We start from the raw sequence: 230,686 nt of genomic DNA, 5'->3' as shown, positions 1-230,686 counted from the left end.
GGGCTGCTGGCCGTACGGGTTGTTCGGGTCGGGCGGGTAACTCATCGGTGCCTCCGGGCAGGAAGGGACGGGGACGGGACGGGAAAGGACGAGGGACGGGCTGACGGGGGCACCGACCGCGGGGCAGAGTAGCGGACCACGCCGACGGGGCACCGGTCAACGGCCACGGACGTGCCGCCCGTTCAGGACCGCAGCAGGACGAGCCGGGCCAACTCCCAGACCCAGGCCGCCGCCAGGGCCGCGCCCACCAGCAGGTTGCGGCCCGCGTACGACAGTTGCCGCCACCGCCGGCCCGGGCCGAACGGGCCGCACACCAGCGCCACCGCGGTCAGCGCCGTGACCGGGTTCGCGAGCAGCGCTGCCGCCCACCGGCCGTGGCCCGCCTCGACGAACACCGTCGTGCTGCCGCACAGCGGACACGGCACCCCGGTCAGCAGGCGCAGCGGACACAGCACCCCCGGGTCGTGCGCGTCGTGCACCGCGGCCACCGCGACCGCCGCGCCGGCGACCGCCGCCGCCCGCAGCAGCACCCGCAGCGCCCCGCCCGGCACGGTGCCGGCCGAGCGCCGCCAACGGGACGCCGTGCGGCGGACCGGAGGAGCGGAGGAACGGGAGGAGCGGGGAACGGGGAGCGGGGAGCGGGGAGCGGCGTCCGGCGGGGCCGGAGCGGGCCCCGGGGCGCTCACGGCCGTTCGGGGCGCGCGACGCGGCGGCGGCACCCGGGCGGCGCGCGCCGCGCGGCCCCGGTCGGTGCGGTTCGCCCACTGTCGTCCATCCCCCGGCTGTCGTCCCCTCCTGCCGGCTACGGCCCGTCACCAGGGCCGGTGCGGCAGGGATCGTCCGGCCATCGTCGTGCGTACCGCACCGCGCTGTCCAGCGGCTCCCGCAACCCGGACCGGACCGTGGCACAACCGCGACGCGACCGGTACGCTCCGTCGCCCCGCGCCCACCCGGGGTGGCCCGCGCGGCGCACCGGTCCGGCAGGCGGTCCGGCGGCGCGGCCCGCGCACCCGATCCGGGAGAATGGGGGTCATGACTGCCCAGATTCTCGATGGCAAGGCCACCGCGGCCGCGATCAAGTCCGAACTCGCCGTCCGCGTGGCGGCCCTCAAGGAGCGGGGCATCGTCCCCGGCCTCGGCACCGTCCTGGTCGGCGACGACCCGGGCAGCCGGTGGTACGTCAACGGCAAGCACCGGGACTGCGCGGAGATCGGCATCGCCTCCATCCAGCGCGAACTGCCCGCCACCGCCACCCAGGAGGACGTCGAGAACGTCGTCCGCGAGCTCAACGCCGACCCGTCCTGCACCGGCTACATCGTCCAACTCCCGCTCCCCAAGGGCCTGGACCAGAACCGCGTGCTCGAACTCATGGACCCGGACAAGGACGCCGACGGCCTCCACCCGACCTCGCTCGGCCGCCTCGTCCTCGGCATCGACGGCCCGCTGCCCTGCACCCCGCTCGGCATCGTCGAACTGCTCCGCCGCCACGGCGTCGCCGTCGACGGCGCCGAGGTGGTCGTGGTCGGCCGCGGCATCACCGTCGGCCGCTCCATCGGCCTGCTGCTCACCCGCCGCAGCGAGAACGCCACCGTGACGCTCTGCCACACCGGCACCCGCGACCTCGCCGCGCACCTGCGGAACGCCGACGTCATCGTCGCCGCCGCGGGCGTCCCGCACCTGGTCAAGCCCGAGGACGTCAAGCCCGGCGCGGCGGTCCTGGACGTCGGCGTCTCCCGCAGCGAGGGCAAGATCGTCGGCGACGTGCACCCCGGCGTCGCCGAGGTGGCCGGCTGGATCTCCCCCAACCCCGGCGGCGTCGGCCCGATGACCCGCGCGATGCTCCTCAACAACATCGTCGAGGCGGCCGAGCGCCGCGCCGGCGCCTGACACCGGTGCCCGGCGTCAAGCGGCGCGGCCGCCGCCGTCCCCCCGTCACCACCCAGGGCACCCTGCCGCCCGAGGGTGCCGGGGCCGCGCTCGGCCGCGGCCACGCCCTCCCGCTGCGCCAGTGGCCGATCACGCTGGTCCTGGCCCTCGCCCTGACCGGCCTGCTGATCACCTGGCAGGGCCACTTCCGGCTCGGCCTGCTGGCCCTCGGCGCGGCGCCGCTGCTCGGCGCGCTGCTCCGGCTCGGCCTGCCCGACGTCGGCATGCTCGCCGTCCGCAGCCGGTTCACCGACGTCACCCTGATGTTCGTGCTCGGCGGCGTGATCGTCCTGCTCACGCTGGTCGCCCAGCCCGACCCGTGGCTGCGGGTGCCGGTGCTGGAGAACATCGGACGGCTCATCGGGCACCCCATGCGGTAGCCGGCGGGCGGAACCGGGGAGGCGGCCCGCCCGCGCCTCCCCGGTTCCGCGCGTCGCGGCCGCGCCCGGGCGCGAGCCCCGGTCGGTGCCGACAACCGCCTTGCGATAGCCTTGCCCAGGTCTCTCGATATCGAGAGATCATCCTCGGCTCCAGCGCGCCGGTGTGCCTGGGGCACCTGGCCACCGCAGGAGAAGGCTGAAATGACTCGCACCCCCGTCAACGTCACCGTCACCGGAGCCGCCGGCCAGATCGGCTACGCGCTGCTGTTCCGCATCGCCTCGGGCCACCTGCTGGGTGCCGACGTCCCCGTGAACCTGCGCCTGCTGGAGATCCCGCAGGGCGTGAAGGCGGCCGAGGGCGTCGCCATGGAGCTCGACGACTGCGCGTTCCCGCTGCTGCGCGACATCACCATCACCGACCAGGCGAACGTCGCCTTCGACGGCGCCAACGTCGCGCTGCTGGTCGGCGCCCGGCCGCGCACCGCGGGCATGGAGCGCGGCGACCTGCTCTCCGCCAACGGCGGCATCTTCGGCCCGCAGGGCAAGGCGATCAACGACAACGCCGCGGACGACATCAAGGTCCTGGTGGTCGGCAACCCGGCCAACACCAACGCCCTGATCGCCCAGCGCAACGCCCCGGACGTCCCGGCCGAGCGCTTCACCGCGATGACCCGCCTGGACCACAACCGGGCCGTCGCCCAGCTGGCCAAGAAGGCCGGCGTGACGGTCGAGGACGTCAAGAAGGTCACCATCTGGGGCAACCACTCGGCCACCCAGTACCCGGACCTGTTCCACGCGGAGATCTCCGGCAAGGCCGCCTTCGACGCCGTCGGCGCCGACCAGGAGTGGGTCGAGAACTTCTTCATCCCGAAGGTCGCCAAGCGCGGCGCCGAGATCATCGAGGTCCGCGGCGCCTCCTCGGCCGCCTCGGCCGCGAACGCCGCCATCGACCACGTCTACACCTGGGTCAACGGCACCCCGGCCGGCGACTGGACCTCGATGGGCATCGTCTCCGACGGCTCGTACGGCGTGCCCGAGGGCCTGATCTCCTCGTTCCCGGTCACCACCAAGGACGGCAAGTTCGAGATCGTCCAGGGCCTGGACCTCTCGGAGTTCGACCGCAAGCGGATCGACGCCTCGGTCGGCGAGCTCGCCGAGGAGCGCGACGCGGTGCAGGAGCTCGGCCTCATCTGAGCGCCCTCCCGCACGGTGTGAACGGCCGGGTGCCCACGGGGCGCCCGGCCGTTCTCCTACACTCGGGCCGTGAGCGAAACCCTGCAGGACGCCGCGCTCGTCCTGGTGTTCATCATGTTGGGCGGCCTGTTCAACGTCGCGGAGATCGCGCTGATCTCGCTGCGCGAGGGGCAGATCCGCGCCCTGGAGGCGGCGGGTTCGCGGCGGGCCGCGCGGGCCGCGCACCTGGCGGCGGACCCGAACCGGTTCCTGGCGGCGGTGCAGGTCGGGGTGACCTGCATGGGCTTCCTGTCGGCGGCGTTCGGCGCGGACACCCTGGCGGGCAAGCTGGCGCCGGTGTTCGTCCGGGCGGGCCTGTCCGAGGGCGTCGCGGACGCGGTCGCGCTGGTCGGCCTGACCCTGGTGATCTCCTACGCCTCGCTGGTGCTGGGCGAGTTGACGCCCAAGCGGATCGGCCTGCAGCGGGCCGAGTCGATCGCGGTGCTGGCCGCGCCGGTGGTGGACGTCATGTCGGTGGTGCTGCGGCCGGCGATCTGGCTGCTGGGCCACTCGACCAACCTGATGGTGCGGCTGCTGGGCGGCGACCCGAGCGCCGGGCGCGGCGTGATGAGCCCCGAGGAGCTGCGCGGCCTGGTCGCCGCCAACACCGAACTCGGCTCGGACGAGCGCGAGTTGATCAACGAGGTGTTCGCGGCGGGGGAGCGCCAGCTGCGCGAGGTGATGGTGCCGCGCACCGAGGTGACCTTCCTGGACGGCGACCGGCCGGTGGCCGAGGTCCGGCACGAGACCGACTCCGCGCCGCACTCCCGCTACCCGGTGGTGGAGGGCTCCTACGACGCGGTGACCGGCTTCGTGCACGTCCGCGACCTGTACGGGGCGCGCGGCGAGCAGGCCGTCCGGGTCGCCGAGCTGGCCCGCCCGGTGAAACTGCTGCCCGCCACCAAGCGGGTGCTGGAGGCGATGAGCGAGATGCGCCGGGAGGGCCACCACCTGGCGATCGTGGTCGACGAGTACGGCGGCACCGCGGGCATCGTCACCCTGGAGGACCTGGTCGAGGAGGTGATCGGCGAGATCCGCGACGAGTACGACGCCCAGGACACCACCGCGACCCGGCGGCTGGCCGGCGGCGGCGTCGAGATCGACGGGCTGCTCAACCTCGCCGACTTCACCGGGGAGACCGGCCTGACCCTGCCCGAGGGCCCGTACGAGACGGTCGCCGGGTTCGTGGTGCGCGAGCTGGGGCGGCTGCCCCGCAAGGGCGACCAGGTGGTCACCGAGGCCGGGGCGCGGCTGACCGTGGCCCGGCTCGACGGGCGGCGGATCGAACGGCTGCGGGTGAGCACCGTCACACCGGCCGAACCGGCGGCCCCGGAGGTTTCCTGACCGGCCCGGAGAACTGGAACAATGGCCGCATGGTCAACGCAGCGGTCACCGGTCCCGTGAAGGGCCGTCCCCGGGTGCTCTCCGGCATCCAGCCCACCTCGGGCTCCTTCCACCTGGGCAACTACCTCGGCGCGGTGCGCCAGTGGGTCGACCTCCAGGAGGCCAACGACGCCTTCTACATGGTGGTCGACCTGCACGCCATCACCGTCGAGCAGGACCCGGCGGTGCTGCGGCAGAACACCCGGATCTCCGCCGCCCAGCTGCTCGGCGCCGGCCTGGACCCGGAGCGCTGCACCCTGTTCGTGCAGTCGCAGGTGCCCGAGCACGCGCAGCTCGCCTGGGTGATGAACTGCCTCACCGGCTTCGGCGAGGCCTCCCGGATGACCCAGTTCAAGGACAAGTCGGCCAAGCAGGGCAGCGACCGCACCACGGTCGGCCTGTTCACCTACCCGGTGCTGATGGTCGCCGACGTGCTGCTCTACCAGGCCGACGCGGTGCCGGTCGGCGAGGACCAGCGCCAGCACCTGGAGCTCACCCGGGACCTCGCGGACCGCTTCAACACCCGCTACGGCAAGACCTTCACGGTGCCCGAGCCGTACATCCTCAAGGCCACCGCCAAGATCCAGGACCTGCAGGACCCGGCGGCGAAGATGAGCAAGTCCGCGGCCACCGACAAGGGCCTGGTCAACCTGCTCGACCCGCCGAAGACCAGCGCCAAGAAGTTCAAGAGCGCCGTCACCGACACCGACACGGTGGTCGGCTACGACGAGGCGGCCAAGCCCGGCGTCTCCAACCTGCTGCGCATCCACTCCGCGCTCAGCGGGCTGTCGGTCGACGAACTGGTCGCGCACTTCGAGGGCAAGATGTACGGCGCCCTGAAGACCGAGCTGGCCGACCTGTTCACCGAGTGGGTCACCCCGTTCCAGGCCCGCACCCGGCAGTACCTGGACGACCCGGCCGAGCTGGACCGCGTCCTCGCGCTGGGCGCCGAGAAGGCCCGCGCGGTGGCCTCCGAGACGCTCGCCGAGGTGTACGACCGGGTCGGCTTCCTGGCGCCCAAGCGCTGATGCCGACGGCTGCCGCCACCGGTGGTGACGGTCTCGACGAGGCCGTCACCATCGGCGTGTCCATACACGTCCCCGAACCGTACGGCAGCCGGGTGCAGGACGCCCGGGCCGGGCACGGCGACCCGCAGGCCAGGTCGATACCGACCCACGTCACCCTGCTGCCGCCGACCGAGACCCGCACCGGGTTCCTGCCCGCGGTGGAGCGCCACCTGCGGGCGGTGGCCGCCGCCCAGCGGCCGTTCCGGATGCTGCTCCAGGGCAGCGGCACCTTCCGCCCGGTCTCCCCGGTGGTGTTCATCCGGGTCGAGGAGGGCGCCCAGGAGTGCCGGGTGCTGGAGGCCGAAGTCCGCTCCGGCCCGCTGGCCCGCGAGCTGGCCTTCCCGTACCACCCGCACGTCACCGTCGCGCACGGCCTGTCCGAGCCCGCCCTGGACGTGGCGTACGAGCGGACCAGGGGCTTCCGGGCGGTCTTCGAGGTCGCCGAGTTCGTGCTGTCGACCTTCGGCGCGGACGCCGTGTGGCGCCCGTGGCGCAGCTACGCCTTCGGCGGTTCCTGAGCCCGGCGGTTCCTGAGCCCCGGCAGCCCCCGGCAGGCCGGGTGCCGCCGGGGCTCGGGCGCCGTCGGAGCTGGGTGCCGCCGGGGTGTCGCTGGGAGTTCGCTGGACGCCGTCAGCCGGCCCGGCCGGCCAGCTCCAGCATCCGGTCGACCACCCGGGCCGCGGCCCGGCCGTCCTCCAGCCCGCAGAACCGCTCCCGGAACGCCCGGTAGCGCTCCCGGTACGGCTCCGGGTCCAGGTCGCGCAGGGCCGCCACCACCGACGCCGAGTCGGCCAGCAGCGGGCCCGGGGCGTGCGCCTCGAAGTCGAAGGTGAAACCGCGCAGCCGGCTGCGGTAGTGCTCCAGGTCGTAGGTGAAGAACAGCATCGGGCGGCCGGTCACCGCGAAGTCGAACATCAGCGAGGAGTAGTCGGTGACCAGCACGTCGGCGGCCAGCATCAGGTCGGCGACGTCCGGGTGGTCCGAGACGTCCCGGACGAAGTCGTCGTCCGGCATCCGCCCGCCGACGTGCACGTGCGGGCGCAGCAGCAGCACGTGGTCCCCGCCGAGGGCGGCCCGGGCCGCCTCGACGTCCAGGCGCAGGTCGAGCCGGTAGCGGTCGCCCGCGCGCTGGTCGTCGCGCCAGGTCGGCGCGTACAGCACGGCGGTGCGGTCCTCCGGGACGCCGAGCCGGGCCCGGACGGCGGCCCGCTCGGCCGGGTCGGCGCGCACCAGCCGGTCGTTGCGCGGGTAGCCCGCCTCCAGCGGCGCGTCCCGGTAGTCGAAGGAGTCCGCCAGGATCGGGGTGGCGAACGGACTCGGCGACAGCAGCAGGTTCCACTGCCGCACCTCGTGCTCCAGCCGGTCCAGGTAGCCGTCCTCGGCCATCCACTCGGTGCGCACCTGGCGCGCTATCCGCTTGAGCGGGGTGCCGTGCCACAGCTGGGCGACCACCTGGCCCTCGCGGCGCTCCAGGAACTCCGGGAAGTGCGTGTTGCCGACCAGGTAGCGGCTGGTGGCCAGCGCCTCGTACCACTCGGGGCTCCACATCCGCAGCGCGGTGGTGCCCGGTGGGGGCTGCTCCTGGCCGTCCTCGACCACCCACAGGTGCTCCAGCGGCAGGCCGCGGGCGACCAGCTCCTCGTGCACGGCGCGCGGGTTGCAGGAGTAGCTGCGGCCGCCGAAGACGTCGTACAGCACGGCGTCGCGCAGCGGGCGGCGGCGGGCCGCCGGGTAGTCCACGGTGCGCAGCCGCAGCTGGCGGCGGGCGCTGCGCTCGGCGGCGGACAGCACCGGGGTGCTGTCCAGGATCAGGGTGTCGTGCCAGCGGCGTTCCAGCAGGAAGGACTTGGGGCCGCGCGGGGCGCGCAGCGGCAGCCCGTCCAGCACGCCGGGGTGCAGCCGCAGCGACAGGCCCTCGTGGTCGGGGGCGCCCGGGCGGCGCAGCGACAGCTCCCAGACGCCCTTGGCCAGCGGCCGGGGCCGGCCGTCGGAGGCCGGCGGCTCCAGGGCCAGCACGGTGCGGAACCGGCCGTCGGCGGTCAGCTCGACGGGGCGGCGGCGCTCCCGGCCGTCGCCGCTGTGGCGCAGCACCAGCTCGGTGCGGGCGCCCTCGTGGTGCGGCAGCTCGCCGGTCAGCTCCCAGCCCTCGGGGACGGCGGTGAGCGCGTCGACCAGCGGCTCCGGGTCCTGGACGCAGAACTGCAGGCGCAGGTCGGACAGCTGCTTGGCGTACAGCACCTGCCGGTCGGCCAGCGGGAGCTGGCGGCGGCCGGTCGGCGGGCAGTCGGTGCGCAGGTCGATCGTCCGGCCCTCGGGGTGCAGCAGGGCGGGCTCCCAGTGCCCGGACAGGTCGCAGTGCGCGGCGGTGACCCGGGCGGTGAACGCGGTGCCGTCCCAGTCGGTGTCGCAGGCGACGGCGGTGTCGGTCTCCCGGTGGCGCAGGACCAGGGAGCCGCCGGCGGAGCCGGCCGGGGCCCGGCCGGAGACCAGGAAGCCGTCTCCCGCGCAGTCCAGGCCGGTGACCCGGGCCCGGCCGGGGAGCACGGTCAGCCCGAGGGTGCCGGAGCCGAACCGGGGCACCAGCAGCACGTCCTCGTCGACCCAGCGGGCGGGCGGGTACTCGCCGCTGCCGCACCAGTGCGCGGCCAGCGGGGTGTGCGCCCGCACCGGGCCGGCCGCCACCAGCGCGGTGACCTGCCAGGTGCCGGGGTGCCACTGGCCGCGCTGGCGCAGCTCCCGGGGGTCGACCAGCGCGGTGAAGCCGGTCCAGTCCAGCCCCAGGGCGGCCTGCGCGCTGTCGTCGGTGGCCTCGGGCAGGTAGCGCGGGTACGTCCGCAGCCGCACCGGCCGCTGTCCGGACGGCGGGGTCAGCTCCAGCTCGACCGCGGTCTCGCCCGGGCGGTCGCCCGGACGGCCCTCCAGCCGCCCGTCGCCGAGCAGCGACAGGATGTCGCCGTCCCAGACCGCCCGCCGCACCCCGACCCGGGCGGCGGGGTCGGCGGAGGGGCGGGCGGCACGGTCCTGCCGGCCGGCGAAAAGGGAGAGTCGAGCCACTCACCCATGACAGCCAGGCGAACAGGGAAAGTCAATTCCCTCCTTCCTGGGGAAATTCTCAGCTTTCCGGGAATTTCCAGGAAACAGGGAGGGAATTGGCAGACGGTTGACCGGCGGTGACGCGCGGTCGCCCGGTTGACGGCGCCGGTTACCCGGCGTTCCCGTCCAGGAGCGCGTCCACCACCCGCACCGCGGCCTGGCCGTCGTCCAGGTCACCGTACGCCTCCCGGAACGCCGCGTACTTGTCCGCGTACTCGGCGGTCACCCGGGGGAGGTCGGCGAGCGCGCCGACCACCGCGGCCGAGGTGCGCAGCAGCGGGCCGGGCGCCTGGGCCTCGAAGTCGAAGCTGAAACCGCGGAGGTTGTCCCGGTAGTGCTCCAGGTCGTAGGTGAAGAAAACCACCGGCCGACCCGTGTTCATGAAATCGAACAATGCCGCCGAGTAGTCGGTCACCAGCACGTCGGCGATCAGCAGCAGCTCGGCCGCGTCGGGGTAGGTGCTGACGTCCCACACGTAGCCGTTGCCGGCCTCGGCGATCTGCCCGCGCACCACCTCGTGGCTGCGCACCAGCAGCACCTGGTCGTCGCCCAGGGCGGCGCGGGCCGCCTCCAGGTCGAGCTGCAGGTTGAACTGGTAGCCGCCGTCGGGCAGTCGGCGGTCCTCCCGGAAGGTCGGCGCGTACAGCACGACCTTCTTGCCCTCGGGCAGGCCGAGCCGCTCGCGCACCCGCTCCGCGGTCTTCTCCCGGTCCGGGGCGAACAGCAGGTCGTTGCGCGGCGAACCGCTCTCCAGCACCCGCCCCCGGTAGTCGAAGGCCCGCCGCAGCACCGGCGCCGACCAGCGGTTGCCCGCCGTCAGCAGGCTCCACTGCGGCACCTCCTCCTTGAGGTGCTCCAGGTACCCGGAGTCGGTGAACCAGACCTTCTCGAAGTCGGTGCCGATCCGCTTCAGCGGCACGCCCTGCCAGGTCTGCAGCACGACCTGGCCGGGACGGCGGCGGAAGTACGTGGGCAGGTGGGTGGAGGTGACGATGTACTTCGCGGTGGACAGCGCCCGGAACCACTCGGGGGAGCGGTGGCGCACGCACTCGGCGGTCTGCGGCAGCTCGGCCTGGAGGTCCACGGAGGTCCACAGGTGCCGCAGCGGCAGGCCGCGGCGCACCAGCTCCTCGTGCACGGCCCGCGGCGAGTCGCCGTACAGGCCGCCGTCGGCGGCCCACCAGTCCTCCCGGACGGTGTGGTACAGCACCGTGTCGGTCAGCGGGCCGAACTGCTGCTCGGTGTAGGCGCGGCGCAGGACGCGCTGGCGGTAGCCGCTGCGCTCCTCGGGCACCAGCGGGTCGTGCGACTCCAGCGACAGGGTGTCGAAGCCGCGGCGCTCCAGGGCGACCCGCTTGCCGCGGGCCTCGATCTCCAGCGGCAGCGCGTCGAACGTCCGGGCGGCCAGCACGGCGGCCGGCCACAGGCTGTCGACCGGGGCGCCGACCGGGCGGAACAGCACCGTCCAGGTGCCCTTGTGCAGCGGCACCAGGCCCGCGAAGGACGCGGTCGGGACGGCGGGCAGCGCGGCCCGGAAGCGCCCGTCGGCGATCTCCACCGGGTAGGCGTGCTCCTCCTGGCGCTTGAAGTGCCGGATCACCAGCTCGTAGCGGTGCGCGCCGGGCAGCGGGAAGGACCCGCTGAGCACGAAGCCCTCGCCGTCGGTGGCGGGGGCCACCTCCTCGATCACCGGCTGCAGCACCTGGTCGCACAGCTGCAGGTAGCCGGACGGGGAGGGCTTGGCGTACAGCGCGCGCTCGCCCGCGCCCAGCGGCAGGTGCAGCTCCACCGGGGCGGTCCGGTCGTCCAGCACCAGGGGCAGCGCGCTGCCGTCGGCGAGCTTCAGCTCCAGGTCCCAGCGGTCCCGGGTGCGCTCCTCGGCGGTCGGGTCCAGCGCGTCCCAGGCCTCGCGGACGGCGGTCAGCCCGGCCAGCCGCACCCGCGCGGTGAACGGCAGGTCGCGCCCGGCCGGGGTGCCGAGCTCCAGCTCGGCGAACAGGTCGCGGTCGGACTCCACGTGCCGCAGCCGCAGCTCCGCGCCGGCCAGGTCCGGGCCCGAGCGCACCAGGCCGTTCAGCTCCAGGACGCCGTCCTGCGCCGAGGCCGCGACCGCGCGGGCGCGCACCCGCTCCACCCGCAGCAGCAGGTGGCCGTCGCGCGACCAGGGCACGATCCGGACGTCGTCCTCGACCCAGTGCACCGGCGGGTACTCGTTGCGGTCGTGCCAGCCGACCGACACCCGGCCCTTGTACACGCCGCCCTTGCCGGCGCCGGCCACCAGCACCCGCCAGGAGCCCTCCTTCCAGGCACCGCGGGACTTCAGCCGCTGCGGGTCGATGGACGCGGAGAAGCCCGCCCAGTCGCAGCTGTACAGGTCGTGCGGGGAGCTGGAGGTGGCCTCCGGGCTGAACTGCGCCTTGGTCTGCACGGCCACCACGCCGCGGCCCTTGGCCTCGCGCAGCACCAGCGCCTTGACCATGTCGTGCTTGTTCGCGGCGCCCAGGTGCTCGGGGAAGGCGTGGCCGGTGAGCTTGAGCTTCCCGTCCTCCCAGGCCGCGTCGTACAGCCGCGAGCGCATCACCAGCGCGTTCTTCAGCCGCAGCACGTCGGCGGGCACGCTCCGGCGGCCGCCGCGCAGGAACGGGTAGTCGGCGTACGGGCGCAGCAGGCCGCGCGCGGGGGCGGCGCCGTTGCTGTCCTGCTCGAAGCGGAGCTGCTCGATGAGCTCCTCCAGCCGGCCCTGCAGGGTCAGGTGGTACTTCAGCCGCAGCGGCGCGCGCAGCTTGCGGACCTGCTCGGGCCCGATGGCGCGCAGCAGCCGGCCGACCGACTCCAGGTAGGCCGCGTTGTACTCCGGGTCGCCCTCCAGCACCGACCCGAAGAACATCGGGATCTCCTCGACGAGGTTGTTCTCGTCGTAGGTGTGCAGGTACTTGCGGAACTTCGGGTCGCTCTGCGCCGACAGCCAGTCCCGGACCAGCTCCATCGACTTGACCCGGTCGATGACGCCCTTCGGGTTGGTCTTCATCTGGGTGATCGACATCTCGCCGACCTCCCGCTCGCGCCAGTGGTAGATCGGCTCGGCGAGCACGTCGACCCGGCGGGCCAGGAAGTGGTGCGGCACGCTGACCGGGGCGTCCTCGTACAGGATGCCCTCGGGGTACAGCACGCCCGCCTCGTCGAAGAAGCTGCGGCGGTAGACCTTGTTCCAGGCGGTGCGGTCGGTGATCAGCGCCGGGATCTCGGTGATGTGGGTGCTCAGCCGGGTCGCCGCGAACGGCTTGCGGTGGCCGCCGGACTGGTAGTGGCCCACCGCGCGGAAGCGCTGCACGTTGCCGGTGCAGAAGTCCGAACCGGTCTCGTCCAGGGTGCCGATCATCAGCTCGTACGCGGACGGCGGCATGGTGTCGTCGCTGTCGACGAACGCCAGGAACTCGCTGTCCTGGGAGATGTTCCGGTAACCGGTGTTGCGGGCGGCTCCCAGACCCTTGTTGACCTGCTGGACCAGCCGGAAGCGGGAGTCCTTCGCGGCGTACGCGCGGGCGATCTCGGCGCTGGAGTCCTTGGAGCCGTCGTCGACCATGACGCACTCGAAGTCGGTGAAGGTCTGGGCGGCGATGGAGTCGAGGCATTCTTCGAGGTAGCGCTCGACGTTGTAGATCGGGACGACGACGGACAGACGGGGGGCCATCGGTAGCGCAGAGCCTTTCCTCGGGAATGCGACCGGCGGGCCCGTGAAATGATGAGAAAGCGGACCGCCACCGGCGGCGATCCTACCTCTCCGGGCTTGCTAGTCTGCGCGAGGCCAGGCCAGGTCGGGAGAGTGAAGAGATGCCGCGGTTCAGTGTGGTCGTACCGGTGCACGCCGTCGAGGAGTACCTCCCGGAGTGCCTGGAGTCGGTCCTCACCCAGTCCTTCGAGGACTTCGAACTGATCGCGGTGGACGACCGCTCGCCCGACGGCTGCGGCGCCCTGCTGGACGCGGCGGCCGCCCGCGACCCCCGGGTGACCGTCCGGCACCTGCCGGAGAACGTCGGCCTCGGCCCGGCCCGGAACGCCGGCACCGCCCTCGCCACCGGCGACTACGTGATCTTCCTGGACAGCGACGACACCCTCACCCCCGGCCTGCTCGCCGCCGTCGACGCCCGGCTGCGCGCCACCGGCGACCCCGACCTGCTGGTGTTCGACTACGCCCGCAGCCACTGGGACGGCCGGGTCGCCCGCTCCGCCTCCGCGCCGGTGTTCGCCCGGCCCGGCGCCGAGGTCTTCACCCTGGACGAGCGCCGCGACCTGCTCGACCTGCTCCAGGTCGCCTGGAACAAGGCCTACCGGCGGGCCTTCCTGGCGGACAACGGCCTGTCCTTCCCGCCCGGTTACTACGAGGACACCCCGTTCACCTACCCGGCGCTGCTCGCCGCCGAGCGGATCACCCTGCTCGACACCGTCGGCGTCCACTACCGCCAGCGCCGCGAGGGCGGCAACATCCTCGCCACCGCCTCCCGCAAGCACTTCGACGTCTTCGCCCAGTACGACCGGGTCTTCGGCTACCTCGACACCCGGCCCGACCTGGACCGCTGGCGCCCGGTCATCTACCGGATGATGCTCGGCCACCTCGCCACCGTGGTCTCCAAGCCCGGCCGCGTCCCGCCCGGCGACCGCCGCGAGTTCTTCCGCCGCGCCGCCGAGCACTGCGCCCGGCACCGCCCGGCCGACCACCGGCCCGCCCCCGGCCGCGAGGGGCTGCGCGGCGAACTGCTCGCCCGCGGCAACCACCTCGGCTTCCAGGGCCTGCGGGTGCTCGCCCGGGCCCGCCGCGCCGTCCGCCGCTGAGCCGCGCCGTCCGCCGCTGAGCCGCTCCCCGGCCGCGCCGCGGCGGGCCGCGCCGTGTTTCGCTCCCGCCGCCGCGGCCCGCGCGGCGGTATACAGCCAAGCGTGGACTTCCTCACCAAGCTGCCCGTGATCGGCCCGTGGGCCGCCCGGCTGATGCGCAGCCGCCCCTACCGCGTCTACCTGCTGTTCGACGACGTCCAGGGCAACCGGCTGGCCGGCGCGATCACCTTCTTCGGCTTCCTGGCCCTGTTCCCGCTGCTCACCGTGGCCCTGGCGATCGCGCTCGCCACCCTCTCCGACTCCCGGGTGCACCAGCTCCAGGACAAGATCTCCGAGCAGCTGCCCGGCCTCGCCGACTCGCTCGACCTGAACGCGATGGTCGCCAACGCGGGCGCCGTCGGCCTGGTCTCCGGCGTGCTGCTGCTGATCTCCGGCCTCGGCTGGGTCGACACCATGCGCGGCGCCGTGCGCACCGCGTGGCGGCTGCCCGACGACGGCGGCAACCCCGTCCTGGTCAAGGCCCGCGACTGCGTGGTGCTGCTCGGCCTCGGCCTGGTCTGCCTGGCCTCGCTGGCCGCCTCCGCGCTCGCCACCACCCTCGTCCACCGGCTCGCCGACGGCCTCGGCCTGCACGGCGGGGCCGCCCGCTGGCTGCTCTCCGCGCTCGGCTTCCTGATCGCGGTCTGCGCCGACCTGCTGCTGTTCGCCTACCTGCTCGGCCCGTTCCCGCGGATCACCGGCCAGCGCCGCCGCGCCCTGCTGGAGGGCGCGCTGATCGGCGCCGTCGGCTTCGAGCTGCTCAAGCTGCTGCTCTCCTCGTACCTCGGCTCGGTGGCCGGCCGCAGCCTGTACGGGGCGTTCGGCGTGCCGGTGGCGCTACTGCTGTGGATCGACTTCGTCTCCCGGCTGCTGATGTACTGCGCGGCCTGGACCGCGCTCGCCGACCCGGAGGAGGCCAGACTGCGCGCGGTGCGGCAGGCCGAGGAGGCGCTGCGGGCCGCCGGGAAGACACCCCCTCCGACGGGTGTCCGCCCACCGGACGAGTGACTATGATCCCGCTCACACCTGTCAGTACCCGCTGACCGAACGCCGCCGCGTCCCCCCGCTCCGGCCCACCCCATGGAGACCGTGTGTCCGCTCTCGACACCAGCGCCGCTCCCGTCGCCCCCGCGACCCCCGACGACGTCCCCGGATGGTTCTTCCGCGCGGACCGGGAGGCCTTCGCCCACCTGCTGTCCCGGCAGACCGCCGCCGGGACCACCGGCGACCTGCTCGAACTGGGCGCCTACCTGGGCCGCTCCGCGATCCTGCTCGGCGACCACCTGCAGCCCGGCGAGACCTTCACCGTCTGCGACCTGTTCGACCTCGACGCCCCCGACGACGAGAACTCCGCCGAGATGAGCATGTCCTACCGGGAGACGCTCACCCGCCGCGCCTTCGAGACCAACTACCGGGCCTTCCACGCCGAGCTCCCGACGATCGTCCAGGCCCCCACCTCGGTGCTCGCCGACGGCCGGATCGCCGCCGACAGCTGCCGCTTCGTCCACGTCGACGCCTCCCACCTGTACGAGCACGTGGCCGGCGACATCCTGGTCGCCCGGGACGCGCTCGCCAAGAACGGCGTCGTCGCCCTCGACGACTACCGGGCCCCGCACACCCCCGGCGTCGCCGCCGCCGTCTGGGAGGCCGTCTTCACCCTCGGACTGCGGCCGGTGCTGCTCACCCCCGAGAAGTTCTACGGCACCTGGGGCGACCCGGACGCCGTCCGCGCCGACCTGCTCGCCCGCGACTGGCGCGGCGAGGGCTTCCGGCTCGACGAGGAGCACATCGCCGGACAGGTCTGCCACCGCCTCGCCTGGGACGAGCCCGCGAGCAGCCGCGGCCCCGCCCCGCGCTCGCTGTCGCGCCGGGTCGCCCTCGACGTGCTGCCGCCGTTCGCCACCCGGGCGGTGCGCCGCGCCCTGCGCACCGGGCGCAAGGCCGCCTGACGCACCGCCCCGGCCCCCGCCCGCCGGTCTAGTAGCGATCCGGCCGGGCGGCCCGGCGGCGCAGCACCCGCAGCCGCAGCAGCCCGCCGCCGCGACCGCCGCGCACAGCCCCACCGCCGTCCAGGTCGCCGTGCCCGGCCCGGCGGCCGCCGCGTCGCCGCCCGCCCGGCGTCCGGCGCCGCGGCGGCGTCCGGCCGGTCCGCCACCGGCCGCGCCGCGGGCGCCGCCGGGGCCGACTGCTCCTGCGGCGCGGCGCGGTCCTCGGCGAGGGCTCCGACCGGGGTGGTTTTCCCCGCTGCGGTGAAACCCCAGTCGAGGAGTGCCGCCGCCTCGTCGTACACCTTCGTGCTGTTGTCCGGGTGCATCACCGTGACCAGCAGTGTCCGCCCGTCGCGTTCGGCCGCGCCGGTGTAGGTGGCGCCCGCGTTGGTGGTGTAGCCGTTCTTCACCCCGATCAGGCCCGGGTACGTGCCCAGCAGCCGGTCGGTGTTGGCGATCCCGAAACTGCCGCGCTGCCCGGTCTTCTTGTCCACCGCGCCCGGGAACTGCGCCCAGCGGGTCGCGCAGTACGCCCGGAAGTCCGCGTTGCGCAGCCCCGCCCGGGCGAACAGGGTCAGGTCGTACGCCGAGGTGACCTGCCCGTCCATGTCGTAGCCGTCCGGGCTGACCACGTGGGTGTCCAGGGCCTGCAACCGCTCCGCCCGCTCCTGCATGTCGGCCACCGTCTTCGCGACGCCGCCGTTCATGTTCGCCAGCACGTGCACCGCGTCGTTGCCCGAGGACAGGAACACCCCGCGCCACAGGTCCTCGACCTTGTAGTCCAGGTCCTCCTTGATGCCGACCAGGCTGCTGCCCGCCCCCATCCCCTGCAGCTCCGACCAGGCGACCTTGTGCACCTCGGACGCCTGGAAGCGCGGCAGCACGGTGTCCGCGAACAGCATCTTCAGCGTCGAGGCGGGCGGCAGCTTCGCATGCGCGTTGAACGACGCCAGCACCTCCCCGCTGCCCGCGTCCGCGACCACCCAGGACTTCCCGGTCAGGTCCTTCGGCAGCGCCGGCGCCCCCGCGGCCACCTGCACCCCCGCCGCACCCAACCGCTCCCCGCCCACCACCCCGGGCGGCGGCGCGTCCCCCGGCGCAGCGGCGACCGCGGCCGACGGCAGGGCGGGCACCAGCAGCAGGGCGGCAGCGGACGAACCGTGGAGGATCCGGCGGATTATCAGCATTCCGGGAAAGTAACCCGCGCCGCCCGGCTCCCCGCCGACCCCGCCGCACGACGCCACGAACGAGTACCGCCCACTGCTCCGATCGGCGGGCCCCGCATACTGGACGGGCACTCCGTCTGCCGCGAAGGACCCCCGCCATGAAGCTCAGCCGCCCGGTCTCCTGGTTCCTCACCGCCTTCGGCGTCTGGTCGGTCTTCATCTGGACCACCTTCGTCAAGAACCTCTGGAAGGACTCCGGCGGCCAGGCCTTCACGGGCGGCGACCACTCCCAGCCCACCGCCTTCTTCTGGGTCCACCTGCTGCTCGCCGTCACCTCCCTGCTGCTCGGCCTCGCCATCGGCTGGATCGGCGTCCGCGGCCTGCGCGCCCTGCGCCGCGCGGCGGTGCCCGCCGCCGAGTAGCGCGCCCCGCCCCGCCCCGCAGCCACCGCCGCCCTCCGGCTGTACGACCGGCGCCGGCCCCGCCCCGAGGCGGGGGAACCGCGCGACCTGCCCGCCTCCCCCCGCTCCCGCCTCCCGGCCGCCGGGCCCGGCGGGTCCTGGCCGCCGCCGTTCCCGCGGGCCACTGACGGGCGCATATGCATGCCCTCTTCAAGTGGCCGAATACTGCTGCTAGCCTGCCCCGCACGAACTGCTGGGAGGGCTTCGGCGTGAGCACCAGTACCACCCTCGGGGAGGCCCGCCCGGAGTGGGCGCGGCGGCAGGAGCGGGAGCGGCGGCACCGGCGGGCGAAGTCGCGGCTGCGGCTGCCGTTCGCGGTCGCGGCCGGCTGCTGGGGAGTGCTGCTGCTGTGGTGGGCGGCGGTGTACCCGGCGTTCACCGGGACGGCCGTGGACGGGACGGCGCCGCTGTACGCGGCGGCCGTGCGGGCCGTCCACGTCGGGCCCGCGACGCTGCTGCAGACCGCCGCCGCGGCCTTCGCGCTGGGGTACCTGGTGGCCGCGCTGGCCAGGTACGGGGTGCGCGGGCGCTACAGCGGGCCGGTCGCGCTCGTCCTGGCCGGGCTGCCGCCGACCGCGAGCCTGGTGGTCTCGGCCACCCCCGCGGCGGTCGCCACCACCGCCGCGCTGCTGCTCACCGGGGCGGGCCTGCGGCTGCTGGCCAGGCGGGCCGAGGGCACCCTCGCGCAGGGCGGCCCCGCCCAGCGGCTGGACCTGGCCGTGCTGGCCGCGGCGGTCTGCGCCCTCGCGCTGACCGGCACCCGGGGCGCGGGCACCGCGCTGGTCGCCGTCGCGGTGCTGCTGCTGTTCCTGCCCGGGGCGCGGGTGCGCCTCGCGCTGCTGACCGTGCTCGCGCTGGCGGTGCCGATCGCGCTCGGACTGCTCGGCCACCCCGCCACCCGCACCGGCGACCTGCACACCCTGCGCGCCGCCGACCTGGCCCTGGCCCGGCACCGGGCCGCCGTCCCGCCGACCCCGGGGCTGGACGCCGTCGCCCCGCCCGGCGACTGGGACGCGGCGGGCGCCGACTGCTCCGCCACCGCGGCCCTCACCGAACGCTGGAACGCCCCCGCGGCCCGCCGCGCCGAAACGGAACTCGCCACCGCCTGGCGGCAGTTGCTCCGCGACCACCCCGACCGGGTGCTGGACGCCCGGCTCTGCCGCGGCCGGATCGCCTGGGGCGTGTGGGCCGGCTCCGGCGGCCCGCACGCCGCCACCGTGGTCCCCGCCCCGGCGGCCGGCTCCCGCGGCCTGTGGCACCCGCTGCACGCCGCCGCGACCTGGAGCCGCACCCTGCTGCGCGCCCCGCAACTGGACTGGCTGCTCTGGCGCGGCGCCCTGTGGGCCTACCTGGGCCTGGCCGCCGCCGTGCTCCACGCCTGGCGGCACCGGATGCGCGCCCTCGTCCCGGTGGCCGGCGCGGCCGTCCTCGGCACCCAGCTGGCACTCACCGCCTCCGCCACCGACCAGGACTACCGCGCGATGGCCGCCGCCCTCTTCCTCGGCCCGCTCCTCCTCACCCTCGCCACCGTCCGCACCCGCCGCACCAACTGACGCGACGCCACGGGGGAGCGAGGTGCCCCGGCCGATTTTATTGTCATGTACACGTTGTTATGGCTGCCTCCGGACAGTCCGGTTGACGACATCCGGAACGCCTTCCGGTGGGCCCCGGGGCGGACGAAGCTAGTGATCGCCGCCAGGGAGACAGACCGGGTGGCACACCGGAAGAGGCGTCAACCGCGGGACGCCGAACCAGTACCCACCCGTCTGCCACAGCCGCTCAGGAGAACCACCGTCATGCGCACCCGTCCGGTCATGGCCGCCGCGGTCAACGCCCTCGTCCTCGCCGCCCTGTTCGCCGCACCCGCCGCGGTCAACGTCCTCGCCTCCGACGCCCCGGCCCACAGCGTGACCGTGGCCGACGGCAGCCTCGGCTGGGGCTGACCCTCCCCGGACGCCGTCCACGCCGACCTGCGGCGCGAGTAGCCCGGACCCGCCCCGGAGCGGGAGGCCAACGAGGCCACCGGCACCGCGCAGGCACTGAACCCCCGCTCCCGGGCCCACGCCCACCGACCGCTGTTCCTGCAGGACAGCCGTCCACCGATGCGCCGCCGAGCCGCTCCGTGCGGTCGGCACACCACCCCGCCTTCTCCAGAACCTGCCACGAGGGGAACTCCGCCATGCCTTCTTCCCGCCGCTCCAAGCTCACCAGCCTCGCCCTGGCCGCCGCCATCGCCGCCTCCGGCGCGGTCGCCACCACCGCCGCCACCATCGCCACCGCGACCACCGCCCAGGCCGCCTCGGCGGTCGGCGGCCAGATCACCCGCTCCGAGGTGATCCAGCGCGCCCAGTACTGGCTCGGCAAGTCCATCACCTACAACCAGGGCGGCTCGTACCCCGACTCCTCCGGCCGCTACTACCGCACCGACTGCGGCGGGTACGTCGACATGGCCTGGCACCTCGCCGACGGCCCCAACACCCAGGGCCTCGCCGGGAGCGCCTACACCACCCAGATCTCCCGCAGCGACCTCAAGGCCGGCGACATCCTCGACAGCTTCTACGACCACGTCATCCTGTTCGAGAAGTGGGACGACGCCGCCCACACCACCTTCTCCTACTACTCCTTCGGCTCCACCCCGGTGAAGCACGTCACCGGCGTCTCGATCAACGCCGCCTACTTCGACTCCCACCCCAACGGCGACTACAAGGCCTACCGCTACAAGAACATCGTCGACGACGCGCCTTCGGGTCCGGTGCGTCCGGCGCGGACGGTGGTGGCGGACTTCAACGGTGACGGCAAGCAGGACGTGGCCGGGATCGACGCGAACAGCAACATGCGGCTCTACCCGGGCGACGGCGCGGGGCATGTCGGTGGGGGCAGCGACATGCTGGGCAGCACCGGGCTGTGGGCCAACTTCAAGGCGATTGCTGCCGGTGACTTCAACGGTGACGGCAAGCAGGACATCGCCGGAATCGACGCGAACGACAACCTGCGGCTCTACATCGGCGACGGCGCCGGTCACCTGAGTGGCGGGGACGCGATGCTGGGCACGAACGGGGCGTGGGCCAACTTCCGGGCGATCGCGGCGGGTGACTTCAACGGTGATGGCAAGCAGGACATCGCCGGGATCGACGCCAACGACAACCTGAACCTCTACACCGGTGACGGTGCCGGTCACTTGGGCGGTGGCGGCGCGATGCTGGGGAGCACCGGGTTGTGGGCCAACTTCAAGGCGATCGCGGCGGGTGACTTCAACGGTGATGGCAAGCAGGACATCGCGGGGATCGACGCGAACAACAACCTGAACCTCTACACGGGCGACGGCCAGGGCCACGTCAGCGGTGGCGGCGCGATGCTGGGCACGAACGGCGCGTGGGTCAACTTCCGTTCGGTGATGGGCGGGGACCTGAACGGCGACGGCAAGCAGGACATCGCGGGGATCGACGCCAACAACGACCTCAAGCTCTACACCGGCGACGGCCAGGGCCACGTCGGCGGCGGCAGCGCCATGCTCCCCGGCAGCGGCCTCTGGGCCGGCTTCTAGCAACCGCACCACCACACGGGACCTGATGCGGAGTCGGTCCTGACCGCCGCCTCCGCCGCCCCGGCCCACCCCGCAGTCCACCCCACCCCCGGCCAGCAGACCGGGCACTCCAGGAGAGAACCCATGCGTCCGTCCGCCACCCCCGCTGCCCGCACGTCCGTCCTGCTGTGCGCGCTGACCTCCCTGGCTGTGCTGGGAGCCGGCGCACCGTCGGCCAACGCCGCCTCCGTGACCACCTGGGACAAGGTCGCCCAGTGCGAGAGTGGTGGGAACTGGGCCATCAACACCGGCAACGGCTACTACGGCGGTCTGCAGTTCTCCAACCAGACCTGGGCCGCGTACGGGGGCACCGCGTACGCCGCCCAGGCGAACCTGGCGACGAAGGAACAGCAGATCCGGATAGCCGAGAAGGTGCTCGCCGGGCAGGGCCAGAACGCCTGGCCGGTCTGCGGTCCGGCCGCGAACCTCGGCGCCGACCACGCCGACCCGTACCCCTCCGCTCCGGCTCCGGTGCGTCCGGCGCGGACGGTGGTGGCGGACTTCAACGGTGACGGCAAGCGGGACGTGGCGGGGATCGACGCGAACAGCAACATGCGGCTCTACCCGGGCGACGGCGCGGGCCATGTCGGCGGTGGGAGCGACATGCTGGGCAGCACCGGGCTGTGGGCCAATTTCAAGGCGATCGCGGCGGGTGACTTCAACGGGGACGGCAAGCAGGACATCGCGGGGATCGACGCGAACGACAACCTGCGGCTCTACATCGGCGACGGCGCCGGTCACCTGAGTGGTGGGGACGCGATGCTGGGCACGAACGGTGCGTGGGCAAACTTCAAGGCGATTGCTGCCGGTGACTTCAATGGTGACGGCAAGCAGGACATCGCGGGGATCGACGCGAACAACAACCTGAACCTCTACACCGGTGACGGCGCCGGTCACCTGAGTGGTGGGGACGCAATGTTGGGGACGAACGGTGCGTGGGCCAACTTCAAGGCGATCGCGGCGGGTGACTTCAATGGTGACGGCAAGCAGGACATCGCGGGGATCGACGCGAACAACAACCTGAACCTCTACACCGGTGACGGCGCGGGCCATCTGGGCGGTGGCGGCGCGATGCTGGGGACGAACGGTGCGTGGGTCAACTTCCGTTCGGTGATGGGCGGGGACCTCAATGGTGACGGCAAGCAGGACATCGCCGGGATCGACGCCAACAACGACCTCAAGCTCTACACCGGCGACGGCCAGGGCCACGTCGGCGGCGGCAGCGCCATGCTCCCCGGCAGCGGCCTCTGGGCCGGCTTCTAGGAACCCGAACCTCCCGTAGCCTTCCAACTCCTCACAGATTCCGGATGACAACCGTGAAGCGCCTCGCCCCGCTCGCTGCCGCCACCCTGCTCGGCCTGCTCAGCGTCCCGCTCGCCGCGACCTCGGCGTCGGCCGCGCCCCAGACCCCGCCGGAGCTCAAGGTCATGCCGCTCGGTGACTCGATCACCGCCGGCTACCAGAGCTCCACGTCCAACGGCTACCGGGCCCCGCTGCTCCAGCTGGTCGCCCAGCAGTCCCGCTACACCGTCAACTTCGTCGGTTCCGCGCGCAGCGGTTCGATGGCCGACCCCGACAACGAGGGCCACAGCGGCTACGAGATCCAGGGCATCCGCAACGGGATCGACGGCTGGCTGGCTGCCGCGCACCCGGACGTGGTGCTCCTGCACATCGGCGTCAACGACCTCAACAACGGCGACAACACGTCGACCGCGGCCAACCGGGTCGAGGACCTGGTCAACCGGATCTTCACGGACCAGCCGAACGTGACGGTCGTCGTCCAGGGCCTGATCCCGACCACGACGGGCGTCCCCGCGAAGGCGGCCATGCCGTCCATGGTCACGACGTACAACGACCAGGTCCGCCAGTGGTCCGCGCAGCAGCAGGCCGCCGGACGGCACCTCAGCTTCGTCGACGCGCCGGCGCTGACCCCCCAGCAGATGGCGGACGGACTGCACCCCAACGACGCCGGCTACTCCCGACTGGCGCAGGCCTTCTCCGTCCCGCTCGACCAGGCGTTCACCAACGGCTGGGTGGTGGGCGGCGCGCCCACCCCGGTGACCACTCCGGTGCGTCCGGCGCGGACGGTGGTGGCGGACTTCAACGGTGACGGCAAGCAGGACGTGGCCGGGATCGACGCGAACAGCAACATGCGGTTGTACCCGGGCGACGGCGCGGGCCATGTCGGTGGTGGGAGCGACATGCTGGGGAGCACCGGGCTGTGGGCCAACTTCCGGGCGATCGCGGCGGGTGACTTCAACGGGGACGGCAAGCAGGACATCGCCGGGATCGACGCCAACGACAACCTGAACCTCTACACCGGTGACGGCGCGGGTCACCTGGGCGGTGGCGGCGCGATGCTGGGGACGAACGGTGCGTGGGCCAATTTCAAGGCGATTGCGGCGGGTGACTTCAACGGGGACGGCAAGCAGGACATCGCCGGGATCGACGCGAACAACAACATGCGGCTCTACACGGGTGACGGCCAGGGCCACGTCAGCGGTGGTGGCGCAATGTTGGGGACGAACGGGGCGTGGGCCAATTTCAAGGCGATCGCGGCGGGTGACTTCAATGGTGACGGCAAGCAGGACGTGGCGGGGATCGACGCGAACGACAACCTGAACCTCTACACCGGTGACGGCGCGGGTCACCTGGGCGGTGGCGGCGCGATGCTGGGGACGAACGGTGCGTGGGTCAACTTCCGTTCGGTGATGGGCGGGGACCTGAACGGTGACGGCAAGCAGGACATCGCCGGGATCGACGCCAACAACGACCTCAAGCTCTACACCGGCGACGGCCAGGGCCACGTCGGCGGCGGCAGCGCCATGCTCCCCGGGAGCGGCCTCTGGGCCGGCTTCTAGCAACCGCGCCACCACAGGGCACGTTTCCGGAGCCCGTACCTCTCCGCGGCCCGCCCGAACCAGGTGTTTCACCGCACCCCGCTCCGCGGCCGAACGCCGAAGGGCCCGTCCGGGACTCCGGACGGGCCCTTCGGGCGGTCGGGCTAGAAGCGGCGCGTGACGAGCGCGCGCTTCACCTCCTGGATCGCCTTGGTGACCTCGATGCCGCGCGGGCAGGCCTCCGAGCAGTTGAAGGTGGTGCGGCAGCGCCACACGCCCTCACGGTCGTTGAGGATCTCCAGCCGCTGCTCGCCGCCCTCGTCGCGCGAGTCGAAGATGAAGCGGTGCGCGTTGACGATCGCCGCCGGGCCGAAGTACTGGCCGTCGTTCCAGAACACCGGGCACGAGGAGGTGCACGCGGCGCACAGGATGCACTTGGTGGTGTCGTCGAAGCGCTCGCGGTCGGCCTGCGACTGCAGGCGCTCGCGGGTCGGCTCGTTCCCGTTGGTGATCAGGAACGGCATGACGTCCTTGTACGCCTGGAAGAACGGGTCCATGTCCACGATCAGGTCCTTGAGGACCGCGAGGCCCTTGATGGCCTCGATCGTGATCGGCTTCTCCGGGTTGACGTCCTTGATCAGGGTCTTGCACGCCAGCCGGTTGCGCCCGTTGATCCGCATGGCGTCCGAACCGCAGATGCCGTGCGCGCAGGAGCGGCGGTACGTGAGGGTGCCGTCCTGCTCCCACTTGATCTTGTTGAGCGCGTCCAGGACGCGCTCCTTCGGGTCCATCAGGAGCTGGTAGTCCACCCACACCGGGTCCGGGTGCTCCTCCGGGTTGAACCGGCGGATCCGGAAGGTGACGCTGATCAGCTCGCTGCTGCCCGCCTCGGCCGCGTCCAGCGCGGCCGAGTGCGTCTCGACGGTCGGAGTGGACATCAGTACTTACGCTCCATCGGCTGGTAGCGGGTCTGCACGACCGGCTTGTAGTCGAGGCGGATGGAGGTGGTGCCGTCCTCGGCCACCTCGCGGTACGCCATCGTGTGCTGCATGAACTTCACGTCGTCGCGGGTCGGGAAGTCCTCGCGGTAGTGACCGCCGCGGGACTCCTCGCGGGCCAGCGCGGAGACGACCAGGACCTCGGCCAGGTCGAGCAGGTTGCCCAGCTCGACGGCCTCCAGCAGGTCGGTGTTGTAGCGCGAGCCCTTGTCCGCGATCGAGACGTTCTTGAAGCGCTCCTTGAGCGCCGCCACGTCCTCGACCGCCTGCTGCAGGGTCTTGCCGGTGCGGTAGACGGACACGTTGGCGTCCATCGACTCCTGCAGCTCCTGGCGGATCTTGGCGACCGACTCGGTGCCGGTGGACTCCCGCAGGCCCTCCACCAGCGCCTCGACCAGCGCGCCCGGGTTCTCCGGCAGCGGCACGAAGTCGTGCTTGTCGGAGTACTCGGCGGCGGCGATGCCCGCCCGGCGGCCGAACACGTTGATGTCCAGCAGCGAGTTGGTGCCCAGGCGGTTGGCGCCGTGCACCGACACGCACGCGACCTCGCCCGCGGCGTACAGGCCCGGGACGACGTCGGTGTTGTTCTTCAGGACCTCGCCCTCGACGTTGGTCGGGATGCCGCCCATCGCGTAGTGCGCGGTGGGCTGGATCGGGATCGGGTCCGTGTAGGGCTCGATGCCGAGGTAGGTGCGCGCGAACTCGGTGATGTCCGGCAGCTTGGCGTCCAGCTGCTCCGGCGGCAGGTGGGTCAGGTCCAGGTAGACGTGGTCGCCGTCGGGGCCGCAGCCGCGGCCGGCCCGGATCTCCGAGTAGATCGCGCGGGAGCACACGTCACGGGACGCGAGGTCCTTCATGACGGGGGCGTAGCGCTCCATGAAGCGCTCGCCGTCCTTGTTGCGCAGGATGCCGCCCTCGCCGCGGGCGCCCTCGGTGAGCAGGATGCCCATCCGCCAGATGCCCGTCGGGTGGAACTGGAAGAACTCCATGTCCTCCAGCGGCAGGCCCCGGCGCAGCGCCACGGCCTGGCCGTCGCCGGTCAGGGTGTGCGCGTTCGAGGTGACCTTGAACATCTTGCCGGTGCCGCCGGAGGCGAACACCACGGCCTTGGCCTGGAAGACGTGGATCTCGCCGGTGGCCAGCTCGTAGGCCACCACGCCGGCGGTCCGGCCCTCGTTGATCAGCAGGTCGAGGACGTAGAACTCGTTGAAGAACTCGACGCCGTGCTTGACGCAGTTCTGGAACAGCGTCTGCAGGATCATGTGGCCGGTGCGGTCCGCGGCGTAGCAGGACCGGCGGACCGGGGCCTCGCCGTGGTTGCGGGAGTGGCCGCCGAAGCGGCGCTGGTCGATCCGGCCCTGGTCGGTGCGGGAGAAGGGCAGACCCATCTTCTCCAGGTCGAGGACCGCGTCGATGGCCTCCTTGCACATGATCTCGGCGGCGTCCTGGTCGACCAGGTAGTCACCGCCCTTGACCGTGTCGAAGGTGTGCCACTCCCAGTTGTCCTCCTCGACGTTGGCGAGCGCGGCGCACATGCCGCCCTGCGCCGCGCCGGTGTGGGACCGGGTCGGGTAGAGCTTGGTCAGCACCGCGGTGCGGCTGCGCTGCGTGGACTCGATGGCCGCGCGCATGCCGGCGCCGCCGGCGCCGACGATGACGGTGTCGTACTGGTGAATCTGCATGGGGGTCAGTCGCCTCTGGTGGCTCGTCTAGATGTTCGGGTCGAAGGTGAAGATCACCAGGGTGCCGAGGACGACCGTGAACACGGTCGCGACACCCAGGAGACCCTTGAGCCACAGACGAGTGGCGTCCTTCTCCGCGTAGTCGTTGATGACGGTGCGCATGCCGTTGGAGCCGTGCAGCATCGCCAGCCACAGCATCAGCAGGTCCCAGAACTGCCAGAACGGCGAGGCCCACTTGCCCGCGACGAACGCGAAGCTGACCTTGGAGACGCCGCCGTCCAGCATCAGGTTGATCATCAGGTGGCCGAGGACCAGCACCACCAGGACGACACCCGACAGGCGCATGAACAGCCAGGCGAGCATCTCGAAGTTGGTGCGGGTGCGGCGCGGGGTCTTGCGGGTGCGGGCCCGGGCGGGCTCCACCACGAAGGCGTCGGCCGGGTTGCCGGTGCCCAGGCCCTTGCCGGTGTGGGCCTGCAGCGAGGGAACCACCAGGTCGTTGGTGTCAGTGGACACGCGGATCAGCCCCCGAACCAGGTGCGAAGGGTGTGCTCGAGGACGGGGTAGAACGCGCCGGCCATCAGGACGACCCAGACGCCGACGACGGTCCACAGCATCTGCTTCTGGTACTTCGGGCCCTTGGCCCAGAAGTCCACCGCCACGACCCGCAGACCGTTCAGGGCGTGGAACAGGATGGCGGCCACCAGGCCGTACTCCATCAGGTTCACCAGCGGGATCTTGTACGTGGAGATCACCGAGTCGTACGCCTCGGGCGACACCCGCACCAGGGCGGTGTCAAGGACATGTGCGAACAGGAAGAAGAAGATCAGGACGCCGGTGACTCGGTGAGCCACCCAGCTCCACATGCCTTCCCGGCCGCGGTACAGCGTTCCAGCCGGCACGGAAAACCCTCCGGAAGCGGTTCGGGGGCTCGGCCGGCTTCGGTGTCGGTCAGCCCGGCCGGATACGGTCCACCGGCCGCGAGCATCCTATCGACGCGCCGTCGACAACCGCCGTCGGGGGCCCCTGGTGTGATCAATCAGGCACGCACGGCCTAATCGGGGCGGGAACCATCACGCTGCGTCATCACTCGACTGCGCTAAGGTGCGCCTCCCGCCACCGCCGCCCAGCAGAGAGAACCGCCGTGCGACACCTGCTCGCCCTCGCCGCCCTCGTCCTCACCGCCGGCTGCGCGACCGCCCCGGCCGACCCCTCCGCGGACCGCGCCGCGCCCTCCGCCGGCGCGACGCCCGAGTACGACGCCGCCGCGGTGCGCGCGCTGGCCGTCACCGCGGCCGAACTCGCCCCCGGCTGGCGCGTCACGCTCATGGAGCCCGGCCAGAACGACATCTCCAGCCCGCCGCAGACCTCCGACATCCCGGCCTGCCAGCCCGTCCTGGACGCGCTCACCCCCTCCAAGGGGTCGGCCGGGCCGCTCGCCGAGGCCGACCTCGACATCGCCCGCGAGGGCGACGACCCGGCCTCCCTCTACACCGGCATCCTCGCCTTCCGGCCGGGCCGGGCCGCCGCCGTCCACGCCGGGATCGACCGGGTCCTCGACCACTGCCGGGCGTTCACCTCCACCGCGGGCCGGCACCTGCTCACCCGGCTCGACACGCCCACCCCCGAAGGAGCGGACGCCGCCACCGCCTTCACCCTCACGGATGAAACCGGCGGCACCACCATCGCCCAGCGCGCCCTGGTCGCCCGGGCCGGAGACGTCCTGGCGGTCTTCACCACCCTCGACGCGACCGGCCGCCCGGCCCCGGAGCCGGACGCGGCGGTGGTGCGGGCGCAACTCGCCAAGCTCGGGAGGAAGAACTGAAGAAGGGCTTCCGAAAGGGGAAACCGGGGGCCCGGGGAGCGGCGAACCCGCGACGGACCCGGGCCCGCCGCTCCCCGAGCCCCCGGCGGGGCTCTCCCTCAGCTCTTGACGGCGACCAGGTGTTCGAGGCGGCTGAGGGCGATGCGGCGCAGTTCCTCGGCGGAGACGAGGCGCTCCTCGTCGGGGTCGTTGGCCAGGCGGGTGCGGATGGAGGTGAGGACGGCGTCCAGCATCTCCTCGGGGTCGACGCCGTCGAGGCAGACCACGAAGACGTGGCCGAAGCGGGCCTCGTACGCGGCGTGGGCGGCGCGCAGCGCGGTGCGCGCGGCCTGGCTGCCGGGGGCGCGCATGCCGAGCAGGGGCTGGGGCATCCAGCTCTCGTCGGCCAGGGCCTCCGCGAGGTCCGCCGGGCGCAGGTCGTAACTGGCCTCGCTGGCGGCGGCGAGCAGGGACTCGATGTCGGGGTAGGGGCGGTGGGCGGTGAGGCGCAGGGCCCACCGGTGGCTGCCGCAGCAGGCGAGCAGTGCTTCTTCCACCGCGCCGGAGTCGGCTTCGTTGAACCGGTGGAGCCCCAGCAGGGACGGCTCCGTCCGCACGTCCAGGCGCTGCGGCGGGATGTCGCTGGCCAGCGGGTCCTCCTCGTGAGGGCGGGAAGGCGGAATGCTCCAGAGACGGGGGGTGGAACGGGGCGGGCGGGGGTGCGGCAATGCCGCCGCTCGGGGCTGACACAGCTCGGCGGGGCAGCGCCTCCACGGTAGTTGAGCCCTCATCAGTTGGGGAGGCGGCGGGCCGATTTCACTCGATCGAGCTATCAAGTTGTGACCCGCCGCCTTCTCCGTTCACGCGGAACGGATCAACTGGCCCGGTGCACCTTGTGGTTGGCGGCCTGGGCGCGGGGCCGCACTACCAGCAGGTCGATGTTGACGTGGGACGGCCGGGTGACCGCCCAGGAGACGGTGTCGGCGATGTCCTCCGAGGTGAGCGGCTCGGCGACGCCCGCGTACACCGCGTCCGCCTTGTCCCGGTCGCCGCGGAAGCGGGTCAGCGCGAAGCCCTCGGAGCGCACCATGCCGGGCGCGATCTCGATCACCCGGATCGGCTCGGCCACCAGTTCGAGGCGCAGGGTCTGGGCCACCGAGTGGACGGCGTGCTTGGCCGCCACGTACCCGCCGCCGCCCTCGTAGGCGGCCAGCGCCGCCGTGGAGGACATGATCAGCACGGTGCCGTCGCCGCTCGCGCGCAGCGCGGGCAGCAGCGCCTGGGTGAGGTGCAGCACGCCGATCACGTTGACCTCGTACATGGTGCGCCAGTCCGCCGGGTCGCCGTTCTCGACGCTCTCCGCGCCCAGCGCGCCGCCCGCGTTGTTCACCAGGACGTCGACCCGGCCCACCTCGGCGGCGAAGGCGTCCACCGCGGCCCGGTCGGTGACGTCCAGGGTGCGGGCGCGGCCGCCGATCTCCTTCGCCAGCGCCTCGATCCGCTCGGTGCGGCGGGCGGTCAGCACCACCTCGAAGCCGTCCGCCGCCAGCCGGCGGGCGGTGGCCGCCCCGATGCCGCTGCTGGCGCCGGTGACCACGGCCACCTTCTGCTCGGTCATGTTCACGCACTCCTCGTCTCGCCGGTTCGGTGCACCGATCATCCCAAGGGGTGGCCCGCCGGTGTTGTGAGCAAGGTCCCAGCCGTGGCATCTGTCTGCTCCCGACGGGGCACGACTACATTGCGTATCCAGCTGACGCGTTAATCAGCGCTAACTCCCACCCCATCCCCCCGCGGAGGACACCCATGGCAGCCGAGCCACGCCGCACCGAGTCGGGACTGCCGATCGAGCCGGTGTACGGCCCCGAGACCCTGGCCGGGTTCGACGCCGCGAGCCGGCTCGGCACCCCCGGGCAGTACCCGTTCACCCGCGGCGTGTACCCGACCATGTACACCGGCAAGCCGTGGACGATGCGCCAGTACGCCGGCTTCGGCACCGCCGCCGAGTCCAACGCCCGCTACAAGCAGCTGATCGCCAACGGCACCATGGGCCTGTCGGTGGCCTTCGACCTGCCGACCCAGATGGGGTACGACTCGGACGCGGCGATCTCCTCCGGCGAGGTCGGCAAGGTCGGCGTGGCGATCGACAGCGTCGAGGACATGAGCGTGCTGTTCGGCGGCATCCCGCTCGGCGAGGTCTCCACCTCGATGACCATCAACGCGCCCGGCTCGCTGCTGCTGCTGCTCTACCAGCTGGTCGGCGAGGCCCAGGGCGTGCCGTCGGGCCGGCTGACCGGCACCATCCAGAACGACGTGCTCAAGGAGTACATCGCCCGCGGCACCTACATCTTCCCGCCCAAGCCCAGCCTGCGGCTGATCGCCGACGTGTTCCAGTACTGCCGGGCCGAGATCCCCAAGTGGAACACCATCTCCATCTCCGGCTACCACATGGCCGAGGCCGGGGCGAACCCCGCGCAGGAGATCGCCTTCACGCTCGCCAACGGCATCGAGTACGTCCGCACCGCGGTCGCCGCCGGGATGGACGTCGACGACTTCGCGCCCCGGCTCTCGTTCTTCTTCGTCTCCCGCACCACGCTGCTGGAGGAGGTCGCCAAGTTCCGTGCCGCGCGCCGGATCTGGGCCCGGGTGATGAAGGAGGAGTTCGGCGCGAAGAACCCCAAGTCGCAGATGCTGCGCTTCCACACCCAGACCGCGGGCGTCCAGCTCACCGCCCAGCAGCCCGAGGTCAACCTGGTGCGGGTCTCGGTGCAGGCGCTGGCCGCCGTCCTGGGCGGCACCCAGTCGCTGCACACCAACTCCTTCGACGAGGCGATCGCCCTGCCGACCGAGAAGTCCGCCCGGCTCGCGCTGCGCACCCAGCAGGTGCTCGCCTTCGAGACCGACGTCACCGCCACCGTCGACCCGTTCGCCGGCTCCTACGTGGTCGAGGCGATGACGGACGAAATGGAGGCTCTCGCACTGGAGTTGATGGCCAAGGTGGAGGAGATGGGCGGCGCCGTCGCCGCCATCGAGCAGGGCTACCAGAAGGGCGAGATCGAGCGCACCGCGTACCGCATCCAGCAGGAGCAGGACTCCGGCGAGCGGACCGTGGTCGGCGTCAACCGCTTCCAGCTCGCCGAGGAGGAGCCCTACGAGCCGCTGCGGGTCGACCCGGCGATCGAGGCCCAGCAGGCCCAGCGGCTGGCCCGGCTGCGCGCCGACCGGGACTCCTCGGCGGTGGACCGGTCGCTGTCGCAGCTGCGCAAGGCGGCCGAGGGCACCGACAACGTGCTCTACCCGATGAAGGAGGCGCTGGCGGCCCGGGCCACGGTCGGCGAGGTCTGCGACGCGCTGCGCGGCGTGTGGGGGACGTACGTGCCGGTGGACCGCTTCTGAGCGGCGCGCCGCGGGGAACGGGCGGAGGGGCTGCCGGGGAGATCCCCGACAGCCCCTCCGCCGTGTGCGGCCGACTACTTCTTGATGGTGAAGGACTTGAAGAAGTTCTTGCCCGGGGAGCCCAGGCCGGTGGCCGTGTCGTAGCCGCGGTTCGCCGAGAGGCCGTAGTCCGCGCCGATCTTGTAGAGGCGGACGCGGAGCGTGCCGCTCACCACGCCGAGGTCGACCACGTTGCCGCGCTTGCTGTGGTTGGCGTCGTCGTTGACGTCGTGGAAGGCGCCGGTGCCGGCCCGGTCGTAGAGGGCCGGGTTGGCGAAGCCGAGGGCGCGGCCGCCGCGGGCCTGGATGGCGTTGGCGAACATCGCGGCGGTCTCCGGGGCGGAGACCGAGGTGCCGCCGTAGCCGCCCTCGCTGTAGGTGCCGCCGTCGGTGAAGCCGACCAGGGTGGCGGCGACCAGGTCACCGCTCATCGCGATGTCGGGGGTGGCGCGCAGCGGGGTCGCGGACTTGGTGCCGTCGGCCGCGGTCTTGGCGACCCGGTCGGAGACGACGCCCTTCTGGTACCAGGGCTGGGCGAAGTCCTTGGAGACACCGCCGCCGCCGCCGAAGTAGAAGGTGCCGGGGAGGGCCGGGACCCAGGACTTCTGGTCGGCGGAGAGCACCGAGCGCAGGTCGCCCATCGAGACCTCGTCGCCGTACTTGCCGGACTTGTTGTCCAGCTGGAGCGCGGTGCCGCCGACCGAGGTGACCCACGGGGAGGCGGACGGCCAGTCGGCCTGGGCCTGGTTGGTCTCGGTCTGGCAGTTGGCGCCGGTGGCGGCCGCGCCCGGGGAGCTGTCGCCGCAGTCGCCGGAGGAGAAGGTGAAGCCGATGCCGGTCACCGCGCCGAGCTGGAATATCTGGTTGTCGGCGGCGACCACGGCCGGGTCGATGTCGCCGGTGGTGCCGTGCATGATCTCGCCCCAGGAGTTGGAGACCACGTCGGCCAGGTGCCCGTCGACGACCTTGGCCATCGCGTCGTACAGGTCCTCGTCGTAGCAGGAGTTGCCGCCGACGTAGACGACCTGGGCGTCGGGCGCCAGGCCGTGCACCATCTCGACGTCGAGCGCCTCCTCGCCGGCCCAGCCGGCCGGGCCGCCGCACTCGTCCTGGTGGGTCCACTTGTCCGGCGTGACGTACTCGGTGTACTGGCCCGGCGTGAACGGCCGGTCGCCGTGCAGGGTCGAGTAGTGGTTCGCGTCCTGCTCCATGGTGGACAGACCGTAGGCGTCGATGATCGCGACCCGGGCGCCCCTGCCGGAGACCTTGGCGTCGCTGACGCCGTACGCCTTGCGCAGCTGGGAGGGGACGTACGAGCAGGGGGCGAACGGCTCGTTCTTCTCGTAGCCGGCCGGGGCGCCCTTGGCGGTCTTGGAGCCGTAGCCGTCCTCGGAGCAGGTCGGCACCTCCGGCAGGGTGGCCGGGGCCTTCTTGTCGGGGGCGGCCAGCCGGGCGGCGGCGTTCGCGCGCTGCTCGGCCTCGCGCACCGAGGTGGCGTCCGAGCTGTTCTTGTGGATCGCGTCGGCCAGGCCGGAGACGGCGAGCACCGAACCGGCCACCGCGGCGGGGACCTTGGCGTCCGAGGCGGGCGCGCGGTGGGTGCCGTCCGCGGTGCGGTAGTTGTGGAAGCCGGTGCCGAAGGCCTTGGCCATCGCGGCGGTGGAGCCGGCCACCTGCACGTAGTGGGCGGTGCTGGCGGAGACGGTCAGGCCCGCGCCGGTCACCCAGTCGGTGACCGCCTTGACCTGCTGCGGGGTGGCGCCGAACTTCGCCTGCACCTGGTCGGAGGACAGGTACTGGCCGTAGGCCGGGGAGTCCGGGTCGGAGACCGCCTTGGCGAGCGCCGCCAGGCCGCTGGCGTCGCGGCCGGCCAGGTAGATCCGGGCGGTGGCCGGGGCGGCGGCGTCGGCGGCGCCGGCGTCGGCCTGCGGGGTGGCCCACTCGGGGTGGGTGCCCGGCAGGGCCTGGGCGCTGTCCCCGGCCGGGGTGGCGGCGGAGGCCGGAACGGCCGCGCCGAGGGTAGCGAGGATCAGTGCGGCGGCGACGGTGGCCGGAGCGATGCTCCGGGCGAGCTTGTTGCGCGCGATGGGCACGTCGGTCCCCCCTTCTCTTGGTTCGACGGAGCGTCAGCTGCCCCTCGTGAGGGCGTGACGGGGCGCGCCGCGAGCGGAAGGCCCCCCACCGCGGCACCGGAGTTGACTGTGCGAAAGCTGTCTATTCGGACTGATGTACGCCGCTCAAGAGCAGGCCCGAAAGCTTTACCCCGGCATGACTCGATCGGGGGGAAACGTTTGGCCGGGCCGCCCCGGGGGTCCGCACGGGGCCGCCGCCGTGTCCGATCGCCGGGGCAGGTCGTTGCACACGGCGGAGACCTGGGCCGGAAAGGGCGGGCTGAAACGAAATGACATACCCATCTCGGCGGCCGCTATGCACCCATCCGGTGAGGAGTTCTCCGGAAGCCGGGCCAAAAGCCTCCCACCGGCCTACCCTTGTCAAGGTGAACGATCCTCAGCCGGCAGCCGCCGCCACCGTCACCGCCGCCCGTCCCCCCGTCGACCTGCGCGCCCGGGTGGCGTCGTACCAGGCCGAGTTGATCGAGCTGCGCCGTGACCTCCACCGGCACCCCGAGCTCGGCCGCCAGGAGTTCCGCACCACCCGGCTGCTGCGCGAGCGGCTGGTCGCCGCCGGGCTGGAGCCGCGGGTGCTGCCCGGCGGCACCGGGCTGCTGGTGGACCTCGTTCCGCCGGGCACCGCGCCCGGCACCCCGCTGCTGGCGTTCCGCGCCGACATCGACGCGCTGCCGATCGACGACGCCAAGAAGGACGTGCCCTACCGCTCCACGCTGCCCGGCCGGGCGCACGCCTGCGGGCACGACGTGCACACCGCGGTGGTGCTGGGCACCGGCCTGGTGCTGGCCCAGGCGCTCGCGGCGGGGGAGCTGACCCGCCCGGTGCGGCTGGTCTTCCAGCCCGCCGAGGAGATGATGCCCGGCGGCGCGCTGGACGTGATCGCGGCCGGCGGGATGGAGGGGGTCGGCCGGATCTTCGCCGTGCACTGCGACCCCAAGGTGCCGGTCGGCCGGATCGCGCTGAAGACCGGGGCGATCACCTCGGCCTGCGACAAGGTGCGGATCTCGCTGGACGGCCCGGGCGGGCACACCGCCCGTCCGCACCTGACCACCGACCTGGTCGGCGCGGTGGCCAAGGTGGCCGCCGAGCTGCCCGCCGGGCTCTCCCGCCGGATGGACCCGCGCTGGGGCGTCTCGCTGGTGTGGGGGCGGATCGCGGCCGGCTCCGCGCCGAACGTGATCCCGCAGCACGCCGAGCTGGAGGGCACCGTCCGCTGCCTGGAGCTGGCCGGCTGGCGGGAGGCGCCCGAGGTGGTGGAGGAGCTGGTCGCGCACCTCGCCGAGACCCACCGGGCCAAGTGGTCGCTGGACTACCACCGGGGCGTCCCGCCGGTGGTCAACGAGGCCGGCTCGATCGAGCAGCTGGAGACCGCGATGAACGCCCGGTTCGCCGAGGGCCGCGGCCCGGTGGTCGAGCCGACCGAGCAGAGCCTGGGCGGCGAGGACTTCTCCTGGTACCTGGAGCACGCTCCCGGCGCGCTGGCCCGGCTCGGCGTGCGCGGCCCGCACGAGAAGGGCGCGCGCGACCTCCACCAGGGCGACTTCGACGCCGACGAGCGGGCCATCGCGGTCGGTGTGGAGCTGTTCGCCGCGCTGGCCCTGGAGCACGCCCGGATCTGAGCGACCGGACCGCGCCGCGCCCCCCGGGATGCCGGGGGGCGCGGCGCGGCATCTTCTCGGCGCCTGCGGGGAGGCGTACCGTGGTGGCCCGATACCAGCCGGTAATGGGCAACGGGTTGAGCATGTGTGCGGCTATGTCCGGATTTGCCTGGGCGTACGACCACATTTTGATAACAACCCCGAAGCCCTCGCAGGCCGTAACACAACCGTGTTCTACGCGCGTTACGGTGGCGCTCGACCACGCCAACCGGGTGTGTGAGAAGGAGAAACTCCCTTGCGCCGTTCACTCAAGCTCGCCGCGGTCGTGCTCTCGGGTTCCCTGGGCATCGCCTCGCTCGCCGCCTGCGGCGCAAAGAGCACCGACAACAACTCCACCTCGGCCGGCGCCGGCAGCTCGTCGTTCAAGGTCGGCATGGCCTACGACATCGGCGGTCGCGGCGACCAGTCCTTCAACGACTCCGCCGCGCGCGGCCTGGACCAGGCCAAGAACGACCTGGGCGCCACCATCAACGAGGCCGAGGCCAAGTCCGGCGAGTCCGAGGGCGACAAGGAGCAGCGGCTCAAGTCCCTGGTGACCAGCGGCTTCAACCCGATCATCGCGGTGGGCTTCGTCTACCAGGACGCGGTGAACAAGGTCGCCAAGGACAACCCGAACGTCAAGTTCGCGATCATCGACTCCTCCTCCGCCGACCAGCCGGAGAACGTCACCTCGCTCACCTTCTCCGAGGAGCAGGGCTCCTACCTGGCGGGCGTGGCCGCCGCCAACAAGTCGAAGACCAAGCACGTCGGCTTCATCGGCGGCGTGCAGTCCGAGCTGATCAAGAAGTTCGAGGCCGGCTACACCGCGGGCGCCAAGTCCGTCGACCCGAACATCCAGGTCGAGGTCACCTACCTGACCACCCCGCCGGACTTCACCGGCTTCGCCGACCCGGGCAAGGGCAAGCAGGCCGCGCAGGGCCAGCTCGACAAGGGCGCGGACGTCATCTACTCGGCGGCCGGCTCCTCCGGCAGCGGCGCGATCGAGGCCGTCGCCGGCGCCGGCAAGTGGGCCATCGGCGTCGACTCCGACCAGGCCAAGCAGCCCGCCCTGGACAAGTACAAGGACCACATCCTCACCTCGATGGTGAAGAACGTGGACACCGCCGTGTTCACCTACATCAAGTCGGTCAAGGACAGCAACGCGCTGACCGGCGTGAAGAACTTCGACCTGAAGGAAGGCGGCGTGTCGCTGGCCACCACCGGTGGCTTCATCGACGACATCAAGGCCAAGATCGACGCCGCCACCCAGCAGATCACCAGCGGCGCCACCAAGGTCCCGACCGCTCCGTAAGGCGGACCGGCCCGCGCCGCCCGTCCCCCGGGCGGCGCGCGGCGGTTCGGCGGACCGCGCCGGCAGGGGCCCGGACGGACGCGCCCAGGCGCGCCCCGTCCGGGCCCCTGCCGGTTCCGCACCGGCCCCCGCGGCACGTCCCCTCCCGGGTTTCCCCCTGAGCCCTCAGCGCGACGAAGCGCCCGACGACCAGCAGGAGATCGCCATCACCCCCTCCGACTCCGTCCCCACGGACGGCACCCCGCGCGCGGGGACGGCGACACCCGCCGTCGAACTGCGCGGCATCACCAAGCGCTTCCCCGGCGTGGTGGCCAACCACGACATCGACATCACCGTGCGGCGGGGCACCGTGCACGCGCTGATGGGCGAGAACGGCGCGGGCAAGTCCACCCTGATGAAGATCCTGTACGGGATGCAGAAGCCGGACGAGGGCACCATCGCCATCGACGGCGAGCGGGTGGAGTTCTCCACCCCCGCGGACGCCATCGCGCGGGGCATCGGGATGGTCCACCAGCACTTCATGCTGGCCGACAACTTCACCGTCTGGGAGAACATCGTCCTGGGCGGCGAGCACCTGCACGGCATCGGCGCCAAGGCCAAGGCCCGCATCCGCGAGCTGTCCGACCAGTACGGCCTGGGCGTGCGGCCGGACGCGCTGGTCGAGGACCTGGGCGTGGCCGACCGGCAGCGGGTGGAGATCCTCAAGGTGCTCTACCGCGGCGCCCGGATCCTGATCCTGGACGAGCCGACCGCGGTGCTCGTGCCGCAGGAGGTCGACGCGCTGTTCGACAACCTGCGCGAGCTCAAGGCCGAGGGCGTCACCGTCATCTTCATCTCGCACAAGCTGCACGAGGTGCTCTCGGTGGCGGACGCGATCAGCGTGATCCGCCGCGGCACCACCGTCGGCGACGCCGACCCGCGCGAGGTCACCGCCCGGCAGCTCGCCGAGCTGATGGTCGGCGCCGAACTGCCCTCCCCGCAGAGCCGCGAGTCCACCGTCACCGACACCGAGACGCTCCGGGTCGAGGGCCTGCGGATCGCCAAGGCGGACGCCGAGGGCGTCGAGCGCGTCGTCCTGGACGACGTGTCGCTGCGGATCCGCCGGGGCGAGATCCTCGGCATCGCCGGCGTCGAGGGCAACGGCCAGGCCGAGCTGGTCGAGGCCATCATGGGCATGCTGCCGTTGGACGCCGGCACCGTCACGCTGGACGGCACCGACCTGACCGGCACCCTGACCCGGGTCCGCCGCGAGGCCGGGATCGGCTACATCCCCGAGGACCGGCACCGGCACGGCCTGCTGCTGGAAGCCCCGCTGTGGGAGAACCGCATCCTCGGCCACGTCACCGAGCGGCCCAACTCCAAGGGCGTGCTGCTCGACCCGGCCGGCGCCCGGGCCGACACCCAGCGGATCGTCGAGGAGTACGACGTCCGCACCCCCGGCATCGAGGTCACCGCGGCCTCGCTGTCCGGCGGCAACCAGCAGAAGCTGATCATCGGCCGGGAGATGAGCCACTCCCCGAAGCTGCTGATCGCCGCCCACCCGACCCGCGGCGTGGACGTCGGCGCGCAGGCCCAGATCTGGGAGCAGATCCGCTCCGCCCAGCGCGAGGGCCTGGCGGTGCTGCTGATCTCCGCCGACCTGGACGAGCTGATCGGCCTGTCCGACACCATCCGGGTGATCTACCGCGGCCGCCTGGTCGCCGACGCCGACCCGGCCACCGTCACCGCCGAGGACCTCGGCAGCGCGATGACCGGTGCCGCCACCGGCCACATCGAGTCCGCCCCGGAGGCCGTCGCGCAGGCGCAGGCCGTCGCCGCCGAGGGCACCGAGGCCGCCGACACCCCGGCCGGCACTCCGTCCACCGACACCGCCGACGACGACGAGGCGGGGGAGTAACCACATGACCAGTCCCAAGCCCCCGGCCGCACCCGCGGCCAAGCGGACGCTGCGCGAGCGCGTCGACCCGGAGCGGATCGGGCTCGCCCTGGCCGCCCCCGTGCTGGCGGTGCTGCTGTCGCTGGTCATCGCCGGCGCCCTGCTGGCGGTCTCCGGCCGCGACCCGTTCGACGCGTTCTCCATCATGTGGAACTACGGCACCGCGTCCGACGGCCAGGTCGCCGTGCTGAACAAGGCCACCGTGTACTACCTGGCCGCGGCCGCCGCCGCGTTCGGGTTCCGGATGAACCTGTTCAACATCGGCATCGAGGGCCAGTACAAGCTGGCCATGATGTTCGCCGCGTTCGTCGGCAGCCAGGTCGACCTGCCGGCCTTCCTGCAGATCCCGCTGCTGCTGGTCGTCGCCATGTGCGTCGGCGGCCTGTGGGCGTCGATCGCCGGCCTGCTCAAGGTCTACCGGGGCGTCAGCGAGGTCATCTCGACCATCATGCTGAACGCCATCGCCACCGCCGTGATCGGCGTGCTGCTGGTGCCCGGCATCTTCGCGCCGAAGACCAGCGGCACCACCAACTCGATCCAGACCGGCAAGATCTCCGAGTCCAGCCACTTCTTCTCGTTCGAGACCCAGGGCGGCACCCTGTGGGGCTTCATCGTGATCGCGGTGCTGGTCGGCGTGGTCTTCCAGTTCACCCTGAACCGCACCCGGTTCGGCTTCGACCTGCGCGCAACCGGCCGCTCGGAGACCGCCGCCGGCGCCTCCGGCGTCAACGTCAAGCGCATGGTGATCACCTCGATCGTGGTCTCCGGCGCGCTGGCCGGCCTGGTCGGCCTGCCCGAACTCATGCAGAACACCCCGTACTTCGGGCAGAACGTGCAGACCGGCCTGGGCTTCATCGGCATCTCGGTGGCGCTGCTCGGCCGCAACACCCCGATCGGCATCGCGTTCTCCGCGCTGCTGTTCGCCTTCCTGGACGCCTCCGGCGCCCAGCTGCCCACCCGGGGCGACTACCCGTCCGAGATCATCCCGGTGATCCAGGGCACCATCGTCATCTGTGTCGTCGTGGCCTACGAACTGGTGCGCCGCTACGGCCTCAAGCGCCAGCAGCAGAAGGTCGGCGCCGAGCTCGCCGCGCAGGCTGCCGCGGCCGCCCAGAAGGAGGTCGCGGCATGAGCACCGCAGTCGCCGACAAGCCCAAGTCGCCGGTCGCGTCCGCGAAGCGGACCAAGCTCACCTGGCCGGTGGTGCTGCTGCTGATCGCGCTCGCCCTGGTGCTGTTCGCCGTGGTCGGCGCCGCCACCGGCAACCACGGACTGACCTCCTCCGGCCAGATCAGCGCCGCGCTGGCCTCGGCCGTGCCGATCGCGATGGCCGGTCTCGGCGGCCTGTGGTCCGAGCGCGCGGGCGTGGTCAACATCGGCCTCGAAGGCATGATGGTGGCCGGCACCTTCTGCGGCGCCTGGGGCGGCTTCCTGGTCAACCCGTGGGTCGGGCTGCTGGCCGGCATGGCCGGCGGCGCGCTCGGCGGCCTGCTGCACGCGCTGGTCACCGTCACCTTCGGCGTCGACCACATCGTCTCCGGCGTCGGCATCAACCTGCTGATCCCCGGCATCTGCGCGTACGTCAACCGGATCTACTACAAGGACTACGTGACCGACGGCGCCGGGGCCAACCAGTCGCCGCCCGCCGACTCGCTGCCCGCCTTCACCTTCCCCGGCCTGTCGGGCTGGCTGGACGGCATCGAGCAGCACCACTGGTTCCTGGTCTCCGACGTGGCCGGCATCGTCCGCGGCCTGGTCACCGACCTGTCGGTGGTCACCCTGATCGCCGCCGCGTTCCTGGTCGCCAGCTACTTCCTGCTCTGGCGCACCGTGTTCGGCCTGCGGCTGCGCTCCTGCGGCGAGAACCCGACCGCCGCCGAGTCGCTGGGCGTCAACGTCTACAAGTACAAGTACCTCGCGGTGGTCTCCTCCGGCGCCTTCGCGGGCCTCGGCGGCGCGTACCTCTCGCTGGTCGCCGCGCACTTCTACCGGGACGGCCAGACCCAGGGCCGCGGCTTCATCGGCCTGGCCGCGATGATCTTCGGCAACTGGATGCCGGGCGGCCTGGCCGCCGGTGCGGGCCTGTTCGGCTTCACCGACAGCCTCCAGCTGCGCGACGCCGACTCGGTGCACGTGCTGCTGCTGGTGGTCGCCATCGCGATGGCGCTGCTGGCGCTCTGGCAGTTCTACCGCCGCCGGCTCACCGCCGGGGTGATCAGCACCGTCGTCGCGGGCGGCGTCGCCGCCTGGTACGCCTGCACCGACGAGGTGCAGCGCCCGCTGATCGTCGCGACCCCGTACGTGATCACCCTGGTGGTGCTCGCGCTGGCCTCGCAGCGGCTGCGGATGCCCAAGGCGGACGGCCAGGTCTACCGCAAGGGCCAGGCCAAGTGACGGCCCCCGCGGCGGCCGCGCCGGAGGTCGACTGGGAGGCGCTGCGGGAGGCCGCCCGGGCCGCGATGCGGCACGCGTACGCCCCGTACAGCAAGTACCCGGTCGGGGCCGCGGCCCTGGTCGAGGACGGCCGCACGGTGGTCGGCTGCAACGTGGAGAACGCCTCGTACGGGCTCGGCCTGTGCGCCGAGTGCGGGCTGGTCTCCGCGCTGCACGCCTCCGGCGGCGGCCGGCTGGTCGCCTTCACCTGCGTGGACGGCGGCGGCGAGCTGCTGATGCCGTGCGGGCGCTGCCGCCAGCTGCTGTACGAGCACGGCGGGCCCGGGCTGCTGGTCGAACTGCCCTCCGGGGTGCGCCCGATGAGCGAGGTGCTGCCGGACGCGTTCGGGCCGGAGAAGTTGTAGCCCTTTCTTGTGTTACGCGCGTAGAGTGTCGCGGGAGGACATCCCGCGGCACTCTTCGCATTTCACCTCTTCTGGATCTTCTGGAGCACCTGCATGGACGCCATCTCCGTCATCCGGGCCAAGCGCGACCGGGGCGAGCTGACCGACCCCCAGATCGACTGGGTCATCGACGCCTACACCCGCGGCGAGGTCGCCGACGAGCAGATGTCCGCCCTCGCGATGGCCATCCTGCTCAACGGCATGACCCCCCGGGAGATCAGCCGCTGGACCGACGCGATGATCCGCTCCGGCGAATGGATGGACTTCTCCTCGCTCGGCGTCCCCACCGCCGACAAGCACTCCACCGGCGGCGTCGGCGACAAGATCACCCTCCCGCTGGCCCCGCTGGTCGCCGCCTGCGGCGCCGCCGTCCCGCAGCTCTCCGGCCGCGGCCTCGGCCACACCGGCGGCACCCTCGACAAGCTGGAGTCGATCCCCGGCTGGCGCGCCCTGCTCTCCAACGAGGAGATGCTCGACGTCCTGCGCTCGACCGGCGCCGTCATCTGCGCGGCCGGGGACGGGCTCGCCCCCGCCGACAAGAAGCTCTACGCCCTGCGCGACGTCACCGGCACCGTCGAGGCGATCCCGCTGATCGCCTCCTCGATCATGTCCAAGAAGATCGCCGAGGGCACCGGCGCCCTGGTCCTGGACGTCAAGGTCGGCTCCGGCGCGTTCATGAAGAACCTCGACGACGCCCGCGAGCTCGCCCGCACCATGGTCGGCCTCGGCCGTTCGGCCGGCGTCGCCACCGTCGCCCTGCTCACCGACATGTCCACCCCGCTCGGCCTGACCGCGGGCAACGCGCTCGAAGTCCGCGAGTCCGTCGAGGTGCTGGCCGGCGGCGGCCCCGCCGACGTCGTCGAACTCACCCTCGCCCTCGCCCGCGAGATGCTCGCCGCCGCGGGCGTGCACGGCAAGGACCCGGCCGACGCCCTGCGCGACGGCTCCGCGATGGACCACTGGCGCCGCATGATCGCCGCCCAGGGCGGTGACCCCGACGCCCCGCTCCCGGTGGCCCGCGAGACCCACGTCGTCCCGGCCCCCGCCACCGGCGTCCTGACCGCCCTCGACGCCTACGCCGTCGGCGTCGCCGCCTGGCGCCTGGGCGCGGGCCGCGCCCGCAAGGAGGACCCGGTCCAGGCCGGGGCCGGCGTCGAGCTCCACGCCAAGCCCGGCGACACCGTCACCGCCGGACAGCCCCTGCTCACTCTGCACACCGACACCCCCGAGCGCTTCCCGTACGCCCTGGAGGCCCTGGCCGACGCCGTCACCGTCGCCCCGGCGGGCACGGCCTTCACCCCGGCGCCGATCGTGCTGGACCGGATCGGCTGACCGCCGCGGCCGGGGGCGGTGGGGCCGGGGGCCGGGGCCCCGGCCGCTCAGCCGCCGGTGAACGCCAGGCCGATCCCGCCGGCCGGGACCTCCGCGCCGATCCGGTACTGAACGACCTCGAACGGCGCGAACGTCCCGGCCGGCACCGCCCCGGCCGGTTCGACCGTGACCTCCAGCCGCCGCCGCTCCCCGCCGTCCAGGGCGAGGACGCAGGACAACTCGCCCTCGTCGCGGGCCAGTTCCTGCCCGTCCGGGCCGGTGAGCACGATCAGCCCGGCCTCCGCCCCCACCGGCTCCGGGTCCCCGTCCAGCCGGAAGCCCGGCCACCGCACCGGCGGGACGGGCCCCACGCTGATCAGGTACTCGGCCCCCTCCGCCAGCGGGTTGGACGCCAGGAACGAGAGGGTCCCGGCACTACCGGACGGCAGGGCGACCAGGTTGTGCTGCGCCCAGTGCCGGTCGTTGACCGGGTCGGCCACGTTCGTGCTCGGCGGGTCGAGCGGGTGCCGGACCTGGGCCAGTAGGCAGACGTGGTCGCCGGCGTCCGCGGGGATGTGCCCGGTCAGCGGGTCGGAGACCACCTGCCCGCCGTGCGGCGGCACCACCACGGTGGTCAGGCCGAGGAACTTGTCGGCGTCCGGGACGAGCGGGCCGCTGACCGGGGGCGACCACCACAGCCCCAGGTAGGCGATCGACTCGCTGTTGCCGCCCTGCCAGTTCCCCACCGTCACCTGCACGGTCAGGTCCTCCCCGGGCTGGAAGGCGGTGAGCGGCTGGATGCCGGAGCAGAGGTACCAGCAGACCTCCGGCGGCACCGGCCGGGTGCCGTTGTCGACCGGGAAGGACCCGGCCGGCAGGACCGGCGGCGGGTAGCTGTGGACGAACAGGTACGGCCGGTCGTCGGTGGTCCCCTCCGGGTCGCGGCCGTCGTTTCGTGCGGGCATGACCGGCCTCCTCACGTCTCGCCGTAGTCGAGGACCCGGACGTCCACCGGGTCGTCGTCGATCGACCCGCCGGGCGCCCAGCAGTCGTAGCGGCGGAACCGGTCGGCGTCCAGGTCCGGGTTGGCCTCGCCGGACGCGCCCTCGGCGATCCCGGTCCACAGGGCGGTCACCGCGGCGGTGGACTCCCGCAGCAGCCAGCCGGGGTCGGTGCCGACCGGCAGCCCGCCGCCGCCGTCGGACGGCTCCTCCAGCGGGGTCAGCGGGTAGCGGTAGAACACCGCCACCGGATCGGCCTCGGGGCGGCGCGGCGTGATGTTGTCGCCGCTCGACGGCACCGCGAGGAACTGCCGGTACAGCGGGTAGCGCAGCCGTCCGTCCGGCGCGGTCAGTCCGCACCCGGCCAGGTAGCCGCCCGCCTTCCGCAGGCCCTCCCACAGCCGGGCCTGGAAGTCGAACAGCAGGCCGACCAGCTGGGTGAGCTGGGGCACGTCGGCGCCCCGGGCGAACTCCTCCGGGGTGAGCTGCTGGTACTGCGAGGCGAGGGCGGCCTGCTCCTCCGGGCTGAGGCTGGTCTCGAACGCGTGCCGGAAGTTGTCCGACACGTGCTTGTCCCAGAAGGTGCACGAGGTGCCGTTCCCCCACTGCTCCCAGCACACGCCGCCCAGCGTCCCGACGAAGGCCAGGAACCCCAGCACGCCGATCCAGAAGCTGCCGCACTGGTTGTCGCTGTCCCGGGTGCTGTCCGTCGCCGACGGCGGGCGCTGGTACGGGGGCACCGCCGGGCCCGAGTACGTGGCCGGGCCGAGCCCGGAGTCGGCGACGGCGGGCGGGGTGGCCGTCTCGGTCGTCACCACCGCGTCCGGCGGGTGCGCCGGGTCGGCCCACAGCCGCTGCACGAACACCGGGGCGGGGAGCTTCGGCCGGGGCGGCTGCCGGAACGTGCCGAGCAGCTCCAACTGCCGCACCAGGCGCCCGTACCCGAGCCGGAGGTCCGGCGGCGGGGCCGTCGCGCCGAGGTCGTACGTCCGCCCGAGCACCTCGGTCAGGAACGCCGCCGCCTCGTCCGGGAGCCGGGCCTCGGGGGCGGCGTCGTACCGGAGGGTGGCCGCGAGCCGTCGGAAGTCCCCGGCGTCCGGGCGCAGTTGGGCGAGGTAGGCGCCGACGGTGTTGCGGGCGATCCGGTCCCGGAACCGGTGGCTGCGCCGGGGCCCGCCGACCACCTTGCCCAGGTAGGCCGAACCGGCGGCGTTCGCCGCGTGGCCGGACAGGACGCCGAAGGCCGTCGCCCGGGTGGCGGGGGTGTCCGCCGTCGCGAAGGCCGCGCGGACGAAGGCGTCGGTGCGCCGGGCCAGGAAGACGTCGCCCCAGCCCCAGGCGTCCAGCGGGAGGTTGCCCTGCCGCGGGTGCTCCGGGACGTGCCGCATCTCGGCGAGCCGGCGGCCCAGGTCCTGGATCTCCAGGTGCTTGCCGTGCACCCGCTCGCCCAGCTTCCGCAGGCGCACCGTGGCCCCGCAGTACCTCGCCGCCGCGTCCGGCTGCGCCGGGTCGGCGAGGGCGGCCTCGACGTCGGCGCGCACCGCGCCGATCTCGGTGTAGAGGCTCACCCCCTCGGTCCACATCGCGGCGGCCTCGGCGAGCAGGTCGAGTTCCAGGCCGTCCGACTGGGCGTGCTGGAGCAGGTGGTCCAGCAGGCTGCCCAGGGCGGCGTCCGCGGGGTGGTCGGCCACCTCGGCGAGCAGCTCGTCCAGGGCGGGGCGCAGCGCGGGGTCGACCTGCGCGGCGGCCAGGCCCTCCCGGTGCTCGGCCAGCGCGGCGGCATGGGTTCTGGCATCGATCATGGGGGTCACCCACATCCCACTGTCGGGCGGGCGTCCTGCGGCCGACCGGCGGCGCGGCACGCGGACCCGCGGCCGACCGGACGCGCGCGAATCTTCAGACCGCCTCCAGCGTCACGCCGCCCACCGCCCCCGGCAACCCCCCGCGTCACCGGCCCGGCCCGGCTACCCGGCGTAGGTGCGCAGGACGCCGGTGTCGAGCGTCCAGGGGCCGACGGTGACCACGTCGCCGAAGGCGAAGCCGGTGCGGCGGGTGTAGCCCGGTTCGTCGTACACGATGCCGGTGCCCTTGCGCGGGTCGACCAGCAGGTAGAGCGGGATGCCCATGGCGGCGTAGTCGGCGACCTTGGCCCGGTAGTCGTTCTGCGGGTTGGACGCCGAGACGATCTCGACCACCAGCAGGATCTCGTGGGGAAGCAGCGCGGGCTTCTCCACGTCCAGGGCCGCTTCCGGGAACACCATCAGATCCGGGTTTCGCAGCCGGCCCAGCCCCGGGTCCTCCAGATCCGCACCGCCATGGGCGACGTACCCCGGATGCGTCCGGGGGAGCTGCTCGTTGAGTTGACGAGCCAGCCTGATGACTGCGAGTTCGTGTCGGCTGACCGGCGACATCATCATGACGATCTCGCCGTCCGCGATCTCGATCTTTCCTATCCCCGGCACCTGCGGCAGCCGATCGGCGATCTCGCGGAGCCTGGCGAACGTGGCAGGGTCGACGCTCATGCTCGAAGTGTAGTGACGGCTCCCGCCCGGCGGGCGGTGACGGCGCGGCGGGTGGCGTAGAGGGTGACGCCGGCCGCGCAGGCCATGGCGGTGAGGGCGACGGCGGCGGTGCCCGACCAGCCGGTGGAGTGGTAGGCGTCGGCGCCCAGGGTGCCGCCGAGGCTGTTGCCCAGGTAGTAGGCGATCAGGTAGAGCGCGGAGGCCTGGGCGCGGCCGGTGGCGGCGGTGCGGCCGACGGCGGAGGAGGCGGTGGCGTGGCCGGCGAAGAAGCCGGCGGTGATCAGGACCAGGCCGAGGACCGCGCAGAACAGCGAGCCGGCCAGCGAGAGCAGCAGGCCCGCCGTGGTGGTCGCGATCGCCAGGTAGAGGGTGCCGCGGCGGCCGCAGCGGGCGGTCAGCCGGCCCGCCGAGGCGGAGGACGCGGTGCCGACCAGGTAGACCACGAAGATCGAGGCGGCCACCGACTGCGGGAGGTGGAAGGGCGCGGCGGTCAGCCGGTAGCCGACCGTGTTGTAGACCGCGCCGAACACGGCCATGAACAGCATGCCCAGCGCGTACAGCCGCAGCAGCAGCGGGTTGCGCAGGTGCCCCGAGACGGTCGCGGCCAGCGCCCGGGCGTCGACCGGCGCGCGGCGGAAGTGCCGGGCGCGCGGAACCAGGGCCCGGAAGGCCAGTGCGGCCAGCAGCGCCAGCGCGGCGGACACCGCCAGCCCCCAGCGCCAGCCCCAGGCGGCCGCCGCCCAGCCCGAGACCAGCCGGCCGCCCATCCCGCCGATCGAGTTGCCCGCCACGTACAGCCCCATCGCGGAGGCCAGCGCCGACGGGTGCACCTCCTCGGCCAGGTAGGCCATCGCGGTGGCGGGCAGCCCCGCCAGCGCCGCGCCCTGGACGGCGCGCAGCACCACCAGCGTCGTGAGGTCCGGGGCGAACGGCAGGGCCACCGCGAGCAGCGCGGCGGCCAGCGTGGAGGCGGTCATCACCGCGGTGCGCCCGTAGCGGTCGGACAGCGCGCTGGCCGGGAGCAGGGCCAGGGCGAGCCCGAGGGTGGAGGCGGAGGCCGTCCAGCTGGCCTGGCCGGGCGTCAGGGCGAGGTCGGCGGAGAGGATCGGCAGCAGGCCCTGGGTGGAGTACAGCAGGACGAAGGTGGCCACGCCCGCCGCGAACAGGGCGAGGTTGGCGCGGCGGAAGTCCCGGCTGCCGGGGCGCAGGCGCAGGTCGGAGGGGGTGCTGACGGGGGCGGGCGCGGACGCCTCGGTACTGGCGGGCTGCATGGTGTCGACGCTAGGACCGCGCCGCCTGATGCGTCCAATGCATGAATGGGGGAGCATTCATGCCATGACGCATGAGAGCAGCTCCGGGCCGGTCCGCCTCGCCGAACTCGGTCCGGACGCCGATGTGACGGTGCTCGCACCGCAGTTGGCGGAGTTCGCGGCCGTCGCCCGGCTGGAGCACGTCACCCAGGCCGCCCAGCTGCTCGGCATGCCGCAGCCCACCCTCTCGCGCGCCGTCGCCCGGCTCGAAGCCGAGCTCGGCGTCGACCTGCTCGCCCGCCAGGGCCGCGCCGTCCGGCTCACCCGGGCCGGCCGGATCCTGCTGGACGCCGTCGAACGCGCCCTCGCCGAGGTCGAACGCGGCGTGGAGGCCGCCCGCGCCGAGGCCGACCCGGCGGGCGGCCGGGTCGCCTTCGGCTTCCTGCACACCATGGGCACGGACGCGGTGCCCGCCCTGCTGCGCGGCTTCCGGACCGGGCACCCGCGGGTGCGCTTCCAGCTCGTCCAGGACTACGTCGCCGCGATGCTGGAGCGCCTGCGCGCCGGGGAGCTCGACCTCTGCCTGGTCTCCCCGCTCCCGGACGCCCCCGACCTGGTCGCCCGCCCGCTGGACGAGCAGCGGCTGTTCCTGACCGTCCCCGCCGAGCACCGCCTCGCGGCGCGCCGCCGGATCAGGCTCGCCGAGGTCGCCGACGACACCTGGGTGACCGTCGAGGAGGGGTACGGGCTGCGCCACATCATGGAGAGCTTCTGCGCGGAGGCCGGGTTCACCCCGCGGATCGCCTTCGAGGGCGAGGAGGTCGAGACCCTGCGCGGCCTGGTCGCCGCGGGCCTCGGCGTCGCGCTCCTGCCGCCCGCGCTCGTCCCCCGCCCCGGCGTCGTCGAGCTGGAGGTCACCGCCCCCCGCACCCGCCGCGCGATCGGCCTGGCCTGGCACGCCACCCGCCCGCTCACGCCGCCGGCGGCGGCCTTCCGCGACTTCGTGCTCTCGCGCCGGGGGAGCATCCTGGCGCACGACTAGGCCCGGTTGGGAGGGCCGGTCCGCCGGGCGTCAGGGTCCCCGCGACGGCCGGTGGTCGGCGGTGGGGAGGGGCGGTCGTCCGGAGTGTCACGCGGTGGGCGCCGCCCACGTGCCCGCCGACCTGGAGCGGCTGCTGACCGCGCAGACGGCCGAGGAGGCGTCCGGCGGGGGCTGTGCGGCCACGTCGTGCGCGACTGCCTCCTGTCGGAGTCGGCCCTGCCGGTGGCGCTGCTGTGCGACCTGGGCGAGGACCGGGGGCGGTGGAGCGGGCCTGCCGGGAGACCCGGGAGCGGCGGCGGGAGCCGGGGGAGTAGCCGCGGAACGGCGTGGTGGTAGGCAATCTACGCGCGTAGGGTCTATGCTCCGGCAATGGAGAAGCAGATCACTGCGATCGCGGGCACCACGGCCCCGCGCGTGCCCACGTCCGAACAGATCGCCCGCGCCCCGAAGGTGCTCCTGCACGACCACCTGGACGGTGGGCTGCGGCCGGAGACGATCGTCGAACTCGCCGCCGACTGCGGCTACGAAGGCCTGCCGACCACCGATCCGAAGGAACTCGGGGTGTGGTTCCGGGAGGCCGCCGACTCCGGTTCGCTGGAGCGGTACCTGGAGACCTTCGCGCACACCTGCGCGGTGATGCAGACCCGGGCCGCGCTGGTGCGGGTCGCCGCGGACTGCGCGGAGGACCTGGCCGCCGACGGGGTGGTGTACGCCGAGGTGCGGTACGCGCCGGAGCAGCACCTGGAGGCCGGGCTGACCCTGGACGAGGTGGTGGAGGCCGTCAACGAGGGCTTCCGGATCGGCGAGGAGAACGCCCGGGCGCGCGGGCACCGGATCCGGGTGGGGACGCTGCTGACCGCGATGCGGCACGCCGCCCGCTCGCAGGAGATCGCCGAGCTGGCCAACCGCCACCGGGACCGGGGCGTGGTCGGGTTCGACATCGCGGGCGCCGAGGCGGGCCACCCGCCGACCCGGCACCAGGCGGCGTTCGACTACCTCAAGGGCGAGAACAACCACTTCACCATCCACGCGGGCGAGGCGTTCGGCCTGCCGTCGATCTGGGAGGCGCTGCAGTGCTGCGGCGCGGACCGGCTCGGCCACGGCGTGCGGATCGTGGACGACATCACGGTCGGCGCCGACGGCCGGGTGGAGCTGGGCCGGCTGGCCGCGTACGTGCGGGACAAGCGGATTCCGCTGGAGATGTGCCCGACCTCCAACCTGCAGACCGGCGCGGCGGCCTCGTACGAGGAGCACCCGCTCGGGCTGCTGGCCCGGCTGAAGTTCCGGGTCACCGTCAACACGGACAACCGGCTGATGAGCGGCACCTCGATGAGCCGCGAGTTCGCGCACCTGGTGGACGCCTTCGGGTACACCCTGGCGGACCTGGAGTGGTTCACCGTCAACGCGATGAAGTCGGCGTTCCTGCCGTTCGACGAGCGGCTGGCGATGATCAGCGACGTGATCAAGCCGGGGTACGCCGAGCTGAAGGCGGAGTGGCTGTTCGGGCCGCGCGGCTAGCGGACCGGCGCGGCTCCGGCGTCCAGGGAGATGGTCCGACTTATCACTCTCCGGAGTGGTCGGGCTTTGGAGGGTGCACGGTCCTCTCACTACGGTGGGCCGGTCACTGCTGACTCGGTGTGACGGCGACGTCCCCGATCCTTCGGGCGTCCGCCGGTGCACCGGCCCGACCAGGACTGAGGACGCACACATGAAGCAGGCCACTCTCAAGGCCGCCGGCGCCGCCGCGCTCGGCGTCGCCTTCGCCGCCGTCGCCGCGGGCTCCGCCTCCGCCGCGCCGGTCGCCCCCGGCGGCCTCGGACTGCCGACCAGCGCGCTCACCAACCCCGGCGTGACCGGTGCGGCCACCGGCGCGGTGAGCAAGCTCCCCGGCGGCGACCAGCTCGGCACGGTGACCGGCACCCTCAACCCGGCCGCCGGCGCCCCGGCCGTCGCTCCCGCCGAGGAGCAGGCCCCGCCGGTCGCCGAGCAGACCGGCCCCGGCGGCGTGGACCAGGAGCAGGCCCCCGCGGCCGCCAACCGGATCGGCGGCCTGGACTCCGTCCCCGGCGGCCAGGGCCTGTCCAAGACCCCGGTCGGCGGCGTGGTCGGCACCCTGAGCAGCCTGTCCCCGACCGGTGGCGGCGCCCCGGGCCTGCCCAGCCTGCCGGGCCTGGGCGGCTGACGCACCGCACCGCGAAAGGGGCCGCTCCCGCACCGGGAGCGGCCCCTTCGCCGTGCTCGGACCCCGCGGGCCCGGCGCTGAGGCTCGGCGCTCGGGCCCGTCGGCAGGCTGCCGCCCGCCCCGCCCGCCCGGTGCGTTCGTCCGCCGCACCGGCCGAAAATCCCCAGGACCGGTTACGGAGGCTTCCGCCCGCCCCGCCGGGGGCCCGCATCGGATGCCATCGGGCCGCCCTCCGGCGATGGCGGGGCCCCGGGCCGGGCTGCCGCCCGGCGGTGGCGCAGGGCTCCGACGCCCCGGCAAACGACCGGCGTTCGGCACCGTCCGTCCCGTCCGGGGCGGGGCGGGGCGGGGTGGAACGGGCGGGCGCGGCTCACGGCTCCTGGGGCAGCAGCAGCCACAGCGCCAGGTAGATCAGGAACTGGGGGCCGGGCAGCAGGCAGGACACCAGGAAGATGGTCCGGACCGTCCACGGGGTGAGCCCGAAGCGCCGGGCGAGGCCGGCGCAGACGCCGGCGATGACGCGGTTGTGACGGGGACGGGCGAGGCTGCTCATCGTCTCCTCCGGGGAGTGTTCCCGGTGCGGTCCCTCCGACCGGGTGATGACTCCATCCTGCTGCCGTGACCTGCCGCTTCGCGTCCGCCGCGAAGCCGATCCGGACCCCGATCCGGTACCCGGTCCGGAGGAGGGCGGACTCAGGGTCCCCTCGGGGGCCACCCCGAGTTTGCGGCGCGGCGGCCGGAGCGTGCCCGGAGCGCGCCCGGAGCACGTCCGGAACGCGGCGGTGGCCGTCCCCGGCTTCCAGTATTGTCTGACCGTTCGTCAGCGTGCTGACGCCCGACGGGGGAACATGCCGGGCGGCGGGCACGGACCGGACGGACCCGGTGCGCGGGACGGGGCCGGGGCGTGGGGAGCGCCCGGGCCGGGAGCCTGCGGCCGGTTCATCGTGAGTTCCGCATGGGGGGAACAGGGAATGCGCGCGAATTCCTCGCCGACCGGGGTGCGAGCGGCCGATGCCCGCCCGGACGGCACCGGCAGCCGGCCCGTCACCGGGCCCACCAGGCCCACCGGGCGAGCCCGGCCCGCCGGGTCGGCCCGGCCCGGCTCCGAGCGGCTTCCGCGGTGCTGAGGCAGGGCTGAGGCGGCGCCACCGGCGCCCTGCCCCGGCCGGGACCGCGCGCTGCGCGGGAGGAGACCGGCCGCGGCGAAGCCATGCGTGCGGGGCCCCGGCCGGGAGCTCCCCGCGTCCTGATCGTCATAGCGAAGTGGAAATGATTCTGATGCGTGCCAATCGGCTGCTCGCCGTCACCGTGCTGTCCGTCCTGGGGATGACCGGGGTGGTGGCGTGCGACCCGGAGGACGACGGCAGCGGGGACGCCGCGGCCTCGGTCGGCGCCTCCGCGCCCGCCGCCGCCAAGTCGCCTGCGGGGGCGCCCAACGGGCTGGAGAAGCTCACCGTCCCGGAGATCCTGACCAAGGCCCGGGAGGTCGGCAGCAAGCTCACCTCCGTCAAGTTCACCGTCGCGTACGAGAGCGACGGCGAGAAGCTCAGCGGCACCGCGTCCGCGGACGCCGACGGCGACTGCGCGGGCGAGTTCACCCGGGACGGCAAGGGCAAGGTCGAGGTCCGGCGCACCGGCGGGAAGCTGTACCTCAAGCCGGACGCGGACTTCCTCAACGCGTTCGTGCCTGCCAAGGCCGCCACGCTGAAGGGCAAGTGGCTGAGCGACGGCAGCGCCGACGGCGGCCGCTTCGGCCCGATGTGCGACCTGGGCCTGAGCCTGCAGAAGACGATCGGCGTGCAGCAGGACGGCACCCCGGACGAGCGCGGCACCAAGGGCGACACCAAGGTGCTCGACGGCGTCAAGGTGGTGACGGTCGACCTGAACGAGGGGCAGGACGGCGACACCCCGGAGATCGCCTCGTTCTCGCTGGAGGGCAAGCCCTACCTGCTGGCGGTCGACGGCGGGGCGGAGGCCTCGATGGGCTTCAGCGACTTCGACAAGCCGGTGAAGGTGACCGCGCCGCCGGCCGACCAGACCGTCAGCGGCGACGGCCTGCTGGACGGCTGACCCGGGGCCGGGGCGGTCGAGGGGCCGCCCCGGCCCGGCATTTCCGCCGCACAACAGAAAATAAAGCGGAAGTAAAGGCGGTGGAGGCGGCGAAAGGGCCGGTTCCGCCCACTGGGAGACTCGCGCATCCGATTGTCATAGAAACAGGAACCCACTCTGATGCGTACCAACCGGCTGCTGGCCGTCACCGTGCTGTCCGTCCTCGGTGTCACCGGCCTGACGGCCTGCAACTCGGACGAGGGGGACGCCGCCCCCGCGGCCTCCGCCCCGGCCGCCACTTCGGCCTCCGCCTCCGCCTCCGCGTCGCCGGTGGCGAAGGGCGGCGGCCTGGAGAAGCTCCCGGTCGAGGACATCCTCAAGAAGACTCAGGCCGTGGGCGCGAAGCTGACCAGCGTCAAGCTGACCGCCAAGGCGGACGCGCCGGAGGGCAAGATGGACGCCGTGGTCTCCGCCGACTCCGCCGGCAACTGCGCGGGCACCCTCGTCATCGAGGGCCAGGGCAAGGCCGAGATCCTGCGCACCTCCGAGAAGGTGTGGGTCAAGCCGGACGCCGCCTTCCTCAAGACGCTCTTCCCGCAGAACGCCGCCGCCGCGGCCAAGGTCGGCGGCAAGTGGCTGGTCTCCACCAAGACCGACGAGGTCTCCGGCCTCGGCGAGTTCTGCGACACGGCCCTGGAGGCGCAGAAGGAGGTCGGCAAGGAGGAGACCGGCACCGTGTCCGGCACCGGGACGGTCGGCGGGGTCCAGGCGGTCCTCCTCAAGCTGAAGTCCGCGGACGGCGAGGACATCGAGGCCGCCGTCGCCAACGAGGGCGAGCCCTACCTGCTGTCGGCGAAGACCTCCGACTCCGGCGAGATGCAGTTCAGCGACTTCGACAAGCCGGTGAAGGTGACTCCTCCGGCCGCCGACCAGGTCCTCGACTTCGGGACGCTGCTGGCCAGCTGACCGGCTGACCAGCTGATCCGGGGTGGCTCGGCCGCTCAGCCGCGCGGCGCGGCAGGGGAGCCGAGCACCGACAGGGCCGGGGCGACCGGGCGCGGACGCGTCTCGCTCCGGCCCTCCGCGCGTTCCGGGGCCGGAACGGGGGGCTCGGCGGCGCGGGCGGTGGCGGTCGGGGCGGCCGGGCGCCGGTGCTCCAGGGCGCGCAGCGGCGGGATCAGCAGCAGGTGGGCCGCGGCCGCGCCCAGGGTGCCGAGCAGGATGTCGTCCACGTCCAGGACGTGGCCGGGGGCCCAGCCCTCCAGGATCTCCAGCGCGGTGCCGAGCAGCGCGGCCGCCGCGGTGGTGCGCAGGAACGACGCCAGCCGGGAGCGGGCCGGGGAGCCCACCGCGAGCGGCAGCAGCACGCCGATCGGGGCCAGCGGCAGCAGCCCGGAGCCGAGCTGGCGGACGGCCGCGAGGCCGCCGAGGGACAGCGCCTGGTGCACGGAGGCGAACGGGGTGAGGTTGGGCGGGCTGGTCCAGGCGGCCGGGACCGGGCGCAGGCTCAGCCAGCCGAGCAGCAGCAGGTGCAGGGCCAGCAGCCACCGGGACGCCGTCCGCAGCCGGTACGGCGCCGCCGGCCCGTCCGTCGGGGTCGGGCGGGGGTGCGGCTGCTCGCCGGTCGCGTGGTCGCTCGGTGCGGTGGTGTGCACGCTCCGAAAGACGCAGGTTCCGTCCGGCCCGGTTCCCCGGTGTCCCCCGTTCGGCGGGAGCGGGGGGACGAACCGGGGGACGGGGACGTCCGGGGCACTGCTTTCCAAGGCGCGCGGCGCCCTGGGCCTTCGACGCTGCCGGGCCGTCAGCAGCGGGGCCCCGGCTTTCAGGGGCAGTGGCTCGGGGACGCGGACGGCGACGGGGCGGTGAACGGCGACTGCGAGGGCGCCGGGGAGGCGGGGACCGGCGACGCGCTCGGCCGGGCGGTCGCCGCGGGCAGCGTGCCCGGGGCCGGGGAGGGGGAGGCGGTGTCCGGCGCCCTCGGGGCCAGCACCTCGCCGGGACAGGCGGTGCGGCTGGCCGGGGCGCCGGCGTCCACCGGCACCTCGGTGGGGCGGATGCCGCAGCCGGCCAGCAGGGCGGGGGCGAGCAGCCCGCCGAGCAGCAGGGCGACGGCGCGCGGGCGGAGTCGGCGGTCGGACATCAGGCCTCCTCCGGCCCGGGCGCGGGCGGTTGGGTGAGCGGCAGGGTCAGGGTGAAGACCGCGCCGACGCCGTCCGGGTTGTTGGCGGCGGTGATGTCGCCGCCGTGGATCCGGGCGTTGGCCTCGGCGATGGACAGGCCCAGGCCGCTGCCCTCGGAGCGGGCCCGGCCCTTGTCGGCCTTGTAGAAGCGGTCGAACACGTGCGGCAGCACGTCCTCCGGGATGCCGGGGCCGCCGTCGGAGACCGACACCACCACGGTGTGCGCCGCGTCGTCCTGGCGGACCTTCACCCTGACCGGGGAGCCGCCGTGCTTGAGCGCGTTGCCGATCAGGTTGGCGAACACCACGTCCAGGCGGCGCGGGTCGACCACGGCCAGGATGCCGCGCGGCGCGTCCAGCTCGACCGCGTCGTACCAGGCCCGGCCGTCGATGCAGGACATGATCAGGTCGGCCATGTCGACCTCGTCGGCGACCAGCCTGGCGGTGCCGGCGTCGAAGCGGGTGACCTCCATCAGGTTCTCCACCAGGTCGGACAGGCGGCGGGTCTCGGAGACCACGATCCGCACGGCCGGCTCGATCATCGGGTCGAGGGCGTCGGCCTCGTCCTCCAGGATGTCGGTGACGGCGGTCATCGCGGTCAGCGGGGTGCGCAGCTCGTGCGACATGTCGGCGACGAACCGGCGGGACTGCGCCTCGCGCGCGCTCAGCTCCGCGACCTGCTCGGAGAGCGACTCCGCGGTGCGGTTGAACGTCCGTGCCAGCTCGGCGAGTTCGTCGTTGCCCTCGACGTCGAGCCGGGTGTCGAGCTCGCCCTCGCCGAGCCGCCGGGCGGCGTCCCCGAGCCGGCGCACCGGCCGCAGCACGGTCGCCGAGGCGGCCTGGGCGAGCAGCGCCGAGCCGACCAGGGCGAGCAGCGTGGCGACCGCCAGCGACCAGCCCAGGGTGTTCAGGTCGGCGCGCTCGTTCTGCAGCGACTTGAACACGTACGCGGTCGGCCCGCCCGGCACCACCCGCGTCCCGCCGACCACGTACGGCCCGGCCAGGTTCACCCGCTGCCAGTACAGGTGGTACTCGTACGGGTTGCCGGGGCCGGTCTCGCGCGGCTTGTTCACCGCGGCGACCAGCGCCTGGGGTATCTGGCGGACGGTGAACGCGATCGGGTCGGAGGACGCGGTGCAGCCGGGCACCGAGTCGTCGACCACCACCACGTCGTACGCCAGCCCGGAGCTGGCCACCTGGGAGGCCAGCGTCCGCAGGTCCTGGCAGGTCGGCTCCAGCGGCAGCGACGAGACGTTGCGGGTCAGCGAGTCCCGGAAGTCGTTCAGCGCGGAGTTCTGGGCGCGCTTGAGCACCGCGTCGCGGTTCAGCCAGTAGGCGATGCCGGACGCGGAGACGGCGGTGACCAGCGCGACCGCGGCGAACACCGCGATCAGCCGGACCCGCAGCGAACTGAGCCGCCGCCAGGACACCGAGCGGGCCCGGTGCGGCGCAGTCTGATGGTCGGTCAAAAAAGGCTCACCAGTCGGAGGGGAGGGATCACACGGGCGGGTCGAGACGGTAGCCGACGCCGCGGACGGTGCGGATCAGCGTCGGCGCGGACGGCACGTCCTCGACCTTCGCCCGCAGTCGCTGGACGCAGGCGTCCACCAGCCGGGAGTCGCCCAGGTAGTCGTGCTCCCACACCAGCCGCAGCAGCTGCTGGCGGGAGAGCGCCTGTCCGGGGCGGCGGCTGAGCTCCAGCAGCAGCCGCAGCTCGGTCGGGGTCAGCTGGAGGTCCTGGCCGTCCTTGGTGACGGTCATCGCCGAGCGGTCGATCACCAGGCCGCCGTACGCCGCCGAGTCCGAGCTCTCCCGCTCGCCGCGCCGCAGCACCGCCCGGATCCGGGCGTCCAGCACCCGTGGCTGCACCGGCTTGACCACGTAGTCGTCGGCGCCGGACTCCAGGCCCACCACCACGTCGATGTCGTCGGAGCGCGCCGTCAGCAGGATGATCGGCAACTGGTCGGTGCGCCGGATGCGCCGGCACACCTCGAAACCGTCGATGCCGGGCAGCATCACGTCCAGCACGATCAGGTCCGGGCGCTGCTCCTTGAACAGGCGCAGACCGTCCTCGCCGGACGCGGCGGCGGCCACCCGGTGACCCTGGCGGGTGAGGGCGAGTTCGAGGCCGGTGCGGATGGCGTCGTCGTCCTCGATCAGAAGCAGGAAAGACACGGGGGTCATTGTGTCCCACCCGGCCACCGGAAGCACCCACCCGGGTGACCCCCGCGGCACCGGGAACCGGAGGTCGCCGCTCCGGCGTCCGCAACCGGGGAGCACCCGAACGCCCCCGGGCAGCCGTTCCTGTGACAGCTCTGTGACAGTCGGCGGACATCGCCATGACGCGTGACCGGCAGGATTTTCCCTGTCGCCGCGAGACGCCCCGGAACACCGACCGGAGCCGCCGCGGCGAGGAACCGCTCGTACCGACACCATGGGGGTGCCCGATGACCGCAACGCTGACGACCCGAAACGCCGGGCCGCGTTCCGCCGTCCTGGGCACCGGCCGGGCTCGGCACGAGGAGGAGAACGCCGGCGCCGTGCTCGTACGGGGGTGCGCACACAACGCCGGAACCCGCCGCCCGGTCGTGGGGACCAGGAGCGGGGACACCACCCACAGCAGGTTGGCCGGCAACAATTTGGTCGGGCCGGCTGTGGGCCGGACGCTGCGGCTCGCTCCGCAGACCTTCCGGGGTGAGCAGGACGGACAGGGAGGCGCGCAGGGGGAGCACCCGGCCGCCGCGACGGACGAGGCGCGCGACATCGCCGAGTTCACCGCGTACGTGCGCGAGCGCCGCGCCTCCCTGTACGCCACCGCCTACCACCTCACCGGCGACCGCTACGAGGCCGAGGACCTGCTGCAGAGCGCCCTCTTCTCGACCTACCGGGCCTGGGGCCGGATCACCGACAAGGCCGCCGTCGGCGGGTACCTCCGCCGCACCATGACCAACCTGCACATCTCCGCCTGGCGCCGCCGCAAGGTCAACGAGTACCCGACCGAGGAGCTCCCCGAGCACGCCGGCGACACCGACGCGATGGGCGGCACCGAGCTGCGCGCCGTGCTCTGGCAGGCGCTCGCCAAGCTGCCCGAGAACCAGCGCACCATGCTGGTGCTGCGCTACTACGAGGGCCGCACCGACCCGGAGATCGCCGACATCCTCGGCATCAGCGTCGGCACCGTGAAGAGCTCCATCTGGCGCGCGCTGCGCCGGATGCGCGAGGACGAGCAGCTCAACCGCTCCGGCGACACCGTGCACGCCTTCGGCGAGCTGGTCGCCTGACGCGACAGGACTCCCGTCGGGGGACGGGGCAGTGGGGGGAAGGGCACGGGACGCGGCGGCCGACTCGGGGGAGACGGCGGCCAGGGGGGAAGTCCCGTACCCGGACGGAGCGGGCGGGGCCCCGGTGCGGGGGAACGGCACCGGGGCCCCGCCCCTTCCCGTTCCCGCCCGTGGTCAGCGCGTGGTCAGCGCGTGGTCAGCGCGTGGTCAGCCCGCGGTCAGCGCGCGCCGACGGCCTCCAGCACGTCCCGGGCCCGGTGCGGCCCGTGCAGCACGAGGGCCTCCACGGCGTCCGCGCAGCGCTCCAGCAGCTCCGGCACCCGCGCCCGCTCCTCGTCCGAGAAGCGCGCCACCACGAAGTCGCTCACCTTCTCGCCCTTCGCCGGCCGACCCACGCCCACCCGCAGCCGGGCGTAGTCCGCGGTGCCGAGCGCCGCGTGCACCGAGCGGGCGCCGTTGTGCCCGCCGGGGCCGCCGCCGCGCTTCAGCCGGGCCGTGCCGAACGGGAAGTCCAGGTCGTCCTGCACCACCAGCAGCCGTTCCACCGGGACGCCGTGCCGGCGCAGCAGCCCGGCCACCGGGCGGCCCGACAGGTTGATCGACCACTGCGGCTCGGCCAGCAGCACCGTGCGGCCGTCCAGTTCGAACGAGGCGGTGCGAGTGGTCAGGCCGCGCCAGCGGGCGCCGTGCCGCTCCGCCAGCCGGTCGGCCACCAGGAAGCCCGCGTTGTGCCGCGTCCCCGCGTAGCGGCGGGTCGGATTGCCCAGCCCCGCCACCAGCCACTGCTCACCCATCGCCCGGCGCCCCTCAGACCAGTTCGGCGGGCAGTTGCCGGGCCACCGCGGAGATCCGCCGGCCCGCCTCCACCCCGGAGCAGGCGTACGAGCCCAGCTCGACCTGCCGGGCGACGATGCCGCGTTCGGCCCGCATCAGCCGCAGCCCCCGGCGGACCAGGTACGGCACCGACTTGCGGCCCTCCCGGACGTCCCGCCGGAAGCGCCGCCAGGCCGTCGTGGCCGGCTTGTTGCGCAGGCACAGCGCGTCGCCGAGCAGCCCCTCGGCGCGGCAGCGGAGCACCAGCTCGGCGGCGAAGATCCCCTCCGCGACGAAGCCCACCGCCCCGTCCAGCGCCAGCAGCCGGCCGCCCGAGCGCCCGTTGTCCGGGATCGAGTACACCGGCACCTCGGCCCACCCCTCGAACACCAGCGACCGGATCGCCTCCATCGCCTGGTCCGCGTGCCAGGACAGCGGCGAGTCCCAGTCCGGGCCGCCCCCGTCCGGCAGCTGCGGCAGCGTCGGGTCGTCGCCGTCCTTGTAGAAGTCGTCCAGTTGCAGGACCGGCAGCCCGCTGCCCTCGGCCAGCGAGGACTTCCCCGACCCGGAGGGGCCCGACAGCAGGATGACGCGGGATATCGGACGGCGGTTCAGCGGGGTGTCACTCACGGGAAACCAGTCTGGGGCATCGGAGGGGCAGCTGGTAACCCGCCGGTCGTCCCCTTCGTGCGGCGTTCGGGCATGGGGACGGGCCCGCACCAGGGGGGGAGAAGTGCGGGCCCGTCGCGGCCGCCCGGGCCCCGGGGGGGGTAGGGCGCTGAGGACGGCCGGTCTGTGCGGAGCCGAGCGGTCGGGCGGTGGGGCTAGATCCCCATCGGGTGCCAGACCGTCTTCGTCTCCAGGAAGGAGCGGAGCCGTCCGGTGCCGGGCGCGGCCGTCCAGTCCTCGGCGGACGGGTCGGCGGCCGGTCGGACCACCCGCTTCAATGTATCGGCCGCCGCGGCCTCCAGGGCGGCCGCCGCGCCGGGGCCGTCCGGGGCGATCGCCCCGGCCAGGTCGAGCGCGTTGACGTCCTGGTGCGAGGCCAGCGTCGGGGCGACGTCCGCGGTGCGGCCGGAGAGCAGGTTGACCACGCCGCCCGGCACGTCGGAGGTGGCCAGCACCTCGCCCAGCGAGAGCGCGGGCAGCGGGGCCCGCTCGGCCGCCGCGACCACCACGGTGTTGCCGGTGGCGATCGCCGGGGCGATCACCGAGACCAGGCCGAGCAGCGAGAAGCCGGTGCCGGCCTGCGGCGCCAGGACGCCGACCACGCCGGTCGGCTCCGGGGTGGACAGGTTGAAGAACGGCCCCGCCACCGGGTTGGCGCCGCCCACGACCTGCGCGACCTTGTCGGTCCAGCCCGCGTACCAGACCCAGCGGTCGACCGCCGCGTCCACCAGCGCCGCCGCCCTCTTCGCGCCCACGCCCTCGGCCGCGGCGACCTCGGCCGCGAACTGCTCCCGGCGGCCCTCCAGCATCTCGGCGACCCGGTACAGCACCTGGCCGCGGTTGTACGCGGTGGTGCCCGCCCAGCCCTTGACCGCGGCGCGGGCCGCCAGCACGGCGTCCCGGGCGTCCTTGCGGGTGCCCAGCGGGGCGTTCGCCAGCCACTGGCCCTTGCTGTCGGTCACTTCGTACACCCGCCCGCTCTCCGAGCGCGGGAACTTCCCGCCGACGTACAGCTTGTAGGTCTTGCTGACGCCGATCCGTGCGGGGGCGTCCGGTCGGACGGTCTGCTCAGACATCGAGGGCCTCGACATTCAGGTAGGGCTCCAGACCGTGGCGGCCGCCCTCGCGGCCGTAACCGGACTCCTTGTACCCGCCGAACGGCGAGGTCGGGTCGAACTTGTTGAAGGTGTTGGCCCACACCACGCCCGCCCGGAGCCGGTTCGCCATCCACAGGATGCGCGAGCCCTTCTCCGTCCAGATGCCCGCGGACAGGCCGTACGGGGTGTTGTTGGCCTTCTCCACCGCCTCGGCGGGGGTGCGGAAGGTCAGCACCGACAGCACCGGGCCGAAGATCTCCTCGCGGGCGATCCGGTGCGCCTGCGAGACGCCGGTGAACAGGGTCGGGCGGAACCAGTAGCCCGCGCCCGGGAGTTCGCACTCCGGGGCCCAGCGCTCGGCGCCCTCCTGCTCGCCCGCGGCGGCCAGCTCGGTGATCCGGGCCAGCTGCGCGGCCGAGTTGATCGCGCCGACGTCGGTGTTCTTGTCCAGCGGGTCGCCGACCCGCAGGGTGCCCATCCGGCGCTTGAGCGCCTCCAGCAGCTCGTCCTGCACCGACTCCTGCACCAGCAGGCGGCTGCCCGCGCAGCACACGTGGCCCTGGTTGAAGAAGATGCCGTTGACGATGCCCTCGACCGCCTGGTCCAGCGGCGCGTCGTCGAACACGATGTTGGCGGCCTTGCCGCCGAGCTCCAGCGAGAGCCTGGTGCGGGTGCCGGCCAGCTGCCTGGCGATGGCCCGGCCGACCGGGGTCGAGCCGGTGAAGGCGACCTTGTCGACGTCCGGGTGCGCGGTCAGCGCGGCGCCGGTGCGGCCGTCGCCGGTGACGATGTTCACCACGCCCGCCGGCAGGCCCGCCTGGCGGCAGATCTCGGCGAAGCGCAGCGCGGTCAGCGGCGTGGTCTCGGCGGGCTTGAGCACCACCGTGTTGCCGGTGGCCAGCGCCGGGGCGACCTTCCAGGCCAGCATCAGCAGCGGGAAGTTCCACGGGATGACCTGCGCGGCCACGCCCAGCGGGCGCGGGTTCGGGCCGTAGCCCGCGAAGTCGAGCTTGTCGGCCCAGCCCGCGTAGTAGAAGAAGTGCGCGGCGACCAGCGGCAGGTCGACGTCGCGGGTCTCGCGGATCGGCTTGCCGTTGTCGATCGACTCCAGCACGGCCAGCTCGCGGCTGCGCTCCTGGACGATCCGGGCGATCCGGAACAGGTACTTGGCGCGCTCGCTGCCCGGCAGCGCCGACCAGTCGGCGAACGCCTTCCGGGCCGCCCGCACCGCGCGGTCCACGTCCTCCTCGGTGCCCTGCGCGAACTCGGCGAGCACCTGCTCGGTCGCCGGGTTGACGGTCTTCAGCGCCTCCGAGCCGGAGGAGCCGACGAACTCGCCGCCGATGAAGTGGCCGTAGCTCGTCGCGATCTCACCCGCGGCGGCGGGGGACTCGGGCGCCGGGGCGTACGCGAACAGGCTCCCCGTGCGGACGGGCTGCCGCGCGTCCCCGGCCGGGGTCTCGGTCTTCTTGGTCTTCGCCATCGTCCTCAGTCCACCGTCACGTAGTCGGGACCGGAGTACCGGCCGGTGCGCAGCTTCTGGCGCTGCATCAACAGGTCGTTCAGCAGGCTGGAGGCGCCGAACCGGAACCAGTGCGGGCTGAGCCAGTCGTCGCCCAGGGTCTCGTTCACCATCACCAGGTACTTCATCGCGTCCTTGGTGGTGCGGATGCCGCCGGCCGGCTTCACGCCGATCTGCACGCCGGTCGCCGCGCGGAAGTCCCGCACCGCCTCCAGCATCAGCAGCGTCACCGGCGGGGTCGCGTTCACCGCGACCTTGCCGGTGGAGGTCTTGATGAAGTCCGCGCCCGCGATCATCGCCAGCCAGGACGCCCGGCGGACGTTGTCGTACGTCTGCAGCTCGCCGGTCTCGAAGATCACCTTGAGGTGGGCCGAGCTGCCGTCGGGACGCTCGCAGGCCGCCTTGACGGCCCGGACCGTCTCGAACACCTCCAGGTAGCGGCCGGAGAGGAAGGCGCCCCGGTCGATCACCATGTCGATCTCGTCCGCGCCCGCGGCGACCGCCTCCGCGGTGTCCGCCAGCTTGACCGGCAGGCCCGCCCGGCCGGAGGGGAAGGCGGTGGCCACCGAGGCGACCTGGACGCCGCTGCCGCGCAGCGCCTCCTTCGCGGTGGCCACCATGTCCGGGTAGACGCAGATCGCCGCGACCTGCGGGGTGGAGCGGTCCGACGGGTCCGGGCCGAGGCCCTTCGCGCACAGCGAGCGGACCTTGCCGACCGTGTCCGCGCCCTCCAGCGTGGTCAGGTCGATCATCGAGATCGCGAGGTCGATGGCGAGGGCCTTGGCGGTGGTCTTGATCGACCGGGTGCCGAGGGTCGCGGCCCGCGACTCCAGACCGACCTGGTCGACCCCGGGCAGGCCGTGCAGGAAACGGCGCAGGGTGGCCTCGGACGCCGCGACGTCCGCGAGACCGCCGCCCGCGGCGCCGGGGGCGTTGGCTGCAAGAGTGGACATAGTCACCAGAGCAGCATATCTACGCGCGTAGGAAGCCGGTAGGGCGGGGCGGTTTCGAGTCCTGACCGAAATGTGCCCTCCCCGGCCCGGGGACAATGGCGGGATGAGCGGCGGAGCGAAGGCGCGGGGGCGGCGGCCCGGGGGTGAGGACACCCGGGGGGCGGTGCTGGCGGCGGCCCGGGCGGAGTTCGCGGCCCGCGGCTACCAGAAGGCCAGCATGCGGGCGATCGCCCGCGGCGCGGGGGTGGACCCGGCGCTGCTGCACCACTACTTCGGCAGCAAGGACCGGCTGTTCACGGCGGCGCTGGAGTTCCCGGTCGACCCGCGCGCGCTGGTGGAGGGCGTGTTCGCCGGCGATCCGGCGACGGTCGGCGAGCGGGTCGCCGGCTTCGTGCTGGGGCTGTGGGAGCAGCCGGAGGTGCGCGACCGGCTGCTGGCGCTGGTGCGTACCGCCGCCGCCAGCGAGGAGGTCGCGGCGCTGATGCGCGGCTTCATGGTGACCGAGCTGGTCGCCCGGGTCGCCGAGCGGCTCGACGTCGAGCAGCCCGAGCTGCGGGTCGAACTGGTGATGGCGCAGATCGTCGGCCTGGCGATGGCCCGGTACGTGATCGCGGTCGAGCCGCTCGCCTCGGCACCCCCGGAGGTGCTGGCCCCCCTGCTGGGCCGCACCGTCCAGGGGTACCTGACGGGCTGAGTCCGGTCAGGCCCGGCCGCCGCCGAAGCGCTCGGTCCAGGCGGCCAGGTCCTCGTCGGTGATCTTGGCGAACAGCACCGGCGGGACGGTGAAGCCGGTGCCGGCCGGGACGAGCGACAGCGCGCGGGCCTCGTCGGCGGTGATCCAGGTGCGGGTGTCCCCGTCGAGGGCGAAGGAGCCCCGGATCGCCTTGGCCGCGGTCGGGATGAACGGCTCGGAGACCACCGAGTAGAGGTGGATCAGGTTGATCGCGGTGCGCAGGGTGCGGGCCGCGGCCTCCGGGTCGGTCTTGATCTCGGTCCACGGCGCGGTGACGTCGAGGTAGGAGTTGCCCGCCGACCACAGGGCGCGCAGCGCCTGCGCGGCCTTGCGGAAGTTGAGCGCGTCGAGCTGGGCCTCGTACTCGGCGAGCAGCTCGGCGATCTGGCGGCCGAGGGCGAGTTCGGCCTCGCCGTTCTCCGCCCCGGCCGGGACCTCGTCGCCGAAGCGCTTGCGGCTGAAGGAGAGCACCCGGTTGACGAAGTTGCCCAGGGTGTCGGCGAGGTCCTTGTTGACGGTCGCCGCGAACAGGTCCCAGGTGAAGCTGGAATCGTCCGACTCCGGGGCGTTCGCCATCAGGTAGTAGCGCCAGTAGTCGGCCGGCAGCAGTTCGAGCGCGACGTCGGTGAAGATGCCGAGCTTCTGGCTGGTGGAGAACTTGCCCCCGTAGTACGTCAGCCAGTTGAAGGCCTTGACGTAGTCGACCTTCTTCCACGGCTTGCGCGAGCCGAGGATGGTGGCCGGGAACATCACGGTGTGGAACGGGACGTTGTCCTTGGCCATGAACTCGGTGTACCGGACGGTGTCGTCCGCCTCGTACCACCAGGAGCGCCAGTCGCCGCCGGTCGCGTCCGCCCACTCCTTGGTGGCGCCGATGTACTCGATCGGGGCGTCGAACCAGACGTAGAACACCTTGCCCTCGGCGGCCAGTTCGGGCCAGGTGTCGGCCGGGACGGGGACGCCCCACTCCAGGTCCCGGGTGATCGCGCGGTCCTGGAGGCCCTCGGTCAGCCACTTGCGGGCGATCGAGGAGGCCAGCACCGGCCAGCTGTCGCCGTTGGCGGCGATCCAGGACTCGACCTCGTCGGTCAGCTTCGACTGGAGCAGGAACAGGTGCTTGGTCTCCCGGACCTCCAGCTCGGAGCTGCCGCTGATCGCCGAGCGCGGCTCCAGCAGGTCGGTGGGGTCGAGGACGCGGGTGCAGTTCTCGCACTGGTCGCCGCGCGCCTTGTCGTAGCCGCAGTGCGGGCAGGTGCCGACGATGTACCGGTCCGGCAGGAAGCGGCCGTCCGCGATCGAGTAGACCTGGCGGATCGCCCGTTCCTCGATGAAGCCGTTGGCGTGCAGCTCGCGGGCGATCTCCTGGGTGATCTCGCGGTTCTGCGGCGAGGACGAGCGGCCGAAGTAGTCGAAGGACAGCTGGAAGCCGTCGTAGACCGCCTTCTGCTGGTCGTGCGCCCGGGCGCAGAACTCGGCCACCGGCAGCCCCGCCTCCTGGGCGGCCAGCTCGGCGGGCGTGCCGTGCTCGTCGGTCGCGCAGATGTACAGCACCTCGTGGCCGCGCTGGCGCAGGTACCGGGAGTAGACGTCCGCCGGGAGCATCGACCCGACCATGTTGCCCAGGTGCTTGATCCCGTTGATGTAGGGAAGCGCGCTGGTGATCAACTGCCGAGTCATCCTGGGATGCTCCCTGTTCTCCGGCGGGCACGCCGACGCGCCCGCGGGTGGGTTCGAAGGGTCGGTGCGGGGCGTTGCCGCTGCCGCCCGGCCGCGGCCAATCGTACCGAACCGGGCCGTCCCGCCCGCACTGCTGATCGGCGGGCTGTCAAGGGGACGGTGCGGACCCGGGGCCGGAGGGGGCGGCGGCGCTCAGATCGCGTACCGCCAGGTCGTCAACAGGTAGGCGCCGTACCAGCACCCGAACAGCGCGGCGGCGCCCAGCACCGCGAGCCGGGTGCTCCGCCGGGCCCGGGCCAGCGCCGACGCGACGGGCAGCAGCACCACCAGCGCCGGGGCCAGCAGGCGCGGCTTGCAGTGGTAGTAGTTGCTCTGCCCCAGCGTCAGGACCACCACCAGCACCCCGTACACCAGCAGCGGCGGCCAGGCCGAGCGGCGCACTGCCAGCCCGAGCGCCAGCAGGTGCGCGAGCAGCAGGACGGCGACGCTGACCTCCACCCAGCCGTCGCCGGTGCGCAGCGCCGACAGCAGGAACTCCCCGCACGAGCGCCCCCAGTCCCAGCGGGTGTCCCAGCCGGCCCGCTGCACCGCGAACCACGCCCCCGCCGAACCCAGGCGCTCGGCGACCCAGGCCAGGTACAGCGGGGTGCCCGCGCACCCCAGCAGGGCGGCCGCCACCGGCCGCAGCGGCCGCTCCGGGCGGCGCCGCAGCTCGCCCAGCACCGCGACGGCCAGCGCCACGACCACCGCGACCCCCGCGGGCCGGGTCAGCCCCGCGAGGAACGCGCACGCGCCCGCCGCCGCCCAGCACCTGCGGTGCGCGGCCAGCAGGGCGCCGGCCGCCAGCGCCAGGAACGCCGACTCGCTGTACGCCATGAAGAACACCAGCGACATCGGCTGCGCCGCCGCCAGCAGCACCAGCGTGACGGTGGCCGCCCGCCGCGAGTACAGCCCGGCGACCAGCCGGTGCACCAGCACCAGCGCGGTGAGGAACGCCAGTTGGGCGGTGAGCACCGCCGCCCCGGGCCACCCCAGGCCGCTCACCGCGTGCACGGCCCGCACCAGCAGCGGGAACAGCGGGAAGAACGCCAGGTCGTTGCCGGTGAGCTCACCGTCGGCCGTGTACGTGAAACCCGCCGGGTAGCCGTCGGCGGCGATCGCCACGAAGTGCCGGCCGTCCCAGGCGGTCAGCCGCTCCACCAGCGACGTGCCGGGCCGCGACATGGCCGCGAGCAGCACCAGGTGCGCCACCAGCGAGCCGGCGTGGACGGCCACCGCCGGGCCCAGCACGACCCGCAGGCGCCCGGCGGGCGGGGCGGGTGCGGCGGGCGGCACCGGGAGGGGGCGGTCGAGCAGGGCGGCGCGGGGCATCGGGGCTCCTGGAGAGGGGGGGAAGGGCGGGAAGGGGGCTCGTTTCAGGGGCTCGGGGAACGGCGAAAAGCCCCGCCAGGGGCTCGGGGAACGGCGAGCCCGTGGCTGCTGACGGTTCACTGCCGTTGCGTGCATTGGCTTCTGGTTCTGTCACTGCACGCAGCGGCACGGACACTTCGATGGGCTCCGGCCGTCAGCAGCACGGACCCGCCGTTCCCCGGGCCCCTGATGGCGCCTCCCGCCGTCCTTCCGCGGGTCAGGAGTCGGGAGGGCTGTAGCTGGCGGTCGGGGTGGTGAAGGCGGGGGTGGGGACGGGGGTCTCGGAGGGCGTCGGGCGGGGGGTGGTGGCCGGGGTGAGGGGGGCGGCGGGGGGGGGGCCGGGGGTGAGCGCGGTGCCGAGGGCGAGGGCGAGGGCCAGGCAGCCGGTGGCGGTGGCGGCGCGCAGGCGGCGGCGTCGGCGGGCGCGGGTGGCGATCCGGGCGGGGGGCGGCGGCGCGGCGGCGCGGGCGGCCGTCCCGGCGGCGCCGCGGAGGAGGGCGGCGATCCGGTCGTCAGTGGAGGTCATCGGCGTGCTCCCGGGGCTCGGCGGGGTGGTCCAGGTGCTGGGCGAGGGCGGTCCGGGCCCGGGACAGGTGGGCCTTGACGGTGCCGGGGGCCATCCCGGTCTCCTCGGCGATCCGGGCGAGCGGCAGGTCGCAGACGTAGAACAGGGCGGCGCACAGCCGCTGGCGCTCGGACAGGCGCCGCAGCGCGAGCGCCACGTCGACCGAGGCCGGGTCCGGCCCGTCGACCTCGGCGTGGTCGCCGTGCCGCCGCCAGGCCCGGGCGGCGGTGCGGGCGCGGCGCCAGCGGCTGATCGCGAGCCGGCCGGCGACGGTGCGGACCCAGGCTTCCGGGGCGTGGTCGCGGTCCAGGCTGCGGCGGTGGCCCCAGGCCCGGACGAACGCCTCCTGGACCACGTCCTGGGCCTCGTGCAGGTCTCCGGTGACCACGTACAGCTGGCCGGTGAGCCGGTGGACCGAGTGGCGGTAGAACTCGGTGAACTCCTCCTCGGTCATCGGTCGGCTCCTTGCGTCTCGGGTACTTACCTCCGCTACGAGCCGCGGGCCCCGCCCGGTTGACACGGGTGACGCAGCTCACGCCCGCCGTCGCCGGACGCCTTGACGGGGCCGGTGCGCGGCGAGAAACTCATCGCATGATGAATTCTCCGGCGGGGCCGGTCGACGGCCCCGCGATCAGGGTCGAGGGGCTGGTGGTGCGGCGCGGCGGCACCGCCGTGCTGCCCGGGCTCGACCTCACCGTGGAGCGGGGCACCGTCACCGGACTGCTCGGGCCCAGCGGGTGCGGCAAGACCACCCTGCTGCGCAGCGTCGTCGGGGTGCAGCGGACCGCGTCCGGCACCGTCACCGTGCTGGGGCTCCCGGCCGGGTCCGCCGCGCTGCGCGACCGGGTCGGCTACGTCACCCAGGCCCCCTCCGTGTACGGGGACCTGACGGTCGGCGAGAACCTCGACCACTTCGCCGCGATCCTCGGCGCCCCGCCCGGCGACCCGGCCCGGGTGATCGCCGAGGTCGGCCTCGACGCCCACCGGCGCACCCCCGTCGCCCGGCTCTCCGGCGGCCAGCGGGCCCGGGTCTCGCTGGCCGCCGCGCTGCTCGGGCACCCCGAACTGCTCGTCCTGGACGAACCCACCGTCGGCCTCGACCCCGTGCTGCGGCAGGAGCTGTGGCAGCTGTTCCGGGGGCTCGCCGCGGGCGGCGCCACCCTGCTGGTCTCCAGCCACGTCATGGACGAGGCCACCCGCTGCGACCGCCTGCTGCTGATGCGCGAGGGCCGGCTGCTCGCCCACGACACCCCCGCCGCGCTGCTCGCCGCGACCGGCGCGCCCGACGTCGAGACCGCCTTCCTCACCCTCGTCCGCACCGCGCCGGAGGCCGTCCGATGAACGCCGCCACCCGCCGCACCCTCGCCACCGCCACCCGGGTGCTGGCCCAGCTGCGGCACGACCCGCGCACCGTGGCCATGCTGCTGTTCGTGCCCTGCCTGCTGCTGGTGCTGCTGCGCTACATGTACGACGCGCAGCCCGCCGCCTTCGACCGGATCGGCCCCGAGCTGCTCGGCGTCTTCCCGCTGCTGGTGATGTTCCTGGTCACCTCGGTCGCGATGCTCCGCGAGCGCACCGGCGGCACCCTGGAGCGCCTGCTCACCATGCCGCTCGGCCGGCTCGACCTGCTGCTCGGCTACGCGCTCGCCTTCGGCGCCGTCGCCCTGCTCCAGGCCGCCCTGGCCTCCGCGCTCACCATCGGCGTGCTCGGCCTGCACGTCGCCGGGCCGACCTGGATGCTGTTCGCCGTCGCGGTCGCCGACGGGCTGCTCGGCATGGCGCTGGGCCTGCTGGTCTCCGCGTTCGCCGCCACCGAGTTCCAGGCCGTCCAGTTCCTCCCCGCCGTCCTGCTGCCCCAACTCCTGCTCTGCGGGCTGTTCGTGGACCGCGCCGACATGGCGCCCGCGCTGCGCTGGATCTCCGACGTGCTGCCGCTCTCGTACGCCGTCGACGCGATGGGCCGGATCACCCGGGAGGGCGGGGTGGGCGGACGCGTGCTCGCCGACCTCGCCGTGGTGGCCGGAAGCGCCCTGCTCGCCCTCGCCCTCGGCGCCGCGACGCTGCGGCGGCGCACCGACTGACCGGCCGGCCCGCAGGGGCCGCGGACCCGGTCATTCGTGACCGTCCCGTGCCCGGGTCGCCATTGGGGGCGGCCCGGGCGCTGGGGCAGAATCGACGGCATGACCGAATCCGACCGGACGCCCCACCAGGGCTCCGCCGCCGACGAGCCCGTGTACGCCGACCGCGTCTACCGCTCCGTCCCCAGCGTCGTCGCGGGCGCCATGATGCTCGCCGTCGCCGCCTGGCTGATCACCGACGCCGTGGTGACCGGCTCCGGCGCCACCCCGTGGGTCGCCCTCGCCGCCGCGCCGGTCTTCGCCTTCCCGGTGATCGCCTACACCCTGCGGCCCGTGGTGCGCGCCAACGACCGGCGGCTGGTGGTGCGCAACCCGCTGCGGACGATCGTCGCGCCCTGGTCCAAGGTCGAGGGGCTCAAGGCCGGGTACTCGGTCGAACTCTTCGCCGACGGGCGCAAGTTCCAGGTCTGGGCGATCCCGGTCTCGATCCGCCAGCGCAAGAAGGCCACCCGCCGGGCGACCCGCGCGGTCGCCGAGGGCGACCCCGCGCTGCGCAGCCCCGCCCGCCCCGGCAAGGCCCCCCGCACGCCCCGCCCGGACGAGCTGGACTCCACCCGCGCCTGGTCCGACGCGGTGGTGAACGCGCTCCAGGAGCAGGCCGAACGCAACGCGCACAAGGCCTCGGCGGCCGGCGAGGTCACCGCGACCTGGTGCTGGTGGGTCATCGCGCCGACGCTGGCGGGGCTGGTCGCCCTGGTCGCGGTCGTCCTGGCCATCTGAGCGCACCCGGTAGCCCGGGGGAACGGCGCTACTGGAGGGCCATCAATGGAGGGCCACCACGTACTTGCCCTCGGCGCGGCCGGCGGCGAGCAGGTCGTGGGCGGCGGGGACGGCGGTGAGGTCGGGCAGGACGGTCACCGGGGTGTCGAGCGCGCCGGTGGCGAGCAGGTCGAGGGCGCGGCGGATCGCGGCGGCGACCTTGGCGGGGGCGTGGGTGAGCAGCCCGTTGTGGCTGAAGCCGGTGATCGTGGCGTTGGCGCCGAGCAGGCGGGGCAGGGGCGGCAGCGGGTCCGGGACGCCGCCGCCCGCGTTGCCGAAGAGGACGATGCGGCCGCCGGGGGCGAGCAGGTCGAGGTCGAGGTCGAGGGCGGCGGTGCCCAGCGGGTCGAGGACCAGGTCGATGCCGCGTCCGCCGTTGGCCGCGCGCAGCCGGGCGGCGAGGTCGGCGGGGTCGGTGCCGCGGGCGTGCACCGCGTCGTAGCCGTGCCGCCGGGCGGCCTCCGCCTTCTCGGGGCGTCCGACGGTGCCGAGCAGGCGGCCGCCGCCGAGGTGGGGGAGCAGCCGGGCCACGGCGGTGCCGATGCCGCCGCTCGCCGAGTGGACGAGGACGCTCTCGCCGGGGGCGAAGCGCCCGGCGTCGGTGAGCAGCAGCAGGGTGGTGGCGAGGCCGAGCGGGGTGGTGGCGGCGACGTGCGGCGGGACGCCGTCGGGGACGGGGACGGTGAGGGCCGCGTCGGCGACCGCGACCCGGGCGAGCCCGCCGGTCCGGGTGGCGGCGACCACGGGGGTGCCGACGGCGGGGCCGGTGACGCCCGCGCCGAGGGCCCGGACGGTGCCGGCGACCTCCTTGCCGGGGTGGTGCGGCCAGGCGGCGGTGTAGCCGCCGTCGCCGCGGCGGGCCATCACGTCGACGAAGTTCAGCCCGGCGTGGGTGACGTCGATCGCGATCTGGCCGGGGCCGGGCCGCGGCGGTTCGAGGTCGAGGACGTGGCTGTGTTCGGCGCCGCCTGCTTCGGTCATGACGAGTGCGCGCATGGTGGTCCCCCTCGACGTGTTTCGAGATACGATGTTCTACGAACGTCGAAATTAGTACCATGCAACTTCGACATCTGTCGAACATCCCTGGAGGAGGCGCCCCGTGCCCCGTCCCAGCCGCCGCCGCGAGGCGCCCCAGTACCCCGACACCGCCGACATCGACCTGCTGGACGTCCTGCACGCGCTCGCCGACCCGACCCGGATGACCATCGTGCAGACCCTCAGCGTCGAGCCCGAACGCGCCTGCGGCACCTTCCCGGTGGACGTCGCGCCCTCCACCCTCAGCCACCACTTCAAGGTGCTCCGCGAGGCGGGCCTGATCCGCCACCGCGAGGAGGCCAACCGCCGGCTGACCACGCTGCGCGCCGCCGACCTGGAGGAGCGCTTCCCGGGCCTGCTGGGCACGGTGGTCGCCGCCTACCGCAACGGCGGCTAGGGCCGGTCCGGCGGGGCCGAAAACGCCACCGGCCGCCAGGGAGGGGGCGGCCGGTGGCAGTGGCGGGGCGTCAGACCAGGCCCGCGGCCAGCGCGAAGTCCTGCTTGAGGAGGTCCAGCAGCGCCTGCGCCCGGGTGCGGGCGGCGGGCAGCTCGGCCGCGGCGGCGACCGGGAGGACGACCTCCAGGTAGCACTTGAGCTTCGGCTCGGTGCCGGACGGGCGCACGACCACCCGCGCCGAGCCGACGGCCGGGCCGGACAGCAGGTAGCGCAGGCCGTCGGTGGGGGGCAGGTCGGCGGAGCCGGCGGCGAGGTCGTCGGCGCGGGTGACGGCCAGGCCGGCCAGCTCGACCGGGGGCTTGTCGCGCAGCGCGGCCATCGCGTCCGAGATCACCGCGAGGTCGTCGACCCGGACCGAGAGCTGGTCGGTGGCGTGCAGGCCGTGGGCCAGCGCGAGGTCGTCCAGCAGGTCGGTCAGGGTGCGGCCGTCCCGCTTGAGCCCGGCGGCCAGTTCGGCGATCAGCAGGGCGGCGGTGACGCCGTCCTTGTCGCGGACGCCGTCCGGGTCGACGCAGTAGCCGAGCGCCTCCTCGTAGCCGTAGCGGATGCCCTCGGCGCGGGCGATCCACTTGAAGCCGGTGAGCGTCTCGGCGTAGCCCAGCCCGGCCGCGGCGGCGATCCTGCCGAGCAGGGTGGAGGAGACGATGGTGGTGGCGAACACCCCGGTGCCGCCCTTGGCGGCGACGGCCGCGCCGAGCAGCGCGCCGACCTCGTCGCCGCGCAGCATCCGCCAGTCGTTGCCGGTGGTGGGGACGGCCACCGCGCAGCGGTCGGCGTCCGGGTCGTTGGCGATCACCAGGTCGGGGCGGGCCGCCCGGGCGGCGGCGAAGGCGAGGTCCATCGCGCCCGGCTCCTCCGGGTTGGGGAACGCGACAGTGGGGAAGTCCGGGTCCGGTTCGGCCTGTTCGGCGACCACGACCGGCGCCGGGAACCCGGCGGCGCCGAACGCGGCCAGCAGCACGTCCCGGCCCACGCCGTGCAGCGGGGTGTAGACGGTGGCCAGGTCGCGCGGCCCGTCGGCGTCCAGCACCGAGACGGCGCGGGCCAGGTAGGCGGCGAGCACCTCCTCGCCGAGCACCTCCCAGCCGCCCTCGGCGCGCGGGACGTCGGCCAGCGCGCCCAGCGCGTCGATCTCGGCGGCGATGTCCGCGTCCGCGGGCGGGACGATCTGCGAGCCGTCGCCCAGGTACACCTTGTAGCCGTTGTCCTGCGGCGGGTTGTGGCTGGCGGTGACCACCACGCCGGCCGCCGCGCCCAGCTGCCGGATCGCGAAGGCGAGGACGGGCGTGGGCAGCGCGCGGGGCAGCAGCGCGGCGCGCAGGCCGGCGCCGACCACCACGGCGGCGGTGTCGAGGGCGAAGTCGTACGACTTGTGGCGGGCGTCGTAGCCGATCACCACCAGGTCGCCGAGCTCCGGGTGCTTGCGCACGTACCCGGCCAGGCCGGCGGCGGCCCGGATCACCACGGCGCGGTTCATCCGCATCGGCCCGGCGCCCAGCTCGCCGCGCAGCCCGGCGGTGCCGAACTGCAGGCGCCCGGCGAAGCGCTCGGCCAGCCGGGACCAGGCGATCCGCTCCTCGGACTCGGCCTCCGGCCCCTCGGCGCAGGCCAGCAGCCCGGCCAGCTCCGCGCGGGTCTGCGGGTCGGGGTCCTCGGCCAGCCAGGCGCGGGCCCGGTCGAGGAGGTCGTTGGTGGGTGCCTTCGGCATGCGGCCCGCTCCCTGGGTGTGTGAGGACGAGGGGTGAGAGGTGTGAGGACGGGGCGCGCGGCCCGTGCCGGTGGCGCGAGGGGGGCCGGCCCCGGCCCGGTGCGCGGGCGGCCCGGAGCCGGGCCTCCCGGCTCCCGGCCCGTCCGGCCGTCCCCCGCTCCTCGTCGTCACGGTTCCCGATTCTCCGTCAGCCGCGCGCCCGGGCGGGGGAGTCCGGCCCCCGCCGGGGTGTCAGATCCGTTCCAGGACCTTCGCCAGCAGGGCGCCCATCCGTTCGGCGGAGGCCCGGCCGGCCTCCAGCACCTCGGCGTGGTTGAGCGGTTCGCCGGTGATGCCCGCGGCCAGGTTGGTGACCAGCGAGATGCCGAGCACCTCGGCACCGGCCTCGCGGGCGGCGATGGCCTCCAGCGTGGTGGACATGCCGACCAGCTCGCCGCCGATCACCCGGGCCATGTTGACCTCGGCCGGGGTCTCGTAGTGCGGGCCGCGGAACTGCACGTAGACGGCCTCGTCGAGGGAGGGGTCGATCTCGCGGCACAGGGTGCGCAGGCGCTTGGAGTACAGGTCGGTGAGGTCGACGAAGTTGGCGCCGACGATCGGGGAGTCCGCGGTCAGGTTGATGTGGTCGCTGATCAGCACGGGCTGCCCGGGGACCCAACCCTCGCGCAGGCCGCCGCAGCCGTTGGTGAGCACGACGGTGCGGCAGCCGGCCGCGGCGGCGGTGCGCACGCCGTGCACCACGGTGGCCACGCCGTGGCCCTCGTAGTAGTGGTTGCGGCCGAGGAAGACCAGGGCCCGGCGCTCGCCGCCGGGAATCCGCACCGAGCGGACGGTGCCGGCGTGGCCGGCCACCGCGGGGGCCGGGAAGCCGGGCAGGTCGGTGACCGGGAACTCCGCGAGGGCCTCGCCCAGGGCGTCGGCGGCCGGCACCCAGCCGGAGCCCATCACCAGGGCGACGTCGTGGCGTTCGGCGCCGGTGAGTTCGCGCAGCCGGTCGGCGGCGGCCCGGGCGGCGGCGTAGGGGTCGGCGGGGGCGACCGTCTGAGGAGATGCGTTCACGCGGTCGAGGATAGGTCACATCTGCCTACGCGCGTAGACAGCAGGGCCAGGCCATGCCGGATCGTTACCCGGATTGCACGGAAGCACGGCATTCGTCCCCGGCGCGGCGGGGGCTCCCGGCGGAACCCACGGCCGCCGGCGCGGGGCGGTCCACCCGCCCCGGACGGTCAGCAGGGGCGGCGGCGCAGGTCCAGCACGTAGTCGTCGGGGGCGCCGGCGCTCTCCGCCGCGTCCGCGATCAGGCCCAGGTAGCGGGCGGCGGGCAGCCCGCCCTCGTAGTCGTTCAGCACGTACGTCCAGACCGCGACCTCGCCGTCCAGGGTCTGCGCGCGCAGCTTCACCTTGCGGTAGATGCCGAGCTGCACGCCCTCCCAGCGGTCCAGGCCGTCCTCGTCCATCGGCGCCACGTCGTACAGCGAGACGAAGACCTGCTCCTTCTCGTCCTCCACCACGGTGGCCAGCGAGCCCTCCCAGCCCAACTGCTCGCCGCCGAAGGTCAGCCGCCAGCCGGGCAGCCAGCCGGTGCCGCGCAGCGGGGAGTGCGGGGCGCGCCGGGACATCTGCCGGGCGTCGAGGTTGGTGGCGTAGGCGGCGTAGAGCGACATGCGGCCAGCCTACGGGAGCGGAACGGTCCACCGGGCTGCGAGCCCGGGGCGGGCCTACCGTGGAGGGAGGTCCCGCCCCGCGGGCGGACCCGCCGGGCCGGGGGCGGAGTGCGGGCCGGACGGGAGCGTCCTGATGCGACAACTACCGGTAGTGGCGGGCGTCTCGGCGGTCGCGGCGGTGCTGCTGGCGACCGCGGTCGGCTGCGGTTCGGGCGGTGGCCGGGCGGAGGCCAGCCCGCCGGGCGCGGTCACCGTCACCGCGACGCCCACGCCGACCGTCACCGTCACCCCGACGCCGACCCCGACGGTCACCGTCACGCCGCAGACGGTCACCGCGACGCCGAACCCGACCGTCACGGTCACCACCGCGAAGGGCGGCGGCGACCCGACGCTCACCAGCGCGATCGCCGTGGTGCAGCAGTACTACGAGGACATCAGCAACCACGACTACGCGGCGGCCTGGGCGCTGGGCGGCAAGAACATCGGCGGCAGCGACTACAACGGCTGGGTGAAGGGCTACGCCACCACCGCGAGCATTCACCTGGGCACCACCAGCACCTTCGGTTCGAACCAGGTGCGCGCGGTGATCTACGCGGTCCAGACCGACGGCAGCACGAAGACCTACGAGGGCACCTACACGGTGTCCGGCGGAGTGCTGGTGTCGGCCTCGATCCGGCAGACCGGCTAGTGGGAGCGGCGCGACCGGCCGGTGGGAGCAGTGAGAGGCGAACAACAACGCCCCCGGCGTGGATTCCGTTCCGGCATGCGGGAGAATGGGGCACGTGACTCGGATCGTGATCATCGGTGGCGGACCAGGCGGATACGAGGCGGCCCTCGTGGCCGCCCAGCTCGGCGCGGAGGTGACCGTCGTCGACCGCGACGGTCTGGGCGGATCGGCGGTGCTGACGGACTGCGTGCCGTCCAAGACGCTGATCGCCACCGCCGAGGTGATGACCAGCTTCGACAGCTCGTACGAGGAACTCGGCATCCTGGTCGCCGACGGCACGGCGGACGCGGCCGACCCGGCCCGGGTGGTCGGCGTCGACCTCGGCAAGGTCAACCGGCGCGTGAAGCGGCTGGCCATCGCCCAGTCGCACGACATCACCCAGGCGGTCACCCGGGCCGGCGTCACCGTGCTGCGCGGCCGCGGCCGGCTCGGCGGCGGCGGCCAGGCGATCGACGGCTCCCGCGAGGTGCTGGTCGAACTGGCCGACAGCGCCGTCGAGTCGGTGCGCGCCGACGCGGTGCTGATCGCCACCGGCGTCCGCCCGCGCGAGCTGCCCGACGCCCAGCCGGACGGCGAGCGGATCCTCGCCTGGACGCAGGTGTACGACCTGGAGGAGCTGCCGCGCGAGCTGATCGTGGTCGGCTCCGGCGTCACCGGCGCCGAGTTCGCCGGCGCCTACCAGGCGCTCGGCTCGAACGTCACGCTGGTCTCCTCGCGCGACCGGGTGCTCCCCGGCGAGGACCCGGACGCCGCCGAGGTGCTGGAGGACGTGTTCCGCCGCCGCGGCATGAACGTGATGAGCCGCTCCCGGGCGGAGAGCGCCAAGCGGGTCGGCGACCGGGTCGAGGTCACCCTCGCCGACGGCAAGGTGATCACCGGCACGCACTGTCTGATGGCGGTCGGCTCGATCCCCAACACCGCGGACCTGGGCCTGGAGGAGGCCGGCGTCGCGGTCAACGACTGGGGCCAGATCAAGGTGGACCGGGTCTCCCGCACCTCCGCCCCCGGCGTGTACGCGGCCGGCGACTGCACCGGCGTCTTCATGCTGGCCTCGGTGGCCGCCATGCAGGGCCGGATCGCGATGTACCACGCGCTCGGCGACGCGGTGCAGCCGCTGAACCTGAAGACCGTGGCGTCCAACGTGTTCACCGACCCGGAGATCGCCACCGTCGGCTACACCCACGCCGACGTGTCCTGCGGGAAGATGGACGCCGTCGAGGTGAAGCTCCCGCTGCGCGGCAACCCGCGGGCCAAGATGCAGGGCATCCGGGACGGCTTCGTGAAGCTGTTCGCCCGCCCCGGCACCGGCATCGTGGTCGGCGGCGTGGTGGTCGCCCCGCGTGCCTCCGAGCTGATCCACTCCATCTCGCTGGCGGTGGACAACAACCTGACGGTGGAGCAGGTGGCGAGCGCCTTCACGGTGTACCCGTCGCTGTCCGGCTCGACCGCCGAGGCGGCCCGCCAGCTGCACATCCGCAAGCGCGAGGTCGCCGGCTCCTGACGGGAACGCGCGGACGCGGGCGTGCGGATGCGGGCGTGCGGATGCGCGCAGACGCGGGCGTGCACGAGCAGGCGAGTGAGCCGGGCGCACGCCGTCCGGCTCACCCGGGCCGAGGGGCGCGCATTGTACGGTCGTGCGCCGTCCCGAGGTGAGCAAATCCCGTTACCAGGTGCAAACGCCTGAAAGCAGACGGTCACTCGGGTTACCGTCGGTCCTGTGTTTGCAGCAGAACGTCGCCAGTTGATCCTAGAGATGGTGCGCGCCAACGGAGCCGTGTCGCTCCGCGAACTGGCCCGCGTCGTCCAGACCTCCGAAGTCACCGTCCGCCGGGACGTCCGGGCGCTGGAGTCCGAAGGGCTGCTCGACCGCCGGCACGGCGGCGCGGTGCTGCCCGGCGGGTTCAGCCGGGACCCGGGCTACCCGCAGAAGACCCACCTCGCCACCGCCGAGAAGAGCGCCATCGCCGACCTCGCCGCGGACATGGTCGAGGAGGGCGACGCCATCGTGGTCGGCGCCGGCACCACCACCCAGGAGCTGGCCCGCCGGCTCGCCCGGGTGCCGGGGCTGACGGTGGTCACCAACTCGCTGCTGGTCGCCCAGGCGCTGGCGCACGCCAACCGGGTGGAGGTGGTGATGACCGGCGGCACGCTGCGCGGCTCCAACTACGCCCTGGTGGGCAGCGGCGCCGAGCAGTCGCTGGCCGGGCTGCGGGTCACCAAGGCGTTCATCTCCGGCAGCGGCCTGACCGCCGAGCGCGGCCTGTCCACCGCCAACATGCTGTCCGCCTCGGTCGACCGGGCGCTGGTGCAGGCCGCCAACGAGGTGATCGTGCTGGCCGACCACACCAAGCTGGGCACCGACAGCATGTTCCAGACCGTCGCCACCGAGGCGATCACCCGGCTGGTCACCGACGAGCGCACCCTGCTGGACGACCTCACCTCCCGGGAGCAGCACGCGCTCGCCGACTGCGGGGTGCAGGTGTCGGTGGCCTCGCTCGGCCTGGCCACCGAGTCCGGCGGGCACCCGCAGGCCGCCCGCCGGGCCGCCGCCCCGCCCGCGCCGGCCGCCCCCGGCAGCCCGCTGCCCGGCCAGCGCCGTCCCGCCCCGCACGGGGCCCTGCCGCCCGCCGCCCGGCTCGCCGAGCGGATCCGCTGACGCCCGCCCCCGCCCACCGCGCCCGGGGCGCCCCACTGACCGGTTCCGGCCCGCCCGCCGCCGACCCCTGGCCGCCCCGGCCGACCCGCTTGTAGCGTCTGCCCCCATGGACGCAGCGAGCGAAACACTCGACCGCACAACGGAATTGACGGTACGTGACGCGCGTGGCGGCCGCGGCCCCGCGACCTGGGGGCAGCGCGCCATCCACTCCGCCCTGGTCAAGCTCGGCACCGAGGCACCCCGCTACAACCTGCGGCTGGCCGCGCCCGTCGACCCCGGCATGACGCCGGAGGCGGTGCTCCGCGCCTACACCGAACTGCTGCACCTGCACGACGCGCTGCGCACCCGCCTGGTCGAGGAGGACGGCGACCTGGTCCAGATCGCCGACGCCGACGGCACCCTCCCGGTGGCGCTGCTGCACCGGGACACGCCCGAGCTGGCCGAGGAGGCCGCCGCCGACCTGCTCGGCGCGTACGCCCGGCAGCCCTTCGACCCGGCCGGCGGCTGGCCGGTGCGGCTCGGCCTGGTGCTGGTCGACGGCCTGGTCCGGCAGACCGTCGTGGTGCTCTCGCACACCGCCGCGGACGGCTGGGGGATGCGCCGGATGGTCCGCGACCTGATGCTGCTGGCCGCCGGGCGCACCGCCCGGGACCTGCGCGCCGAGCGGGAGTTCGCCCAGCCGCTGGAGGAGGCCGCCGAGCAGCGCTCGCCGCGCGGCCGCCGCCGGGACGCCGCCGCCCGTCGGCACTGGCGGGACAAGCTGGCCGCCGGGCCGCGCACCCTGCTGCCCCGCCCGCCCGGCGAACCGGACCCGCGGCGGACCTTCCCGTACGCGCTGCTGCGCTCCCCGGCGCTGGCCGCCGCCCTCCCGGAGGCCGCCGCCCGGTTGCAGACCAGCGACGCCACGGTGCTGCTGGCCGCCGCCGCCACCGAACTGGCCCGGCTCGGCGGGCAGCGCGCCTTCCTGTGCCAGGTGGTGGTCGGCAACCGGTTCACCGAGCAGGCCGCCGAGGCGGTCACCACGCTCGCCCAGGAGGGCCTGTTCCACCTCCCGGAGATCTCCGCGGACTTCGCCGAGACCGTCCGCCGCGCCCGGGGCCCGGCGCTCGCCGCCTACCGCCACTCCGGCTACGACAAGCCGGAGTTGGACGCCGAGCTGGACGGGCTGCGGGCCGCGGGCGTCGAGCTGGCCGACCACTCGGTGTTCTGGAACGACACCAGGGACCCGCTGGCCGCGCTGATGGCCGACGCCCCGGGCCGGGAGGGCCCGGCGGAGCGGGAGCTGAGCTTCCCCGACGAGTTCCCGATCCGCCCCGGGGTGTCCGTCGCGGTGGACGTGGTGGTGGTGCCGGGCGCGGTCGAACTGCGGATGGTGGTGGACGGCGCGCTGCTGAGCCGGGAGCAGATGGCCGGGTTCCTGTGCGGCGTCGAGGAACTGGTGCTGGGCGCGGCCGGGCAGCCCGGGCCGGACCGCCCGAAGGCCGGGTAGCCCGGGCCGGACAGCCGGAAGGGCGGCGGGGGTCCGTGGACCCCCGCCGCCCTTCCGGTGCCGAGACGCGGGCTCAGACGTCCTTGATCTCGCAGAGGGCGGCGCCGCTGGAGACGGAGGCGCCGATCTGGGCGGTGAGGCCGACGATGGTGCCGGCCTTGTGGGCGTTGAGGGGCTGTTCCATCTTCATGGCTTCGAGGACGACGACGAGTTCGCCTTCGGCGACGACCTGGCCCTCCTCGACGGCGACCTTGACGATGGTGCCCTGCATCGGCGAGGCCAGGGTGTCACCGGAGACCGCGGAGGCGGCCTTCTTGGTGCCGGTGCGGCGCTTGGCCTTCGCCGCGCCCGCGCCCGCCGCCGGGGCGGAGGCGACGCCCAGGGAGGACGGCAGCGAGACCTCGATGCGCTTGCCGCCGACCTCGACGACCACGGTCTCGCGGCCCTCGGGCTCCTCGCCGTCGGGGCCCGCGCCCGCGAACGGCGGGATGGTGTTCTGGAACTCGGTCTCGATCCACCGGGTGTAGACGGTGAACGGGCCGTTCTGGCCGTTCACCTCGGGGGCGAAGGCGGGGTCGGTGACGACGGTCTGGTGGAAGGGGATGGCGGTGGCCATGCCGTCGACCTTGAATTCCTCCAGGGCGCGCTTGGCGCGCTGGAGGGCCTGCTGGCGGGTGGCGCCCGAGACGATCAGCTTGGCGAGCAGGGAGTCCCAGGCGGGGCCGATGACGGAGCCGGATTCGACGCCGGCGTCGAGGCGGACGCCGGGGCCGGACGGCGGGGCGAAGAGGGTGACGGTGCCGGGGGCGGGGAGGAAGCCGCGGCCGGGGTCTTCGCCGTTGATGCGGAACTCGAAGGAGTGGCCGCGGATTTCGGGGTCGTCGTAGCCGAGGGGTTCGCCGTCGGCGATGCGGAACATCTCGCGGACCAGGTCGAGGCCGGTGACTTCTTCGGAGACGGGGTGTTCGACCTGGAGGCGGGTGTTGACCTCGAGGAAGGAGATCAGGCCGTCCTGGNAGACGAGGAATTCGCAGGTGCCGGCGCCGACGTAGCCGGCTTCGCGGAGGATGGCCTTGGAGGCGCGGTAGAGCTCGGCGTTCTGCTCGGGGGTGAGGAACGGCGCGGGGGCTTCCTCGACCAGCTTCTGGTGGCGGCGCTGGAGCGAGCAGTCGCGGGTGGAGACGACGACGACGTTGCCGTGCTGGTCGGCCAGGCACTGGGTTTCGACGTGGCGGGGCTTGTCGAGGTACTGCTCGACGAAGCACTCACCGCGGCCGAACGCGGCGACGGCTTCGCGGACGGCGGATTCGTAGAGTTCGGGGATCTCTTCGAGGGTGCGGGCGACCTTGAGGCCGCGGCCGCCGCCGCCGAAGGCGGCTTTGATGGCGACGGGCAGGCCGTGTTCGGTGGCGAAGGCGGTGACTTCGTCGGCGCCGGAGACGGGTTCGGGGGTGCCGGCGACCAGGGGGGCGCCGGCGCGTTGGGCGACGTGGCGGGCGGTGACCTTGTCGCCGAGGTCGCGGATGGCTTGCGGGGGTGGGCCGATCCAGGTCAGGCCTGCGTCGAGGACGGCTTGGGCGAAGTCGGCGTTCTCGGAGAGGAAGCCGTAGCCGGGGTGGATGGCGTCGGCGCCGGAGTCGGCGGCGGCTTTGAGGACTTTGGCGATGTCCAGGTAGCTGGTGGCGGGGGTGTCGCCGCCGAGCGCGTAGGCCTCGTCGGCGGCCCGTACGTGCAGCGCGTCCCGGTCAGGCTCCGCGTACACGGCGACGCTGGCGATTCCCGCGTCCCGGCAGGCCCGGGCGACGCGGACGGCGATTTCTCCGCGGTTGGCGATGAGCACCTTGCGCACTGTGGCTCCCTTCTCGAACCTCGTCGAGTCTATGGATGGAAGGGCGCTACCGGCGAGTAGTCCCTGGTGGTGAGCGTGCTCACACGCTCGTTTGCCGGACTCCCGTGCGAGCGGCGGCCGTTGGCGCGGCGCCGCAGGCGGTGGGCCCGGCGCGGGCGTGGCGGCGGGCCGGAACGCCCGGGGGAGAGGGGGGTGGCCTTCGCCACACCGGATCGGGTCAGGCGGCCACCGGCTGGGGACGGGTGGTCGCGGCGGCCGTCACGTCGGCCTCGAACTCGACCACGTCCGGTCCGTACGCCCGGGCGTTCACCACCCGCAGCACCAGGGCGAACGCGCCGTCCCGGCCGTGCCGGCGGGCCAGCTCCCGGTGGTGGGAGGCCAGGTAGCGGGCCGCGGCGTGGTTGGACACCGCGGTCTGCCCGGCTATCACGAACACCGGCCGGCTGCCCTCGCGCAGGTGGATCCGGGCCAGCAGCACGTGCGCCCGCTGGCCGGGCTCCTCCGCGGAGGTCAGGAACCGGAACTGCCGCGAGCCGACCAGCAGGGTGTGCACCGGGTGGCCGGCCTCCGCGGGCGGGCCGACGAACGAGACCCCCGGCAGCCAGGATTCCAGGTGGGCCGCCGTCCGCTTGTTCCCGGCCGGGCCGCCCACGCAGAACTCGGTCTTGTCGCCCAGCCCCTGCCGGACTTCGTCGTGCCCGGTCAGCGTCGCCCGCGCGCCGCACTCGCGCACCAGCGCGGCCAGTTCCATCAGCGCGTAGACGTCGTCGCGGGCCACGCTCTTCGCGTCCGCGGCCGACGCCTGGCGGTTGACCACCAGCAGCGCCTCGCCGGTGGCGGGAAGTCCGAAGAAGGCCCGCTGCCGTCCCAGCCGGCGCCGCCGGCGCAGGGTCTGGGCCAGCCAGCCCAGCCCGGCACTGATCGCCGAAGCGACCAGCCCCAGAACGACGTTGAGCACACCATCGGTCATCTTCCGCTCCTCGTCGCTCCTCTCCGTCCCGGCTGCGTCAGCCTAACGGCGCCCCGCCCGGCAGTGGAGTGGAACTCTGCAACAGATGTACGAGCCGGGTTCTGTCCGATTCCGCACCCCGCAAGGGGAATTCTTCGTTCCGCTTCCGGCCCGGTCCCCGGGATAACGGAATGGTTCAGACCATTGACCCGGCTCCGGGCGCTCCCTAGCGTCACAGCCACCACTGCACCATCCGCACGATTCACGGGGGAAAACGTGAAGCGTTCCGCACTGCCCGTCGCGCTCGCCGCGGCCGCGCTGCTGCTCACCGCCTGCTCCGGCGACGGCTCCGGCAGCTCCGGAAAGACCGGGGCCGCGCCCGGCCCGAGCGCCGACACCTACGGCTGCGTCACCCAGGCCCAGGCCGCCAAGGGCTCCTTCAGCCTGGACGCGGGCACCTCCGGCGGCTCGGACGTCGACGCCTACTACCAGGACTCCGACGCGGGCCACGCCAAGGTCGGAGTGATCTTCTCGCACCAGCGGGACGGCTCGCTCTGCGAGTGGGCGCTCGACTTCCCGGCCTTCACCAAGGCCGGGTACGCCGTCCTGGCCTACACCTCGGAGGGCGACGTCACCGAGGTGATCAAGGCGGGCGCCGACTACCTCAAGTCCAAGGGCGTCGGCGCGGTCGCGCTGGTCGGCGCCTCCAAGGGCGCCGCCGGCTCCCTGGTCGCGGCCAAGCTGGACAATCCGCTGCCGGTCAAGGCCGTGGTCTCGCTCAGCTCGCCCACCACCTACCCGCAGTACAACGCCGCGATCGCGGTCACCACGGTCAAGGCGCCCACCTACTTCGCCGCCGAACAGACCGACAGCCCGTTCAACGACAACGCCCGGACCCTCTACGACGCCTCCGTCGCCGAGGACAAGCAGCTCAAGATCTACCCGGGCGGCAACCACGGCGCCCTGCTGCTCCAGGACGGCGCGCTGCCCGACGTACTCGACTACCTGGCCCGGCACGCCCCCGCGGCGGGTTAGCCGGCGCTCAGGCCCACAGGTCGGTGATGCGCACGTCCAGCTCGGCGAGCAGGCGGCGCAGCAGCGGCAGGGAGAGGCCGATCACGTTGCCGGGGTCGCCGTCGATCCCCTCCACGAACGGTGCCGAACGGCCGTCCAGGGTGAACGCCCCGGCCACGTGCAGCGGTTCGCCGGAGGCGACGTAGGCGGCGACCTCGGCGTCGTCCGGCGTCCCGAACCGGACGGTGGTCGAGGCGGTCGCGCTCGCCCGCCGCCCGGTCGCGGTGTCGATCACGCAGTGGCCGGTCCGCAGGACGCCCTCGCGCCCGCGCATCGACCGCCAGCGGGCGACGGCCTCCGCCGCGTCGGCCGGCTTGCCCAGCGCGGCGCCGTCCAGTTCCAGCACCGAGTCGCAGCCGATCACCAGCGGCGGCTCGCCCGGCTCGGCGGCCAGCTCGCCCGCGACCTTCTCCGCCTTCGCGACCGCCAGCACCAGCGCCAGTTCGCCCGGTGTCGCGGCGCTCAGCGCGTCCTCGTCCACCCCGCTCACCCGCACCCGCGGGTCCAGGCCCGCCTGTCGCAGCAGGCCCAGCCGGGCGGGGGAGGCGGACGCGAGAACCAGCGGGCGGCGAGCGGTCATGGCCCCAGCCTAGCCCGCGGCCGGACCGCGCTACACCAGCACCAGGGCCGCGCCCGCGAGCGCCAGCAGCGCGATCAGCAGGGCCGTCCGGCGCAGCCTGCGCTGCACCTCGCGGGCCTCTTGCGACGGCTCGTCGCGGGGGTCTGACCAGAGCACTCCACCAGGGTGCAGCCCGCGGGCGGGGCGGCGCCTGAGTATCCGTACTCAGTCCGGCGTACCGGAACGGTTCGGGCGCCCCCTTGACGCAAAGGCCAGGGTTCCCTGCAATAGAGCAACTGACATGTCGGGTTCATGATCGGCGGTGTGCGGTCCGCCGGAATGCTCCCGTGCCCGACTCCGTGTCACCCCCATGGTCAGGGCACGCATCGCAGCTCCAGAACCACCCCACTGGTTTCGGCTGAGGAGAAACAGACCCATGTCCCAGTTCACCACCACGGCGAGGACCACCACCGCCGCGGCCCGTCCCCACCTGATCGCGCTGCACCGCGCGGTCGTCGGACTGCTCTTCGCCTGCCACGGCGCCGCGTCCCTGTTCGGCGTGCTCGGCGGCGCCTACGGCGGAGGCAGCATCAAGGCCGGCACCTGGCCCGGCTGGTACGCCGCCGTCATCCAGCTGGTCTGCGGCTCCCTGGTCCTGCTCGGCCTCGGCACCCGGGGCGCCGCGCTGATCGCCTCCGGCTCGATGGCCTACGCCTACTTCACCGTCCACCAGGAGAACGCGCTCTTCCCGCTCCAGAACGGCGGCGAGTCCGCGGTGCTCTTCTGCTGGGCCTTCCTGCTGATCGCCGCCCTCGGCCCCGGCAGCTTCGCGATCACCGGCCGGGAGAAGCGGCAGCGGTAGCGGTAGCGCCCGCGGGGGCCCGGGGAGCGGGGGGCGTCGGCGCGACGGTGCACCACCGTCGCGCCGACGCCCCTCCCCGGGCCCCCGGTCCGTCCCCTTCCTCCGCGGAAAGTTTCAGCGCGGCCAGAGGCTGGTGCGCCAGGCGTGCGGGCCCGGGGCCGGGACGCGGCGGGGGGTGCGGTCGGTCCAGGCGGTGGCCGGGCCGCGGGCGGGGCCGGCGGCGGCCCGGGTCGCGGCCCGGGATTGGACCACCGCCAGGACGGTGGCCAGCTCCTCGGGGGTCGGCTGCCCGTGCAGCACCTGAATGGGGGTCATGGCGCAGGTGTCCCTTCGGTGGGTCAGAGCGGGATGTTGCCGTGCTTCTTTGGCGGCAGCGCCTCCCGCTTGCCGCGCAGCGCCCGCAGGCCGCGGACGACGTGCCGCCGGGTCTCGCTGGGGGCGATGACCGCGTCGACGTAGCCGCGCTCGGCGGCCAGGTACGGGTTGAGCAGGGTGTCCTCGTAGGAGGCGAGCAGTTCGGCGCGGCGCTCCTCGCCGACGCCCTCGGCCTCGGCGGCCGCGATCTCCCGGCGGTGCAGGATGTTGACCGCGCCCTGCGCGCCCATCACGGCGATCTGGGCGGTCGGCCAGGCCAGGTTGATGTCGGCGCCGAGGTGCTTGGAGCCCATCACGTCGTACGCGCCGCCGAAGGCCTTGCGGGTGATGACGGTGATCAGCGGCACGGTGGCCTCCGCGTACGCGAAGATCAGCTTGGCGCCGCGCCGGATGATGCCGTCCCACTCCTGGCCGGTGCCGGGCAGGAAGCCGGGCACGTCGACGAAGGTCAGCACCGGGATGTTGAACGCGTCGCAGGTGCGCACGAAGCGGGCGGCCTTCTCGCTGGCGGCGATGTCCAGGCAGCCGGCCAGGTCCATCGGCTGGTTGCCGACCACGCCCACCGGGTGGCCCTCGACCCGGCCGAAGCCGACCACGATGTTGCCCGCGTACAGCGGCTGGACCTCCAGGAAGTCGCCCTCGTCCAGGACGTGCTCGATCACCCGGCGGATGTCGTACGGCTGGTTCGCCGAGTCCGGGACGATGGTGTCGAGTTCGAGGTCCCCGGGGGTGACGGAGAGGTCGGCCTCCTCGGGGTAGGCCGGCGGGTCGCTCAGGTTGTTGGAGGGCAGGTACGACAGCAGCGCCTTGACGTACTCGATCGCCTCCTTCTCGTCGGCGGCCAGGTGGTGCGCGTTGCCGGACTTGGTGTTGTGGGTGCGGGCGCCGCCCAGCTCCTCCATGTCCACGGTCTCGCCGGTGACGGTCCTGATCACGTCCGGGCCGGTGATGAACATGTGCGAGGTCTTGTCGGCCATCACCACGAAGTCGGTCACCGCGGGGGAGTAGACCGCGCCGCCCGCGCACGGGCCCATGATCAGCGAGATCTGCGGGATCACCCCGGAGGCGTGCACGTTGCGCCGGAAGATCTCGCCGTACAGGCCGAGCGAGACCACGCCCTCCTGGATCCGGGCGCCGCCGGAGTCGTTGATGCCGATCATCGGGCAGCCGGTCTTCAGCGCGAAGTCCATCACCTTCACGATCTTCTCGCCGAACACCTCGCCCAGCGAGCCGCCGAAGACGGTGAAGTCCTGCGCGAACACCGCCACCTGGCGGCCGTCCACGGTGCCGTAGCCGGTCACCACGCCGTCGCCGTACGGCCGGTTGCGCTCCTGCCCGAAGTTGGTGGAGCGGTGCCGGGCGAACTCGTCGAACTCCACGAAGGAGTCCTCGTCCAGCAGTTCGGCGATCCGCTCACGGGCCGTCAGTTTGCCCTTGGCGTGCTGCTTCTCGACCGCCGCGGCCGAACCGGAGTGCACCGCCTCGTCGATCCGCCGGCGCAGATCGGCGAGCTTCCCGGCGGTGGTGTGCGGGTCCTGCGGTGCCTGGGTCATTCCGGTGGCTCTCCCTGCGTCCTCGGCCGCCGGCCCGGCGCGAGAGGGTTGCGGGCAGGGCGGCGCTGCGGTCTACCGTTGAGTAGCGTAACCAGCGCGGCGGCACGCGCGGTTATGGCCATCGACACATCGTCCCACTGCCCGTTCTGCGGGACGATGATGCGGCGTACGGCGTCCCGGAAACCGTCCTAGGCTGGCCGGGTGACCACTCCCGACCACCCCCGCCCCCGCCGCTCCGGCCTGCGCGGCTTCGGCCACGACGGCCCCTCCCCGTGGACCGACCTGGAGCGCCCGCCGCTGGACGAGCGGGCCCTGCGGCTCGACCTGCTGCGTCCCGGGGCGCTGTGGACCTCACTCGATGTGGTGAGCGAGACCGGCTCCACCAACGCCGACCTCGCCGCCCGCGCCGGGGACGGCGCCCCCGAGGGGGCCGTCCTGGTCGCCGAGTCGCAGAGCGCCGGACGCGGCCGGCTGGACCGCCGCTGGAGCGCCCCGCCGCGCTCCGGGCTGTTCCTGTCGGTGCTGCTGCGCCCGCAGGGCGTCCCGGTCGAGCGCTACGGCTGGCTGCCCATCCTGGTCGGCACCGCGGTCTCCGCCGCCCTCGACCGGGTCGCCGGCCTGCGCACCGGCCTGAAGTGGCCCAACGACCTGCAGACCGTCGTCGACGGGGGGGAGCGCAAGCTCGGCGGCATCCTCACCGAGCTGTCCGGCGGCGCCGTGGTGGCCGGCCTCGGCCTGAACGTCTCGCTGCGCGCGGACGAGCTGCCCGTCCCCACCGCCGCCTCGCTGGCCCTGGCCGGCGCCGAGACCACCGACCGGTCGACCCTGCTGCGCGCCGTGCTGCGCGAGTTCGCCGAGCTGTACGGCGAGTGGACCGCCGCCGGCGGCGACCCGCACGCCAGCGGCCTGCTGCCCGCGTACACCGCCCGCTGCACCACGCTGAACCGGCCGGTGCGGGTCCAACTGCCCGGCGGGCGCGAACTGCTCGGCGAGGCCGTCGCGGTCGACGCCGACGGCCGCCTGGTGGTGCGCACCCCCGACGGCGCCCGGCACCCCGTCGCCGCCGGGGACGTGGTGCACGTGCGCCCGCAGGACTGACCGGACCGGGACGGGCCGGTCTCACCCTGCGGGACCGGCCGACCGGCTGCCGGGCGGATGCCCCGGATTACGCGATTCCGTGCGAACATTCCACCTGGCAGCGGTGTGAGGCTCGCCACTACCCGCGCGGTGCGCGCGGGCCCACACCTGGACGACGGCAAGACACAAGTGCGGCTGACCGCGCGGGGACGGACCGGTGACAGACAACGACGGCGCCACGACGGGCTCCGACAGCGGCGCGGCGGACGAGACCACCGTCGCCACCGACCTGGAGCGGCTGATCCTCGACGCGCCGCGCAAGTACACCCCCTACCAGGCCGCGCGCGCCGCCGAAGTCCCGATGGACCTCGCCACCCGGTTCTGGCGCGCGATGGGCTTCCCCGACATCGGCCAGTCCCGCGCCCTCACCGACAACGACGTGATCGCGCTGCGCCGGCTGGCCGGCCTGATCGAGTCCGGGCTGCTCAGCGAGCCGATGGCGATCCAGGTCGCCCGCTCCACCGGCCAGACCACCGCCCGGCTGGCCGGCTGGCAGATGGACACCTTCCTCGACAACCTCACCCAGCCCGTCGAACCCGGCATGACCCGCTCCGACGTCGCCTACCCGCTGGTCGAACTGCTGCTGCCCGAGCTGGAGCAGTTCCTGGTGTACGTCTGGCGCCGCCAGCTCGCCGCCGTCACCGGCCGGGTCGTCCAGGCCGCCGAGGACCACGAGGTCACCTCCGGCCGGCTCGCCGTCGCCTTCGCCGACCTGGTCGGCTTCACCCGGCTCTCCCGCCGGCTGGAGGAGGAGGAGCTCGGCGAACTCGTCGAGGGCTTCGAGAACACCTGCTCCGACCTGATCGCCGGCCAGGGCGGCCGGGTGGTCAAGACCCTCGGCGACGAGATCCTGTTCGTCTCCGAGGACCCGGCCACCGTCGCCGAGATCGCCCTCTCCCTGGTCGAGACGCTCGCCAAGGAGGACAACATGCCCGCCCTGCGGGTCGGCATGGCCTTCGGCACCGTCACCTCCCGGATGGGCGACGTCTTCGGCACCACCGTCAACCTCGCCTCCCGGCTCACCTCGATCGCCCCCAAGGACGCCGTCCTGGTCGACGGCGAGCTCGCCGCCGCCCTCGAACAGCACGGCACCGCGAGCCTCCCCGAGACCGGGCCCGCCCCCGGCCACCGCTTCCACCTCCAGCCGATGTGGCGCCGCCCCGTCCGCGGCCTGGGCCTGGTCGAGCCCTGGCTGCTCACCCGGGTGCCCGCCGCCGACTGAACCCCGCCGACTGACCTCCCGCACCTCAGTCGAAAACCGCCCGCACCGACCTACGCTGGGTGAAAGGGGTCACACGGGCAGGAGGACGGCTGACGGTGAGTAGTGGTGAGTGAGGCGACCATGGACGAGCGGGCCTCGTTCGAGGCGGCGGCACCCGACCTGCGGCTGCAGGCCGTGGTGGAGCTCGCCCAGGACATGGCGGGCGCGATGACCCCGCTGGAGGCCGTCCGGGCCGCCGCCGCCCGCGCGGTCTCCGCGCTCGGTGCCACCATGGCCGCCGTCTCGGTCTGGGACCGCGAGTCCGGGCGGCTGCGGGTGCTGGTCAACCACGGCGAACTCGCCCCCGGCGAGGAGGAGCTGCCCGAGGACGAGTCGTACCCCGTCGCCGACTTCCCCGAGATCGTCACCTACCTGGAAGAGCACTGGACCACCGGCCGGCTGCCCCGCGCCTGGACCCAGACCGCCGAGGACGTCGGCCCGCACACCGGCCACCAGGACCACGGCTCCGGCGCGTTCTGCCGCCAGCGCGCCGCCGGACTGCGCCGCCGCGGCCGCGGCTGCTGCCTGGTCGCGCCGATCGTCCTGCACGGCCAGGCCTGGGGCGAGCTGTACCTCGCCCGCGGCACCGGGATGCCCGTCTTCACCGAGGTCGACGCCGAGTACGCCACCCTGCTGGCCGCCCAGGTCTCGGCCGGCCTCGCCCAGACCGAGCGGGTCGCCGACCTGCGCCGCCTCGCCTTCACCGACGCCCTCACCGGCCTGGCCAACCGCCGCGCCGTCGACGCCCGCCTCGACACCGCGCTCAAGGCCCACACCCGGGACGGCGCGGTGGTCTCCCTGGTGGTCTGCGACGTCAACGGCCTCAAGCGGGTCAACGACCAGCTCGGCCACGAGATGGGCGACCGCCTCCTCGAACGCTTCGCCCACCAGCTGTCGCTGTCCGCCGCGAGACTCCCCGGCAGCCTGGCCGCCCGGCTCGGCGGCGACGAGTTCTGCCTGCTCGCGGAGGGCCAGTCGGCCGACGAGGTGGTCGCCGTCGCCGAGGAACTCTGCGCCCGCGCCCTGGAGTTGACCGACGGCGAGGGCGTCGCCTGCGGCATCGCCTCCACCGGCGACTCGATCGGCCCGGTCACCACCCCCGACCGCCTGTTCCGCCTCGCCGACGCCGCCCAGTACCGCGCCAAGGCCGGCCGCGCCGCCCACCCCGTCGTCGCCGGACGCAGCCACGGCCCCGCGTACGCCCCCGACCCGACCGTGCAGCTGGCCGACGCCGCCGACCCCCAGCGCAGGGCCCCCGGCGGGCGGCCGAACGGGGACCGCCGCCGCTTCCGCGGCTCCGCGCACAGCGCCGACCCGGGGCAGCTGCTCACCGCCGTCCTCGGCGCGCTCGACCAGGGCGGCGCCCACCCCGCCGACACCCTCGGCCGGCTCGCCGTGGTCGCCGAGACCTCCTCCCGGCTGCTCAACGCCGTCGGCTGGTGGATCTCCTACGTCCCGCCCGGCTCGCCGCTGATGCGCACCGCCCGGCACGCGGTCTACCGGATGACCGGCGGCCCCGCCAGCACCCGCGCCCAGACCCAGCGCGCCCAGATCGAGGCCCCCGACGCCGTCTTCGACCTCCGCCACTACCCCCTCACCTCGCACGCCGTCACCGGCGGCTCCTTCACCCTCCGGGCCGGCGCCCCCGGCAACGACGCCGCCGAGGAGGCCGTCATGGTGGTCTCCGGCTACCGCGCCATGGCCGCCGCCGGCGGCGCCAACCCGGCCGGCGGCTGGCTCCTCGAACTCTTCGCCGACGAGTCCACCCTCCCCCTCACCCAGACCGCCTCCGCCCTGCGCACCCTGGTCGCCGTCGCCCTCTCCGGCCCCTGCTCACCGCCTCCGGCGTGAGCGCTCCGGCGAAGTGACCGCACCCGGGCGGCCCGGTATGGTAGCGGTCCGTAGCTGAACGGGTACGATCCGCGGGGGTCTGCGGTGGGGGACAATGGCAGGACGTTCGGGGCGTTCATCTCGCTCAGGCGGTCGACGCTGGGGTGGACCCAGCTGCGGCTGGCCGCCGAGGTCGGTCGCGGTGAGGACTGGATGTCCCTGGTCGAGCGGGACATGCAGCAGGTCAAGGACCTGACGCTGCTCCAGCGCTTCGCCGACGTCCTGGAGGTCGGCCTCGCCGAGCTGATCGCCTTGCCGCAACCGGCTGCCGACCGGGCGGGATCACGCCGGCGCAAGCCCACCTCGGCTACGCTGACGAGCACTTCCGCTGCCCAGGAGGACGATGTGCGACGCCGCCCGTTCATGGCCCTGGCGGCTGCCGCCCTGTTCGCTCCGGCCGTGGGAGAACCGGCCGCGCACGCCGAGGCGGCGACGTCGCTGGGCGGGCTGGAGGACCTTCTCCTGTACGGGACGGACCGGGTGCCGGCCCCCCGTCGCGAGCCCACCTCGGCAACCGTGGCAGCCTCCCTGGTGGCGTCCCGCCGGGAGTTCAAGGCGGCTCGGTACGACGCCCTCGCCGAAGCCCTGCCCGGTCGGATCGCGGCTGCGCAGCTGCTCGGTACGCCCGAGGAACGCGGCCGCAACGTGGCCCAGCTCTACAACGTCGCCGTCCGGCTGTGCATCAAGGCCGGGGACAACAATCTGGTGGCCATCACCGCCGACCGGGCGCTGACCTCCGCCCGGGTCGGAGGGGATCCGCTGGTCGTCGCCGAGGCACAGCGCATGGTGTCCAGCGCCTGGCGGCGTCAGGGCAGCCTGGCGCGGGCGACCGACATCGTGGTGGTCGCGGCCGAGGAACTCCTCGCCGACACCTCCGTGCCGGAGGCCTCCCGCCTCGCCACCCGCGGCGACCTCTACGCCACCGCCGCCTACACCGCCGCGAAGAGCGGAGACCGCTCCTACGCGCACGCCCTGATCCGGGAAGCCGTCGACAGTGCCGCCGCCGCGGGCCGGATCTCCGGACCGGCCGAGGGCGCACAGGGCGTCGCCCTGCACGAGTTGTCGGTGCACTACGAGCTCGGTGACGCCGGCCGCGCGATCGAGCTGGCCCGCACGATCGATCCCACCTCGCTGCCGACCGCCGAGCGGCAGGCCCGGTTCTTCATCGACGTGGCCCGCGCGTTCGACCAGTGGGGCAAGCCCGAGCCGTGCTTCAAGGCCCTGATGGCCGCCGAGGAGGCCGCCCCGCAGGAGGTCCGCCGCGGCGCCGTCCGCGACCTCGCCTCCGGGTTGCTGCGGCACGACCGCAAGCTGCCGGGTGTCCGGGACTTCGCCGCCCGCGCAGGCGTGCGGATCATCTGACCCGTAACCGGGCTACGGCCCGTAATCCGGCTACGGATCCGACCTTCAGCCGAGCGGTTCACTGGGGAACGTCCACTCCCGTTCTTGCTGCCGAGGGCCCTCCCATGCCCACGCACAGCACCCCCCTGCCCGTCGCGTAGGCCCCACGGGTCGTCCCGACGACCCCGCGCCCTCTTCCGCTCGCCCGTCCGAGAGGAGAACCGGCCATGCACCGGCCGTCCGAAGCGCCCACGATCAACGCCTCGTCGGCGCGCGTCGACCACCGCACCACCCCCGAGTACTACATCGACACCGAGCAGGTCACCGATCCCGTGATCCTGCAACTGTTGAGCTGCTGCCCGACCGTCTTCGGTCTCAAGAAGGCCGTCTCCGACCTGCTGGCCGGGCGCCTGGACATCGCACTGCCCGAGCCCGTCGGAGTCATCGAGCCCGGCGCCGTCGTCCGCGGCCGGGTGATCGTGGCGGCCGGAGCCGTCATCGCGGAGGGCGCGTTCGTCACCGGCCCGGTACTGGTCTGTTCCGGTGCGGTGGTCGAGGCCGGTGCGCGGATCCGGGACAACACGGTCATCGGACCCGGTTGCCGGATCGGCTTCGGCGCCGAGGTCACCCGTTCCCTGCTGGCAGGCGGCGTCCTCATGAAGCACACCAGCTTCGTCGGCGACTCCGTGCTCGGCCTCGGCGTCAACATCGGCGCTTTCGCCTCCACCACGGGCCTGCGGGTCACCTCCGGGCCGGTCGCCGAACCGGCCACCGAGGAGGTCTGCGCGCACCTCGACGGTCACCGGATCGCCACCGGACAGACGAAGTTCGGCGCGGTGATCGGCGACGGCGTGATCGTTCCCGCCGGCACCGTGCTCCAGCCCGCCACCCTGATCGGCGCGCACACCCTGCTCTATCCGAAGACCCAGGTCGGGGGCTTCTTCCCGGCCGGAAGCCAAGGAAGGTGACCGTGCCCACCACCGACACCACCAGGCTCGACGAGCGGGCCGTGCGGATCACCGGCGGTCAGCGCCTGGTCGGTACCGCCACCGTGCAGGGCAGCAAGAACACCGCCCTCCACCTGTACGCCGCCACGATCCTCGCCGACGATCCGCTGACCCTGATCGGCGCCCCGGAGATCCTGGACACCGGGGTGGTCGCCGACATCCTGCACCGCACCGGAACCAGGGCCACGGTGACCGGGGACGAGTTCGCCACCCGCCCGGCCGACTCCTACTTCCCGGTCATCCCCGACGACCTCGGACGGCGCATCCGCACCACCGCCGTGCTGGCCGCCGCCCTCCTGGCCCGCTCCGGCAAGGTCACCTTCCCGACTCCCGGCGGCGATGCCTTCTGCACCCGCCACATCGACCGGCACCTCGCGGCGATGGAGGCGGCCGGGGCTGACGTCGAAGTGACCCGGGGCCGGGTGCGGGCCCGCATCACCGGCAAGAGCCTGCCGTTCATCACCGATGCCGACACCCGTTCCTGGGGGCCGAGCCTCGGCGCGACGATCACCGCCATGCTGCTGGCCGCCCGCATCCCGGGGACCTCCTCGGTGCTCAACCCGAGCGTCGAACCCGAGGTCACCCACACCGCGGCCCTCCTGTCCAAGGCCGGCGTCGGCATCGAGTGGCAGGGCAGAACAGCTCTGCACGTGACCGGCACCGACCGCGTTCGGGGCGGGGTCTTCCCGGTACCTCCCGACCGGTCGGAGGCCGCCACCCTCGCCCTGGCCGCCGCGATCACCGGCGGTACCGTCCACTTGACCGGCTTCCCCGCCGCCGCGTTCCCCGACGGGCTGGTGTCCGTGTTCGCCGACGCCGGCATCCGGCTCGACCCGGTGGACGGCGGGACGACCGTCAGCGTCCCGGCCGGGCCGCGCGCGGTGCGGACGGCCACCGGCCCGCATCCCGGATTCCCGACGGACGTACAGCCGCAACTGACCGCCTTCCTGACCCAGGCCGAGGGCACCTCCCGGATCGACGAACGGATCTACCCGCAGCGCGACACCCACCTGCCCGCCCTCGCCGCGTTCGGTGCCGCCGTCAACGCGTGCGGCCCGGTGATCACCGTCCGGGGACGGTCGGCGCTGACGGCCGCCGACGTGGCCGGGGAGGACATCCGCGCGGCGACCGCGCTCGTGATCGCCGCCCTGGTGGCCGAGGGCACTTCCACGATCCGGGGGATGTACCACCTGCGGCTCGGGTACGGCAGCCTGCTGCCGAAGTTGGCGGCGCTCGGTGCCGACCTGACGATCGACCAGGAGCAGCCATGACCACCACCGTGCCGTGGACCCCGGCCGCGCTCGCCGACCTGCGCGAGTGCCTGGACCTGATGACCACAGACGGCACCGTACCCGGCGGCGTCGTCGCCCACGGCACCTTCGACACCGCTCCCGGCTACCTGGCCTCCGGCACCGTCGCGCCCGAGTGCGGAGACGTCCGGCCGGGGCCGGACACGGTGTACGACGTAGCTTCGCTGACGAAGGTGCTGGCCACCTGGCCGCTGGTCGGCACCTCTCTCTTGGACGGCTTCACCCTGGACGCCCCGATCCGCGAACTGCTGACCGGCATCCCGGCCGAGGCGCCCGGTGGGCGGGTGACGGCTCGTCAGATCCTCGCCCACACCTCCGGCCTGCGGGCCGACACCCGCCTCGACCAGTACCGGCACCGTGCCGAGCCACTGGCCGAACTAATCTGCTCGGAGCCGCTGATCGCCGACCCCGGAGCCGGACACCGCTACATCAACCGCGGCTTCATCCTCCTCGGCCTGGCCCTGGCCCACCACCGCTGCCGACGCCTGGACGAGTTGGCGGCCGAACTCTGGCAGGACCTCGGCATGACCGGCACGACCTACGGACCGGTGCCCCGCTCCGCCCGGGTCGCCCCGACCGAGCAGCGGCTGCCCGGCGGGCCCCGGCTGTGGGGCATGCCGCACGACGACAACGCCGCCCTGCTCGGCGGAGTCGCCGGCCACGCCGGGGTGTTCACCACCCCGGCCGACCTGGCCACTTTCGCCACCCACCTGCTGTCCTCGTACGCCGCCGACGGGCCGCTGGGCCGCTGGCTCGCCCACAGCATGCAGCCGCAGGCCGGGATCGAGCCGGGCCTCGACCGCGGCCTGGCCTGGATCCTCGCCGACGAGGGCAGGGTCGCCTACCACCACGGCTTCACCGGCACCAGCCTCTACCTCGCCCCGGCCACCGGCCGCTACCTGGCCGTCTGCACCAACGCCGTCTACCACCACCAGGACCACCGGACCCGCCTCGCCCCGCTGCGGGCCCTCGCCCTGAAGGCGATCACCGACGCACCCTAGGAGGCCCTCGTGGACCACCCCACGCTCGCGTCCATGACCACCCTCCGGCTCGGCGGGCCCGTCGCCAACGCCTTGCGCGTCCCTGACCCCGGCGACTGGGCCGAGTTGGTCCGCACGATCGCTGACCGCCAAGAGCGGGCTCCGCTCACGCTCGGCCACGGCAGCAACGTGATCGCCTCCGACGCCGGACACGAGGGCACCGTGGTCGCGATGAACACCCGGGGCATCACCGCCGAGCGGCTGGACGACACCACGGTGGCCGTGACCGTCCAGGCCGGGCACCCGCTCGCCGACCTCACCGGTTGGGCCGCCACCGAGCACCTCGCCGGGATCGAGTGCCTGGCCGGCATACCCGGCACCGTCGGCGCGGCGCCCGTCCAGAACGCCGGAGCCTACGGGCAGCAGATCTCCGACACCCTCGACCGCCTCACCGCCTGGGACTGGAACGCGGGCCGCCTACGGACCCTGCCCGCCCGGGTCTGCCGCCTGCGCCACCGCGACAGCCGGTTCAAGAACGCCCCCGGCCGCTGGACCGTCCTCACCGCGACGTTCCACCTCACCCGCTCACCCGCCGCCCCCCTCACCTACCGGCCGCTCGCCGACGAACTCGGCGTGGACCTGGGCACCCGCCCGCCGGTGGCCGAGGTGACCGCCGCCGTGCTCGCCAACCGCCACCGCCGAGGACTCCTCCTCGATCCCCACGGACCCGACGCGCGCCAGGTCGGATCGGTCTTCCTCAACCCGCCCGTCACCGCTGTCGAGGCCGCCCGCTGGTCAGCCGCGGGCTGCCCGGTCCACACCGACAGCGACGGGCGGCTGCGGGCCGGCGCCGACTGGCTGCTGGAACACGTCGGCTACCGCCCCGGCTGCAGGATCGCCGACGGTGTGCACTGCTCGGAGCGCCGGACCCTCACCCTCACCGCCCACGACGGAGCGACCGCGACGGCTTTCGTCCAAGCGCTCGCCGACCTCGCGGCGCGGGTCGGGAGCACCACCGGAATCACGCTCCGACCCGAACCGGTGCTGGTCGGCACATGACGATCGACCCCCCGCCCCGGCGGGCAGTGGTGAAGGCGCCGCCCGGGGAGCCGCCGGGAGGCGCTCGTGAACGGCACCACGGTCAGGCCGCCTCGTCGCCGTCCCAGTCGATGCCGATCTCGGCCAGCCAGCGGCGGTCCTCCGCGTCGGGCTCGGGGTTCGGCTGGCCGGGGCGGGCCGGCGGGCGCGGGATGTGCTGGACGGGGCCGACGCCGTAGCGGTCGGCGGCCCGGTCGGCGGCGTCGGCCGCGTCGCTGCCCGGTTCCAGGACGCCGATGTGCACGACCTCCTCGTCGCCGGGGTCGAGGACGATCAGTTCGGGGTTGGGCAGGCGGCGCAGCGCGATGCGGCGGCCGCAGAGCGGGCAGGACCATTCGTCGGCCCCGGAACCGAGCCGTCCGGTGAGTCTCATCTGGTGGATCGGCGGTGGCATTGGACTTCCCCCGTCCAAGCTGTCTTTGTCCTACTGAGAGGGATGCCCGCTCACCACCCGTCGTCAACCCGACGAAAAGGTGTCATTCGGCAAACAACAGGTGTCAGTCCAGGAAGAGTTGACGCGCCGTCGCGGACTGCTCGATGGCCTCCAGCCGGGCTTCGGCGCCCGGGAGTTCGTCGCACATGGTCTGCAGCAGGACGCGGCCCAGCATCATCGGCGCGCAGGCGGTGTCGAAGACCAGGCCGGTGCCGACGGCCGCGGGCAGCAGCACGTCGGAGAGCTTGGCGACGGGGGCGAACGCCGAGTCGGCGACGGTGAGCACCGTCAGGCCGCACTCGCGGGCCACCGCGAGGGCGTCCATCAGCTCGCGCGGGTAGCGCGGCAGGGCGAAGCAGAGCAGCGCGGTGGCCCCGGCGGCAGCGATCTGCTCCAGCCGGTCGGCGAGCATCGAGCCGCCCTCGTCGAGCAGCCGGATGTCGGGGTGCACCTTGCCGGCGAAGTACGAGAAGCCGCGGGCCTGCGCGGAGGCGGCCCGCAGGCCGAGCACGGGCAGCGGGCGGGAGGCGGCCAGGATCCGGGCGGCCCGGACGATCGGGGCCGGGTCGGCGAGCAGTTCGGCGAGGTGCCGCAGGTGCTCGATCTCGGCCAGTACGGCCTGCTGGTGCTCGTTGCGCGCCACCTCGTCGTGGCTCTCGGCCGCGCCGGGGTCGCCGACGCCGAGCTCGCGCAGCTGCTTGCGCAGCGCCGGGTAGCCGTCGTAGCCGAGCGCGACCGCGAACCTGGTCACCGAGGGCTGGCTGACGCCCGCGAGTTCGGCGACCTCGACGCTGGACAGGAACGGCGCCTCGGTGGCGTGCCGGACCAGCGAGTGGGCGATCCGGCGCTGGGTGGGGGTCAGTCGGCGGCCTTCGAAGAGGTGGAGCAGCCGGGCGGAGGGCCCGGTGGCGGTGCCGGTCTCGTCCAGGGCGGTCATGTGCGCTACCTCCACGCTCGGTTGGGCGGTCGCCGGTGGCTTCGACGGTGGGACGACTGTGGCGCAGTCCCGGTAGGCGGGCAATCGCGTATCGACTGGCGGGACGGGCGGGTCCGGAGGCCGGTGGGCCGGTTCCGGTGGGTGCGGCCCGCCCGTCCCGGGCGGGCGGTCAGGCGAGCGGTCCGGTGACCTGCTCCACCGCCTCCAGCAGGGCGCCGGAGGCGACCAGCGCGGCCGCGGCCTCCAGGTCCGGGGAGAGGAAGCGGTCGCGGCCCGGGCCGCCGACCCCGGCCGCGCGGGCGGCGGCGACGGCGGCGGCGGTCGCCGGGGCGAGCGCGCCCGGCTGCTCGGCGGCCTGCTCCCGGATCTCCAACGCCCGTGCGGCGGCCACGAGTTCCACGGCCAGGACGCGGCCGAGGTTGTCCACCGCGCGGCGCAGCTTGCGGGCCGCCGACCAGCCCATCGAGACGTGGTCCTCCTGCATCGCCGAGGACGGGATGGAGTCCACCGAGGCGGGCACCGCCAGCCGCTTGTTCTCGCTGACCAGCGCGGCCTGGGTGTACTGGGCGATCATCAGGCCGGAGTCGACGCCCGGGTCGTCGGCCAGGAAGGCGGGCAGGCCGTGCGAGCGGGCCTTGTCGAGCAGCCGGTCGGTGCGCCGCTCGGCGATCGAGGCCAGGTCGGCGGCGGCGATCGCCAGGAAGTCCAGCACGTAGCCGACGGGCGCGCCGTGGAAGTTGCCGTTCGACTCGACCCGGCCGTCGGGCAGCACCACCGGGTTGTCCACCGAGGCGGCCAGCTCGCGTTCGGCCACCAGCGCGGCGTGCGCCAGGGTGTCCCGGCCGGCGCCCGCGACCTGCGGGGCGCAGCGGATCGAGTACGCGTCCTGCACCCGCGGCGCGTCGTCCTGGTGGTGGCCGGTCAGGCCGGAGCCGCGCAGCACCGCCAGCATGTTGGCGGCGGACGCGGCCTGCCCGGGGTGCGGGCGGATCGGGGCGTGCAGTTCGGGGGCGAGCACCTTGTCGGTGCCCAGCAGCGCCTCCAGGCTCATCGCGGCGGTGACGTCGGCGGTGGTGTAGAGCCGGCGCAGGTCGGCCAGCGCCATCACCAGCATGCCGAGCATGCCGTCGGTGCCGTTGATCAGCGCCAGGCCCTCCTTCTCCAGCAGCTCGACGGGTTCGATCCCGGCGGCGGCCAGCAGTTCGGCGGCGGGCTTCTCCACCCCGTCCGGGCCGAACGCGGTGCCCTCGCCCATCAGCGCCAGCGCGCAGTGCGAGAGCGGCGCGAGGTCGCCGGAGCAGCCCAGCGAGCCGAACTCGCGCACCGCCGGGGTGATGCCCGCGTTCAGCAGCGCGGCCATCGTCTCGGCGACCAGCGGGCGCACGCCGGTGCGGCCGGAGGCCAGCGTCTTCATCCGCAGGAACACCAGGGCCCGGACCACCTCGGTCTCCACCACCGGCCCCATGCCCGCCGCGTGCGAGCGCACCAGCGAGCGCTGCAGCTGGGCCCGCAGCTCCGGGCTGATGTGCCGCACCGCCAGCGCCCCGAAGCCGGTCGACACCCCGTACACCGGGCGCGGCTCGGCCGCCAGCGCGTCGATCCGGGCCCGGGCCGCGGCCATCTCGGCGAGCGCGTCCGGCCCGATCTCCACCCGGGCCCCGCCGCGGGCGACGGCGAGGACGTCCTCGGCGCTGACGTCGGCCTTGCCGACCCGGACGACGACACTGTGCATATCCATATGCACAATCTCATCAGGTGAATGGCGATGTGACAAGCACGGTCGCGGACCGTCCGCCCCGCCCCGCCGTCCGGTGCGGCGTCCCCGGTGTCACGGTCCGGCCGCGCGCCGCAGCGGCCGGACGGGGTGGTTGACTGGCTCGCGGAGGTGCGAGACGCATGGCGCGGGCGACGGAACGACGACGAGTGGTGCGGCTGCGCGGGGACGAGCGCTCCGCGCGGCCCGACAGCCTCGCGGCCGAGGAGCCGCTGGAGATCCGGATCGGCGGCGAGGCGCTGACCGTCACCATGCGCACGCCCGGCCACGACTTCGACCTGGTCGCCGGGTTCCTGGTCGGCGAGGGCCTGGTCGGCGCCACCGAGGAACTGACCGCGCTGCGCTACTGCGCCGGGACGGACGCGGACGGCGCCAACACCTACAACGTCGTCGACGCCACCGTCCGCGGCGCCCGCCCCGCGCTCTCCGCCCACCGCAACCTGCTCACCACCAGCGCGTGCGGCCTCTGCGGCCGCGACACCGTCGACGCCGTCCGCACCCGCTCCCGCTGGGACGTCGCCCCCGACCCGCTCACCGTGCCCGCGGCCGTCCTGTACGAACTCCCGGCCCGGCTGCGCGCCGCCCAGGCGGCCTTCGACGCCACCGGCGGGCTGCACGCCGCCGGGCTGTTCACCGCGGACGGCGCGCTGCTGTGCGTGCGCGAGGACGTCGGCCGCCACAACGCGGTCGACAAGGTGATCGGCTGGGCACTGCGCGAGGGCCGCCTCCCGCTGACCGGCCACCTGCTGGTGGTCTCCGGCCGCGCCTCCTTCGAACTCACCCAGAAGGCCGCCCTGGCCGGCCTCCCGCTGCTGGCCGCCGTCTCCGCCCCCTCCTCCCTCGCCGTCGACCTCGCCGAGGAACTCGGCCTCACCCTGGTCGGCTTCCTCCGCGACCGCGGCGCGAACGTCTACACCCGCCCCGACCGGATCTCCTAGGCGGCTCCCGGCTCCCGGCTCCCGGCTCCCGGCTCCCGGCGGGGCTCTGGCCGCCGTGGTGCTGTTTGGATATATTCAGGCACGTCGATCGTGAATGAATTCCATCCGGCAGGGAGGCTGGCCCATGGCAGAGCAGACGAGCGGTCCGCGCGAGGTCCGCGCGGCGCGGGGGAGCGGGCTCAGTGCGCAGGGGTGGCAGCAGGAGGCGGCCCTGCGGATGCTGATGAACAACCTGGACCCGGAGGTCGCCGAGCACCCGTCGAAGCTGGTCGTCTACGGCGGCACGGGGAAGGCGGCCCGGGACTGGCGGTCCTTCGACGCGATGGTGCGGACCCTGCGGGGGCTCAAGCAGGACGAGACCATGCTGGTGCAGTCCGGGCGGCCGGTCGGCGTGATGCAGACCCACGAGTGGGCGCCGCGGGTGCTGATCGCCAACTCCAACCTGGTGGGGGACTGGGCGAACTGGGAGGAGTTCCGCCGGCTGGAGTCGCTCGGCCTCACCATGTACGGGCAGATGACCGCCGGTTCGTGGATCTACATCGGCACCCAGGGCATCCTCCAGGGCACCTACGAGACCTTCGCCGCCGTGGCGAACAAGAGGTTCGGCGGCACCCTGGAGGGCACGATCACCCTCACCGCGGGCCTCGGCGGCATGGGCGGCGCCCAGCCGCTGGCCGTCACCATGAACGGCGGCGTCGCGATCTGCATCGACTGCGACCCGTCCCGGATCGCCCGCCGGATCGAGCACCGCTACCTCGACGTCGAGGCGAGCAGCCTGGACCACGCGCTCCAGCTCGCCGTCGAGGCCCGCGACCGGCGGCAGCCGCTCTCCATCGGCCTGCTCGGCAACGCCGCCGACCTGCTGCCGCAACTGCTCGCGCTGGACGCCCCGATCGACATCGTCACCGACCAGACCAGCGCCCACGACCCGCTCGCCTACCTCCCCACCGGCGTCGCCTTCGAGGACATGGCCTCCTACGCGGCCGAGAAGCCCGCCGAGTTCACCACCCGGGCCCGCGAGTCGATGGCCCGGCACGTGGCGGCGATGGTCGGCTTCCAGGACCGCGGCGCGGAGGTCTTCGACTACGGCAACTCGATCCGCGGCGAGGCGCAACTCGCCGGGTACGAGCGGGCGTTCGCCTTCCCCGGGTTCGTCCCCGCGTACATCAGGCCGCTGTTCTGCGAAGGGAAGGGCCCGTTCCGCTGGGCCGCGCTCTCCGGCGACCCGAAGGACATCCACAGGACCGACCGGGCCGTGCTCGACCTGTTCCCGGAGAACGAGTCGCTGCACCGCTGGATCACCATGGCCCAGGAGAAGGTGCACTTCCAGGGCCTGCCCGCGCGGATCTGCTGGCTCGGCTACGGCGAGCGCGACAAGGCCGGCGAGCGGTTCAACGACATGGTGGCCTCCGGCGAGCTGTCCGCGCCGATCGTCATCGGCCGCGACCACCTCGACTGCGGCTCGGTCGCCTCCCCCTACCGGGAGACCGAGGCGATGCTCGACGGCTCCGACGCGATCGCCGACTGGCCGCTGCTCAACGCCATGGTCAACGTGGCCTCCGGCGCGTCCTGGGTCTCCATCCACCACGGCGGCGGCGTCGGCATCGGCCGCTCGATCCACGCCGGGCAGGTCACCGTCGCCGACGGCACCGCGCTGGCCGGCGAGAAGATCCGCCGGGTGCTCACCAACGACCCCGGCATGGGCGTGATCCGGCACGTCGACGCCGGCTACGACCGGGCGTCCGAGGTCGCCGCCGAGCGCGGCGTGCGCGTCCCCATGCACGAGCACGGCCCGGTGGCGGAGCGGTGAGCTTCGACGCGATGTGGGCGGAGCTGCTCCCGGTGGGCCGCTCCGCCGCCACCGGCGGCTACCGGCGGCACGCCTGGAACTCCGCCGACGCCGAGTGCCGGGCCTGGTTCGAGCAGCAGGCCCGGACGCGCGGGCTGGCGTACGAGACGGATCGCAACGGCAACCAGTGGGCCTGGCACGGGGACCGGGACGCCGGGAACGCCGTGGTCACCGGCTCGCACCTGGACTCCGTCCCCGACGGCGGCGCCTACGACGGCCCGCTCGGGGTCGTCTCCGCCTTCGCCGCGTTCGACGAACTGCGTGCCGCAGGCGCCGAGTTCACCCGCCCGCTGGCGATCGTCAACTTCGCGGACGAGGAGGGCGCCCGGTTCGGCGTCGCCTGCGTCGGCTCCCGGCTGGCCACCGGCGTGCTCGACCGGGAGGCCGCGTACGCGCTGCGCGACGCCGACGGCGTCCGGCTGCCCGATGCCATGGAACGCGCCGGGCACGACCCGGCGCGGATCGGCGCCGACCCCGAACTGCTCGGCCGGATCGGCGCGTTCGTCGAACTCCACGTCGAACAGGGCCGGTGCCTGGCCGAGGGGCAGCCGGTCGGCGTGGCCGGGGCGATCTGGCCGCACGGCCGGTGGCGGTTCGACTTCCACGGCGAGGCCAACCACGCCGGCACCACCCTGCTCGCCGACCGCCGCGACCCGATGCTGACCTACGCCACCACCGTGCTCGCCGCCCGCAAGAAGGCCCGCCTGGCCGGGGCGCTCGCCACCTTCGGCAAGGTCGCCGTCGAACCCAACGGCACCAACGCCATCGCCTCGCTGGTGCGCGGCTGGCTGGACTCCCGCGCCCCCGACGAGGCCACGCTGCACGCGGTCGTCGAGGCGGTCGGACAGGCCGCCGCCGAACGCGGCGCGCGCGACGGCGTCCGGGTCGAGCTCACCCGCGAGTCGTACACCCCCGTGGTCGACTTCGACGGCCCGCTGCGCGGGCGCCTCGCCGACCTGCTGAACGCGCCCGTCCTGCCCACCGGCGCCGGACACGACGCCGGGATCCTGGCGTCCGCCGTCCCGACCGCCATGCTGTTCGTGCGCAACCCCACCGGCGTCTCGCACTCCCCGGCCGAGCACGCCGAACGGGCGGACTGCCACGCGGGCGTCGCCGCCCTGGCCCGCGTCCTGGAGGAGCTCGCATGCCGGCCGTCGTGATCCACCGGGCCGGGCACGCCGGACACGCCGGACATGCCGGACGCGCGGGCGCCACCGCCCCGGCCCACGCACTGGAGGAGCCCGCATGCCGTCAGCCGTGACGTACTGGGCCGAGCACGCCTGGCTGCCGCAGCCGGACGGGCCGGCCGTCCGGTCCGAGGTGCTGATCACCGTCGGCACCGGCGGCCGGATCGCCGCGCTCGTGCCCGACAGCGGGCCCTGCCCCGCCGGGGCGGTCCGGCTGGCCGGGCTCGCGCTGCCCGGGCACGCCAACGCGCACTCGCACGCCTTCCACCGGGCGCTGCGCTCCACCGTCCAGGTCGGCTCCGGGACGTTCTGGACCTGGCGGGAGACCATGTACCGGGTCGCCGCCGCGCTCGACCCCGACAGCTACCTGGCGCTCGCCACCGCGGTGTACGCCGAGATGGCGCTCGCCGGGATCACCGCCGTCGGCGAGTTCCACTACCTGCACCACGCGCCCGGCGGCGCCCGGTACGCGAACCCGAACGCGATGGGCGAGGCGCTGGTCGAGGCCGCCGCCCGGGCCGGCATCCGGATCACCCTGCTCGACACCTGCTACCTGTCCGCCGGGTTCGGCGCCGCACCGACCGAGCCCCAACTGCGCTTCTCGGACGGCGACGCGGACGCCTGGGCCGAGCGGGCGGCCGCCCTGCCGAGCGCCGAGCACGCCCGGATCGGCGCCGCCGTGCACAGCGTCCGGGCCGTCCCCGCCGGGCAGTTGGGCACCGTCGCGCACTGGGCCGCGACGCGCCGGGCACCGCTGCACGTCCACCTCTCCGAGCAGACCGCCGAGAACGACGCCTGCCTGGCCGCGCACGGCGTCACCCCGACCCGGCTGCTCGCCGACCACGGCGTCCTCGGCCCGCGCACCTCCGCCGTGCACGCCACCCACCTCACCGACGAGGACGTCCGGCTGCTCGCCGGCTCCGCCACCACGGTCTGCATGTGCCCCACCACCGAACGGGACCTCGCCGACGGCATCGGCCCGGCCCGCCGGCTCGCCTCGGCGGGCTGCCCGATCAGCCTGGGCTCCGACAGCCACGCCGTCATCGACCCGTTCGAGGAGGCCCGCGCCCTGGAACTCGACGAACGCCTGCGCACCCGCACCCGCGGCCACTGGACGGCCAACGCCCTGCTCCGGGCGGGCACCGCCGACGGCCACGCCTCGCTCGGCTGGCCGGAGGCCGGACGGCTGGAGGCTGGCGCGCTCGCCGACTTCTGCGTCATCGCCCTCGATTCCGTCCGCACCGCCGGGCCGCCGCCCGCGCTCGGCGCCGAGACCGCGGTCTTCGCGGCGGGCGCCGCCGACGTGCGCCACCTGGTGGTCGGCGGCCGGCACGTGGTCGCGGACGGCACGCACCGGCTCGTCCCGGAGACCGGGCGCGCCCTCGCCGCGGCCGTCGCCGCCCTGCGCTGACGGCCCGCCGACGGTCCGCCGACGGCTCGGCCGCCCGAACCGGTCCCGCTCCCTCCCGCCCGGCTCCCGCCCGGCTCCCGCGCCCCCGCCCGGCTCCCCGGGCGGGGGCACGACCGATCAAGGACACCACCCCTCATGAGCCTGCTCATCAGCAACATCGGGTCGCTGGTCACCAACGACCCCGCCCTCGGCGCGGGCCCGCTCGGCCTGCTGGCCGACGCCGCCGTGGTGGTCGAGGGCGACACCGTCGCCTGGGTGGGGCCGGCCGCGGCCGCGCCCGCCGCCGACCGGGCCGTGGACGCCGCCGGGCGGGCCCTGCTGCCCGGCTTCGTGGACAGCCACTCGCACCTGGTGTTCGCCGGCGACCGCACCGCCGAGTTCCACGCCCGGATGTCGGGCCGGGCGTACGGCGCGGGCGGCATCCGCACCACCGTCGCCGCGACCAGGGCGGCGTCCGACGCCGAGCTGAACGCCAACCTGACCCGCTACCTGGCGGAGATGCTGGCCCAGGGCACCACCACCGTCGAGGTGAAGTCCGGGTACGGCCTGAGCACCGCCGACGAGGCCCGCTCGCTGCGGATCGCCGCCGGGCACACCCGGGAGACCACCTACCTCGGGGCGCACGTGGTCGCCCCCGAGTACGCCGACGACCCGGCCGGGTACGTGGAGCTGGTCACCGGCGAGATGCTGACCGCGTGCGCGCCGTACGCCCGCTGGGTGGACGTGTTCTGCGAGCGCGGCGCCTTCGACGGCGACCAGGCCCGGGCGGTGCTGACCGCCGGCGTCGCGCGGGGCCTGCGGCCCCGGGTGCACGCCAACCAGCTGGGCCACGGCCCCGGCGTGCAGCTCGCGGTGGAGCTGGGCGCCGCGTCCGCCGACCACTGCACCCACCTGACCGACGCGGACGTCGCCGCGCTGGCCGGGAGCGACACGGTGGCGACGCTGCTGCCGGGCGCCGAGTTCTCCACCCGCGCGCCCTACCCGGACGCCCGGCGGCTGCTGGACGCGGGCGCCGCCGTCGCGCTGTCCACCGACTGCAACCCCGGCTCCAGCTTCACCAGCTCGATGCCGTTCTGCGTGGCCGTCGCGGTCCGCGAGATGGGCATGACCCCCGACGAGGCGGTGCACGCCGCCACCGCGGGCGGCGCGCTCGCGCTGCGCCGCACCGACGTGGGCCGGATCGCCCCGGGCGCCCGGGCGGACCTCCAGCTGCTGGACGCGCCCTCGCACGTCCACCTGGCCTACCGCCCGGGCGTCCCGCTGACCGCCGCGGTGTGGCGGGGCGGGGTCCGGGAGGTGTGAGGCGCGGCGTCAGCGCCCGTGTGAGGCGCGGCGTCAGCGCCCGTCGCCCAGCAGCCTCCCGATCCGGCCGCGGGCGGCGAACAGGCCGGCGCCCGCCGCGATCGCCAGCAGGCCCTGGACGGCGAAGTACCAGGTCGAGCCGACCACGTCGTCGCCCAGCAGCAGCTGGGCGACGGCGGCCACGCAGTCGCCCGCCGTGACGGCGAGGAACCAGACGCCCATCATCTGGCTGGCGTACTTGGCGGGCGCCAGCTTGGTGGTGACGGACAGGCCGACCGGGGAGAGGGTCAGCTCGCCGACGGTCTGGACCAGGTAGACCACGGCCAGCCAGAGCGGGGAGACCTTGACGCCGCCGGAGGCCGCGGCCATCGCCAGCATCATCACCAGGAAGGACGCGCCGATCATCAGCAGGCCGAAGGAGAACTTCGCGGTGGTGGAGGGGTTGCGCCCGCGCCGGGCCAGGGCGTTCCACAGCCAGGCGAAGACCGGGGCCAGCGCCATGATGTACAGCGGGTTCAGCGACTGGAACCAGCTGGACGGGAAGGAGAGGCCGAACAGGCTCCCGGCGGTGTTCCGGTCGGCGAACACGCTCAGGGTCGAGCCGGACTGGTCGTAGATCATCCAGAACACCGCGGCGGCCAGGAAGAACCACAGGTAGCCGCCCATCCGGGAGCGCTCCTCGCCGGTCAGCGCGGAGTCGCGGCGGATCCGGGCGAACACCAGGGCGGGCACCGCGATGCCGGCCAGCGAGAGCGGCCAGATCGCCCAGGAGACGGTGAAGTGCCCGGTGCCGACGACCACGCCGTAGAACACCGCGGCGGCGGCCAGCCAGAGCCCGGCCTTGCGCAGCACCGCACGGCCCTCGGCCCGGCTCAGCGGCGCGGCGACGACGTTCGACTCCGGGCTCAGGTGCCGGGTGCCCAGCAGGTACTGGACCAGGCCGAGCGCCATGCCGACGCCCGCCAGCGCGAAGCCCAGGTGCCAGTTCACCTTCTGGCCGACGGTGCCGATCACCAGCGGCGCCAGGAAGGCGCCGAGGTTGATGCCCATGTAGAAGACGGTGAAGCCGCCGTCGCGGCGCGAGTCGTCGTCCTTGGCGTAGAGCTGGCCGACCATCGTGGAGATGTTGGCCTTGAGCAGGCCGGAGCCGATCGCGATCGGGACCAGGCCCGCGAAGAAGAACACCTTGCTGGGCACGGCGAGCATGAAGTGCCCGACCATGATGATCAGCCCGCCGAGGGCGACGGTGCGCCGGGCGCCGAGCAGCCGGTCGGCGATCCAGCCGCCGGGCAGCGCGAGCAGGTAGACCATGGCGTTGTAGACCGAGTAGACGGCGGCGGCGGTGGCCACCGGCACCCCCAGGCCGCCCTTGGCCGCCTCGGTGGACATGTAGACCACCAGCAGCGCGCGCATGCCGTAGAAGCTGAAGCGCTCCCAGGTCTCGGTCATGAAGAGGGTGGCCAGGCCGCGGGGGTGGCCGAGGAAGGTCCGCCCCGAGGGGGGAGAGGGCCGTACCTCGGTCTCCAGGGTGGTCGAAGCCATGCTGATTCCTTGCCTGTTTTCTCGGGTTCCCCACCACGGTAAGTCGCGAGTTCGGGTGACTGCGGAGCGTGAATGGTATGCAGAAGGTAAAGCTTGGCGGCCGTGTGCCGTGCATTTTCATGCCTGCACCGAAAGAATGCCTGCGATCCTAAGGGTCATGCGAAGAATGTCCGTTAAAGCGCAGTTGTCGCCGAAGGGGTCCGCGGAACGGCGGTGATCACCGGTTGTGACAGTGTTCACAGCGCCCGGCCCGGGCGGGCCCGGACTGCCCGAGACCCTCTGATCGGCGGCCCCCGCGCGGTCTACCATCGCCCCTATGACCTGTGTGCTGCTGGCCGAGGACGACCCGGCAATCTCCGAACCGCTGGCCCGCGCCCTGCGCCGCGAGGGCTACGAGGTGCTCGTCCGCGAGGACGGGCCGGCCGCCCTGGGCGCCGGCCTCAGCGAGGACGTCGACCTGATCGTGCTCGACCTCGGGCTCCCCGAGATGGACGGCCTGGAGGTGTGCCGGCGGCTGCGCGCCGACGGCAAGAGCTTCCCCGTCCTGGTGCTCACCGCCCGCGCCGACGAGGTGGACACCGTGGTCGGCCTGGACGCCGGCGCCGACGACTACGTCACCAAGCCGTTCCGGCTGGCCGAACTGCTGGCCCGGGTCCGGGCCCTGCTCCGGCGCGGCAACGTCGACCAGCTGACCACCGGCGCGCACGGCGTGAAGATCGACATCGAGTCGCACCGGGCCTGGCTCGGCGAGGAGGAACTCACCCTCTCCGCCAAGGAGTTCGAGCTGCTGCGGGTCCTGGTGCGGGACGCCGGGCGGGTGGTCACCCGGGAGGAGATCATGCGCCAGGTCTGGGACACCACCTGGTGGACCTCCACCAAGACCCTGGACATGCACATCTCCTGGCTGCGCAAGAAGCTCGGCGACGACGCCGCGAACCCGCGCTACATCGCCACCGTGCGCGGCGTGGGCTTCCGCTTCGAGAAGAACTGACCCGCGAAGAACCGACCGGAAGAACCGCCAACCGGAGGACCGCCCGGCGTGAAGCGCAGGATGATCAACTCGCTGCTGGGCGTCGTCCTGGTGGTGGTCGCGGTGTTCTGCGTGCCGCTGGCCCTGATCGAGAAGCAGACGATCGTCAACGCCGCCAACGACCGGGTCGACGCGGTGGCGGTCCGGGTGCTCGGCCTGGTGGAGAGCCGGCTCGCCGCGGGCGAGCCGGTCAGCGGCGAGAAGTTCGCCGCCGTCGTCACCGGCGACGACTACCACGTCACGGTGGACATCCCCGGGCAGCAGCAGATCGCCCTCGGCCACCCCGTCGAGGGCGACGCGCTGACCGCCACCGAGACCGGCGCCAGCGGCGAGACCGTCACCGCCGCGCAGTCCCGCACCGCGCTCGACCACGAGATCGGCAACATGCTGCTGCTGCTCGGCGTGGTCGCGCTGCTGGCCGTCCAGGCCGCCGTGGCGCTCGCCGTCTGGCAGGCCAAGCGGCTGGCCCGGCCGCTCACCGACCTCGCCGAGACCGCCGAGCGCCTCGGCTCCGGCGACCCCCGCCCGCAGGGCCGCCGCTACGGCGTCCCCGAACTCGACCGGATCGCCGAGGTGCTGGACACCAGCGCCGAGCGGATCGCCCGGATGCTCACCGCCGAGCGCCGACTCGCCGCCGACGCCTCGCACCAGCTGCGCACCCCCCTCACCGCGCTCTCCATGCGGCTGGAGGAGATCACCGCGCTCGCCGAGGACCCGGAGACCGTCCGCGAGGAGGCCACCATCGGCCTCCAGCAGGTCGAGCGGCTCACCGACGTGGTGCAGCGGCTGCTCACCAACCAGCGCGACCCCAACAGCCCCACCGCGGTGACCTTCGGGCTCGACGAGGTGGTCAAGCAGCAGGTCGAGGAGTGGGCCCCGACCCTGCGCGACGGCGGGCGGCGGCTGGTCATCGAGGGCCTGCGCGAGGCCCGGGTGATCGGCACCCCGGGCACCGTCTCCCAGGTGCTGGCCACCCTGATCGAGAACTCGCTGATGCACGGCGCCGGCACCATCACGCTGCGGGTGCGCCGCTCCGGCAGCTCGGTGGTCGCCGAGGTCCAGGACGAGGGCCCGGGCGTCCCCCGGGAACTGGGCAACCGGGTCTTCGAACGGGCGGTCAGCGGCCGCAACTCCACCGGCATCGGGCTGGCCGTCGCCCGCGACCTGGCCGAAGCCGACGGCGGCCGCCTCGAACTGCTGTCGCTGCGACCGCCGGTGTTCGCGCTCTTCCTCGCCCGCGGGGACGACTGAACCCCCGGGCGCGGGCGGCTCAGGTCGCCAGCGCGGGGCGCTCCTCGGCGGCCAGCAGCAGCTCCGCCTCCTGCACCACCTCGGGGTCCTCCAGCTCCGGCATCGCCTTGAACACCCAGGTGCGGTAGGAGACGAAGCGGAAGGCGGTGCCCGCCACCAGGCCGACCACGTTCTTGGCGATGGTCTGGCTGAAGTGCGAGTGGTAGCCGAGCACGTGCACCGAGAAGGCCAGGATGCCGTTCTCGATCAGCAGGCCGATGCCGCTGAACAGCAGGAACAGCGTGATCTCCCGCTTGCGGGAGGCGGCGTCGCGGTCCTTGTAGAGCCAGAACCGGTAGCCCAGGTAGTTGGTGCCGATCGCCACCGCGCCGGAGATCACGCCCGCGGCCGAGTTGATCAGGCCGTCGGCCCGCAGGCAGACGTTGAAGACGATCAGGTTCACGAAGAAGCCGACGCCGCCGATGACGGCGAACCCCACCGCTTCCGCGGACAGCCCCCGCAACCGCTGGACCAGGGAGGGGCGCGTCTCGATGGTGCTCGTCATCCGGGCTGTCTCCGTCTACGTCTACTTCACATGGTCGGATAAGTAGGTGTCGTGCGATCCGGCCCACCAGGCTACCCGCACTCCGCGAGTGCTCCGGCCGCGATCCGGGCGCGCGCGACCCCCGCGCACGCCGGTGCGAGGGTCCCCACCGGCCCGGATATCCTGGAGCGCGTGACTGTAGCGGGCAATGCGAACTTTCCAGTGGTCGGAGTCATCGGCGGCGGGCAGCTCGCCCGCATGATGCACCAGGCGGGCATCCCGCTGGGCATCCGCTTCAAACTCCTCGCCGACACCCCCCAGGAGTCGGCCGCGCAGGTGGTCGGCACCACCGTGCTCGGCGACTACCGAGACCTCGACACGCTGCGGGCCTTCGCCGCCGACTGCGACGTGATCACCTTCGACCACGAGCACGTCCCCACCGAGCACCTGCGCGCCCTGCAGGCCGAGGGCGTCGCCGTCCGCCCCGGGCCGGACGCGCTGGTCAACGCCCAGGACAAGGGCGTCATGCGGGCCCGGCTCGACTCCATCGGCGTCCCCTGCCCCCGGCACCGCCTGGTCGCCGACCCGGCCGACGTCACCGCCTTCGCCGAGGAGGGCGAGGGCTACCCCGTCGTGCTGAAGACCGTCCGCGGCGGCTACGACGGCAAGGGCGTCTGGGTGGTGAAGGACGAGACCGAGGCCGCCGCCCCCTTCCTGGCCGGCGTCCCCGTCCTCGCCGAGGAGAAGGTCGACTTCCTGCGCGAGCTGGCCGCCAGCGTGGTCCGTTCGCCCAGCGGCCAGGCCGTCGCCTACCCGGTGGTGGAGTCCGTCCAGGAGAACGGCGTCTGCGCCGAGGTCACCGCCCCCGCGCCCGACCTCGACCCGGCCCTCTCCGACGAGGCCCAGCAGCTCGCCCTGCGGATCGCCGGCGAGCTCGACATCACCGGCCACCTCGCCGTCGAGCTGTTCCAGACCCGCGACGGCCGCATCCTGGTCAACGAGCTCGCGATGCGCCCGCACAACTCCGGCCACTGGTCCCAGGACGGCGCCGTCACCTCCCAGTTCGAGAACCACCTGCGCGCCGTCCTCGACCTCCCGCTCGGCGACCCCCGCCCGCGCGCCAAGTGGACCGTCATGGTCAACGTCCTCGGCGGCGACTACCCCGACATGTACCGCGCCTTCCTGCACTGCATGGCCCGCGACCCCGGCCTCAAGATCCACATGTACGGAAAGGACGTGAAGCCCGGCCGCAAGGTCGGCCACGTCAACGTCTTCGGGGACGACCTCGAAGACGTCCGCGAGCGCGCCCGCCACGCGGCCGCCTACCTGCGAGGAACGATCACCGAATGACCTCCCCCCTTGTCGGCATCGTGATGGGCTCCGACTCCGACTGGCCCGTGATGGAGGCCGCCGCGCAGGCGCTCGACGAGTTCGAGGTCCCGTACGAGGTCGACGTGGTCTCCGCGCACCGGATGCCGCGCGAGATGGTCGGGTACGGCGAGCAGGCGCACGGGCGCGGGCTGAAGGCGGTCATCGCCGGGGCCGGCGGGGCGGCGCACCTGCCCGGGATGCTGGCGTCGGTGACGCCGCTGCCGGTGATCGGCGTGCCGGTGCCGCTGCGGTACCTGGACGGGATGGACAGCCTGCTGTCGATCGTCCAGATGCCCGCCGGGGTGCCGGTGGCCACCGTGTCGGTCGCGGGCGCGCGCAACGCCGGGCTGCTCGCGGTCCGGATGCTGGCCGCCTTCGACGCCGAGCTGGCCGAGAAGATGGTCGAGTTCCAGGCCGAGCTGAACAACCAGGCCACCGAGAAGGGCCGCAAGCTGCGCGCCAAGGTGGCGGGGAACGACTCCTTCGGCTTCGGCAAGTAGTAGAACGGGGGGATGACCCCCGAACTGCTCGACCGCGCCCGGGCCGTCCTGCGCACCACGCCGGTGGTGGACGGCCACAACGACCTGCCCTGGGCGATGCGCGCCCAGGCCGGGTACGACCTCGACGCCGTCGACCTGACGGCCGACCAGAGCCACCGGCTGCACACCGACTTCGGCCGCCTGCGGGCAGGCGGGGTCGGTGCGCAGTTCTGGTCGGTCTACGTGCCCGCCGAGCTGTCGGGGGACGGCGCGGTCAGCGCGACGCTCGAACAGGTGGACTTCGTCAAGGAGATGACCGCCCGTCACCCGGAGCACCTGCGGCTCGCGCTGACCGCCGACGAGGTGGAGGCCGCCCGCGCCGAGGGCCGGATCGCCTCGCTGATGGGCGCCGAGGGCGGGCACTCCATCAACTCCTCGCTGGCCACCCTGCGCGCGCTGTACGAGCTGGGCGTGCGCTACCTGACGCTCACCCACAATTCCAACGTGCCGTGGGCGGACTCCGCCACCGACGAGCCCGTGCACGGCGGGCTGAGCGCGTTCGGCGAGGAGGTGGTCCGGGAGATGAACCGGCTCGGCATGCTGGTCGACCTCTCGCACGTCTCCGCCGACACCATGCGCGACGCGCTGCGGGTCTCCGAGGCGCCGGTGGTCTTCTCGCACTCCTCCGCCCGCGCGGTCTGCGACCACCCGCGCAACGTCCCCGACGACGTGCTGGCCCAGCTGCCCGCCAACGGCGGCGTCGCGATGGTCACCTTCGTGCCCAAGTTCGTGCTGCCCGCCGCCATCGAGTGGACGCTCGCCGCCGACGCCAACATGCGGGCCGAGGGCCTGCACCCGCTGGAGACGACCCCCGGGGCGATGGCCGTGCAGCGCGCGTACGAGGCCGCCCACCCCCGCCCGGTCGCCACCGCCGAGACCGTCGCCGACCACCTCGACCACATGCGGGAGGTCGCCGGCGTCGACCACATCGGCATCGGCGGCGACTACGACGGCACCGCCTTCACCCCGTCCGGCCTGGAGGACGTCTCCGGGTACCCGGTGCTGGTCGCCGAACTGCTGCGCCGCGGCTGGTCCGAGGTCGACCTCGCCAAGCTGACCTGGCACAACGCGCTGCGGGTGCTGCGCGGCGCCGAGACGGTCGCCACCCGGCTGCGGGCCGAGCGCCGCCCCTCGACCGCGACCCGCGAGCAGCTGGACGGCGCGTGAACGACGGCCCGCTTGACCTCGCCCCTGGGGCAGGCCGCAGCGTTGCCGGTGCGGAGGAGGAACGGCTGCTCACCACCGGTGAGTTCGCCCGCCGCGGCCTGCTGTCGCCGAAGGCGCTGCGGCTGTACGACCGGCAGGGGCTGCTGCCGCCGGACCGGATCGACCCGGACAGCGGCTACCGGTACTACCGGCCGGAGCGGCTGGCCACCGCGCGGCTGATCGTCCGGCTGCGCGGCCTGGACATGCCGCTGGCCACCGTCGCCGAGGTGCTCGCCCTGCCGGGCCCCGCGGCGGCGGAGCGGGTCGCCGCGTACTGGGCCGCCGTCGAACGGCGGACCGCCTCGCAGCGGACGCTGGCCGCGCACCTCCGCGTTCAACTCAGCGGACTGGAAGGGATCGACGAGATGTACCGGATCGAACAGCGCGAGGTGCCCGAGCAGTTGGTGCTCACCGAGCAGCGCCGGGCCAGGCCGGAGGAGCTGGACCGCTTCATCCCGGAGGCCACCGCCCGGCTGGAGGCCGTCGCGGCGGCCCACGGCGGCGTGGTGGCGGCCCCGTTCGTGGTCTACCACGGGCAGGTCGACGAGGACGCCGACGGCCCGGTGGAGGTCTGCGTCCCGATCGACCCGGCCCGCGCCGCGGGCCTGACCGCCGCGCACCGCACCGAGCCCGCGCACCGGGAGGCGTACACCACGGTCACCAAGGCGCAGGTGGAGTACCCGCAGATCCTCAGCGCCTACGACGCGGTCTGCGCCTGGACGGAGCAGCACGGCACTCCGCGGCTGGGCCCCGGCCGCGAGGTGTACTTCGCCGACTGGGCCGCGGCCGGGCCGGCCGACGCGGTCTGCGACATCGCCTTCCCGATCGGCGGCTGAGCGCCGGGGCCTCAGAGCCTCGGCAGCTCGATCGCCGGGCAGCGGTCCATCACCATGTCCAGCCCGGCCGCGCGGGTGCGGTCGAAGGCGGCCTCGTCGACCACCCCGAGCTGGAACCAGACCGCCTTCGCCCCCTTCTCGACCGCCTGGTCGGCGACCGCCCCGGCCAGCGCGGAGTTGACGAACACGTCCACCACGTCGACCGGGAACGGGACCTCGGCGAGCGAGGCGTAGCCCTGCTCGCCGAGCACCGTCTCGGCCTTCGGGTGCACCGGCACGATCCGCTTCCCGGCCCGCTGCAGCACCCGGGCCACGCCGTACGCGGCCCGCGCGGTGTTGTTCGACAGGCCGACCACGGCCCAGGTGTCGCCGGAGGAGGTGAGGACCTTCCGGACGGTGGCGTCGTCTCCGTAGCTCATGCCGGGGGCAACGGCGCCACCGCGCGGCTCATTCCGCCGAGGGCCGGCCCATCGCCCGGTAGGTCCAGCCGGCGGCCCGCCAGGCCTCGCCGTCCAGGACGTTGCGGCCGTCCAGCACGCGGCGCTCGGCGACCACCGCGCCGACCTCCGCCGGGTCCAGCTCGCGGAACTCCTGCCACTCGGTCAGGTGCAGCACCACGTGCGCGCCCTCGGCGGCCTCCAGCGGGGAGGCCGCGTAGGAGAGGCTGGGGAACATCTTGCGGGCGTTGTCCATCGCCTTCGGGTCGTAGACCGTGACCTGGGCGCCCTGCAGCTGGATCTGCCCGGCCACGTTCAGCGCGGGCGAGTCCCGGATGTCGTCCGAGTTCGGCTTGAACGCGGCGCCCAGCACCGCGACCCGGCGGCCCAGGAAGCCGCCGCCGCACTGCTCGCGGGCCAGCTCGACCATCCGGGAGCGGCGCCGCATGTTGATCGAGTCGACCTCGCGCAGGAAGGTCAGCGCCTGGTCCGCGCCCAGCTCGCCGGCCCGGGCCATGAACGCCCGGATGTCCTTGGGCAGGCAGCCGCCGCCGAAGCCCAGCCCGGCGTTCAGGAACTTCCGGCCGATCCGCTCGTCGTACGACAGCGCCCTGGACAGCTGCACCACGTCGGCGCCGGCGCTCTCGCAGACCTCGGCCATCGCGTTGATGAAGGAGATCTTGGTGGCCAGGAAGGAGTTCGCGGCGGCCTTCACCAGCTCGGCGGTCGGGAAGTCGGTCACCACGAACGGCACGCCGTCCGCGATCGGGCCCGCGTACACCTCGCGCAGCAGCCGCTCGGCGTGCTCGCTGCGCACGCCGACCACCAGCCGGTCCGGGTGCAGGGTGTCGTCCACCGCGAAGCCCTCGCGCAGGAACTCCGGGTTCCAGGCCAGTTCGGCCCGCTCGCCCACCGGGGCCAGCGAGGCCAGCCGCTCGGCCAGCCGGCTCGCCGAGCCCACCGGCACCGTCGACTTGCCGACCACCAGGACGGGCCGCTCCAGCAGCGGCGCCAGCGAGTCGACCGCGGCGTCCACGTAGCTCATGTCGGCGGCGAACTCGCCCTTGCGCTGCGGGGTGTTCACGCAGATGAAGTGCACGTCGCCGAAGGCCGCGACCTCCTCCCAGGAGTCGGTGAAGCGCAGCCGCCCGGTCGAACCCCCGTGCCCCGCGACGTGCTTGAGCAGCAGTTCCGACAGCCCGGGCTCGTACATCGGGACCCGGCCCGAGGCCAGGGCCGCCAGCTTCTCCCGGTCGACGTCGAGCCCCAGGACCTCGAACCCGAGCTCCGCCATGCACGCGGCATGCGTCGCGCCCAGGTAGCCGGTGCCGATCACCGTGATGCGGGGAGCCACGCGCATTCCCTTCGGTCCGGGCCGTACCAGGGGTGAGCGACGGCCGCAGCCACCGATGGTAGCCGCCCCGCCGAGCGGCGGGATGCGCGGATTTCCCGGTTTCGGCTCGAAGGTCCGTACGGGAGGTTCACAATGCCGCCATGAGTTCCAAGGGGCGGGGCGGCGAACCGGAGGAGGACCCCGGTTCGCTGAGCATCTTCGACCGTGACGAGGACGGCGAGGACGGCGGGGACGACGGGGACGGCGGCGGGGAGGACGCGGCGCAGGTGCCGGGGCGGCGCCGGCGGGGCCGCCGGCTGCTGCTGTGGACGCTGGCGGTGCTGCTGGTGCTGGGCGGCGGCGCGTTCGGCGGGCTGCTGTGGGTGGCCGACCACTACGCGTCCTCGGTGGAGCGCATCCCGAACGCCTTCCCGACCCTGGCCGCGTCCGAGCAGCCCCCGGCGGTGCCGCACAGCGGGCAGACCTTCCTGCTGGTCGGCCTGGACGCCCGCTCCGACGCGCCGACCACCGGCAGGGACGCCAAGGCGCCCGCCTGGCAGGCCGGGGCGCAGCGCAGCGACACGATGATGCTGATGCACATCTCGGCGGACCGGAAGTCGGTCTCGCTGGTGTCCATCCCGCGCGACACCTGGGTGCCCGTCCCGGGCCACGGCCGGGCGAAGATCAACGCGGCCTACTCCTGGGGCGGCCCGGCGCTGACGGTCCAGACCGTCCAGGACCTCACCAAGATCAAGATCGACCACATCGCGGTGATCGACTGGAACGGCTTCCGGGCCCTCACCGACGCGGTCGGCGGCGTGGACATCACCATCCCGCGCACCATCGAGGCCAAGGGCGACGCCCGCGAGTGGCTGGCCGGCACCCACCACATGGACGGCGCCGAGGCGCTGCTCTACGTCCGCGAGCGGCACGGCCTGCCCAACGGGGACCTCGACCGCACCAAGCGGCAGCAGAACTTCCTGCGCGCCCTGATGATCAAGACCATGAGCTCGGGCACCCTCTCCAGCCCGGCCAAGCTCACCGGCCTGCTCGGCACCATCGGCGACGTGGCCAGCGTCGACGACCGGCTCAGCAACACCGACCTGTACGACCTCGCCTGGAGCCTGCGCGACGTCCGCCCCGACGGCGTCCACTTCATGAACGCCCCGTTCGGCGGCTTCGACACCATCGACGGCCAGGCGGTGGTCCTGATGGACGACGGCGCGGCCGGCGTCCTGTGGAACGCCATGCGCACCGACCGGATGGACGCCTACCTGGCCGAGCACCGCACCAGCACCGACACCCTCGGGCAGGACGTCAGCTGACGGCCGTCGCCCGGCCCTGCTCGTGCACCCGCTGGCGCTCGCCGACCTTCCGGGCCGGGACGCCGGCCCAGATCTCGCCGGGCCCGGTGGAACGGGTCAGCACCGCGTTGGCGCCGACCACGGTGTCGGCGCCGACGGTGAGCGTCCCGCTCTTGCAGACGATCTTCGCCCCGGCGCAGACCACCACGCCGTCCTCCAGCACCACCCGCCGCATCGCGGACAGCTCCTGCGGCACCCACGGGTCGGCGCGCCCGATGGTGACGCCGTTGTAGAGGGTGACGTTCGCGCCCAGGGTGGTGTACGGGTGCAGGACGGTGCCGAAGCCGCGGTGGAAGACGACCAGGCCGGGGCCGACCTCGGCGGCGGCGGGCACCTCCATCCCGTAGAGGGCCAGGGCCTCCTGGACCAGGCGGCCGAACAGCCGGCTGCGGCGGCGGTAGATGAGGGCGGTCACCAGCGACATGGCCGTCATTGTCCCGCCGCCCGGGCCGCCGCGGGCCCGACGACGCGCCCCGCGGCGGCAGTTCGGATCCGCCGTGCGAATTCCGGACGCCGCCGCGGGGCGCGGGCGGGTGCCGCTGCGGTTACTTGGCGGCTACTTGGCGGCGGGGACGGCGGTGTCGTTGCGCATCGCCTCGAAGACCGCCTTGGACTTGGCCTCGTCCCACTTGACGGCGGACTCGCCGGTGGGGGTGCGGTAGTCCGGGTTGCCGATCGGGACGGTGATGGTCTTGCCGTCGCCGCCGGTGACGCCCTTCATGGCCAGGAACATCGAGCCCAGGTCGGTCAGCCCGGCGTCGTCGTCCACGATCACGGTGTCCAGGCCGGCCGAGACCAGCGGGTAGAAGGTGAACGGGTTGAGCAGGGTCGACGGGGAGGCGGCCTGCTTGGCCAGCGCGCCGAGGAACTTCTGCTGGTTGCGCATCCGGCCGAGGTCCTGGTCGGCCATCTGGTGGCGCTGCCGGACGAAGGCCAGCGCCTGCTTGCCGTTCAGGGTCTGGGTGCCGGCCTGCAGGTCGAGGCCGGAGTCCTTGTCCTTGACCGGCTGCTCGATGTTCATCTCGACGCCGCCGACGGCGTCCACCAGGCCGACGAAGCCGGCGAAGCCGATCTCCGCGTAGTGGTCGATCCGCAGGTTCATGTTGGTCTCGACGGTCTGCACCAGCAGGCGCCCGCCGCCGGCCGCGAACGCCGCGTTGATCTTGCGGGTGGCGGCCGGGACGGTCTTGCCGCTGCCCGAGGTGTCCTGGTGGGCGGGGATCTGCACCCAGGAGTCGCGCGGGATCGACATCAGGGTGTTCCCGTTGTCGCCGATGTGCAGGATCATCATCGAGTCGCTGCGCTTGCCCTCGGCGGAGCCGGTGTGCAGGTCCTGCTCGTCGGCGTCGGTGAGACCGGCCCGGCTGTCCGAGCCGACGATCAGCCAGTTGGTGCCCTTGCCCGCGGCCGGCCGGCCCGGGTAGTCGGCCAGCACGTTCTCGTGGTGCAGCTTGCCGTCCGCCCAGAAGTAGGTGCCGATCATGGTCACCAGCAGCACGAGGACCAGGCTCAGCACCGAGTAGCCGACGATCCTCCTGCGCGAGCGGCGCGGCCGGGCGGCCCCGGGCCCGCCCGGGCGCGCACCGGCCCCCGGACCGGCCGGGTCCGGCTCGGGCCGGTACGGCGGCTGCCCGTGCGGCGGCTGCCCGCCGTACGGGGGCTGTCCGCCGCCGCCCCCGCTGTAGGGGGGCTGCTGGCCACCGCCGCCGTACGGGGGCTGCTGCCCGCCGCCGTGCGGGCGGCCGCCGTCGGGTCGGTCCTGCTGGGCGGGACGGGAGAGTGGGACGCCCGTGCCGCGCGGGTTCAGCTCCGGCGGCAGCGGCGGTTCGGCCGCCGCTCCGCCCTGGCCCCGCGCCGCGTCGCCCTGCCCGTATGCGCCGCCCCCCGGGCGCTCCTGCCACGTGTTCATGGGGGAAGGATGCCCGAACCGGGGGCCGCGCAGTGATCGCGGGGGCGCCCCGGGCCCCGTTGTGGCCGTTTTGATGCAGGGCGGGGACGGTTCGGAGCACTGTTCACCAGGCGGGCACGGCCTTGACCCGCCGAAACCGGGCGTGTTTGCATGAACGTATGGAGCAGCGTCAGGTCCTCACCCGTCGGCGGCACGTCGACCACGGTCGGGTGTCCTGCTCGCTGTGTCACGGCTGACGACCCCGCCGCGCACTCACCCGGGCGACCTGCGCCCTCGCCCATCCCCTCCCTTCCCAGGCCGCGGCACGCCCGCGGCCGCCCGCTCCGAGGTGACTCCATGGCCGTGATCCTGTCCGTCTCCGGTTCCCCGTCCGCGACCTCCCGCACCACCCGGCTGCTGCGCCACGTCGACCGCCGGCTCGTCTCGCACGGGCACCGGGTCCACGCGCTGGACGCCCGCTCGCTGCCCGCCGCCGCGCTGCTCGCCGCGGACACCTCGGACCCGGCGATAGCCCGGGCCGTCGAGCTGTTCGAGCGGGCCGACGGCGTGGTGATCGGCACCCCGGTCTACAAGGCCGCGTACTCGGGCCTGCTGAAGGCCCTGCTCGACCTGCTGCCGCAGTACGCGCTGCGCGGCAAGACGGTGCTCCCGCTGGCCACCGGCGGCTCCACCGCGCACGTGCTGGCGGTGGACTACGCGCTGCGGCCGGTGCTGAGCTCGATGGGCGCCGGGCACGTCACCCAGGGCTGGTTCGTGCTGGACCGGCACGTCGGCGTGCGCGAGGACGGCGGCACCGAGCTGGAGCGCGAGACCGAGGTGCTGCTGAACCCGGTGGTGGACGCGTTCTCCGCCGCGCTCGCCCCCCGGGTGGAGTTCGCCGTCGCCGGCTGACCGTTCGCCGACGAAGCCGCCCCGACCGGGGCCCGGGACCCTCAGAGCGCGCCGCGCGAACCCCTAGGGGAGAGGGCCCGGGCCCCGGACGCTTTCCCGGGACGGTGCTCAGCCCGGTGGAGGACGACCGCCGCCGGGCCCCGCTCCTACCGTGGAGCCGTTCCCGCGGGCCCCACCTCCGAAGGTGGGGCCAGCCCCACCCCGAAGACGGAAGCCAGCCGGATTCCGCGCAGGGGGGTGCGCCCGGAAGGCTGGGGGCCGACGGTGAACCCCACGACGAGGAGCATCAGTGACCACGGCAGCGAGCGCCGCCCACCTCTCACCCCTGCCGGAGCGGGACGGCACCGCCGCCCGGGCCCGGCAGGTCACCAAGGCGTACGGCGCGGGGGAGACCCGGGTGACGGCGCTGGACGCGGTCGACGTCGACATCGAGCGCGGCCGCTTCACCGCGATCATGGGCCCGTCGGGCTCCGGCAAGTCGACGCTGATGCACTGCCTGGCCGGGCTGGACACCGTCTCCGCGGGGCGGATCTGGATCGGCGACACCGAGGTCACCGGGCTGAAGGACAAGCAGCTGACCAAGCTCCGCCGGGACAAGATCGGCTTCATCTTCCAGGCGTTCAACCTGCTGCCCACGCTGAACGCGGTGGAGAACATCACGCTGCCGATGGACATCGCGGGCCGCAAGCCCGACCAGGCCTGGCTGCAGCAGGTGATCGACACCGTCGGCCTGTCCGGCCGGCTCAAGCACCGCCCCGGCCAGCTCTCCGGCGGCCAGCAGCAGCGCGTCGCGGTGGCCCGCGCGCTGGCCGCCCGGCCCGAGATCATCTTCGGCGACGAGCCCACCGGCAACCTCGACTCCCGCTCCGGCGCCGAGGTGCTCGGCTTCCTGCGCCGCTCGGTGGACGAACTCGGCCAGACCATCGTGATGGTCACCCACGACCCGGTCGCCGCCGGCCACGCGGACCGGGTGCTGTTCCTCGCCGACGGCGCGATCGTCGACGAGATGCACAACCCCACCGCCGACTCCGTCCTGACCCGCATGCGCCGTTTCGACGGCAAGCGCACCAGCTGAGACGGGGCCCGGAACCATGCTGCTCAAGACCTCGCTGCGGAGCTTCTTCGCCCACAAGTGGCGCCTGCTGCTCTCCCTGCTCGCCGTGGTGCTCTCGGTCGCCTTCGTGGCCGGCACCCTGGTCTTCTACAACACCGCCACCAGCACCTTCGACAAGCTGTTCGCCTCCACCGCCTCCGACCTCTCGGTCTCCAAGGCCAAGGACGAGATCGCCGACAACGGCCCCGGCCCGGTGCCCGGCATCCCCGTCGACACCCAGCGCAGGCTCGCCGCCGAGCCCGGCGTCAAGGCCGCGATCGGCCAGGTCATGACCGCCGACGCGACCCTGGTCGACCCCGCCACCAACAAGGTGATCGGCCCGACCTCCGGCGCCCCCACCCTCACCGGCAACTGGACCGACACCCCGCGCAACTCCGTCGAGATCACCTCCGGCCACGCCCCGCAGGGCGCGGACCAGCTGGTGCTGGACGCCGACACCGCGCAGAAGGCCCACCTCGGCCTCGGCTCCCGGGTGCGGATCATCACCGGCGCCGACCACGACTTCACCGTCGCCGGCATCGCCACCTTCCGCACCACCAACCCCGGCGCCGCCCTCGCCTTCCTGGACACCCCCACCGCCCAGCGGATCCTGCTCGGCACCGAGGCCTACACCTCCGTCGAGGTGTTCGGCGACGGCACCCGCACCGACGAGCAGCTCAAGGCCGCCGCGCTGGCCGACCTCGGCACCGGCTTCCAGGCCAGGACCGCCGCCGAGCAGCAGAAGGAGAACTCCGACGGCATCGGCTCCTTCCTGGACTTCATGAAGTACGCGATGCTCGGCTTCGCCGTCCTCGCGGCCGGCGTCGGCGGCTTCCTGATCGTCAACACCTTCTCCATGCTGGTCACCCAGCGCACCCGGGAGATCGGCCTGCTGCGCGCCGTCGGCGGCAGCCGCTCCCAGGTCAACCGCTCGGTGCTGACCGAGGGCCTGATCCTCGGCGTGCTCGGCTCCACCCTGGGCATCGGCGCCGGCCTCGGCCTCGCGCTCGGCCTGATCCGGCTGATGAAGGCCGCCGGGATGAACCTGGACGCCTCGCTGGAGATCACCTGGACGGTGCCGGCGGTGTCGTACGCGGTCGGCGTGCTGGTGACGCTGTTCGCCGCGCTCGTCCCGGCCCGCCGCGCCTCCCGGATCACCCCGATGGCCGCGCTGCTCGACCACGCCGCCCCCGTCGAGCCGGGCGCCAACCGGCTGCGCGCCGTGCTCGGCGCGCTGGCCACCGCCGTCGGCGCGGCCGCCCTGGTGCTGGCCGCCTCCTCCGGCGGCTCCACCGGCGGCCTGCTGATCGGCCTCGGCGTGCTCACCACCCTGGTCGGCGCCGTGGTGCTCGGCCCGCTGCTGGTCTCCGGCCTGCTCCGGCTGCTCGGCGGCGCGCTGCCCGCCCTGTTCGGCCCGGCCGGCCGCCTCGCCCAGCGCAACGTCATGCGCAACCCGCGCCGCACCGGCTCCACCGCCGCCGCCCTGATGATCGGCCTGGCCGTGGTGATCGGCGCCTCCGTGGTCACCTCCTCGATGGTCTCCTCGATGACCGACCAGATCGACGGCTCGGTCGGCGCCGACTACGTGGTCGACGGCGGCCGGAGCACCATCGGCCAGGCCGCGGTCGACGCCGCCCGGCGCACCCCGGGCCTGGACCACCTCACCGAGGAGAAGCACGTCGGCGCCCGGTTCACCCTCCCCGACGGCGCCCGGGTCCTCGACCGGGTCACCGCCGCCGAGCCGGGCTACCTGCGCGACTTCCGCCTCCCGATCGCCTCCGGCAGCGCCGAGGCCGCGTTCGCCGGGGACGGCCTGGCCATCGGCCAGGACTTCGCCGACGAGCACCACCTCAAGGTCGGCGACCCGATCGCCGTCGCCTACGGCACCGAGGCCGGCGCCGCCGGCCAGACCCTGCGGGTCGCCGCGGTCGTCAAGAGCGGCAACCAGCTGTTCGACGGCCAGTTCCTCACCTCGATCGACACCGTCGGCAAGGTCCTCGACGTGAAGGCCGTCCCGGACTCCGTGCTGTTCGCCGGTGCCGCGCCCGGCACCGACCGGGCCACCGTCCTCGCCGACCTGCAGAAGTCGCTGGCTGACCACCCGCAGCTGACCGTCCAGGACAAGGCCGGCTACAAGACGATGATCAAGGACCAGGTCAACCAGCTGCTCGCCATGGTCTACGGCCTGCTCGGCCTGACGATCGTGGTCGCCGTCCTCGGCGTGGTCAACACCCTGGCCCTGTCGGTCGTCGAACGCACCCGCGAGATCGGCCTGCTGCGCGCCATCGGCCTCTCCCGCCGCCAACTGCGCCGGGTGGTCCGGCTGGAGTCCGTGGTCATCGCGCTGTTCGGCGCCGTCCTCGGCAGCGCGCTCGGCCTCTCCTGGGGCGTCACCGCCCGCTCGGTGCTGGCCGACAACGGCCTGACCATCCTCACCGTCCCGACCGGCACCGTGGTCGCCGTCCTGGTCGGATCGGTGGTCATCGGCCTGGTCGCCGCCCTCGTCCCGGCCTTCCGCGCCGCCCGGATGAACGTGCTGGCCGCCATCGCCTCCGACTGACCGCCCGGCACCGCCGCGTACGGCCCGGTACGGCCCGGCACCGCCCGCCCATCGCCCGGCCGCCGCCCGCCTCCCGCACCGCGGGGGGCGGGCGGCGGCCGTCCGCACCGCCCTGTCACAATCACCCGCATGCCGCACCCCGCCGCTCCGCCACTGCCCGCCGCACCCGCGCTGACCGGTGCCGACGCCGAACAGTGGCGGGCCGCCCGGGTGTGGCAGCGGCTGGAGAGCCCCTGGCTGGCCCTGCTGCCCGTCGCGACCGTCGCGCTCGCCGTCACCACCGACGACGGCTCGGCGGCCGGCTGCGCCCCGGCCGCCGGGTGCGCCGTCCCGTACGCCGCGAGCGCCGTGCCCGGGCTGCTGCTGGCCGAATTCCTGGTCCTGCTGCTCCGCCCGCGCCGCAGCTTCGCGGTGCCCGCCGTGGTGGGCGTCCTGCTCTGGGTGATACCGGACGGCCTGCCCACCGGCTGGGCCCGCACCGTCGCCGGGCTGCTGCACCTCGCCGTCGCCGCCGCGCTCCTCCGCACCGCCCGCGGCCGCACCCGCGCCCGGGCCGGCCTGGACGCCCTGATGGGAGCCGCCCAGCCCCACCCGTGGACGTTGCGCGGCCGGGACACCCCGTTCCCCGGGCCGCAGTGGCCCTGGCTGCGTTCCGTCCTGACCGGCGTCCTCGGCCTCACCGCCGTCGGGCTGCTGGTCACCGGGGCGTGGCGGGCCCAGGACACCGCCGACCGGCCCGCCAGCGCCGACACCGCCGCCGCCGAGCACCGGCCGGCCGCCAGCGGGGAGGACCCCGCCGCCTGGTGGATCGGCGCCGCCGGCGCCGGAACGCTCGCCGCCCTCGGCGCGCTCGGCACCCGCCGCTTCGCCCGCGAGCGCCGCGCCCCGCCGCCGCCCGGCCCTGCGGGTGCGCCTGCGCCCCGAACCCGGCGGCGAACTGCTCGTCCTGCCCGTGGACGGCGACCCCCGCGCGAAGGGGCTGTGGCTGCTGAAGCCGCGCAGCGCCGCCGCCCACTACGACGAGGCCACCGGCTGGCAGCCGCACCGCAGCCACGCCGAGGAGCGGGCGGCCACCCGGCCGACCGCCCCGGCCCAGGCCGCCGCCCTGCTCGACCGCACCGTCGAACCGGTCGACGGCCTGCTCTACCAGGGCCCGGACGGCGGCCTGCGCCCCGTGGTGGTGTTCCGCTCCCCGGTTCCCCCGCACGCCTGGACGGCCCTGCGGGTCGCCGAGCACGCCACCGGGCCCCGCCTGCGCCGCAAGGCCCGCGGCCTCGCGGCCGAGGAGCTGGTGGTGCCCGCGGCGGCGGCCCGCCTGCTCGAACAGGACCTCGCCGAACCGCCCGGCCCCGCCGCCCCCGCCCTGGTCCAGGGACTGCCGGCCGCCCTGCGGATCGCCGTCCCGCCGGTCACGACCGTCCTGCTCGCCGCCGTCATGACCTGGCTGACCGAGGACGGCGGAGTCTCGGACCTGCTCCACCGCCTGTTCTTCGGCCTGCCCATCCTGCTGGGCACCGTCAGCGCCTTCGGCTGGCAGCTCGCCGTCGACCGCGACGGCGTCACCGTCGTGCGGGCCCTGACCCGCACCCGCCTCCCCTGGAGCCGGGTCACCGCCGCCGCCGTCCACGGCGGCCGGTTCACCGTGCAGGGCACCGACGGCGCCCAGCACGGCTTCGTCGCCCTCCCCTCCCGGCTGCTCGGCCGCGGCCCGGCCCTCCAGCGGGCCGCCCGCATCGTCACCGCCGCCGCGGCCCGCCCCGAACGGCGCCCCGCCGAGGCCCTCCCGCCCGGCACCGTCGGCGCCACCCTGCTCCTCAACCGCCTCTGCGTGGCCGGCTACCTGCTCTGGATCCTGGCGGCCGATCTCCTGAGCCGCACTTGACCCGCACCTGAGCCGCACCTGACCCGGGCCGGACGGCCCCGGCGGAAACCCGGCCGCCGCTCAGGACGGACAGCTGATCTCGCTCCCGCTCTCCGCCCCCGCCACCGCCGTCGCGGCGGCCTTCGCCGGGGGCCCCGCCGTCGCGGCGGCCGCCACCGGGGCGACCGGCGCCGAGGGCCCCGGGGAACCGCCCCCGTCCGCGGGCCCGCGGTACTCGCTGCCCGCGACCACCTGGAAGGTCGCCCCCAGGCCGGGCACGGCCTCGAGCTCGGCGTCCGGCAGGGCCGCGGCCAGGGTCTTCACCGACTCGTCCCAGCGCGGGTCGTAGCGGATCACCGTCCGGGTGGCCGACGTCCCGCCGCCGGGCGCGTTGGAGGGCAGGCCGGTGGTGGCGAACCCGGCCCGGCGCAGCTCCGCGTCGACCCGGAAGCCCAGGCCCTGGACGCCCGCGCCGTTGAGCACCTGCACCCGCACCTCGACCGGAGGAATCGTTCCGGCAACGGGCGCGGCGCTCGGAACGGTGCTCGGCGCGGCGCTCGGGGCGGCCGCCGCCGCGCCGGTGAGCGGCCGCCCGGCCCGGACGGCCTCGAACAGCGCCGCCGCGCCCTTCTCGTCCCACAGCACGGTGGACCCCCACCCCGCGACCTGGTGGTCGACCTCGGCCAGCGGCACCGTGGCGAAGTCCGCGTCGCTGGCCGACAGGTCCTTCAACCGGCTCGCGAACTCCAGCAGTTCGGCGTTGCCCAGCCCCTTGTCGACCTTGACCGAGCTCAGCACGGTGTCCAGCACCCCGGTCAGCCGCGCCGGGTCGAGCAGGGTGTCCCCGGCGGACGCCCGGTGCAGCAGCTGCGCCAGGAACTTCTGCTGACGGTGCATCCGCCCCAGGTCGGAGGAGCCGTCCACGTGCCGGGCCCGGACGTAGCGCAGCGCCCCCGCGCCGTCCAGCCGGCTGGTGCCGGCCGGCAGGTCCAGCCCCGCGTAGTCGTCCTTCAACGGCTTGGGGGTGCACACCTCGACGCCGCCCAGCGCGTCCACGGTGGAGACGAAGGCGAGGAAGTTCACCTCGACGTAGTGGTCGATCCGCAGCCCGGTGTTCTGCTCGACGGTGCGCACCGCCAGCGGCGCCCCGCCCATCCCGTACGCCGCGTTGATCTTGCCCTTGGCGGCGGCCACCTGTTTCCCGGTGGCGGGGTCCCGGTGGGCGGGGATGTCCACGTAGGAGTCGCGCGGGACGGACACCACGGTGGCCCGGCCGCGGTCCGCGGAGAGCTGCACGATCATCATCGTGTCGGTGCAGTGGCAGGACTCGCCGCCCGCGTGCAGCACGTCCTTCAGGGTGGACTCCGGGATGCCCGCGCGCTCGTCGGTGCCCACCACCAGGAAGGTCGAGGCGCCGTCGTCGGCCGGGCGGTCCCGGCCGCCGCCGATCGCGTCCACCCGGCCGAGCGAGGAGCCGACGCCGTTCAGCACCGCCCACCCGCCGCACGAGGTGGCCAGGACCGCGAAGGACAGGGCGCCCGCCGCCCAGCGGCCCCAGCGCCGGGGGCCCGGCCCCCGCCGTCGGACCGGTGCGGACGGGCGTGCGGGCTGGCGCTGGTGGGGCATCTTCCGGATGGTAGGCGGGCCGGCCGCGTCCGCCCGGGCGGCACGCCGGGCGGGGGAGGACCCCGTCTGACAGGCACCGGACCGCGCCGGTACGCTCGGGCACGATGAACACCAAGGCTGCTGAGGAGCTGCCGGCGGTCTCCGTGATCATGCCGGTGCTCAACGAGGAACGTCACCTGCGCACCGCCGTCCGCCGCATCCTGGAGCAGGAGTACGGCGGCGAGTTGGAGGTGGTGATCGCGCTGGGGCCGTCCTCCGACCGGACCGACGAGATCGCCGCCGCGCTCACCGCCGAGGACCCGCGGGTGCGCACCGTCCCCAACCCGACCGGCCGCACCCCGGCGGGCCTGAACGCGGCCATCCGGGCCAGCCGCCACCCCGTGGTGGTCCGGGTCGACGGCCACGGCCTGCTGACCCCCGGCTACGTCGCCACCGCGGTCCGCCTGCTCGACGAGATGGAGGCCGCCAACGTCGGCGGCATCATGCACGCCGAGGGCGAGAACGACTGGGAGCACGCCGTCGCCGCCGCGATGACCTCCCGGATCGGCGTCGGCAACGCGGCCTTCCACACCGGCGGCCTGGCCGGCCCGGCCGACACCGTCTACCTCGGGGTGTTCCGCCGCGAGGTGCTGGAGCGGCAGGGCGGCTACAACGAGGAGTTCGTCCGCGCCCAGGACTGGGAGCTCAACTACCGCATCCGCCAGGCCGGCGGACTGGTCTGGTTCACCCCCCAGCTCAAGGTCACCTACCGGCCCCGGCCGAACGTGCGCGCCCTGGCCAAGCAGTACAAGGACTACGGCCGCTGGCGCCGGGTGGTCACCCGCTACCACCGCGGCTCGGTCAACCTGCGCTACCTGGCCCCGCCGGCCGCCCTGCTCGGCGTGCTGGCCGGCCTGCTGCTCGGCGCCCTGGTGCACCCGGCGTTCCTCGTCCTGCCGGTCGGCTACCTGCTGGCGATCGTCCTCGGCAGCCTGCGGAGCCCCGGCCTGTCCGCGAAGTCGCGGCTGCTGCTCCCGGTGGCCCTCGGCACCATGCACATGAGCTGGGGCTTCGGCTTCCTCACCTCGCCGCGCAGGCTGGCCCGCCGGGTGATCGCCTCCACCCCGCCCGCCCCGATCGACCCGAAGCCCACCACCGCGGCCTGACGCCCCGTCCAGGACGGTCCCCGGAACGCCGGACGGGGGCCGTCCCCGCGCACTAGGCTCGCGCCATGACGAGCAGCGCCCCCAGGATCGAGGCCACCGCCGACGTCGACCCGAGCGCCGAGATCGGCCCCGGCAGCACCGTCTGGCACCTCGCCCAGGTCCGCGAGGACGCCCGGATCGGCGCCGAGTGCATCATCGGCCGCGGCGCGTACGTCGGCCCCGGCGTCCGGCTCGGCGACCGGGTCAAGCTGCAGAACCACGCCCTGGTGTACGAGCCCGCGGTCCTGGAGGACGGCGTGTTCGTCGGCCCCGCCGCCGTCCTCACCAACGACCTCTACCCGCGCTCCGTCGACCCGGACGGCAGGCTCAAGCGCGGCGACGACTGGCACGCCCGCGGCGTCACCCTGCGCGAGGGCTGCTCGATCGGCGGCCGCGCCGTCCTGGTCGCCGGCGTCACGGTCGGCCGCTGGGCGCTGGTCGCCGCGGGCGCCGTCGTCCACCGGGACGTCCCCGACCACGCCCTGGTGGCCGGCGTCCCGGCCCGCCGGATCAAGTGGGTCGGCCGGGCCGGCGAACCGCTCACCCCCGACGGCCCCGGCCGCTGGCGCTGCCCGCGCACCGGCGAGACCTACACCGAGACGGCCCCGGACACCCTCACCCGCGACGCCTGAGCGGCGCGCACCCGGGAGGCCGCCCGCTCCTACTTCCCCTTGGCCGCGCAGACGTTGGTGTCGTCCGCCTGCACCCGCTGGATGTCCTTGGGCGCCTCGCTCGGGGCCGCCGAGGGCGTGCTGCCCGCGGTGGTGGAGTCCTTGCCGAGCACGACGACCACGCCGTCCTTCGCGCCGAGCCTGCTGCTCGCCTGCGCCGCCGTCGCGGGCAGTCCGAGGGCCGCGGCCACCGCCTGCGCCTCGTCCTCGTGCCCGGCGGGGTAGGTGACGGCGGTGGTGGCCGCCGGGTCCGCGTTGTTGCCGGCGACGGCCAGCGCGAAGCCCTTGTCCTGGAGCGCGGTGGCCGCCTTCGCGGCCTGCCCGGAGGCCCCGCTGCCGTTGCGCACGGTGACCTTCACCCCGGCCGCGTCCACCTGGGGCGCGGCGGGGGCGGAGGAGGCCGGGGCCTCGGGCGTCCCGGAGTCGGTGCCCGACTGCGGGACGTCGGTCAGCGAGCGGTCCGCGGCGATCATCGAGAACACCTGCTGGGCGTCGTTCGGCTTCAGCACCAGGTGGTTCTTGTTGGTCGGGTCGTCGAGCACCGGCACCGTGGTGAAGGTGATGTTCTTGGTGTCGATCCGGGAGATGTCGAGCGCCAGGTCCTTCAGCTTGTTGACGCTGCCGATCCCGTCGTCGACGGTCAGCGCCTTGGTGGCGGCGTCCGCCAGGTCCCACAGCTTGGCGGGGCTGGTCAGGGTGTCGCTGCTCTTCATCTTGCGGATCATCGAGGAGATGAACTGCTGCTGCAGCGGGATGCGGGTCAGGTCGCCGCCGAAGCCCACCGCGTGCCGGGTGCGGACGAAGGCCAGCGCCTCCTCGCCCTGCACCACGTGCCGGCCCGCGGACATCTTCAGGTGCGAGTACGGGTCGTCGATGTCGGTGGCGGCGCACACCTCGACCCCGCCGACCGCGGTCGAGAGCGTCTTCACGGCCTCGAAGTTGACCATCATGAAGTGGTTGATCCGGACGCCGGTCAGCTTCTCCACGGTCTTCCAGGTGCAGCCCGGGTCGCGCCCGTCCTGCCCGAGGCTGGTGTTGAACATCGCCCTGGCCTCGCCGGGGATGCCCTTGTCACCGGTCTTGCAGTCCGGGATCTGCACCATCAGGTCGCGCGGGATGGACAGCACCGTCGCGTTGGAGCGGTCCTTGGAGATGTGGAACAGCAGCGTGGTGTCCGCGTGCCCGGCCGAGCCCTCGTCGCCGTACTCGCGGCCGAGGCCGACCCGGCTGTCGGTGCCGATCACCAGGATGTTCAGCGCGTCGGTCGCCTGCGGGCGCTCGGAGTCGTCGCCGACCTCGACCTTCACCGAGGAGATGTTGTTGTTGAAGTGCTGGTACACGTAGTACGCGCCGCCGCAGCCCGCCACCAGCACCAGGCCGAGCGAGCCCGCGGTCCACTTCAGCGCCCGCCGGCCGCGGGTGGAGCGGCCCTTGCGGCGGGCGGCCCGGCCGCCCGGCACCGCGGTGGCGCCCGTCGAGCCGCGGGCGGCCCGGGAGGTGCGGGGACGCGGCCCCGGCGGCGGCCGGGCGTCCGCGTCCGCCGGGCTCCGGCGGGCGGTGCGCGGACGCGCGGAGGCGGGGCGGGGGTGCTCACCGGCGGGCCGGCGGCCCGCGTCCAGGTCGAGCCGGAACTCGCCGGTGGCCGGGTCGAGCACCCACTGGTCGGCGGGGTCGACGCCGGGAGGGTTCGAGTCCGCCGAGTCGCCCCGGTTCCGGTGTCCGCTGTTCATCCCGGACACCCTAGACGAGCCTGACGGTCGAACCGTCCACGATGTGATACCCGTCACCCGACGAAAGGGCGGAAAACGGCGGCGGCGCGCCCCGCCCGGTCCGCCGGGCGGAGCGCGCCGCCGCACTCCACTGCCATCACCCCAGGACTACCCGCCCCGGTGGGCCGGGGCCGTCACCCCAGGCGCAGAGTCACCCGTTCGGAGTCGATCCGGCTCTGCCACTGATCCTCCGTCAACTGACCGGAGTTCCGGCACAGCACGACCGAGGCCCCGGCCGCCAGCGGCGCCAGCAGGCCCGCCTCCAGGCCCGTCCAGTCGTCGAACGACAGCGTCGAGAGGACCCGGCTCCCGCCGTCCAGCCCCAGCCGCGCCGCGCCCTCCCGGGCCAGCGCCACGGCCTGCTCGCCGGTCAGCTTCAGCGGCAGCCCGTCCACCACCGTCTCCAGCGCCACCGCCTGCGGGTCCACCGGCGAGTACGGGGCGAACCGGTCGCCCTGCCCGGGCACCTCCGCCGCGTAGTCCAGGAACCCGTCCGGCCGCTGCGGGAACCGCCCGCCCAGCGGGCGCAGCGCCAGCGCCACCCGCTCGCCCGGGCACTCCTGGGCGGCCGCCAGCCCGTCCGGGCCCGAGACCACCAGCTCGGCGTCCTTCGGCTCGCCCTGCGGCACCGCCACCACGCCCACCGACCAGCAGGCCAGCAGCCACACCGCGCTCTGCCAGTGCGCCGGCAGCAGCAGCGCCGCCCGGTCGTCCGGCGAGGCGTTCAACTCGTCCTGCAGCAGGTTGGCCGTCTTCGCCACCCAGTTGTCGAACGTCTTCGCCGACAGCTCCACCCGTTCCCCGGTCGAGTCGTCGTAGAAGGTCACCAACGGGCGGGACGGGTCGGCAGCGGACCCCGGGCGCAGGAAGGCCTGCAGCAGCTCGGCGGGGGTACGGGCGTCGGCAGCGAAAGGCGCAGTCATGGTGCGGTCCAGCCTACGTCCTGCCCCCCGCCGGACGGGAGGGTGCCCGCCCGCTCGGAACGCCGCGTCGTGGCACCGCGTCGTGACACCGGGCCGGGTTACGCTCGCCCCTGCCCCTGCCCCTGCCCCTGCCCCTGCCCCCGCCCCCGAGCCCCGGGGCGCCGTCCCGGAACCCGAGGAAGTGCCGATGCCCGCCCAGACCCGGCAGTGGCGGCCCGGTTACCCGCTCGACCTGGGACGCACCCTCTTCCCGCTCCAGCACGGCGCCGGCGACCCCGCCTTCCAGCGCACCCCCGACGGGGCCGTCTGGCGCGCCTCCCGCACCCCCGACGGTCCCGGCACCCTGCGCATCCTCCAGCGCGCCGACGGGATCGACGCCACCGGCTGGGGGCCCGGCGCCGGGTGGCTGCTCGAACAGCTCCCCGCGACGCTCGGCGCGCACGACGACCCGGCCGGGCTGGTGCTGCCGCCCGGGCCGCTCCGCGAGGCCCAACGCTCCTGCCCGGGGCTCCGGTTGACCCGCACCGGCCTGGTGATGGAGTCCCTGGTGCCGGTGATCCTGGAGCAGAAGGTCACCACCCTGGAGGCCTACCGGGCCTGGCGCACCCTGCTCCGCGACCACGGCACCCCGGCCCCCGGCCCGGCCGCCGACCTCGGCATGCGGGTGGTCCCCACCGCCCGCGAATGGACCCTCGTGCCCAGCTGGGCCTGGCACCGGGCGGGCGTCGACCCCAAGCGCTCCGCCACCGTCCTGCGCGCGGCCCGCCTCGCCGCCCGCCTCGAACAGGCCGCGGCGATGCCCCCGGCGGACGCCTTCGCCCGCCTCACCGCCGTCCCCGGCATCGGCCACTGGACCGCCGCGGAGACCCTCCAGCGCAGCAACGGCGACGCCGACGCCGTCTCCGTCGGCGACTTCCACCTCCCCAACACGGTCGGATGGGCCCTGGCCGGGCGCCCCCGCAGCGACGACGCCCAGATGCTCGCCCTCCTGGAGCCCTACCGCCCGCACCGCCACCGGCTCTGCCGCATCCTCCCCCTCACCGGGGCCCGCCCCCCGAAGTACGGCCCCCGCCTCACCCCCAACGACCACCGCAACCGTTAGGCGGACGGGCACGCACCACCAGGGGGCCGGGGAACGGCGGGTCGATGCTGCTGGTGGCCGGAGCCCATCGAAGGTCCGTGCTGCTGCGTGCCGTAACAGGAACCAGAAGCAGACGCGCGCCACGGCAGTGCACCGCCCGCAGCCACGGCCTCGCCGTTCCCCGAGCCCCTGTCGGCTACCGCACCGTCAGGAAGGCTGCCGCGTCCCGAGCCTGACGCTCCCGCGGCTCCTCGGCCGCCCGCCCCACGGCGACCGCGCCCATCGGGTCCCAGCCCGCCGGGAGGCCGAGCGCCTCGCGGACGGTGTCGCGGCAGAACATCGTCGAGGACACCCAGGCCGAGCCGTAGCCCTCGCCGGTGAGCGCGACCAGGAGGTTCTGGACGGCGGCGCCGACCGCCACCACGAACATCTCCCGCTCGGCCGCGGCCCGCCGCTCGTCGGGGTAGTCGTGAGAGCCGTCCATGACCAGGCACGGCACGATCAAGTACGGTGCGCCGCGCAGCACTTCGCCCCGGGCGGTGCGCCGGGCGATCCGTTCTCCGCTCCAGCCGTCGAGCTCCCGCAGGTCCCGCTGCCAGGCGGCGAGCATCGCGTCCAGCAGGCCGGTCCTGGCCTCCTCGGTCTCCAGCAGGACGAACCGCCAGGGCGTGGTGTGGTGCGGGGCGGGGGCGGTGACCGCGGCGGCCACGGCCCGCCGCACCGCGCCGCCGTCGACGGGTTCGTCGGTGAAGGCGCGCACCGTCCGCCGCAGGGTGACCGCCTCGCGGACGGCCTCGGAGGTGCCGAGGCGGAACATGTCCTGCTCGGCGGGGCGGACCAGCGGGCGCGCGCCCTCCCCGTCGTCCGCGGTGACCAGCCCGGCCAGGCCGCGGACGACCGCCACCGGGGTGCCGGTGGCCTTGCCCTTGACCAGGTCTGCGGCGGCGGCGAGTTCGTCGGCGGTGGCGGTGACGGTGAGCCGCAGTTCGTTGCCGTGGCTGTCGAACCGGCCGCGGTGGTCCTCCAGCACGGGCAGTCCGGCGGCGCCGATCGCGACGTCGGTGAGCCCGTTGCGCCAGGGCCGGCCGAAGGTGTCGGTGATCAGCACGGCCAGCCGCCGGCCGGTCAGTTCCCGCAGCCGGGAGCGGAGCAGGCGGGCCGAGGCGTCGGGGTCGACCGGCAGCAGCAGGACCGTCCCGGGCGGGGTGTTGGACGCGTCCACGCCGGCCGCGGCCATCACCAGGCCGTTGCGGTTCTCGACGATCCGGGCCCGGCCGCGCCGGGCCACCACCCGGACGGTCTCGGCGTCGATCGCGGCCTCCCGGTCGTCGGCGCGCACCAGTCGGCCCTCGGCCTTGGAGACCACCTTGGAGGTGACCACCACGACGTCGCCGTCCTCGAACACCCCCGCCTTGGCGATCAGTTCGGCCAGGTCGTCGCCGGCCTCGACCTCCGGCAGCCCGCGCACCGGCAGGACGTGCAGCCCCTCGACCCCGCTCACGCGGCGACCTCCGCGGCCAGCGCCAGCGCGGCGCGCGCCATCTCGGCGGTGGCCTCGACCGAGCCCATCAGCAGCGGGACGGCCCGGCAGGCGATCCCGGCGGCGGCCACCTCGTCGACCGCGGCGGCGTCCGAGGTGTCCACCAGCCAGCCGTCCAGCAGCCCGCCGTCCCGGCGCGCGCCGTAGTGCCGGGCGACGGCCGCCGCGCTGGTCTCCACCCCGACGGCGGCCAGCACCTTGTCGGCCATGCCGCGCACGGGGGCGCCGCCGACGATGGGGGAGAGGCCGACCACGGGGGCGCTCGCGGCGGCGACCGCCGCGCGGATGCCGGGCACGGCGAGGATGGTGCCGATCGAGACCACCGGGTTGGACGGCGGCAGCAGCACGAGGTCGGCCTCGGCGATCGCCTCCAGCACCCCGGGCGCGGGCTTCGCGTCCTCGGCGCCGACCGGCACGATCGCCTCGGCCGGGACGGCCGCGTGCAGCCGCACCCAGTACTCCTGGAAGTGCACCACCCGCGGCCCGTCCGCGTCGGTGATCCGGACGTGGGTCTCGACCCGGTCGTCGCTCATCGGCAGCAGCCGCACGCCGGGCTGCCAGCGGTCGCACAGCGCCTCGGTGACGGCGGACAGCGGGTACCCGGCGGCCAGCATCTGGGTGCGCACGATGTGGGTGGCGAAGTCCCGGTCGCCGAGCCCGAACCACTCGGGCCCGACCCCGTACGCCTTCATCTCCTCCTTGACCGACCAGGTCTCGTCGGTGCGGCCCCAGCCCTGCTCCTCGTGGATGCCGCCGCCGAGGGTGTACATCACGGTGTCCAGGTCGGGGCAGACCTTCAGGCCGTAGAGGTGGATGTCGTCCCCGGTGTTCCCGATCACGGTGATCCGGTCCTCGGGGGTCAGGGCCGCCCGCAGCCCGCGCAGGAACCTGGCTCCGCCGATCCCGCCCGCCAACGCAGTGATTCGCATGACGTCATCCTGCCAGCGCGTCAGTGCACCCGGTGACGGCCCGGGCCGTCGGCGGCGGGCGCGGCGGGGGCGGGCGCGGCGGGGGCCGGTGCGGTCGCCTCCCCGGCGGTGGTCGGGTACTGGTTCATCTCGACCAGGCCGGGCGTGTAGAGGTGGACGGAGACCGCGGGCTCCAGCGAGGCGTTGACCATCTCGTGCAGGTGGCCCGTGGAGAACACCCGCAGCCCGCCGGGGCCCAGCGTGCGCGAGCCCTCGCCGCCGGCCGTCAGCGAGCGCTCGGTGAGCTCGCCCGTCAGGACGGTCATCACGCCGGAGGAGCTGCCGTGGTCGTGGAAGCCGCTGGACTGGCCGGGCAGCCAGCTCAGCAGCCAGACCTCGTAGCCGGGGCCGGTCTCCAGCCGGGCGTACCAGCGGGTCAGCGCGTCGTAGCGGACCAGCGGCTCCCAGCGGGCGCGGTCGGCGGCGATCTCGCGGACCAGCCGGGCGTAGCCGCCGAGCGTGGTGGGGTGCGCGGGCAGGTCGGTGCGGGCCAGGTGCGGGAAGGCCAGCGGGTCGCCCGCGATGGACACGTCGCTCAGGCCGTCGGTCCAGCGGGGGGCCGGCAGGGCGGTCGCGGGGAGGGTGCCCGCGGCCGGGGCGGTCGCGGGGAGGGCGGGAAAACGCTTGCGGTCGCGGTTGCGCTTGCGGAGGCGGGGCATTCGCACGGTGACGTCCTCGGGTTCGGCTGCGGATGGGATCAGCCGGGGCCGCGAGGACGTTCAGGGGGGACTGTCACGCGGTCGGCCTCTGTTCCGGGGCGGCGCGCGGTGGGACGCGGGCGCCTAGATACAGCGGAGACAGCGGCGACAACACGAGGAGTTCGCGGCAGCACCGAGGAGCGCCTGGCGGCGCCGGTCGGCGGAGGTGGCCGGGAACTCTGACATGCGGGCAAGGAGACCGCAACCGACCCTCCAGTGTCAAGGCGAGCTGACGGACATTCGGGTCACATCCACTCCGAACCACCGGATGGGGTGATAAGCGCCCATTAAGGTTTCGAAGTGAAAAAGCCCGGGAAGGGACGCCCTGAGATCGCCCCGGGCCCCCCGGTCGGGAGCGGCAGTGCGGCCTGACGGCCGGTCAGGAACCAGGCTCGATGTCCGGGTTGTCCGGATATGTACACTATTCGTAGTGGCTTGGTTCCGGGGAGTGAATCCTTGGCCCAATACCAGAGCTCGGCTTGACTGGGCCAGAGTGACGCAACTGTAATTTCTCTCGTGTCGTTCCGCCGCACCGGCAACGGCAACACCACGGGGACGCCAAGAGGGGTAGAGGAGGCGCGCCAGGATGAGCGAGCTCTTTGAGCTGTTGATCGGTGAGGGCATCGAGGAAGAAGAAGAGGAACTCGGCTGGCAGGAGCGCGCGTTGTGCGCCCAGACCGACCCCGAGTCCTTCTTCCCCGAGAAGGGCGGCTCCACCCGGGAGGCCAAGAAGGTCTGCCTGGCGTGCGAGGTCCGGGCCGAGTGCCTGGAGTACGCCCTCGCCAACGACGAGCGGTTCGGCATCTGGGGCGGCCTGTCCGAGCGCGAACGCCGCCGCCTCAAGAAGAGCGCGGTCTGAACCCCCGCAGCACCTGGGCCCGTGCCGGCGCCCCACCGAACGAGGTGGGGCGCTCTCGCGTTCCCGGGCCCGGCGGCGGCCCCGCACCGGCCTGAGGCGGTACCCGCTGCACCGTCTCTTCACACCCGCCGGGGACGATCGCGCCACCCGGAGCCGTTAGTGTGGTGCGTCATCTGCCGTCAAACCCGAACCGGTGGTCCGCGCACCCGATGACTGTCTACAGCCACCAGAGCGGCTTCTCCGCTGCCAGGCCGCCCGCCTACCCGCGCCACTTGGTCACCGCGGTGATCGTCTCGCACGACGGCGCCCGCTGGCTGCCGCAGGCGCTGGCCGGGCTGCTCGGCCAGGACCGGCAGGTCCAGCGCGTCCTCGCCGTGGACACCGGCTCCACCGACAACTCCACCCAGCTGCTCGCCGACACCCTCGGCGACTGGCTCCCCGAGAGCGGCCCGCTGGTCCTCGGCCGCCGGGTCGGCTTCGGCCGCGCCGTCGGCGAGGCCGTCCTCAACAGCCCCCCGCTGCGCCCCGAGGACCTCTCCTACAGCCTCGACCCGTCCGGCTACGACCCGGTCACCGGCGGCTGGGACGACTTCGGCGACCCGCTCGCCGGCGAGGACGAGCTCGGCCGCGGCGGACCGCGCGAGACCCAGCCGGTCGAGTGGCTCTGGCTGCTGCACGACGACTGCGAACCGCAGACCGACGCCCTGCGCCGCCTGCTCCAGGTCGCCGACTCCACCCCGACCGCCGCCGTCGTCGGCCCCAAGCTCCGTTCCTGGTACGACCGCAGGCAGCTGCTGGAGGTCGGCGTCACCATCGCCCGCTCCGGGCGGCGCTGGACCGGCCTCGACCGCCGCGAGCAGGACCAGGGCCAGCACGACCAGGTCCGCCCGGTGCTCGCCGTCTCCACCGCCGGCATGCTGGTGCGCCGCGACGTCTTCGAGGAACTCGGCGGCTTCGACAAGGCGTTGCCGCTGATGCGGGACGACGCCGACTTCTGCTGGCGGGTCAACGCGGCCGGCCACCGCGTCGTGGTCGCCCCCGACGCCGTGCTCCGGCACGCCGAGGCCGCCAGCCGCGAACGCCGCACCATCGACTGCGCCCCCGCCCACCCGCACCGGGTCGACAAGGCCGGCGCCGTCTACACCCTGCTCGCCAACTCCAAGGGCCTGCTCTTCCCGTACGTCCTGCTCCGGCTGATCCTCGGCACCGTCCTGCGGGTGATCGTCAACCTGGTCGGCAAGGACCCCCGGCAGGCCTACGACGAGATCGCCGGCCTCGGCCACGAACTGCTGCGCCTGCCGCGGCTGATGGCCTCCCGGGCCCGCCGTCGCAGGACCCGCTCGGTCGACTCGCTGGACGACCGCACGCTGTTCCCGGCCCCCGGCGCCACCGTCCGGCTCGCGGTCGAGAACGTGGTCTCCTCGCTCGGCATCGGCGGCACCGACGACACCGGCGGCCGGCACGGCTCGGTCGAGTCCGGCCCCGGCGACGACGACACCGACGACCTGGTGGTCGAACAGTTCGCCCTGCTCAAGAAGTTGGTCCGGCGCCCGGCCCCGGTGCTGTTCGCCGCGCTGCTGCTGTTCGCGCTGGCCGCCTGCCGCAACCTGATCGGCTCCGGCTACCTCCAGGGCGGCGCCCTGCTGCCCGCCGCCGACGGCGCGGCCGGCCTGTGGAACATGTACGCCGCGCCCTGGCACGCCGTCGGCACCGGCTCCACCGCCACCTCCCCGCCCTACCTCGCGGTGCTCTCCGTGCTGTCCTGGGCGCTGTTCGACCACGCCGACCTCGCGCTCACCCTGATCGTGGTGCTCTCGGTGCCGCTCGCCGCGGTCAGCGCCTACCTGGTCTCCCGGCCGCTGATCGCCTCCAAGGCCGTCCGCGCCTGGGCCAGCGCCACCTACGCGCTGCTGCCCGCCGCCACCGGCGCGCTCGCCCAGGGCCGGATCGGCACCGCCGTGCTCGCCGTGCTGCTGCCCCCGCTGGCCCGCGCCGCCGCGATCACCGCCGGCCTCGGCATCCGCAAGGAGACCGCCGCCAAGGGCGCCCGCCCCGGCTGGCGCTCCGCCTGGATGACCGTGCTGATGCTCACCGTCAGCACCGCCTTCGTCCCGCTCACCTGGGCCATCGCCGTCCCGCTCTGCCTGGCCGCGCTGGTCCACGCGGTGCTCCGCGGCGGCGCGTTCGGCTCCGGCGCGCAGGCCGTGCGGCTGCTCGGCCTGCGCGTCGTGGTGATCCTCGGCCTGCCGGTCCTGGTGCTCGCCCCCTGGTCGCTGCAGGTGCTGGCGAACCCCTCCCGGCTGCTGCTGGAGGCCGGCGTGCCCGGCTTCAACGGCCCCGCCGCCGACCCGCTCGGCCTGGTCCTGGTCAACCCCGGCGGCGCCGGCACGCCCCCCGCCTGGCTGTCCGCCGGCGTGGTGCTCGCCGCGCTCGCCGCCCTGCTGCGCGCCGACCGCCGCCGCGCCGTGCTGGCCGCCTGGGGCGCCGCCGCCGCCGGGCTGGTCTTCTCCGTCGCGGTGGCCGGCACCGCCGTCACCCCGCCTCCGGCGGCCCCGAGACCGCCGCCTGGGCCGGCCCCGCCACCCTGCTGGCCGGCGTCGCGCTGCTCGCCGCCGCCGCGATCGGCGCCGACGGCGCCAACACCCGCGTCTCCGGCATCGCCTTCGGCTGGCGCCAGCCGGTCGCCGCCCTGGTGCTCGCCAGCGCCGTGCTCGCCCCCGTCGGCACCGCCGTCTGGTGGGCGCTCACCGGCGCCGACGGCCCGCTGCGCCGCGGCACCGAGGCCCAGGTCCCGGCGTTCATCGCCGAGTCCGGGAACACCACCGACCGCTCCCGCACCCTGACCGTCACCGGCGACGCCGAGGGCGCCTCGGTGCGGTACGCGCTGGTCCGCGGCGCCGGCCTGACCACCGGCCAGGCCGAGGGCACCGTGGACGCCGCCGCCGACGGGCAGCTGGCCCAGCTCACCGCCAAGCTGCTGGCCGGCTCCGGCGGCGACCTGGCCCGCACCCTCGCCGGGTACGGCGTCGGCTACATCCAGGTGAAGGACCCGGTGATCGCCAAGGTCCGCGACGTGCTGGACACCACGCCCGGCATCGTCCGGCTCAGCCTCGACAACGGCACCGGCCTGTGGCAGATCAGCAGCGTCCCCGGCAGCCGGGCGCAGATCACCAGCCCCGGCACCGTCCCGGTGACCGTCCCCTCCGGGCAGCACGACATCTGGACCACCGTCCCGGCCGGCCCGGCCGGCCGCCAGCTCCGGCTCGCCGAACAGGCCGACCCCGACTGGACGGCCACCCTGAACGGCAAGCCGCTGCAGGCCGTCACCGTGGACGGCTGGGCGCAGGGCTTCACCCTCCCCGCCGAGGGCGGACGGCTCGACGTCACCCGCGCCGGCAGCGCCGCCCACACCGCCTGGGCCTGGGGCCGGCTCGCGCTCGGCGCGGTCGTGCTGGTCCTGGCGCTGCCCGGCCGCCGCAACACCAACGACGACGACATCCCCGAGGACATCGTCGCCGCCCAGGCGCTGGCCGCCCAGGCCCAGGCCCAGGCGCCCGCCCCCGGCAGCCGCCGGGCCCGCCGCCTCGCCGAGCGCGGCGAGGGCGAGGACCCGCAGGCCGAACCCGGCGTCTACGCCCCCGGCATCCCGCCCCAGCCCGTCGGCGAACCCGAGCCCGCGCCCTACCGGCCCGAGCCCGAGACCTTCGCCGACCCCTACCAGGCGGACCCGTACCAGGCCGACCCGTACCAGCAGCAGGGCTACCAGTCCGACGGCTACGGCTACGACTACACCCAGCAGCCCGTCGGCGCCCCCCACCAGGGCGACGGCTACGACCAGTACGGCCAGCAGCAGCAGCCCTACGGCTACGACGCCCCGCCCGCCCAGGGCTGGAACGACCCGTACGCCGCCGGCTACCCGCAGCAGGACGAGCAGCAGCAGCCCTGGCTGCCCGAACAGCAGCAGCCCACCACCTACTACGACCCCAACGACCCCTACGGCGGCGGCCACCCGCAGCAGCCCGGGACGGGGAGCTGACCCGCGATGAAGAAGCCCACCCTGAAGGCGCCCAAGCTCAAGGCCCCCGACCTGGGCGCCGTGACCGGCGGCAGCCGGACCGGCCAGTCCCTGCTGGCCGGTGTGGCCGTGCTCGGCCTGGTGTTCGGCATCGCCGAACTGCGCTCCCCGGCCTCCTCCGCCACCGGCGCCGGCGGCGCCCGCACCACCGCGCAGGTCGAACGCACCGCGCTGGTCTGCCCGCCGCCGATGCAGGGCCTCACCGGCTCCACCGCCCTCACCCTGTTCAGCCCCGAGGGCGGCACCGGCAGCACCGGCACCGGCCTGCTCGCCGACGCCAACCACGACAACGTGGTCGCCGCGCAGAACCCCGCGCAGCCCGCCGCCTCCGCCAAGCCCTCCGACGCCCCCTCCGGGGCGCCGTCCGAACAGCCCTCCGGCAGCGCCTCCGCGCCGAACGCCGGTGCGCCGAACGCCGGTGCGCCGAACGTCGGTGCGCCGGTGCTGGACTCGCGCGTCACCCTCGCCAAGCCCGGCGTCCCGGCGACCGGCCCCGCCGCCAACAAGGACGACGCCCCCGGCAGCTTCGCGATCGCCACCGGCAACCTCGCCCCCGGCTTCACCGCCACCCAGGTCACCACCTCGGAGAACGGCGGCACCAGCCTCTCCGGCGCCGACTGCGTGCCCTCCGGCACCAGCTTCTGGTTCGCCGGCGCGAGCACCGCGGGCAACCGGGTCGACTACGTCACCCTGGTCAACGCCGACAGCCAGACCGCCGTCGTCGACCTGCGGATGTACGGCGACAAGGGCCTGATCGACAACGAGCTCGCCAGCAACATCTCGGTCGGCCCCGGCCAGTCCCAGCAACTGCTGCTCAGCAGCCTCACCAAGGGCCCCGTCGACGACCTGGCGCTGCACGTCGTCACCCGCAGCGGCCGGGTCGGCGCGGGCGTCCACGCCATCGACACCGGCAAGGGCACCGACTGGCTGGAGCCCTCCGCCGACCCGGGCCCGAGCGTCACCATCCCCGGCATCCCCGACGACGTCACCACCGCCCACCTGGTGGTCGCCACCGACTCCGCCGACGACGCCGACCTGAAGGTCCAGCTCTCCGGCAAGAACGGCTGGTTCACCCCCGCGGGCAAGGAGACCGTCCACGTCAAGGCCGGGATGACCGCCGTCCTCGACTTCCAGTTCTCCGCGGAGACCCGCGAGGGCGCGAGCGCGATCCGGCTCACCCCCACCAGCGAGGGCCACCCGACCCCGGTCGTGGCCGGCCTGCGGGTCGACCGCGAGAACAAGGGCAAGACCGAGGCCACCTGGCTCTCCGGCGCCTCCCCGGTCGGCGCCCGCGCCTCCGTCGCCGACAACCGGGCCGGCCAGACCAAGCTGATGCTCACCGCCGTCGGCACCGACGCCAAGGTCAAGGTCACCAGCTCGGCCGGCGCGAGCGGCGGCACCCCCGTCACCAAGGACGTCGACGTCCCGGTCGGCACCACCGTCACCGTCGAGGGCATCGACCCCGAGGGCGCCAACGGCCCCTACGGCATCACCCTGCAGACCCTGAGCGGCGGGCCGGTGGTCGCCGCCCGCCAGCTCAGCGCCACCACCAAGGACGTCCCCACCTTCACCACCCAGCAGTTCCGCGACGACCACGCCACCGTGCAGGTCCCGCACGTCGCCGCCGACCCGGGGATCGTCATCAAGTAGCGGAGCGCACCGCCGGGGGCCCGGGCCCCCGGCGGTGCGCCTCCCGGGGCCTGGCTACTCCTCGCCGTAGCGCGGGTCGATCGCGTCCGGCGAGAGCCCCAGCAGTTCCGCGACCTGCTCGATCAGGATCTCGTGGACCAGCGCGGCCCGGTCCTCCTTGGACTTGGCGCGGATCTCCACCGGCCGCCGGTAGACCAGGATCCGGCTGCGCCGGCCCGTCACGCCGGGGATCACCCGGCCGAGCGGCACGGTGTCCGGCTCGGGCTCGCCCTTGGCGGGCAGCGGGACCTCCAGGACGGCGAACTCCACGTCCTCCAGTTGGGGCCAGCGCCGCACCAGCCGCTCCATGGACTCCCGGACGTAGTCGTCGAAGAGCTCGGACCGGGTCAGCGAGATGGGCACCTGCGGCGGGGCCAGCGGCCCGCGCAGGCCGCGGCCGTGCCGGTCGCGGTGCTTGCGGCGACCGGGACCGGGCGGGGACGGGGGTGTCGAGCTGTCCATAGCAGTGTCGAGCGTAGTCCCTGGATGCCCGGAAGTGGACCACTCCAGCACGGCGCGTAACGGCGACGGGACACGCGAGCCGGGGGCGGGTCTTCGCGGGCCGGTCCGACTTGCGGTACCGTCCACCCTCGTGAGCTCTGTACGTCGTTGTTCGCGGACCGCGTGCGGCCGTCCGGCCGTGGCGACGCTGACGTACGTCTACGCGGACTCCACCGCGGTGCTCGGCCCGCTGGCGACCTACGCGGAACCGCACTGCTACGACCTCTGCGCCGAGCACGCCGAGCGCCTCACCGCCCCGCGCGGCTGGGACGTGGTCCGCCTGGCGGGCGACACCGGGCCGCTGCGGCGCAGCAGCGACGACCTGGAGGCACTGGCGAACGCCGTGCGCGAGGCGGCCCGCCCGCAGGAGCGCACGCCGCGTCAGGGCCCGCCCGCCGACGGCGAGTCGGGCCGGCGCGGGCACCTGCGGGTGCTGCGTTCCCCGGAGAGCTGACCTGCGGGTGCCGGACGGCGCGCCGCCCGTTCGCCGGGGCCGGGTACGCTGCCCCTCTGCGGTTCGGACGGATGCGTCCGGTACGCCCGCAGCACGTCGCAGCACACACACGGGAGCATTCTGGTGCGGGACCTCAAGCAGCTTGTGAAGGCGTACGACGTCCGGGGCGTCGTGCCGGACCAGTGGGACGAGTCGCTGGCGTACGCCTTCGGTGCGGCCTTCGTCGAGGTGATCGGCGGCAGCGCGGTGGTCGTCGGCCACGACATGCGCCCGTCCTCGCCCTCGCTGTCCCGCGCCTTCGCCGAGGGCGCCGCCTCCCGCGGCGCCGACGTGGTGGAGATCGGGCTGTGCTCCACCGACCAGCTGTACTACGCCAGCGGCAGCCTGGACCTGCCCGGCGCGATGTTCACCGCCTCGCACAACCCGGCCCAGTACAACGGCATCAAGCTGTGCCGCGCGGGCGCCGCCCCGGTCGGCCAGGACACCGGCCTGTCGGACATCCGCGAGCTGGTCGAGTCCTGGCTCGACGAGGACGGCAAGGTGCACGTCCCGGCCGCCGCGCCCGCCGCCGTGGGCGGGCTGTCCGCCAAGGAGACCCTGGGCGGCTACGCCGACCACCTGCGCAAGCTGGTCGACCTGACCGCAATCCGCCCGCTCAAGGTCGCGGTGGACGCGGGCAACGGCATGGGCGGCCACACCGTCCCCACCGTCCTCGACGGCCTGCCGCTGGACGTCGTCCCGATGTACTTCGAGCTGGACGGCACCTTCCCCAACCACGAGGCCAACCCGCTGGACCCGGCCAACCTGGTCGACCTGCAGGCCAAGGTCCGCGAGGTCGGCGCCGACATCGGCCTGGCCTTCGACGGCGACGCCGACCGCTGCTTCGTGATCGACGAGAACGGCGACCCGGTCTCCCCGTCCGCGATCACCGCCCTGGTCGCCGAGCGCGAGATCGCCCGCGCCCAGGCGGGCGGCGAGGCCAACCCGACGATCATCCACAACCTGATCACCTCCTGGACCGTCCCCGAGGTGGTCCGCGACCTGGGCGGCGTCCCGGTCCGCACCCGGGTCGGCCACTCCTTCATCAAGCAGGAGATGGCGAACACCGACGCGGTCTTCGGCGGCGAGCACTCCGCGCACTACTACTTCCGCGACTTCTGGCGCGCGGACACCGGCATGCTGGCCGCGCTGCACGTGCTGGCCGCGCTCGGCGGGCAGGACGGCCCGCTGTCCGCGCTGACCGCCCAGTACGAGCGCTACGCCGCCTCCGGCGAGATCAACTCCACCGTCGCCGACCAGGCCGCCGCCACCGAGAAGGTGCGCGCCGCCTACGCCGGCCTGGAGGGCGTCACCACCGACGAGCTGGACGGCCTGACCGTGGCCGGCCCGGACTGGTGGTTCAACCTGCGCGCCTCCAACACCGAGCCGCTGCTGCGCCTGAACGCCGAGGCCAAGGACCCGGCGAAGATGGCCGAGCTGCGCGACGGCGTGCTGGCGATCGTCCGCGGCTGACCGCGGCGGTCCGCCCGCCGCTGACTTTTCGCGTGCCCCGGCCGGTAGGGTTGCCACCGGCCGGGGTACTGCTGTGTCACCGGCTTCCCGCACCGTTGCCCGAACCCCCGGAGTCGACCGCCATGAGCCTGCCGTCCTTCCTGCTGGAGATCCTGGTCTGCCCGGAGTGCCGCTCCCCGCTGGCCGAGGAGACCGAGGGCGAGGTGCACGAGCTGCGCTGCACCGGCGAGGGCTGCGGTCTGGTCTACCCGGTGCGCGACGGCATCCCGGTCCTGCTGGTGGACGAGGCCCGCCGCCCGTCCTGACCCTGCCCCGCCAGCCGTTGGAGGCCAGCGCCATGTTCGACGACTCCCTGCTGGACGACCCGGCCGCCGTGCTGCGCGCCGACCGGCGGCGCGAGCTGCTGGCGCTGGCCGGGGCGGGCGCCCGGATCCGGATCGCGCTGCGCCGGGCCGACGCAGCCGGCGTCGGCGCGCTGAACCCGGACGGGCGGCCGCGCGCGGTGCTGGTCGCCGGGCACGGCGGGGTGCTGACCGCCGCCGCCGTGCTGGCGGCGCTGGCGGTGCCCAGCAGCCAGGTGTGGCCGCTGCCGCCGTCCGACGCCCGCCCCGGCGGGTTCGCCTTCACCGACGGCGAGACCTGGCAACTGCCGGGCTGGGCCGGTCCGTTGGACCTGATCGTGGTGGCCAGCGAGAACGGCCGCGAGGGCGGCCTGATCAACCTGGCCGAGCAGGCGTACGGCCGCGGCTGCGCGATCGCGGTGATCGCCCCGGAGGGCTCGGAGCTGTTCGAGGCGGCGCTCCAGGTGCGCGCCCTGCCGCTGCCGTTCGAGCCCAGCACGGCGGAGCCGGAGGGCTCCGACGCCGAACCCGACCTCCCGGCCGAGGACCCGGCCGCGCTGTGGGCCTTCCTGGCCCCGCTGCTCGCCCTGACCGACCGGATCGGCGTCACCCAGCTCGCCCCCGGCGCGCTGGAGGCCGCCGCCGACCGCCTCGACGAGGTCGCGGTGCGCTGCCGCCCCGACGCGCACGCCTACGACAACCCGGCGAAGTCCCTGGCCGCCCGGCTCGCCGAGACCGTCCCGCTGCTGTGGGCCGAGGGCGCCCCGGCCGCCGCCGCGGCGGAGCGGTTCGCCGCCGCCCTGGCCGACCGGGCCGGCCTGCCCGCGCTGGCCGCCCGCCTCCCGCAGGCGCTGACCGCGCACCGCGGCATGTTCACCGGTCGGCTCGGCGCCGACCCGGACGACTTCTTCCGCGACCGGGTCGACGAGCCGGTCGCGCTCCAGCTGCAGGTGCTGCTGCTGCGGCACACCCCGGGCGTGGCCGAGCTGGAGCAGCCCGGCTGGCCGGTGGCCCGGGCCCGCCGGCTGGCGGCCGCGCACGAGGTCCGGATCACCGAGCACGCCTCCAGCCGGGAGGAGCCGCTGCAGGCGCTGGCCGAGCTGATCGGCCTGACCGACTTCGCCGCGGTGTACCTGGGCCTGGCCACCCGGAGCTGACACGGTATCGTCCCCTCGTCAACAAAGGCCCGGCAAAGCCCCGGGCCCGCGCGGAGGGACGTACGGGGTTGAGTACCGAAGGCGGCACCAAGGCACTGGTCGCGGCACTGTCCGCGAACCTGGGCATCGCGGTCAGCAAGTTCGTGGCGTTCGCGTTCTCGGGTTCGTCCTCGATGCTCGCCGAAGGCGTGCACTCGATCGCGGACTCCGGCAACCAGGTCCTGCTGCTGGTCGGCGGCAAGCGCTCGCAGCGGGCCGCCACCGAGGAGCACCCGTTCGGCTACGGCCGCGAGCGGTACGTGTACGGGTTCCTGGTCTCGATCGTGCTGTTCAGCATCGGCGGCATGTTCGCGATCTACGAGGGCTACGAGAAGATCGCCCACCCGCACGAGTTGGAGAACTGGTACTGGCCGGTCGGCGTGCTGGTGTTCGCCATCCTGCTGGAGGGCTACTCCTTCTTCACCGCCTACAAGGAGGCGTCGAAGGACAAGGGCCGGCACGGCTGGGCCGCCTACATCCGCCGCGCCAAGGCCCCCGAGCTGCCGGTCGTCCTGCTGGAGGACACCGGCGCGCTGATCGGCCTGGCGCTGGCGCTGGGCGGCGTCGGCCTGACCGTCGCCACCGGGGACGCGGTCTGGGACGGCATCGGCACCCTGTGCATCGGCGTGCTGCTGGTGGTCATCGCCCTGGTGCTGGCGCTGGAGACCAAGTCGCTGCTGATCGGCGAGTCCGCCGACGCCGACGTGGTGACGAGGATCCGCGCGGCGCTGGTCGACCACGACACCGTCACCTCGGTGATCCACATGCGCACCCTGCACGTCGGCCCCGAGGAACTGCTGGTCGCCGCCAAGATCGGGGTCAACGCGGAGGACAGCGCCGCGGTGATCGCCGAGGCGATCGACCACGCCGAGGCCCGGGTCCGCAAGGCCGTGCCGATCGCCCGGGCGATCTACCTGGAGCCCGACATCTACTCCGAGGAGAAGGCGCTGGCGGGCCCCGACGCGGACGCCACTCCGGGCGGTCCCGGCCGGAACGCCCACTGAGCCGCGGCCGATCGGTGTAGATTCGTCAGCAGTGCCAAACGTCGCTGCTGATGGCGGTCGATCGGAGCGTGGCTCCGGTCGAGGGAGAGAGGTCCTCCGACGGATTGTGCCGCAGCAGAGGGTCGCTCCCGCGCGCCCTCTGCCGCTCAGCACACCCGTAACCAGGCCCATCCCGCGAGGAGTTCGCAATGTCGGACCAGCCCACCGGCGACTTCAAGGTCGCCGACCTCTCCCTGGCCCCGTTCGGTCGCAAGGAGATCCAGCTCGCCGAGCACGAGATGCCCGGCCTGATGTCGATCCGCGCCGAGTACGCCGCCTCCCAGCCGCTCGCCGGCGCCCGGATCACCGGCTCGCTGCACATGACCGTCCAGACCGCCGTGCTGATCGAGACGCTCACCGCGCTGGGCGCCGAGGTCCGCTGGTGCTCCTGCAACATCTTCTCCACCCAGGACCACGCCGCCGCCGCCATCGCGGTCGGCCCGGAGGGCACCCCCGAGAACCCGCAGGGCGTGCCGGTCTTCGCCTGGAAGGGCGAGACCCTGGACGAGTACTGGTGGTGCACCGAGCAGGCGCTCACCTGGCCCGACGGCCAGACCCCCAACATGATCCTGGACGACGGCGGTGACGCCACCCTGCTGATCCACAAGGGCGTCGAGTTCGAGAAGGCCGGCGCCGCGCCGTCCCCCGACACCGCGGACAACGACGAGTTCCGGATCATCCTGGAGCTGCTCAACCGCACCCTGGTCGAGACCCCGCAGAAGTGGACCGAGGTCGCCGCCACCATCAAGGGCGTCACCGAGGAGACCACCACCGGCGTCCACCGCCTGTACGAGATGCACCGCGACGGCAAGCTGCTGTTCCCGGCCATCAACGTCAACGACTCGGTCACCAAGTCGAAGTTCGACAACAAGTACGGCTGCCGCCACTCCCTGATCGACGGCATCAACCGCGCCACCGACGTCCTGATCGGCGGCAAGGTCGCCGTCGTCGCCGGCTACGGCGACGTCGGCAAGGGCTGCGCCGAGTCGCTGCGCGGCCAGGGCGCCCGGGTCATCGTCACCGAGATCGACCCGATCTGCGCCCTGCAGGCCGCCATGGACGGCTACCAGGTCGCCACCCTGGAGGACGTCGTCGAGTCCGCCGACATCTTCATCACCACCACGGGCAACAAGGACATCATCATGGCCTCGCACATGGCCCGGATGAAGCACCAGGCCATCGTCGGCAACATCGGCCACTTCGACAACGAGATCGACATGGCCGGCCTCGCCCAGCTCCCCGGCGTGGTCAAGACCGAGGTCAAGCCGCAGGTCCACGAGTGGCGCAAGGCCGACGGCAGGACCATCATCGTGCTCTCCGAGGGCCGCCTGCTCAACCTCGGCAACGCGACCGGCCACCCGTCCTTCGTGATGTCCAACTCCTTCGCGAACCAGACCATCGCGCAGATCGAGCTGTTCACCAAGACCGAGCAGTACCCGGTCGGCGTGTACGTCCTCCCGAAGCACCTGGACGAGAAGGTCGCCCGCCTCCACCTCGACGCCCTCGGCGTCAAGCTCACCACCCTCACCCAGGACCAGGCCGACTACATCGGCGTCCCGGTCGAGGGCCCGTACAAGGCCGAGCAGTACCGCTACTGACGCGGCGCCCGCACGCGCCGGTGCCCGGCCCCCCGCGGTGGGGGGCCGGGCACCGGCGCGTTCCGGCCCGCTACGGCAGCACGCGGGACGCTACGGCAGCACGTCGGCGGACCAGGACCGCTCGTCCGAGCCGCGCGGTGTCACCCGGGTCAGCCAGGCCGGCATCGTGTCCTCCCCGTCCGCGACCGGGTTCACCTCCTTCACGCACCACCGCACCCCGTACCCGGACGAGCAGAGTCCCGGGTCGGACGCCGGGAACCCGTCCCCGCCCGGCTCCGGCGACCCGGAGGGCCCCGGCGACCCGGAGGGCCCCGGCGAGCCGCCGTCCCCGGCCGGGTTCGCCCACACCGCGACGTAGTGGGTGCCCCGCTCCTGGAGGGTCAGCGAGGCCTCCCACCGGAGCGCGCCGTGCACGGAGCGCCGCAGCGACGCGTTGGTCACCACGGTGTCCGGCGGCAGCGCGGACAGCGAGATCGGCAGCGGCGGCGTGTACCGGCCCGGCACCACCCCCGCCGCGACCCGCAGCGGGAGCTGCTGCCGGTCCGCGTCCGACAGCCCCGAGCTGTCCAGCTGGTACCAGATCCCGTCCGGGCCCCGGAACCGCAGCTGGTTCATCGCCGCCGCGAACGCCGGGTCGCTCGACGTCACCCAGTACGCCTCCTGCCCGTTCACCGGCGGCGCGTCCACCCGCAGCCCGTCCCCCGCGCCGATCAGCGGGTCCACGTTCGGGGTCACCCCCTCCGGGAACGCCGTCAGGCGGAACAGGAGCTGGTCGCGGTCCGCCGGGTCGCCGGAGGCCACCGCGTCCACCCCGGTCGACTCCGAGCGGTACTCCAGCGTGGTCACCGCGTCCGGCAGCCAACCGAACCGGCCCGGCACCGTCAGCACCGTCCGGCCGACCACCGGCACCGCCGAACTCTGCTCGGTCGGCGGCGCCACCCGGTACGCGTCGGGCGGCAGCGATCCGGTCGGCGAACCGGTCCGCGGCGCGGCGGGGATCCCCGCCGAACCCGCCCCGCCCCCGGTGCCCAGCACCGCGAACGAGCCCACCGACAGCGCCAGCGCCGCCACCGCCGACACCAGCGTCCAGGTCCGCCGCCGGCGCAGCTCCCGGCCCCGCACCACCGCCAGCACCGGATCCACCCGCGAGGGCGGCGCCGACGCCTCCTGGGCCGCCACGTACCGCGCCATCCGCACGGACAGCTCCTCACCGTCCCCGCTCATGCCCCGGACCTCCCCACCGGACGCAGCGCCGCGGAACGCCGCAGCGCCTCCAGCGCCCGCGAACTCTGGCTCTTCACATTGCCGCTGGAACACCCCAGCTCGGCCGCGGTCTGCTCGACCGTCAGATCGCAGTAGTAGCGCAGCACCACCGTCGCCCGCTGCCGCGGCGGCAGCGCCGCCAACGCCTCCCGCAGGTCCAGTGACACCGCCAGGTCCGGCTCCGCGGACGGCGCGCCCTCCGGCGGCCGCGCCGCGGGCCTGGTCCGCCGCCACCACGCGGTGCGCTGCTCGGCCAGGAACGTGTTCACCAGCACCGTCCGCGCGTAGCCGTCCCGGTTCTCCGCCCGGCCCGCCCGTCCCCAGTGGGTGTACAGCTTGGTGATGCTCTCCTGCACCAGGTCGTCCGCACGGTGCCAGTCCGCGCACAGCAGGTACGCGACCTTCCGCAACCAGACCGCCCTGGACGCCACGAACGCGGTGAACTCCTCGTCCCGCGCCAGCTCCGCCATCCCGGCAGCCCCTCCTCCCCGTGACCGGTGGCACGGCCGCGCCACCGCCCCCCTGATGCGGCCCGCCCCCGAGAAGGTTGCACCCCCGATTACGTAGGCTTCCCCCCATGCCGAACGGCCGCTACTCCCTCCACGACCCGCACGACGGAACCCCGCTCGGCGAGGAGCGCTTCCAGTGCGCCCCCGGCCCCGCCGGCTGGCGCTACGTCGCCAAGCGCTACCGCCCCGACGGCACCGTCCAGGGCACCGTCGACCTCACCCTGGACGCCCGGCACCGCCCGATCCGGCTCGAACTCCGCTCCGGCGGCTGGCAGGTCCGCGGCGGCGCGCTCGACGGCGTCCACTGGGTCCGCGCCGACGCCTCCGGCACCGCCCCCGGCGGGCCCGCCGGGGCCACCGAGGGGGAGGACCGGGCGCACGCCTTCACCGGCGACTCCCCGGCCTTCCTGGTCGCCACCGCCCGGCTGCTCGCCCTCGACCCCGGCGGCAGCGCCCGGATCCGCCTGGTCTCCTTCACCGGCGACTCCCTCGCCCCCCGCACCCTCGACCAGGGCTGGCAGCTCCACTCCGTCGCGGACCACCCCACCGACAGCGGCCCGCTCCCGGTCGAGCACTACCGGGTCACCGACCTCGACACCGGCGAGGTCCGCGACCTCCACCTCACCGGGGACGTCCTGCTCGGCGCCCCCGGCATCGAACTGGAGGAACTCGACTCCCCGCCCAACCCGCGCCGCGACGCCTGACTGCGGGCGACGCCTGACCGCGGGTGGCGCCTGGCTACGCGGGTGACGCCTGGCTACGCGGGCGGCACGAACCCGCCGCCCGGCGCTTCGGCGGGCGCCGTCTCCGCGGGCTTGGTGAGCACCACCGCGGCGGGCGGTGCGGCGGGCGGCGCGGCGGGCGGCGCGGCCGGCTGCGGGACGAAGGGCTGCGGGGCGGCGGGCGCCTGCGGGTACCCGAGCTGCCGCACCGGCTGACCCTGGGCCTGGCCGGGCACCGCCGCGGGCATCGGCTGGCCCTGAGCCTGGGCCTGCTGCTGGGCCTGCTGCATCAGCTGGGCCTGCTGCGCCGTGTACGCCGCGTACGCCGCCGCCGAGGCCCGCTCCCACTCCCGGCGCTGGCGTTCCATCACCACCGCCCCCAGGTACACCAGCGACGGCAGCCCCAATGGCACCGGCCAGCCCGTCCGCTGCGCCAGGTCCGCGGCCAGCCGGTCGCCCAGCGCGGCCGCCACCGGCTTGTCCAGCTCGTGCATCCGGCTCAGCACCTGGCGCGCGGACAGCCACAGCTCGTCCGGCACCGCGGACAGGTCCAGCGCCACCAGGTCCGCGCCCAGCGCGTTCATCACCTGCGGCGGCACCGGCGGCACCGCCCCCTGGTCCCGGGCGCCCTGCGGCAGCCGCTCCCGGATCACCATCGTCCCGCCGAAGATGTCGCCGAGCCGGCGCCCCTCCGTCGAGCACAGCGAGGTGATGACCGCCGGCATCGCGAGCATGCCGAAGTCGATGACCCCGACCAGCCCCCGCACCAGCGCGTGCCGGAACCGGATCGGACCGCCGTCCGCCCGGACCACCCGCAGCCCCAGCGCGATCTTCCCCAGCGACCGCCCCTGCGACAGGGTCTCGATCAGGGTGGGCAGCAGCACCGTGCAGAACACGAACGCCGCGAGGAGGAACGCCGTCGCCGCCGCGCTCTCCACGTCGGAGAGCCCCATCGCCAGGGCGATGAACAGGATGAAGAACGCCACCGTGTACACGACCCAGTCCAGCATCCTCGCCAGGGCCCGCGACGGCAGTCTCGCCGTCCGCAGCCCCAGGACGACCGCCTCACCGGTCACCAGCTCGCTCACGCCACCCACCCGCTCCGCTCCGCGGCCCGCCGGCGACCCCGTGTCGCACGACCCGACCCCCTCCATCAACAGCGGCAAACATAAGGCCGTACACCCCCTGCGGGTAACCCCGGTCCGCCCCTCGGCACCGCGCTCCCGGCAACCCTGACGCTCCGGCCGCCCGCTCTGGCAAGCTATGCCCCGCAACAGCCCGGCCGCACACCAACCAGTGGCTGCCGTCCGCCCCACCGCGCCCCCGGAGAGAGCCGCCATGGACCTGGACGTCTTCGTCGCCGCCCACCAGGCGGAATGGCACCGTCTGGAGGTCCTCAGCAGTCGCCGTCGCCTCACCGGCGAGGAGGCCGACGAGCTGATCACCCTCTACCAGCGCGCCACCAGCCACCTCGCCCAGGTCCAGGCCGCCGCCCCGCACCCCGGCGTCGAGGGCCGCCTCACCACCCTGGTCGTCCGCGGCCGCAACGCCGTCGCCGGCGCCCGCGCCGCCTCCTGGCGCGACGCCGCCCGCTACTTCACCACCAGCTTCCCCGCGCTCCTCTACCGCGCCCGCCGCTGGTGGCTCACCGTCGGCGCGGCCTCCTTCCTGCTCAGCGCCCTGATCGCCTGGTGGATAGGCACCCACCCCGAGATCATCAGGTCGCTCATGACGCCCGAGCAGTACGAGCAGCTCACCAAGCCCGGCGGCGAGTTCGAGACCTACTACACCGAGCACCCCTCGGCGAACTTCGCCGCCCAGGTGTGGACGAACAACGCCTGGGTCGCCGCGCAGTGCCTGATCTCGGCCGTCCTGCTCGGCATCCCCGTCCTGTTCATCCTGCTGGAGAACGTCCTCAACCTCGGCGCCGGCATCGGCGCGATGGCCTCCGCCGACCACCTCCAGCTCTTCCTCGGCCTGCTCATCCCGCACGGCCTGCTCGAAATGACCGCGATCTTCGTCGCCGGCGGCCTCAGCCTCCGCCTCGGCTGGACCGTCATCGACCCCGGCCCCCGCACCCGCGCCGTCGCCCTCGCCGAAGAGGGCCGCGCCGTCATCGGCGCCGTCATCGGCCTCACCGTCGTCCTGATGATCACCGGCTTCATCGAGGGCTTCGTGACCGGCTCCGCCCTCCCCAGCTGGTTCCGCATCGGCCTCGGCATCACGGTCGAGGCGCTCTTCCTGGGCTACGCCCTGGTCCTCGGCAAGCGCGCCGCCGCCGACGGCGAGATCGGCGACGTCGAAGCCGCCGACCGCACCGACCACCAGCCGATGGTCGGCTGACGGCTCCCCGGCGTCCCCGCGGTTCCGGCACCGTCTCGCCGTCGCGCAACGGCGTGGCGTGGTCACGGGTGCCCCGCGAAACCTGGTAGCCTGATGATCAACCCGGAGGGACCATTGACGTGATCCCCATGGGCTAGTAGGTTTGAACGGTTGGGAGCGGCTGGACATCCAGTTGGCCCAGGCGTAGTGCCTACGACACCGCCGAATCGAGGCAGCGCGTCCGCGAGGATGCTGGCCCGGTCAGGCAAAACCCCGAAGCCGAGCAGCGCAGAGCTTTTGATAAGGTCTGCAGCGAAGTCGAAGGAATTCCCACTCCAGCGGGAATGGAAATCGGAGCGAAAAACCTCTGATAAGCTGGGAACACGAAAGAACGAAGCGCCCGGAGGGTTCGCAGGAATGCGGCTCGAAGGAAGCGTCCGTTCCTTGAGAACTCAACAGCGTGCCAAAAGTCAACGCCAGATATGTTGACATCCCCGGCCTCGACATCTTGTCGGGGTTGGAGATTCCTTTATGAAGTATCACTAGCGAGGACGCAGTGCGCGGGGCCGCCTTATTCCGGTGGTTGCCGTGCCGCTCTTTCGTGAGAAGCATTCACGGAGAGTTTGATCCTGGCTCAGGACGAACGCTGGCGGCGTGCTTAACACATGCAAGTCGAACGGTGAAGCCCTTCGGGGTGGATCAGTGGCGAACGGGTGAGTAACACGTGGGGAATCTGCCCTGAACTCTGGGACAAGCCTTGGAAACGAGGTCTAATACCGGATACGACCGTCTCCCGCATGGGGGTCGGTGGAAAGCTCCGGCGGTTCAGGATGATCCCGCGGCCTATCAGCTTGTTGGTGGGGTAATGGCCTACCAAGGCGACGACGGGTAGCCGGCCTGAGAGGGCGACCGGCCACACTGGGACTGAGACACGGCCCAGACTCCTACGGGAGGCAGCAGTGGGGAATATTGCACAATGGGCGAAAGCCTGATGCAGCGACGCCGCGTGAGGGATGACGGCCTTCGGGTTGTAAACCTCTTTCAGCAGGGAAGAAGCGCAAGTGACGGTACCTGCAGAAGAAGCACCGGCTAACTACGTGCCAGCAGCCGCGGTAATACGTAGGGTGCGAGCGTTGTCCGGAATTATTGGGCGTAAAGAGCTCGTAGGCGGCCTGTCGCGTCGGATGTGAAAGCCCGGGGCTTAACCCCGGGTCTGCATTCGATACGGGCAGGCTAGAGTGTGGTAGGGGAGATCGGAATTCCTGGTGTAGCGGTGAAATGCGCAGATATCAGGAGGAACACCGGTGGCGAAGGCGGATCTCTGGGCCATTACTGACGCTGAGGAGCGAAAGCGTGGGGAGCGAACAGGATTAGATACCCTGGTAGTCCACGCCGTAAACGTTGGGAACTAGGTGTTGGCGACATTCCACGTCGTCGGTGCCGCAGCTAACGCATTAAGTTCCCCGCCTGGGGAGTACGGCCGCAAGGCTAAAACTCAAAGGAATTGACGGGGGCCCGCACAAGCAGCGGAGCATGTGGCTTAATTCGACGCAACGCGAAGAACCTTACCAAGGCTTGACATACGCCGGAAACGTCTAGAGATAGGCGCCCCCTTGTGGTCGGTGTACAGGTGGTGCATGGTTGTCGTCAGCTCGTGTCGTGAGATGTTGGGTTAAGTCCCGCAACGAGCGCAACCCTTGTTCTGTGTTGCCAGCGAGTAATGTCGGGGACTCACAGGAGACTGCCGGGGTCAACTCGGAGGAAGGTGGGGACGACGTCAAATCATCATGCCCCTTATGTCTTGGGCTGCACACGTGCTACAATGGCCGGTACAAAGGGCTGCGATGCCGTGAGGCGGAGCGAATCCCAAAAAGCCGGTCTCAGTTCGGATTGGGGTCTGCAACTCGACCCCATGAAGTTGGAGTTGCTAGTAATCGCAGATCAGCATGCTGCGGTGAATACGTTCCCGGGCCTTGTACACACCGCCCGTCACGTCACGAAAGTCGGTAACACCCGAAGCCGGTGGCCTAACCCGCAAGGGGAGGAGCCGTCGAAGGTGGGACCAGCGATTGGGACGAAGTCGTAACAAGGTAGCCGTACCGGAAGGTGCGGCTGGATCACCTCCTTTCTAAGGAGCACATGGCCGGATGCGAGCGAATGTCTCGCACGGTTGCTCATGGGTGGAACGTTGACTATTCGGCACACACGGTAGGGACCTGCCAGTACTGCTTCGGCGTGGAAAACAGGGACTGCTTGGTGTGTCGGGCACGTTGTTGGGTCCTGAGGGAACGGCTTGCCGTTGTCTCTGGGATGCCGGCTTCACTTGAGGGTGCGTCATGCTCCCGAGGGTGGATGTCTGGTCGTTGTTTGAGAACTGCACAGTGGACGCGAGCATCTGTGGCCAAGTTTTTAAGGGCGCACGGTGGATGCCTTGGCACCAGGAACCGATGAAGGACGTGGGAGGCCGCGATAGGCCCCGGGGAGCTGTCAACCGAGCTTTGATCCGGGGGTGTCCGAATGGGGAAACCCGGCAGTCGTCATGGGCTGTCACCCATACCTGAACACATAGGGTATGTGGAGGGAACGCGGGGAAGTGAAACATCTCAGTACCCGCAGGAAGAGAAAACAACCGTGATTCCGGGAGTAGTGGCGAGCGAAACCGGATGAGGCCAAACCTTGGGCGTGTGAGACCCGGCAGGGGTTGCGCTCGAGGGGTTGTGGGAAAGTTCTTCAGTCGTCTGCCGGCGGCTGGGCGAGTCAGAAACCGTATGGGTAGTCGAAGGACATGCGAAAGGTCCGGCGTAGAGGGTAAGACCCCCGTAGACGAAATCTGTACGGCTCGCTTGAGCTTCTCCCAAGTAGCACGGGGCCCGAGAAATCCCGTGTGAATCTGGCGGGACCACCCGCTAAGCCTAAATATTCCCTGGTGACCGATAGCGGATAGTACCGTGAGGGAATGGTGAAAAGTACCGCGGGAGCGGAGTGAAATAGTACCTGAAACCGTGTGCCTACAAGCCGTGGGGGCAGCCTTCGGGCTGTGACTGCGTGCCTTTTGAAGAATGAGCCTGCGAGTTTGCGGTGTGTAGCGAGGTTAACCCGTGTGGGGTAGCCGTAGCGAAAGCGAGTCCGAATAGGGCGTTCGAGTTGCATGCCCAAGACCCGAAGCGGAGTGATCTAGCCATGGGCAGGTTGAAGCGGAGGTAAGACTTCGTGGAGGACCGAACCCACCAGGGTTGAAAACCTGGGGGATGACCTGTGGTTAGGGGTGAAAGGCCAATCAAACTCCGTGATAGCTGGTTCTCCCCGAAATGCATTTAGGTGCAGCGTCGTGTGTTTCTTGCCGGAGGTAGAGCACTGGATAGGCGATGGGCCTCACCGGGTTACTGACCTTAGCCAAACTCCGAATGCCGGTAAGTGAGAGCGCGGCAGTGAGACTGTGGGGGATAAGCTCCATGGTCGAGAGGGAAACAGCCCAGAACACCGACTAAGGTCCCTAAGCGTGTGCTAAGTGGGAAAGGATGTGGAGTCGCAGAGACAACCAGGAGGTTGGCTTAGAAGCAGCCACCCTTGAAAGAGTGCGTAATAGCTCACTGGTCAAGTGATTCCGCGCCGACAATGTAGCGGGGCTCAAGCACACCACCGAAGTCGTGTCATTGCAGCAATACTCCCAACGGAGGCTGTGATGGGTAGGGGAGCGTCGTGTGCCGGGTGAAGCAGCCGAGGAATCGAGTTGTGGACGGTTCACGAGTGAGAATGCAGGCATGAGTAGCGATACAAGAGTGGGAAACTCTTGCGCCGATTGACCAAGGGTTCCTGGGTCAAGCTGATCTGCCCAGGGTAAGTCGGGACCTAAGGCGAGGCCGACAGGCGTAGTCGATGGACAACGGGTTGATATTCCCGTACCCGCTTTGAAGCGCCAACGTCGAACCAGGTGATGCTAAGGCCGTGAAGCCGGCCCGGAGTCTTCGGACGATGGGACGTGGTGGAGCCGCCGGTCCGAGCCTGTAGTAGGTGAGCGATGGGGTGACGCAGGAAGGTAGTCCAGCCCGGGCGGTGGTAGTCCCGGGGTAAGGGTGTAGGACGTTGCGTAGGCAAATCCGCGCAGCACATAGTCTGAGACCTGATGCCGAGCCGATTGTGGTGAAGTGGATGATCCTATGCTGTCGAGAAAAGCCTCTAGCGAGTTTCATGGCGGCCCGTACCCCAAACCGACTCAGGTGGTCAGGTAGAGAATACCGAGGCGTTCGGGTGAACTGTGGTTAAGGAACTCGGCAAAATGCCCCCGTAACTTCGGGAGAAGGGGGGCCATTGCTGGTGACGGGATTTTCTCCCCGAGCTGGTGGTGGCCGCAGAGACCAGCGAGAAGCGACTGTTTACTAAAAACACAGGTCCGTGCGAAGCCGTAAGGCGATGTATACGGACTGACGCCTGCCCGGTGCTGGAACGTTAAGGGGACCGGTTAGTCCGACTTCGGTCGGGCGAAGCTGAGAACTTAAGCGCCAGTAAACGGCGGTGGTAACTATAACCATCCTAAGGTAGCGAAATTCCTTGTCGGGTAAGTTCCGACCTGCACGAATGGCGTAACGACTTCTCGACTGTCTCAACCACAGGCCCGGTGAAATTGCATTACGAGTAAAGATGCTCGTTTCGCGCAGCAGGACGGAAAGACCCCGGGACCTTTACTATAGCTTGATATTGGTGTTCGGTTCGGCTTGTGTAGGATAGGTGGGAGACTGTGAGACCCGGACGCCAGTTCGGGTGGAGTCGACGTTGAAATACCACTCTGGTCGTGCTGGATGTCTAACCTGGGTCCGTGATCCGGATCAGGGACAGTGTCTGGTGGGTAGTTTAACTGGGGCGGTTGCCTCCTAAAGGGTAACGGAGGCGCCCAAAGGTTCCCTCAGCCTGGTTGGCAATCAGGTGTTGAGTGTAAGTGCACAAGGGAGCTTGACTGTGAGACTGACGGGTCGAGCAGGTACGAAAGTAGGGACTAGTGATCCGGCGGTGGCTTGTGGAAGCGCCGTCGCTCAACGGATAAAAGGTACCCCGGGGATAACAGGCTGATCTTCCCCAAGAGTCCATATCGACGGGATGGTTTGGCACCTCGATGTCGGCTCGTCGCATCCTGGGGCTGGAGTAGGTCCCAAGGGTTGGGCTGTTCGCCCATTAAAGCGGTACGCGAGCTGGGTTTAGAACGTCGTGAGACAGTTCGGTCCCTATCCGCTGTGCGCGTAGGAGTGTTGAGAAGGGCTGTCCCTAGTACGAGAGGACCGGGACGGACGAACCTCTGGTGTGCCAGTTGTCCTGCCAAGGGCATGGCTGGTTGGCTACGTTCGGGAGGGATAACCGCTGAAAGCATCTAAGCGGGAAGCCTGCTTCGAGATGAGCACTCCCACCTCCTTGAGAGGGTAAGGCTCCCAGTAGACGACTGGGTTGATAGGCCGGATATGGAAGCCCTGTGAGGGGTGGAGTTGACCGGTACTAATAGGCCGAGGGCTTGTCCTCAGTTGCTCGCGTCCACTGTGTTGTTCTGAAACAACGACCCCCACCCCCGTACGGGGTGGGCGGTGCACGGTTTCACCGTGTTTCGGTGGTCATAGCGTGAGGGAAACGCCCGGTTACATTCCGAACCCGGAAGCTAAGCCTCACAGCGCCGATGGTACTGCAGGGGGGACCCTGTGGGAGAGTAGGACGCCGCCGAACAATCATTCAGGAAAGGGCTCCAGCCGTCAGGCTGGGGCCCTTTCTGCATTTCCGGGGCGGGTCTTCCGGGGTCACTGCGGGCCGGAACCCGGGACGATCAGTCCGGTCTCGTAGGCGTAGATCACCGCCTGGGCGCGGTCCCGGACGCCGAGCTTGGCGAATATGCGGCTGACGTGGGTTTTCACCGTCTGTTCGGCGACCACCAGGCGGGCGGCGATTTCGGTGTTGGACAGGCCGCGGGCGAGGAGGACCAGGACCTCGGTCTCCCGCTCGGTGAGGACGGAGGTCCGGCCGCGCGGGACGAGGGGGACCCGGGAGCGGACGAAGTCCTCGACGAGCCGGCCGAGCACCTGGGGGTCGATCAGGGCGTTGCCGTCGGCGACGGTGCGGACGGCGTGGGGGAGTTCGCGGGGCGGGGCGTGCTTGAGGAGGAAGCCGCTGGCTCCGCTGCGGAGGGCCTCGTAGACGTACTCGTCCAGGTCGAAGGTGGTGAGCATGATGACCCGGGGCGCGGGGGACGGGTCGTCCGGGCGGCGGGTGAGGAGTTCGCGGGTGGCGGTGAGGCCGTCGACGGTGGGCATCCGGACGTCCATGAGCACCACGTCGGGCCGGGTCGACGCGACGACCTCGGGGACCTGGTCGCCGTCGGACGCCTCGCCGACCACCTCGATGTCGGGTTCGGCGTCGAGCAGGGCCCGGAAGCCGGCCCTGATCATGTGCTGGTCGTCGACGATCACGACTCGGATGGCCACGGGGCGGCGCCCTCTCTGCTGGGGATGGTCGCGGAGACCCGGAAGCCTCCGCCGGGGGTCGGGCCGGCTTCGGCGGTGCCGCCGCAGGTGGCGGCGCGTTCCTTGATGCCGCGCAGGCCGTGGCCGGAGCCGGGGCCGGTGGTGGCGGCGTCGGCCGGGGGGCGGGCGTTGGTGACGCGCAGGTCCAGGCGTCCGCCGCGTCGGGTGAGCGCGACGGTGACGGGGGCTCCGGGGGCGTGGCGCATCGCGTTGGTGAGTGCCTCCTGGACGATCCGGAAGGCGGCCAGCTGTGCCGTGGGCGCGATCTCCCGGTGGTCCGGCAGGGGCGCTTCGAGGCGCACGTCGGCGCCGGTGTCCCGTACGCCGTCGATCAGGGCGGGGAGTTGGGCGAGTCCGGGGAGCGGGGCACGGGCCGCCGGGGCGGCGTCGGGGGCGTCCTCGCGCAGCAGGCGCAGGACGCGGCGCATCTCGTTCAGCGAGCTGCGGGCCTCTTCGGCGATGGCGGCCAGTTCCTCGCGGACGTCCTCGTCGGCGGCGGACGGGATGCGGTAGGGGGCGCTGTCGGCCCGGGCCACGACGACCGACAGGTGGTGGGCGACGACGTCGTGCAACTCGCGGGCGAGGCGGGCGCGTTCTTCGAGGCGGACGCGGCGGGCCCGCTCGGCGGTGGACTCCGCCCGTTCGCGGGCCAGGTCGCGGGCCGTCTCGGCGCGGGCGCCGGCCAGTTCGCCGACGAGTGCGGCGGCGGCGGAGACCACGGCGAACGGCAGCAGGTCGAGCGGGCCGCCGCGACCGGGCAGCAGGGTGATCAGGAGGGCGCCGGGCAGTTGGCCCACCGCCCAGCCGGCGGCGAGTGCCCGGCGCCGGGCGGGCGTGCCGCCGGGGTGGCGCAGGCCCAGCAGGACGAGGGCGACCGACTGGACGAGGACCGAGGTCACCGGCCAGGGCCAGGGTTCGCTGGGGCTGACCGGGACCAGCAGCGCCGAGCCGGCTCCGCAGGCGGCGGCGCAGACGGCCGCGGCGGCGGGGCCGGGCCGCCGCCACACCAGCAGCAGCGGGGTGCAGCGCAGCACCAGCAGGGTCAGCGGCAGGGCGTCGGCGAGGTACGGGGACCGGTAGTGCTGGGCCACGTCGAAGGCGCTGGGCACGGCGAGCAGGAGCAGCCCCGCGGCCCACCGCACCGCCGTCCGGCGGCCCCGCCCGCCGCCCTGCCGTCCGCGCACCGGAATCCCCCGACCCACCCGCATCAGCGAGAGCTTACGCAGCGGGTGCCGCCCGGGGTGAGAAGGGCTCACAGCTGGTGGATCCAGGCCACCACGAACACCGCTCCGCCCGCGCAGGCGGCCAGCGCGGTGGGCCAGACCCAGGCCCCGGGGCGCTCGCCGCGTAGCAGGTGGGCGCCCAGCCGGGCGTCCAGCGCGGCGACCAGCCAGAGCAGCCCGAGGGCGGCGACGGCGAAGGGCACGCCGATGGCGGCGTGGGCGAGCCAGGCCCCGGCCGGGCTCGGGCCGCCCCAGGAGTGGTCGTACGGGCCGGGGTCGACGATCCCGTAGAGCAGGCCGCGGAGCACGAAGAGCACTTCGACGCCGACGGCGACCAGGGCGAGGGCGCCGAGCAGCAGGCCCACGGCGGAGTGCAGCAGGGTGCGTCCGGGCCGGGGGCGGCGGCCGGTCAGGGCGGCGCCGCCCCGGGCCAGGCTGAGCGGGAGCAGGACGGCGGCGCGGCCGAGGGAGCGGGAGGTCGTGTTCATGGGTCGACGGTAGGCAGCGGGGGGTACCGCGGTCGTCACCCCGGGGAGCGGGCTTCGGACCCCGTACCCGGGTAGGGGGTCAGAGCCGGCCGGCGGCCTTGAGGGCGAGGTAGGCGTCGGAGAGGGCGGGGGCGATGGACTCCGGCGGCGCGTCCAGGACGGTGACGCCGCGGCGGGTGAGCAGGTCGGCGGTGCGGCGGCGGTCGGCGCGGGTCTGTTCGGCGGCGGCGGCGCCGTAGACGTCCTCGACGGTGGTGCGGGGGGCGCTGACGAGCTCGTCCAGGCGCGGGTCGGAGACGGAGGCGATGACGACCTCGTGGCGCTTGGTGAGCAGGGGGAGCTGCGGCAGCAGGCCCTCCTGGATCTGGTGCGCGTCGAGGCCGGTGAGCAGGACGATCAGGGAGCGGTGCGGGGCCATGCGCAGCGCGGTGGAGGTGAGGGCGCGCAGGTCGGTCTCGATCAGGGCGGGTTCGAGCAGGGCCATCGCGTCGGTGAAGGCGGGCAGCACCTCGGCGGGGGAGCGGCCGGCGACGCCGGCGCGGCGGTGGCGGTCGTGGGCGAGCAGGTCGACCCGGTCGCCGGCCTTGGTGGCGAGCGCGGTGAGCAGCAGCGCGGCGTCCAGGGCGGCGTCCAGGCGGGGGGCGTCGCCGACCCGGCCGGCGGAGGTGCGGCCGGTATCGAGCACGATCAGGACGTGCCGGTCGCGTTCGGGGCGCCAGGTGCGGACGGCGACGGTGCTGCGGCGGGCGCTGGCGCGCCAGTCGATGGAGCGGACGTCGTCGCCGGGGAGGTACTCGCGCAGCGAGTCGAACTCGGTGCCCTGGCCGCGGGTCAGGACGGAGGTGCGGCCGTCGAGTTCGCGCAGGCGGGCCAACCGGGAGGGGAGGTGCTTGCGGCTGGCGAAGGGCGGCAGGGCGCGGATCCGCCAGGGGGCGTCGAGGTCGGCCTGTCGGCCGGCCAGGCCGAGCGGGCCGAGCGAGCGGACGGTGACCTTGCCGGCGTGGTGGTCGCCGCGCCGGGTGGGGGCGAGCGGGGTGGTGAGGCGGCGGCGCTCGCCGGCCGGGACGGTGACGGTGTGCCGGGAGGCGGCGGTCGCGGTGCCGGGGGCCCAGGCGGACGGGTACCAGGCGTCGCGGATCCGGGCGCGCAGCGGGCGGCCGGAGGGGTTGCTGACGAGCAGGTCGACGGTGGTGCCCTCGCCGAGCCGGACGGTCGGGTGGCCGGAGCGCTCCAGGCCCAGGCGGCGGACGGGGGCGGCGAGCAGCAGGTCGACGGCGACGGCGGCGAGCAGGGGCAGCACGACCGCGCCGATGCCCGCCCAGGAGGGCAGCACCAGGCCGACCAGGAGGGCGCCGAGGGCGGCGATGAGGGCCGTTCGGCCGGTCAGGGCCATGGGGTGCTGGCTCGCTTTCTGGGGGCGCGGTGCGGTGGACGCCGGGCCGGGGGCGGGCCCCGGCCCGGGAGGGGCCTAGCGGGGGGCCGGCGTCTGGGCGAGGACGGCCTGGATGACGCTGTCCGCGGTGGTGCCCTCCATCTCGGCCTCGGCGCGGAGCTGGACGCGGTGGCGCAGGGTGGGCAGGGCGAGCGCCTTGACGTCGTCGGGGGTGACGTAGTCGCGGCCGGCCAGCCAGGCCCAGGCCCGGGAGGTGTTGAGCAGGGCGGTGGCGCCGCGCGGGGAGACGCCCATGGCGAGCGAGGGCGACTGCCGGGTGGCCCGGACCAGGTCGACGATGTAGGCGAGGACCTCGGGGGAGACGGTCAGCCCGGCGATCTGGGCGCGGGCGGCGGCCAGGTGCGCGGCGTCGGCGACCGGGCGGACGCCGGCCGCGGCGAGGTCGCGCGGGTCGAAGCCGCTCGCGTGCCGGGACAGGACCTGGAACTCCTGGTCGCGGGTCGGCAGCGGGAGGATCAGCTTCATCAGGAAGCGGTCGAGCTGGGCCTCGGGCAGCGGGTAGGTGCCCTCGTACTCGACCGGGTTCTGGGTGGCGGCGACCAGGAACGGCTCGGGGAGCTTGCGGGGTTCGCCGTCGACGGTGACCTGGCGCTCCTCCATGGCCTCCAGCAGGGAGGCCTGGGTCTTGGGCGGGGTGCGGTTGATCTCGTCGGCGAGCAGCAGGTTGGTGAAGACCGGGCCGGGCTGGAAGGAGAACTCGGCGGTGCGGGTGTCGTAGACCAGGGAGCCGGTGACGTCGCCGGGCATCAGGTCGGGGGTGAACTGGATGCGCTTGGTCCCCACGTCGAGGGCGGTGGCCAGGGTGCGCACCAGCAGGGTCTTGGCGACGCCGGGGACGCCCTCCAGCAGGACGTGGCCGCCGCAGAGCAGGGCCACGACGATGCCGGTGACGGCGGCGTCCTGGCCGACCACGGCCTTGGCGATCTCCTGGCGCAGGCCGGTCAGGGCGGCCCGGGCGTCGCCGGGCTGCGCCGGGACGGTCTTCAGCAGCTGGTCGGTCACGGCTGTCGTACCTGCCATTCCATGTCGTCTAGGTCGTTGGCGAGCCGCAGCAGGGCGGCGTCGTCGGCGGGGGCCGGGCCGTACAGCAGGTGCTGGAGGTCGGCGGCGGGGCGTCCGAGCCGGGCGGCGGCGGCCTCGGTGAGGGCGGCCGGGTCGGGGTCCCCGGTGGTGTGCGGGAGGCCGAGGGCGGCGGCGGTGCGGCGGCGGGCGGCGCGGCACAGCGTCTCGGCGGCGTGGCCGCGGGCGCCCGCGCGGCGGTAGAGCCGGGCGCGGCCCTCGGTGGTCTCGGAGGCGCGGACCACGGCGGGCAGCCGTTCGGTGAGCACCGGTCCGAGGCGGCGGGCCCGCCAGGCGGCGGCGAGCAGGCCGGCGACGGCCAGTTGCAGGGTGCCCCAGGACCAGCCGTCGGGGATGTAGTCGCCGAGGTCCTTGGCGTCCTCGGTGCCGCTCGGGGCGGTCGGGGTGCGGTCGAGGGTCTGCCAGACCAGGTGCGGGTGGGCGCCGAGCAGGCCGAGGGCGAGGGCGGCGTCGCCCTCCTCGTCCAGGGCCTGGTTGCTGAGCGCGTCGCCGTTGCCGAGGACGACGACCTGCTGGTCGCCGCGGGTGCGGCTGAGCAGGGTGTGGCGGCCGCCGGACGGGTAGCAGGCGGTGTCGCCGGGGCGTCCCTCGTAGCTCGGGCCGCCGAGGGCCGCGGCTCCGGCGTTGACGGCCTCGGGCAGCTCGCAGTCGGGGGCGAGCGCGGCGGAGCTGCCGGTGGAGTAGCTGGAGGAGCTGACGCCGGGGGCGAAGGCGTTCAGCAGGGGCTGTTCGGGGGCGATCAGGACGAGGCGGGTGCGTGCGCCGCGGGGGAGCGCGGACAGCTCGGCGACGTGCCGGTAGGCGAGCTCGTCGGGGTAGGTGAGGACGACGGTGGTGTCGTCGGCGCCCAGGGCGGCGGAGAGCTCCTCGGTGCCGGAGGCGGTGCGGGAGGAGATGCCGTGCTGCCGGAGCAGCTGGTCGGCGGCGCGGGTGCCGCTCGGGCTGCCGGAGCGGGGGTCGAGCGGGTAGTAGGCGGAGTTGCCGGGGATGCCGGCGATCAGTGCGCCGACCAGCAGCAGGACCAGGACGCTCAGCAGCCACCAGCGGTGGCGCCGCCACCGGGCGCGCGGGCCGCGGTCGGCGGGCCCGGTGGGTGCGGCTGCGGGGGCGGGTGCGGCCGCGGGGGTGGCGGGCGGCGGGGCGGTGGTGGTCATGCGGTTCCTCCGCCGGCCGGGACGGGCTGGGGGCGGGTGCGTCCGAGGGCCTGGTCGAGGTCGGCGAGCAGCCGGTAGGCGCGTTCGTCGGCGGGCCGCTCGCCGAACGCGATGTCGTCGAACAGCCGTGCCGCGGAGGCGAGTTCGCGGGCCTGGCCGGGCAGGGCGCGGCCGGCCTCGGCGGCGGCCTCGTCGGCGGTGCGGCCGGGGCGGGGGGAGAGCACGGTGCGTTCCTCCAGGCCGCGGACCAGGGCGCGCATCTGTTCGCGGACGGCGTCCTCCCAGGCGCCGCGGGCGGCGTGCGCGGCGGCGTCGGCCCGGTGCGCGGCGGCGCTGCGCGGGCCTGGGCGGCGCCGAACAGGGTGCCGGTGGCGCGGGCGGCGCGGCGGGGCGCGCCGTAGCGGCGCCAGGCCACGAAGCCCAGGACGAGGAGCAGGACCAGGACGACGGCGAGCGCGGCGTTGCCGCCCCCGCCGAGCGGTTCGGCGATGCCGCCCAGGGCCTTGTCGAACTGCTCCTTGACCCAGTCGTAGCAGCGCTGCACCAGCCCGGGTTCGTGCTGGTGGTAGACGGCCTTGCGGAGTTCCTCGCGCGCGGCTTCGCGGGCCGCGTCGCGCGGCACGTCGACGGGGGCGCCGTCCGCGAGCAGTGCCCCCTCCCCCCGGATTCCCATGGCGGTCAGGCCCCCGGCGGGATCGTCGGTGCGGCCGGTGCCGGTGCCGGTGCGGCCGGTGCGGGCCGGCCGTAGCCGGGCAGCCCGGCGGCGCGGGCGAGTTCCAGGTCGAGGGCCTCGCGGCGGATCCGCTGGTCGGTGTAGAGCAGGGTGGTCAGGACGCCGCCGAGCGGGATGGTGACGGTGTCCGCGATGACGCCGCAGACGCCGATGACGGCGATGCTGAGCGCGGCGGCTCCGTCGCCGGAGGGGAGGCCGCCGGGCTCCCCGGAGAGGATCGCGGCGAGGAGCTCGCCGGGGACGGTCAGCACGCTGCCGACCACGACCAGGCAGATCCGGAACAGCAGCAGCAGGCCGAAGATCCGCCACCAGGAGCCGCGGACCAGGTGCCAGGAGCGCTTGATCGCGCCGAGCACGGGCTGCTCCTCCAGGACCAGCGCGGGCGCCGCGAGGGTCAGCCGGATCGACAGCCAGACCACCGGCGGCAGGGTGAGCAGCAGCAGCAGGAGCAGCGCGGGCTGGTCGACGGCGGCGGACAGCAGGAACAGCGGGACGGTGGCCAGGGCGAGCGAGCCGACGCCGATGCCCGCCAGCAGCAGGCCCAGCAGGAGCAGCCGGCCGAGCCGGGGCCGGACCCGGGCCCAGGCGTCCGCGAGCGGGGTGTCGCGGCCGAGCAGCCCGTTGCTGACCACGGCGGCGAGCAGGCCGGAGGAGAGCACGCCGAAGAGCAGGGTCAGCGGCCACAGGTAGGCGGTGTCGATCCCGTCGCCGCCGGTGTGGGCCCACCACTCGATGCCGGACTGCAGGAGCTGCAGGACCACGCCGAAGGCCAGGCTGAGCCCGAACGCGGCCCGCCAGTTGCGCCGGACCAGGGCGAAGGCGCCGTCCATCAGCTCGCCGGTGCCGAGCGGCCGCAGCGGGATCAGGCCGATGCCGGGGCCGGTCGGGGCGGGCGGCGGGAGCGTCGCGGCGCCGACGGGGGCCGCGGGAGCCGGATGGCCGGTTCCGGTGGTGCCGGACGGCGGTTCGGGAGAACCGGGTGAGGTCCAACCCGGGGTCTCGGTCATCGAGGCTCCTCGTCGGGGCACCCTGGCTCGGGTGCTTCGGGGTGCTTATCGTGCCATGGTGCGCACGCGTACCCCAGAGGTATCCCGTTGCTGATCCACAACGGTCCGGACAAGGGCCCCGGACCACGACCTTTGCGATGGTATGACTGGTTCGACGGGCGGCCGGGGGCGCGGGACGGCGGGGCCGTGCGGCGCAGGTCACATTCGGGTGATGAGAAGATGGAGACATGAAGGGACGTGTCCTCGTCGTCGATGACGACACCGCACTGGCCGAGATGCTCGGCATCGTGTTGCGTGGTGAAGGTTTTGAGCCGTTTTTCGTCGCTGACGGGGACAAGGCGCTGGCCGCCTTCCGGGAGACCAAGCCGGACCTCGTGCTGCTCGACCTGATGCTGCCCGGACGGGACGGCATCGACGTCTGCCGGCAGATCCGGGCCGAGTCGGGCATTCCGATCGTCATGCTGACCGCGAAGACCGACACGGTCGACATCGTGGTCGGCCTGGAGTCGGGCGCCGACGACTACGTGACCAAGCCGTTCAAGCCCAAGGAACTGGTCGCCCGGGTGCGTGCCCGGCTGCGCCGGGCCGAGGAGCCCACCCCCGAGCAGCTGACCATCGGGGACCTGGTGATCGACGTCGCCGGGCACTCGGTCAAGCGCGAGGGCCGGGGCATCCCGCTGACCCCGCTGGAGTTCGACCTGCTGGTCGCGCTGGCCCGCAAGCCCTGGCAGGTGTTCACCCGCGAGGTGCTGCTGGAGCAGGTCTGGGGCTACCGGCACGCCGCCGACACCCGGCTGGTCAACGTGCACGTGCAGCGCCTGCGCTCCAAGATCGAGAAGGACCCGGAGCGCCCGGAGATCGTCGTCACCGTGCGCGGTGTCGGGTACAAGGCCGGGCCCAGCTGAGGATGAGCGACACCAGGGCTGACCACTCCCCGTCGGACGACCGGTCCGGCGGGGAGCACGCTGTGCGCGGGGACGTGCTGAGCTCCACCACCGGCAAGCCGCGCCGGCGCCGCTGGTGGGCCGGGCTGCTCGCCCCGCTGGTCCGCCCGTTCCGGCACCCGGCCGGCCGGCTGCTGGCGCTGTACCGCCGCTCGATCCAGCTGCGGGTGGTCGCGACGACCCTGCTGCTGTCCTTCGTGGTGGTGCTGGTGCTCGGCGTCGTCGTGGTCGCCCAGGTGCGCACCGGCCTGCTGGAGGCCAAGCAGAAGTCCGCCCACGGGCAGGCCCTGGGCGGCTTCCAGATCGAGCAGGACAAGATCAACGAGGCGATCAACCTCCAGGCCAAGGCCGGCGCGACCGCCGACCCGACCCGGGACCAGATCAACGCCTGGCTGACCAAGCAGGTCTCCGACCTGGCCTCCGGCGGCTCCGGCGTCTACTCGGTGATCGCGCTCGCCCCCGGCGGCCAGCAGGAGAGCGCCTCCAGCGCCGGCCTGCGCGGCGCCCGCTACTCCGGCTCGATCCTGCCCGACTCGATCACCCCCGAGCTGCGCCGCCTGGTCGCCTCCGACCCGACCAACCCGCAGGAGCAGCAGGTCAAGCTGCACCGCGCCCCGAACAGCCAGACCCCGCCCGGCGACGACAAGGGCCTGGCGATCGGCAAGCAGTTCACCGGCCCGGACGGCAACCCGTACCAGCTGTACTACGTGTTCTCCTTCTACCAGGAGACCTCCACCCTCAACCTGGTGATCGGCACCCTGGCCACCGCCGGGCTGTTCCTGGTGATCCTGCTGGGCTGCATCGCCTGGGTGGTGGTCCGCCAGGTCGTCACGCCGGTGCGGATGGCCGCCGGGATCTCCGAGCGGCTCGCCGCCGGGCACTTCGACGAGCGGATGAAGGTCACCGGCACCGACGACATCGCCCGCCTCGGCGAATCGTTCAACCGGATGGCCAACGGCCTACAGGCGCAGATCCGCAAGCTGGAGGAGCTCTCCCGGGTGCAGCGCCGCTTCGTCTCGGACGTCTCGCACGAGCTGCGCACCCCGCTGACCACCGTCCGGATGGCCGCCGACCTGATCTACGACAGCCGCGAGGACCTGGACCCGATGGCGGCCCGCTCCGCCGAACTGCTCCAGGACCAGCTGGACCGCTTCGAGTCGCTGCTCGCCGACCTGCTGGAGATCAGCCGGTTCGACGCGGGCGCGGCCATCCTGGACGCCGAGCCGGTCGACCTGCGCGACATCGTGACCCGGGTGGTGGAGGCCGCCGACCCGCTGGCCCGGGCCAAGGGCAGCGCGGTGCTGATCCGCGGCGCCGAGAACCCGGTGCTGGCCGAGGTGGACGACCGCCGGATCGAGCGCATCCTGCGCAACCTGGTGGTCAACGCGCTGGAGCACGGCGAGGGCCGGGACGTGGTGATCCGGCTCGGCTCGGCCGAGGGCGCGGTCGCCGTCGGCGTGCGCGACTACGGCATCGGCCTCAAGCCGGGCGAGGCCTCCCGGGTGTTCCACCGCTTCTGGCGGGCCGACCCGTCCCGGGTGCGGACCACCGGCGGCACCGGCCTGGGCCTGTCCATCGCGGTCGAGGACGCCCACCTGCACGGCGGCTGGCTGCAGGCCTGGGGCGAGCCCGGCGGCGGCTCGCACTTCCGGCTGACCCTGCCGCGCACCCGCGGCGGCGAGATCTCCCGGGCCCCGTTCCGGCTGGAGCCGGAGGACTCCCGCTACAACCGCGGCATGTCCTCGGCCGGCGCCCCCTACCGCCGCACCGCGCGCGGCGCGGGCGCGCTGCCCGGCGGCGAGTCCGGGTCCGTCCCGGAGACCCCGGACACCGACCGGCACGCCTTCGGCTCCGGCCTCGGCGGCGTGCTCAGCATCGGCCCCGGCCTGGGCCGGCCCGCCGCCGCCCCGGTCTCCGACCCCTCGGACGTCACGGGTTACGGTGCCACCGGCGCGCAGGTCGTCGTCGACCGCGGCCGTCCGACCCAGTCGGCCCCGCCCGAACCGGACGGCGCCGGCACCGACCAGGAGGGGACCGCCGGTGGACGGGAACGACAGGACGGTTGACCGGCGGGTCCTCGCGGTGGGCTGGGCGGTCCTGCTGGCGACCGCCGCCACCGGCTGCGTCTCGATGCCCTCCGGCGGCGCCCCGCAGCGGCTGGAGGTCTCGCAGAACGCCGCCGACGGCCTCCAGGTGCACGTCTACCCGGTCGCCCCGCACAAGGGCGAGAGCCCCCGGGACCTGCTGGCCGGCTTCCTGGACTCCTCCAACGCCGACCAGGCCAACTACGACACCGCCAAGCAGTACCTGACCGCGGTGGCCGCCGGGAACTGGAAGCCGGACGCGGGCGTGGTGGTGCTGGACGGCGCCCCGGTCCCCAAGGGCGCCGACCCCGCGGAGGACGCCACCACCGTCCAGCTGACCGTCGACGGCAAGCAGCTGGCCGCGCTCGACGGGCAGCACACCTACAAGGTCCACCCCGGCGACCCGTACCGCGAGACCTTCACCTTCGTGAAGGAGTCGGACGGCCCCGACAAGGGCGAGTGGCGGATCAGCGACCTGCCGAACGGCCTGATCGTCGACCAGACCAACTTCAAGAACACCTACAAGCCGGTGCACCGGTACTTCTTCGCGGCGAACGACCCCTCCGCCACCCGGCAGGCCGCCCAGGTGCTGGTGCCCGACCCGATCTACCTGCGCCGCCGAATAGACCCGCTGACCGAGGCCGCCCAGGCCGCCGCCGACGGCCCGTCCCGCTGGCTCGGCCCGGTGGTCACCTCCCGGCTGAACGGCGTCCGGGTGGAGAGCGCCGTCATCGGCGACAACCGGGTGGCCACCGTCAAGCTGGCGGGCGGCGACCCGGCCGCCTGCAAGCAGATGGCCCAGCAGCTCTTCCAGACCCTGGCCGACCAGCAGAGCAAGCTGGACCGGCTCGACCTGTCGACGGCCGGCGGCGGCTGCTCGCTCAGCAGCAGCGAGGCCGCGCTGGTCGCCCCCGGCGTGCTGGCCGGCGCCGAGAACGGCGTGCAGGCGTTCGTCCAGCTCGCGGACGGCCGGCTCACCCGCTACTACCAGGACCTGGACCCGGTGCCCGTCCCCGGGGTGCTCGGCCAGCTGCCGCAGGCCGGCCAGTTCCGCCCCGGCACCGTCGCGGTCCGCCGGGACGCCGGGGTCGCCGCCGTGATCGGGGCCGACGGGCAGGACCTGGCCGAGGCCGAGCTCGCCGAGGGCGGCAAGTACGGCGAGCCGATCGTGCACAGCCGCGGCCCCTCGGCCGACAAGGCCCTGGCCTCGCCCAGCTGGGACGGCCGGCAGGACCTGTGGCTGGTCGACCGGGACCCGTCCGCCCCCCGGGTGCTGATGGTGCGCGACCGCACCGTCGTCCCGGTCGAGGTCGAGGGGCTGAACGGGCGCACCGTGCAGTCGCTGCGGATCTCCTCCGACGGCACCCGGATCGCCCTGCTGCTCGGCCTGGACGGTGGCCCCACCAAGCTGGCGCTCGGCCTGGTCCAGCACGGCGGCACCGCGAAGGACCCGAGCGTGCGGATCACCGGGCTGAACGACGTCGTGCCCCAGCTGACCGAGGTCGCCGCCGTCGCCTGGGGCGACGCCGACCAGCTGGTGATGCTCGGCAAGGAGACCGACCGGATGCAGCAGCTGCACTTCCTGAGCACCGACGGCTCGCAGTCCACCGACTCCCCGCAGCAGGGCGGCGAGTCGATGACGGCGCTGTCCGCGACCGAGGCCAGGCTGTCGGCCGACCCGACCGACCCGTCCAACCCCGCCGTGCTCGCCTCCTCCGAGGGCGGCCTGTACCGGCTCAAGGACAACCAGTGGCACGCGGTGCCCAGGACGGTCGAGGGCAAGGGCCCCGACGCCAAGGCGTCCGAGGGCAAGGCGTTCATCTACCCGGGCTGAGCCCGGCCTCCCCGGCGGCCTCCCCCGCCGCCGCGCCGCGCCGCCCGGCCCCCGCACCGCGCCGGGCGGTGGCCGCGACGGTGGCCGCCGCCCGCGGCGGGCAGCCCGCCGCGCGCAGCGCCCGGGCCGCCTCGGCCAGGCTCGCCCCGGTGGTGACCAGGTCGTCCACCAGGACCAGCCGGTGCCCGGCCAGCCGGGCCGCCAACCGGGCCGGTACGGCCAGCGCCCCGTCCAGGTTGCGGTGCCGCTCGGCCGCGCCCAGGCCCGCCTGGTCGGCGACCGGGCGGCTGTGCCGCAGCACCGGCGCCACCAGGGTGGCCACGCCGCCGCGGCGCAGTTCGCGGGCGGCGGCCCGCCAGCCGCAGCGTCGGGTCGTGGCCGCGGGCCCGGTGGCGGCGCGCGCCGAGGGCACCGGCACCAGCAGCAGCGGGCGGCGCCCGCGCCGGTGGCGGAGCGCACGGCGGCGGCCAGCGCGCCGCCAGCGGGCGGCCAGCCGGAGCGCGCCGCGCTCCTTGTGGGCGAGCAGCAGTTGGCGCACCGGCCCGGCGTAGGGGCGGCGGCGTGCACCGGCGGCAGGCCGGGCGGCGGGCGGTGCGGTCCGGCCGGGCCGGCGGCGGCGCCGTCGAGCAGCGCCCGGCAGGGCGGGCAGAGGCCGGAGAAGCCGCTTCCGCAGCCGGCGCAGCGGGCGGGGAGCAGCAGGTCGAGCAGGGCGGCGAGGACCGGGGCGGGGCCGGATCCGGGCTGGTGGGCGGTGCTGCGGCTCGTCACGGAACCCCTCCGGAACGCTCGCCGGGCGGCGACATCAGCCATACGGTGGGCGGTGCCGGGCGTGTTGTCCAGTCGTTCGCCGTTGTTTCACCCGTAGGTGGGTAGACAGGGGGGAACAGCCGGGCCGCCGACCGCGCGTCGGTACGTTCGTTCGACTGGGGAGGCGAGATTCCCGAGTCAGGTGTTGCATGAGGTTTCCAGGGGTTTCGAATTCTCCTGGTGGGGAGGAAGTGAGGTAAGAGGGCCGGTGGTCCTCGCCGGTCCCGGGCGGTGCCCGGCGGGCGGCGGCGGCCGGACTGGCCCGGCTGGGTCTCACGCCGGTTCGGGACGCACACCGAGCCGGTCAGCACGAGGGATCGGAGTTCTGCGTGGACATCGTCGTCAAGGGCCGCAAGACCGAGGTGCCCAAGAGGTTCCGCGAGCACGTGGCCGAGAAGCTGGAGAAGGTCCAGAAGTTCGACACCAAGGCGATCAGCCTGGATGTCGAGGTGTCCAAGGAGCACAACCCGCGTCAGGCCGACCGTTCCGACCGGGTGGAGATCACCCTCCGCAGCCGGGGCCCGGTGATCCGGGCCGAGGCGTCCGCCAACGACCCGTGGGCGGCGCTGGACCTCGCCTCCGCGAAGCTGGAGGCGCAGCTGCGCAAGTCCGCCGACCGCCGCCGGGTGCACAAGGGCGGCACCAACGGGCGGGCGCCGGTCAGCGTCTCGGCGGCGACCGCCGCGCTGGCCGAGCTGCCGTCCACCGAGGCCGCCCCGAGCGTCGACGGCACGGCCCGCCGGACGGTCGCGGGCAACCTGGAGGTGGAGGGCGACGGGCCGCTGGTGGTCCGCGAGAAGACCCACGCCGCGGCGCCGATGTCGCTGGACCAGGCGCTGTACGCGATGGAGCTGGTGGGCCACGACTTCTACCTGTTCCAGGAGAAGGACAGCGGGCTGCCGAGCGTGGTCTACCGCCGGCACGGCTACCACTACGGCGTGATCCACCTCAAGGAGGACCTGTCCGCCGCGGCGGACGTCGCGGGGGCGGGCGGCGCGATCAACGGCGGCGACGAGGACTGACACCGGGCCCGGCCCGCGGAGGGCGACGGGTGACCCCGGCGGCCGCACCGGCCGCCGGGGTCACCGGCACGTGCGGGGTCACCCAGCCGGGCGGTTCGGCGCCGCAGGGTGACCGGACCGGGCCCGGGCCGTGGAATGATGGGCGGCGTCGGACGCGAGCTGAGGGGCGGGGGAGGAGCGGATGGGGGACCTTTCGCGCGAGGGCCTGGGGCCGGGGGCCGCCGGCTTCCCGCCGCACCGCGCCGAGCCGATCCGGGTGCTGGTGGTGGACGACCACGCGCTGTTCCGCCGGGGCCTGGAGATCGTGCTGGCCGAGGAGCCGGACATCCGGGTGATCGGCGAGGCGGGCGACGGCGCGGAGGCCGTGCTGAAGGCCGCCGACCTGCTGCCGGACATCATCCTGATGGACGTCCGGATGCCCCGGCGCAGCGGGATCGAGGCGTGCACCGCGATCAAGGACGTGGTGCCCAGCGCCAAGATCATCATGCTGACGATCAGCGACGAGGAGGCCGACCTCTACGAGGCGATCAAGGCGGGGGCCACCGGCTACCTGCTGAAGGAGATCTCCACCGATGAGGTGGCCACCGCGATCCGGGCGGTGGCCGACGGCCAGTCGCAGATCAGCCCGTCGATGGCGGCCAAGCTGCTGACCGAGTTCAAGTCGATGATCCAGCGCCGCTCGGACGACCGGGAGCTGCTGCCCGCGCCCCGGCTGACCGACCGGGAGCTGGAGGTGCTCAAGCTGGTGGCCACCGGGATGAACAACCGGGAGATCGCCAAGGAGCTGTTCATCAGCGAGAACACCGTGAAGAACCACGTGCGCAACATCCTGGAGAAGCTCCAACTGCACTCCAGGATGGAGGCCGTGGTCTACGCGATGCGTGAGAAGATCCTCGAAATAGGCTGAGTGCCCGCCGGGCGGGAGCCGCCCGGCGCCGGACGGCCCGCTCAGCCCAGCAGCTCCTCCAGCGCGGGCCGCAGCGACTCGTCCGCCAGCCGCTCCACCCGGACGTCCGAGCAGCCCGTCCAGGCGGCCGCCTCGCGCAGCGCCTCGGCCAGCGCGGGGACGAACCCCGGTGAATCCAGCGAGACCTGACGGGCCACCAGGACGGTGCCCTCGCGGGCCGGGTCGACCCGGCCGACCAGCCGGCCGCCGGCCAGCAGCGGCATCGCGAAGTAGCCGTGCACCCGCTTGTGCTTGGGGGTGTACGCCTCCAGCCGGTGCGACATGCCGAAGATCCGCTCGGTGCGCGGCCGGTCCCAGACCAGCGAATCGAACGGGGAGAGCAGCGTGGTGCGGTGGCGCCCCCGGGGCTCCGCGGCCAGCGCCGCCGGGTCGGCCCAGGCGGGCGCGCCCCAGCCCTCCACCTCGACCGGGACCAGGCCCGACTCCGGGAGCGCGGCGTCCAGTTGGGCGCCCTTGAGGCGGTGGTAGTCCATCAGGTCGGCCCGGGTGGCCACGCCGAGCGCGGCCCCGGCCAGGGCCACCAGCCGCGCCAGGCACTCGGCGTCGGTCGGGTCCTGTGCGAACAGCTCGGCGGGGACGGCCCGTTCGGCCAGGTCGTAGACCCGCTTCCAGCCGCGCCGCTCGGTGACCACCACGTCGCCGAAGGCGAGCGCCCGCTCGACGGCGATCTTGGTGTCGGACCAGTCCCACCACTCCGAGGTCCGCTTGGCGCCGCCGAGCCCGGTGGAGGTCAGCGGGCCCTCGGCGCGCAGTTGGTCGAGCACCCGGGCGTACGCCTCCGGGGAGACCGGGTGGCCCCAGACCCGCCCCTTGTCCCGGTAGGCGCGGCGGCGGAAGGCGAACAGCGGCCACTGCCCGATCGGCAGCACGCAGGCCGCGTGCGACCAGTACTCGAAGGCGGTGCCGTGCCCCCAGTACGCCTGCTCGACCGGGCGGCGGCCGACCGCGCCGAGCCGGGCGTACGGCACCAGCTCGTGCGAGCGGGCCAGCACCGAGATGGTGTCCAGCTGGACGGCGCCGAGCTGCCGCAGCACGCCCCCGGCGCCGGCCCGGCGGTCGGGGGAGCCGAGCAGGCCCTGCGCGCGCAGGGCGATCCGGCGGGCCTGGTCGGCGGTGAGCCGGGCGGCCGGGGCGGGCCCGGCGCGGCGGGCGGAGCGCGCTCCGGCGGGGGCGCCGGGGAGGGGCTCGGCGGGGATTCCGACGGGGGTCTCGGCAGGGGTCTCGGCCATGGGGCGAGGCTAGGCGACGGCACTGACAACCGGCCGGGGGCGAACCGCTTTGACCGTTTGGACCCGGCATCGGACGATGTGCTCCCAGGGGTGACACAGGAATACCGTGCTGACGGACCTCCCGGCCGCTCGGACTCCTCGCATACGATGGCCCGTACGGTAGGGGTGAACTCCCCACCGGCAGTCATCCAGAGCCGAATGAGGCAAGGAGCCCGCTCACGTGTCCGTCTTCGACAAGATCCTGCGCGCAGGCGAGGGCAAGATCCTCCGCAAGCTGCAGCGGATTGCCGCCCAGGTCAACTCGATCGAAGAGGACTTCGTCAACCTCACCGACGAAGAGCTGCGCGCGCTGACCGACGAGTACAAGTCCCGCCTCGCCGACGGCGAGAGCCTCGACGACATCCTCCCCGAGGCGTTCGCGACCGTCCGCGAGGCCGCCAAGCGCGTGCTGGGCCAGCGCCACTACGACGTCCAGCTGATGGGCGGCGCCGCCCTGCACTACGGGCACGTCGCGGAGATGCGCACCGGCGAGGGCAAGACCCTGGTCGGCACCCTGCCCGCGTACCTGAACGCGCTGACCGGCAAGGGCGTGCACCTGATCACCGTCAACGACTACCTCGCCGAGCGCGACTCGGAGTGGATGGGCCGGGTGCACCGCTTCCTGGGCCTGGAGGTCGGCGTGATCCTGGCGAACATGTCGCCGGCCGAGCGCAAGCGCCAGTACGGGATGGACATCACGTACGGCACCAACAACGAGTTCGGCTTCGACTACCTGCGCGACAACATGGCGTGGTCGCAGGACGAACTGGTGCAGCGCGGCCACAACTTCGCGATCGTCGACGAGGTCGACTCGATCCTGATCGACGAGGCCCGCACCCCGCTGATCATCTCGGGCCCGGCGGACCAGGCCACCAAGTGGTACAACGACTTCGCCAAGCTGGTGCAGCGCCTGAAGATCGACCGCGACTACGAGGTCGACGAGAAGAAGCGCACCGTCGGCATCCTGGAGGAGGGCGTCGGCCGGGTCGAGGACTACCTCGGCATCGACAACCTCTACGAGTCGGTGAACACCCCGCTGGTCGGCTTCCTGAACAACGCCATCAAGGCCAAGGAGCTCTACAAGGTCGACAAGGACTACGTCGTCATCAACGGCGAGGTCATGATCGTCGACGAGCACACCGGCCGCATCCTGGCCGGCCGCCGCTACAACGAGGGCATGCACCAGGCGATCGAGGCCAAGGAAGGCGTCGAGGTCCAGAACGAGAACCAGACGCTGGCCACCATCACCCTGCAGAACTTCTTCCGCCTCTACGACAAGCTGTCCGGCATGACCGGCACCGGCACCACCGAGGCGGCCGAGTTCCACCAGATCTACAAGCTGGGCGTCGTCCCGATCCCGACCAACAAGACCCCCCAGCGGATCGACCAGCCCGACCTGATCTACAAGTCGGAGCCGGCCAAGTTCGCCGCCGTGGTCGAGGACATCGCCAAGCGCCACGAGGACGGCCAGCCGGTCCTGGTCGGCACCGTCTCGGTCGAGAAGTCCGAGTACCTGTCCCAGGAGCTGCGCAAGCGCGGCATCCCGCACGAGGTGCTGAACGCCAAGCACCACGAGCGCGAGGCGCAGATCGTCGCGCAGGCCGGCCGCAAGGGCGCCGTCACCGTCGCCACCAACATGGCCGGTCGCGGCACCGACATCATGCTCGGCGGCAACCCCGAGCACCTGGCCGCCGCCGAGCTGGCCCAGCGCGGCATCACTCCGGAGGAGACCCCGGAGGAGTACGAGGCCGCGCTGCCGGCCGCGATGGAGAAGGCCAAGGCCGCGGTCAAGGCGGAGCAGGAGGAGGTGCAGGAGATCGGCGGCCTGTACGTCCTGGGCACCGAGCGGCACGAGTCCCGCCGGATCGACAACCAGCTGCGCGGCCGCTCCGGCCGCCAGGGCGACCCGGGCGAGTCCCGGTTCTACCTGTCGCTGGGCGACGACCTGATGCGCCTGTTCAAGGCCGGCATGGTCGAGCGCGTGCTCTCGATGGCGAACGTCCCGGAGGACGTGCCGATCGAGTCGAAGATGGTCACCCGGGCCATCGCCTCCGCGCAGACCCAGGTCGAGCAGCAGAACTTCGAGATCCGCAAGAACGTCCTCAAGTACGACGAGGTCCTCAACCGCCAGCGCGAGGTCATCTACGGCGAGCGCCGCCGCGTCCTGGAGGGCGAGGACCTGCAGGAGCAGGTCGGCCACTTCATGGACGACACCGTCGCCGCGTACGTCACCGCCGCCACCGGCGAGGGCTTCGAGGACGACTGGGACCTCGACAAGCTGTGGACCGCGCTCAAGCAGCTCTACCCGGTCTCGCTCGACCTGGACGAGCTGGAGGAGGAGGCCGCCGAGAGCGGCGGCCTCACCCCCGAGCTGCTCACCAAGGCCATCCAGGAGGACATCGCCGCCGCCTACGGCCGCCGCGAGGACCAGCTCGGCGACCAGATCATGCGCGAGCTGGAGCGCCGGGTCGTCCTGTCGGTGCTGGACCGCCGCTGGCGCGAGCACCTCTACGAGATGGACTACCTCCAGGAGGGCATCGCGCTGCGCGCCTACGCCCAGCGCGACCCGCTGGTCGAGTACCAGCGCGAGGGCTTCGACCTGTTCTCCGCGATGATGGAGGGCATCAAGGAGGAGTCCGTCGGCTACCTGTTCAACCTGGAGGTCCAGGTCGAGCAGCAGGTCGAGGAGGTCCCGGTGCCGGACGACGAGCAGGTGCTGCTCGACCGGCTGGAGAAGGACACCGTCCCGGCCGCCCGCCCGGAGATCCGCGCCAAGGGCCTGGAGGCCCCCGAGCGCAAGCGCCTGCACTACACCGCCCCGTCCGACGAGATCGGCGGCGGCGTGGTCGAGGGCGACTTCGACGAGGACGGGCAGGCCGCCGAGGGCGGCGGCCTGACCCGGGCCGAGCGCCGCAAGGCCGCCAAGGCGGCGAAGGGCGGTCGGCGCCGCAAGGCCTGACCCGGTTCCCGTCGGCGGGGCGCCACTCCTTCCCGGGGTGGCGCCCCGCCGCGTTCCGGCCCGCCTCACCTGGTCTCCACCGCCGCGCACTGCCACTGGCCGGTGCGGGTGTGCCGCTCCAGCCGGAACGCCAGCACGTGGTGCCGGGGCCCGAGCTCGACCCGCACGCAGGCCTCCACCGCGCCCGGGCCCGGCGCGCAGTCGTGCACCCGCCCCAGCCGCGGGCGCAGGGCGCGGCCGCGCGGGCGCAGCGGGCCGGTCCGCACCAGCGCCGCGAGCTGGTGGAAGCCCGGCAGCGTGGTGTGCCGCTGCAACTGGTGCACCGGGCGGGCCCCGCACAGCACCTCCACCAGCCGGTGGGCGAACCGCCCGGCCAGCTCGGCGTGCCCGGTGCTGCTCGGCGCGGCCGTCCTGGGCCGGTGCGGCGGGCCGGCCCCGTCGCAGGCCGCGCGCGGGCTGCGGGCGGTGCGGGTGGGCTGCCCGGCCCGGTGCGGCCCGTGCGGCGGCTGCGCCTGCGGGTGCGGGTGGCGGACCGGCCGGCGGGCGGCGGGCACGGGGCGGACCAGCGGACGGATCGTGGGGCCGGGCGTCCGGGTGAGCTGCTCGGTCATCGTGCCCTCTCGACGGGGGTGGTGCCTGGTGGCTGACAGGACACTTGCTACCGGGCGGGCGGACCTCGCTCCAAGGGGGTTCCGCGCGTTCCGGCCGCCCCCGGAAATCCACCCGTACGGGTGGCGGACCGGCAGCCGCAGGGGCGGTGCGGCCGCGGCCGGGGGCGGAAGTTGACGTCCGCCCGGGCACCGGAACGGTCCGTAGGGGGACGCCGGAGGTGACCTGATCGGCGCACGGGGGCGGGCGGTGGACCGGTCATCGCGGGCGGTCGGGCGGGCTGCGTATTCTTGACCCGTCGCACAGTGAGACCGTCAGAAGGGTGCCCCGATGCGCGTGTACGTGCCGACCACGTTGAAGGACCTGGCGGTGGCGCACCCCGAGGGCGTCCTGGAGCAGAGCGTCGCCTACGCGGTGACGCCCGCGCTGCGCGAGTGGTACGTCAGCGACGACCTGGAGGAGCTGGAGTACGCGGCCCTGAACCGGGCGGCGCTCTCCTCGGTCCGCCTGCTGGCCGCCGATCCGGGCGCCCCGCGCCGCCGGGTGGTGCTCGCCGTCGAGGTGGCCGACTCCGCGGTGACGCCGTTCCCCGGCGACGAGTACCAGGACCAGGCCTCGCTCGGCCGGGTCGTCCTGGGCGGCCCGATCCGCCTGGCCAAGGCCGCCGCCGTGCACGCCGACGACACCGACCCGGACGTGCTCGCCGACGTCGACGCCGCCGCCGGTGCGATCACCGCCGCGGACGGCGGCGACCAGGACGCCCAGTTCACCGTGGACGGCGCCGAGGACCACGAGCTCCTCTGGTTCGCGATCCAGGAGATCCCCGGCCTGATCGCCTGACGCCCGGCCCCGCCCCTCCCGAAGACCCCGCCCCGGCGGGGTCTTCGGCGTTTCCGGGCGCCCGCGGCGGGCGCCCGAGGCGGGGGCTCGCGGCCGGGGTGGCGGGCGCGGGAGGGCGGCGGGAGTTCGTTGCGTTTGCAAGTGAGTGCGTATGCAATTATTGTCGAAGCTCGTAAGGCGCAACGGCAATCACATGGAGGTTCGGGTCATGCCCCTCGCGCTCCTCGCCCTGGCCATCGGGGCGTTCGGGATCGGCACCACCGAGTTCGTGATCATGGGTCTGCTGCCCGAGGTCGCGGCCGACTTCGGGGTGGGGATCCCGACCGCCGGGCTGCTGGTCACCGGCTACGCGTTCGGCGTGGTGGTGGGGGCGCCGCTGATGACGGTGCTCGGGACCAGGATCAGCCGCAAGCGGATGCTGATGCTGCTGATGGGACTGTTCGTCGCGGGCAACCTGCTGTCGGCGTTCGCCCCCGGGTTCGGGGCGATGCTGGCCGGGCGGATCGTCGCCTCGCTGGCGCACGGCGCGTTCTTCGGGATCGGGTCGGTGGTCGCGGCGGAGCTGGTCGCACCGGACCGGAAGGCCGGGGCGATCGCCACCATGTTCACCGGGCTGACGGTGGCCAACGTGGTGGGCGTGCCGCTGGGCACGTTCGTCGGCCAGCAGGTCGGCTGGCGGACCACCTTCGCCGCCGTCGCCGCGCTGGGCGTGGTCGGGCTGCTGGGCATCGCGAAGCTGGTGCCGGAGCTGCCCCGCCCGGAGGGGGCGCACCTGCGGCGGGAGCTGGCGGCGTTCAAGAACGCCCAGGTGGTGCTGGCGATGGGCATGACGGTGCTCGGCTTCGGCGGGGTGTTCGCCGCGATCACCTACGTCAAGCCGATGATGACCGAGGTCGCCGGGTTCTCCGAGGGCGCGGTCACCTGGCTGCTGGCGCTGCTCGGGACCGGCATGTTCCTGGGCAACCTGCTGGGCGGGCGGTTCGCCGACCGCCGGCTGATGCCGATGCTGTTCACCACGCTGGGCGCCCTGGCCGTCGTGCTCGCGCTGTTCACCGTCACCGCGCGGAACGAGGCCACCGCCGCCGTCACGCTGCTGCTGATCGGCGCGCTGGGCTTCGCCACCGTGCCGCCGCTGCAGAAGCGGGTCCTGGACCAGGCGCACGGCGCGCCGACGCTGGCCTCGGCGGTCAACATCGGAGCGTTCAACCTGGGCAACGCGCTGGCCGCGTGGCTCGGCGGCGCCGTGATCACCGCCGGGTACGGCTACACCGCCCCGAACTGGGTGGGCGCGCTGCTGGCCGCCTCCGCGCTGCTGCTGGCCCTGGTCTCGGCGGCCCTGGAGCGCCGGGCGAAGACCGCCCCCGCGGCCGTCCGGGCCCCCGTCCTGAACCACTGAGAACCATCGAACTCCCGTACTGGAGAAGGAACATGAGCACCACCGTCCCCAACGTCACCCTCAACAACGGCGTCGAGATGCCCCAGCTCGGCTTCGGCGTCTTCCAAATCCCGGACGAGGAGACCACCGCGGCCGTCGCCGCCGCGCTGGAGGCCGGGTACCGGAGCGTCGACACCGCCGCGGTCTACGGCAACGAGCGCGGGGTGGGTCGGGCGCTGGCCGCGTCCGGGCTGCCGCGCGCGGAGCTGTTCGTCACCACCAAGCTGTGGAACGCCGACCAGGGCCACGACGCCACGCTGCGGGCCTTCGACGCCGGCCTGGACAAGCTCGGCCTGGAGTACGTCGACCTGTACCTGATCCACTGGCCCACCCCGGCCCGGGACCTGTACGCCGAGTCCTGGAAGGCGATCGAGCGCCTCGCCGCCGAGGGCCGGATCCGGGCCGCGGGCGTCTCCAACTTCCAGCCCGCGCACCTCTCCCGGCTGATCGAGGCCGGCGGCCTCGTCCCGGCCGTCAACCAGGTCGAGCTGCACCCCGGCCTCCAGCAGGCCGAACTGCGCGCCTTCCACGCCGCGCACGGCATCGCCACCGAGGCGTGGAGCCCGCTCGCCCAGGGCGCGGTGCTGGACGACCCGGCGGTCACCGCGATCGCCGCGCGCACCGGCCGGACCCCCGCCCAGGTGGTGCTGCGCTGGCACCTGCAGCTCGGCAACCTGGTCATCCCCAAGTCGGTCACCCCGGCCCGGATCCGGCAGAACCTGGACGTCTTCGACTTCGCGCTCACCGAGGACGACATGGCCGCCATCGCCGCCACCGACCGCGGCCTGCGCACCGGCCCGGACCCGGACCGGTTCAACTGACCGGCCGCCGAACCCCGTTCCCCGCCGGGATGCGAGGACGCGGCGCCTGCTCGCGGCCGGGGAGGCCCGGGACGAGGCCCGGGCCGCGCTCGCCCGGGCGCTGGGCGACCTGGCCGACCTCTACGCCCGGTACCCGGGCAACCGGGACTGAGCCGGACCGGGCGGTGGCGCCCCTTACCCTTGGCGGGTGCGTACACACATAGTCTGGGACTGGAACGGCACCCTGCTGGAGGACATGGCGGCGGTGGTCGGCGCGAGCAACGCCGCCTTCGCGACGGTCGGCATCGCGCCGATGACGCTGGAGGAGTACCGGGCGCAGTACGAGATCCCGATCCCGCGGTTCTACGAGCGGCTGATGGGGCGGATGCCGAGCCAGGCCGAGTGGCTGGCGCTGGACGACGCGTTCCACGTCAAGTACACGGAGCTGTTCCCGGGCTGCGGGCTGACCCCGGGCGTCGAGGCGCTGCTGGAGGGGTGGACGGCGGCCGGGCGCAGCCAGTCGGTGCTGTCGATGTACGAGCACGCGAAGCTCGTCCCGGCGGTGGACGCGTTCGGCCTCACCCGGCACTTCCTGCGGGTGGACGGGCGGCGCGGCGCGGCCGGCGGCCGCAAGGCCGGGGAGCTGGCGGTGCACCTGGACGCGCTGGGCGACGGGATCGACCGCGGGCGGACGGTGCTGATCGGGGACGCCGCGGACGACGCCGAGGCGGCGCTCGCGGCGGGCATCAAGTCGGTGCTGTACACCGGGGGTTCGCACACCCGGGAGAAGCTGACGCACCTGGGCGTGCCGGTGGTGGACTCGCTGGCCGAGGCCGTCGCGGTGGCGGAGGAACTCGCCCGGTAGGCGTGTCACGGCGCGGCCGCGGGGGCGTGCGCGTCCAGGGTGGGGGTACCAGTAGGCAGCCGAACCCCTAGGGAGCACCCCCGCACCATGCCGATCGACGCGGTCACCACCGTCCCCGCCCCCGCCGGCGAACCGCCCCTCGGGTACGCGCCGGGCAGCCCCGAGCGGGCCCGGCTGGCGCGGAGACTGGACGAACTGGCCGGGCGGCACACCTCGGTGCCGATGGTGATCGGCGGGGAGCGCCGGCTCGGCGGCGGCGGGCGGACCGAACTGGTGCAGCCGCACCACCACGCGGCCCGGCTCGGCACGCTGGGCGCGGCGACCGCCGCCGACGTGCGGGCCGCGGTGGACGCCGCGCTGGCGGCCGGGGAGCAGTGGCGGCAGCTGCCGTTCGACGAGCGGGCGGCGGTGTTCCTGCGCGCCGCCGACCTGCTGGCCGGGCCGTGGCGGCAGACCCTGGTGGCCGCGACCGTGCTCGGCCAGTCCAAGAGCGTGCAGCAGGCCGAGGACGACGCGGCGTGCGCGCTGGCCGACCGCTGGCGCCTCGACGCGCACGCCGCCGGGCTGCTGCTGGCCGAGCAGCCGTCCTCCGGGCCGGGGACGTGGAACCGGGCCGACCACCGCCCGCTGGAGGGCTTCGTCTGCGCGATCACCCCGGCCGACTCCACCGCGGACGCCGGGAGCCTGCCGACCGGGCCCGCGCTGCTCGGCAACACCGTGCTGTGGAAGCCCGCGCCCGCCCAGAGCCTGGCCGCGCACCTGACGATGCTGCTGCTGGAGGAGGCCGGCCTGCCGCCCGGCGTGGTCAACCTGGTCACCGGCGACGGGCAGGCGGTGACCGAGGTGGCGCTGCGCGACCCGGCGCTGGCCGGGCTGCACTTCGCCGGCTCCGCCGGGGTGCTGCGCCGGCTGTGGCGGGAGATCGGCGTGAACATCGGCCGCTACCGGGGCTTCCCGCGGATCGCCGGCACCACCGGCGGCGGGGACTTCCTGCTCGCCCACCCCTCCGCCGAACCGGCCGCGGTGCGCACCGCGCTGATCCGCGGCGCCTTCGCCCACCAGGGCCAGGGCCGCTCGGCGCTGTCCCGGGCGTACCTGCCGCGCGGCCTGTGGCGGCGGATCCGGGACGACTTCCTCGGCGAGGTGGACGAACTGGCCGTCGGCGACGTCACCGACCCGAGCAACTTCATGGGCGCGCTGATCGACGGGCGGACGTTCGCCGACGCGGTCGGCGCGGTCGAGCGGGCGAAGGCCGACCCGGCGGTGCAGGTGCTGGCGGGCGGCCAGTACGACGACGCGATCGGCTGGTTCGTCCGCCCCACCGTGCTGCTCGGCGGCACCGACCGCTACGGCGGGTGCGCCGGGCCGCTGCTCGCGGTGCGGGTGTACGAGGACGACCGCTGGGAGGAGGCGCTGGAGCGGGTCGGCGCGGAGGCCCCGGACGGCCGCCCGGCCGGGTCGGTGTTCGGCCGGGACCGCCGGGCGCTGGCCCGGGCGGTGGAGCGGCTGCGGTTCGCCGCGGGCGACCTGCGGGTCAACGGCGAGCCGTCCGCCGGCGGCCCGGCCGCCGCGGCCCGGGACCTGGCCCGCTGGACGGCCGTCCGCGCGATCCGGGAGACGTTCATCCCGCCGACCGACTACGTCCACCCGCACATGGAGTGGTCACCCGAATGACGGACGGCGAAGCGGGCAGGCGTTGGACAAGGTGTCCAGGAAGACTCGATCTTCCTGCGGGTTTGTGCCTCGGTGTCCCCTGACACCTTCGTTTCGTCAGGCTAGGCTGACGACGTCGCCGGTTATCGGTCAGGCAGGCCAAACGTGCTGTCGTACCCGGGCGGAACGCGACTCATGCGTGCCTTGAGCGCTTTTCACCCCTCGCGTACGGGAGGATTGCCGACGGGGCCCGGCGGTGCACCCACAGTCATCACCGAGTCACGCAACGGCGCGCGACAGGAGCCAAACAGCCATGCAGACCAAGCTGGACGCAGCCAAGGCCGACCTGCTCAGGAAAGCAGCAGCAGCCGCTGAGAACAGCCAGGTGGGGGGAGCGGCGCCGGGGGAGGGCCTGAGCAACGGTGCTCTGGCCGCTTACCTGCACCACTACTACCTCCACACCGCCCCCGAGGACGTGATCAACCGGGACCCGGTGGACGTGTACGGGGCCGCGGCCTCGCACTACCGGCTGGGCCTCAAGCGCCCGCAGGGCACCGCCGAGGTCCGGGTGCACACCCCGACCGTCGAGGAGAACGGCTGGTCCTGCGGCCACACCGTGGTCGAGGTGGTCACCGACGACATGCCGTTCCTGGTCGACTCGGTCACCAACGAGCTGACCCGCCTGGACCGCGCCATCCACCTGGTCGTGCACCCGCAGCTCGCCGTGCGCCGCGACATCACCGGCAGGCTGCTGGAGATCCTCGACACCGACGCGTGCAACCGCGCCCAGGCCGCCGGCGCCGAGTGGCCCGCCGACGCCGTGGTCGAGTCCTGGATGCACATCGAGATCGACCGCGAGACCGACCGCGAGGACCTGCGCACCCTGGAGGCCGGCCTGCGCCGGGTGCTGGGCGACGTCCGCGAGGTGGTCGAGGACTGGTCGAAGATGCGCGACTCCGCGCTCCGGCTGGCCGACGAGCTCGCCGAGCAGCCCCCCGCGCACCTGCCCGAGCAGGAGGTCGGCGAGGCCTGGGAGCTGATGCGCTGGCTCGCCGACGACCACTTCACCTTCCTCGGCTACCGCGAGTACGACCTGGTCGAGCACGAGGGCGAGGAGGTGCTCAAGGCGGTCGCCGGCACCGGCCTGGGCATCCTGCGCGCCGACCCGCTCAGCCACGACACCGACCACCACCCGGTCTCCGAGGCCTTCGGCCGGCTCTCCGCCCCCGTCCGCGCCAAGGCGCACGAGCGGAAGCTGCTGGTCCTCACCAAGGCCAACAGCCGCTCCACCGTGCACCGCACCGCGTACCTCGACTACGTCGGCGTGAAGAAGTTCAACGAGGCCGGCGAGCCGGTCGGCGAGCGCCGCTTCCTCGGCCTGTTCTCCTCCGCCGCGTACACCGAGTCCGTCACCCGGATCCCCGTGGTGCGCCGCAAGGTGCAGGAGGTCATGAACGGGGCCGGCTTCTCCGGCGACAGCCACGACGGGCGCGACCTGCTCCAGATCATGGAGACCTTCCCGCGCGACGAGATGTTCCAGACCGCCGCCGCCGAGCTCCAGTCGATCGCCACCAGCGTCCTGTACCTCCAGGAGCGCCGCCGGCTGCGGCTGTTCCTGCGCCAGGACGAGTACGGCCGCTACTACTCGGCGTACGTCTACCTGCCGCGCGACCGCTACACCACCCGGATCCGGCTCGCCCTCACCGACATCCTCAAGAGCGAGCTGAGCGGCGACACCATCGACTACACGGTGTACGCCACCGAGTCGGTCCTCACCCGCCTGCACTTCGTGATCCGGGTCGCCCCCGGCACCGAGCTGCCGCAGCTGTCCGACTCCGACATCGAGCGGATCGAGAACCGGCTCGCCGAGGCCGCCCGGTTCTGGATGGACGGCTTCAACGACCAGCTGGGCACCGAGTTCGGCGAGGAGAAGGCCGCCGAGCTGTCGCACAAGTACGCCACCGCCTTCCCCGACGGCTACCGCGCCGACTTCCCGCCGCGCACCGCCGTCGCCGACCTCAAGCAGATCGAGTCGCTCAGCGGCGAGGGCGACTTCCGGCTCAACCTGTACCAGCCGGTCGGCGCGGGCGACGACGAGCGCCGCTTCAAGATCTACCGGGTCGGCGGCCCGATCTCGCTCACCGAGGTGCTGCCCGTCCTGCAGTGCCTGGGCGTCGAGGTCCTCGACGAGCACCCGTACGCGCTGCGCCGCACCGACGGCACCACCGCCTGGGTGGTCGACTTCGGCCTCCGGCTCAGTGAGGGCACCGACCTCACCGAGGAGGACCGCGAGCGCTTCCAGGACACCTTCGCCGCCACCTGGCTCGGCCAGTCCGAGAACGACGGCTTCAACGAGCTCGTCCTCACCGCGAAGCTGACCTGGCGCCAGGCCGTCGTGCTGCGCGCGTACGCCAAGTACCTGCGGCAGGCGGGCTCCACGTTCTCCCAGGACTACATGGAGGACGCGCTCCGCAACAACACCCACACCACCCGGCTGCTGGTCAACCTGTTCGAGGCCCGGCTCTCGCCCAGCCACCGCTCCGGCAGCGAGGAGCTCACCGAGGGCATCCTGGAGGAGCTGGCCGGCGCCCTCGACGAGGTCGTCTCGCTGGACGAGGACCGCATCCTGCGCTCCTTCCTCCACCTGATCAAGGCCACCCTGCGGACCAACTTCTTCCAGCACGACGGCGAGGGCCAGTGGCACTCGTACGTGTCGATGAAGTTCGACCCCAAGGCCATCCCCGACCTGCCCGCGCCGCGCCCCGCCTTCGAGATCTGGGTGTACTCGCCCCGGGTCGAGGGCGTCCACCTGCGCTTCGGCAAGGTCGCCCGCGGCGGCCTGCGCTGGTCCGACCGGCGCGAGGACTTCCGCACCGAGATCCTCGGCCTGGTCAAGGCCCAGATGGTCAAGAACACCGTCATCGTGCCGGTCGGCGCCAAGGGCGGCTTCGTCGCCAAGCAGCTGCCCGACCCGTCGGTGGACCGGGACGCCTGGCTCGCCGAGGGCGTCGCCTCCTACAAGACCTTCATCTCCGCGCTGCTCGACATCACCGACAACCTGGTGGCCGGCGAGGTCGTGCACCCCGTCGACGTGGTGCGCCACGACGAGGACGACACCTACCTGGTGGTCGCCGCCGACAAGGGCACCGCGACCTTCTCCGACATCGCCAACGGCGTCGCCCAGGAGTACGGCTTCTGGCTCGGCGACGCGTTCGCCTCCGGCGGCTCGGCGGGCTACGACCACAAGGGCATGGGCATCACCGCCCGCGGCGCCTGGGAATCCGTCAAGCGCAACTTCCGCGAACTCGGCGTCGACACCCAGTCCGAGGACTTCACCGTCATCGGCATCGGCGACATGTCCGGCGACGTGTTCGGCAACGGCATGCTGCTCTCCGAGCACATCCGGCTGGTCGCCGCCTTCGACCACCGGCACATCTTCCTCGACCCGAACCCGGACGCCGCGGCCTCCTTCGCCGAGCGCCGCCGGCTGTTCGACCTGCCGCGCAGCTCCTGGGACGACTACGACAAGTCGCTGATCTCGGCCGGCGGCGGCGTCTACCCGCGCTCCGCCAAGGCCATCCAGCTCTCCGCGCAGATCCGCGAGCGGCTCGGCATCGACTCCGCCAAGCTCACCCCCGCCGAGCTGATGAAGGCCATCCTGCAGGCCCCCGTCGACCTGTTCTGGAACGGCGGCATCGGCACCTACGTCAAGGCCGCCACCGAGACCAACGCCGAGGTCGGCGACAAGGCCAACGACGCGATCCGGGTCAACGGCGGCGACGTCCGGGCCCGGGTGATCGGCGAGGGCGGCAACCTCGGCTGCACCCAGCTCGGCCGGATCGAGTTCGCCGCCGGCGGCGGCCCGCAGGGGGCCGGCGGCTGGATCGACACCGACGCCATCGACAACTCGGCCGGCGTGGACACCTCCGACCACGAGGTGAACATCAAGATCCTGCTCAACCAGGTCGTCGCCGACGGCGACATGACGGTCAAGCAGCGCAACGCCCTGCTCGCCGAGATGACCGACGAGGTCGGCCACCTCGTGCTGCGCAACAACTACGCGCAGAACGTCGTGCTCGCCAACGCCGTCGCCCAGGCCGCCAGCATGGTCAACGTGCACTCCCGCATGATCAACCGGCTGGAGTCCAACGGACAGCTCGACCGGGCGCTGGAGTACCTGCCCACCGAGAAGCAGATCCGCGACCGCCAGCAGGCCGGCCGCGGCCTGTCCCAGCCCGAGCTGTCGGTGCTGCTCGCCTACACCAAGATCACCCTGGCCGACGAGCTGCTCGCCACCGACCTGCCCGACGACCCGTACTTCCGGGACGTGCTCCACCAGTACTTCCCCAGCGCGCTGCGGGCCCGCTTCGCCGAGCAGATCGACCACCACCCGCTGCGCCGCGAGATCATCACCACCCTGATCGTCAACGACACGATCAACCGCGGCGGCTGCACCTTCGCGTTCCGGCTCCGCGAGGAGACCGGCGCGACCATGGAGGAGATCGCCCGCACCCACGCCGCCGCCCGCGCGGTCTTCGGCCTGGAGCAGATCTGGGACCAGGTCGAGCGGCTCGACAACAGGGTCGCCGCCCGGGTCCAGACCAAGATGCGGCTGCACGCCCGCCGGCTGGTCGAGCGGGCCACCCGCTGGATGCTCAACAACCGGCAGCCGCTGGACATCGCCGACACCATCGCGTTCTTCCACGACCGGGTCAACCAGGTCTGGGACGCGCTGCCCAAGCCGCTGGCCGGGGAGGACCTCGCCTGGTTCGAGTCCGTCCACCAGGAGCTGTCCGCGGCCGGCGTCCCCGACGAGCTGGCCACCCGGATCGCCGGCCTGTCCTCCGCGTTCCCGACCCTCGACATCGTCGGCGTCGCGGACCGCTCGGACACCGACGTGATGGAGGTCGCCGAGCTGTACTACGACCTCGGCGACCGGCTCCAGATCAGCCACCTGCTCGACCGGGTCATCGACCTGCCGCGCACCGACCGGTGGTCCTCGATGGCCCGCGCCGCGATCCGCGAGGACCTGTTCGCCGCGCACGCCGCGCTCACCGCGGACGTGCTCGCCGCCGGGCCGGCCGGGTCCAGCCCCGAGGAGCGCTACTCGGCCTGGGCCGAGCTCAACGCCACCCTGCTCAGCCGGGCCCGCACCACGCTCGACGACATAAGGGGTTCGGACAACTACGAGCTGTCCAGCCTCTCCGTCGCGATGCGGGTGATCCGCACCCTGCTGCGCAACGGCCGATGAGGTAGCGGCGGTCCGGCCGGGGGCCGGGGGCGAGCGACTCGCCCCCGGCCCCCGGCCGTTGCCGCGGCCGCCCCGGCGGTGGCGCTAGGCCCGGCCCGGCAGGGCCAGCACCACCTCCAGGCCGCCCTCCGGCAGGCCCGTCAGCCGCAGCTCCCCGCCGTGCGCGCGGGCCACCGCCGCCACGATCGCCAGCCCCAGCCCGTGGCCGCGCCGCGCCCGGTCGCGCTGCGCCGTCCGCCCCCGGCCGCGCAGGAACGGCTCGGTCAGGGTGGCCACCAGCGCCCCGTCCAGCACCGGGCCGGAGTTGCGCACCACCAGCCGCACCCAGCCCGGCCGCCGGTCGTCCGGACCGGTGCGCACCTCGGCCCAGCCGCCCGCGGGCAGGTTGTGCCGCAGCGCGTTCTGCACCAGGTTGACGGCCGCCTGCCGGAGCAGCACCGCGTTGCCGACCGTCGGCGCGGGGCCCGGCTCGGCCCGCACCCCGACACCCAGCGCCCGCGCCTCCGCCGCCGTCGCGGCCAGCGCCTCGCGGACCGCCCCCGACAGCTCCAGCGGCGCCGACTCCGGCTCCCGGTGGGAGAGTTCGGCCAGTTGCAGCAGCGCCTCGGTGACCTCGATGCCGCGCTGGTTGGTGTCCTGGAGCCGGGACACCAGCCGCGGCCAGTCCTGGTGCGCCGGGTCGGCCGCCGCGACCTGGAGCATCGTCCGGTCGATCGCCAGCGGGGTGCGCAGCTCGTGCGAGGCGTTCGCGGCGAACCGCTGCTGGGCGTCGAAGGACCGCTCCAGCCGGGCCAGCATCTCGTCGAAGGCGTCGGCCAGTTCGGTGAACTCGTCGCGCGGACCGGCCAGCGCGATCCGGTGCCCCAGGTCGCCGCCCGACGCCCGCCGGGCCGCCGCCGTCACCTCCTGGAGCGGGCGCAGCACCCGCCCCGCGACCAGCCAGCCGCCCGCCATCCCGACCGCCGTCAGCAGCGCCAGCGCGTACCCCGACGCCGTCAGCAGCGACTCCAGAATCTCCTGCCGGGACGGCGCGTCCGCCCGGTCGCGCGGATTCGCGGGCATCAGCGGGTAGTTCGGCACGTACCGCATCCCGACGTACACCACGGCCAGGCAGAGCACGCCCGTGGTGAGCGTGAACAGCGTGTAGCTGAGCGTCAGCCGCATCCGCGCGGTCAGCCGCCGCGGGCGGCTCACGCCGCGTCCAGCCGGTAGCCGACGCCCGGCACGGTGTGGATCACCCACGGCTCGCCGAGCCGCTTGCGCAGGCCCGAGATGGTGATCCGGACGGCGTTGGTGAACGGGTCGGCGTGCTCGTCCCAGGCCCGCTCCAGCAGGTCCTCGGCGCTCACCACGCCGCCGCCCGCCGCCATCAGCACCTCCAGCACCGCGAACTGCTTGCGGGACAGCGCCACGTAGCGGCCGTCCCGGAACACCTCGCGGCGGAACGCGTCCAGCCGCACGCCCGCGCGCTCCAGCACCGGCGGCACCGCCTCGGCCGGGCGGCGGGCCAGCGAACGCAGCCGCACCACCAGCTCCGCCAGGTCGAACGGCTTGGTCAGGTAGTCGTCCGCGCCCAGCTCGAACCCGGCGACCTTCTGGTCCAGCCGGGCCGCCGCGGTCAGCATCAGCACCCGGCAGCCCAGCCCCGCCGCGACGATCCGCCGGCACACCTCGTCGCCCGGCACCCCCGGCAGGTCCCGGTCCAGCACCACCACGTCGTACCGGTGCACCGCGAGCCGCTCCCACGCCGCCTCGCCGTCCCCCGCCACGTCGCAGGCGATCGCGGCCAGCCGCAGCCCCGCCTGCACGGCCTCGGCGAGGTACTCCTCGTCCTCCACCACCAGCACCCGCACGCACCGCTCCGTTCCTCGACGCTCCCGGCCATTGGACACCGCCGGGCATGTCGAAAACGTATGCGCCGGCGCAGACGCCCGCGCAACACCGTCCGACCTGCAATGGGACCGACAGCCCAAGCGCAGGGAGAGGCGGAGACGATGAAGCACGCACGGACCACGGTCACCGGACTGGCCGCGGTGGCACTGCTCGGCGCGGTGGCCGCGTACAGCGCGTTCCCGGACGGCCCCGGCGGCCCGGCCGACGGCATCCCGGCCGGCGGCTCGGTCGCCCTGGACGCGGACGTCCCCGCCGTCCGCGGCCTCGACCCGGACCTGCTCGCCGCCCTGCGCACCGCCGCGGCCGACGCCCGGCAGCAGGGCATCGAGCTCCGCGTCACCTCCGGTCGGCGCAGCCCCGCCGAGCAGCAGCGCCTCCTCGACGCGGCGGTCACCCGCTACGGCTCGCTCGACCTGGCCCGGCGCTACGTCAACACCCCCGAGAAGTCCACCCACGTCTCGGGCCGCGCCGCCGACATCGGCCCCACCGACGCCGACGACTGGCTGAACCGGCACGGCGCCCGCTACGGGCTCTGCCAGGTGTACGCCAACGAGATGTGGCACTTCGAACTGCTCACCGCCCCGGGCGGCACCTGCCCGCCCCAGCTGCCCGACGCGGCGGGCTGAGGCGTTCAGGAGCTCGGGAGAGCAATCACCAGGGGCTCGGGGAACGGCGAGCCCGGGACTGCGCGAGGTTCACTGCCGTTGCGCGCATCGGCTTCGGGTTCTGTTCAGGACACGCAGCAGCACGGACCTTCGATGGGCTCCGGCCACCAGCAGCACGGACCCGCCGTTCCCCGGGCCCCTGGTGGTGCATGCTCGTCTGCCGACAGTTCCCCGGGCCCCTGGTGGTGCATGCTCGTCTGCCGACAGTTCCCCGGGCCCCTGGTGGTGTATGTTCGTCTGCCGACAGTTCCCCGGGCCCCTGAATGCGCCTCCGCTAGGAGCTCTCGGTCGCGCGGCGCAGCGCGGAGGCGAGCAGGGCGAGGTCGGTGGGGCCGTTGCCCAGTTCGCGGACCGGGCGGGGGGAGGGCGCGGCGCCGTGGTCCTCCAGGCGCTGGGCGACGACGGTGGGGCGGAGCGTCGCGGTGCGGGGGATGCGGCCGCTGACCCGGGCGCCCTGGAAGGCGGTGACGGCGCCGTCCGGACGGCGGAGGTAGCCGCGGCCGGGGGTGGTGCCGGGGAGGGCGGCGGCGTCGGGCAGGTGGACCAGCAGGTCGGAGTCGCCGGCCTGCTCGGTGCGCAGGGCGATCCGCAGCTGCGCGGCCTCGTCGACCTCGGTGCCGGCGGTGCTCTCGGGCGAGCCGGTCGTGGCGATCACGTGCACGCCGAGCCGGGCGCCGTGCACCGCGACGGAGGCGAGGGCGCGGGCCAGCGGGCGCCCGCCGGGGGAGGCGGGGCCGAGCAGCGCGTCGTAGTCGTCGACCAGGACGACCAGCCGGGGCGGGGCCGCGTCGGCCGGGGGCGCGTCGGGGGAGCGGCGGGGCTCGATCACCCGGGCCTGCGCGGGGGCGTCGGCGGGGCCGCCGACCAGCGCGGGGGTCTTGTCGAGGGCGAGCGCCCGCCGGGTGTGCCACTCGGTGAAGGTCAGGCCGTCGAACAGGGCCTCGCGGTGGGCGAGTTCGTCGGTGAGCCGCTCGGCGGCGAGCAGCGCCCCGCGCGGGTCCTCGGCGGCGTTGACGTGGGCGGTGACGTGCGGGAGATCGGTGCAGCCGGCCAGGCCGCCGTCCTCGGCGCGGTCCCCGTCGACGGTCAGCAGGGCGAGGCGGTCGGGGCGCTCGGAGACGGCCAGCGAGGCGGCCAGGCTGCGCAGCAGTTCGGACTTGCCGGAGCCGGGGCCGCCGCCGATCAGCAGGTGGTCGCCGTCCTCGGCGAGGTCGACGGTGCAGTCCTCCTCGCCGTCGGCGGCCCGGGCGGTGCCGAGCAGGGCGGTGGCGCCGCCCGCCCCGGCGGGCAGGGCCTGCCAGCCCTCGGCGAGCCGGGCGGGGGAGAGGGACTCGGCGCGCAGCAGGTCGAGCAGGCGCAGCGCGTCCGGGAGCGGGCCGCGCGGCGCCGCGTCGGTGCCGGTCTCGGCGAGCGGGGCGAGGGTGCGGGCCAGGCGCTCGGCCCAGGCGGGGGAGACCGCGTCGAGGGCGATGTCGGTGAGGCGCTCGCGGCCGCCCGCGGCCGGGCGGTCGAGGGTGAGGCGGGTGGAGACCTCGCCGGTGACCAGGCCGAGCGCGCCGAGGCCGGTGGGGAGCTCCTCGGGGGCCTCGGCGAGGCAGAGGGTGAAGACGCCGGCCGCGGGGCCCTGGCGCAGCAGCAGGCCGAGGGCGTGCCGACCGGCCTCGGTGCCCGGGTCCCCGTCGACCAGGACGACGGTGGCGGGCGGGCCGGCGGTGGCGGCGGCGAGCTCGGCGAGCCGGGCCCCGGCCTGTTCCGGGCCGAGGCCGTAGAGCAGGCGGCAGGCTTGGCCGTGGGCGGGGCGCAGGTGCGGGAGCCACTGGGCCCAGGCCCAGTCCTCGGCGGGCTGCCCGGCGCTGACCACGACCAGGGCGAGGCCGCTGGGCGGGTGCAGGGCGGCGAGCTGGGCGAGGGCGGCGCGGGCCAGGCCGGTGAGGCGGTGCCGGGGGCCGGCCAGGCCGAGGCTGCCGGCGGTCTGCAGGTCGACGGTGACGGGGACGGCGGGCAGCACGGCGCCGGGGAGGGTGCCGGGGCCGCCGGGCAGGTCGGCGGTGCCGAGCCGGAGGTGAGCGCGTCGGGGTGGTCGGGGCCGCGCTCCCACAGCCGGGGGCCGGTGCCGAGCGCGGTGAGCAGCAGGGCGGCCGGGTCGGGCCAGCGCTCGCGCTGGTTGGCGGCCTGCCGCAGCCGGGCGGCGTCGTGCTGGCGGCCGCTGTCGGCGGCGGGCGGTTCGGCCTTGCCGCGGCGCAGCCAGCGCCCGCCGCGCCCGGCGGCGGGGACGGGTCGGGTTCGGCGGCGGCGGGGCGCGGCGGGGCGGCCGGGGGCGGTGCGGGCGCCGGTGCGCGGGGCGAGCCGCAGCCGGCCCTCGCCGTCGGGGACGGTGGGGCGGGCCGCTATGCCCTCGGCCCGGGCGAACTGCAGGGTGGACTCGCCGATCCGCAGCAGGGCGCCGGGGGCGAGGTCGGTGGCGCCCTCGGGCAGCCACTGCTCGTCGAGCCGGGTGCCGTTGGTGGAGCCGAGGTCCTGGACGGTGGCCCGGCCGTCCCCGGCCAGGTGCAGGGCCAGGTGGAGGCGGGAGACGTCGGGGTCGTCGAGCGGGACGTCGGCCTCGGTGGAGCGGCCGATCCGGATCCGCTCGCCGTGCAGGCGGTGGACGCCGCCGGCGTCGGGGCCGCCGACCACGCGCAGTTCGGCGGCGGCGGGCCCGTCGGCGCCCTCGGCGTCCGGGTCGGGCTCGCCGAGGGCGAGGACCGCGCCGTCCACCAGCGGGGGGTGGCCGAGCGGGGTCTGCTCGTCCAGCCGGTGTTCCCCGTCGTAGAGGTGGACGTGCGTGGCGGAGCGGGCGCCGCGGACGCCGACCGCGCCGGCCAGGGCGGTGGCGACGGCGCCGAGCACGGTGCCGGCCGGCGCGGTGACCAGTACATCGGCGGCGCTGCCGGGGGCGGCCGGGCCGCTGCGCGGTCGAAGGACGGTGAGCCGGATCTGCATCTCGCCCGGGGTCCCTTCTGCACACGTGTGGTGCCTGCCATCCTGCCACTCGGGACGGACAGTCCGCGCACGGTACCGGATTTGACGATCTTGCGATCACCGCCATGGTGAATCCGACGGGGAGTCAGGTCAAGGAGACCCCGGGGCCCCCGCCGCGCGCAGCGCGCGGCCCGGCCGGGGAACACCTCGGAAACCCGGGCGGGCACCGTTAGAGTTGCCGAAAATACGGGAGCCCGCCCGGCCGGGCGGACTCCCCAGGCCCCGGCGCCGTTCACGGGAACGGGGGAGTGCCGGAACGCGGCCCCGGCAGCGGGCGCCGGGTGACCGAACGGAGTGCACAGGTGCGGCCTGTCGGCAGCAAGTACGTGTTGGAGGAGGGCCTCGGGCGCGGCGCGACCGGAACGGTCTGGCGCGGCCGGGTGCGCGAGGACGCGGCGGTGCCGGGCCTGCAGCCCGGGCAGGCGGTCGCGGTCAAGGTGCTGCGCGAGGAGCTGGCCGCCGACCCGGACGTGGTGATGCGCTTCCTGCGCGAGCGCTCCGTCCTGCTCCGGCTGACCCACCCCAACATCGTCCGCACCCGGGACCTGGTGGTCGAGGGCGAGCTGCTCGCCCTGGTGATGGACCTGGTCGACGGCCCCGACCTGTACCGCTACCTGCGCGAGTCCGGCCCGCTGTCGCCGATCGCCGGCTCCCTGCTGATGGCCCAGGTCGCCGACGCGCTGGCCGCCAGCCACGCCGACGGCGTGGTCCACCGGGACCTCAAGCCCGCCAACGTGCTGCTGGCCACCCTCGCGGTGGACGGCGACGAGCGGATGCACCCGATGCTCACCGACTTCGGCATCGCCCGGCTCGCCGACTCCCCGGGCATCACCCGCACCCACGAGTTCGTCGGCACCCCCGCCTACGTCGCCCCCGAGTCCGCCGAGGGCCGCCCGCAGACCGCCGCGGTGGACGTCTACGGCGCCGGCATCATGCTGTACGAGCTGGTCACCGGCCGCCCGCCGTTCCAGGGCGACAACCCGCTGGCGGTCCTGCAGGCGCACCTCGCGCAGGAGCCGCAGCGCCCCCGCACCATGCCCGAGCCGCTGTGGACGGTGGTCGAGCGCTGCCTGCGCAAGGACCCGGCCCAGCGCCCCACCGCGGTCGCGCTGGCCGAGGCGCTGCGGGTGGTCGCGGCCGGTGTCGGCGTGCACTCCTCCCCGGCCGCGGTGGAGGCCGCGATGGCCGTCGGCGACCTGCTGGTGCCCGACCCGGCACTGGCCCCCGCGGCCCCCGCCGCGCACGACCCGCACGACGCCACCCTGGCGGGCGCCCCGGCGGGCGGCTACGACCCGTCCGCCGTGACCCAGGTGATGGCGCACCGGCCGTCCGTGCCGGGCGCCGAGGAGCGTACCCAGCTGATCGCCCCGCCGCCGGCCGCCCCGGCCGAGGACCGCACCCGGGTGATGCCCCCGGTGCCGCCCGGCCCCGACCTGCCCCCGGCCCAGCCCGAGGGCCCGCACCCGTGGCAGACCCAGCTGCGCGCCGCCCGGGACCGCAACGCGCAGACCCGGATCGGCCGCTTCGAACCGGAGGACCTGGGCGAGCCGCAGGTCGCCCCGCGCCCCTACCAGGCCGGCCAGTACCCGCAGCAGGGCTCCGGCGGCCGACCGCCGGTCGCCCCGCCGCCGTACCAGGCCCCGCAGGGCGGCCGGCCCCCGCAGGACGGCCGCTACGCCCCGCAGCAGGGCCCGTACCAGCCCCAGCACCCCCCGCAGGGCCGCCACCCGCAGCAGGGCTCCGGCGGCCGCCCGCCGGTGGCCCCGCCGCCGTACCAGGCCCAGCAGCAGCCGGGCCCGCCGCCCGGGTATGGCGCCCCGCAGGGCTACGGCGCCCCGCAGCGCCGCCCCGAGCCCGCGCCGCCGCGCCGCCAGGAGCCGCCGTACCGGGAGCCGGAGCCGGTCCGCGAGGCGCCCCGGGAGCGGGAGCCCCGGCGGCGCAGCCCGAACCGGATGCGCATCCCCGGCCTGGGCTGCCTCAAGGGCTGCCTGCTGGTGCTGGTGGTGCTGGCGCTGGGCTGCCTGGCGCTGTGGAACTTCACGCCGCTGCCGCACTACTGGGACAACGTGGTCGGCTGGTACCACTCGGCCAGTGACTGGGTCACCAGCCACACCTGACGGTGGAATTGACGGTTTGTCGACAATCCCGCGAAATTCCACCGGATCGGTACCTCTCCGGAGGCCCTCCGGAGCCCCCGCAGGGCCCGCGGGCGCGTAGGTTGTTCGTCGAGCACCGACCTCACGAGCCCACGGAGCAGCATTGGCACGCAAGATCGGCAGCCGGTACACCGTCCACCAGGTGATCGGCCGCGGCTCGGCCGGCACCGTGTGGCTCGGCGAGGGCCCCGACGGCCCGGTCGCGGTGAAGCTGCTGCGCGAGGACCTCGCGGCCGACCAGGTGCTGGTCGGCCGGTTCGTCCAGGAGCGCGCCGCCCTCACCGGCCTCGACCACCCGCACGTGGTCGGCGTCCACGACATGGTGGTCGACGGCAGCGACCTCGCCCTGGTGATGGACCTGGTCCAGGGCAGCGACCTGCGCACCCGGCTGGAGCGCGACGGCGTGCTCAGCCCGGCCGTCGCCGCCGCGGTGATCGCCGACGTCGCCGACGGCCTGGCCGCCGCGCACGCCGCCGGCATCGTGCACCGCGACGTCAAGCCGGAGAACGTCCTGCTCGACCTCGCCGCCCCGCCCGGCCCCGGCGGCGCCCCGCGCGCCAAGCTCACCGACTTCGGCATCGCCCGCCTGGTCGACGCCCCCCGCCGCACCCGCGCCACCCGGATCATCGGCACCCCCGACTACCTCGCCCCCGAGATCATCGAGGGCCTGGAGCCGCGCGCCGCCGTCGACATCTACGCCACCGCCACCGTGCTGTACGAACTGCTCACTGGCACCACCCCGTTCGGCGGCGGCCACACCGGCGCGGTGCTGCGCCGGCACGTCACCGAGAACGTCCCCCCGGTCGAGGGCATGCCGGACGGCCTGTGGCGGATCATCTCCGAGTGCCTGGCCAAGGCCCCCGCCTCCCGGCTGCGCGCCGCCGAACTCGCCGCCCGGCTGCGCGAGCTGCTCCCCGAACTGGCCGGCCTCGGCCCGCTCGCGGTGCCCGCCCAGCGCGGCGCCCCCGAGGAGGTGCCCACCCCCGGCGAGGCGGTCTACGCCGAGGCCGACGCCTTCGCCGGCAGCGGCACCCACCGCCGCCGCCGCGGCCCCGCCGTCCCGCTGGTGCCCGGGCCGCAGCCCGACTCCACCCGGGACACCCACACCAGCCTGCGCCGCCCCTCCGCCCGGGAGCTCGCCTCCTACGCCGAGGAGTCCCGCGCCCAGCGCGAGCGGCCCGCCGCCGCCCACCGCCGCACCCGGGCCCAGATGATCCGCCGCCGCCGCACGCTGGCCGTGCTGATCGCCGTCGTCCTGCTGCTGGCCGGCGCCGCCGCCGCGTGGACGGCGTTCGCCGCCGAGCCCCCCGCGGGCGCCTCCGCGGCGGTGCACACCCCCTGGTACCCCCGGTTGTAGCCGAGCCCCCCCGCGGAACCATTACCCTGGACGCGTGGCAGCCGTCGATCCTTCCGAAGAGCTCAAGAACCTCGACTCGACCATGTCGTCGATCGAGGCAGTCCTCGACCTGGACAAGATCCGGGCCGACATCGCAACCCTGGAGGAGGAGGCAGCCGCCCCCACCCTGTGGGACGACGTCGCGAACGCGCAGAAGGTCACCAGCCGGCTCTCCTTCCTCCAGGGCGAGCTGCGCAAGGTCGAGACCCTGCGCGGCCGGGTCGAGGACCTGGGCGTCCTGTTCGAACTCGCCGAGGCCGAGGACGACGCGGACACCCGCGCCGAGGCCGAGGTCGAGCTGGTCTCCGTGCAGAAGGCCGTGGAGGAGCTGGAGGTCCGCACCCTGCTCTCCGGCGAGTACGACGCCCGCGAGGCCCTGGTCAACATCCGGGCCGAAGCGGGCGGCGTCGACGCCGCGGACTTCGCCGAGCAGCTGATGCGGATGTACCTGCGCTGGGCCGAGCGGCACGGCTACCCGACCGAGGTCTACGACACCTCGTACGCCGAAGAGGCCGGCATCAAGTCCGCGACCTTCACCATCAAGGCCCCCTACGCCTACGGCACCCTCTCCGTCGAGCAGGGCACGCACCGCCTGGTGCGCATCTCCCCGTTCGACAACCAGGGCCGCCGCCAGACCTCCTTCGCGGGCGTCGAGGTGCTCCCCGTCGTCGAGACCTCCGACCACGTCGACATCGACGAGGGCGACCTGCGGATCGACGTCTACCGCGCCTCCGGCCCCGGCGGCCAGGGCGTCAACACCACCGACTCCGCCGTCCGGATCACCCACCTGCCCACCGGCATCGTGGTCTCCTGCCAGAACGAGCGCTCCCAGATCCAGAACAAGGCCTCGGCGATGAACGTCCTCCAGGCCAAGCTGCTGGAGCGCCGCCGCCAGGAGGAGCGCGCCGCGATGGACGCCCTCAAGGACGGCGGCTCGTCCTGGGGCAACCAGATGCGCTCCTACGTCCTGCACCCGTACCAGATGGTCAAGGACCTGCGCACCGAGCACGAGGTCGGCAACCCGCAGGGCGTGCTGGACGGGGACATCGACGGCTTCATCGAGGCCGGCATCCGGTGGCGCAAGCAGCGCGAGAGCTGATCGCGCGCGGGCACGCACGGTGAAGGGCCCCTCCGCCTCGGCGGAGGGGCCCTTCGTGGTTCCTCGGGTCAGTGCAGCAGCAGGGCCAGGGTGAGCACCGCGGCGAACAGCAGGGCCAGCAGCACCGCGGGATTGAGCGTCGCGAACGGCCCGTGCTGCTCCTGCTGGAGCCGGGCGCGGTTGGCGCGGCACACCGGGCAGCGGCCGTCGCTCACGCGGCCGTTGCAGTTGGCGCACACCAGTTGGTCGCAGGTCATGCGATCTCCTCCTTGCTGCATAGCCAACGCGCCGGAGGCGGATTCGGTTCCGACTGCCTACCACTCTGCCAGGTTCCTTACCCCTCGGCCCCCGGAGCGGAAGGGTTATCGATCTGTGACGTACCTCGCAATTTCCGGTCCGAACCGGAACAACACCTGACGAAACCACGGTCAGTAGGCGTCCGGCGACTGCGGGTGCGGAGGGGCATCGCGTAAGGTCACTGGCTCCGATCCACCTAGGATGGCCCCCGTGATGCAGCCGTGATCAGATTCGACAACGTCTCCAAGACCTATCCCAAGCAGAACCGTCCGGCCCTGGACAACGTCTCGCTGGAGATCGAGAAGGGCGAGTTCGTCTTCCTGGTCGGTTCGTCGGGTTCCGGCAAGTCGACGTTCCTGCGCCTGTGCCTGCGCGAGGAGCGCCCGTCCACCGGCGACGTGCACGTGCTGGGCAAGGACCTGGGCAAGCTCTCCAACTGGAAGGTGCCGCACATGCGGCGCCAACTGGGCACCGTCTTCCAGGACTTCCGCCTGCTGCCGAACAAGACCGTGGGGCAGAACGTGGCGTTCGCCCTGGAGGTCATCGGCAAGCCGAAGAGCGCCATCAACAAGGTGGTGCCCGAGGTGCTCGACCTGGTCGGCCTCGGTGGCAAGGAGGGCCGGATGCCCGGCGAGCTGTCGGGTGGTGAGCAGCAGCGCGTGGCCATCGCCCGCGCGTTCGTGAACCGGCCGATGCTGCTGATCGCCGACGAGCCCACCGGCAACCTCGACCCGCAGAACTCGGTCGGCATCATGAAGCTGCTCGACCGCATCAACCGGACCGGCACCACCGTGCTGATGGCGACCCACGACCAGGCGATCGTCGACCAGATGCGCAAGCGCGTCATCGAGCTCGACAAGGGCCTGCTGGTCCGCGACCAGGCCCGCGGCGTCTACGGCTACCAGAGCTAGAAGAGAGAAGCATGCGCGCCCAGTTCGTCCTGTCGGAGATCGGCGTCGGTCTCCGCCGCAACCTGACCATGACCATCGCCGTCGTGGTCAGTGTCGCGCTCTCGCTCGCCCTCGCCGGTGCCTCGCTGCTCGTCCGCGACCAGGTCAACTCCATGAAGGACTACTGGTACGACAAGGTCGAAGTCAGCATCTACTTCTGCATCAAGGCGGACCACAACTCGCCGCAGTGCTCGGCGGGTGCGGCCACCGACGACCAGGTCGCGCAGGTGAAGGCCGACCTGGACAAGATGACGCCGCTGGTGCAGAGCTCGACCTACGAGTCCTCCCAGGAGGCGTACAAGCACTTCAAGGAGAGCAACCCGGACAACCCGCTGCTGGCGGCGGTCGGCCCGGACGCGATGCCGCAGTCCTGGCGGGTCAAGCTGAACGACCCGACCAAGTTCGACGTGATCCAGAGCGCCTTCGCGGGCAAGCCGGGCGTCAAGTCGGTCGACGACCAGCGCAAGATCCTGGAGAACCTGTTCGGCCTGCTGCGCGGCCTGCAGACCGCGGCGTTCGTGATCATGGTGCTGATGCTGTTCGTCGCGCTCCTGCTGATCGTCAACACCGTCCGGGTGTCCGCGTTCAGCCGACGGCGCGAGACGGGCATCATGCGCCTGGTCGGTGCCTCCAACTTCTACGTGCAGATGCCGTTCATCGCGGAGGCCGCGTTCGCCGCGCTGCTCGGCTCGGTGCTGGCCTCCGGACTGCTGATCGGCGGGCACTTCTTCGTGCACGGGTGGCTGGCGAAGAAGGTCGGCTTCATCACCTTCATCGGCCTGTCCTCGGTGCTGGCGGTCATCCCGCTGCTGGTGGTGGTCGGTATGGGCATGGCGGCGATCGCCGCGTTCTTCACCCTCCGCAAGTACCTGAAGGTCTGACGCACCGTCGGTGCTACCGGTCGGCGCGCCCGCCCGCCTAGACTCGACGGCATGCCGACAGCACCGCGGGTACGCCAGGGGATGACACTGGGCCTGGTGTTCGGCGCGGTGCTGTTCGCCGGAGCGGCCTCGGGGGCCTGGGGAGAGCCGGACGGCTCCTCCCGGGCCCCTTCGTCGTCCGACGCCGGGCCGCCCGCCGGAGACCTGACCGGGGCCGACCTGACCCCGCAGCAGGCCAGGCAGCTGGTCGGCGCCAGCGGCGACCGCTGGGCCGCCTACCTGAGCCCGCAGCAGTACGCGGACCTCACCGGCGGCCGGTACGCGGGCGTCGGGCTGAGCGTGGACCGGGAGGCCGGCGGGCCGACCCTGGTGGCCGAGGTGCTGCCGGACTCGCCCGCCGCCCGGGCCGGCATCGAGGCCGGCCAGCGGCTGGTCACCGTCGACGGGACGCCGGCCGAGCAGCTGCCGGTCACCGAGGTGGTCTCCCGGCTGCGCGGCGGGCCGGCCGGCAGCCCGGTCGCGGTCGGCCTCCGGGGCGGGGACGGGGACGGGCCGGTGCGCCAACTCACCCTCACCCGGGCCGAGCTGTCCACCCGCGAGGTCGAGGTCGACCACCCGGCGCCCGGGGTGGCCCGGATCGCCGTGCACGCCTTCACCGAGGGCGTCGGCGACCAGGTGCGGGCCGCCGCGGCCGGCGCCCGGGGCGTGGTGCTCGACCTGCGCGGCAACTCCGGCGGGCTGGTCGAGGAGGCCGTCGCCACCGCCTCGGTGTTCCTCGACGGCGGGCCGGTGGCCAGCTACCAGGTGCACGGCGAGCACCGCGAACTGACCGCCGCCGCGGGCGGGAACACCGCCGCCCCGCTGGTCGTGCTGGTCGACGGCGGCACCATGAGCGCCGCCGAACTGCTGGCCGGCGCGCTCCAGGACCGCTCCCGGGCCGTCCTGGTCGGCAGCCGCACCTTCGGCAAGGACACCGTCCAGCAGCCCAGCCGGCTGGCCGACGGCTCGGTGCTGGAGCTCACCGTCGGCCGCTACCAGACCCCGGCCGGCCGCTCCCCGGACGGCACCGGCTTCCAGCCCGACGTCCCGGCCGCCGGCGAGGACCCGGACGGGCTCGCCCTCCGGGTGCTGGACGGGCTGACCGGCTCCGCCCCGGCCGCGCCCGCCGCCTCCCGCGCCCCCGCGCCCGCCGGCGCCCCGGCCGCCTCCGGTGCGCTCGCCGCGCCGTAAAGGGGCTGCCGCGTTCGCCGCCGAGGTGCGAGAATGGCCGGGCTATGGCAAAGGAAACGGGCAAGAAGCTGGTCGCGCAGAACAAGAAGGCGCGGCACGAGTACACCATTCTCGACACCTACGAGTGCGGCATGGTGCTCACCGGCACCGAGGTCAAGTCGCTCCGCGAGGGCCGGGCCAACCTGGTCGACGGCTACGCGTACGTCCAGGGCGGTGAGGCCTGGATCGACAACGTCTTCATCCCCGAGTACGCCCAGGGCACCTGGACCAACCACTCGGCGCGGCGCAAGCGCAAGCTGCTGCTGCACAGGATGGAGATCCGCAAGATCGAGTCCAAGGTGAAGGAGACCGGCCACACGCTGGTCCCGCTGTCCCTGTACTTCAAGGACGGCCGCGCCAAGCTCGAACTGGCCCTCGCGGTCGGCAAGAAGCTGTACGACAAGCGGCAGACCCTGCGCGAGCGCCAGGACCGCCGCGAGTCGGACCGCGCGGTGGCGGCCGCCCGCCGCCGCTCCGGCCAGGGCTGAACCGCCGCCGACGGTTAATGCGCTGGACCCTTGACGGGCCGGTTGAGTACTATGGCAGCACATCACCCGGAGGGCGGTCCGCCTCCCGCCGGAGCTGTTTGTCAAAAAAACATGGGGATGATCGGTTTCGACAGTGACAGTCGAAACAGGAGAAGCGAGCCGAGGAACGCGGCAATGATCTCGTTAACCATCTGTCGCAAAAAAATAATCGCCAACTCTAAGCGCGATTCCCAGCAGTTCGCTCTCGCAGCCTGATCTGCGAAAGTGAATGGGTGTCAGCCCGGGGCGTTCCCGACCCGGATCCTGGCATAATCTAGGGAACTCAACCTTCCACCCCGGTCGCGGGGGTGGCGGGGAAACCAAACAGTGACTGGGCCTGTTGGCGGCTTGTCCGCGTGACCGCCAGGGCCGAGAAAATCACAGCGGACTGCGCTCGGAGAAGTCCTGAATCCACTTCACTGGACCCGGGTTCGATTCCCGGCATCTCCACCACCCCATGTGCACCGCAGAGCCGCCCTCCTCCCCGGAGGGCGGCTCTCGTGCGTTCCGGCGCCTCACACACCCGGCCCGTGGCGGGTGAGAGGACGGTTCCGCACCCTTCACACCGCACAACGAACCCGAAATCGTGGGCTCCTAGCGTCATGGGCACAGGGGTTGAGACACCCCCACTCGAAGGAGCGAGCCCATGGACGGCACCACGACGAACGGCAGGACGGGCGGCCGCTGGATCCAGCACTGGGACCCGGAGGACACCGCGTTCTGGGAGGCCACCGGCCGCCGGACCGCCCGGCGCAACCTCGCCTTCTCGGTGCTCTCCGAGCACATCGGCTTCTCGATCTGGAGCCTGTGGTCGGTGATGGTGCTCTTCATGGGCAAGGACTACGGCATCGACCCGGCCGGGAAGTTCTTCCTGGTCGCGATGCCCACCCTGGTCGGCGCCTTCGTCCGGATCCCCTACACCGTCGCGGTGGCCCGCTTCGGCGGCCGGAACTGGACGGTGGTCTCCGCGCTGCTGCTGCTCCTGCCGACCCTCACCGCCGCGTACGTCATGCACCCCGGCACCTCGTACACCACCTTCATGCTGGTCGCGGCGCTCACCGGCTTCGGCGGCGGCAACTTCGCCTCCTCGATGACCAACATCAACGCCTTCTACCCGGCCCGGCACAAGGGGTGGGCGCTCGGCCTCAACGCGGGCGGCGGCAACATCGGGGTGCCGGTGATCCAGCTGGTCTCGCTCGGCGTGATCGCCTGGGCCGGCGCCGGGCACCCCCGCCTGGTGCTGGGCATCTACCTGCCGCTGATCGTGGTCGCCGCGCTGTGCGCCGCCCTGTTCATGGACAACCTGGCCCCGATGAAGGCCGACACCGGCTCGCTCGCCGCGATCGTCCGGGAGAAGCACACCTGGCTGATGTCGGTGCTGTACGTCGGCACCTTCGGCTCCTTCATCGGCTTCTCCTTCGCCTTCGGCCTGGTGCTGCAGAACCAGTTCGGCCGCACCCCGCTGCAGGCCGCCCAGCTGACCTTCCTCGGCCCGCTGCTGGGCTCGGTGGTCCGGCCGCTGGGCGGGAAGCTCGCCGACCGGTTCGGCGGCGCCCGGATCACGCTGTGGAACTTCGCCGCGATGGCCGCCGCCGCGAGCGTCGTCACCTACGCCTCGTCGATCCGCTCGCTGCCGGTCTTCCTCACCGGCTTCGTCGCCCTGTTCGCCCTGGCCGGCCTCGGCAACGGCTCCACCTACAAGATGATCCCCGGCATCTTCGACGCCAAGGCCCAGGACCGGATCGCGGCCGGCGCCACCGCCGAGGACGCCGCCGCCTGGTCCCGCAAGATGTCCGGCGCGGCGATCGGCGTGATCGGCGCGGTCGGTGCCCTCGGCGGCCTGTTCATCAACCTCGCCTTCCGGCAGTCCTTCCTGGTCGCCAAGTCCGGCACCCCCGCCTTCGTCTCCTTCCTCGCCGCCTACGCGGTCTGCTTCCTCCTCACCTGGACGGTCTACCTCCGCCGCCCGGCCCCCGCCGCGGCCAGCACCGACACCCCCGCCCTCGCCCAGGTCTGAGACCGACCGGTCTGGACCACCGTCCCACCCCCGGGCCCGCCCTGACCGGCCGTGAAACACGCCGGTAATCGGAGCGACCCGGGGGTGACACCGCGACCGGCCACGATTGATCACCCACCCACCCGACCGACCGCCGCCCCCGTCCCCCGCCAGGACACCCGGGGCGGCGCACCTAAGGACGACACCGCATGGCCGACCCGACCCGACGCCTGCAGGACGAACCCGAGCCCGCCGAGAGCGGCCCGCTCGCCGGCTGGACCATCGGCATCACCGCCGCCCGCCGCGCCGACGAGCTCACCGCCCTGCTCCAGCGTCGCGGCGCGAGCGTGTTGCGCGCCCCCGCGCTGCGGATCGTGCCGCTCGCCGACGACACCGAACTGCACACCGCCACCCGCTCCCTGATCGCCGACCCGCCGGACCTGGCCGTCGCCACCACCGGCATCGGCTTCCGCGGCTGGCTGGAGGCCGCCGACGGCTGGGACCTCGGCGAGCAGCTGCGCGCCGCCCTCGGCCAGGCCTCGGTGCTCGCCCGCGGCCCCAAGGCCAAGGGCGCGATCCGGGCGGCCGGGCTGCGCGAGTCCTTCTCCGCCGCCACCGAGTCCTCCGCCGAGGTGCTCTCCCGCCTCCTCGACCGGGGCGTCGACGGCCGCCGGATCGCCGTCCAGCTGCACGGCGCCCCGCTGCCCGGCTTCGTCGAGTCGCTGCGCACCGCCGGCGCGGACGTCGTCGAGGTCCCGGTCTACCGCTGGCTCCCGCCCGCCGACCTCGCCCCGCTCGACCGCCTCCTCGACGCGACCTGCGCCGGCGCGCTCGACGCCGTCACCTTCACCTCCGCGCCCGCCGCGATCAGCCTCCTCGACCGGGCCGCGCAGCGCGGCCGCACCGCGGACCTGCTGCACGCCCTGCGCCGCGACGTCCTGGCGGTCTGCGTCGGCCCGGTCACCTCCGCCCCGTTCGACGAGCTCGACGTGCCCACCGTCTGGCCGGAGCGGATGCGGCTGGGCGCGATGGTCCAGACCCTCACCGCGGCCCTCCCCGAGCGGGCCCGCCGCCTCCCGGTGGCCGGCCACACCCTCGAACTGCGCGGCCAGGCCGCCCTGGTCGACGGCCGCCTGCGCCCCGTCCCCCCGGCCGGCATGGCCCTGCTGCGCACCCTCGCCCGCCACCCCGGCTGGGTCGTCCCGCGCGCCGACCTGCTCAAGGCCCTGCCGGGCAGCGGCGACGACGAGCACGCCGTCGAGACGGCGATGGCCCGCCTGCGCCAGGCGCTGGGCGCGCCGCGGCTGATCACCACCGTCGTCAAGCGCGGGTACCGGCTGACGCTGGACCACTGAGAGCAGGCCCGCCGGGGAGAGCACCGACAGGGGCTCGGGGAACGGCGAGGCCGTGGCTGCTGCGGGTTCACTGCCGTTGCGGGCATCTGCTTCGGGTTCCGTTGAAGACACGCAGCAGCACCGACACTTCGACGGGCTCCGGCCGTCAGCAGCATCGACTCGCCGTTCCCCGAGCCCCTGTCGGTGCATGCTCGGCTGCCGATGGTTCCCGGGCCCCTAAAAGCGCACCCCGTCGGCCGGAGAGGTGTCCGGTTCCCTGTAAGATCTTCCGTCCGCCTTTTTCTCCGCACCTTTGGGGGCTCCTTGGGCGCGCACGGTTCCGCCGAGCACCGATCCGACACTGTCCGCGACCGCGAGATCGCGGGGGAGCAGTCGCATCTCGACACCGTCTACCGGCGGTTGGAGGAGAAGCTGGCCGAGGCGGAGTACATCCTGGAGGACGCCGCCAAGCGGGTGCAGGTCGGCACGCCCGGCGCGCTCGCCGAACGGGACGCGCAGGTGTACCGGGCCGGGGCGCACCTGCAGCGGTTGAACAACGAGTTCGAGGACTTCCTGTTCGGGCGGATCGACCTCCAGCAGGCCGACGCGCCCGAGGAGCACGGCATCCCGTCCCAGACGCCGCTGGACCCGGCCGACCCGGCCGTCGCCGAGAGCCTGCACATCGGACGGCTGGGCGTGCTGGACGCCGAGTTCGGCCCGCTGGTGATCGACTGGCGGGCCCCGGCGGCCGCGCCGTTCTACCGGGCGACGCCGCTGGAGCCGGGCCGGGTGATCCGGCGGCGGGTGATCCGGTCGAAGGGCCGGAAGGTGATCGGCGTCGAGGACGACCTGCTCCGTCCCGACCTGGCGCCGACGCTGGGCGGCGAGGAGCTGGCCGTGGTCGGCGACGGCGCGCTGATGGCGACGCTGGGCCGGGCCCGCGGCCACTCGATGCGCGACATCGTCTCGTCCATCCAGAAGGAGCAGGACGAGGTGATCCGGGCCGCCGCGGCCGGCGCGACGCTGGTGACCGGCGGGCCCGGCACCGGCAAGACCGCGGTGGCGCTGCACCGGGCCGCGTTCCTGCTCTACCAGGACCGCCGCCGGTACGCGGGCGGCATCCTGGTGGTCAGCCCCACCCCGCTGCTGGTCTCGTACACCGAGGGCGTGCTGCCCTCGCTGGGCGAGGAGGGCCAGGTGGCGATCCGCGCGGTCGGCAGCCTGGTGGACGGCATCGAGGCGTCCCGGTACGACAGCCCCGAGGTGTCCCGGATCAAGGGCTCGGCGCGGATGGTGCAACTGCTGCGCCGGGCCGCCCGGGCGGCCCTGGAGCTGGGCGCGCCGACCGAGCTGCGGGTCTTCGCCCGGGGCCGGGCGCTGCGGCTGGACGCGGGCCGGCTGAAGGCGGTGCGCGGCCACGTGGTGGGCGGCGGCGGCACGCCGCTGAACCTGCTGCGCCCGCGGGCCCGTCGGCTGCTGCTGGACGCGCTGTGGTCGGAGGCGGTGCGCGACCTGCCGAAGCCGACCACGTACGCGGAGCGCGAGCAGCGCCAGGAGGAGCGCGAGTCCTTCGACGAGTACGTGTCCGACGAGGCCCCGTTCCTGGACTTCCTGGACGCCTGGTGGCCCGCCGTCACCCCGCGCCGGGTGCTGGCCACCCTCCGGCAGCACCGGCACACCAACCGGATCGCCCGCCGGGCGGTCACCCCGGAGGAGGCCCGGCTGCTCGCCGCGTCCTGGCGGCACCTGGACGAGCGCGGCGCGGGCGAGCTGTCGGCGCACGACGTGGCGCTGGTGGACGAGCTGCAGGTGCTGCTCGGCGAGCCCGCCCGCCCGAAGGTGCGCGAGGTGGACGCGGTGGACATGCTGACCGGCCTGGACGAGGTCACCACGTACGGCGAGCGGGCCTACCGCCAGCGCGAGCGGGTCCCGGAGGAGCGGCGCGAGTACGCGCACGTGATCGTGGACGAGGCGCAGGACCTGACGCCGATGCAGTGGCGGATGATCGGGCGCCGCTCCCGGATGGCGACCTGGACGATCGTCGGCGACCCGGCGCAGTCGTCCTGGCCGTTCCCGCAGGAGGCGCAGGCGGCGATGGACGAGGTGCTGGCGGGCAAGCCGCGCCGCCGGCACACGCTGACCGTGAACTACCGCAACCCGGCGGAGATCGCCGAGGTGGCGGCGAAGGTGCTGGAGCTGGCCGCGCCGGGCACCCCGTCGCCGAGCGCGGTGCGGGCCACCGGCGCGCACCCGCGGTTCGCCGCGGTCCGCGAGCCGGACCCGGCGGCGTTCGGGGCGGCCGCCCGGGCGGAGCTGGAGCGGCTGCTGGCCGAGGTGGACGGCACCGTCGCGGTGGTGGTCCCGATGGACCGCCGGGCCGAGGCGGCGGGCTGGACCGCCGGGCTGGGCGACCGGGTGGTGGCGCTGGGCAGCCTGGAGGCGAAGGGCCTGGAGTACGACGCCACGGTGGTGGCCGACCCGACCGGCATCGCGGGCGAGTCGGAGGCGGGCCTGCGGGTGCTGTACGTGGCGCTGACCCGGGCCACCCAGCGGCTGACGGTGCTCTCCGGCCCGGACGACCTGCCGGACGCCGCGGGCGTGCCCGCGCTGCTGAAGTAGGCCCGGTGCAGTAGGCCCGGACAGCACGGAGGCCCCCACCCGTCGGGTGGGGGCCTCCGCCACGTTGAACACCGACCCGCCATGCTCGCCTCGCGGCAAGTGGTCCCTCGAAGGGACGAAGGTTGGGCCCGGGGGCTTGGATCGAGCCGGTGCCGTTCCAATGTAACGCATCCGCGCGGACGGGCAAGGAGATCGAGGTCCGGGCCGGTCGGTTTGTCGGATCCGCACACTCGATGCACGTTATTTCTGGCGGGCCCTTGGTCGGTGCGACCATCGAGGTCTAGCATGCCGAGCGGCATGAACTTCAACACTTTGTTGATTCAGGAAGAAGGAACGTCGATGGCGACGGTGCCCAGTGTCTCGAACTCGATCACTGTCCGGTTGGAGGTCCCGGCCACCGGCAACGCGGTGAGCTCGATCACCACCGCGGTGGAGTCCTCCGGCGGTTCGGTCACCGGTCTCGACGTCACGGCCTCCGGCCTGGAGGCGCTGCGGATCGACGTCACCGTGGCGGCGTCCTCGGTCGCGCACGGCCAGGAGATCGTCGAGAAGCTGCGCACCATCGACGGCGTCAGCATCGGCAAGGTCTCCGACCGCACCTTCCTGATGCACCTCGGCGGCAAGATCGAGATGTCCTCGAAGCTGCCGATCCGCAACCGCGACGACCTGAGCATGATCTACACCCCGGGCGTGGCCCGGGTCTGCATGGCGATCGCGGAGAACCCGGAGGACGCCCGCCGGCTGACCATCAAGCGCAACAGCGTCGCGGTGGTCACCGACGGCTCGGCGGTGCTGGGCCTGGGCAACATCGGCCCGAAGGCCGCACTGCCGGTGATGGAGGGCAAGGCGGCCCTGTTCAAGCGGTTCGCGGGCATCGACGCCTGGCCGCTGTGCCTGGACACCCAGGACGCCGACGAGATCGTGGCGATCGTCAAGGCGATCGCGCCGGGCTTCGCGGGCATCAACCTGGAGGACATCTCGGCGCCGCGCTGCTTCGAGATCGAGGCCCGGCTGCGCGAGGCGCTGGACATCCCGGTGTTCCACGACGACCAGCACGGCACCGCGATCGTGGTGCTGGCCGCGCTGACCAACGCGCTGAAGGTGGTCGGCAAGGAGATCGGCGAGATCCGGGTGGTGATGAGCGGCGCCGGCGCCGCGGGCACCGCGATCCTCAAGCTGCTGATGGCGGCCGGCGTCGCGCACGCCACCGTGGCGGACGTCCGGGGCGTGGTCCACCAGGGCCGCGACGACCTGGACGGCAGCCTGCGCTGGATCGCCGAGAACACCAACCGCTCCGGCCGCACCGGCACCCTCAAGGAGGCGGTGGCCGACGCCGACGTGTTCATCGGCGTCTCCGCCCCGAACGTGCTGGACGGCGACGACCTGGCCACCATGGCCAAGGACGCGATCGTCTTCGCGCTGGCCAACCCCGACCCGGAGGTCGACCCGGCGGTGGCCCGGCAGACCGCCGCGGTGGTCGCCACCGGCCGCAGCGACTTCCCCAACCAGATCAACAACGTGCTGGTCTTCCCGGGCGTCTTCCGCGGCCTGCTGGACGCGCAGAGCGCCGGGGTGGACACCGAGATGCTGCTGGCCGCCGCCCGGGCGCTGGCCACCACCGTCGCCGACGACGAGCTGAACCCGAACTACATCATCCCCAGCGTCTTCCACCCGGGCGTGGCCAAGACCGTCGCGGCCGCCGTCCGGGACGCCGCGGTGGCCGCCCGGGGCGGCGCCGAGGCGGCTCCGGAGAAGCCCACCGCGGGCATCGTCGGGACGCTCGACACCGGTGCTTTCCCGGCCGTTCAGCTCTGAGCCGCGCGGTTCCGGCGTCCCCGCGCGCGGCGGGGCGCCGGAGCCCTTGCGACACAAGGGCAAGGGGCGTGTTTGGGCTTGTCGGTGCCAGGGCGTACGGTAGCCCTGCGACGGGGAGGCGTGTCCGACAAGTACGGTACGTCCCCAGTTGCGCCACGGCGTGTCGTCCCGGCCGCCGCCCGCTCCGGCCACCGCCGGAGCCGACGGAGCGTCACACCTCCGTCCGGCGGGCGCTGTTCGGGTCAACCACGCCGGTTCCCGATTGGCTTTCTCAGTGCCGGTCGGGGCAGGATTCGTACCCAGGCGGGCAGTTTGCGGCGCTTCGCGGTGCGAGCCCGGCCCCTGACCACCCCTCGCCTGAACGAGCACCGTCGCGCGGACCGGCCATGCCTCCGCGCACGGCAGAGCAACAGACCACAGGAGTACACATGAACCGCAGTGAGCTGGTGGCCGCGCTGGCCGAGCGTGCCGAGGTGACCCGCAAGGACGCCGACGCCGTGCTGGCCGCCTTCGCCGAGATCACCGGCGAGGTCGTCGCCAAGGGCGACGAGAAGGTCACCATCCCCGGTTTCCTGACCTTCGAGCGCACCCTGCGCGCCGCCCGCACCGCCCGCAACCCGCAGACCGGCGAGCCGATCCAGATCGCCGAGGGCTACAGCGTCAAGGTGAGCGCCGGCTCGAAGCTGAAGGAAGCCGCGAAGGGCAAGTGACCCCCCGCAGCTGAACGAGCCGGTGGCCGGCCTCCCCCGCGGGGGAGGCCGGCCACCGGCTCGTTCGCGGGCCGCGCTCAGGCGGTCAGCTGGACCTCGGCCGCCGCCGGCAGCTCGATGTGCGCGCCCAGGTCGCGCAGCTTGTCCATGAAGTTCTCGTAGCCGCGGTTGATCAGGTCGATGCCGTGCACCGTCGAGGTGCCCTCGGCCGCCAGCGCCGCGATCAGGTACGAGAAGCCGCCGCGCAGGTCGGGGATGACCAGCTCGCCGCCCATCAGCTTGGACGGGCCGGAGACCACCGCGGAGTGCTTGAAGTTGCGCGCCCCGAACCGGCACGGGGTGCCGCCCAGGCACTCGCTGTAGAGCTGGATGTGCGCGCCCATCTGGTTCAGCGCGCCGGTGAAGCCCAGCCGCGACTCGTACACCGTCTCGTGCACGATGGACAGGCCGGCGGCCTGGGTCAGCGCGACCACCAGCGGCTGCTGCCAGTCGGTCTGGAAGCCCGGGTGCACGTCGGTCTCCAGGGCGATCGCCTTGAGCTCGCCGCCCGGGTGCCAGAACCGGATGCCCGCGTCGTCGATCTCGTAGGCGCCGCCGACCTTCCGGAAGGTGTTCAGGAAGGTCATCATCGGGATCTGCTCGGCGCCCCGGACGTAGATGTCGCCCTTGGTGGCCAGCGCCGCGCACGCCCAGGAGGCCGCTTCCAGGCGGTCCGGCAGCGCCCGGTGGGTGTAGCCGTCGAGCTCGTCCACGCCGGTGACCAGGATGGTGCGGTCGGTGCCCAGCGAGATGATCGCGCCCATCTTCTGCAGCACGCAGATCAGGTCGACGATCTCCGGCTCGATCGCGGCGTTGCGCAGCTCGGTGACGCCCTCGGCGAGCACCGCGGTCAGCAGCACCTGCTCGGTCGCGCCGACCGACGGGTACGGCAGCTCGATCTTGGTGCCGCGCAGCCGCTGGGTGGCGACCAGGTAGGTGCCCTGCGGGTGCTTCTCGATGGTCGCGCCGAACTGGCGCAGCACCTCGAAGTGGAAGTCGACCGGCCGGCCGCCGATGTCGCAGCCGCCCAGGCCCGGGATGAAGGCGTGGCCGAGGCGGTGCAGCAGCGGGCCGCAGAACAGGATCGGGATCCGCGAGGACCCGGCGTGCGCGTCGATGTCCGCGACGTTGGCGGACTCCACGTGCGAGGGGTCGAGGATCAGTTCGCCGTCCTCGTCGCCGGTGCGGACGGTGACCCCGTGCAGCTGCAACAGGCCGCGGACGACCTTGACGTCCCGGATGTCCGGCACGTTGCGCAGTCTGCTGGGGCCCTGGCCGAGCAGTGCGGCGACCATGGCCTTGGGGACCAGGTTCTTGGCGCCGCGGATCTGGATCTCGCCTTCGAGCGGGTTTCCGCCGTGGACCAGCAGGACGTCGTCGGTCATCGTTCTCGCAATCCGGGTGCGCAGGGGAGGTTTTCGGCTGCGGAGTTGGGGGAAGGGCCCTTCGCCACCACTAGATGGTAGGGGGTGGGCGATTGGTTGCGGTGTGCCCTAATGGTGATCATGCTGTAGGGGTGGCTCCACGGCACCGCCACTGGGCCGTCCGGGTGGCTCCCGGCGCAGCCGCCGGGTGTCCCGGAAAGGCCGGTACGGGGCATGATGTCAGACATGGAAGCGGCCCCCTCGCTCACCGGGCGACTGCTCGTGGCGACGCCCGTGCTGACCGACCCGAACTTCACCAGGTCGGTGGTCCTGCTGCTCGACCACGACGACCAGGGCGCGCTCGGAGTGGTCCTCAACCGGCCGACCCCGGTGGACGTCGCGGCGGTGCTGGACGGCTGGGCGCCGCTGGCGGGCGCCCCGGCGGTGCTCTTCCAGGGCGGCCCGGTGGCCCTGGACTCCGCGCTGGCCGTCGCCGTCGTCCCCGGCGAGGACCACAGCGCCGCGCCGCTCGGCTGGCGGCGGGTGCACGGCGCGATCGGGCTGGTCGACCTGGAGGCGCCGCCCGAGGTGCTGGCCGGGGTGCTCGGCGGGATGCGGGTGTTCGCCGGGTACTCGGGCTGGTCGCCCGGCCAACTGGAGGGCGAGATCGCCGAGGGCGCCTGGCACCTGGTCGACTGCGAGCCGGGGGACCTCTCCTGCACCGAGCCGGACCGGCTCTGGCGGGAGGTGCTGCGCCGCCAGCGCGGCCCGCTGGCGATGCTCGCCACCTACCCCGACGACCCGCTGCTGAACTGAGCCGCCGGGTCCGCTCCCGTGGTGGCCCGGTTCCGGGCGCCCCCCATAGACTTGGCACCCATGAGCACTCTTGAGCCCGAGCGCGGCCTCGGCACCGGCACCCTGGTCGAGCCCGTCCCGCAGACTTCGCACGGGGACGGCGACCACGAGCGCTTCGCCCACTACGTCCAGAAGGACAAGATCATGGAGAGCGCGCTCTCCGGGTCCCCCGTGGTGGCGCTGTGCGGCAAGGTCTGGGTGCCCGGGCGCGACCCGAAGAAGTACCCGGTCTGTCCGATGTGCAAGGAGATCTTCGACGGGCTGAACAACCCGGGCGGGGACGACAAGAAGGACTGACCTCGGGTCACCTGCGCAAACGCCCCCCAACTGGTCTATGCCAATAGGGGCGGTCCGGGGCAGGATGGGGCACATGGACCTCATCCCCGCCCCGTTGCACGTCCAGGCCGGCACCGACGCCCCGCCCTTCGTCCTGCACGCCGGCTCCCGGATCGCCGCCGCCCCCGGCACCGGCGCCGCCGCCCGCCGGCTGCGCGCCGAACTCTCCGCCGCCACCGGCTTCGACCTGGACCCGGCCCCGGCCGGCGAGGCGGGCGACCTGGTGCTGGAGCTCGACCCGGAGCTCGGCCCCGAGGAGTACCGGCTGAGCGCCGGCGCCGCCGCCGTCCGGCTCACCGGCGGCAGCGCCGCGGGCCTGGCGCACGCCGGGCAGACCCTGCGCCAGCTGCTCGGCCCCGACGCGTACCGCAGCGCCCCGCTGCCCGGCGCGAGCTGGACGGTGCCCGCGGTGGAGGTCCGCGACGCGCCCCGGTTCGGCTGGCGCGGCGCGATGCTGGACGTCTCCCGGCACTTCATGCCCAAGGCCGGGGTGCTGCGCTTCATCGACCAGCTCGCCGCCCACAAGCTCAACGTCCTGCACTTCCACCTGACCGACGACCAGGGCTGGCGGATCGAGATCAAGCGCTACCCCCGGCTCACCGAGGTCGGCGGCTGGCGCGAGCGCTCGATGGTCGGCTACCGGGCCGGCAACCGGCGCGACGACCAGCCGCACGGCGGCTTCTACACCCAGGACGACCTGCGCGAGATCGTCGCCTACGCGGCCGCCCGGCACATCACCGTCGTCCCCGAGATCGACCTGCCCGGCCACAACCAGGCCGCCATCGCCGCCTACCCCGAGCTCGGCAACACCGACGTGGTCGACACCGCCGCGCTCGGCCCCTGGACCGACTGGGGCGTCAGCGAGAACATCCTGAACCCCTCCGAGGCCACCCTGCGCTTCTACGAGGGCGTGCTGGAGGAGCTGCTGGAGATCTTCCCCTCCACCTTCGTGCACCTCGGCGGCGACGAGTGCCCCAAGGACCAGTGGAAGGCCAGCCCCGCCGCGCAGGCCCGGATCGCCGAACTCGGCCTGAAGGACGAGTTCGAGCTGCAGAGCCACGTCATCCGGCACTTCGACCGCTGGCTGGCCGAGCGCGGCCGCCGGCTGATCGGCTGGGACGAGATCCTGGAGGGCGGGCTCGCCCCCGGCGCCGCCGTCTCCTCCTGGCGCGGCTACGACGGCGGGATCGCCGCCGCGAACGCCGGGCACGACGTGGTGATGTGCCCCGAGCAGCACGTGTACCTCGACCACCGGCAGGCCGACGGCGACGACGAGCCGATCCCGGTCGGCTGGGTGCGCACGCTGGAGGACGTCTACCGCTTCGAGCCCGTCCCGCCGCAGCTCGACGAGGCCGCCGCCGCGCACGTCATCGGCACCCAGGCCAACCTGTGGACCGAGTTCATGTACACCGGCCGGGACGTCGACTACAAGGCCTTCCCGCGGCTGGCCGCGTTCGCCGAGGTCGCCTGGTCCGACCTCCCGCGCGACCCGGCCGAGCGCGACTGGGCGGGCTTCGAGCGCCGGATGGCCGGCCACTACCCGCGGCTGGACGCGCTCGGCATCGAGTACCGCCGCCCCGAGGGCCCGCGCCCCTGGCAGCGCAAGCCCGGCATCGTCGGGCGCCCGCTGGCCGGCCCGCCCGGACCGTCCGGCGAGAACACCGCCCCGTGAGCCCGCGGGGCCGGTGACGGAGAGTCAGGGAGAGGGAACTCCGGGCGAGGCCCGATCGTCGTGACCAGGTGAACGACCGATCACCCGGGACACGACCTGATCGCGGACGCGTCCGGAGTTGTCCCGAGTTGTTCGGACCTGTCCGCGACCCGGGAAATGATCAGCGGTCTTTGTGTGCCAGAGTTGCCCAACCCGCACCGATCGCCCGTACCCTACGGGCGGCAGGCCGCACTGCAAATGGAGCACGGTGGGAACCTGGTGAACCGGACGATCATGTTGCCGGCCTCGGTCGACGAGGCGGTCGAAGCGCTGGCCGCCACCCCGGGGGCGGTGCCGGTGGCGGGCGCCACCGACCTGATGGAGGCCGTCAACGCCGGGCGCCTGCGGCCCGCCGCACTGATCGGACTCGGCCGGATCACCGAACTGCGCGGCTGGCGCTACGAGGACGGCGGCACCGCCGTCCTGGGCGCCGGGCTCACCCACGCCCGGATGGACCGCCCCGACTTCGCGGCGCTCATCCCCGCCCTCGCCGACGCCGCCCGCACCGCCGGCCCCCCGCAGGTGCGCAACGTCGGCACCCTCGGCGGCAACGTCGCCACCGCCGCCCCGGCCGGCGACACCCTCCCGGTGCTCGCCGCCCTGGAGGCCACCGCCACCCTCGCCCGGGCCGGCGGCGTCCGCGACGTGCCGATCAGCCACCTGCTCACCGGCCTCGACCCGCTGCGCCCCGGCGAACTGCTCACCTGGGTGCGGGTCCCGCTGCTGCACGCCCCCCAGGTGTTCCTGAAGTCCACCGGCCGCAGCGGCCCGGCCCGCGCCGCCGCCTCCGTCGCCCTCGTCCTCGACCCGGCCCGGCGCGGCGTGCGCTGCGCCGTCGGCGCCGTCGCCCCCGTCCCGCTGCGGCCGCTGGAGGCCGAGAACTGGGTGGCCGGCTGCATCGACTGGGACGCCCGCGGCGCCGAGGGCGCGGTGCTGATCGACCCCGCCGCGCTCGCCGCCTTCGGCGAGTACGTGGCCGGGGCGTGCGTCCCCGAGGGCGGGGCACACGGAGAGGGGGCGGGCGCGGACGCCGCCCGCCTGCGGCGTACCGTGGCGGTGCTGGCCCGCCGGGCACTGGGAAGGGCGCTCAAGTGACGGACGAACTGCTGAACCACCCCGGGGCGCTCACCGGCGACGTGCGCCCCACCGCCTCCTACACGCTGCGCGTCAACGGCGTCGAGCGGCCCGTCACCGACGCCTGGATCGGCGAGAGCCTGCTGTACGTGCTGCGCGAGCGGCTCGGCCTGGCCGGCGCCAAGGACGGCTGCGAGCAGGGCGAGTGCGGGGCCTGCACGGTCCAGGTCGACGGGCAGCTGGTCAACGGCTGCCTGGTGCCCGCCGCGCTCGCCGCCGACAGCGAGATCGGCACCGTCGAGGGCCTGTCCGGCGCGGGCGGCGCCAGCGACGTCCAGCAGGCGCTGGCCGACTCCGGCGCCGTCCAGTGCGGCTACTGCACGCCCGGCATGGCGATGGCCGTCCACGACCTGCTCCAGCGCAACCACCGGCCCGGCGAGGTCGAGGCCCGCCAGGCGCTGTGCGGCAACCTGTGCCGCTGCACCGGCTACCGGGGCGCGCTCGCCGCCGTCCAGGCCGTCGCCGACGCCCGCGAGGCCGCCCTGGAGGCCGAGCTCGACGCCGCCGAACAGGCCGCCGAGCAGGCCCCCCGGACCGCCGCCGAGCCCGCCGCCGCGCCGCCGCAGCCCGACCAGGGCGGCGAACTCCCGCTGTACGCCGACTCCGAGCTCTGGCACGAGGCCGACCAGCTGATCCCCGCCCAGCCGCAGGGCGAGACCCCGCGGGCCGGCGGCTACGCCTACCCGCCCACCCCGCCGCACGGCACCCCCGTCCCGGCCGACTGGCAGCACGCCCCCGCCGAGCCCGACCCGTTCGGCACCGCCCCCGCGGGCGCCGACCCGTTCGGCACCGCCCCGTACCAGGACGCGGGCCCCTACGACGGCACGGTCTACGCCACCGACGGCTACGGCACCCCGTACCCCGGCTACGACGCCACCCCCGCCCACGGCATCCGCCTCCCCGAGGACGAGAACGCATGACCTCCGCCACCGAGCTCCCGGCGGCCGCCCCCGCGGACCACGAGACCGGCACCACCGGCCTCGGCACCTCCCCGCTGCGCACCGACGCCCTCCCCAAGGCCCTGGGCATCTACCCGTACGCCGCCGACCTGTGGGCCGAGGGGCTGCTGTGGGGCGCCGTGCTGCGCTCCCCGCACCCGCACGCCCGGATCGTCTCGGTGGACACCGCCCCCGCCCTCGCCATCCCCGGCGTGCACGCCGTGGTCACCGCCGCCGACCTGCCCCCGGGCCCCGACGGCAGCCCCGACGGCGCCCCCGCCGGCCAGGTCGCCGCCGACCGCCCGGTGCTCGCCGCCGGCGTCGTGCGCCACCACGGCGAACCCGTCGCCGCCGTCGCCGCCGACCACCCCGACACCGCCCGGCTGGCCGCCGCCGCGATCCTGGTCGAGTACGAGCCGCTGGAGCCCGTCACCGACCCCGAGGCCGCCTTCCACGCCCCCCCGCTGCACCCCGACGGCAACCTGCTGCGCCACCTGCCGCTGCGCACCGGGGACCCGGACGCGGTCGGCGAGATCGTCGTCGAGGGCCTCTACCAGGTCGGCCGGCAGGACCCGGCCCCGATCGGCGCCGAGGCCGGGCTCGCCGTGCCCCGCCCCGACGGCGGCGTCGAACTGCACCTGTCCTCCACCGACCCGCACGGCGACCGCGACCGCACCGCCGCCTGCCTGGGCATCGATCCCGACCGGGTCCGGCTGGTCGTCACCGGCGTCCCCGGCGCCACCAGCGACCGCGAGGACCTCTCCTTCCAGGTCACCCTGGCGCTGCTCGCGCTGCGCACCGGCCGGCCGGTCAAGATGGCGCTCACCCGCGCCGAGTCCTTCCAGGCCCACGCCACCCGGCACCCCGCCCTGCTGCGCTACCGCCACCACGCCGACGCCGAGGGCCGGCTGGTCAAGGTCGAGGCGCAGATCCTGCTCGACGGCGGCGCCTACGCCGACGTCTCCGCCGAGGCGCTGGCCTCCGCCGTCGCCTTCTCGGTCGGCCCCTACACCTGCCCCAACGTGTTCGTCGACGCCTGGGCGGTGCGCACCAACAACCCGCCGGCCGGCCGGATGCGCGGCGAGGGCGCCCTGCAGACCTGCTTCGCCCACGAGTCGCAGCTCGACCAGATCGCCCGGCAGCTCGGCGTCGACCCGGTGGAGATCCGCCGCCGCAACGCCATGGCCACCGGCGACCCGCTGCCCACCGGACAGGCCGTCACCTGCCCCGCCCCGGTGCGGGCGCTGCTCGACGCGCTCGACGCGACGGCGCTGCCCGCCCTCCCGCTGGACGACCCGGAGGCCGACTGGCTGCTGCCCGGCGGCCCCGGCGGCGCGGGCGACCCCACCGCGGTGCGGCGCGGCATCGGCTACGCGGTGGGCATGGTGCACATGCTCGGCGCCGAGGGCGAGGACGAGGTCGCCACCGCCACCGTCCGGGTCTCCGGCGACCACGCCACCGTGATCTGCGCGGCCGTCGACTCCGGGCAGGGCTTCGCCACCCTGGCCCGGCAGATCGTCCAGTCGGTGCTCGGGGTCAGCGAGGTGTACATCGCGCCCGTCGACTCCGACCAGTCCGCGGCCGGCCCGTCCGCCCGCGGCCGGCACACCTGGGTGTCCGGCGGCGCCGTCGAGCGGGCCGCGCTGATGGTCCGCCACCAGATGCTGCAGCCGATCGCCGCCGACTTCGGCATGTCCGTCGAACTGCTCACCATCAACGACGGGAAGATCACCAGCTACGACGGCGTGCTCGGCATGCCGGTCGGCGAGGCCCTGGAGGGCCGCGAGCTCTGGGCCACCGCCCAGTGCCGGCCGCACCCCACCGAGCCGCTCGACCCGGAGACCGGGCAGGGCGACGCGTTCGTCTCCATCGCGTTCTGCGCGATGCGGGCCGTCGTCGACGTCGACATCGAGCTCGGCGCCGTCCGGGTCGTCGACGTCACCGTCGCCCAGGAGGTCGGTCGGGCGCTCAACCCCCGGCAGATCGAGGACCGGATCGAGGGCGCGGTCGCCCAGGGCGTCGGGCTCGCGCTGCTGGAGAACCTGCGCACCGAGGGCGGCGTACCCGTCAACGCCTCGCTCACCGGCTACCGGCTGCCCACCGCGCTGGACACCCCCGACGTCCGGATCGCCGCCCTGCTGGAGGAGCGCGACGTGGTCGCCCCGTTCGGCGCCAAGGCGGTCAGCGCGGTGCCCGCCGTGGTCGCCCCCGCCGCGGTCGCCGCCGCCGTCCGGGCCGCCACCGGGCTGCCGGTCGGGCGGCTGCCGATCCTGCCGGAGGACGCCACCGTCCTGGCCTGAGCCGGACGGCCCCGCCCGGACGGCCCCGCCGACCGGGCGGGGCCGCGGCCCCGGGCCGGTCAGCGGCGCACGGGCGCCGTGGCGCGGACGTGCGCCGCCCAGGCGTCCTGGAACTGGGCGAAGGTCAGACCGGTGGCGTCCTTGATCTCCTGGTCCAGCGCGCTCGGGTCGGCGTAGTGCGCGGTGACGAAGGAGAACACCTTCTGCTCCCCGTACTTCGAGGCCATGTACCGCAGCGCGTCGCCCGCCAGCACGTAGTTCGCGTGCCGGTCCCGGGCCTCCTTGGCGTAGAACGCCGTTCCGGGGCCCGGCAGTTCACCCGAGAACGGGTAGTCGCGCAGCGTCGAGTTGACGTCCGCCCTGGCGTCCGCGTCCTTGCCGCGCAGCGCCATGTACTGCGCGAAGCCCTCGGAGACCCAGCGGCGCACCCCGTCCTTGTCGGAGGTCTCCAGCTCCATGTCGGTCTTCACGTGCAGCGTCGCCGCCGTCGCGTGGCCCATCTCGTGCCGGCCGATGTCCAGTACGCCCGCGCGCCAGTCGGACCCGGTGAAGCGGCTGCCGCCGGTGTCCATCGCGATCCGGCTGCCGCCGATCAGCGACTTGCCCGCGCCGACCTTGCCGAACTCGTCGACGGTCGGCACCTCCAGGTTGACGCCGGCCTCCAGGTTGTCGTTCTCCTTGTTCGCGCCCAGGTACAGCTTGTTGTAGGCGTCCCGGTCCTTCTCCAGCACCACGAAGAAGCCCGCGCCCGGCTTGCGGTCGTTCGCCGGGGCCGGCCCGGACTTCCGCCAGGCCTCCAGGTCGTCCTTCGCGGCCTGCGCGAGCACGTCGGTGTCCCGCTTCAGCTCGGCCTCCTGGGCCTTGTCCGACACCACCACCAGGTGGTCCCGGACCTCCACCGACATCTCGTCGTACAGGTCCCACGGGCCCGGGTAGAGCGAGGTCTTGACGGTCTTCCCGCTGATCGGGTCGAGCCAGCCGCGGACCTCGGTCACCAGCCCCGGCTTCGGCACCACGAACAGGCCGTCCGGCACCATCCACTCGTACTCCTCGGCGACCGGCAGGTTGTCCACGCCCGCCACCTGGTGCACGAACGAGACCTGCAGCGTCCCCTTCACCGGCCCGCCGGCGGAGGTCCAGCCCACCTGGTCCCACGGCATCCGGACCAGGTTGCGGAACACCTTCCGCTGCTTCTCCCGGGTCGGCCCCTCGGCGAAGATCTCGACGAAGGCGTCCTCGTCCTTCGACTCCAGGGCCCGGTACATCTTGTCGAACTGCGCCCGCCACGCCTTGACCGGGTCGTTGTCCTTCGCGTACTGCGCCTGCTTCTGCTGCGTCCGCCACACCGCGTACCCCAGCCCGCCGACGGCCAGCAGCACCAGCGCCAGCACCGAGACCAGCACCCGCAGCCAGACCCGCCGCTTGCGCCGCGGCGGCTCCTCCGGGGCCCGCCCGGGCGGGAACTGCGGCTGCGGCGACGGCTGCTGGAGCTGCGGGTGCGGGAACTGCTGCTGCGGGTAAGGCTGTTGCTGCTGGTACGGCGGCTGCGGCGACCGGTACGCCGGCGGCTGCTGGTACGGCGGCTGCTGGTACGCGGGCGGCTGCCGGTAGGGCGGCGGCTGCTGCGCGGGCTGCTGCTGGTACGGCGGCTGGCCCGGTGCGGGGGCACCGGGCTGCGGCGGGTACGTCACTTCGGAATCCCCCTGGATACGAACGGCCCGCCATTCATAGCACACGGCCGAACCCGCCCGGCCGGGCGTCGACCCGGCCCGCCCGCAGGCGGACCGGCGCCCGGCCGGGGCCGGTCAGCGCAGGCCCGGCACGGCCGAGCGGACGTGCGCCGCCCAGGCCGACTGGAACTGCTCCAGGGACTGCCCGGTCGCCGCGGTGATCTGCTGCTCGTACTGCTTCGGCTGCGTGTACTGCGCCGCCACGAACCCGCAGACCTTGGCGTCCCCGTACTTCGAGGCCATGTACCGCAGCGCGTCGCCGGCCAGCGCGTAGTTCGCGGAGCGCCGGGCCCCGTCGAAGGAGTAGAAGTCGTCCTTGCCGCCGGGCAGTTCCCCGTCGAAGGGCACCTCCTTCAGCACGGCCAGGTCCTGGCGGGCCCGGTCGTCCTTGCCGCGCAGCGCCATGTACTCGGCGAAGCCCTCGGCGACCCAGTCCTGCCGGCGGTCCACCGTCTCGTACGTCCCGTCCGAGGAGACCAGCGTGGCGACGGTCGCGTGCGCCATCTCGTGCCGCCCGATGTTCGTCACGCCCTCCTGCCACTGCTTGCCCATGAAGCGGCCGTCGGTGGTGTCGATCACGATCCGGCTGCCGCCGATCACCGACCGGCCCGGGTCGGGCTGCGCCGAGGACGAGGCCCAGACCGACATGTTGACGCCGGCCTCCAGGCTGTCGTTCGGCTTCCCGTCGCCGTGGTACAGCTTGTTGTAGACCTCCCGGTTCTTCTCCAGCACCACGAAGAAGCCCTCGGCCCCCTTGGTCCTGCCGGTCGGCGCGGGCGCGCACTTCTGCCAGGCGTCCAGGTCGTCCTTCGCGGCCCGGGCCAGGATGTCCGCGTCCCGGTTCAGCTCGGCCTCCTGGGCCTTGTCCGACATCACCACCAGGTGGTCCCGGACCTGGACGGACAGCTCGTCGTAGGCGTCCCACGGGGACGGGTAGTAGCCGTCGCTCATGGTCTTGCCCCGGCTGTCGGTGGGGCCGCCGACCTCCAGGACCGCCTCCTCGGGCACCGCGCTCGCCGGGCCCGACCCCGTCGCCTTGGTGTCGGGGCCGAGGACCTTCCACTCGTAGCGCTCGCTGATCGGGTAGTTGTCCACCCCCTTCACCTGGTGCACGAAGTCCACCGTCAGCCGCCCGTCGACCACCAGGCTGCTCTCCCAACGGGCGGTCTCCCAGGGGATCTTGACCAGGTTGCGGAACACCTTCCGCTGCTTCTCCTTGGTCGCCCCCGCCGCGAACGGCTTGACGAACGCCTCCTCGTCCTTGGCCGCCAGCGCGTCCGTCAGCCCCTTGGCGATCTTCTGCCAGGGCTCGGTGTCCGACTTCAGCGCGTCCATCTTCGGCTGCTGCCGGACCGCGCGCAGCACCACCACGCCGCCCACCCCGATCCCCAGCAGCACGACCAGCGACACCCCCAGGCAGGCCAGCGTCCGTCCCACCCGACTCCGCCGGGGCGCGGGCGGCTGCTGGCCCGGCACCCCGTACGGCGGGAACTGCTGGGCGGGGTAGGGCTGTTGGTGCGGCTGCTGGTGCTGGTACGGAGCCTGCGGATAAGGCGGCTGCTGGTAGGGCGGCGTCGGCTGCCCCGGACTGGGCATGCCGGGCTGCGGCGGGTACGTCACGAGATCCCCCCTGGGTGAACGACGCGCCATTCATAGCACAGCGCCCCACCAGCCCCACCGGCCGCTTTCCCCCCACCCCGCCCGGTACCGCCGCCGGGCCCTCCGTGGGCGATGCGATCGGCCCCGCCCGCGCGTCGGCCGACGGTGCGTCACGGTCCGGTGAAACGTAGCGGTCCTGTCACGGGCGGTCGTGTTCGGACGGGGAGCGGACGATACGATCGGGACCGTCCCGCGTTCCGGGGGCGTTGCTAGGGCGGACGGGCTGTCGACCGACGGGGTGTTTGATGAGGCTGACCAGACTGGCGGGTGTGCTCGGTGCGACGGCCCTGACGGCGGGCACGCTGTTCGCGGCGGCGCCGGTGGCGTCGGCGGACCAGGTGCGGGACGCGCAGTGGGTCAACCAGTACTTCGACTTCGACAAGGTGTGGTCGGTCACCAAGGGCGAGGGCGTGACCGTCGCGGTGATCGACAGCGGGGTGAACGCGAACCACCTGGACCTGGCCGGGTCGCTGCTCCCCGGGTACGACCCGGACGGCAACGGCCGTGAGACCAAGCCGACCGACGAGCACGGGACGGGCATGGCGAGCCTGATCGCCGCCCACGGCCACGGCAGCGGCGAGGGCATGGTCGGCCTCGCGCCCGGCGCCAAGATCATGCCGATCTACCGGGGTGACGCCGGGACGATCCAGGACGGCATCAAGTGGGCGGTCGACCACGGTGCCAAGGTCATCAACATCTCCCAGGTCACGACCACGAGCGGACCGGCCGACTTCGCCGACGCGGTGGCCTACGCGCTCCAGCACAAGGTGCTGATCGTGGCGGGCGCGGGCAACGACGCCGGCCCGGTCCGCACCCCGGCCAACACCCCCGGGATACTGGCGGTCGGCGCGGTGGACAAGAACCAGCAGGTCTGGGCGAAGTCGAACTACGGCCCCGAACTCATGCTGACCGCACCGGGCGTGGACATCGTGATGGCCGGCACCGGCGCGGGCACCTGCACCACGCAGTACTGCAAGGCCGACGGCACCTCGGACGCCACCGCGTACGTCTCCGCCGCGGCGGCCCTGGTGTTCGCCAAGTACCCCGACCTGACGCCGGGCCAGGTGGCGAACCGTTTGGTGAAGACGGCCGTCGCCCCCGCCGGAGCCGCCAAGCTGCCGGACGCCCACTACGGCTACGGCATCGTCCAGCCGTACCAGGCGCTGACCGCGAACATCCCGGCCGGGTCGGCGCAGGGCCCGCTGGCCGCCGCCGGTGCCGAGGCCGCCCCGTCCGCCGGGGCCGAGACCACGAAGGACGCGGGCAGCGGCGGCGCGGGCACCGGCAAGGTCCCCTCCCCGGACGGACTGCCGAACGTCAAGCAGTCCTCGGGGTCGTCGTCCCTGCCGCTGGTCCTGGGCATCGCCGGTGCCCTGCTGGTGCTGCTCGTCGTGGTGATCGCGCTCGTCGTGGCGAGCAGCCGCAGGCGCGGCCGCGCACAACTGCCGCCGCAGGCCGGCGCCCCGGGCCCGTACGGAGCCCAGCCGGGGTGGCCCCCGGCCCAGCCGCAGTACGGCCAGCCCGGGCAGCAGCCGTACGGCCAACCCGGCCAGCAGCCGTACGGGCAGCAGCCGTACGCTCAGCCCGGGCAGCCGTCGTACGGCCAGCCGGGGCAGCAGCCCCCGCCGCCGTACGGCTACCCGCCCCAGCAGCAGCCGCCCCAGGACAATCCCTACCAGGGCGGAAACCAATCGCGTTGACGGTGTGTCAGTACACCGTCCAGGCGCGATACGATCGAACGCTCTGGCTGGATGGGCAACCCGGCAGTCGGAGCGCACCACGGGGAAGTTTTCGACACTCCAGGGGGAGAGGGCCTCGTGTCCGACGGATACAGCGTGAACCCTGCTGAGCTGGAGGCAGTCGTCAAGCGGCTGCGGGCCCTCCAGCAGAACATCAGCACCTGCGGGACCAACACCAAGTACAAGACCGACATCACTCCGGACGCCTTCGGCGGCAACTTCGCCGAAGCCCAGGCGCTGTACGCCGCGCACGGGAACATGCAGGCGTTCCTGACCCAGACGATCTCGTCCATCGACGCGCTCATCAACGAGTACGGCGACAAGACCCAGCTCGTCCACGACCGTTACGTGGGTCGCGAGGACGAGGGCCAGGCGACCATGACCCAGATCCAGGCGAGGTGAGTCAGAGATGGCCGCAAGGACTCAGTTCGACAACTACGCCCTGATCCCGCTCAAGAACATGGTCGGCGGCTCCGACCCCGGGCGGATCAAGGAGGTCGGGCAGCACTGGCAGAACGTGCAACAGGAGCTGATGCAGGCCGCCGCGGACCTGCAGGCGGCGATCGAGCACGCCACCGCGAACTGGACCGGTAAGGCCTCGCAGGGCTTCGCCGCGAAGGGCGCGCAGATCCAGCAGGGCATGACCGCCACGGCCGCGCACGCGCAGAACACGTCGGTCGCGATGACCTACGCGGGGACGGCGCTGGAGCAGACCAAGGAGGTCATGGGCCGGATCAAGGTCCCGAGCTTCATGGACCGGGTCGGCAAGACCCTCAGCGACGGGTTCGCCTCGTCGGACGAGGGCTTCAAGCGTGACCTGGCCTCGGGCATGAACCGGATCGACGCGGTCAACAAGAACGCGCAGGACCTGTCCGCCACCGAGGTCGCGCACCAGTACGCGATCGGCGTGATGGAGCACCTCGGCCCGCAGTACACCGAGGCCGTGAAGCTCATGGGCGACCAGAAGGACGGTGTCTCGGAGCCGTCCCAGAACTTCCCGCCGGACCCGCCGGTCTCGGTCGCGCCCCCGGGCCACACCCCGCCGAGCATGCCGAACCCGAAGTACCCGGAGGGCGTCCCGCCGCAGCAGCCGACGCAGCCCACGCAGCCCGGCCAGTCGCTGCCGGGGATCAACCACCCGGGGATCCCGGGCATTCCGAACCAGCCGGGCCAGCCCGTGGTCCCCCCGGCCACGACGCTGCCCGCTCCCGGGCAGCTGCCTCCCCTGCACTCGCCGGGGACGGGGATCGACGGGATCGACCTGCCGCCTTC

Annotated in this window: 185 protein-coding genes, 3 rRNA genes, 1 other RNA gene and 5 pseudogenes (2 of these 194 only partly in view); 117 read left to right on the top strand and 77 right to left on the bottom strand. The window is 73.6% G+C overall.

From position 1 onward, the window contains the following. Both HUT16_RS13295 and HUT16_RS13290 read right to left on the bottom strand, forming a co-directional pair. Positions 1–45, bottom strand: partial view of an RDD family protein gene (locus HUT16_RS13295; protein ID WP_176188425.1) — the beginning only. Its footprint begins 696 nt before the window's first position; the window shows 45 of its 741 coding nt (coding positions 1–45); its start codon is at positions 43–45; its stop codon lies beyond the left edge, outside the window. 137 nt (positions 46–182) lie between these two features. After that, positions 183–551 (bottom strand): DUF2752 domain-containing protein, encoded by a 369-nt coding sequence (locus HUT16_RS13290; RefSeq protein WP_176188424.1) that lies wholly within the window; start codon positions 549–551, stop codon positions 183–185. A gap of 481 nt (positions 552–1,032) precedes the next feature. Here HUT16_RS13290 and HUT16_RS13285 point away from each other — a divergent pair, with 481 nt between their 5' ends. The 6 genes from HUT16_RS13285 to HUT16_RS13260 all read left to right on the top strand — a co-directional run bounded on the left by HUT16_RS13285 (position 1,033) and on the right by HUT16_RS13260 (position 6,507). Beyond that, a complete protein-coding gene (locus tag HUT16_RS13285) occupies positions 1,033–1,887 on the top strand; it encodes a bifunctional methylenetetrahydrofolate dehydrogenase/methenyltetrahydrofolate cyclohydrolase (protein WP_176188423.1) in 855 nt (284 codons plus the stop codon). Between the two features lie 5 nt (positions 1,888–1,892). Then, positions 1,893–2,306, top strand: coding sequence for a DUF3017 domain-containing protein (locus HUT16_RS13280; RefSeq protein WP_176188422.1), 414 nt, complete (start codon positions 1,893–1,895; stop codon positions 2,304–2,306). A 201-nt stretch (positions 2,307–2,507) separates the two neighbouring features. Next, the gene (locus HUT16_RS13275; RefSeq protein ID WP_176188421.1) at positions 2,508–3,500 is read left to right on the top strand and encodes a malate dehydrogenase; all 993 of its coding nucleotides are present in this window, start codon (positions 2,508–2,510) and stop codon (positions 3,498–3,500) included. Between the two features lie 69 nt (positions 3,501–3,569). Continuing rightward, a complete protein-coding gene (locus HUT16_RS13270) occupies positions 3,570–4,883 on the top strand; it encodes a hemolysin family protein (RefSeq protein ID WP_176188420.1) in 1,314 nt (437 codons plus the stop codon). A 74-nt stretch (positions 4,884–4,957) separates the two neighbouring features. Continuing rightward, the gene (trpS, locus tag HUT16_RS13265; RefSeq protein ID WP_176192657.1) at positions 4,958–5,950 is read left to right on the top strand and encodes a tryptophan--tRNA ligase; all 993 of its coding nucleotides are present in this window, start codon (positions 4,958–4,960) and stop codon (positions 5,948–5,950) included. After that, entirely contained in the window at positions 5,950–6,507 is a 558-nt protein-coding gene (locus HUT16_RS13260) for a 2'-5' RNA ligase family protein (protein ID WP_176188419.1), read from the top strand. The genes trpS and HUT16_RS13260 overlap by 1 nt, the downstream gene beginning before the upstream one ends. Positions 6,508–6,619: 112 nt before the next feature. Here HUT16_RS13260 and HUT16_RS13255 read toward each other — a convergent pair whose 3' ends face one another. Both HUT16_RS13255 and HUT16_RS13250 read right to left on the bottom strand, forming a co-directional pair. Further along, positions 6,620–9,043 (bottom strand): CDP-glycerol glycerophosphotransferase family protein, encoded by a 2,424-nt coding sequence (locus HUT16_RS13255; protein WP_176188418.1) that lies wholly within the window; start codon positions 9,041–9,043, stop codon positions 6,620–6,622. 148 nt (positions 9,044–9,191) lie between these two features. Next, the gene (locus tag HUT16_RS13250) at positions 9,192–12,773 is read right to left on the bottom strand and encodes a bifunctional glycosyltransferase/CDP-glycerol:glycerophosphate glycerophosphotransferase (protein ID WP_176188417.1); all 3,582 of its coding nucleotides are present in this window, start codon (positions 12,771–12,773) and stop codon (positions 9,192–9,194) included. 140 nt (positions 12,774–12,913) lie between these two features. Here HUT16_RS13250 and HUT16_RS13245 point away from each other — a divergent pair, with 140 nt between their 5' ends. The 3 genes from HUT16_RS13245 to HUT16_RS13235 all read left to right on the top strand — a co-directional run bounded on the left by HUT16_RS13245 (position 12,914) and on the right by HUT16_RS13235 (position 15,900). Then, positions 12,914–13,912, top strand: coding sequence for a glycosyltransferase (locus tag HUT16_RS13245; protein ID WP_254897794.1), 999 nt, complete (start codon positions 12,914–12,916; stop codon positions 13,910–13,912). Positions 13,913–14,014: 102 nt separating this feature from the next. Further along, a complete protein-coding gene (locus tag HUT16_RS13240) occupies positions 14,015–14,959 on the top strand; it encodes a YihY/virulence factor BrkB family protein (protein ID WP_176188416.1) in 945 nt (314 codons plus the stop codon). 83 nt (positions 14,960–15,042) lie between these two features. Next, entirely contained in the window at positions 15,043–15,900 is an 858-nt protein-coding gene (locus HUT16_RS13235) for a class I SAM-dependent methyltransferase (RefSeq protein ID WP_254897793.1), read from the top strand. A 266-nt stretch (positions 15,901–16,166) separates the two neighbouring features. Here HUT16_RS13235 and HUT16_RS38170 read toward each other — a convergent pair. After that, positions 16,167–17,126 (bottom strand): annotated as a pseudogene (locus tag HUT16_RS38170) (D-alanyl-D-alanine carboxypeptidase family protein); the annotation flags it as partial. Positions 17,127–17,263: 137 nt separating this feature from the next. Here HUT16_RS38170 and HUT16_RS13225 point away from each other — a divergent pair. From HUT16_RS13225 to HUT16_RS13200, 6 genes are all read left to right on the top strand, one after another. Beyond that, positions 17,264–17,527 (top strand): SCO4848 family membrane protein, encoded by a 264-nt coding sequence (locus tag HUT16_RS13225; protein ID WP_176188414.1) that lies wholly within the window; start codon positions 17,264–17,266, stop codon positions 17,525–17,527. A gap of 248 nt (positions 17,528–17,775) precedes the next feature. Then, positions 17,776–19,119, top strand: a complete 1,344-nt coding sequence (locus HUT16_RS13220; RefSeq protein WP_176188413.1) for a hypothetical protein — start codon at positions 17,776–17,778, stop codon at positions 19,117–19,119. Between the two features lie 243 nt (positions 19,120–19,362). After that, positions 19,363–19,509, top strand: a complete 147-nt coding sequence (locus tag HUT16_RS13215) for a hypothetical protein (RefSeq protein ID WP_176188412.1) — start codon at positions 19,363–19,365, stop codon at positions 19,507–19,509. A 236-nt stretch (positions 19,510–19,745) separates the two neighbouring features. Next, positions 19,746–21,110 carry a VCBS repeat-containing protein gene (locus HUT16_RS13210; RefSeq protein WP_176188411.1) on the top strand — a complete coding sequence of 455 codons (1,365 nt, stop codon included), beginning with the start codon at positions 19,746–19,748 and terminating at the stop codon, positions 21,108–21,110. A gap of 123 nt (positions 21,111–21,233) precedes the next feature. Continuing rightward, a complete protein-coding gene (locus HUT16_RS39240) occupies positions 21,234–22,412 on the top strand; it encodes an FG-GAP-like repeat-containing protein (protein ID WP_176188410.1) in 1,179 nt (392 codons plus the stop codon). A 44-nt stretch (positions 22,413–22,456) separates the two neighbouring features. Next, the gene (locus HUT16_RS13200; RefSeq protein WP_176188409.1) at positions 22,457–24,010 is read left to right on the top strand and encodes an FG-GAP-like repeat-containing protein; all 1,554 of its coding nucleotides are present in this window, start codon (positions 22,457–22,459) and stop codon (positions 24,008–24,010) included. Positions 24,011–24,153: 143 nt separating this feature from the next. On the opposite strand, the gene HUT16_RS13195 is transcribed toward HUT16_RS13200, so the two are convergent. Genes HUT16_RS13195 through sdhC form a run of 4 tightly spaced genes read right to left on the bottom strand, consistent with a single transcriptional unit; the run spans position 24,154 to position 27,571 of the window. Further along, positions 24,154–24,927, bottom strand: a complete 774-nt coding sequence (locus tag HUT16_RS13195) for a succinate dehydrogenase iron-sulfur subunit (protein ID WP_176188408.1) — start codon at positions 24,925–24,927, stop codon at positions 24,154–24,156. Beyond that, positions 24,927–26,669, bottom strand: a complete 1,743-nt coding sequence (sdhA, locus tag HUT16_RS13190; protein ID WP_176188407.1) for a succinate dehydrogenase flavoprotein subunit — start codon at positions 26,667–26,669, stop codon at positions 24,927–24,929. The genes HUT16_RS13195 and sdhA overlap by 1 nt, the downstream gene beginning before the upstream one ends. A gap of 27 nt (positions 26,670–26,696) precedes the next feature. Continuing rightward, positions 26,697–27,149, bottom strand: a complete 453-nt coding sequence (gene sdhD / locus HUT16_RS13185; RefSeq protein WP_254898299.1) for a succinate dehydrogenase, hydrophobic membrane anchor protein — start codon at positions 27,147–27,149, stop codon at positions 26,697–26,699. 41 nt (positions 27,150–27,190) lie between these two features. Further along, complete coding sequence (gene sdhC / locus HUT16_RS13180) at positions 27,191–27,571, bottom strand: succinate dehydrogenase, cytochrome b556 subunit (protein ID WP_176188406.1); 381 nt, start codon at positions 27,569–27,571, stop codon at positions 27,191–27,193. 242 nt (positions 27,572–27,813) lie between these two features. On the opposite strand from sdhC, the gene HUT16_RS13175 reads away from it, so the two are divergent. After that, positions 27,814–28,494, top strand: a complete 681-nt coding sequence (locus HUT16_RS13175; protein WP_176188405.1) for a hypothetical protein — start codon at positions 27,814–27,816, stop codon at positions 28,492–28,494. Between the two features lie 98 nt (positions 28,495–28,592). Here the strand turns inward: HUT16_RS13175 and HUT16_RS13170 are convergent, their stop codons facing one another. Then, positions 28,593–29,090 carry a 2-oxo-4-hydroxy-4-carboxy-5-ureidoimidazoline decarboxylase gene (locus HUT16_RS13170; protein ID WP_176188404.1) on the bottom strand — a complete coding sequence of 166 codons (498 nt, stop codon included), beginning with the start codon at positions 29,088–29,090 and terminating at the stop codon, positions 28,593–28,595. A 257-nt stretch (positions 29,091–29,347) separates the two neighbouring features. After that, on the bottom strand, positions 29,348–30,091 hold the full coding sequence (locus HUT16_RS13165; protein ID WP_176188403.1) for an SDR family oxidoreductase: 744 nt from the start codon (positions 30,089–30,091) through the stop codon (positions 29,348–29,350). Positions 30,092–30,276: 185 nt separating this feature from the next. Here HUT16_RS13165 and HUT16_RS13160 point away from each other — a divergent pair, with 185 nt between their 5' ends. Beyond that, the gene (locus tag HUT16_RS13160; protein WP_176188402.1) at positions 30,277–31,866 is read left to right on the top strand and encodes a methylmalonyl-CoA mutase; all 1,590 of its coding nucleotides are present in this window, start codon (positions 30,277–30,279) and stop codon (positions 31,864–31,866) included. 74 nt (positions 31,867–31,940) lie between these two features. Here HUT16_RS13160 and HUT16_RS13155 read toward each other — a convergent pair whose 3' ends face one another. Then, on the bottom strand, positions 31,941–33,998 hold the full coding sequence (locus HUT16_RS13155; protein WP_254897792.1) for a protease pro-enzyme activation domain-containing protein: 2,058 nt from the start codon (positions 33,996–33,998) through the stop codon (positions 31,941–31,943). Between the two features lie 464 nt (positions 33,999–34,462). Here HUT16_RS13155 and HUT16_RS13150 point away from each other — a divergent pair, with 464 nt between their 5' ends. The 7 genes from HUT16_RS13150 (at position 34,463) to HUT16_RS13120 (ending at position 43,088) form a co-directional block, all read left to right on the top strand. Then, the gene (locus HUT16_RS13150; RefSeq protein WP_176192653.1) at positions 34,463–35,653 is read left to right on the top strand and encodes an amidohydrolase; all 1,191 of its coding nucleotides are present in this window, start codon (positions 34,463–34,465) and stop codon (positions 35,651–35,653) included. A 274-nt stretch (positions 35,654–35,927) separates the two neighbouring features. After that, positions 35,928–36,983 (top strand): BMP family protein, encoded by a 1,056-nt coding sequence (locus HUT16_RS13145; RefSeq protein WP_176188401.1) that lies wholly within the window; start codon positions 35,928–35,930, stop codon positions 36,981–36,983. A gap of 304 nt (positions 36,984–37,287) precedes the next feature. Further along, entirely contained in the window at positions 37,288–38,880 is a 1,593-nt protein-coding gene (locus HUT16_RS13140) for an ABC transporter ATP-binding protein (RefSeq protein ID WP_176188400.1), read from the top strand. Between the two features lie 4 nt (positions 38,881–38,884). Beyond that, the gene (locus HUT16_RS13135; RefSeq protein WP_176188399.1) at positions 38,885–40,051 is read left to right on the top strand and encodes an ABC transporter permease; all 1,167 of its coding nucleotides are present in this window, start codon (positions 38,885–38,887) and stop codon (positions 40,049–40,051) included. Next, positions 40,048–41,313: an ABC transporter permease gene (locus tag HUT16_RS13130; protein ID WP_176188398.1), complete on the top strand. Its 1,266-nt coding sequence runs from the start codon at positions 40,048–40,050 to the stop codon at positions 41,311–41,313. The genes HUT16_RS13135 and HUT16_RS13130 overlap by 4 nt, the downstream gene beginning before the upstream one ends. Beyond that, positions 41,310–41,717, top strand: coding sequence for a cytidine deaminase (locus HUT16_RS13125; RefSeq protein ID WP_176188397.1), 408 nt, complete (start codon positions 41,310–41,312; stop codon positions 41,715–41,717). Before HUT16_RS13130 ends, HUT16_RS13125 begins: the two co-directional genes overlap by 4 nt. A 93-nt stretch (positions 41,718–41,810) precedes the next feature. Continuing rightward, positions 41,811–43,088, top strand: a complete 1,278-nt coding sequence (locus tag HUT16_RS13120) for a thymidine phosphorylase (protein ID WP_176188396.1) — start codon at positions 41,811–41,813, stop codon at positions 43,086–43,088. 47 nt (positions 43,089–43,135) lie between these two features. On the opposite strand, the gene HUT16_RS13115 is transcribed toward HUT16_RS13120, so the two are convergent. The 4 genes from HUT16_RS13115 to HUT16_RS13100 all read right to left on the bottom strand — a co-directional run bounded on the left by HUT16_RS13115 (position 43,136) and on the right by HUT16_RS13100 (position 47,861). Next, entirely contained in the window at positions 43,136–44,032 is an 897-nt protein-coding gene (locus tag HUT16_RS13115; RefSeq protein WP_176188395.1) for a hypothetical protein, read from the bottom strand. An 11-nt stretch (positions 44,033–44,043) separates the two neighbouring features. Further along, positions 44,044–45,870: a hypothetical protein gene (locus tag HUT16_RS13110; protein ID WP_176188394.1), complete on the bottom strand. Its 1,827-nt coding sequence runs from the start codon at positions 45,868–45,870 to the stop codon at positions 44,044–44,046. 162 nt (positions 45,871–46,032) lie between these two features. Beyond that, complete coding sequence (locus HUT16_RS13105) at positions 46,033–46,590, bottom strand: Uma2 family endonuclease (protein ID WP_176188393.1); 558 nt, start codon at positions 46,588–46,590, stop codon at positions 46,033–46,035. After that, positions 46,587–47,861 (bottom strand): MFS transporter, encoded by a 1,275-nt coding sequence (locus tag HUT16_RS13100; protein ID WP_176188392.1) that lies wholly within the window; start codon positions 47,859–47,861, stop codon positions 46,587–46,589. The genes HUT16_RS13105 and HUT16_RS13100 overlap by 4 nt, the downstream gene beginning before the upstream one ends. A 64-nt stretch (positions 47,862–47,925) precedes the next feature. On the opposite strand from HUT16_RS13100, the gene HUT16_RS13095 reads away from it, so the two are divergent. The 3 genes from HUT16_RS13095 to HUT16_RS13085 all read left to right on the top strand — a co-directional run bounded on the left by HUT16_RS13095 (position 47,926) and on the right by HUT16_RS13085 (position 51,064). After that, a complete protein-coding gene (locus HUT16_RS13095; RefSeq protein WP_176188391.1) occupies positions 47,926–48,882 on the top strand; it encodes a LysR family transcriptional regulator in 957 nt (318 codons plus the stop codon). Between the two features lie 369 nt (positions 48,883–49,251). After that, positions 49,252–50,400 carry an adenosine deaminase gene (locus HUT16_RS13090; protein WP_176188390.1) on the top strand — a complete coding sequence of 383 codons (1,149 nt, stop codon included), beginning with the start codon at positions 49,252–49,254 and terminating at the stop codon, positions 50,398–50,400. A gap of 190 nt (positions 50,401–50,590) precedes the next feature. Beyond that, a complete protein-coding gene (locus HUT16_RS13085; RefSeq protein WP_176188389.1) occupies positions 50,591–51,064 on the top strand; it encodes a hypothetical protein in 474 nt (157 codons plus the stop codon). A gap of 370 nt (positions 51,065–51,434) precedes the next feature. Here the strand turns inward: HUT16_RS13085 and HUT16_RS13080 are convergent, their stop codons facing one another. Beyond that, entirely contained in the window at positions 51,435–51,617 is a 183-nt protein-coding gene (locus tag HUT16_RS13080) for a PspC domain-containing protein (RefSeq protein ID WP_176188388.1), read from the bottom strand. A 725-nt stretch (positions 51,618–52,342) separates the two neighbouring features. Here HUT16_RS13080 and HUT16_RS13075 point away from each other — a divergent pair. Continuing rightward, positions 52,343–53,134 (top strand): hypothetical protein, encoded by a 792-nt coding sequence (locus tag HUT16_RS13075; protein WP_176188387.1) that lies wholly within the window; start codon positions 52,343–52,345, stop codon positions 53,132–53,134. Between the two features lie 159 nt (positions 53,135–53,293). Next, positions 53,294–54,079 carry a hypothetical protein gene (locus HUT16_RS13070; protein ID WP_176188386.1) on the top strand — a complete coding sequence of 262 codons (786 nt, stop codon included), beginning with the start codon at positions 53,294–53,296 and terminating at the stop codon, positions 54,077–54,079. 35 nt (positions 54,080–54,114) lie between these two features. Here the strand turns inward: HUT16_RS13070 and HUT16_RS13065 are convergent, their stop codons facing one another. From HUT16_RS13065 to HUT16_RS13050, 4 genes are all read right to left on the bottom strand, one after another. Further along, the gene (locus HUT16_RS13065) at positions 54,115–54,768 is read right to left on the bottom strand and encodes a VanZ family protein (protein WP_176188385.1); all 654 of its coding nucleotides are present in this window, start codon (positions 54,766–54,768) and stop codon (positions 54,115–54,117) included. Positions 54,769–54,935: 167 nt separating this feature from the next. Beyond that, a complete protein-coding gene (locus HUT16_RS13060) occupies positions 54,936–55,253 on the bottom strand; it encodes a hypothetical protein (protein WP_176188384.1) in 318 nt (105 codons plus the stop codon). Further along, on the bottom strand, positions 55,253–56,761 hold the full coding sequence (locus HUT16_RS13055) for a HAMP domain-containing sensor histidine kinase (protein WP_176188383.1): 1,509 nt from the start codon (positions 56,759–56,761) through the stop codon (positions 55,253–55,255). Before HUT16_RS13055 ends, HUT16_RS13060 begins: the two co-directional genes overlap by 1 nt. A 28-nt stretch (positions 56,762–56,789) precedes the next feature. Then, positions 56,790–57,467 (bottom strand): response regulator transcription factor, encoded by a 678-nt coding sequence (locus HUT16_RS13050; protein WP_176188382.1) that lies wholly within the window; start codon positions 57,465–57,467, stop codon positions 56,790–56,792. A gap of 272 nt (positions 57,468–57,739) precedes the next feature. On the opposite strand from HUT16_RS13050, the gene HUT16_RS13045 reads away from it, so the two are divergent. Then, complete coding sequence (locus tag HUT16_RS13045) at positions 57,740–58,573, top strand: SigE family RNA polymerase sigma factor (RefSeq protein ID WP_176188381.1); 834 nt, start codon at positions 57,740–57,742, stop codon at positions 58,571–58,573. Between the two features lie 218 nt (positions 58,574–58,791). Here the strand turns inward: HUT16_RS13045 and pth are convergent, their stop codons facing one another. From pth to deoC, 5 genes are all read right to left on the bottom strand, one after another. Next, complete coding sequence (gene pth / locus HUT16_RS13040) at positions 58,792–59,367, bottom strand: aminoacyl-tRNA hydrolase (protein WP_176188380.1); 576 nt, start codon at positions 59,365–59,367, stop codon at positions 58,792–58,794. A gap of 13 nt (positions 59,368–59,380) precedes the next feature. Then, a complete protein-coding gene (locus HUT16_RS13035; protein ID WP_176188379.1) occupies positions 59,381–60,016 on the bottom strand; it encodes an ATP-binding protein in 636 nt (211 codons plus the stop codon). Between the two features lie 194 nt (positions 60,017–60,210). Next, on the bottom strand, positions 60,211–61,131 hold the full coding sequence (locus HUT16_RS13030) for an aldehyde dehydrogenase family protein (RefSeq protein WP_176188378.1): 921 nt from the start codon (positions 61,129–61,131) through the stop codon (positions 60,211–60,213). Next, a complete protein-coding gene (locus tag HUT16_RS13025; protein WP_254897791.1) occupies positions 61,124–62,635 on the bottom strand; it encodes an aldehyde dehydrogenase family protein in 1,512 nt (503 codons plus the stop codon). The genes HUT16_RS13030 and HUT16_RS13025 overlap by 8 nt, the downstream gene beginning before the upstream one ends. Before the next feature lie 5 nt (positions 62,636–62,640). Continuing rightward, complete coding sequence (gene deoC, locus HUT16_RS13020; protein ID WP_176188377.1) at positions 62,641–63,627, bottom strand: deoxyribose-phosphate aldolase; 987 nt, start codon at positions 63,625–63,627, stop codon at positions 62,641–62,643. Positions 63,628–63,730: 103 nt separating this feature from the next. Here deoC and HUT16_RS13015 point away from each other — a divergent pair, with 103 nt between their 5' ends. Continuing rightward, positions 63,731–64,321 carry a TetR family transcriptional regulator gene (locus HUT16_RS13015; RefSeq protein ID WP_176188376.1) on the top strand — a complete coding sequence of 197 codons (591 nt, stop codon included), beginning with the start codon at positions 63,731–63,733 and terminating at the stop codon, positions 64,319–64,321. 6 nt (positions 64,322–64,327) lie between these two features. On the opposite strand, the gene metG is transcribed toward HUT16_RS13015, so the two are convergent. The 4 genes from metG to HUT16_RS12995 form a co-directional block, all read right to left on the bottom strand. Next, on the bottom strand, positions 64,328–66,037 hold the full coding sequence (gene metG, locus HUT16_RS13010; protein ID WP_176188375.1) for a methionine--tRNA ligase: 1,710 nt from the start codon (positions 66,035–66,037) through the stop codon (positions 64,328–64,330). 192 nt (positions 66,038–66,229) lie between these two features. Then, the gene (locus HUT16_RS13005) at positions 66,230–67,408 is read right to left on the bottom strand and encodes a hypothetical protein (protein ID WP_254897790.1); all 1,179 of its coding nucleotides are present in this window, start codon (positions 67,406–67,408) and stop codon (positions 66,230–66,232) included. Between the two features lie 256 nt (positions 67,409–67,664). Then, complete coding sequence (locus HUT16_RS13000; protein ID WP_176188374.1) at positions 67,665–67,973, bottom strand: hypothetical protein; 309 nt, start codon at positions 67,971–67,973, stop codon at positions 67,665–67,667. Beyond that, positions 67,960–68,466 (bottom strand): SigE family RNA polymerase sigma factor, encoded by a 507-nt coding sequence (locus HUT16_RS12995; protein ID WP_176188373.1) that lies wholly within the window; start codon positions 68,464–68,466, stop codon positions 67,960–67,962. Before HUT16_RS12995 ends, HUT16_RS13000 begins: the two co-directional genes overlap by 14 nt. Positions 68,467–68,603: 137 nt before the next feature. On the opposite strand from HUT16_RS12995, the gene HUT16_RS12990 reads away from it, so the two are divergent. The 3 genes from HUT16_RS12990 (at position 68,604) to HUT16_RS12980 (ending at position 70,870) form a co-directional block, all read left to right on the top strand. Further along, positions 68,604–69,353 (top strand): ABC transporter ATP-binding protein, encoded by a 750-nt coding sequence (locus HUT16_RS12990; protein WP_217712058.1) that lies wholly within the window; start codon positions 68,604–68,606, stop codon positions 69,351–69,353. Further along, complete coding sequence (locus tag HUT16_RS12985; RefSeq protein WP_176188372.1) at positions 69,350–70,093, top strand: ABC transporter permease; 744 nt, start codon at positions 69,350–69,352, stop codon at positions 70,091–70,093. The genes HUT16_RS12990 and HUT16_RS12985 overlap by 4 nt, the downstream gene beginning before the upstream one ends. Before the next feature lie 99 nt (positions 70,094–70,192). Next, positions 70,193–70,870, top strand: coding sequence for a PH domain-containing protein (locus tag HUT16_RS12980; RefSeq protein ID WP_176188371.1), 678 nt, complete (start codon positions 70,193–70,195; stop codon positions 70,868–70,870). A gap of 42 nt (positions 70,871–70,912) precedes the next feature. Here HUT16_RS12980 and HUT16_RS12975 read toward each other — a convergent pair whose 3' ends face one another. After that, positions 70,913–71,905 (bottom strand): zinc-binding dehydrogenase, encoded by a 993-nt coding sequence (locus HUT16_RS12975; RefSeq protein ID WP_176188370.1) that lies wholly within the window; start codon positions 71,903–71,905, stop codon positions 70,913–70,915. Between the two features lie 103 nt (positions 71,906–72,008). Between HUT16_RS12975 and HUT16_RS12970 the strand changes: the two genes are divergently transcribed. Further along, positions 72,009–72,341: a helix-turn-helix transcriptional regulator gene (locus HUT16_RS12970; RefSeq protein ID WP_176188369.1), complete on the top strand. Its 333-nt coding sequence runs from the start codon at positions 72,009–72,011 to the stop codon at positions 72,339–72,341. Positions 72,342–72,411: 70 nt separating this feature from the next. On the opposite strand, the gene HUT16_RS12965 is transcribed toward HUT16_RS12970, so the two are convergent. The 3 genes from HUT16_RS12965 to HUT16_RS12955 form a co-directional block, all read right to left on the bottom strand. Beyond that, on the bottom strand, positions 72,412–74,109 hold the full coding sequence (locus HUT16_RS12965; RefSeq protein ID WP_176188368.1) for a phospho-sugar mutase: 1,698 nt from the start codon (positions 74,107–74,109) through the stop codon (positions 72,412–72,414). A 231-nt stretch (positions 74,110–74,340) separates the two neighbouring features. Then, a complete protein-coding gene (locus HUT16_RS12960) occupies positions 74,341–75,168 on the bottom strand; it encodes a purine-nucleoside phosphorylase (protein ID WP_176188367.1) in 828 nt (275 codons plus the stop codon). 167 nt (positions 75,169–75,335) lie between these two features. Continuing rightward, positions 75,336–75,773: a gamma-glutamylcyclotransferase gene (locus HUT16_RS12955; protein WP_030457274.1), complete on the bottom strand. Its 438-nt coding sequence runs from the start codon at positions 75,771–75,773 to the stop codon at positions 75,336–75,338. A 133-nt stretch (positions 75,774–75,906) separates the two neighbouring features. Between HUT16_RS12955 and HUT16_RS12950 the strand changes: the two genes are divergently transcribed. The 4 genes from HUT16_RS12950 (at position 75,907) to HUT16_RS12935 (ending at position 80,645) form a co-directional block, all read left to right on the top strand. Continuing rightward, complete coding sequence (locus HUT16_RS12950) at positions 75,907–76,461, top strand: hypothetical protein (RefSeq protein ID WP_176188366.1); 555 nt, start codon at positions 75,907–75,909, stop codon at positions 76,459–76,461. 85 nt (positions 76,462–76,546) lie between these two features. Then, the gene (locus HUT16_RS12945; RefSeq protein ID WP_176188365.1) at positions 76,547–78,001 is read left to right on the top strand and encodes an NAD(P)H-quinone dehydrogenase; all 1,455 of its coding nucleotides are present in this window, start codon (positions 76,547–76,549) and stop codon (positions 77,999–78,001) included. Positions 78,002–78,217: 216 nt separating this feature from the next. Beyond that, entirely contained in the window at positions 78,218–79,156 is a 939-nt protein-coding gene (locus HUT16_RS12940; RefSeq protein ID WP_303392078.1) for a DeoR/GlpR family DNA-binding transcription regulator, read from the top strand. Between the two features lie 145 nt (positions 79,157–79,301). Beyond that, entirely contained in the window at positions 79,302–80,645 is a 1,344-nt protein-coding gene (locus HUT16_RS12935) for a condensation domain-containing protein (RefSeq protein ID WP_254897789.1), read from the top strand. 73 nt (positions 80,646–80,718) lie between these two features. Here the strand turns inward: HUT16_RS12935 and HUT16_RS12930 are convergent, their stop codons facing one another. Both HUT16_RS12930 and HUT16_RS12925 read right to left on the bottom strand, forming a co-directional pair. Continuing rightward, positions 80,719–82,494, bottom strand: a complete 1,776-nt coding sequence (locus tag HUT16_RS12930) for a biotin carboxylase N-terminal domain-containing protein (protein ID WP_176188363.1) — start codon at positions 82,492–82,494, stop codon at positions 80,719–80,721. A 217-nt stretch (positions 82,495–82,711) separates the two neighbouring features. Then, positions 82,712–83,464 carry a hypothetical protein gene (locus HUT16_RS12925; RefSeq protein ID WP_176188362.1) on the bottom strand — a complete coding sequence of 251 codons (753 nt, stop codon included), beginning with the start codon at positions 83,462–83,464 and terminating at the stop codon, positions 82,712–82,714. A gap of 255 nt (positions 83,465–83,719) precedes the next feature. Between HUT16_RS12925 and HUT16_RS12920 the strand changes: the two genes are divergently transcribed. Then, positions 83,720–84,478: a S9 family peptidase gene (locus tag HUT16_RS12920; protein ID WP_176188361.1), complete on the top strand. Its 759-nt coding sequence runs from the start codon at positions 83,720–83,722 to the stop codon at positions 84,476–84,478. A gap of 7 nt (positions 84,479–84,485) precedes the next feature. Here HUT16_RS12920 and HUT16_RS12915 read toward each other — a convergent pair whose 3' ends face one another. Together HUT16_RS12915 and mmpB are read right to left on the bottom strand one after the other, a co-directional pair. After that, entirely contained in the window at positions 84,486–85,097 is a 612-nt protein-coding gene (locus tag HUT16_RS12915) for a nucleoside triphosphate pyrophosphatase (protein ID WP_176188360.1), read from the bottom strand. Between the two features lie 30 nt (positions 85,098–85,127). Continuing rightward, the gene (gene mmpB, locus HUT16_RS39235; protein WP_303392077.1) at positions 85,128–85,253 is read right to left on the bottom strand and encodes a morphogenic membrane protein MmpB; all 126 of its coding nucleotides are present in this window, start codon (positions 85,251–85,253) and stop codon (positions 85,128–85,130) included. A 259-nt stretch (positions 85,254–85,512) separates the two neighbouring features. On the opposite strand from mmpB, the gene HUT16_RS12910 reads away from it, so the two are divergent. After that, the gene (locus tag HUT16_RS12910) at positions 85,513–85,938 is read left to right on the top strand and encodes a DoxX family protein (protein ID WP_176188359.1); all 426 of its coding nucleotides are present in this window, start codon (positions 85,513–85,515) and stop codon (positions 85,936–85,938) included. Between the two features lie 114 nt (positions 85,939–86,052). On the opposite strand, the gene HUT16_RS12905 is transcribed toward HUT16_RS12910, so the two are convergent. Then, complete coding sequence (locus HUT16_RS12905) at positions 86,053–86,253, bottom strand: acyl-CoA carboxylase subunit epsilon (RefSeq protein ID WP_176188358.1); 201 nt, start codon at positions 86,251–86,253, stop codon at positions 86,053–86,055. Positions 86,254–86,276: 23 nt separating this feature from the next. Beyond that, entirely contained in the window at positions 86,277–87,866 is a 1,590-nt protein-coding gene (locus HUT16_RS12900) for an acyl-CoA carboxylase subunit beta (protein WP_176188357.1), read from the bottom strand. 240 nt (positions 87,867–88,106) lie between these two features. On the opposite strand from HUT16_RS12900, the gene HUT16_RS12895 reads away from it, so the two are divergent. The 8 genes and pseudogenes from HUT16_RS12895 (at position 88,107) to HUT16_RS12860 (ending at position 97,851) form a co-directional block, all read left to right on the top strand. Next, positions 88,107–88,964 carry a biotin--[acetyl-CoA-carboxylase] ligase gene (locus HUT16_RS12895; RefSeq protein ID WP_176192648.1) on the top strand — a complete coding sequence of 286 codons (858 nt, stop codon included), beginning with the start codon at positions 88,107–88,109 and terminating at the stop codon, positions 88,962–88,964. Between the two features lie 196 nt (positions 88,965–89,160). Beyond that, entirely contained in the window at positions 89,161–90,225 is a 1,065-nt protein-coding gene (locus HUT16_RS12890; RefSeq protein WP_176188356.1) for an adenylate/guanylate cyclase domain-containing protein, read from the top strand. 120 nt (positions 90,226–90,345) lie between these two features. After that, positions 90,346–91,446 (top strand): annotated as a pseudogene (locus tag HUT16_RS38155) (diguanylate cyclase); the annotation flags it as partial. 753 nt (positions 91,447–92,199) lie between these two features. Then, entirely contained in the window at positions 92,200–93,516 is a 1,317-nt protein-coding gene (locus HUT16_RS12880) for a helix-turn-helix domain-containing protein (protein ID WP_254897788.1), read from the top strand. A 206-nt stretch (positions 93,517–93,722) separates the two neighbouring features. Further along, entirely contained in the window at positions 93,723–94,463 is a 741-nt protein-coding gene (locus HUT16_RS12875; protein WP_176188355.1) for a hypothetical protein, read from the top strand. Between the two features lie 2 nt (positions 94,464–94,465). Then, positions 94,466–95,773 (top strand): UDP-N-acetylglucosamine 1-carboxyvinyltransferase, encoded by a 1,308-nt coding sequence (locus tag HUT16_RS12870; protein ID WP_176188354.1) that lies wholly within the window; start codon positions 94,466–94,468, stop codon positions 95,771–95,773. Further along, positions 95,770–96,813 carry a serine hydrolase gene (locus HUT16_RS12865; protein ID WP_176188353.1) on the top strand — a complete coding sequence of 348 codons (1,044 nt, stop codon included), beginning with the start codon at positions 95,770–95,772 and terminating at the stop codon, positions 96,811–96,813. The genes HUT16_RS12870 and HUT16_RS12865 overlap by 4 nt, the downstream gene beginning before the upstream one ends. Positions 96,814–96,822: 9 nt before the next feature. After that, entirely contained in the window at positions 96,823–97,851 is a 1,029-nt protein-coding gene (locus HUT16_RS12860) for a UDP-N-acetylmuramate dehydrogenase (protein ID WP_303392076.1), read from the top strand. An 82-nt stretch (positions 97,852–97,933) separates the two neighbouring features. Here the strand turns inward: HUT16_RS12860 and HUT16_RS12855 are convergent, their stop codons facing one another. The 3 genes from HUT16_RS12855 to hutH all read right to left on the bottom strand — a co-directional run bounded on the left by HUT16_RS12855 (position 97,934) and on the right by hutH (position 100,992). Further along, positions 97,934–98,263: a hypothetical protein gene (locus tag HUT16_RS12855; RefSeq protein ID WP_176188351.1), complete on the bottom strand. Its 330-nt coding sequence runs from the start codon at positions 98,261–98,263 to the stop codon at positions 97,934–97,936. 124 nt (positions 98,264–98,387) lie between these two features. After that, entirely contained in the window at positions 98,388–99,260 is an 873-nt protein-coding gene (locus HUT16_RS12850) for a MurR/RpiR family transcriptional regulator (protein WP_176188350.1), read from the bottom strand. Between the two features lie 169 nt (positions 99,261–99,429). Then, positions 99,430–100,992, bottom strand: coding sequence for a histidine ammonia-lyase (hutH, locus tag HUT16_RS12845; protein ID WP_176192645.1), 1,563 nt, complete (start codon positions 100,990–100,992; stop codon positions 99,430–99,432). 164 nt (positions 100,993–101,156) lie between these two features. On the opposite strand from hutH, the gene fdhD reads away from it, so the two are divergent. From fdhD to hutI, 5 genes are all read left to right on the top strand, one after another. Beyond that, entirely contained in the window at positions 101,157–101,972 is an 816-nt protein-coding gene (gene fdhD, locus HUT16_RS12840) for a formate dehydrogenase accessory sulfurtransferase FdhD (protein ID WP_176188349.1), read from the top strand. A gap of 124 nt (positions 101,973–102,096) precedes the next feature. Then, positions 102,097–103,782: a urocanate hydratase gene (gene hutU, locus HUT16_RS12835; RefSeq protein ID WP_176188348.1), complete on the top strand. Its 1,686-nt coding sequence runs from the start codon at positions 102,097–102,099 to the stop codon at positions 103,780–103,782. Between the two features lie 11 nt (positions 103,783–103,793). After that, positions 103,794–104,981: an allantoate amidohydrolase gene (locus HUT16_RS12830; RefSeq protein ID WP_176192644.1), complete on the top strand. Its 1,188-nt coding sequence runs from the start codon at positions 103,794–103,796 to the stop codon at positions 104,979–104,981. An 85-nt stretch (positions 104,982–105,066) separates the two neighbouring features. Further along, complete coding sequence (locus HUT16_RS12825; protein WP_176188347.1) at positions 105,067–106,419, top strand: formimidoylglutamate deiminase; 1,353 nt, start codon at positions 105,067–105,069, stop codon at positions 106,417–106,419. 135 nt (positions 106,420–106,554) lie between these two features. Beyond that, on the top strand, positions 106,555–107,721 hold the full coding sequence (gene hutI, locus HUT16_RS12820; RefSeq protein ID WP_176188346.1) for an imidazolonepropionase: 1,167 nt from the start codon (positions 106,555–106,557) through the stop codon (positions 107,719–107,721). Positions 107,722–107,754: 33 nt separating this feature from the next. Here the strand turns inward: hutI and HUT16_RS12815 are convergent, their stop codons facing one another. Further along, the gene (locus tag HUT16_RS12815; RefSeq protein ID WP_176188345.1) at positions 107,755–109,263 is read right to left on the bottom strand and encodes a peptide MFS transporter; all 1,509 of its coding nucleotides are present in this window, start codon (positions 109,261–109,263) and stop codon (positions 107,755–107,757) included. 316 nt (positions 109,264–109,579) lie between these two features. On the opposite strand from HUT16_RS12815, the gene HUT16_RS12810 reads away from it, so the two are divergent. Both HUT16_RS12810 and HUT16_RS12805 read left to right on the top strand, forming a co-directional pair. Beyond that, a complete protein-coding gene (locus HUT16_RS12810; RefSeq protein ID WP_014136090.1) occupies positions 109,580–110,254 on the top strand; it encodes a response regulator transcription factor in 675 nt (224 codons plus the stop codon). 48 nt (positions 110,255–110,302) lie between these two features. After that, the gene (locus HUT16_RS12805) at positions 110,303–111,544 is read left to right on the top strand and encodes a HAMP domain-containing histidine kinase (protein WP_176188344.1); all 1,242 of its coding nucleotides are present in this window, start codon (positions 110,303–110,305) and stop codon (positions 111,542–111,544) included. A gap of 19 nt (positions 111,545–111,563) precedes the next feature. Here HUT16_RS12805 and HUT16_RS12800 read toward each other — a convergent pair whose 3' ends face one another. Beyond that, positions 111,564–112,088 (bottom strand): GtrA family protein, encoded by a 525-nt coding sequence (locus tag HUT16_RS12800; protein ID WP_176188343.1) that lies wholly within the window; start codon positions 112,086–112,088, stop codon positions 111,564–111,566. A 237-nt stretch (positions 112,089–112,325) separates the two neighbouring features. Between HUT16_RS12800 and HUT16_RS12795 the strand changes: the two genes are divergently transcribed. The 4 genes from HUT16_RS12795 to HUT16_RS12780 are packed head-to-tail and all read left to right on the top strand — an operon-like array spanning position 112,326 to position 116,019. Next, positions 112,326–113,417 (top strand): 5-(carboxyamino)imidazole ribonucleotide synthase, encoded by a 1,092-nt coding sequence (locus tag HUT16_RS12795; RefSeq protein WP_254898297.1) that lies wholly within the window; start codon positions 112,326–112,328, stop codon positions 113,415–113,417. Next, positions 113,414–113,938, top strand: coding sequence for a 5-(carboxyamino)imidazole ribonucleotide mutase (gene purE, locus HUT16_RS12790; RefSeq protein ID WP_176188342.1), 525 nt, complete (start codon positions 113,414–113,416; stop codon positions 113,936–113,938). Before HUT16_RS12795 ends, purE begins: the two co-directional genes overlap by 4 nt. Before the next feature lie 12 nt (positions 113,939–113,950). Continuing rightward, positions 113,951–115,144 (top strand): dipeptidase, encoded by a 1,194-nt coding sequence (locus HUT16_RS12785; RefSeq protein ID WP_176188341.1) that lies wholly within the window; start codon positions 113,951–113,953, stop codon positions 115,142–115,144. Beyond that, positions 115,141–116,019 carry a MerR family transcriptional regulator gene (locus HUT16_RS12780; protein WP_217712057.1) on the top strand — a complete coding sequence of 293 codons (879 nt, stop codon included), beginning with the start codon at positions 115,141–115,143 and terminating at the stop codon, positions 116,017–116,019. Before HUT16_RS12785 ends, HUT16_RS12780 begins: the two co-directional genes overlap by 4 nt. An 11-nt stretch (positions 116,020–116,030) precedes the next feature. Here the strand turns inward: HUT16_RS12780 and HUT16_RS12775 are convergent, their stop codons facing one another. Next, a complete protein-coding gene (locus tag HUT16_RS12775) occupies positions 116,031–116,438 on the bottom strand; it encodes a CoA-binding protein (RefSeq protein WP_176188339.1) in 408 nt (135 codons plus the stop codon). Between the two features lie 28 nt (positions 116,439–116,466). Then, the gene (locus HUT16_RS12770) at positions 116,467–117,810 is read right to left on the bottom strand and encodes a UDP-glucose/GDP-mannose dehydrogenase family protein (protein WP_176188337.1); all 1,344 of its coding nucleotides are present in this window, start codon (positions 117,808–117,810) and stop codon (positions 116,467–116,469) included. Between the two features lie 140 nt (positions 117,811–117,950). Here HUT16_RS12770 and HUT16_RS12765 point away from each other — a divergent pair, with 140 nt between their 5' ends. Continuing rightward, positions 117,951–119,114, top strand: a complete 1,164-nt coding sequence (locus HUT16_RS12765) for an LCP family protein (protein ID WP_176188335.1) — start codon at positions 117,951–117,953, stop codon at positions 119,112–119,114. Here the strand turns inward: HUT16_RS12765 and HUT16_RS12760 are convergent. After that, positions 119,107–119,577 carry a serine O-acetyltransferase gene (locus HUT16_RS12760; RefSeq protein ID WP_176188333.1) on the bottom strand — a complete coding sequence of 157 codons (471 nt, stop codon included), beginning with the start codon at positions 119,575–119,577 and terminating at the stop codon, positions 119,107–119,109. The genes HUT16_RS12765 and HUT16_RS12760 overlap by 8 nt on opposite strands. 132 nt (positions 119,578–119,709) lie before the next feature. Continuing rightward, the gene (locus HUT16_RS12755; RefSeq protein WP_176188331.1) at positions 119,710–121,062 is read right to left on the bottom strand and encodes an LCP family protein; all 1,353 of its coding nucleotides are present in this window, start codon (positions 121,060–121,062) and stop codon (positions 119,710–119,712) included. A 336-nt stretch (positions 121,063–121,398) separates the two neighbouring features. Here HUT16_RS12755 and ssuE point away from each other — a divergent pair, with 336 nt between their 5' ends. From ssuE to HUT16_RS12735, 4 genes are all read left to right on the top strand, one after another. After that, complete coding sequence (ssuE, locus tag HUT16_RS12750) at positions 121,399–121,953, top strand: NADPH-dependent FMN reductase (protein WP_176188329.1); 555 nt, start codon at positions 121,399–121,401, stop codon at positions 121,951–121,953. A 289-nt stretch (positions 121,954–122,242) separates the two neighbouring features. Then, a complete protein-coding gene (locus tag HUT16_RS12745) occupies positions 122,243–123,028 on the top strand; it encodes an ABC transporter ATP-binding protein (RefSeq protein ID WP_254897787.1) in 786 nt (261 codons plus the stop codon). A gap of 16 nt (positions 123,029–123,044) precedes the next feature. Further along, positions 123,045–125,606 (top strand): ABC transporter permease, encoded by a 2,562-nt coding sequence (locus HUT16_RS12740; RefSeq protein ID WP_176188327.1) that lies wholly within the window; start codon positions 123,045–123,047, stop codon positions 125,604–125,606. Between the two features lie 907 nt (positions 125,607–126,513). After that, a complete protein-coding gene (locus HUT16_RS12735) occupies positions 126,514–127,488 on the top strand; it encodes a PH domain-containing protein (protein WP_176188325.1) in 975 nt (324 codons plus the stop codon). 60 nt (positions 127,489–127,548) lie between these two features. On the opposite strand, the gene HUT16_RS12730 is transcribed toward HUT16_RS12735, so the two are convergent. After that, the gene (locus tag HUT16_RS12730) at positions 127,549–129,093 is read right to left on the bottom strand and encodes an LCP family protein (protein ID WP_176188323.1); all 1,545 of its coding nucleotides are present in this window, start codon (positions 129,091–129,093) and stop codon (positions 127,549–127,551) included. Positions 129,094–129,197: 104 nt separating this feature from the next. Here HUT16_RS12730 and HUT16_RS12725 point away from each other — a divergent pair, with 104 nt between their 5' ends. Together HUT16_RS12725 and HUT16_RS12720 are read left to right on the top strand one after the other, a co-directional pair. Then, entirely contained in the window at positions 129,198–130,238 is a 1,041-nt protein-coding gene (locus HUT16_RS12725) for a glycosyltransferase family 2 protein (protein WP_176188321.1), read from the top strand. A 65-nt stretch (positions 130,239–130,303) separates the two neighbouring features. Further along, a complete protein-coding gene (locus tag HUT16_RS12720; RefSeq protein ID WP_176188319.1) occupies positions 130,304–130,909 on the top strand; it encodes an acyltransferase in 606 nt (201 codons plus the stop codon). Between the two features lie 29 nt (positions 130,910–130,938). Here the strand turns inward: HUT16_RS12720 and HUT16_RS12715 are convergent, their stop codons facing one another. Together HUT16_RS12715 and HUT16_RS12710 are read right to left on the bottom strand one after the other, a co-directional pair. Next, positions 130,939–132,678 (bottom strand): LCP family protein, encoded by a 1,740-nt coding sequence (locus HUT16_RS12715; RefSeq protein WP_176188317.1) that lies wholly within the window; start codon positions 132,676–132,678, stop codon positions 130,939–130,941. Between the two features lie 173 nt (positions 132,679–132,851). Then, positions 132,852–133,640 (bottom strand): TIGR03089 family protein, encoded by a 789-nt coding sequence (locus tag HUT16_RS12710; RefSeq protein WP_176188315.1) that lies wholly within the window; start codon positions 133,638–133,640, stop codon positions 132,852–132,854. A gap of 187 nt (positions 133,641–133,827) precedes the next feature. Between HUT16_RS12710 and HUT16_RS12705 the strand changes: the two genes are divergently transcribed. Further along, complete coding sequence (locus HUT16_RS12705; protein WP_176188313.1) at positions 133,828–134,742, top strand: DNA-3-methyladenine glycosylase; 915 nt, start codon at positions 133,828–133,830, stop codon at positions 134,740–134,742. Positions 134,743–134,917: 175 nt separating this feature from the next. On the opposite strand, the gene HUT16_RS12700 is transcribed toward HUT16_RS12705, so the two are convergent. From HUT16_RS12700 to HUT16_RS12690, 3 genes are read right to left on the bottom strand one after another with little or no spacing between them, the layout of a single operon-like run. Beyond that, entirely contained in the window at positions 134,918–136,222 is a 1,305-nt protein-coding gene (locus HUT16_RS12700; RefSeq protein WP_176188311.1) for a coenzyme F420-0:L-glutamate ligase, read from the bottom strand. Continuing rightward, positions 136,219–137,190 (bottom strand): 2-phospho-L-lactate transferase, encoded by a 972-nt coding sequence (gene cofD / locus HUT16_RS12695; protein ID WP_176188309.1) that lies wholly within the window; start codon positions 137,188–137,190, stop codon positions 136,219–136,221. Before cofD ends, HUT16_RS12700 begins: the two co-directional genes overlap by 4 nt. A 20-nt stretch (positions 137,191–137,210) precedes the next feature. After that, the gene (locus tag HUT16_RS12690) at positions 137,211–137,768 is read right to left on the bottom strand and encodes a cysteine dioxygenase family protein (protein ID WP_254898296.1); all 558 of its coding nucleotides are present in this window, start codon (positions 137,766–137,768) and stop codon (positions 137,211–137,213) included. A 745-nt stretch (positions 137,769–138,513) separates the two neighbouring features. Between HUT16_RS12690 and HUT16_RS12685 the strand changes: the two genes are divergently transcribed. The 3 genes from HUT16_RS12685 (at position 138,514) to HUT16_RS12675 (ending at position 144,511) form a co-directional block, all read left to right on the top strand. Next, on the top strand, positions 138,514–138,786 hold the full coding sequence (locus HUT16_RS12685) for a WhiB family transcriptional regulator (RefSeq protein ID WP_033255587.1): 273 nt from the start codon (positions 138,514–138,516) through the stop codon (positions 138,784–138,786). A 209-nt stretch (positions 138,787–138,995) separates the two neighbouring features. Then, complete coding sequence (locus HUT16_RS12680; protein WP_176188307.1) at positions 138,996–141,629, top strand: glycosyltransferase family 2 protein; 2,634 nt, start codon at positions 138,996–138,998, stop codon at positions 141,627–141,629. A 1,199-nt stretch (positions 141,630–142,828) separates the two neighbouring features. Next, complete coding sequence (locus HUT16_RS12675) at positions 142,829–144,511, top strand: DUF5719 family protein (protein ID WP_176188305.1); 1,683 nt, start codon at positions 142,829–142,831, stop codon at positions 144,509–144,511. A 54-nt stretch (positions 144,512–144,565) separates the two neighbouring features. On the opposite strand, the gene HUT16_RS12670 is transcribed toward HUT16_RS12675, so the two are convergent. Beyond that, on the bottom strand, positions 144,566–145,012 hold the full coding sequence (locus HUT16_RS12670; protein ID WP_176188303.1) for a metallopeptidase family protein: 447 nt from the start codon (positions 145,010–145,012) through the stop codon (positions 144,566–144,568). 34 nt (positions 145,013–145,046) lie between these two features. Between HUT16_RS12670 and HUT16_RS12665 the strand changes: the two genes are divergently transcribed. The 6 genes from HUT16_RS12665 to ahcY all read left to right on the top strand — a co-directional run bounded on the left by HUT16_RS12665 (position 145,047) and on the right by ahcY (position 151,195). After that, positions 145,047–145,505 carry a DUF3499 domain-containing protein gene (locus HUT16_RS12665; RefSeq protein ID WP_176188301.1) on the top strand — a complete coding sequence of 153 codons (459 nt, stop codon included), beginning with the start codon at positions 145,047–145,049 and terminating at the stop codon, positions 145,503–145,505. Between the two features lie 120 nt (positions 145,506–145,625). Beyond that, the gene (locus tag HUT16_RS12660) at positions 145,626–147,017 is read left to right on the top strand and encodes a phosphomannomutase/phosphoglucomutase (protein WP_176192639.1); all 1,392 of its coding nucleotides are present in this window, start codon (positions 145,626–145,628) and stop codon (positions 147,015–147,017) included. 122 nt (positions 147,018–147,139) lie between these two features. Next, positions 147,140–147,322, top strand: a complete 183-nt coding sequence (locus HUT16_RS12655; RefSeq protein WP_099899595.1) for a Trm112 family protein — start codon at positions 147,140–147,142, stop codon at positions 147,320–147,322. Between the two features lie 32 nt (positions 147,323–147,354). Further along, a complete protein-coding gene (locus HUT16_RS12650) occupies positions 147,355–148,515 on the top strand; it encodes an SIS domain-containing protein (RefSeq protein WP_176188299.1) in 1,161 nt (386 codons plus the stop codon). A 68-nt stretch (positions 148,516–148,583) separates the two neighbouring features. Further along, positions 148,584–149,558: a cation diffusion facilitator family transporter gene (locus tag HUT16_RS12645; protein WP_176188297.1), complete on the top strand. Its 975-nt coding sequence runs from the start codon at positions 148,584–148,586 to the stop codon at positions 149,556–149,558. A 188-nt stretch (positions 149,559–149,746) separates the two neighbouring features. Then, on the top strand, positions 149,747–151,195 hold the full coding sequence (gene ahcY / locus HUT16_RS12640) for an adenosylhomocysteinase (protein WP_176188295.1): 1,449 nt from the start codon (positions 149,747–149,749) through the stop codon (positions 151,193–151,195). Positions 151,196–151,285: 90 nt separating this feature from the next. Here ahcY and HUT16_RS12635 read toward each other — a convergent pair whose 3' ends face one another. Then, on the bottom strand, positions 151,286–152,419 hold the full coding sequence (locus HUT16_RS12635) for a hypothetical protein (RefSeq protein ID WP_176188293.1): 1,134 nt from the start codon (positions 152,417–152,419) through the stop codon (positions 151,286–151,288). After that, the gene (locus HUT16_RS12630; RefSeq protein WP_176188291.1) at positions 152,416–152,928 is read right to left on the bottom strand and encodes a SigE family RNA polymerase sigma factor; all 513 of its coding nucleotides are present in this window, start codon (positions 152,926–152,928) and stop codon (positions 152,416–152,418) included. The genes HUT16_RS12635 and HUT16_RS12630 overlap by 4 nt, the downstream gene beginning before the upstream one ends. A gap of 107 nt (positions 152,929–153,035) precedes the next feature. Here HUT16_RS12630 and HUT16_RS12625 point away from each other — a divergent pair, with 107 nt between their 5' ends. Next, positions 153,036–153,671: a hypothetical protein gene (locus tag HUT16_RS12625; protein WP_176188289.1), complete on the top strand. Its 636-nt coding sequence runs from the start codon at positions 153,036–153,038 to the stop codon at positions 153,669–153,671. A 53-nt stretch (positions 153,672–153,724) separates the two neighbouring features. Here the strand turns inward: HUT16_RS12625 and HUT16_RS12620 are convergent, their stop codons facing one another. Next, on the bottom strand, positions 153,725–154,777 hold the full coding sequence (locus HUT16_RS12620; RefSeq protein ID WP_176188287.1) for an RDD family protein: 1,053 nt from the start codon (positions 154,775–154,777) through the stop codon (positions 153,725–153,727). A 250-nt stretch (positions 154,778–155,027) separates the two neighbouring features. Between HUT16_RS12620 and HUT16_RS12615 the strand changes: the two genes are divergently transcribed. The 4 genes from HUT16_RS12615 (at position 155,028) to rrf (ending at position 161,714) form a co-directional block, all read left to right on the top strand. Then, positions 155,028–156,032 carry a stage II sporulation protein M gene (locus HUT16_RS12615; protein ID WP_176188285.1) on the top strand — a complete coding sequence of 335 codons (1,005 nt, stop codon included), beginning with the start codon at positions 155,028–155,030 and terminating at the stop codon, positions 156,030–156,032. A gap of 590 nt (positions 156,033–156,622) precedes the next feature. Further along, positions 156,623–158,139: ribosomal RNA gene (locus HUT16_RS12610) — 16S ribosomal RNA — on the top strand. Between the two features lie 271 nt (positions 158,140–158,410). Further along, positions 158,411–161,516 (top strand): 23S ribosomal RNA (locus HUT16_RS12605). Between the two features lie 81 nt (positions 161,517–161,597). After that, positions 161,598–161,714 (top strand): 5S ribosomal RNA (gene rrf / locus HUT16_RS12600). The 16S, 23S and 5S rRNA genes sit together here, the layout of an rRNA operon. Positions 161,715–161,785: 71 nt before the next feature. On the opposite strand, the gene HUT16_RS12595 is transcribed toward rrf, so the two are convergent. From HUT16_RS12595 to HUT16_RS12560, 8 genes are all read right to left on the bottom strand, one after another. Then, a complete protein-coding gene (locus HUT16_RS12595; protein ID WP_176188283.1) occupies positions 161,786–162,466 on the bottom strand; it encodes a response regulator transcription factor in 681 nt (226 codons plus the stop codon). Continuing rightward, a complete protein-coding gene (locus HUT16_RS12590; protein ID WP_176188281.1) occupies positions 162,448–163,713 on the bottom strand; it encodes a sensor histidine kinase in 1,266 nt (421 codons plus the stop codon). The genes HUT16_RS12595 and HUT16_RS12590 overlap by 19 nt, the downstream gene beginning before the upstream one ends. A gap of 44 nt (positions 163,714–163,757) precedes the next feature. Beyond that, the gene (locus HUT16_RS12585) at positions 163,758–164,216 is read right to left on the bottom strand and encodes a hypothetical protein (protein ID WP_176188279.1); all 459 of its coding nucleotides are present in this window, start codon (positions 164,214–164,216) and stop codon (positions 163,758–163,760) included. A gap of 79 nt (positions 164,217–164,295) precedes the next feature. After that, positions 164,296–165,609 (bottom strand): DUF58 domain-containing protein, encoded by a 1,314-nt coding sequence (locus HUT16_RS12580; protein ID WP_176188277.1) that lies wholly within the window; start codon positions 165,607–165,609, stop codon positions 164,296–164,298. A gap of 75 nt (positions 165,610–165,684) precedes the next feature. Beyond that, positions 165,685–166,689: a MoxR family ATPase gene (locus HUT16_RS12575; protein WP_176188275.1), complete on the bottom strand. Its 1,005-nt coding sequence runs from the start codon at positions 166,687–166,689 to the stop codon at positions 165,685–165,687. Then, positions 166,668–167,903, bottom strand: a complete 1,236-nt coding sequence (locus HUT16_RS12570) for a DUF4350 domain-containing protein (RefSeq protein ID WP_176188273.1) — start codon at positions 167,901–167,903, stop codon at positions 166,668–166,670. Before HUT16_RS12570 ends, HUT16_RS12575 begins: the two co-directional genes overlap by 22 nt. After that, positions 167,900–168,163: a DUF4129 domain-containing protein gene (locus HUT16_RS38150; protein WP_254897786.1), complete on the bottom strand. Its 264-nt coding sequence runs from the start codon at positions 168,161–168,163 to the stop codon at positions 167,900–167,902. The genes HUT16_RS12570 and HUT16_RS38150 overlap by 4 nt, the downstream gene beginning before the upstream one ends. Before the next feature lie 418 nt (positions 168,164–168,581). Continuing rightward, positions 168,582–169,643 (bottom strand): glycerophosphoryl diester phosphodiesterase membrane domain-containing protein, encoded by a 1,062-nt coding sequence (locus tag HUT16_RS12560; RefSeq protein WP_176188271.1) that lies wholly within the window; start codon positions 169,641–169,643, stop codon positions 168,582–168,584. Positions 169,644–169,870: 227 nt separating this feature from the next. Between HUT16_RS12560 and mtrA the strand changes: the two genes are divergently transcribed. The 3 genes from mtrA to HUT16_RS12545 are packed head-to-tail and all read left to right on the top strand — an operon-like array spanning position 169,871 to position 174,505. Beyond that, positions 169,871–170,548, top strand: coding sequence for an MtrAB system response regulator MtrA (gene mtrA / locus HUT16_RS12555; RefSeq protein ID WP_030459579.1), 678 nt, complete (start codon positions 169,871–169,873; stop codon positions 170,546–170,548). 2 nt (positions 170,549–170,550) lie between these two features. Further along, the gene (mtrB, locus tag HUT16_RS12550; RefSeq protein ID WP_176188269.1) at positions 170,551–172,653 is read left to right on the top strand and encodes an MtrAB system histidine kinase MtrB; all 2,103 of its coding nucleotides are present in this window, start codon (positions 170,551–170,553) and stop codon (positions 172,651–172,653) included. Further along, on the top strand, positions 172,628–174,505 hold the full coding sequence (locus HUT16_RS12545) for an LpqB family beta-propeller domain-containing protein (RefSeq protein ID WP_176188267.1): 1,878 nt from the start codon (positions 172,628–172,630) through the stop codon (positions 174,503–174,505). Before mtrB ends, HUT16_RS12545 begins: the two co-directional genes overlap by 26 nt. Here the strand turns inward: HUT16_RS12545 and HUT16_RS12540 are convergent. Then, the gene (locus HUT16_RS12540; RefSeq protein ID WP_254897785.1) at positions 174,489–175,043 is read right to left on the bottom strand and encodes a ComF family protein; all 555 of its coding nucleotides are present in this window, start codon (positions 175,041–175,043) and stop codon (positions 174,489–174,491) included. The genes HUT16_RS12545 and HUT16_RS12540 overlap by 17 nt on opposite strands. Positions 175,044–175,641: 598 nt before the next feature. On the opposite strand from HUT16_RS12540, the gene raiA reads away from it, so the two are divergent. Both raiA and HUT16_RS12530 read left to right on the top strand, forming a co-directional pair. Beyond that, positions 175,642–176,334 carry a ribosome-associated translation inhibitor RaiA gene (gene raiA, locus HUT16_RS12535; RefSeq protein ID WP_176188265.1) on the top strand — a complete coding sequence of 231 codons (693 nt, stop codon included), beginning with the start codon at positions 175,642–175,644 and terminating at the stop codon, positions 176,332–176,334. A gap of 238 nt (positions 176,335–176,572) precedes the next feature. Next, positions 176,573–177,241 (top strand): annotated as a pseudogene (locus tag HUT16_RS12530) (response regulator); the annotation flags it as partial. Between the two features lie 41 nt (positions 177,242–177,282). Here the strand turns inward: HUT16_RS12530 and HUT16_RS12525 are convergent. After that, complete coding sequence (locus HUT16_RS12525) at positions 177,283–178,530, bottom strand: winged helix-turn-helix domain-containing protein (protein ID WP_176188261.1); 1,248 nt, start codon at positions 178,528–178,530, stop codon at positions 177,283–177,285. Positions 178,531–178,750: 220 nt separating this feature from the next. Between HUT16_RS12525 and secA the strand changes: the two genes are divergently transcribed. Then, positions 178,751–181,528 carry a preprotein translocase subunit SecA gene (gene secA, locus HUT16_RS12520; protein WP_176188259.1) on the top strand — a complete coding sequence of 926 codons (2,778 nt, stop codon included), beginning with the start codon at positions 178,751–178,753 and terminating at the stop codon, positions 181,526–181,528. Between the two features lie 65 nt (positions 181,529–181,593). Here the strand turns inward: secA and HUT16_RS12515 are convergent, their stop codons facing one another. Continuing rightward, positions 181,594–182,139: an Rv3235 family protein gene (locus HUT16_RS12515; protein WP_176188257.1), complete on the bottom strand. Its 546-nt coding sequence runs from the start codon at positions 182,137–182,139 to the stop codon at positions 181,594–181,596. A 328-nt stretch (positions 182,140–182,467) separates the two neighbouring features. On the opposite strand from HUT16_RS12515, the gene HUT16_RS12510 reads away from it, so the two are divergent. The 6 genes from HUT16_RS12510 to HUT16_RS12485 all read left to right on the top strand — a co-directional run bounded on the left by HUT16_RS12510 (position 182,468) and on the right by HUT16_RS12485 (position 192,981). After that, positions 182,468–182,977: a hypothetical protein gene (locus HUT16_RS12510; protein ID WP_176188255.1), complete on the top strand. Its 510-nt coding sequence runs from the start codon at positions 182,468–182,470 to the stop codon at positions 182,975–182,977. A gap of 208 nt (positions 182,978–183,185) precedes the next feature. Further along, positions 183,186–184,373: an MFS transporter gene (locus tag HUT16_RS12505; protein WP_176188253.1), complete on the top strand. Its 1,188-nt coding sequence runs from the start codon at positions 183,186–183,188 to the stop codon at positions 184,371–184,373. 32 nt (positions 184,374–184,405) lie between these two features. After that, on the top strand, positions 184,406–185,233 hold the full coding sequence (locus HUT16_RS12500) for an aldo/keto reductase (RefSeq protein ID WP_176188251.1): 828 nt from the start codon (positions 184,406–184,408) through the stop codon (positions 185,231–185,233). Between the two features lie 187 nt (positions 185,234–185,420). Beyond that, a complete protein-coding gene (locus HUT16_RS12495) occupies positions 185,421–186,077 on the top strand; it encodes an HAD family hydrolase (protein ID WP_176188249.1) in 657 nt (218 codons plus the stop codon). A gap of 93 nt (positions 186,078–186,170) precedes the next feature. Continuing rightward, complete coding sequence (locus tag HUT16_RS12490) at positions 186,171–187,751, top strand: aldehyde dehydrogenase family protein (protein ID WP_176192638.1); 1,581 nt, start codon at positions 186,171–186,173, stop codon at positions 187,749–187,751. A 292-nt stretch (positions 187,752–188,043) separates the two neighbouring features. Next, complete coding sequence (locus tag HUT16_RS12485; RefSeq protein ID WP_176188247.1) at positions 188,044–192,981, top strand: NAD-glutamate dehydrogenase; 4,938 nt, start codon at positions 188,044–188,046, stop codon at positions 192,979–192,981. 84 nt (positions 192,982–193,065) lie between these two features. Here HUT16_RS12485 and HUT16_RS12480 read toward each other — a convergent pair whose 3' ends face one another. Together HUT16_RS12480 and HUT16_RS12475 are read right to left on the bottom strand one after the other, a co-directional pair. Continuing rightward, the gene (locus tag HUT16_RS12480; protein WP_254897784.1) at positions 193,066–194,175 is read right to left on the bottom strand and encodes a HAMP domain-containing sensor histidine kinase; all 1,110 of its coding nucleotides are present in this window, start codon (positions 194,173–194,175) and stop codon (positions 193,066–193,068) included. Then, positions 194,172–194,834, bottom strand: a complete 663-nt coding sequence (locus tag HUT16_RS12475; protein WP_176188245.1) for a response regulator transcription factor — start codon at positions 194,832–194,834, stop codon at positions 194,172–194,174. Before HUT16_RS12475 ends, HUT16_RS12480 begins: the two co-directional genes overlap by 4 nt. Before the next feature lie 141 nt (positions 194,835–194,975). On the opposite strand from HUT16_RS12475, the gene HUT16_RS12470 reads away from it, so the two are divergent. Next, complete coding sequence (locus HUT16_RS12470; RefSeq protein ID WP_176188243.1) at positions 194,976–195,500, top strand: M15 family metallopeptidase; 525 nt, start codon at positions 194,976–194,978, stop codon at positions 195,498–195,500. A gap of 313 nt (positions 195,501–195,813) precedes the next feature. Here HUT16_RS12470 and HUT16_RS12465 read toward each other — a convergent pair. Next, positions 195,814–198,521: pseudogene (locus HUT16_RS12465) on the bottom strand (FtsK/SpoIIIE domain-containing protein). Between the two features lie 341 nt (positions 198,522–198,862). Here HUT16_RS12465 and HUT16_RS12460 point away from each other — a divergent pair. From HUT16_RS12460 to prfB, 3 genes are all read left to right on the top strand, one after another. Beyond that, entirely contained in the window at positions 198,863–200,677 is a 1,815-nt protein-coding gene (locus HUT16_RS12460) for a serine/threonine-protein kinase (protein ID WP_176188241.1), read from the top strand. Positions 200,678–200,819: 142 nt separating this feature from the next. Then, positions 200,820–202,073, top strand: a complete 1,254-nt coding sequence (locus HUT16_RS12455; protein ID WP_176188239.1) for a serine/threonine-protein kinase — start codon at positions 200,820–200,822, stop codon at positions 202,071–202,073. Between the two features lie 34 nt (positions 202,074–202,107). Continuing rightward, entirely contained in the window at positions 202,108–203,211 is a 1,104-nt protein-coding gene (gene prfB / locus HUT16_RS12450; protein WP_176188237.1) for a peptide chain release factor 2, read from the top strand. Positions 203,212–203,279: 68 nt separating this feature from the next. Here prfB and HUT16_RS12445 read toward each other — a convergent pair whose 3' ends face one another. Beyond that, positions 203,280–203,468 carry a hypothetical protein gene (locus HUT16_RS12445; protein ID WP_176188235.1) on the bottom strand — a complete coding sequence of 63 codons (189 nt, stop codon included), beginning with the start codon at positions 203,466–203,468 and terminating at the stop codon, positions 203,280–203,282. A gap of 261 nt (positions 203,469–203,729) precedes the next feature. On the opposite strand from HUT16_RS12445, the gene ftsE reads away from it, so the two are divergent. From ftsE to HUT16_RS12395, 10 genes are all read left to right on the top strand, one after another. After that, entirely contained in the window at positions 203,730–204,419 is a 690-nt protein-coding gene (gene ftsE, locus HUT16_RS12440) for a cell division ATP-binding protein FtsE (RefSeq protein ID WP_176188233.1), read from the top strand. 11 nt (positions 204,420–204,430) lie between these two features. After that, on the top strand, positions 204,431–205,339 hold the full coding sequence (gene ftsX, locus HUT16_RS12435; RefSeq protein ID WP_176188231.1) for a permease-like cell division protein FtsX: 909 nt from the start codon (positions 204,431–204,433) through the stop codon (positions 205,337–205,339). 51 nt (positions 205,340–205,390) lie between these two features. Further along, positions 205,391–206,569: a S41 family peptidase gene (locus tag HUT16_RS12430; protein ID WP_176188229.1), complete on the top strand. Its 1,179-nt coding sequence runs from the start codon at positions 205,391–205,393 to the stop codon at positions 206,567–206,569. Positions 206,570–206,613: 44 nt separating this feature from the next. After that, positions 206,614–207,096, top strand: a complete 483-nt coding sequence (gene smpB, locus HUT16_RS12425) for an SsrA-binding protein SmpB (RefSeq protein WP_176188227.1) — start codon at positions 206,614–206,616, stop codon at positions 207,094–207,096. Between the two features lie 113 nt (positions 207,097–207,209). Then, positions 207,210–207,588: a transfer-messenger RNA gene (gene ssrA, locus HUT16_RS12420) on the top strand. A 193-nt stretch (positions 207,589–207,781) separates the two neighbouring features. Then, a complete protein-coding gene (locus HUT16_RS12415) occupies positions 207,782–209,152 on the top strand; it encodes a NarK/NasA family nitrate transporter (protein WP_176188225.1) in 1,371 nt (456 codons plus the stop codon). 188 nt (positions 209,153–209,340) lie between these two features. Next, the gene (locus HUT16_RS12410) at positions 209,341–210,486 is read left to right on the top strand and encodes a uroporphyrinogen-III synthase (RefSeq protein ID WP_176188223.1); all 1,146 of its coding nucleotides are present in this window, start codon (positions 209,341–209,343) and stop codon (positions 210,484–210,486) included. 303 nt (positions 210,487–210,789) lie between these two features. After that, positions 210,790–213,084 (top strand): UvrD-helicase domain-containing protein, encoded by a 2,295-nt coding sequence (locus HUT16_RS12405; RefSeq protein ID WP_176188221.1) that lies wholly within the window; start codon positions 210,790–210,792, stop codon positions 213,082–213,084. 339 nt (positions 213,085–213,423) lie between these two features. Next, entirely contained in the window at positions 213,424–214,899 is a 1,476-nt protein-coding gene (locus HUT16_RS12400; protein WP_176188219.1) for an NAD-dependent malic enzyme, read from the top strand. 428 nt (positions 214,900–215,327) lie between these two features. Further along, the gene (locus tag HUT16_RS12395) at positions 215,328–215,609 is read left to right on the top strand and encodes an HU family DNA-binding protein (RefSeq protein WP_030459611.1); all 282 of its coding nucleotides are present in this window, start codon (positions 215,328–215,330) and stop codon (positions 215,607–215,609) included. Positions 215,610–215,686: 77 nt separating this feature from the next. On the opposite strand, the gene murA is transcribed toward HUT16_RS12395, so the two are convergent. Beyond that, the gene (gene murA / locus HUT16_RS12390) at positions 215,687–217,033 is read right to left on the bottom strand and encodes a UDP-N-acetylglucosamine 1-carboxyvinyltransferase (RefSeq protein ID WP_176188217.1); all 1,347 of its coding nucleotides are present in this window, start codon (positions 217,031–217,033) and stop codon (positions 215,687–215,689) included. A gap of 225 nt (positions 217,034–217,258) precedes the next feature. Between murA and HUT16_RS12385 the strand changes: the two genes are divergently transcribed. The 6 genes and pseudogenes from HUT16_RS12385 (at position 217,259) to HUT16_RS12365 (ending at position 224,286) form a co-directional block, all read left to right on the top strand. Next, on the top strand, positions 217,259–217,828 hold the full coding sequence (locus tag HUT16_RS12385; RefSeq protein WP_176188215.1) for a YqgE/AlgH family protein: 570 nt from the start codon (positions 217,259–217,261) through the stop codon (positions 217,826–217,828). A gap of 60 nt (positions 217,829–217,888) precedes the next feature. Further along, entirely contained in the window at positions 217,889–218,164 is a 276-nt protein-coding gene (locus tag HUT16_RS12380; RefSeq protein WP_030459614.1) for a DUF3039 domain-containing protein, read from the top strand. A gap of 73 nt (positions 218,165–218,237) precedes the next feature. Next, on the top strand, positions 218,238–219,875 hold the full coding sequence (locus HUT16_RS12375; protein WP_176188213.1) for a beta-N-acetylhexosaminidase: 1,638 nt from the start codon (positions 218,238–218,240) through the stop codon (positions 219,873–219,875). Positions 219,876–220,112: 237 nt separating this feature from the next. Then, entirely contained in the window at positions 220,113–221,009 is an 897-nt protein-coding gene (locus tag HUT16_RS38145; RefSeq protein ID WP_254897783.1) for a xanthine dehydrogenase family protein subunit M, read from the top strand. Positions 221,010–221,062: 53 nt separating this feature from the next. After that, positions 221,063–221,521 (top strand): annotated as a pseudogene (locus HUT16_RS38140) ((2Fe-2S)-binding protein); the annotation flags it as partial. Positions 221,522–221,964: 443 nt separating this feature from the next. Beyond that, the gene (locus HUT16_RS12365) at positions 221,965–224,286 is read left to right on the top strand and encodes a xanthine dehydrogenase family protein molybdopterin-binding subunit (RefSeq protein ID WP_176188211.1); all 2,322 of its coding nucleotides are present in this window, start codon (positions 221,965–221,967) and stop codon (positions 224,284–224,286) included. A gap of 59 nt (positions 224,287–224,345) precedes the next feature. Here the strand turns inward: HUT16_RS12365 and HUT16_RS12360 are convergent, their stop codons facing one another. Next, entirely contained in the window at positions 224,346–225,977 is a 1,632-nt protein-coding gene (locus tag HUT16_RS12360) for a hypothetical protein (RefSeq protein WP_176188209.1), read from the bottom strand. 114 nt (positions 225,978–226,091) lie between these two features. Beyond that, positions 226,092–227,636, bottom strand: coding sequence for a hypothetical protein (locus HUT16_RS12355; RefSeq protein WP_176188207.1), 1,545 nt, complete (start codon positions 227,634–227,636; stop codon positions 226,092–226,094). A gap of 284 nt (positions 227,637–227,920) precedes the next feature. Here HUT16_RS12355 and HUT16_RS12350 point away from each other — a divergent pair, with 284 nt between their 5' ends. The 3 genes from HUT16_RS12350 to HUT16_RS39230 all read left to right on the top strand — a co-directional run. Beyond that, complete coding sequence (locus HUT16_RS12350; protein WP_254897782.1) at positions 227,921–229,375, top strand: S8 family serine peptidase; 1,455 nt, start codon at positions 227,921–227,923, stop codon at positions 229,373–229,375. Positions 229,376–229,510: 135 nt separating this feature from the next. Then, a complete protein-coding gene (locus HUT16_RS12345) occupies positions 229,511–229,816 on the top strand; it encodes a hypothetical protein (protein WP_176188205.1) in 306 nt (101 codons plus the stop codon). A 7-nt stretch (positions 229,817–229,823) separates the two neighbouring features. Continuing rightward, positions 229,824–230,686: the 5' portion of a WXG100 family type VII secretion target gene (locus HUT16_RS39230; protein WP_176188203.1), read on the top strand. The gene runs 667 nt beyond the window's last position; the window shows 863 of its 1,530 coding nt (coding positions 1–863); its start codon is at positions 229,824–229,826; its stop codon lies beyond the right edge, outside the window.

It is taken from the genome of Kitasatospora sp. NA04385 (genome assembly GCF_013364235.1).
Classification (GTDB): Bacteria; Actinomycetota; Actinomycetes; order Streptomycetales; family Streptomycetaceae; genus Kitasatospora.
The sequence above is the reverse complement of the archived record's forward strand: the minus strand, read 5'-3'. Positions and strand labels throughout refer to the sequence as shown.

Coding starts and splice junctions, on each gene's coding strand:
- sdhA (WP_176188407.1), bottom strand. CDS start 26,669: ATGCAGATTCACCAGTACGACACCGTCATCGTCGGCGCCGGCGGCGCC.
- ftsX (WP_176188231.1), top strand. CDS start 204,431: ATGCGCGCCCAGTTCGTCCTGTCGGAGATCGGCGTCGGTCTCCGCCGC.
- HUT16_RS13095 (WP_176188391.1), top strand. CDS start 47,926: ATGACGCATGAGAGCAGCTCCGGGCCGGTCCGCCTCGCCGAACTCGGT.
- HUT16_RS12365 (WP_176188211.1), top strand. CDS start 221,965: ATGACCTCCGCCACCGAGCTCCCGGCGGCCGCCCCCGCGGACCACGAG.
- HUT16_RS39240 (WP_176188410.1), top strand. CDS start 21,234: ATGCGTCCGTCCGCCACCCCCGCTGCCCGCACGTCCGTCCTGCTGTGC.
- murA (WP_176188217.1), bottom strand. CDS start 217,033: ATGACCGACGACGTCCTGCTGGTCCACGGCGGAAACCCGCTCGAAGGC.
- hutI (WP_176188346.1), top strand. CDS start 106,555: ATGAGCCTGCTCATCAGCAACATCGGGTCGCTGGTCACCAACGACCCC.
- purE (WP_176188342.1), top strand. CDS start 113,414: ATGACCTCCCCCCTTGTCGGCATCGTGATGGGCTCCGACTCCGACTGG.
- HUT16_RS12635 (WP_176188293.1), bottom strand. CDS start 152,419: ATGAGCGGGGACGGTGAGGAGCTGTCCGTGCGGATGGCGCGGTACGTG.
- HUT16_RS12755 (WP_176188331.1), bottom strand. CDS start 121,062: ATGAACACGTGGCAGGAGCGCCCGGGGGGCGGCGCATACGGGCAGGGC.
- HUT16_RS13120 (WP_176188396.1), top strand. CDS start 41,811: ATGGACGCCATCTCCGTCATCCGGGCCAAGCGCGACCGGGGCGAGCTG.
- smpB (WP_176188227.1), top strand. CDS start 206,614: ATGGCAAAGGAAACGGGCAAGAAGCTGGTCGCGCAGAACAAGAAGGCG.
- HUT16_RS13090 (WP_176188390.1), top strand. CDS start 49,252: ATGGAGAAGCAGATCACTGCGATCGCGGGCACCACGGCCCCGCGCGTG.
- deoC (WP_176188377.1), bottom strand. CDS start 63,627: ATGTCCACTCTTGCAGCCAACGCCCCCGGCGCCGCGGGCGGCGGTCTC.
- HUT16_RS12415 (WP_176188225.1), top strand. CDS start 207,782: ATGGACGGCACCACGACGAACGGCAGGACGGGCGGCCGCTGGATCCAG.
- HUT16_RS12685 (WP_033255587.1), top strand. CDS start 138,514: ATGAGCGAGCTCTTTGAGCTGTTGATCGGTGAGGGCATCGAGGAAGAA.
- HUT16_RS12955 (WP_030457274.1), bottom strand. CDS start 75,773: ATGTCGCTCTACGCCGCCTACGCCACCAACCTCGACGCCCGGCAGATG.
- HUT16_RS13070 (WP_176188386.1), top strand. CDS start 53,294: ATGCGTACCAACCGGCTGCTGGCCGTCACCGTGCTGTCCGTCCTCGGT.
- HUT16_RS12980 (WP_176188371.1), top strand. CDS start 70,193: ATGACCGAATCCGACCGGACGCCCCACCAGGGCTCCGCCGCCGACGAG.
- HUT16_RS13115 (WP_176188395.1), bottom strand. CDS start 44,032: ATGCCCGCACGAAACGACGGCCGCGACCCGGAGGGGACCACCGACGAC.
- HUT16_RS13165 (WP_176188403.1), bottom strand. CDS start 30,091: ATGACCGAGCAGAAGGTGGCCGTGGTCACCGGCGCCAGCAGCGGCATC.
- HUT16_RS12380 (WP_030459614.1), top strand. CDS start 217,889: ATGAGCACTCTTGAGCCCGAGCGCGGCCTCGGCACCGGCACCCTGGTC.
- HUT16_RS12850 (WP_176188350.1), bottom strand. CDS start 99,260: ATGACCGCCCTGGACGAGACCGGCACCGCCACCGGGCCCTCCGCCCGG.
- HUT16_RS12775 (WP_176188339.1), bottom strand. CDS start 116,438: ATGAGCTACGGAGACGACGCCACCGTCCGGAAGGTCCTCACCTCCTCC.
- HUT16_RS12580 (WP_176188277.1), bottom strand. CDS start 165,609: ATGGCCCTGACCGGCCGAACGGCCCTCATCGCCGCCCTCGGCGCCCTC.
- HUT16_RS12670 (WP_176188303.1), bottom strand. CDS start 145,012: ATGGACAGCTCGACACCCCCGTCCCCGCCCGGTCCCGGTCGCCGCAAG.
- HUT16_RS12675 (WP_176188305.1), top strand. CDS start 142,829: ATGAAGAAGCCCACCCTGAAGGCGCCCAAGCTCAAGGCCCCCGACCTG.
- HUT16_RS12985 (WP_176188372.1), top strand. CDS start 69,350: ATGAACGCCGCCACCCGCCGCACCCTCGCCACCGCCACCCGGGTGCTG.
- HUT16_RS12570 (WP_176188273.1), bottom strand. CDS start 167,903: ATGACCACCACCGCCCCGCCGCCCGCCACCCCCGCGGCCGCACCCGCC.
- HUT16_RS13045 (WP_176188381.1), top strand. CDS start 57,740: ATGACCGCAACGCTGACGACCCGAAACGCCGGGCCGCGTTCCGCCGTC.
- HUT16_RS12875 (WP_176188355.1), top strand. CDS start 93,723: ATGCACCGGCCGTCCGAAGCGCCCACGATCAACGCCTCGTCGGCGCGC.
- HUT16_RS12720 (WP_176188319.1), top strand. CDS start 130,304: ATGACGAGCAGCGCCCCCAGGATCGAGGCCACCGCCGACGTCGACCCG.
- HUT16_RS13215 (WP_176188412.1), top strand. CDS start 19,363: ATGCGCACCCGTCCGGTCATGGCCGCCGCGGTCAACGCCCTCGTCCTC.
- HUT16_RS12395 (WP_030459611.1), top strand. CDS start 215,328: ATGAACCGCAGTGAGCTGGTGGCCGCGCTGGCCGAGCGTGCCGAGGTG.
- HUT16_RS13200 (WP_176188409.1), top strand. CDS start 22,457: ATGACAACCGTGAAGCGCCTCGCCCCGCTCGCTGCCGCCACCCTGCTC.
- HUT16_RS12715 (WP_176188317.1), bottom strand. CDS start 132,678: ATGAACAGCGGACACCGGAACCGGGGCGACTCGGCGGACTCGAACCCT.
- HUT16_RS13080 (WP_176188388.1), bottom strand. CDS start 51,617: ATGAGCAGCCTCGCCCGTCCCCGTCACAACCGCGTCATCGCCGGCGTC.
- HUT16_RS12445 (WP_176188235.1), bottom strand. CDS start 203,468: ATGACCTGCGACCAACTGGTGTGCGCCAACTGCAACGGCCGCGTGAGC.
- HUT16_RS13260 (WP_176188419.1), top strand. CDS start 5,950: ATGCCGACGGCTGCCGCCACCGGTGGTGACGGTCTCGACGAGGCCGTC.
- HUT16_RS12855 (WP_176188351.1), bottom strand. CDS start 98,263: ATGAGACTCACCGGACGGCTCGGTTCCGGGGCCGACGAATGGTCCTGC.
- HUT16_RS12560 (WP_176188271.1), bottom strand. CDS start 169,643: ATGACCGAGACCCCGGGTTGGACCTCACCCGGTTCTCCCGAACCGCCG.
- HUT16_RS12400 (WP_176188219.1), top strand. CDS start 213,424: ATGGCGACGGTGCCCAGTGTCTCGAACTCGATCACTGTCCGGTTGGAG.
- HUT16_RS12905 (WP_176188358.1), bottom strand. CDS start 86,253: ATGACCCCCATTCAGGTGCTGCACGGGCAGCCGACCCCCGAGGAGCTG.
- hutH (WP_176192645.1), bottom strand. CDS start 100,992: ATGCACAGTGTCGTCGTCCGGGTCGGCAAGGCCGACGTCAGCGCCGAG.
- HUT16_RS12630 (WP_176188291.1), bottom strand. CDS start 152,928: ATGGCGGAGCTGGCGCGGGACGAGGAGTTCACCGCGTTCGTGGCGTCC.
- HUT16_RS12705 (WP_176188313.1), top strand. CDS start 133,828: ATGCCCGCCCAGACCCGGCAGTGGCGGCCCGGTTACCCGCTCGACCTG.
- HUT16_RS12725 (WP_176188321.1), top strand. CDS start 129,198: ATGAACACCAAGGCTGCTGAGGAGCTGCCGGCGGTCTCCGTGATCATG.
- HUT16_RS12350 (WP_254897782.1), top strand. CDS start 227,921: ATGAGGCTGACCAGACTGGCGGGTGTGCTCGGTGCGACGGCCCTGACG.
- HUT16_RS12710 (WP_176188315.1), bottom strand. CDS start 133,640: ATGACTGCGCCTTTCGCTGCCGACGCCCGTACCCCCGCCGAGCTGCTG.
- HUT16_RS12990 (WP_217712058.1), top strand. CDS start 68,604: ATGATGAATTCTCCGGCGGGGCCGGTCGACGGCCCCGCGATCAGGGTC.
- HUT16_RS12625 (WP_176188289.1), top strand. CDS start 153,036: ATGCCGAACGGCCGCTACTCCCTCCACGACCCGCACGACGGAACCCCG.
- mtrB (WP_176188269.1), top strand. CDS start 170,551: ATGAGCGACACCAGGGCTGACCACTCCCCGTCGGACGACCGGTCCGGC.
- HUT16_RS13060 (WP_176188384.1), bottom strand. CDS start 55,253: ATGTCCGACCGCCGACTCCGCCCGCGCGCCGTCGCCCTGCTGCTCGGC.
- HUT16_RS12585 (WP_176188279.1), bottom strand. CDS start 164,216: ATGAACACGACCTCCCGCTCCCTCGGCCGCGCCGCCGTCCTGCTCCCG.
- HUT16_RS12815 (WP_176188345.1), bottom strand. CDS start 109,263: ATGGCTTCGACCACCCTGGAGACCGAGGTACGGCCCTCTCCCCCCTCG.
- HUT16_RS12975 (WP_176188370.1), bottom strand. CDS start 71,905: ATGCGCGCACTCGTCATGACCGAAGCAGGCGGCGCCGAACACAGCCAC.
- HUT16_RS12795 (WP_254898297.1), top strand. CDS start 112,326: ATGATGCACCAGGCGGGCATCCCGCTGGGCATCCGCTTCAAACTCCTC.
- HUT16_RS13225 (WP_176188414.1), top strand. CDS start 17,264: ATGAAGCTCAGCCGCCCGGTCTCCTGGTTCCTCACCGCCTTCGGCGTC.
- HUT16_RS12910 (WP_176188359.1), top strand. CDS start 85,513: ATGTCCCAGTTCACCACCACGGCGAGGACCACCACCGCCGCGGCCCGT.
- HUT16_RS12830 (WP_176192644.1), top strand. CDS start 103,794: ATGTGGGCGGAGCTGCTCCCGGTGGGCCGCTCCGCCGCCACCGGCGGC.
- HUT16_RS12385 (WP_176188215.1), top strand. CDS start 217,259: ATGGAAGCGGCCCCCTCGCTCACCGGGCGACTGCTCGTGGCGACGCCC.
- ahcY (WP_176188295.1), top strand. CDS start 149,747: ATGTCGGACCAGCCCACCGGCGACTTCAAGGTCGCCGACCTCTCCCTG.
- HUT16_RS13100 (WP_176188392.1), bottom strand. CDS start 47,861: ATGCAGCCCGCCAGTACCGAGGCGTCCGCGCCCGCCCCCGTCAGCACC.
- HUT16_RS13195 (WP_176188408.1), bottom strand. CDS start 24,927: ATGTCCACTCCGACCGTCGAGACGCACTCGGCCGCGCTGGACGCGGCC.
- HUT16_RS12785 (WP_176188341.1), top strand. CDS start 113,951: ATGACCCCCGAACTGCTCGACCGCGCCCGGGCCGTCCTGCGCACCACG.
- HUT16_RS13005 (WP_254897790.1), bottom strand. CDS start 67,408: ATGCCCCGCGCCGCCCTGCTCGACCGCCCCCTCCCGGTGCCGCCCGCC.
- HUT16_RS12760 (WP_176188333.1), bottom strand. CDS start 119,577: ATGTCGCTGGTGACCGCCCTCATCTACCGCCGCCGCAGCCGGCTGTTC.
- pth (WP_176188380.1), bottom strand. CDS start 59,367: ATGGGTGAGCAGTGGCTGGTGGCGGGGCTGGGCAATCCGACCCGCCGC.
- HUT16_RS12925 (WP_176188362.1), bottom strand. CDS start 83,464: ATGACCGATGGTGTGCTCAACGTCGTTCTGGGGCTGGTCGCTTCGGCG.
- HUT16_RS12825 (WP_176188347.1), top strand. CDS start 105,067: ATGCCGTCAGCCGTGACGTACTGGGCCGAGCACGCCTGGCTGCCGCAG.
- HUT16_RS12505 (WP_176188253.1), top strand. CDS start 183,186: ATGCCCCTCGCGCTCCTCGCCCTGGCCATCGGGGCGTTCGGGATCGGC.
- HUT16_RS12730 (WP_176188323.1), bottom strand. CDS start 129,093: ATGCCCCACCAGCGCCAGCCCGCACGCCCGTCCGCACCGGTCCGACGG.
- HUT16_RS12375 (WP_176188213.1), top strand. CDS start 218,238: ATGGACCTCATCCCCGCCCCGTTGCACGTCCAGGCCGGCACCGACGCC.
- HUT16_RS12655 (WP_099899595.1), top strand. CDS start 147,140: ATGAGCCTGCCGTCCTTCCTGCTGGAGATCCTGGTCTGCCCGGAGTGC.
- HUT16_RS13285 (WP_176188423.1), top strand. CDS start 1,033: ATGACTGCCCAGATTCTCGATGGCAAGGCCACCGCGGCCGCGATCAAG.
- HUT16_RS13015 (WP_176188376.1), top strand. CDS start 63,731: ATGAGCGGCGGAGCGAAGGCGCGGGGGCGGCGGCCCGGGGGTGAGGAC.
- HUT16_RS13250 (WP_176188417.1), bottom strand. CDS start 12,773: ATGGCCCCCCGTCTGTCCGTCGTCGTCCCGATCTACAACGTCGAGCGC.
- HUT16_RS12965 (WP_176188368.1), bottom strand. CDS start 74,109: ATGCCGAAGGCACCCACCAACGACCTCCTCGACCGGGCCCGCGCCTGG.
- fdhD (WP_176188349.1), top strand. CDS start 101,157: ATGGCGCGGGCGACGGAACGACGACGAGTGGTGCGGCTGCGCGGGGAC.
- HUT16_RS12765 (WP_176188335.1), top strand. CDS start 117,951: ATGAGTTCCAAGGGGCGGGGCGGCGAACCGGAGGAGGACCCCGGTTCG.
- HUT16_RS12900 (WP_176188357.1), bottom strand. CDS start 87,866: ATGACCCAGGCACCGCAGGACCCGCACACCACCGCCGGGAAGCTCGCC.
- HUT16_RS12650 (WP_176188299.1), top strand. CDS start 147,355: ATGTTCGACGACTCCCTGCTGGACGACCCGGCCGCCGTGCTGCGCGCC.
- HUT16_RS12810 (WP_014136090.1), top strand. CDS start 109,580: ATGACCTGTGTGCTGCTGGCCGAGGACGACCCGGCAATCTCCGAACCG.
- HUT16_RS13245 (WP_254897794.1), top strand. CDS start 12,914: ATGCCGCGGTTCAGTGTGGTCGTACCGGTGCACGCCGTCGAGGAGTAC.
- mtrA (WP_030459579.1), top strand. CDS start 169,871: ATGAAGGGACGTGTCCTCGTCGTCGATGACGACACCGCACTGGCCGAG.
- HUT16_RS12525 (WP_176188261.1), bottom strand. CDS start 178,530: ATGGCCGAGACCCCTGCCGAGACCCCCGTCGGAATCCCCGCCGAGCCC.
- HUT16_RS38145 (WP_254897783.1), top strand. CDS start 220,113: ATGGAGCACGGTGGGAACCTGGTGAACCGGACGATCATGTTGCCGGCC.
- HUT16_RS12410 (WP_176188223.1), top strand. CDS start 209,341: ATGGCCGACCCGACCCGACGCCTGCAGGACGAACCCGAGCCCGCCGAG.
- ssuE (WP_176188329.1), top strand. CDS start 121,399: ATGGCCGTGATCCTGTCCGTCTCCGGTTCCCCGTCCGCGACCTCCCGC.
- HUT16_RS12510 (WP_176188255.1), top strand. CDS start 182,468: ATGCGCGTGTACGTGCCGACCACGTTGAAGGACCTGGCGGTGGCGCAC.
- HUT16_RS12800 (WP_176188343.1), bottom strand. CDS start 112,088: ATGACGAGCACCATCGAGACGCGCCCCTCCCTGGTCCAGCGGTTGCGG.
- HUT16_RS12590 (WP_176188281.1), bottom strand. CDS start 163,713: ATGCGGGTGGGTCGGGGGATTCCGGTGCGCGGACGGCAGGGCGGCGGG.
- HUT16_RS13025 (WP_254897791.1), bottom strand. CDS start 62,635: ATGGCGAAGACCAAGAAGACCGAGACCCCGGCCGGGGACGCGCGGCAG.
- HUT16_RS12950 (WP_176188366.1), top strand. CDS start 75,907: ATGCGACAACTACCGGTAGTGGCGGGCGTCTCGGCGGTCGCGGCGGTG.
- HUT16_RS12485 (WP_176188247.1), top strand. CDS start 188,044: ATGCAGACCAAGCTGGACGCAGCCAAGGCCGACCTGCTCAGGAAAGCA.
- HUT16_RS13275 (WP_176188421.1), top strand. CDS start 2,508: ATGACTCGCACCCCCGTCAACGTCACCGTCACCGGAGCCGCCGGCCAG.
- hutU (WP_176188348.1), top strand. CDS start 102,097: ATGGCAGAGCAGACGAGCGGTCCGCGCGAGGTCCGCGCGGCGCGGGGG.
- HUT16_RS12865 (WP_176188353.1), top strand. CDS start 95,770: ATGACCACCACCGTGCCGTGGACCCCGGCCGCGCTCGCCGACCTGCGC.
- HUT16_RS12515 (WP_176188257.1), bottom strand. CDS start 182,139: ATGACCGAGCAGCTCACCCGGACGCCCGGCCCCACGATCCGTCCGCTG.
- HUT16_RS12615 (WP_176188285.1), top strand. CDS start 155,028: ATGGACCTGGACGTCTTCGTCGCCGCCCACCAGGCGGAATGGCACCGT.
- HUT16_RS12945 (WP_176188365.1), top strand. CDS start 76,547: ATGGGGCACGTGACTCGGATCGTGATCATCGGTGGCGGACCAGGCGGA.
- HUT16_RS13075 (WP_176188387.1), top strand. CDS start 52,343: ATGCGTGCCAATCGGCTGCTCGCCGTCACCGTGCTGTCCGTCCTGGGG.
- HUT16_RS13085 (WP_176188389.1), top strand. CDS start 50,591: ATGAAGCAGGCCACTCTCAAGGCCGCCGGCGCCGCCGCGCTCGGCGTC.
- HUT16_RS12575 (WP_176188275.1), bottom strand. CDS start 166,689: ATGGCAGGTACGACAGCCGTGACCGACCAGCTGCTGAAGACCGTCCCG.
- HUT16_RS12680 (WP_176188307.1), top strand. CDS start 138,996: ATGACTGTCTACAGCCACCAGAGCGGCTTCTCCGCTGCCAGGCCGCCC.
- cofD (WP_176188309.1), bottom strand. CDS start 137,190: ATGCGAATCACTGCGTTGGCGGGCGGGATCGGCGGAGCCAGGTTCCTG.
- HUT16_RS13135 (WP_176188399.1), top strand. CDS start 38,885: ATGACCAGTCCCAAGCCCCCGGCCGCACCCGCGGCCAAGCGGACGCTG.
- HUT16_RS12500 (WP_176188251.1), top strand. CDS start 184,406: ATGAGCACCACCGTCCCCAACGTCACCCTCAACAACGGCGTCGAGATG.
- HUT16_RS12430 (WP_176188229.1), top strand. CDS start 205,391: ATGCCGACAGCACCGCGGGTACGCCAGGGGATGACACTGGGCCTGGTG.
- HUT16_RS13130 (WP_176188398.1), top strand. CDS start 40,048: ATGAGCACCGCAGTCGCCGACAAGCCCAAGTCGCCGGTCGCGTCCGCG.
- HUT16_RS12470 (WP_176188243.1), top strand. CDS start 194,976: ATGAAGCACGCACGGACCACGGTCACCGGACTGGCCGCGGTGGCACTG.
- HUT16_RS13105 (WP_176188393.1), bottom strand. CDS start 46,590: ATGAGCGTCGACCCTGCCACGTTCGCCAGGCTCCGCGAGATCGCCGAT.
- HUT16_RS13030 (WP_176188378.1), bottom strand. CDS start 61,131: ATGTCTGAGCAGACCGTCCGACCGGACGCCCCCGCACGGATCGGCGTC.
- HUT16_RS12740 (WP_176188327.1), top strand. CDS start 123,045: ATGCTGCTCAAGACCTCGCTGCGGAGCTTCTTCGCCCACAAGTGGCGC.
- HUT16_RS13000 (WP_176188374.1), bottom strand. CDS start 67,973: ATGACCTCCACTGACGACCGGATCGCCGCCCTCCTCCGCGGCGCCGCC.
- HUT16_RS38150 (WP_254897786.1), bottom strand. CDS start 168,163: ATGCGCGCCCTGGTCCGCGGCCTGGAGGAACGCACCGTGCTCTCCCCC.
- HUT16_RS13110 (WP_176188394.1), bottom strand. CDS start 45,870: ATGATCGATGCCAGAACCCATGCCGCCGCGCTGGCCGAGCACCGGGAG.
- metG (WP_176188375.1), bottom strand. CDS start 66,037: ATGACTCGGCAGTTGATCACCAGCGCGCTTCCCTACATCAACGGGATC.
- HUT16_RS13210 (WP_176188411.1), top strand. CDS start 19,746: ATGCCTTCTTCCCGCCGCTCCAAGCTCACCAGCCTCGCCCTGGCCGCC.
- HUT16_RS13160 (WP_176188402.1), top strand. CDS start 30,277: ATGGCAGCCGAGCCACGCCGCACCGAGTCGGGACTGCCGATCGAGCCG.
- HUT16_RS12915 (WP_176188360.1), bottom strand. CDS start 85,097: ATGACCGCTCGCCGCCCGCTGGTTCTCGCGTCCGCCTCCCCCGCCCGG.
- HUT16_RS12995 (WP_176188373.1), bottom strand. CDS start 68,466: ATGACCGAGGAGGAGTTCACCGAGTTCTACCGCCACTCGGTCCACCGG.